At 69.9% G+C, this 189436-nt stretch carries 171 protein-coding genes, 1 tRNA gene and 1 pseudogene; 80 read left to right on the top strand and 93 right to left on the bottom strand.

Annotated features, from left to right (window positions below):
• The first annotated feature begins 558 nt into the window (after positions 1–558).
• From HNR00_RS11260 to addA, 8 genes are all read left to right on the top strand, one after another.
• Positions 559–3156 carry a sensor histidine kinase gene (locus HNR00_RS11260; RefSeq protein WP_183569263.1) on the top strand — a complete coding sequence of 866 codons (2598 nt, stop codon included), beginning with the start codon at positions 559–561 and terminating at the stop codon, positions 3154–3156.
• A 154-nt stretch (positions 3157–3310) separates the two neighbouring features.
• Entirely contained in the window at positions 3311–4891 is a 1581-nt protein-coding gene (tsaE, locus tag HNR00_RS11255) for a tRNA (adenosine(37)-N6)-threonylcarbamoyltransferase complex ATPase subunit type 1 TsaE (protein WP_210306419.1), read from the top strand.
• Positions 4892–4921: 30 nt separating this feature from the next.
• On the top strand, positions 4922–5671 hold the full coding sequence (locus HNR00_RS11250) for a nucleotidyltransferase family protein (protein ID WP_183569261.1): 750 nt from the start codon (positions 4922–4924) through the stop codon (positions 5669–5671).
• 67 nt (positions 5672–5738) lie between these two features.
• Positions 5739–6182: a tellurite resistance TerB family protein gene (locus HNR00_RS11245; RefSeq protein WP_183569241.1), complete on the top strand. Its 444-nt coding sequence runs from the start codon at positions 5739–5741 to the stop codon at positions 6180–6182.
• Between the two features lie 68 nt (positions 6183–6250).
• The gene (locus HNR00_RS11240; RefSeq protein WP_183569239.1) at positions 6251–6538 is read left to right on the top strand and encodes a hypothetical protein; all 288 of its coding nucleotides are present in this window, start codon (positions 6251–6253) and stop codon (positions 6536–6538) included.
• On the top strand, positions 6538–6999 hold the full coding sequence (locus tag HNR00_RS11235; RefSeq protein WP_183569237.1) for a PIN domain-containing protein: 462 nt from the start codon (positions 6538–6540) through the stop codon (positions 6997–6999). The genes HNR00_RS11240 and HNR00_RS11235 overlap by 1 nt, the downstream gene beginning before the upstream one ends.
• A gap of 19 nt (positions 7000–7018) precedes the next feature.
• A complete protein-coding gene (gene addB, locus HNR00_RS11230) occupies positions 7019–10150 on the top strand; it encodes a double-strand break repair protein AddB (RefSeq protein WP_183569235.1) in 3132 nt (1043 codons plus the stop codon).
• Positions 10147–13584 (top strand): double-strand break repair helicase AddA, encoded by a 3438-nt coding sequence (addA, locus tag HNR00_RS11225; protein WP_312886037.1) that lies wholly within the window; start codon positions 10147–10149, stop codon positions 13582–13584. The genes addB and addA overlap by 4 nt, the downstream gene beginning before the upstream one ends.
• Positions 13585–13740: 156 nt before the next feature.
• On the opposite strand, the gene HNR00_RS11220 is transcribed toward addA, so the two are convergent.
• Positions 13741–15039 (bottom strand): PQQ-dependent sugar dehydrogenase, encoded by a 1299-nt coding sequence (locus HNR00_RS11220; RefSeq protein WP_183569232.1) that lies wholly within the window; start codon positions 15037–15039, stop codon positions 13741–13743.
• Between the two features lie 320 nt (positions 15040–15359).
• Here HNR00_RS11220 and trxA point away from each other — a divergent pair, with 320 nt between their 5' ends.
• Positions 15360–15680, top strand: a complete 321-nt coding sequence (gene trxA / locus HNR00_RS11215) for a thioredoxin (protein ID WP_056239752.1) — start codon at positions 15360–15362, stop codon at positions 15678–15680.
• 150 nt (positions 15681–15830) lie between these two features.
• Here trxA and HNR00_RS11210 read toward each other — a convergent pair whose 3' ends face one another.
• The 4 genes from HNR00_RS11210 to trpA all read right to left on the bottom strand — a co-directional run bounded on the left by HNR00_RS11210 (position 15831) and on the right by trpA (position 20046).
• Complete coding sequence (locus HNR00_RS11210) at positions 15831–16733, bottom strand: outer membrane protein (protein WP_183569230.1); 903 nt, start codon at positions 16731–16733, stop codon at positions 15831–15833.
• A 131-nt stretch (positions 16734–16864) separates the two neighbouring features.
• Positions 16865–18190 (bottom strand): bifunctional folylpolyglutamate synthase/dihydrofolate synthase, encoded by a 1326-nt coding sequence (locus tag HNR00_RS11205; RefSeq protein ID WP_183569228.1) that lies wholly within the window; start codon positions 18188–18190, stop codon positions 16865–16867.
• A 33-nt stretch (positions 18191–18223) separates the two neighbouring features.
• Positions 18224–19123, bottom strand: a complete 900-nt coding sequence (gene accD / locus HNR00_RS11200) for an acetyl-CoA carboxylase, carboxyltransferase subunit beta (protein WP_183569226.1) — start codon at positions 19121–19123, stop codon at positions 18224–18226.
• A gap of 92 nt (positions 19124–19215) precedes the next feature.
• Positions 19216–20046: a tryptophan synthase subunit alpha gene (gene trpA, locus HNR00_RS11195; protein ID WP_183569224.1), complete on the bottom strand. Its 831-nt coding sequence runs from the start codon at positions 20044–20046 to the stop codon at positions 19216–19218.
• A 303-nt stretch (positions 20047–20349) separates the two neighbouring features.
• Here trpA and HNR00_RS11190 point away from each other — a divergent pair, with 303 nt between their 5' ends.
• From HNR00_RS11190 to HNR00_RS11170, 5 genes are all read left to right on the top strand, one after another.
• Positions 20350–22404 carry an ATP-binding protein gene (locus HNR00_RS11190; RefSeq protein ID WP_183569222.1) on the top strand — a complete coding sequence of 685 codons (2055 nt, stop codon included), beginning with the start codon at positions 20350–20352 and terminating at the stop codon, positions 22402–22404.
• Positions 22405–22533: 129 nt separating this feature from the next.
• A complete protein-coding gene (locus HNR00_RS11185) occupies positions 22534–22737 on the top strand; it encodes a DUF3311 domain-containing protein (protein WP_183569220.1) in 204 nt (67 codons plus the stop codon).
• Entirely contained in the window at positions 22734–24194 is a 1461-nt protein-coding gene (locus HNR00_RS11180; RefSeq protein ID WP_183569218.1) for a sodium:solute symporter family protein, read from the top strand. Before HNR00_RS11185 ends, HNR00_RS11180 begins: the two co-directional genes overlap by 4 nt.
• Before the next feature lie 85 nt (positions 24195–24279).
• Positions 24280–24555, top strand: coding sequence for a type II toxin-antitoxin system ParD family antitoxin (locus HNR00_RS11175; protein ID WP_183569216.1), 276 nt, complete (start codon positions 24280–24282; stop codon positions 24553–24555).
• On the top strand, positions 24548–24844 hold the full coding sequence (locus HNR00_RS11170; protein ID WP_183569214.1) for a type II toxin-antitoxin system RelE/ParE family toxin: 297 nt from the start codon (positions 24548–24550) through the stop codon (positions 24842–24844). Before HNR00_RS11175 ends, HNR00_RS11170 begins: the two co-directional genes overlap by 8 nt.
• A 13-nt stretch (positions 24845–24857) precedes the next feature.
• Here the strand turns inward: HNR00_RS11170 and HNR00_RS11165 are convergent, their stop codons facing one another.
• Both HNR00_RS11165 and HNR00_RS11160 read right to left on the bottom strand, forming a co-directional pair.
• The gene (locus HNR00_RS11165; protein WP_183569212.1) at positions 24858–24995 is read right to left on the bottom strand and encodes a hypothetical protein; all 138 of its coding nucleotides are present in this window, start codon (positions 24993–24995) and stop codon (positions 24858–24860) included.
• Positions 24996–25104: 109 nt separating this feature from the next.
• A complete protein-coding gene (locus HNR00_RS11160; protein WP_183569210.1) occupies positions 25105–26097 on the bottom strand; it encodes a tyrosine recombinase XerC in 993 nt (330 codons plus the stop codon).
• A 200-nt stretch (positions 26098–26297) separates the two neighbouring features.
• Here HNR00_RS11160 and HNR00_RS11155 point away from each other — a divergent pair, with 200 nt between their 5' ends.
• On the top strand, positions 26298–26693 hold the full coding sequence (locus HNR00_RS11155) for a VOC family protein (RefSeq protein ID WP_183569208.1): 396 nt from the start codon (positions 26298–26300) through the stop codon (positions 26691–26693).
• A gap of 181 nt (positions 26694–26874) precedes the next feature.
• Here the strand turns inward: HNR00_RS11155 and HNR00_RS11150 are convergent, their stop codons facing one another.
• Positions 26875–27216, bottom strand: a complete 342-nt coding sequence (locus HNR00_RS11150; RefSeq protein ID WP_246390538.1) for a hypothetical protein — start codon at positions 27214–27216, stop codon at positions 26875–26877.
• Positions 27217–27307: 91 nt separating this feature from the next.
• Positions 27308–29791, bottom strand: coding sequence for an ATP-dependent helicase HrpB (gene hrpB / locus HNR00_RS11145; RefSeq protein WP_183569206.1), 2484 nt, complete (start codon positions 29789–29791; stop codon positions 27308–27310).
• A gap of 202 nt (positions 29792–29993) precedes the next feature.
• Here hrpB and HNR00_RS11140 point away from each other — a divergent pair, with 202 nt between their 5' ends.
• The 3 genes from HNR00_RS11140 (at position 29994) to HNR00_RS11130 (ending at position 34941) form a co-directional block, all read left to right on the top strand.
• Positions 29994–30296, top strand: a complete 303-nt coding sequence (locus tag HNR00_RS11140; protein WP_183569204.1) for a hypothetical protein — start codon at positions 29994–29996, stop codon at positions 30294–30296.
• 200 nt (positions 30297–30496) lie between these two features.
• Positions 30497–33259, top strand: coding sequence for a DNA mismatch repair protein MutS (mutS, locus tag HNR00_RS11135; RefSeq protein ID WP_183569202.1), 2763 nt, complete (start codon positions 30497–30499; stop codon positions 33257–33259).
• Between the two features lie 92 nt (positions 33260–33351).
• Positions 33352–34941 carry an FAD-binding oxidoreductase gene (locus HNR00_RS11130; RefSeq protein WP_210306418.1) on the top strand — a complete coding sequence of 530 codons (1590 nt, stop codon included), beginning with the start codon at positions 33352–33354 and terminating at the stop codon, positions 34939–34941.
• Here HNR00_RS11130 and HNR00_RS11125 read toward each other — a convergent pair.
• Positions 34891–35364, bottom strand: coding sequence for a response regulator (locus HNR00_RS11125; protein ID WP_183569198.1), 474 nt, complete (start codon positions 35362–35364; stop codon positions 34891–34893). The two genes, HNR00_RS11130 and HNR00_RS11125, sit on opposite strands and share 51 nt — an antisense overlap.
• A 35-nt stretch (positions 35365–35399) precedes the next feature.
• The gene (locus HNR00_RS11120; protein ID WP_183569196.1) at positions 35400–36518 is read right to left on the bottom strand and encodes a histidine kinase dimerization/phosphoacceptor domain -containing protein; all 1119 of its coding nucleotides are present in this window, start codon (positions 36516–36518) and stop codon (positions 35400–35402) included.
• A 284-nt stretch (positions 36519–36802) separates the two neighbouring features.
• On the opposite strand from HNR00_RS11120, the gene HNR00_RS11115 reads away from it, so the two are divergent.
• The 3 genes from HNR00_RS11115 (at position 36803) to HNR00_RS11105 (ending at position 39978) form a co-directional block, all read left to right on the top strand.
• On the top strand, positions 36803–38137 hold the full coding sequence (locus HNR00_RS11115; protein WP_183569194.1) for an AmpG family muropeptide MFS transporter: 1335 nt from the start codon (positions 36803–36805) through the stop codon (positions 38135–38137).
• Between the two features lie 214 nt (positions 38138–38351).
• On the top strand, positions 38352–39278 hold the full coding sequence (locus tag HNR00_RS11110; protein WP_183569192.1) for an EcsC family protein: 927 nt from the start codon (positions 38352–38354) through the stop codon (positions 39276–39278).
• Between the two features lie 109 nt (positions 39279–39387).
• Positions 39388–39978 (top strand): chlorite dismutase family protein, encoded by a 591-nt coding sequence (locus HNR00_RS11105; protein ID WP_376770372.1) that lies wholly within the window; start codon positions 39388–39390, stop codon positions 39976–39978.
• Positions 39979–40003: 25 nt separating this feature from the next.
• Here HNR00_RS11105 and HNR00_RS11100 read toward each other — a convergent pair whose 3' ends face one another.
• Together HNR00_RS11100 and HNR00_RS11095 are read right to left on the bottom strand one after the other, a co-directional pair.
• The gene (locus HNR00_RS11100) at positions 40004–40339 is read right to left on the bottom strand and encodes a cupin domain-containing protein (RefSeq protein ID WP_183569190.1); all 336 of its coding nucleotides are present in this window, start codon (positions 40337–40339) and stop codon (positions 40004–40006) included.
• 41 nt (positions 40340–40380) lie between these two features.
• Entirely contained in the window at positions 40381–41577 is a 1197-nt protein-coding gene (locus tag HNR00_RS11095; protein ID WP_183569188.1) for a hypothetical protein, read from the bottom strand.
• Between the two features lie 79 nt (positions 41578–41656).
• On the opposite strand from HNR00_RS11095, the gene HNR00_RS11090 reads away from it, so the two are divergent.
• The 3 genes from HNR00_RS11090 to der all read left to right on the top strand — a co-directional run bounded on the left by HNR00_RS11090 (position 41657) and on the right by der (position 44734).
• Entirely contained in the window at positions 41657–42262 is a 606-nt protein-coding gene (locus HNR00_RS11090; RefSeq protein ID WP_183569185.1) for an NnrU family protein, read from the top strand.
• Between the two features lie 219 nt (positions 42263–42481).
• Entirely contained in the window at positions 42482–43195 is a 714-nt protein-coding gene (locus tag HNR00_RS11085) for a tetratricopeptide repeat protein (RefSeq protein WP_183569183.1), read from the top strand.
• 195 nt (positions 43196–43390) lie between these two features.
• Positions 43391–44734 carry a ribosome biogenesis GTPase Der gene (gene der / locus HNR00_RS11080; protein ID WP_183569181.1) on the top strand — a complete coding sequence of 448 codons (1344 nt, stop codon included), beginning with the start codon at positions 43391–43393 and terminating at the stop codon, positions 44732–44734.
• Positions 44735–44878: 144 nt separating this feature from the next.
• Here the strand turns inward: der and HNR00_RS11075 are convergent, their stop codons facing one another.
• Both HNR00_RS11075 and HNR00_RS25795 read right to left on the bottom strand, forming a co-directional pair.
• Positions 44879–45436, bottom strand: coding sequence for a hypothetical protein (locus tag HNR00_RS11075; protein ID WP_183569179.1), 558 nt, complete (start codon positions 45434–45436; stop codon positions 44879–44881).
• Between the two features lie 163 nt (positions 45437–45599).
• On the bottom strand, positions 45600–46073 hold the full coding sequence (locus HNR00_RS25795; RefSeq protein ID WP_183569178.1) for a hypothetical protein: 474 nt from the start codon (positions 46071–46073) through the stop codon (positions 45600–45602).
• Positions 46074–46931: 858 nt separating this feature from the next.
• On the opposite strand from HNR00_RS25795, the gene HNR00_RS11065 reads away from it, so the two are divergent.
• On the top strand, positions 46932–48431 hold the full coding sequence (locus HNR00_RS11065; RefSeq protein ID WP_183569175.1) for an outer membrane protein: 1500 nt from the start codon (positions 46932–46934) through the stop codon (positions 48429–48431).
• Between the two features lie 37 nt (positions 48432–48468).
• On the opposite strand, the gene HNR00_RS11060 is transcribed toward HNR00_RS11065, so the two are convergent.
• Entirely contained in the window at positions 48469–49593 is a 1125-nt protein-coding gene (locus HNR00_RS11060; RefSeq protein WP_183569173.1) for a carboxylate-amine ligase, read from the bottom strand.
• 107 nt (positions 49594–49700) lie between these two features.
• On the opposite strand from HNR00_RS11060, the gene HNR00_RS11055 reads away from it, so the two are divergent.
• On the top strand, positions 49701–50084 hold the full coding sequence (locus tag HNR00_RS11055; protein ID WP_183569171.1) for a nuclear transport factor 2 family protein: 384 nt from the start codon (positions 49701–49703) through the stop codon (positions 50082–50084).
• A 9-nt stretch (positions 50085–50093) separates the two neighbouring features.
• Here HNR00_RS11055 and HNR00_RS11050 read toward each other — a convergent pair whose 3' ends face one another.
• The 4 genes from HNR00_RS11050 to HNR00_RS11035 all read right to left on the bottom strand — a co-directional run bounded on the left by HNR00_RS11050 (position 50094) and on the right by HNR00_RS11035 (position 53695).
• Positions 50094–50504, bottom strand: coding sequence for a dihydrofolate reductase (locus HNR00_RS11050; protein WP_183569168.1), 411 nt, complete (start codon positions 50502–50504; stop codon positions 50094–50096).
• Between the two features lie 171 nt (positions 50505–50675).
• Positions 50676–51419, bottom strand: a complete 744-nt coding sequence (locus tag HNR00_RS11045; protein ID WP_183569166.1) for an SDR family NAD(P)-dependent oxidoreductase — start codon at positions 51417–51419, stop codon at positions 50676–50678.
• Between the two features lie 3 nt (positions 51420–51422).
• Entirely contained in the window at positions 51423–52898 is a 1476-nt protein-coding gene (gene purF, locus HNR00_RS11040; RefSeq protein ID WP_183569164.1) for an amidophosphoribosyltransferase, read from the bottom strand.
• Between the two features lie 194 nt (positions 52899–53092).
• The gene (locus tag HNR00_RS11035) at positions 53093–53695 is read right to left on the bottom strand and encodes a CvpA family protein (RefSeq protein ID WP_183569162.1); all 603 of its coding nucleotides are present in this window, start codon (positions 53693–53695) and stop codon (positions 53093–53095) included.
• Positions 53696–53834: 139 nt separating this feature from the next.
• On the opposite strand from HNR00_RS11035, the gene HNR00_RS11030 reads away from it, so the two are divergent.
• The 3 genes from HNR00_RS11030 (at position 53835) to HNR00_RS11020 (ending at position 55478) form a co-directional block, all read left to right on the top strand.
• Positions 53835–54518 carry a queuosine precursor transporter gene (locus HNR00_RS11030; protein WP_183569160.1) on the top strand — a complete coding sequence of 228 codons (684 nt, stop codon included), beginning with the start codon at positions 53835–53837 and terminating at the stop codon, positions 54516–54518.
• A 102-nt stretch (positions 54519–54620) separates the two neighbouring features.
• A complete protein-coding gene (locus HNR00_RS11025) occupies positions 54621–54839 on the top strand; it encodes a DUF2188 domain-containing protein (RefSeq protein ID WP_183569158.1) in 219 nt (72 codons plus the stop codon).
• Positions 54840–54860: 21 nt separating this feature from the next.
• Complete coding sequence (locus HNR00_RS11020) at positions 54861–55478, top strand: hypothetical protein (protein WP_183569156.1); 618 nt, start codon at positions 54861–54863, stop codon at positions 55476–55478.
• Positions 55479–55498: 20 nt separating this feature from the next.
• On the opposite strand, the gene radA is transcribed toward HNR00_RS11020, so the two are convergent.
• From radA to HNR00_RS10960, 12 genes are all read right to left on the bottom strand, one after another.
• Positions 55499–56929 (bottom strand): DNA repair protein RadA, encoded by a 1431-nt coding sequence (gene radA / locus HNR00_RS11015; RefSeq protein WP_183569155.1) that lies wholly within the window; start codon positions 56927–56929, stop codon positions 55499–55501.
• 171 nt (positions 56930–57100) lie between these two features.
• Entirely contained in the window at positions 57101–58126 is a 1026-nt protein-coding gene (alr, locus tag HNR00_RS11010) for an alanine racemase (RefSeq protein ID WP_376770371.1), read from the bottom strand.
• 62 nt (positions 58127–58188) lie between these two features.
• Entirely contained in the window at positions 58189–58665 is a 477-nt protein-coding gene (locus tag HNR00_RS11005) for a DUF29 domain-containing protein (RefSeq protein ID WP_183569153.1), read from the bottom strand.
• Positions 58666–58700: 35 nt separating this feature from the next.
• Positions 58701–60188: a replicative DNA helicase gene (locus HNR00_RS11000; protein WP_183569151.1), complete on the bottom strand. Its 1488-nt coding sequence runs from the start codon at positions 60186–60188 to the stop codon at positions 58701–58703.
• A 366-nt stretch (positions 60189–60554) separates the two neighbouring features.
• Positions 60555–61127, bottom strand: coding sequence for a 50S ribosomal protein L9 (gene rplI / locus HNR00_RS10995; protein ID WP_183569149.1), 573 nt, complete (start codon positions 61125–61127; stop codon positions 60555–60557).
• Positions 61128–61162: 35 nt separating this feature from the next.
• Positions 61163–62188, bottom strand: coding sequence for a DUF2232 domain-containing protein (locus tag HNR00_RS10990; RefSeq protein ID WP_183569148.1), 1026 nt, complete (start codon positions 62186–62188; stop codon positions 61163–61165).
• Positions 62189–62322: 134 nt separating this feature from the next.
• The gene (gene rpsR, locus HNR00_RS10985) at positions 62323–62583 is read right to left on the bottom strand and encodes a 30S ribosomal protein S18 (protein ID WP_056239641.1); all 261 of its coding nucleotides are present in this window, start codon (positions 62581–62583) and stop codon (positions 62323–62325) included.
• A 2-nt stretch (positions 62584–62585) separates the two neighbouring features.
• Positions 62586–63065 (bottom strand): 30S ribosomal protein S6, encoded by a 480-nt coding sequence (rpsF, locus tag HNR00_RS10980; RefSeq protein WP_056239638.1) that lies wholly within the window; start codon positions 63063–63065, stop codon positions 62586–62588.
• A 323-nt stretch (positions 63066–63388) separates the two neighbouring features.
• A complete protein-coding gene (locus HNR00_RS10975; RefSeq protein WP_183569146.1) occupies positions 63389–64195 on the bottom strand; it encodes a class I SAM-dependent methyltransferase in 807 nt (268 codons plus the stop codon).
• A gap of 128 nt (positions 64196–64323) precedes the next feature.
• A complete protein-coding gene (locus tag HNR00_RS10970) occupies positions 64324–64809 on the bottom strand; it encodes an AAC(3)-I family aminoglycoside N-acetyltransferase (RefSeq protein ID WP_183569144.1) in 486 nt (161 codons plus the stop codon).
• A 4-nt stretch (positions 64810–64813) separates the two neighbouring features.
• A complete protein-coding gene (locus HNR00_RS10965; RefSeq protein WP_183569142.1) occupies positions 64814–65188 on the bottom strand; it encodes a PH domain-containing protein in 375 nt (124 codons plus the stop codon).
• Between the two features lie 206 nt (positions 65189–65394).
• Positions 65395–67422, bottom strand: a complete 2028-nt coding sequence (locus tag HNR00_RS10960; protein WP_183569140.1) for an AbfB domain-containing protein — start codon at positions 67420–67422, stop codon at positions 65395–65397.
• Between the two features lie 811 nt (positions 67423–68233).
• Here HNR00_RS10960 and HNR00_RS10955 point away from each other — a divergent pair.
• Positions 68234–70411: a matrixin family metalloprotease gene (locus HNR00_RS10955; RefSeq protein WP_183569138.1), complete on the top strand. Its 2178-nt coding sequence runs from the start codon at positions 68234–68236 to the stop codon at positions 70409–70411.
• 36 nt (positions 70412–70447) lie between these two features.
• Here the strand turns inward: HNR00_RS10955 and HNR00_RS10950 are convergent, their stop codons facing one another.
• Positions 70448–71131 (bottom strand): ABC transporter ATP-binding protein, encoded by a 684-nt coding sequence (locus HNR00_RS10950; protein WP_183569136.1) that lies wholly within the window; start codon positions 71129–71131, stop codon positions 70448–70450.
• Positions 71132–71365: 234 nt separating this feature from the next.
• Here HNR00_RS10950 and HNR00_RS10945 point away from each other — a divergent pair, with 234 nt between their 5' ends.
• Both HNR00_RS10945 and thpR read left to right on the top strand, forming a co-directional pair.
• On the top strand, positions 71366–71986 hold the full coding sequence (locus tag HNR00_RS10945) for an arylesterase (protein WP_183569134.1): 621 nt from the start codon (positions 71366–71368) through the stop codon (positions 71984–71986).
• A 4-nt stretch (positions 71987–71990) separates the two neighbouring features.
• Positions 71991–72560 carry an RNA 2',3'-cyclic phosphodiesterase gene (gene thpR / locus HNR00_RS10940; protein ID WP_183569132.1) on the top strand — a complete coding sequence of 190 codons (570 nt, stop codon included), beginning with the start codon at positions 71991–71993 and terminating at the stop codon, positions 72558–72560.
• 169 nt (positions 72561–72729) lie between these two features.
• On the opposite strand, the gene HNR00_RS10935 is transcribed toward thpR, so the two are convergent.
• The 5 genes from HNR00_RS10935 to HNR00_RS10915 form a co-directional block, all read right to left on the bottom strand.
• Positions 72730–73569: a metallophosphoesterase family protein gene (locus HNR00_RS10935; RefSeq protein ID WP_183569131.1), complete on the bottom strand. Its 840-nt coding sequence runs from the start codon at positions 73567–73569 to the stop codon at positions 72730–72732.
• A complete protein-coding gene (locus HNR00_RS10930; RefSeq protein WP_183569129.1) occupies positions 73566–74468 on the bottom strand; it encodes a diacylglycerol/lipid kinase family protein in 903 nt (300 codons plus the stop codon). The genes HNR00_RS10935 and HNR00_RS10930 overlap by 4 nt, the downstream gene beginning before the upstream one ends.
• A gap of 244 nt (positions 74469–74712) precedes the next feature.
• Positions 74713–75216: a DUF3016 domain-containing protein gene (locus HNR00_RS10925; protein WP_183569127.1), complete on the bottom strand. Its 504-nt coding sequence runs from the start codon at positions 75214–75216 to the stop codon at positions 74713–74715.
• Positions 75213–75428, bottom strand: coding sequence for a hypothetical protein (locus tag HNR00_RS10920; RefSeq protein ID WP_183569125.1), 216 nt, complete (start codon positions 75426–75428; stop codon positions 75213–75215). The genes HNR00_RS10925 and HNR00_RS10920 overlap by 4 nt, the downstream gene beginning before the upstream one ends.
• A 260-nt stretch (positions 75429–75688) precedes the next feature.
• On the bottom strand, positions 75689–76225 hold the full coding sequence (locus HNR00_RS10915) for a ComEA family DNA-binding protein (RefSeq protein ID WP_183569123.1): 537 nt from the start codon (positions 76223–76225) through the stop codon (positions 75689–75691).
• A 361-nt stretch (positions 76226–76586) separates the two neighbouring features.
• Here HNR00_RS10915 and HNR00_RS10910 point away from each other — a divergent pair, with 361 nt between their 5' ends.
• Positions 76587–77780, top strand: coding sequence for a patatin-like phospholipase family protein (locus HNR00_RS10910; protein ID WP_183569121.1), 1194 nt, complete (start codon positions 76587–76589; stop codon positions 77778–77780).
• A gap of 5 nt (positions 77781–77785) precedes the next feature.
• On the opposite strand, the gene HNR00_RS26045 is transcribed toward HNR00_RS10910, so the two are convergent.
• The 5 genes from HNR00_RS26045 to HNR00_RS10885 form a co-directional block, all read right to left on the bottom strand.
• Positions 77786–78283, bottom strand: coding sequence for a hypothetical protein (locus HNR00_RS26045; protein WP_376770370.1), 498 nt, complete (start codon positions 78281–78283; stop codon positions 77786–77788).
• 363 nt (positions 78284–78646) lie between these two features.
• Positions 78647–78775, bottom strand: a complete 129-nt coding sequence (locus HNR00_RS10900) for a TFIIS helical bundle-like domain containing protein (RefSeq protein WP_183569119.1) — start codon at positions 78773–78775, stop codon at positions 78647–78649.
• An 81-nt stretch (positions 78776–78856) separates the two neighbouring features.
• Positions 78857–80020 (bottom strand): MFS transporter, encoded by a 1164-nt coding sequence (locus HNR00_RS10895; protein WP_183569117.1) that lies wholly within the window; start codon positions 80018–80020, stop codon positions 78857–78859.
• Between the two features lie 347 nt (positions 80021–80367).
• Positions 80368–81366: a l-ornithine N(alpha)-acyltransferase gene (gene olsB, locus HNR00_RS10890; RefSeq protein WP_183569116.1), complete on the bottom strand. Its 999-nt coding sequence runs from the start codon at positions 81364–81366 to the stop codon at positions 80368–80370.
• A 207-nt stretch (positions 81367–81573) separates the two neighbouring features.
• Positions 81574–81963, bottom strand: coding sequence for a DUF2267 domain-containing protein (locus tag HNR00_RS10885; protein ID WP_183569114.1), 390 nt, complete (start codon positions 81961–81963; stop codon positions 81574–81576).
• 272 nt (positions 81964–82235) lie between these two features.
• On the opposite strand from HNR00_RS10885, the gene HNR00_RS10880 reads away from it, so the two are divergent.
• The 12 genes and pseudogenes from HNR00_RS10880 to HNR00_RS10825 all read left to right on the top strand — a co-directional run bounded on the left by HNR00_RS10880 (position 82236) and on the right by HNR00_RS10825 (position 95591).
• A complete protein-coding gene (locus HNR00_RS10880; protein ID WP_183569112.1) occupies positions 82236–83777 on the top strand; it encodes a helicase HerA-like domain-containing protein in 1542 nt (513 codons plus the stop codon).
• Between the two features lie 343 nt (positions 83778–84120).
• On the top strand, positions 84121–85482 hold the full coding sequence (locus HNR00_RS10875) for a DUF4062 domain-containing protein (RefSeq protein WP_183569110.1): 1362 nt from the start codon (positions 84121–84123) through the stop codon (positions 85480–85482).
• Between the two features lie 369 nt (positions 85483–85851).
• Positions 85852–86160: pseudogene (rplU, locus tag HNR00_RS10870) on the top strand (50S ribosomal protein L21); the annotation flags it as partial.
• A gap of 121 nt (positions 86161–86281) precedes the next feature.
• Positions 86282–86548 (top strand): 50S ribosomal protein L27, encoded by a 267-nt coding sequence (gene rpmA, locus HNR00_RS10865; protein ID WP_056239580.1) that lies wholly within the window; start codon positions 86282–86284, stop codon positions 86546–86548.
• Between the two features lie 182 nt (positions 86549–86730).
• Complete coding sequence (locus tag HNR00_RS10860) at positions 86731–87315, top strand: GNAT family N-acetyltransferase (RefSeq protein ID WP_183569106.1); 585 nt, start codon at positions 86731–86733, stop codon at positions 87313–87315.
• Complete coding sequence (locus HNR00_RS10855; RefSeq protein WP_183569104.1) at positions 87312–87794, top strand: hypothetical protein; 483 nt, start codon at positions 87312–87314, stop codon at positions 87792–87794. The genes HNR00_RS10860 and HNR00_RS10855 overlap by 4 nt, the downstream gene beginning before the upstream one ends.
• A gap of 22 nt (positions 87795–87816) precedes the next feature.
• Positions 87817–88854 (top strand): GTPase ObgE, encoded by a 1038-nt coding sequence (obgE, locus tag HNR00_RS10850; RefSeq protein ID WP_183569102.1) that lies wholly within the window; start codon positions 87817–87819, stop codon positions 88852–88854.
• A gap of 67 nt (positions 88855–88921) precedes the next feature.
• Complete coding sequence (locus HNR00_RS10845) at positions 88922–89374, top strand: hypothetical protein (protein ID WP_183569100.1); 453 nt, start codon at positions 88922–88924, stop codon at positions 89372–89374.
• Positions 89375–89516: 142 nt separating this feature from the next.
• Positions 89517–93047: a glycosyltransferase family 2 protein gene (locus HNR00_RS10840; RefSeq protein ID WP_183569098.1), complete on the top strand. Its 3531-nt coding sequence runs from the start codon at positions 89517–89519 to the stop codon at positions 93045–93047.
• On the top strand, positions 93047–94687 hold the full coding sequence (locus tag HNR00_RS10835) for a glycosyltransferase family protein (RefSeq protein ID WP_183569096.1): 1641 nt from the start codon (positions 93047–93049) through the stop codon (positions 94685–94687). The genes HNR00_RS10840 and HNR00_RS10835 overlap by 1 nt, the downstream gene beginning before the upstream one ends.
• On the top strand, positions 94687–95220 hold the full coding sequence (locus HNR00_RS10830; protein WP_183569094.1) for a hypothetical protein: 534 nt from the start codon (positions 94687–94689) through the stop codon (positions 95218–95220). Before HNR00_RS10835 ends, HNR00_RS10830 begins: the two co-directional genes overlap by 1 nt.
• Before the next feature lie 95 nt (positions 95221–95315).
• Complete coding sequence (locus HNR00_RS10825) at positions 95316–95591, top strand: hypothetical protein (RefSeq protein ID WP_183569092.1); 276 nt, start codon at positions 95316–95318, stop codon at positions 95589–95591.
• Between the two features lie 87 nt (positions 95592–95678).
• Here HNR00_RS10825 and tuf read toward each other — a convergent pair whose 3' ends face one another.
• The 5 genes from tuf to HNR00_RS10800 form a co-directional block, all read right to left on the bottom strand.
• Complete coding sequence (gene tuf / locus HNR00_RS10820; protein ID WP_183569090.1) at positions 95679–96869, bottom strand: elongation factor Tu; 1191 nt, start codon at positions 96867–96869, stop codon at positions 95679–95681.
• Positions 96870–97112: 243 nt separating this feature from the next.
• The gene (locus HNR00_RS10815) at positions 97113–97391 is read right to left on the bottom strand and encodes an RNA-binding S4 domain-containing protein (protein ID WP_183569088.1); all 279 of its coding nucleotides are present in this window, start codon (positions 97389–97391) and stop codon (positions 97113–97115) included.
• A 22-nt stretch (positions 97392–97413) separates the two neighbouring features.
• Positions 97414–100863, bottom strand: a complete 3450-nt coding sequence (locus tag HNR00_RS10810) for a helicase-related protein (protein ID WP_183569086.1) — start codon at positions 100861–100863, stop codon at positions 97414–97416.
• 53 nt (positions 100864–100916) lie between these two features.
• On the bottom strand, positions 100917–101237 hold the full coding sequence (locus HNR00_RS10805) for a hypothetical protein (protein ID WP_312886036.1): 321 nt from the start codon (positions 101235–101237) through the stop codon (positions 100917–100919).
• A gap of 19 nt (positions 101238–101256) precedes the next feature.
• A complete protein-coding gene (locus HNR00_RS10800; protein WP_183569084.1) occupies positions 101257–102147 on the bottom strand; it encodes a DUF3108 domain-containing protein in 891 nt (296 codons plus the stop codon).
• Positions 102148–102542: 395 nt separating this feature from the next.
• Here HNR00_RS10800 and HNR00_RS10795 point away from each other — a divergent pair, with 395 nt between their 5' ends.
• Both HNR00_RS10795 and HNR00_RS10790 read left to right on the top strand, forming a co-directional pair.
• Positions 102543–103088 (top strand): heme NO-binding domain-containing protein, encoded by a 546-nt coding sequence (locus HNR00_RS10795; protein WP_183569082.1) that lies wholly within the window; start codon positions 102543–102545, stop codon positions 103086–103088.
• A gap of 35 nt (positions 103089–103123) precedes the next feature.
• A complete protein-coding gene (locus tag HNR00_RS10790; RefSeq protein WP_246390537.1) occupies positions 103124–104626 on the top strand; it encodes a putative bifunctional diguanylate cyclase/phosphodiesterase in 1503 nt (500 codons plus the stop codon).
• A gap of 60 nt (positions 104627–104686) precedes the next feature.
• Here the strand turns inward: HNR00_RS10790 and HNR00_RS10785 are convergent, their stop codons facing one another.
• The 3 genes from HNR00_RS10785 to otsB form a co-directional block, all read right to left on the bottom strand.
• Positions 104687–105685, bottom strand: a complete 999-nt coding sequence (locus HNR00_RS10785) for a glucokinase (protein WP_183569078.1) — start codon at positions 105683–105685, stop codon at positions 104687–104689.
• Positions 105686–105844: 159 nt separating this feature from the next.
• Positions 105845–106813: a TIGR01777 family oxidoreductase gene (locus HNR00_RS10780; protein WP_183569076.1), complete on the bottom strand. Its 969-nt coding sequence runs from the start codon at positions 106811–106813 to the stop codon at positions 105845–105847.
• A 135-nt stretch (positions 106814–106948) separates the two neighbouring features.
• Entirely contained in the window at positions 106949–107704 is a 756-nt protein-coding gene (otsB, locus tag HNR00_RS10775; protein ID WP_183569074.1) for a trehalose-phosphatase, read from the bottom strand.
• Positions 107705–107790: 86 nt separating this feature from the next.
• Between otsB and HNR00_RS10770 the strand changes: the two genes are divergently transcribed.
• The 10 genes from HNR00_RS10770 (at position 107791) to HNR00_RS10725 (ending at position 115984) form a co-directional block, all read left to right on the top strand.
• Positions 107791–108285 carry a DUF427 domain-containing protein gene (locus tag HNR00_RS10770; protein ID WP_183569072.1) on the top strand — a complete coding sequence of 165 codons (495 nt, stop codon included), beginning with the start codon at positions 107791–107793 and terminating at the stop codon, positions 108283–108285.
• 74 nt (positions 108286–108359) lie between these two features.
• Complete coding sequence (locus HNR00_RS10765; RefSeq protein ID WP_183569070.1) at positions 108360–109577, top strand: serine hydrolase domain-containing protein; 1218 nt, start codon at positions 108360–108362, stop codon at positions 109575–109577.
• Positions 109578–109698: 121 nt separating this feature from the next.
• Positions 109699–109775 (top strand) — tRNA-Trp (locus HNR00_RS10760).
• Positions 109776–109973: 198 nt separating this feature from the next.
• On the top strand, positions 109974–110276 hold the full coding sequence (gene secE, locus HNR00_RS10755) for a preprotein translocase subunit SecE (RefSeq protein ID WP_183569068.1): 303 nt from the start codon (positions 109974–109976) through the stop codon (positions 110274–110276).
• 43 nt (positions 110277–110319) lie between these two features.
• Positions 110320–110853 (top strand): transcription termination/antitermination protein NusG, encoded by a 534-nt coding sequence (gene nusG / locus HNR00_RS10750; RefSeq protein WP_183569066.1) that lies wholly within the window; start codon positions 110320–110322, stop codon positions 110851–110853.
• A gap of 7 nt (positions 110854–110860) precedes the next feature.
• Complete coding sequence (locus tag HNR00_RS10745) at positions 110861–111001, top strand: hypothetical protein (RefSeq protein ID WP_183569064.1); 141 nt, start codon at positions 110861–110863, stop codon at positions 110999–111001.
• A gap of 163 nt (positions 111002–111164) precedes the next feature.
• Positions 111165–111614, top strand: a complete 450-nt coding sequence (gene rplK, locus HNR00_RS10740) for a 50S ribosomal protein L11 (protein ID WP_183569062.1) — start codon at positions 111165–111167, stop codon at positions 111612–111614.
• 13 nt (positions 111615–111627) lie between these two features.
• A complete protein-coding gene (rplA, locus tag HNR00_RS10735) occupies positions 111628–112326 on the top strand; it encodes a 50S ribosomal protein L1 (RefSeq protein ID WP_183569060.1) in 699 nt (232 codons plus the stop codon).
• A 224-nt stretch (positions 112327–112550) separates the two neighbouring features.
• Positions 112551–114293: a sensor histidine kinase gene (locus HNR00_RS10730; protein WP_183569058.1), complete on the top strand. Its 1743-nt coding sequence runs from the start codon at positions 112551–112553 to the stop codon at positions 114291–114293.
• Positions 114294–114340: 47 nt separating this feature from the next.
• The gene (locus tag HNR00_RS10725; protein WP_183569056.1) at positions 114341–115984 is read left to right on the top strand and encodes a B12-binding domain-containing radical SAM protein; all 1644 of its coding nucleotides are present in this window, start codon (positions 114341–114343) and stop codon (positions 115982–115984) included.
• 184 nt (positions 115985–116168) lie between these two features.
• On the opposite strand, the gene HNR00_RS10720 is transcribed toward HNR00_RS10725, so the two are convergent.
• Positions 116169–116405: a hypothetical protein gene (locus HNR00_RS10720; protein ID WP_183569054.1), complete on the bottom strand. Its 237-nt coding sequence runs from the start codon at positions 116403–116405 to the stop codon at positions 116169–116171.
• Positions 116406–116954: 549 nt separating this feature from the next.
• Here HNR00_RS10720 and rplJ point away from each other — a divergent pair.
• From rplJ to rpoC, 4 genes are all read left to right on the top strand, one after another.
• Positions 116955–117473 (top strand): 50S ribosomal protein L10, encoded by a 519-nt coding sequence (gene rplJ / locus HNR00_RS10715; protein WP_056237546.1) that lies wholly within the window; start codon positions 116955–116957, stop codon positions 117471–117473.
• 60 nt (positions 117474–117533) lie between these two features.
• Positions 117534–117911 carry a 50S ribosomal protein L7/L12 gene (gene rplL, locus HNR00_RS10710; RefSeq protein ID WP_183569052.1) on the top strand — a complete coding sequence of 126 codons (378 nt, stop codon included), beginning with the start codon at positions 117534–117536 and terminating at the stop codon, positions 117909–117911.
• Between the two features lie 274 nt (positions 117912–118185).
• Positions 118186–122313, top strand: a complete 4128-nt coding sequence (gene rpoB / locus HNR00_RS10705; protein ID WP_183569050.1) for a DNA-directed RNA polymerase subunit beta — start codon at positions 118186–118188, stop codon at positions 122311–122313.
• Positions 122314–122485: 172 nt separating this feature from the next.
• Positions 122486–126703 carry a DNA-directed RNA polymerase subunit beta' gene (gene rpoC / locus HNR00_RS10700; protein WP_183569048.1) on the top strand — a complete coding sequence of 1406 codons (4218 nt, stop codon included), beginning with the start codon at positions 122486–122488 and terminating at the stop codon, positions 126701–126703.
• Positions 126704–127154: 451 nt separating this feature from the next.
• Here rpoC and HNR00_RS10695 read toward each other — a convergent pair whose 3' ends face one another.
• Both HNR00_RS10695 and HNR00_RS10690 read right to left on the bottom strand, forming a co-directional pair.
• Positions 127155–128264 carry a polyamine ABC transporter substrate-binding protein gene (locus HNR00_RS10695; RefSeq protein ID WP_183569046.1) on the bottom strand — a complete coding sequence of 370 codons (1110 nt, stop codon included), beginning with the start codon at positions 128262–128264 and terminating at the stop codon, positions 127155–127157.
• The gene (locus HNR00_RS10690) at positions 128261–128620 is read right to left on the bottom strand and encodes a RidA family protein (protein ID WP_183569044.1); all 360 of its coding nucleotides are present in this window, start codon (positions 128618–128620) and stop codon (positions 128261–128263) included. The genes HNR00_RS10695 and HNR00_RS10690 overlap by 4 nt, the downstream gene beginning before the upstream one ends.
• A gap of 239 nt (positions 128621–128859) precedes the next feature.
• On the opposite strand from HNR00_RS10690, the gene HNR00_RS10685 reads away from it, so the two are divergent.
• Positions 128860–129126 (top strand): GlsB/YeaQ/YmgE family stress response membrane protein, encoded by a 267-nt coding sequence (locus HNR00_RS10685; RefSeq protein ID WP_183569042.1) that lies wholly within the window; start codon positions 128860–128862, stop codon positions 129124–129126.
• 107 nt (positions 129127–129233) lie between these two features.
• On the opposite strand, the gene HNR00_RS10680 is transcribed toward HNR00_RS10685, so the two are convergent.
• Together HNR00_RS10680 and HNR00_RS10675 are read right to left on the bottom strand one after the other, a co-directional pair.
• The gene (locus HNR00_RS10680; RefSeq protein ID WP_183569040.1) at positions 129234–129467 is read right to left on the bottom strand and encodes a YgaP-like transmembrane domain; all 234 of its coding nucleotides are present in this window, start codon (positions 129465–129467) and stop codon (positions 129234–129236) included.
• A gap of 77 nt (positions 129468–129544) precedes the next feature.
• Positions 129545–130174: a glutathione S-transferase family protein gene (locus HNR00_RS10675; protein ID WP_183569037.1), complete on the bottom strand. Its 630-nt coding sequence runs from the start codon at positions 130172–130174 to the stop codon at positions 129545–129547.
• A gap of 138 nt (positions 130175–130312) precedes the next feature.
• On the opposite strand from HNR00_RS10675, the gene HNR00_RS10670 reads away from it, so the two are divergent.
• Entirely contained in the window at positions 130313–132124 is a 1812-nt protein-coding gene (locus tag HNR00_RS10670) for an SWIM zinc finger family protein (protein ID WP_183569035.1), read from the top strand.
• A gap of 112 nt (positions 132125–132236) precedes the next feature.
• Here the strand turns inward: HNR00_RS10670 and HNR00_RS10665 are convergent, their stop codons facing one another.
• The 4 genes from HNR00_RS10665 to HNR00_RS10650 all read right to left on the bottom strand — a co-directional run bounded on the left by HNR00_RS10665 (position 132237) and on the right by HNR00_RS10650 (position 138838).
• Positions 132237–134078, bottom strand: coding sequence for a serine/threonine-protein kinase (locus HNR00_RS10665; protein ID WP_183569033.1), 1842 nt, complete (start codon positions 134076–134078; stop codon positions 132237–132239).
• Between the two features lie 171 nt (positions 134079–134249).
• On the bottom strand, positions 134250–136487 hold the full coding sequence (gene pnp, locus HNR00_RS10660) for a polyribonucleotide nucleotidyltransferase (protein WP_183569031.1): 2238 nt from the start codon (positions 136485–136487) through the stop codon (positions 134250–134252).
• Positions 136488–136744: 257 nt separating this feature from the next.
• The gene (gene rpsO / locus HNR00_RS10655) at positions 136745–137014 is read right to left on the bottom strand and encodes a 30S ribosomal protein S15 (protein ID WP_183569029.1); all 270 of its coding nucleotides are present in this window, start codon (positions 137012–137014) and stop codon (positions 136745–136747) included.
• Positions 137015–137245: 231 nt separating this feature from the next.
• Positions 137246–138838, bottom strand: a complete 1593-nt coding sequence (locus HNR00_RS10650) for an alkaline phosphatase D family protein (protein WP_183569027.1) — start codon at positions 138836–138838, stop codon at positions 137246–137248.
• A gap of 86 nt (positions 138839–138924) precedes the next feature.
• Between HNR00_RS10650 and HNR00_RS10645 the strand changes: the two genes are divergently transcribed.
• The gene (locus HNR00_RS10645) at positions 138925–140349 is read left to right on the top strand and encodes an amino acid permease (protein WP_376770373.1); all 1425 of its coding nucleotides are present in this window, start codon (positions 138925–138927) and stop codon (positions 140347–140349) included.
• Between the two features lie 179 nt (positions 140350–140528).
• Here the strand turns inward: HNR00_RS10645 and xth are convergent, their stop codons facing one another.
• The gene (gene xth, locus HNR00_RS10640) at positions 140529–141338 is read right to left on the bottom strand and encodes an exodeoxyribonuclease III (RefSeq protein ID WP_183569025.1); all 810 of its coding nucleotides are present in this window, start codon (positions 141336–141338) and stop codon (positions 140529–140531) included.
• 170 nt (positions 141339–141508) lie between these two features.
• On the opposite strand from xth, the gene HNR00_RS10635 reads away from it, so the two are divergent.
• On the top strand, positions 141509–141733 hold the full coding sequence (locus tag HNR00_RS10635) for a hypothetical protein (RefSeq protein WP_183569023.1): 225 nt from the start codon (positions 141509–141511) through the stop codon (positions 141731–141733).
• Between the two features lie 59 nt (positions 141734–141792).
• Here HNR00_RS10635 and HNR00_RS10630 read toward each other — a convergent pair whose 3' ends face one another.
• Both HNR00_RS10630 and HNR00_RS10625 read right to left on the bottom strand, forming a co-directional pair.
• Positions 141793–142740, bottom strand: a complete 948-nt coding sequence (locus tag HNR00_RS10630; RefSeq protein WP_183569021.1) for a LolA family protein — start codon at positions 142738–142740, stop codon at positions 141793–141795.
• Positions 142741–142899: 159 nt separating this feature from the next.
• The gene (locus tag HNR00_RS10625) at positions 142900–146130 is read right to left on the bottom strand and encodes a DNA translocase FtsK (RefSeq protein ID WP_183569019.1); all 3231 of its coding nucleotides are present in this window, start codon (positions 146128–146130) and stop codon (positions 142900–142902) included.
• Between the two features lie 406 nt (positions 146131–146536).
• On the opposite strand from HNR00_RS10625, the gene HNR00_RS10620 reads away from it, so the two are divergent.
• The 3 genes from HNR00_RS10620 (at position 146537) to HNR00_RS10610 (ending at position 149655) form a co-directional block, all read left to right on the top strand.
• Positions 146537–148594, top strand: a complete 2058-nt coding sequence (locus HNR00_RS10620; protein ID WP_183569018.1) for an NAD(+) synthase — start codon at positions 146537–146539, stop codon at positions 148592–148594.
• Between the two features lie 332 nt (positions 148595–148926).
• Positions 148927–149154, top strand: coding sequence for a hypothetical protein (locus HNR00_RS10615; protein ID WP_183569016.1), 228 nt, complete (start codon positions 148927–148929; stop codon positions 149152–149154).
• Between the two features lie 99 nt (positions 149155–149253).
• Positions 149254–149655 carry a PilZ domain-containing protein gene (locus tag HNR00_RS10610; RefSeq protein ID WP_183569014.1) on the top strand — a complete coding sequence of 134 codons (402 nt, stop codon included), beginning with the start codon at positions 149254–149256 and terminating at the stop codon, positions 149653–149655.
• Positions 149656–149687: 32 nt separating this feature from the next.
• On the opposite strand, the gene HNR00_RS10605 is transcribed toward HNR00_RS10610, so the two are convergent.
• Entirely contained in the window at positions 149688–150122 is a 435-nt protein-coding gene (locus HNR00_RS10605; protein WP_183569012.1) for an HIT family protein, read from the bottom strand.
• Between the two features lie 160 nt (positions 150123–150282).
• Between HNR00_RS10605 and HNR00_RS10600 the strand changes: the two genes are divergently transcribed.
• Positions 150283–151329 (top strand): cation diffusion facilitator family transporter, encoded by a 1047-nt coding sequence (locus HNR00_RS10600; RefSeq protein WP_183569010.1) that lies wholly within the window; start codon positions 150283–150285, stop codon positions 151327–151329.
• A gap of 280 nt (positions 151330–151609) precedes the next feature.
• On the opposite strand, the gene HNR00_RS10595 is transcribed toward HNR00_RS10600, so the two are convergent.
• Complete coding sequence (locus tag HNR00_RS10595; RefSeq protein WP_183569008.1) at positions 151610–152767, bottom strand: M20 aminoacylase family protein; 1158 nt, start codon at positions 152765–152767, stop codon at positions 151610–151612.
• Entirely contained in the window at positions 152764–153987 is a 1224-nt protein-coding gene (locus HNR00_RS10590; RefSeq protein ID WP_183569006.1) for a GNAT family N-acetyltransferase, read from the bottom strand. Before HNR00_RS10590 ends, HNR00_RS10595 begins: the two co-directional genes overlap by 4 nt.
• A gap of 267 nt (positions 153988–154254) precedes the next feature.
• On the opposite strand from HNR00_RS10590, the gene HNR00_RS10585 reads away from it, so the two are divergent.
• Positions 154255–154992: an SOS response-associated peptidase gene (locus HNR00_RS10585; RefSeq protein WP_183569004.1), complete on the top strand. Its 738-nt coding sequence runs from the start codon at positions 154255–154257 to the stop codon at positions 154990–154992.
• Between the two features lie 73 nt (positions 154993–155065).
• On the opposite strand, the gene HNR00_RS10580 is transcribed toward HNR00_RS10585, so the two are convergent.
• Both HNR00_RS10580 and HNR00_RS10575 read right to left on the bottom strand, forming a co-directional pair.
• Complete coding sequence (locus tag HNR00_RS10580) at positions 155066–156319, bottom strand: class I SAM-dependent RNA methyltransferase (RefSeq protein ID WP_183569002.1); 1254 nt, start codon at positions 156317–156319, stop codon at positions 155066–155068.
• Entirely contained in the window at positions 156312–157052 is a 741-nt protein-coding gene (locus tag HNR00_RS10575; RefSeq protein ID WP_183569000.1) for a TlyA family RNA methyltransferase, read from the bottom strand. The genes HNR00_RS10580 and HNR00_RS10575 overlap by 8 nt, the downstream gene beginning before the upstream one ends.
• A gap of 242 nt (positions 157053–157294) precedes the next feature.
• Here HNR00_RS10575 and HNR00_RS10570 point away from each other — a divergent pair, with 242 nt between their 5' ends.
• Entirely contained in the window at positions 157295–157870 is a 576-nt protein-coding gene (locus tag HNR00_RS10570; protein ID WP_376770369.1) for a superoxide dismutase family protein, read from the top strand.
• 207 nt (positions 157871–158077) lie between these two features.
• On the opposite strand, the gene dxs is transcribed toward HNR00_RS10570, so the two are convergent.
• The 6 genes from dxs to ygfZ form a co-directional block, all read right to left on the bottom strand.
• Positions 158078–160060: a 1-deoxy-D-xylulose-5-phosphate synthase gene (dxs, locus tag HNR00_RS10565; RefSeq protein ID WP_183568996.1), complete on the bottom strand. Its 1983-nt coding sequence runs from the start codon at positions 160058–160060 to the stop codon at positions 158078–158080.
• 87 nt (positions 160061–160147) lie between these two features.
• Positions 160148–160414, bottom strand: coding sequence for an exodeoxyribonuclease VII small subunit (locus HNR00_RS10560; RefSeq protein WP_183568994.1), 267 nt, complete (start codon positions 160412–160414; stop codon positions 160148–160150).
• Between the two features lie 114 nt (positions 160415–160528).
• Positions 160529–161050: a tyrosine phosphatase family protein gene (locus HNR00_RS10555; RefSeq protein ID WP_183568992.1), complete on the bottom strand. Its 522-nt coding sequence runs from the start codon at positions 161048–161050 to the stop codon at positions 160529–160531.
• Positions 161051–161626 carry an HD domain-containing protein gene (locus HNR00_RS10550; RefSeq protein ID WP_183569249.1) on the bottom strand — a complete coding sequence of 192 codons (576 nt, stop codon included), beginning with the start codon at positions 161624–161626 and terminating at the stop codon, positions 161051–161053.
• Between the two features lie 44 nt (positions 161627–161670).
• Complete coding sequence (locus tag HNR00_RS10545; protein WP_183568990.1) at positions 161671–162294, bottom strand: DNA-3-methyladenine glycosylase I; 624 nt, start codon at positions 162292–162294, stop codon at positions 161671–161673.
• On the bottom strand, positions 162291–163148 hold the full coding sequence (gene ygfZ, locus HNR00_RS10540; RefSeq protein ID WP_183568988.1) for a CAF17-like 4Fe-4S cluster assembly/insertion protein YgfZ: 858 nt from the start codon (positions 163146–163148) through the stop codon (positions 162291–162293). Before ygfZ ends, HNR00_RS10545 begins: the two co-directional genes overlap by 4 nt.
• Positions 163149–163248: 100 nt before the next feature.
• On the opposite strand from ygfZ, the gene HNR00_RS10535 reads away from it, so the two are divergent.
• Positions 163249–164586, top strand: a complete 1338-nt coding sequence (locus tag HNR00_RS10535) for a dihydroorotase (protein ID WP_183568986.1) — start codon at positions 163249–163251, stop codon at positions 164584–164586.
• A 598-nt stretch (positions 164587–165184) separates the two neighbouring features.
• On the opposite strand, the gene HNR00_RS10530 is transcribed toward HNR00_RS10535, so the two are convergent.
• From HNR00_RS10530 to HNR00_RS10510, 5 genes are all read right to left on the bottom strand, one after another.
• Positions 165185–165433, bottom strand: a complete 249-nt coding sequence (locus HNR00_RS10530; protein WP_183568984.1) for a hypothetical protein — start codon at positions 165431–165433, stop codon at positions 165185–165187.
• Positions 165434–165662: 229 nt separating this feature from the next.
• A complete protein-coding gene (locus tag HNR00_RS10525) occupies positions 165663–166118 on the bottom strand; it encodes a TIGR02301 family protein (RefSeq protein WP_183568982.1) in 456 nt (151 codons plus the stop codon).
• Positions 166115–166579, bottom strand: a complete 465-nt coding sequence (locus HNR00_RS10520; protein ID WP_246390536.1) for an NUDIX hydrolase — start codon at positions 166577–166579, stop codon at positions 166115–166117. Before HNR00_RS10520 ends, HNR00_RS10525 begins: the two co-directional genes overlap by 4 nt.
• Positions 166580–166629: 50 nt before the next feature.
• A complete protein-coding gene (locus HNR00_RS10515) occupies positions 166630–167793 on the bottom strand; it encodes a hypothetical protein (RefSeq protein ID WP_246390534.1) in 1164 nt (387 codons plus the stop codon).
• Positions 167786–168508, bottom strand: coding sequence for an SDR family NAD(P)-dependent oxidoreductase (locus HNR00_RS10510; protein ID WP_056238887.1), 723 nt, complete (start codon positions 168506–168508; stop codon positions 167786–167788). Before HNR00_RS10510 ends, HNR00_RS10515 begins: the two co-directional genes overlap by 8 nt.
• Positions 168509–168774: 266 nt before the next feature.
• On the opposite strand from HNR00_RS10510, the gene HNR00_RS10505 reads away from it, so the two are divergent.
• Complete coding sequence (locus tag HNR00_RS10505; protein ID WP_183568980.1) at positions 168775–169152, top strand: response regulator; 378 nt, start codon at positions 168775–168777, stop codon at positions 169150–169152.
• A 105-nt stretch (positions 169153–169257) separates the two neighbouring features.
• Here HNR00_RS10505 and pdxH read toward each other — a convergent pair whose 3' ends face one another.
• Positions 169258–169902, bottom strand: a complete 645-nt coding sequence (gene pdxH / locus HNR00_RS10500) for a pyridoxamine 5'-phosphate oxidase (RefSeq protein WP_183568978.1) — start codon at positions 169900–169902, stop codon at positions 169258–169260.
• A gap of 188 nt (positions 169903–170090) precedes the next feature.
• On the opposite strand from pdxH, the gene HNR00_RS10495 reads away from it, so the two are divergent.
• The 3 genes from HNR00_RS10495 (at position 170091) to fabI (ending at position 172725) form a co-directional block, all read left to right on the top strand.
• Positions 170091–170576 (top strand): RT0821/Lpp0805 family surface protein, encoded by a 486-nt coding sequence (locus HNR00_RS10495; protein WP_183568976.1) that lies wholly within the window; start codon positions 170091–170093, stop codon positions 170574–170576.
• 113 nt (positions 170577–170689) lie between these two features.
• Entirely contained in the window at positions 170690–171631 is a 942-nt protein-coding gene (locus tag HNR00_RS10490; RefSeq protein ID WP_183568974.1) for a DnaJ C-terminal domain-containing protein, read from the top strand.
• A 266-nt stretch (positions 171632–171897) separates the two neighbouring features.
• Positions 171898–172725 (top strand): enoyl-ACP reductase FabI, encoded by an 828-nt coding sequence (gene fabI, locus HNR00_RS10485; protein ID WP_183568972.1) that lies wholly within the window; start codon positions 171898–171900, stop codon positions 172723–172725.
• A gap of 4 nt (positions 172726–172729) precedes the next feature.
• On the opposite strand, the gene HNR00_RS10480 is transcribed toward fabI, so the two are convergent.
• The 5 genes from HNR00_RS10480 to ubiE all read right to left on the bottom strand — a co-directional run bounded on the left by HNR00_RS10480 (position 172730) and on the right by ubiE (position 178161).
• On the bottom strand, positions 172730–172939 hold the full coding sequence (locus tag HNR00_RS10480) for a hypothetical protein (protein ID WP_183568970.1): 210 nt from the start codon (positions 172937–172939) through the stop codon (positions 172730–172732).
• Positions 172940–172941: 2 nt separating this feature from the next.
• On the bottom strand, positions 172942–174093 hold the full coding sequence (locus HNR00_RS10475) for an AAA family ATPase (RefSeq protein WP_183568968.1): 1152 nt from the start codon (positions 174091–174093) through the stop codon (positions 172942–172944).
• A gap of 68 nt (positions 174094–174161) precedes the next feature.
• A complete protein-coding gene (locus HNR00_RS10470; RefSeq protein WP_183568966.1) occupies positions 174162–175634 on the bottom strand; it encodes an FAD-binding oxidoreductase in 1473 nt (490 codons plus the stop codon).
• Positions 175635–175784: 150 nt separating this feature from the next.
• Positions 175785–177347, bottom strand: coding sequence for a 2-polyprenylphenol 6-hydroxylase (ubiB, locus tag HNR00_RS10465; protein WP_183568964.1), 1563 nt, complete (start codon positions 177345–177347; stop codon positions 175785–175787).
• A 25-nt stretch (positions 177348–177372) separates the two neighbouring features.
• Positions 177373–178161, bottom strand: a complete 789-nt coding sequence (ubiE, locus tag HNR00_RS10460; RefSeq protein WP_183568962.1) for a bifunctional demethylmenaquinone methyltransferase/2-methoxy-6-polyprenyl-1,4-benzoquinol methylase UbiE — start codon at positions 178159–178161, stop codon at positions 177373–177375.
• 321 nt (positions 178162–178482) lie between these two features.
• On the opposite strand from ubiE, the gene mutM reads away from it, so the two are divergent.
• Positions 178483–179382 (top strand): bifunctional DNA-formamidopyrimidine glycosylase/DNA-(apurinic or apyrimidinic site) lyase, encoded by a 900-nt coding sequence (gene mutM / locus HNR00_RS10455; RefSeq protein ID WP_183568960.1) that lies wholly within the window; start codon positions 178483–178485, stop codon positions 179380–179382.
• Between the two features lie 125 nt (positions 179383–179507).
• Here the strand turns inward: mutM and HNR00_RS10450 are convergent, their stop codons facing one another.
• Together HNR00_RS10450 and HNR00_RS10445 are read right to left on the bottom strand one after the other, a co-directional pair.
• Entirely contained in the window at positions 179508–182336 is a 2829-nt protein-coding gene (locus HNR00_RS10450) for a phosphoribosyltransferase-like protein (RefSeq protein WP_183568958.1), read from the bottom strand.
• Between the two features lie 34 nt (positions 182337–182370).
• Complete coding sequence (locus HNR00_RS10445; protein WP_183568955.1) at positions 182371–182772, bottom strand: hypothetical protein; 402 nt, start codon at positions 182770–182772, stop codon at positions 182371–182373.
• A 354-nt stretch (positions 182773–183126) separates the two neighbouring features.
• Between HNR00_RS10445 and HNR00_RS10440 the strand changes: the two genes are divergently transcribed.
• The gene (locus tag HNR00_RS10440; protein WP_183568953.1) at positions 183127–183315 is read left to right on the top strand and encodes a hypothetical protein; all 189 of its coding nucleotides are present in this window, start codon (positions 183127–183129) and stop codon (positions 183313–183315) included.
• A gap of 113 nt (positions 183316–183428) precedes the next feature.
• On the top strand, positions 183429–183731 hold the full coding sequence (locus tag HNR00_RS10435; RefSeq protein ID WP_183568951.1) for a hypothetical protein: 303 nt from the start codon (positions 183429–183431) through the stop codon (positions 183729–183731).
• 4 nt (positions 183732–183735) lie between these two features.
• Here the strand turns inward: HNR00_RS10435 and HNR00_RS10430 are convergent, their stop codons facing one another.
• From HNR00_RS10430 to pqqA (HNR00_RS10405), 6 genes are all read right to left on the bottom strand, one after another.
• Positions 183736–186024: a PAS domain-containing protein gene (locus HNR00_RS10430; protein ID WP_183568949.1), complete on the bottom strand. Its 2289-nt coding sequence runs from the start codon at positions 186022–186024 to the stop codon at positions 183736–183738.
• Between the two features lie 73 nt (positions 186025–186097).
• On the bottom strand, positions 186098–186826 hold the full coding sequence (locus tag HNR00_RS10425) for a glutathione S-transferase (protein WP_183568947.1): 729 nt from the start codon (positions 186824–186826) through the stop codon (positions 186098–186100).
• Between the two features lie 21 nt (positions 186827–186847).
• Complete coding sequence (locus HNR00_RS10420; protein ID WP_183568945.1) at positions 186848–187501, bottom strand: YidB family protein; 654 nt, start codon at positions 187499–187501, stop codon at positions 186848–186850.
• A 455-nt stretch (positions 187502–187956) separates the two neighbouring features.
• Complete coding sequence (gene pqqA / locus HNR00_RS10415; RefSeq protein ID WP_015857429.1) at positions 187957–188046, bottom strand: pyrroloquinoline quinone precursor peptide PqqA; 90 nt, start codon at positions 188044–188046, stop codon at positions 187957–187959.
• 61 nt (positions 188047–188107) lie between these two features.
• Positions 188108–188197, bottom strand: a complete 90-nt coding sequence (pqqA, locus tag HNR00_RS10410) for a pyrroloquinoline quinone precursor peptide PqqA (RefSeq protein WP_015857429.1) — start codon at positions 188195–188197, stop codon at positions 188108–188110.
• A 62-nt stretch (positions 188198–188259) separates the two neighbouring features.
• A complete protein-coding gene (gene pqqA / locus HNR00_RS10405; RefSeq protein ID WP_015857429.1) occupies positions 188260–188349 on the bottom strand; it encodes a pyrroloquinoline quinone precursor peptide PqqA in 90 nt (29 codons plus the stop codon).
• 477 nt (positions 188350–188826) lie between these two features.
• Here pqqA (HNR00_RS10405) and lanM point away from each other — a divergent pair, with 477 nt between their 5' ends.
• The gene (lanM, locus tag HNR00_RS10400; RefSeq protein WP_183568943.1) at positions 188827–189225 is read left to right on the top strand and encodes a lanmodulin LanM; all 399 of its coding nucleotides are present in this window, start codon (positions 188827–188829) and stop codon (positions 189223–189225) included.
• Positions 189226–189436 lie beyond the last annotated feature (211 nt).

The following is a 189436-nucleotide window of genomic DNA, read 5'->3' as shown; positions in this document are numbered from 1 at the left end:
GCCACGTGAGATCAGACGATCCAGATCAGCTCGCTCCTCAGCCGTGAGCGTCACACGGTAGCGCTTGTGCATCGCTGCCTCCTGCCCTCAACCGATAGAAGACTCGCGCCAATAAGCCCCATCGCAAGCGGGACAGAGCACTAGAGCACCGTCCTGGATATCGGATCCAGGACGGTGCTCTATGTTTCTGTGCCGCATCGGCTTTTCCCGAAAGCCGGAAACCACCTTTCGGAACGATGCTCTCGCGAAGCGAAAGCCTAAGCCCGCGGAAGCGGGCGACGGCGATTGAGGCTACCTGGGAAAAACCAGGCCGCCGGCGCCCGAGGCCACCCTGAGGCTACTGTGGCTTTTCTGCGCCCCGCCGCGTCCGAATGCGGCCCGGTCGCTTTCCGACTCACAAAGGCGCTTCCAGCCGGAATCCCCCCCGCGTTAGGATGGCGCCGAATGAAACGAAGCGGGCGCCCGCGCTCCGGCCTCGGCCGGGCGTGACGGGAAGCCTTTGACCGGATGACGGCGCTTGCCCGCCGCCATCCGGTTCGGGTGTTCGGGGGCTTGAGGATGGGTCTGGAACGGGCGGCGCGCGTGCTGACGCGTGCCGGCATCCTCGGGATCGCGGCGCCGATGGCGGCGGCGGCCGAGGGGGCTCCGTCCAGCGGCGCGGGGTCGATGCTGGGACCGATGCACACGCACAACGCCGCCGGCTTGGCCGTGCTGATCGGACTGACCGTCTTCGCGACGATCCTGTCGCTGCTGCACATGCGCGAGCGCGGCCGCTGGATGCGCCGCGAGCGCGCGCTGCAGGACGCGCTCGCGGCCCTCAGCGGCGCCCACGACCGCGCCGAAATGCTGCTTCACTCGGAGCGTCAGGTGCTCGTCACGTGGGCCGGGCGCGGCGAGCCCGCGGTCGAGGGCGATGCCGGCTTCGCCCAGGATCTCAGGGGGGGCACGGCCGACCCGCGCGGCGCCCAGAACGGCGCCAAGCGCCTTCTGGCCTTCGGTACCTGGCTCGCCGCCCAGGACGCGCAGCTCCTCGACGCGGCGGTCGCGGGCTTGCGCGAGCGCGGCACCGGCTTCCGGATGAACCTGCGCAGCCTCGCCGGTCGCTACATCGAGGCCCAGGGCAGCGCCGTCGGCGGGCGGGCGCTGCTGCGCCTGCGCGAGACCACGGAGGAGCGGCGCGAGCTGATCGAGCTGCGCGGCACCCTGGACGAGGCCAAGCGCGGCCTCGCGGCGCTCGCCGGGCTCCTCGACGCCATCCCCCAGCCGGTCTGGCACCGCACCCCGGACGGACGCCTCGCCTTCGCCAACGCCGCCTACGCCGCCGCCGTCGAGGCGCCGGACCGCGAGGCGGCGGTGGAGAGCGGGCTGGAACTGCTCGACCGCGCCGCCCGCGAGCAGATCGCCCGCCGCCCGGCCTGCAGCGCCGCCCGGCCCCAGCCCCTGCGCCTCTCCGCGGTGGTGGCGGGCGCGCGGCGCACCCTCGACGTCTGCGAGAGCGACACCGCATCGGGCCGCGTCGGCATCGCCGTCGACGTCTCGGAGCTGGAGAGCGTGCGCGCCGACCTGCAGCGGCAGATGGACGCCAACGTCCGCACCCTCGATCAACTGCCGACCGCGGTGGCGATGTTCGACGCGCGCCAGCGCCTGATCTTCCACAACGCCGCCTACCAGCGCCTCTGGGACCTCGACGCCGCCTTCCTCGATTCGAAACCCCTCGACGGCGAGATCCTGGACCGGCTGCGCGCGGCCCGAAAACTCCCCGAACAGGCCGATTTCCGCTCGTGGAAGGCCGATGTGCTCGCCGCCTACCGCGCCGTCGAGGTGACCGACACGCCCTGGTACCTGCCTGACGGGCGCGTGCTGCGCGTCGTCGCCGACCCGAACCCCCAGGGCGGCCTGACCTACCTCTACCAGGACGTCTCGGAGAGCATGAAGCTCGCCTCGCGCTACGACGCGCTGATGAAGGAGCAGGCCGAGACGCTGGAGGCCCTCAAGGAGCCGGTGGCGGTGTTCGCCGCCGACGGGCGCCTCACGGTGGCCAACCGCGCCTTCGCGACGACCTGGCGGATCGATCCGGCCACGCTCGCCGGCAAGCCCTATGTCGACGCGGTCCTGACCGCCTGCCGGGCGCTGACGCCCGACCAGGGCGCCTGGGCCGGCATCCGGCAGGCGATCACAGGCCTGTCGGAGGCCCGCAGCGGCCATTCCTGCCGCCTCGACATGAGCGACGGCACGGTGCTCGACTGCTCGGCCCAGCCGCTGCCGCTCGGGGCGACGCTCCTGACCTTCATCGACGTGACCGCGAGCGCCAACGTCGAGCGGGCCTTGACCGAGAAGAACGACGCCCTGGAGCGCGCCTCGCAGCTGCGCGACACCTTCGTCCACCACGTCTCCTACGAGCTGCGCTCGCCGCTCACCAACATCATCGGTTTCACCCAGCTCTTGGGCGACGAAACCGTCGGCGCCCTCAACGAGCGCCAGCGCGAATATTCCGAGCACATCATGCGCTCGTCCGCCGCGCTCCTCGTCATCATCAACGACATCCTCGACCTCGCCTCGATCGATGCCGGCTCGCTCGAACTCCAGCGCGAGACCATCGACGTGCGCGCCACCGTCGAGGCCGCCGCCCGCGGCATCGAGGATCGCCTCGCCGAATCCCGCATCACCCTCGACCTCGACATGCCGGAGGGCGTCGGCAGCGTGTTCGCCGACGGCAAGCGGGTGCGCCAGATCCTGTTCAACCTCCTGTCGAACGCGGTGGGCTTCTCCGAGCCCGGCCAGCACGTGCGCGTCGAGGCGCGGCGCCAGGGCGGGGCGCTGACGCTCTCGGTGATCGACCAGGGCCGCGGTATCCCGGCGGAGGTGATCGACCGGGTGTTCGACCGGTTCGAGAGCAACACGCTCGGCACCAAGCACCGCGGCGTCGGCCTCGGGCTCTCGATCGTGCGCTCCTTCGTCGAGCTGCATGGCGGCCGGGTCGAGATCGCCTCGTCGCCGGGCCTCGGCACCCGCGTGACCTGCCTGTTTCCCGCCGAGCCCTCGCCGGGCGGCGGACGGCTCCCCAATGCCGTGCCGGAGGCCGAGGCCGCCCGCACGCCGCGCAACGGCCCGACGCCGAACGGCCGCGCCGCCGCCAGCCTGGAGGCGGCGGAGTAGGGAAAACCGCATCCCGGCCGAGGCTTGGGGCCCCTTTTCAGGGTTTCGCCTGCGGTAAGAAAACCGGTTAAGCATCCCCTGCTAGGATCGTGCGAAACCGTCGGACCCAAATGTCCGGCGGGTGCGTCCGGCGGTGCGTGCGGAGGGTGAGGCGTTGAGCGAGGACACGGACGGCACGGCCGGGGCTTCCTCATCCGAGACGCCCAAGCGGCGCCCGGCCTGGGAGGTGCTGCTGCCGGAGGAGGGCGCCACCGAGGACATGGCCGCCTTCCTGGCGGGCTTCCTCCTGCCCGGCGACCTCGTGGCGCTCTCCGGTGGCCTGGGGGCCGGCAAGACCACGCTCGCCCGCGCGATGATCCGCGAACTCGCCGGCGATCCGCGCCTCGAAGTACCGAGCCCGACCTTCACGCTGATGCAGCCCTACGAGACCCGGGGCGGCCGCGCCGTCATCCACGCCGACCTCTACCGCCTGCGCGGCCCCGACGAACTGGTCGAACTCGGCTTCGACGAGTTGGCCGAGACCGCCGTCACCCTGGTCGAGTGGCCGGAGCGGCTCGGCCCGCGCGACGGCGAGACCCTCTCGGTCGATCTCTCGCTCAGGCCCGAATACGGCGAGGGCGCCCGCTTCGTCCGCATCGACGCCACGCCGGGGATGCGCGAGCGCCTCGACCGCGCCCGCGCGGTGCGCGCGCTGATCGCCCGCACCGGCTGGGACGAGGCGGAGCGGGTGCCGATGCAGGGCGACGCGTCCTCCCGCGCCTACGAGCGGCTGGTGAAGCCCGACGGCGAGACCGCCGTGCTGATGATCGCGCCTCCCCGCCCCGACGGGCCGCCGGTGAAGGACGGCAAGCCCTACAGCGCGATCGTCAAGCTCGCCGAGAGCATCCACGCCTTCGTCGGCATGGACCGGGCGCTGATCGGCCTCGGCGTATCGGCCCCCAAAATCCTCGGCGAGAATCTCGCGGCCGGGCTGCTGATCCTGGAGGATCTGGGCTCCGAGCCGGTGGTCGAGAACGGCGCGCCGCGGCCCGAGCGCTATTCGGAGGCCGTGCGGCTGCTCGCCAAGCTCCACGCCGCCGACCTGCCCGACCGGGTGCCGGTGGGCGACGGACTCGAGCACGTGCTGCCGCCCTACGATGCGGAGGCGCTGCTGTTCGAGGCCGAGCTGATGCCCGAATGGTACGCCCCGGCCATCCGCAACACCCACCTTCCGCCGGACGCCCGACGGGACTTCCTGGCGCTCTGGAGCGACGCCCTCAAGGACCTTCTCACCGAGCGCCCGACCTGGACCTTGCGCGACTACCACTCCCCCAACCTGATCTGGCTGCCCGAGCGCGAGGGGCTGGAGCGGGTCGGCGTGATCGACTTCCAGGACGCGGTGATGGGGCACCCGGCCTACGACGTCGCCTCGCTGCTGCAGGACGCCCGCGTCGATTGCAGCGCGGATTTCGAGCTGCGGCTGCTCGGCCTCTACATCCGTGAGCGCCGCGCCCGCGACGCGAGCTTCGATCTGCAATCCTTCGCCCGCTCCTACGCGGTGCTGGCGGCCCAGCGCGCGACGAAGATCCTGGGAATCTTCGCCCGGCTCGACAAGCGCGACGGCAAGCCGGGCTACCTCGCCCACCTGCCGCGGATCGAGGGCTATCTCGCCCGCAACCTCGCCCACCCGGCGCTCGGGGACCTTCGGGCCTGGCACGAGACCCAGTTGCCGAGCCTCGTCGCGCCGACCGCCTGACCCCCGCCCAACGAACGCACGATGGCCGCCATGGAAGACGCGCCCCAAAGTCCCAAAAGAATCACGCGCGCCTTCGTGCTGGCCGCGGGCCTCGGCAAGCGCATGCGGCCGATCACGGCCACCGTGCCGAAGCCGCTCGTCGAGGTCGCCGGCAAGGCGCTGATCGACCACGCCCTCGACCGGGCGGCCGAAGGCGGGATCGAGACCGCGGTCGTCAACGTCCACTGGCTCGCCGACCTGATGGAGGGACACCTCTCCCACCGCGTCGGCGGCCCCGCCATCGTGATCTCCGACGAGCGCGCGGCGCTCTTGGAGACCGGCGGCGGCATCCGCAAGGCGCTGCACCATCTCGGGTCCGAACCCTTCGTGGTGTTCAACTCCGACTCGTTCTGGCTGGAGGGGCCGCGCCCGAACCTGCCGCGGCTGATCGAGGCCTGGAACCCGCAGACCATGGACATCCTGCTGCTGGTCGCGCCGACGGCGACCAGCCTCGGCTACGAGGGTGCGGGCGATTTCGACATGGATGCCGACGGGCGCCTTGCCTGGCGCGGCGAGCGCGAGGTGGCGCCCTTCATCTACGCGGGCGTCGCCATCCTGAAGCCGGAGCTGTTCGAAGACACGCCGGAGGGCTCGTTCTCGCTCACCCTGCTGTTCGACCGGGCGGCCAAACGCGGCCGCCTGCACGGGCTGCGCCTCGACGGGCAATGGCTCCATGTCGGCACGCCCGAGGCGATCGAGGCGGCGGAAGCGCGGGTGCGCCAGAGCGCGCAGGTGCCTTGAACGAGTGCCTTGAACCTGGGGCCGCGCGGCGTGTTGAAGCCGGTTCGGGACGTACGGCAGGGCGGGAATGGGTCTGATTTCGGAGACGGTGGAACGCTTCCGCCGCACGCTGACGGCGTATGCCGGCGACGAGAGCCTGATGCAGGCGGCGGTCTCGGCCTGCGCCAACGTCGCGGTCGCCGACGGCGAGGTGATGAGCGAGGAATTCGAGACGGCGCTCGCGGGCCTGCGCGCCAACCCGATCCTCGAGAAGGGCTATGACTGCCTGATGCTGGAACACGCCCTCTACGAGGGCCTGGGCCGCGCCCGCACCCGTGCCGGCCGCGCCGAGAACCTCGTGCGCGTCGCCGTCATCGCCGACCGCCCGGAAGAGCAGCGCCGCAACGTCTTCCTCGTGGCCGCGGATGTGGCCGACCACGAGGGCATTGGCCCGCAGGAGCGGACGGCCTTGGCCGAGATCGCCGAGGCGCTGGGGGTCGATGGGGCGGGGCTTTTGGCGCGGTTCGGGTAGGGCGCGCATCGGGCCTCCCACTGATCCGCGAGAGCGCTTACATTCGGGCGACACGCTCGGAGGTTGCCATGGACGTGAAGGAAGCGGTGGCCAAGGCAAAGACTTACGTCGCGGAGGCCTTCGCCGGAGAGAGCCTGACGAATCTCGGCCTCGAAGAAGTCCGCTTCGACGACACGGCGGATACATGGTCGATCACCCTCGGCTTCTCCCGTCCGTGGGACGCTCCGAAAATCGTCACGAATCGTCTCGGGCGCGACCTCGATCTCAACCGCATCTACAAGACCGTACGGATCGCTGATCCCGACGGCCGGCTGCTCGCAGTGGACGACCGGGTGCCGTTGATGGCCGAGGGGTGATGCGGGCGTGCCTCCTCGACACCAACCTGTTGGTCCTGCTCACGGTCGGCCGTGCCTCGCCGGCCTTCGTGGAGGTTCATAAGCGGACCCGCAGCTACCGGAGCGAAGACCTGCCGCTGCTCGAAGAATTGCTGGCGAAGGCCGCCCGGATCGTCACGACGCCGCACGTACTGAGCGAGACCTCGAACCTGATCCGGCAGTTTCAGGAGCCGGGACGCGGCCGGATCGTCGAGGCTTTCCGGGATTTCGCTTTCCAGGCGGAAGAAACCCACGTCCCTTGCGCGGAAGCGTTCGCGCAGCCCGATTTCGTCCGTCTCGGCCTGACCGATGCCGGGATCCTCGCCGCGCTGCGCGACGATGTCGGCCTCGTCACCGACGATCTGGACCTTTATCTTGCCAGCGTCACCGCCGGGCGCGACGCCATCAATTTCACGCACGAGCGCGCCCGCCGCTTCGGGTGACCTTTTCAGCCAGAAGCCCATGTCCGCCCCCCGCGTCCTCACCATTCCCCCCGGCGCGCCGTTCCTGCCGACGCTCGCCGACGCGCTCGTCTCGGGCCGCCTCGTCGGCGCGCTCGGCGACGATCCGTTCGCGCTGGCCTCCGTCACGCTCTACCTGCCGACCCAGCGCGCCGTGCGGGCGCTCTCGACCGTGCTGGCGCAGCGCCTCGGCGGGGCGGCCCTGCTGCCGCGGATGATCCCGCTGGGCGAGGCCGACGAGGCCGAACTCGACCTCTCGGCCAACGCCCTGCTGGACACGCCGGAGGAGTTGCTGCACCCGGCCGTCGCGCCGCTGGAGCGGCGGCTGATCCTCGCCCGCCTCGTCCAGAGATGGGCCGAGACGGTGGACCGCGAGCTGCTGCCCATCGACGACGAGGTGCCCTTCCTCGTGCCGTCCTCGCCCGCCGACGCGGTGGCGCTCGCCGCCGACCTCGAAGGGCTGATGGACGCGCTCACCGTCGAGGGCCTGCCCTGGAACGAGATCGGCGCCGCGGTCGAGGCCGAGCACTCGCGCTATTTCGGCCTCACCCTCGATTTCCTGCGCATCGCCGCGGAAAACTGGCCCGGCATCCTCGCCGCCCGCTCGCTCGCCGACCCGGCGGTGCGGGCGCGGCGCCTCGTGCTGGCCGAGGCGGACCGGCTCTCCCGCGAGCGGCCGGGCGATCCGGTGGTGGTCGCGGGCTCGACCGGCTCGGTCCCGGCCACGGCCCGGCTGATCGCCGCGGTGGCGCGGCTGCCGCGCGGCGCCGTGGTGCTGCCCGGCCTCGACCTCCATCTCGACCCGGAAGGCTGGGAGGCCATCGACGGCGGCGGCAATCCCGAGGACGCCGCCCACGGCCATCCGCAGGCGATCCTGCGCCAACTGATGGGCCGCACGGCGCTCGCCGTCGGGCGCGAGGCGGTGGCGCCGCTCGGCGATCCGCCCCCCGAGGCGGTGGCCCGCGAAAAGCTGCTGTCGCAGGCCCTGCGCCCGGCCGAGACCACCGACGCCTGGGCCGGGCTCGACCCGGCCGAGCGTCTGACGCTCGCCCGCGAGGGGCTCGACGGCCTCGCCGTCGTCGAGGCCGCGGACGAGCGCGAGGAGGCCCTCGTCGCGGCGCTCGCGCTGCGCGAGACCCTGGAGACGCCCGGCGCCACCGCCGCCCTGGTGACCCCCGACCGCGGGCTGGCGCTGCGCGTCTCGGCCGAACTCGCCCGCTGGGGCATCGTGGCGGAAGACTCCGCCGGCCTCGGGCTGGCCCGCTCGCAGGGCGGGCGCTTCGCCCGGCTCGTGGCGGAGCTTGCCGCCGAGCCCGCCCCGTCCCGCGTGATCTCGCTGCTCGCCCATCCCTTCGTCCGCCTGGGGCTCACTCGCAGCGAGGTGGTGCGCGCGGCCGCGGCTCTGGAGATCGGCGGGCTTCGCGGCCCCGCCCCGGTGCCGAAGAACAGCTTTGACGGCATGCGCACCGCGCTCGAACTCAACCGCACCACCACCGCGCGGGTGCCGCGGGCGAAGAAGCGGCTCAAGGCGATCGACTGGGAACTGGCGGCGCAAGTCCTCGACCGGCTGGAGATCGCGCTGGGCGCCTTCCGCACCGACCGGCAACCCGCAATCGGCAACCTCGTGGCGCTGGCGGCCCTCCACCGCGAGGCCTGCGAGCGGATGCTCGCAGGGTCCGAGACGTCGCCCGAGGACGAGATCGACGACCCGTCTCTCGACACCCTGGACCAGCTCTTCGACGACCTCGAAGCGGCATCCGACGAACAGCTGCCCGGCCGGTTCGGCGACTACGCCGCCGTTTTCACCGCGCTCGCCCGCGACCGCACCGTGGCCTGTGCGCGGGACGGCGCGCATCCGCGCCTGCGCCTGCTCGGTCCGCTGGAGGCGCGGCTGCTGACCGTCGACCGGGTCGTGCTGGGCGGCCTCGACGAGGCGGTCTGGCCGGTGCGCCAGACCACCGACGCCTTCCTCAACCGGCCGATGCGCGGGCAGGTCGGCCTGTCGCCGCCCGAGCGGCGGATCGGGCAGGCGGCGCACGACTTCGTGCAGTTGCTCGGCACCTACGACGCGGTGCTGACCCGCGCGGCCAAGCGGGAGGGCTCGCCGACCGTGCCCTCCCGCTTCCTCCAGCGCCTGCGCGCCTTCGGCGGCGAGGGCCCGTGGGAGGACGTGCTGGCCCGCGGCCGCCGCCTGCGGGGGCTCGCCGCCGTGCTCGACCGCGGCCGCGAGCCCGCCCCGCCGCGGCTGGCGCGCCCGGCGCCGAAGCCCGACCCGGCCCTGTTTCCGCGCCGCCTCAGCGTCACCGAGATCGAGACGCTGGTGCGCGACCCCTATTCGATTTTTGCGCGTCACGTGCTGGGGCTGGAGGCGCTGGAGCCGGTCGCCGTGGTGCCGGGCGCGGCCGAGCGCGGCACGCTGATCCACAAGATCCTCGGCGACTTCGCCACGAACCATTCCGGGCCGCTGCCGCCGCGGGCCGACGAGTTCCTCTACGCCATCGCGCTCGAAGCCTTCGGCCGGCTTCAGGACCAGTACCCGGAACTCTACGCCGAGTGGTTCCCCCGCTACGAGCGCATGGCGATCGAGTTTTTGGAGTGGGAGCGCGTCCGCCGCTCCGAACTCGCCGGCATCCATCCGGAGATGTCCGGCAAGTGGGTGATCCCGCTCGGCTCGGAAGAGTTCACCCTCACCGGCCGGGCCGACCGCATCGAGCGCCGCGCCGACGGCGGCTTCTGCATCGTCGATTTCAAGACCGGCGCGCCGCCCTCCAACCGCACCGTCTTCGCCGGCTTCTCGCCCCAACTCACCCTGGAGGCCGCGATGCTGATGCACGGCGCCTTCGAGGGGCTGAAGGCCGGCGCGGTGCCCGATCTCCTCTACGTCCATGCATCCGGCGGGCGCGAGCCGTTCCGGCCGATCCCGATCAAGCCGCCGCCCGGCGAGGCGCGGGCGGTCGAGGTTATCGTGGAGGAACACGTCACGCGGCTGCGCGGGCTGCTCGCCCGCTACATGACGGGGCAAGCGGCCTACGTCTCGCGGCCGTTCCCGCAATATGTCCGCGCCTACAGCGACTACGATCATCTGGCCCGCGTCCTCGAATGGTCGCTGGCGGGCGAGGGGGAGAGCGCGTGAGCGGCTTCATCGTCGACGAACTGACGAAGTCGGCCCAGCTCAAGGCCGCCGACCCGCGCCTCTCGGCCTGGGTCTCGGCCAATGCGGGGGCCGGCAAGACCAAGGTGCTGACCGACCGGGTGTTGCGGCTCCTGCTCGACGGGGCGCCGCCGGGGCGCATCCTCTGCCTCACCTTCACCAAGGCGGCCGCCGCCAACATGTCGATTCGCGTGTTCCAGCGGCTGGGCCGCTGGGTGACGCTGGACGACGCCGCGCTCACGACCGAACTCACCGAACTCACCGGAGCGCGCCCGGCCCGCGCGACCCTGCGGCTCGCCCGCCGCCTGTTCGCCCGCGCGGTCGAGACGCCGGGGGGCCTCAAGATCGAGACGCTGCACGCGCTCTGCGAGCGGCTGCTGCACATGTTCCCGTTCGAGGCCAACGTGCCGGCCCGCTTCGTCGTGCTCGACGAGACGCAGGCCCGGGACATGTTCGAGATCGAGACCGACAACGTGCTCGCCGACGCCATTCTGGGCGGCGACAAGGGCCTGTCGGAGGCGCTCGCCGTGGTCGGGGCGGAAGCCTCCGGCGATACGCTGCGCGATGCGATCCGCGCCGCCATGCGCACCCGCGCCCTGTTCTCCGACCACCGGGCGCTCGGGCCTGCGCTCGCCCGTCTGCCGCGGGCGCTGTCGCTCAAGGACGGCGCCAGCGTCGAGAGCATCGAGCGCGACATCCTGGAGGGCGGCGACCTCGGCGATTGGCTCGCGCTCTCGAAGATGTTGCGCACCGGCAAGGCGACCGACGAGCGGCTGGCCGACGCGCTGACCGAGGCCCACACTCTGCTCGACGCCGGCAAGGCGCTCGCCCCCTACCGCTCGGTCTTCTTCACCGACAAGGACGAGCCGAAGGCGGAACGCTCGCTCGGCACCAAGGCGGTGCCCGCCGACGTGAAGCAGGCGCTGATCGACGAGCAGGCCCGGCTGATCCCGCTGTTCGATTCCTTGCGCGCCGCCCGCGCGCTCGCCCGGACACAAGGGCTCTACCGCCTCGCGGCGGAAATCCACCGCCGGATCGAGGCCCAGAAGACGCGCCAGGGCGCCCTCGATTTCGACGACCTGATCCACAAGACGCTCGATCTGCTCTCCCGCGTCGGCGCCTCCTGGGTCCTGTACAAGCTCGACCGCGGCGTGGACCACGTGCTGGTCGACGAGGCGCAGGACACCAACCCGCAGCAATGGGAGATTCTTCGCACGCTCACCGCCGAGTTCGCGGCGGGCGAGGGCGCGCGGGGCTTGCTGCGCACCCGCTTCGCGGTCGGTGACCCCAAGCAGTCGATCTACAGCTTCCAGGGTGCCGATCCGCGCGAGTTCGAGGTGACGCGCCGCGCCTGGGGGCGGGCGGCGGCCGAGGCGGCGATCGGCTTCGCCGATGTCGGGCTCACCCTGTCGTTTCGCACCGCGAACCCCGTGCTCAAGGCGGTGGACGCCGTGTTCAAGGTGCCGGAGCACTTCGCCGGCCTTTCCTTCGAGGACCGGGCGACCGGCACCGTCCACGCCTCCGCCCGCGGCGAGGTGCCGGGCGCCGTCGAGCTGTGGTGCATCGAGGAGCCGGCGGAGACGGAAGAACCCGACGCCTGGGCCGCGCCGGTCGATGCGCCGGAGGCCAACGCCCCGGCGATCACCGTGGCGCGCCGCATCGCCCGCGCGGTCCAGGCCTGGACCACCACGGGCGACGCCTGCGGCCGGGTCTGGCGGCCGGGCGACGTGCTGATCCTCGTGCGCAAGCGCTCGGCGGCGTTCGAGGAGGTGATCCGGGCGCTCAAGGGCCTCGGCGTGCCGGTGGCTGGACAGGACCGGCTGGAGGTCGCGGGCCACATCGCCGTGCTCGACCTCGTCGCCGTCGGCCGCGCCGGCCTGCTGCCCGCCGACGACCTGACGCTGGCGACCGCCCTCAAGACCCCGCTGGTGGGCCTCACCGACGACGACCTCACCCGCATCGCGGCCCGCCGCCCGCTCGCGGAGACGCTGGAAGACGCGCTCGCCCGCCACGCGGAAGCCGGCGATCCGGCCGCCGTCCGCGGGCGCGACGCGCTGGCCTTGTGGATACGGCTGGCGGCCGAGAACGGCCCGTTCGGCTTCTACGCCGCGCTGCTCGGCGCCCATGGCGGGCGCAGCCGGCTCGTGGCGCGGCTCGGCGGCGAGGCGGGCGACGCCATCGACGTCTTCCTCGCCCAGGCCGCCGACGCCGAGGCCGGCGCCGATGCCGCGCCCTGCCTCGACGCGTTCCTCGCCGACTACGTGACCCGCCCCGGCCGCGGCAGGACCGGCCTTTCGGTCAAGCGCGATCTCGAATCCGGGCGCGACGAGGTGCGGGTGATGACGGTCCACGGCGCCAAGGGCCTGGAAGCGCCGGTCGTCGTCGTCATCGACGGCTGCGAGCCGCTCGGGCGCAACGACCCGCCGCTCTTGGCGCTCGACGCCCCCGCGGACGGTCCACTGCCGCCGGTCTGGACCGGGGGGCGCACGCAGGATTGCGCGGCGACGTCAATTGCCCGCCAAGCCCTTCAGGCCCGCGCGCGGGAGGAGCACAACCGCCTGCTCTACGTCGCCATGACGCGGGCGGCCGATCATCTCGTCATCGCCCCCTATCGCGGCGCCACCCGCGAGACCCCGGCCTCGTGGTGCGAGATGGTGCGCATCGGCCTGGAGCGGCACCTCGGCCCCGGCGAGGCGATCGAGACCGCGCACGGACCCGTCACCCTCTGGCGCGAGGGCGGGGCCGCCGCGCCCGGCCACGCCGCGCCCGCAGCGCTTCCCGAACCCGAGACGGTACCGGACTGGCTGTTTGCCCCGGCCGCCCCCGAGGCCGAGGCGGCGCCGCCGTTGAGCCCGTCGGGTGCACTGGGCGCCGCCGACGGTCACCGCCCGCCGCGCCGCCGCCAGGGCGACGCCGAGGCCCGCCGTCGCGGCGCCCTGATCCACGCGCTGCTGGAACACCTGCCCCGGATCGACCCGGCCCGCCGCGAGGAAGCCGCCGCCCGCTTCGCCGGCGCCCGCGCCCCGACCCTGGACGGGGCCAAGCGCAACGAGCTGGTCCGCGCGGTGCTGCGGCTGATCGCGATGCCGGAGCTGGCGCCGCTGTTCTCAAGCGCAGCGCGGGCCGAGGTCGCGCTGTCGGGCCGCCTCACCGTGGACGGGATCGAGCGCGACGTGACCGGCCGCATCGACCGCCTCGTCGTCGGCGAGGACACGGTGACGCTCTGCGACTTCAAGACCGGCCGCCCGCCGGACGAGAACGCCCCGATCCCGCAGCGCGAGGCCGCCCAGGTCGCGCTCTACGCGCGCCTCGCCGCCGCGGTCTGGCCGGGCAAGCGGATCACCGCTTTGCTGGTGTGGACCTCCGGGCCGGTGGTGCGGCGGCTGGGGGAGGGGGAGATGGCGGCTTTAAGTTGATCCCACCCATACCCCTCATCCTGAGGTGGCAGCGCGAAGCGGCGCCCTCGAAGGAGGGCTCCAGGGATCGCGCGATACGCTGAAGCCCTCCTTCGAGGCTTCGCTACGCTACGCACCTCAGGATGAGGGGGATTGGGTGGAAGATGCGCGCCCGCCTCAGCTGCTCTTCTTCGGCGTGATCTTCACGATCTGGCCGTCGTCCTCGGTGAGCGCGTAGACGGCGCCGTCGGGGCCGACCTTCACGTCGCGGACGCGGTGGTCGAGGGGGATGCGCTCCTCGGTGACGACCTTGTCGCCGTCGAGCTTGAGCGCGACGAGGCCGGTGCTGACGAGGCCGCCGATCAGGAACTCGCCTTTCCAGTCCGGAAACAGGTCCTTGTCGTAATAGGCCATGCCCGAGGGGCCGATGACCGGGTCCCAGTAATAGACCGGCTGCACCGTGCCGCCGGCCTGGGTGGCGCCGTCGCCGATCTTCTCGCCCGAATACTCGATGCCGTAGGTCACCACCGGCCAGCCGTAATTGAGGCCGGGGCGCGGGCGGTTCAGCTCGTCGCCGCCGCGGGGGCCGTGCTCCACGGTCCAGAGCCGGCCCTGGCCGTCGAGCGCGGCGGCCTGGACGTTGCGGTGGCCGTAGGACCAGATCTCCGGCTTGGCCTTGTCACCGCCGACGAAGGGATTGTCCTTGGGCGCGTTGCCGTCGGTGTCGATGCGGAAGACCTTGCCCAGCCCGCTCGACAGGTCCTGCGCCTGGCCGCGGGTCTGCTTGTCGGAGCGCTCGCCCACCGTCACGAACAGCTTGCCGTCGGGGGCAAAAACGAGGCGCGAGCCGAAATGCTTGTCGCCGTCGTAGGTCGGCGTCTGGCGGAAGATCACCTTGACGTCGTCGAGGCGGGCCTTGCCGTCGCTCTCGACGAGCTTGGCCTTCGCCACGGTGGTGCCGTTGCCCTTGTCGCGCGGCTCAGCATAGCTGAAGTACACCGTGCGGTCGGAGGCGAAGCTCGGGCTCAGCGCGATATCGAGCAGGCCACCCTGCCCCTTCGGATCGACCTTCGGCACGTTCGCCACAGGCTGGCCCGGCGTGCCGTCCTTCGAGACGATCCGGATCTTGCCGGCCTTCTCGGTCACGATCACGCGCCCGTCCGGCAGGAACTCCATCGCCCAGGGGCTGTCGAGGCCCTTGGCGAACACGGCCGTTTCGACCTGCGCCTTCTGCGTCGGCTCGGGGGCGCGGGTCTGGTTGGGCAGGAGCGGCTTGTACTCGGTGTTGGGCGGGCCCTGCTCCGCGGTCTTCGTGCCGGCGCCGGGCGCGGCGGGTGCCTGGAACGCCTCGCCCTCAACGCGGGAGGGGCGCGCCTCTTGTGTCGCCTCCTGTGCCGCGGATGACCGAACGAAGGCCGACGCGTCGAGGCCGAGGGCCGCGACGGTGGCGAGCAGGAAGGGAAGGGTGCGCGTCACGTCGGTGTTCCTTGTCCGCCTGTCCCGAAGTCTGACTGACTGAAGTCTGGCTGACCGAAGTCTGACCCGCACATGGGGCGCGAGGCCCAGATGGCGAGGGCGGGCGGCCAACAGGGCGGCCAAGCGGCGCAGCGGCGCGCGGGCTGTGAAGGCCTGTGCACACCCATGCTCGGCCCGCGCCTCAGCCCCGTGCCGGCCGGGTGGGCGGGGCAGGGCGCCTTGACCGCTGCCGGGTGCGTCGCCAAGTTCCGGACCAAGCCCAGGAGGCGCCGACCCCGCTCCCCGGTGCCCCGAAGGATACGAGTCGAAAGGACGTTGAGATGGCGACGGTGAAAGTGACCGACGCGAGCTTCGAGCAGGACGTGCTGAAGTCCGCCGAGCCGGTCGTGGTGGATTTCTGGGCGGAGTGGTGCGGCCCGTGCCGTCAGATCGGCCCGGCGCTGGAAGAGATCTCCGCCGACCTCCAGGGCAAGGTGAAGATCGTCAAGGTCAACGTCGATGAGAATCCGGGCATCGCCTCGACCTACGGCATCCGCTCGATCCCGACGTTGATGATCTTCAAGAACGGCCAGCTCGCCAGCCAGAAGGTCGGCGCGGCCCCCAAGGGCGACCTCTCGCGCTGGATCCAGGCCAGCGCCTGATCCACGCCACCGTTCCGACGGCGAGGCCCGGCCCTGCGGCCGGGCTTTTTTCGTGCCCGAGACCGGGGGTGCGAGGCATGCCGGCCAAAACAAAGGAGCCCGGCCTTGCGGCCGGGCTCCCTCGGTTTCGAGACCCTTGATAGGTTCGGCTTAGTAGCTGCCGAACTTGTAGTTCAGGCCGGCGCGGACGACGGCGAAGTCGTTGTCGCGGCGGGCAAAGTTGTTGAAGATCACCGACGAGGTGCCGGCGTTGAAGTTCGGCAGCGGCGTGGCGTTGACGATGGTGCCGTTGGCGTTGGCGAAGCCGTAGCGGCTCTGGTTGCCGTCGAAGTTCACGTACAGACCTTCGATCTTGAGCGTCACCGCCGAAGAGCGGAAGAAGTTCAGGAACGAGTCGGTCGGGAGCGCGTACTCGACACCGCCACCGACGGCGTAGCCGGTCTTGAAGTCGTCGGCGTCGACGGCGCGACCGCCACCGAAGCTGCCGTAGGCGAAGCCGCCGGTGCCGTAGAACAGGACGCGGTCGAAGGCGTAACCAATGCGGCCGCGGACGGTGCCGAAGAAGTCGAGGCCCTGGAGACCGGTCGGGTTGATCAGCGTCACGCCCGGCTGCAGCGCGGCCGTTCCGGTGAAGGCGCAGGCGACGCCAGCCACGCCGCAGGTGCCGGCGCGGCCGTCGCGGCCACCGAGGTCGGCGTACTGGGCGTCAGCCTCGATACCGACGACGATGCCGGAACCCGGGGTGAACTGATAGTTGTAGCCGATCTGGGCGCCGCCGACGAAGCCGTCCTGACGGCCGCCGTTGTCGTAGGCGAAGCCGCCGACGCCGACGCCGCTGATGACGCGCGGATCGATGGTGGCGACGAGGGTCGGATCCCGCGAATCCTGAACGCCGAAGCCGTAACCGGCGTTGATACCGGCGTAGAAGCCCGTCCAGGTGAACACCGGAACCGGCGTGAAGATCGGCGGAGCGGCGCGGCGCGGCAGGTCGGCGGCGGACGCGACGGTGGTGAGCGCCGTGAAGGCGGCGAACGATGTCAGAAGCTTTTTCATGTTTTTTGATCCCCAGCAGAGTGCCCGATCGCCGTAAAGCTAGACCATTTCCGCCCCCCGGGATGTAGCGGCCAAGCCACACCCGCTGATGGCGTTTCGGGCCCGCCGGCGTTCCGCGCCGGGCCGGCGACTCAGGCGGGGATCGTCCCGTTGGCCTCCAGCACGGCCCCGGCGAGGTAGAGCGAGCCGCAGATCAGGACGCGGGGCGCCCGCTCGAACACCGTATCGGAGAGCCCTGCCAGCGCGGCCTCGACGCTGTGGGCGGTGCTGGCCTGCAACCCCACCGAGCGGGCGATCCCGGCGACCTCCTCGGCGGGGCGCGCCGCCATCTGGCCGGAGATCGGCACAGCCACGAGGGAGCGGGCGAGCCCGACGAAGTTCTTCAGGAAGCCTTCCGCGTCCTTGGTGCCGAGCAGGCCCACGACGAGCACCAGCGGCACGTCGCTGCGCTCGCCGAGATCGGCCATGGCGGCGGCGAGGATCCGCCCGCCATCGGCGTTGTGGCCGCCGTCGAGCCAAAGCTCGGCGTCCCGCGGCATGCGCTCGGCGAGCGCCCCGTGACGAAGGCGCTGGAGCCGGCCCGGCCAGTCGACGTTGCGCAGGCCCGCCTCGAGGGCCGCCGTGCCGATATCGCCGAAGCCCGCCGCGCGGAGGGCCGTGATGGCGGTGCCGGCATTGGTGAGCTGATGGCGCCCGGCGAGCCGGGGGCGGGGCAGGTCGAACAGTTCGGTCTCGTCCTGATAGACGAGCCGGCCGTTCTCGTCGTGGACGGTGAAGTCCTGGCCGCCGACCCGCACCGGGCTCGCGCCGACCCGCTCGGCGGCGCGGCAGAGCACGGCATCGGCCTGGGCGTAGTCCTGGGGCGCGATCACCGCCGGGCAGCCGCGCTTGAAGATGCCGGCTTTCTCGGTCGCCACCGCCTCGACGGTGTCGCCGAGATACTCGGCATGGTCGCGCCCGATCGGCGTGACGACGGCGCAGGCGGGCCGGTCGATCACGTTGGTGGCATCGACCCGGCCGCCGAGGCCGACTTCCAGTAGCAGCACGTCGGCCGGGGCTTCCGAGTACAGCAGCAGGGCGGCCGCCGTGGTGATCTCGAACACGGTGATCGGTTCGCCGCGATTGGCCGCCTCGCAGCGGGCGAAGGCGTCGGCGAGCCGATCCTCGGCCACGAACTGGCCGCCGCCGATGCCGCCTAAGCGGATGCGCTCGTGGAAGCGCACGAGGTGCGGCGAGGTGTAGACGTGGGCGGCCAAGCCCCCCGCCTCCAGGATCGCCCGCATGAAGGCGATGGTCGAGCCCTTGCCGTTGGTGCCGGCGACGTGGATCACCGGCGGCAGGCGCCGCTCGGGATGGTCGAGGGCGCCCAAGAGCCGCTCGATCCGCCCGAGCGACAGGTCGATCGTGCGCGGATGCAGGGCGAGGAAGCGCGCCATCAGCGCGTCGGAGGATTCCATCTCGCGCTCGAACTCTCGCAACTCAAAGGCGGCTCAGGCCGCGTCCGGCAGGGAGGCCGGGACGGGGGCGTCCCGGCGCACGTCCATCAGCAGGCCGCAGAGCCGGCCGATCGTATCCTTGAGCTGGTGCCGGTGCACCACCTGATCGACCATGCCGTGCTCGCGCAGGTACTCCGCCCGCTGGAAGCCGTCGGGCAGCTTTTCGCGGATGGTCTGCTCGATCACGCGGGGGCCGGCGAAGCAGATGAGCGCACCGGGCTCGGCCAGATGCACGTCGCCGAGCATGGCGTAGGAGGCGGTGACGCCGCCGGTCGTCGGGTTCGTCAGCACGACGATGTAGGGGAGCTTGGCCGCGTTGAGGCGGCGCACCGCGACCGTGGTGCGCGGCATCTGCATGAGCGAGAGGATGCCCTCCTGCATGCGGGCGCCGCCGGAGGCCGCGAACAGCACGTACGGCGTCCGTTTCTCCAGGGCCGTCTCGGCGCCGCGGATGAACGCCTCGCCGCCGGCCATGCCGAGCGAGCCGGCCATGAAGGAAAATTCCTGCACCGCGAGCGTCATCGGCAGGCCGGCGACGCGGCCGAAGCCGATCTTGAAGGCGTCGGCCATGCCGGTCTTGGCGCGGGCCTCCTTGAGGCGGTCGACGTAGCGCTTCTCGTCGCGGAACTTGAGCGGGTCGGCGGCGACCTCGGGCAGCGGCACGTCGATCCACGTGCCCTCGTCGAACATCATCTTGAGGCGCGCCTGGGCGCCCATCTTGAGATGGTGCTCCGAACCGGGGATGACCCAGTGGTTCTGCTCGACCTCCTTGTGGAACACCATCTGCCCGGTATCCGGGCACTTGATCCAGAGGTTCTCGGGCGTCTCGCGCTTGAACAGCGTCTTGATCTTGGGGCGCACGACCTCCGAGATCCAGTTCATCGCCTCGACCATGGGGCCTCTCGCTCCTCGAACCGTGACACGCTGATATCGGACCGGCACCGCCCCGATGCTATGGGGCGGGTCGCTCGGACGAAGGGACCGCTCTAGCCCTTCGTCACGCCGCGCACGCCGCCCGCGAGTTCGCGCACCAGCCCGGCCACGGCCGCGACCGTGCCCTCGCCCGCACGACCCTCGGCATCGAGGCTGCGGGCCAGCGCATCGACCAGCGCCGAGCCGACCACCACGCCGTCGGCGCCCTCGGCCACCGCCGCCGCGTGCGCGCCGGTGCGGACGCCGAAGCCGACCACGACCGGCAGGTCGGTCCTGGCGGTGATGCGCGAGACCGCCTGCGCCACCTTGCCGAAATCGGGCGTCGCCGTCCCGGTCACGCCGGTGATCGACACGTAGTAGACGAAGCCCGCCGTGTTCGCGAGCACGGCCGGCAGGCGCTTGTCGTCGGTGGTCGGGGTGGCGAGCCGGATGAAGGCCAGCCCGTGTTCGCGCGCGGGCAGGCACAGCTCGTCGTCCTCCTCGGGGGGCAGATCGACGACGATGAGCCCGTCGATACCGGCCTCCCTGGCGTCGGGCAGGAAGCGCGCGACGCCGTAGGTGTGGATCGGGTTGTAGTAGCCCATCAGCACCACGGGGGTGTCGGCGTCGCCCTCGCGGAAGCGGCGCACCAGCGCCAGCGTGCCCGCGAGGTCCTGGCCGGCCTTGAGCGCTCGCAGGCCCGCGGCCTGGATCGCCGGCCCGTCGGCCATCGGATCGGTGAAGGGCAGGCCGAACTCGACGATGTCGGCGCCGGCGCGGGGAAGCGCCTCCAGCACCTTGAGCGAGGTCTCGGGATCGGGATCGCCCGCCATCACGTAGGTGACGAGGGCGGCCCGCTTCTCCGCGCGGCAGCGGGCGAAGGCGGCGTCGATGCGGGCGGTCATCCGTGGCACTCCCGGGCGGCTCGGCCGGGATTCTGTTGTCACACACGGGGCCGTGCGGCTCCGCGGTGTCCCGGCCAGGGGGGGCGCCTACACCATCCGCTTGCCGAGGTGAAGCATTCTCGGGCGCGGAGGCAGCCGGCCGGGAGGGGGCCGAGCCGACGCGCGGGCAGCGGATCTGCAAACAATTCTCGGGGATTCGCTCATCTTCCCCTAACCGCCTTTCTCAAGCGCGGCTTCACGCGCGCCTGTCACGGTCGCTCCCAGGCTGCCCGTTCCGGTAGCCAAGGAGTGGCGTACCGCGTCATGACTCTCGCGCTGACCATCCTGGGGCTGTCCGCCTTCGTCGGGCTCGCCGGCCTGATCGTCGTGGGCGTGCGGCGGCACGGCGCCGCGCTGCCGGCCTTCCCCTCGGAATCGCTGCAGGACCGGCTGTGGCAGGTCGCCGAAAGCGAGGAGCGCTACCGGGTGCTCGTCGAGGCGACCACGCAGGCCGTGGTCCAGCGCGACGGGCAGGGGCGGATCACCTTCGCCAGCGAGGGCTTTGCCGCGCTGCTGGGCGCCAAGCCGCTCGACCTGATCGGCTCGACGCTGACGCCGCAGGTGCTGGAGCGCGGCCCCGTGCAGGTGCGCCCCGACGGCGTGCGCCAGGTCGAGGAGCGGCTGGTGCCGGTCGACGGCACGCCGCGCTGGTTCTCCTTCGTCGAGCTGCCCGCCGCGGGCCTGGAGGGCGGACCGAACTGGCTGCGGGCCGGCAGCGACGTCACCGACCATGTCGAGGCGGTGCGCTCGCTGGACGAGGCGAAGAGCCGGGCGGAAGCCGCGAACGTCGCCAAGTCCCGCTTCCTCGCCACCGTCAGCCACGAGTTTCGCACGCCGCTCAACGGCATCCTCGGCATGGCCGACCTGCTGCTCGACACCCGCCTCGATCCGGAGCAGCGCACCTATGTCGAGGCCCTGCGCACCAGCGGCAAGGCGCTGCTGACGCTGGTCGACGGCATCCTCGACTTCTCGCGGATCGAGGCCGGCCGCCTCGACCTCGCTGCCGAGCCGTTCGATGCCGCGCTCCTCGTCGAGGGCGTCGTGGAGTTGCTGGCCCCGCGCGCCCAGGACAAGGGTCTGGAGATCGCGCTCGACATCGCCGACGACCTCGTGGCTTTCCGCGTCGGCGACGCCGACCGGGTGCGCCAGATCCTGCTCAACCTCGCGGGCAACGCCGTGAAGTTCACGCAAGCCGGCGGCGTCGGCGTGAGCCTGACCCGCGAGGGGGAGGGGATCGCGCTCACCATCGAGGATACCGGCCCCGGCATGGCCGAGGACCGCATCCCGGTCCTGTTCGAGGAGTTCGAGCAGGGCGACGGCAGCGCGAGCCGGCGCCACGAGGGCACGGGCCTGGGCCTCGCCATCACCCGCCGCCTCGTCGAGCGGATGGGCGGGACGATCGAGGCCCGCTCGACGCTCGGGCGCGGCTCGACCTTCCGGGTGGTGCTGCCGCTGCCGGCCCCTGAAGATGCGCGCCTGCCGGTCGCCCCGCCCGCGCTGCGGGCGCGCCGGGTGCTGATCGTGGCCGATTCCCCGTTCCAGGCGCCCTATCTCGCCCGCCGCCTCAGCCGCTCCGGCGCGGCGGCCGTGGTGGTCGGAACCATCGAGGCCGGGCTCGACGCCCTGGCGGCGGCCCCCTTCGACGCCGTCATCGCCGACCGCTGCCTCGGCGACGCCCCCGTCCGCGCGCTGGCGGCGGAGGCCGGACGCTGCGGCGTTCGCTGCCGCCTGATCCTGCTCTCGCCGTTCGACCGGCGCGAGTTCGGCGCGGTGAACGCATCGGGCTTCGACAGCTACCTGATCAAGCCGGTGCGCGCCCGCTCCCTGTTCGACCGCCTGCTGGAGCCGGGCGCCGCGCCGGCCGAGACGGAGACGCATCCCGCCGCCGGGATCGAGCCGCCCCAGCCCGCCCGCGTCGCACCTCCCGCAGCCTCGTCCGGCCGCCGGGTGCTGCTCGCCGAGGACAACCCGATCAACGCGCTGCTCGCCACCAAGGCCCTGGAGCGGCTCGGCGCCCGGGTGACGCTGGCCCGCGATGGTCTGGAGGCGCTCGACATCCTGAAGACGCAAGGTCCGTTCGACCTCGCCCTGATCGACATCCGCATGCCCGGCCTCGACGGCCTGGAGACCGCCCGGCGCCTGCGCGCCCGCGAGGCCGAGACGAACGCGAGCCCGCTCCACCTCGTGGCGCTCACCGCCAACACCGGCCGCGAGGACATGGACGCCGCCCACGCGGCGGGGTTCGACGGGTTTCTGGCCAAGCCGCTGAATCTGCGCGCGCTGCCGGGAGTCTTGGAGGGGCGCAAGGAAGCGGCTTGAGGAAACAGAAGGTTTATCCCCTCGCCCTGGCGCAGGAACTGCCTCATCTTCGCGGCAGCGAAGGGTTGAGGACCGCATGACACGAGCGACCTTGGGACACGCACGCACTCGGCCGGGGAGGGCGGACGCGTGAAGCATCTGCGCTGGCTCGCCGTGCTGCCGCCCGCCGGGATGCTGCTCGGGCCGTACGTCCTCAACCGGGTCGAGCCGCTGGTGCTCGGCATGCCGCTGCTGCTGGCCTGGCTCGTCGGCTGCACCGTGGCGACCTCCGTGGTGATGGCGGCGATCTACCTCACCGATCCGGCCAACCGCGACGCGGGAGAAGAGCCATGAACGCGGCGCTCCCGATCATCGCGCTGGCCTTCGCGGGGGCGCTGGCCTTGGGCCTGTGGGCGCGGGCCGGCCACGACATGGACATGGAGCAGTGGAGCGTCGGCAAGCGCGGCTTCGGCACCGTGCTGGTCTTCCTGTTGATGGCGGGCGAGATCTACACCACCTTCACCTTCCTCGGCGGCTCGGGCTGGGCCTACGGCAAGGGCGGACCGACCTACTACATCCTCTGCTACCTCACGCTGATCTACGTGATCTCCTACTGGCTGCTGCCGCCGGCGTGGAAATTCGCCAAACAGCACAACCTGTTCTCGCAGCCCGACTATTTCGCCGCCCGCTACGAGAGCCGGCCGCTCGGCATCCTCGTGGCCCTGGTCGGGCTCGTCGCGCTGGTGCCCTACATGGTGCTCCAGCTCAAAGGCTTAGGCATCATCGTCTCGACCGCCTCCTACGGCGTGATCCCGCCGACGCTGGCGATCTGGATCGGGGCGGCGGGCGTCAGCGTCTACGTGATGGTGTCGGGCATCCGCGGCTCGGCCTGGACCGCGGTGGTCAAGGACATCCTCATCCTCGCCGTGGTGGTGTTTTTGGGGCTCTACCTGCCCTACCACTATTACGGCGGCATCGGCCCGATGTTTTCCGCCATCGATCAGGCCAAGCCCGGCTTCCTGGCGCTGCCCGATCGGGGCCAAAGCGCGACGTGGTTCGCCTCGACGACGATCCTGACGGCGCTCGGCGGCTGGATGTTCCCGCACATCTTCGCCTCGATCTACACCGCGAGCGACGCCCGCACCTTCCGGCGCAACGCGGTGTTCCTGCCGCTCTACCAGCTCATGCTGCTGTTCGTGTTCTTCGCAGGCTTCGCGGCGGTTCTGCAGGTGCCGGGCCTGACCGGCCCCGACGTCGACCTGTCGCTGTTCAAGATCGCGCTGGAGACCTTCCCGCCGTGGTTCGTCGGCGTCGTCGGCGCGACCGGCGTGCTGACCGCGCTGGTGCCGGGCTCGATGATCCTGATCGCGGGTGCGACCCTCATCGCGCAGAACCTCTACCGGCCCTTGGCGCCCCACGCGACCGACGCCTCGACGGGGCGGCTCGCCAAGATCATGGCGCCCGTGCTGGCGCTGGCCTGCGTCGGCTTCACCCTCTACGGCGGCGAGACCATCGTGCAGTTGCTGCTGATCGGCTACGCCGTGGTGACGCAGCTCTTCCCGGCCTTCTTCTTCAGCCTATGGCGCCGCAACCCGCTGACCAAGGCCGGCGCCATCGCCGGGATTCTAGCGAGCGTCGCCGTGGTCTCGGTGACGGTGGTGGGCGGGTACACACTCGCAAAACTGTTTCCGGGCCTGCCGGGGCCGATCCAGGATCTGAACGCGGGCGTCGTGGCGCTGGGGCTTAATCTGGTGGTGGCGTTCGCGGTCAGCGCCATGGGAGGTCGCGCGCGGGCGAGCGCGACCTCGTAGTCGCGAGACAGGTACGAGCGTTGAAACTTGTCCGAGCCGTCTCACGGCGATATCAAAAAGTGATATTTTCGCGAGGGGGCCGGACATGGCATCGAGCTACAGCTTGGGCGACCATTACGAGCAGTTCGTGCGCGATCTGGTCGGCAGCGGTCGCTATGCGTCGGCAAGCGAGGTCGTACGCGACGGCTTGCGGCTGGTGGAGGAGCGCGAGCAGATGCGCGCCGCCAAACTTGAAGCCTTGCGGCGTGACGTAGAAGCAGGTCTCGCCAGCGGCCCGCCGGAGCCGCACGACATGGAGGAGATCAAAGCCGCAGCGCGGGCTCTGCGAGCTCGCACCAGCGAGTCAGGTCGTCATGGCTAAGGTTTCACGTCGTGCGCTTGCCCGGCGTGATCTGATCGAAATCTGGACGTACATCGCGGCGGATGACGAAGGCGCCGCCGATCGCGTCCTCGACAGGATCGATGGCGTGCTCACCATGCTGGCCGGCAATCCCATGGCTGGTCGAGCCCGACCGGAACTGATGGATCAGTGCCGAAGCTTTCCGGTCGCCAGCTACGTACTGATCTACCTGCCTCTTCCCAATGGAATCGATTTGCTGCGCGTGGTGAGCGGCTTCCGCGACATCGACCGTATCGCGTTCGATAGCTGACCGCTCAGCCCCATCAGGCCCGCGCAGTGCGGCCCCGCGCCAGCGCGCCCTTCAGCGCGGTCACGGGCAGGAGCACCGTCTTCACCAGGGCGGTGACGGCGAGGACGGCGAGGACCGGCAGGATCGCCACGCAGATTCCGCTGACGCGCATTGGATGTTTCCTTCGAGCGACTCGGGCGGCGTCCACCGCCGTCTTGGGCACAGTCCGCCACTCAATCGCGGCAAGACCAAGGTGAATCGGGGCCGTGACGGCGACAGCCTCACGGGTTTGTTGTGCCGGCCAACCTTCCCGCGCGGGGATGCGCGGCCTCGAAGGCGCTCATCAGCCGGGCGGCGTCGACCTTGGTGTAGAGCTGCGTCGTCGAGAGCGAGGCGTGACCCAACAGTTCCTGGATCGCCCGCAACTCGCCCTGGCGCGCGAGGAGATGGGTCGCGAAGGAATGTCGCAGGGCGTGCGGCGTCGCGCTGTCGGGCAGGCCGAGCGCGCCGCGGAGGGACGCCACCGCGTATTGCACGATCCGCGGCGAGAGCGGCCCGCCCTTCACGCCGACGAAGAGCGGCCCCTGCGGATCGAGCGGGTGCGGGCAGAGGGCGAGGTAGTCGGCCACCGCCTGCGCGACGGCGGGCAGCACCGGCACGTCGCGGATCTTGCCGCCCTTGCCGGTCACCCGCACCGCATCGAGGCCCGGCACCGGGGCGTCGCGGGCGGCGAGCCCCAGCGCCTCGGAGATGCGAAGGCCGGAGCCGTAGAGCAGGGCGATCACCGCCGCATCGCGGGCGAGCACCCAGGGCTCGCGCGATTCGTCGGCGCGGGTCTCCGGAAGCGTCATCGCCACGGCGGCGGAGACGGGCAGCGGGCGGGGCAGGCGCCGCTCGACCTTGGGCTGGCGCACCGCGCCGAGCGCCGCGACGCTGCCGTGGCCCTCGCGCTCGAGATGGCGGGCGAAGGAGCGCAGGCCCGCGAGCATCCGCATCAGCGAGCGCCCGGAGATCTCCTCGGCACGCCGCGCCGCCATGAAGGCGCGCAGGTCGCGGGGCTTGAGGGCGATGAGCCGGGCGATCGTCGGCGGGCCGGAGCGGGCGTCGAGATGGGTCAGGAACTGGCGCAGATCGCGCTCGTAGGCCTCGACCGTGTTGGCGGCCATGCGCCGCTCCTGCGCCAGCGCCCGGCGCCAGCCCTCGGCCGACGCGCGGAGCGCGGCATCACCGGGAAGGAGGGGGTCGGCGACGGCCTGTCGGGCGCTCGGCGGCATGAGCGGAGCAAGCGCCGCTTAAGGTTGATGAAGCGTTAAGGCCGGAGGGCGCGGCCCTCCGCCCGCGCGACGGCGGGCATCCGCCGAACGCGCCGATCCCGACCCTCGGTCGGTTTGGCGCAACGCGAGAAAAGCCCCTTTTCGCGGGGCCCGGCTGCGCCATCTGGCCGCCCATCCGTTGTTCGAGAGAGAGAGCCCCGATGGCCAAGCCCGTCCACAGCATGATCCGCGTCCGCGACGAGGCGCGCTCGCGCGATTACTATGCCCGCGCCTTCGGCCTGGAGCCCGCCGACCGGTTCGACTTCCCGGACTTCACCCTGCTGTACCTGCGCGATCCGGCCTCGCCGTTCGAGCTGGAACTGACGGTCAACAAGGACCGCTCCGAGCCTTACAATCTCGGCGACGGCTACGGCCACATCGCCTTCGTGGTCGACAACGTCGAGGCCGAGCACGCCCGGTTCACCCGCGAGGGCTTTCCGGCCACCGACCTCAAGACCCTCAAGCACAACGACACCCCACTCGCGACCTTCTTCTTCGCCACCGACCCGGACGGCTACAAGATCGAGGTGATCCAGAAGGGCGGACGCTTCGCCTGAACGGGGACGACGCCCCTCATCCCACCCATCCCCCTTCATCCTGAGGCGGCGGCGCGAAGCGTCGCCCTCGAAGGAGGGCTCCAGGGATCGCAGAGACTCTTGGAGCCCTCCTTCGAGGCCGCTTCGCGGCACCTCAGGATGAGGGTGAGGGTGGGACGAAAAAGGAAGACGGCGAAAAACCTTACGGCGCCGTCTTCTCCAACCGCTCGAAGGCCGCGAGGCCCTTCTCGCACGCCGTCGGCGAGGGCGGCGGCAGGCTGGTTTCCAGGCGCATGGCGTCGTCGAGGGAGGGCACGTAGCGCTCGTCGGTGAGCGCGCGGCCCAACGCCGCCTGCATCCGGGTCCGGCCCGCGGCGATCGTCGCATCGACCCGCTCGCGGGGCACGCCGCAGGCGAGCGCCCGCCCCAGAATCTTGCCGTGCTTCTCGCCCTCGGCCTGCGGGATCACCAGAGGCCTGTCCTGCGCCGTGGCCGCCGCCGACCACAGCAGCGGGGCCAGACACAACGCCGCGCGCATCCTCATCACGAACCCTCCTCCCTCGTCGCGCCCTCGTAGCCCTGCGCGGGTGCAGCCGTCACGTGCCCGGATCATGTGCCCGAATCACGTGCCGGGATCATGTGCCCCTCGGCTTCGCCCGCCGGGTCGGCGCCTCGGCGAGCGGGTCCTCCGGCCAGGGATGGCGGGGATAGCGCCCGCGCATCTCCGAACGCACGGCGGCCCAGGAGCCGCACCAGAAGCCCGGCAGGTCGCGGGTGATCTGGATCGGGCGCTGGGCCGGCGAGAGCAGGTGCAGCACCAGCGGCACCCGCCCGCCGCCGAGCGTCGGATGCCGGTCGAGGCCGAACAGCTCCTGCACCCGCACCGCCAGCACCGGCTCGGGGCCGGATTCGTAATCGACCGGGATGCGCGAGCCGGTCGGCACCGCGACATGGCTCGGCGCTTCCTGTTCCAGCCGGGCGCGCAGTGGCCAGGGCAGCAGCGCGTGCAGGGCTTGGCCGAGATCGTCGGCGGTGATCGCGGCGAGCGAACCGCGCCCGACGATCCCCGGCGCGAGCCAGTCCTCGACGGCAGCCGCCAAAGCCTCGTCCGAGAGGTCGGGCCACTCGCCGCCCTCCGCCCCGTGGAGGAAGCGCACGCGGGCGCGCCACTGCGCCAAAGCCGGCGTCCAGGGCAGGCGGTCGAGGCCGAGCCCGGCTACGCCGCGGGCCAGCACCTTGGCCGCCTCTTCGTCGGCGGGGACGGGCTGGGTGCGCTCGTCGAGGCTCACCGCGCCGAGGCGGCGGATCTCGCGCGCCCGCAGGGCCCGCGCCTGGGGGTCGAAGCTGACGCTCCGCACCGTCTCGATCCGGTCGGCGAACAGCGCGTCGATGGTCTGCGGAAGAATCGCGGCGGCGGCGAGGATGCGGGCGTTGGCCGCCGTGCCGGTAAGGTCGGCCACCACGACGAAGGGCTCGCGGGCGAGCGCGCTCGCGGGGTCGAGGAGTCCGGCCCGGCCGTTGGCCATCAGAACCGCGCCCTCGCGGCCCCGCGCCCGGGCGACCCGGTCGGGATAGGCCAGCGCCAGCAGCGCGCCGGGCTCGGCCAGCGTCGGATCGGGCTCAGGAAGACGGGAGCCGGCGGCGCGCTCCGCCTGACGGGCCCAGCCCTCGGCGAGGCGGCGCATGTCGGCGGCGCGTCCGCCGCGGTCGCGGGCAAAGCGGTCGAGGCGCTCGGCGAGATCGGCGGCATCGCCCCCGAGCCCCCGCTCGACCAGCAGGGCGGCCAGTTCCGCGGCCCGGCGGGCATGGCCGATTTCGGCGGCGCGGGCCACCATCCGGGCCAGCCGCGGCGGCAGCGGCAGGGCCCTCAGGGTCCGGCCCGTGGCGGTGAGACGGCCGTCGGCGTCGAGCGCGCCGAGATCGGCCAGCATCGCGCGGGCTTCGCTCAGCGCCGGGGCGGGGGGCGGATCGAGGAAGGGCAGGGCGGTCGGGTCGGCCAGCCCCCAGGCGGCGCAATCGAGCACGAGGCCGGCGAGGTCGGCCGACAGGATTTCCGGGCGGGCGAAGGGTTCGAGCGAAGCGGTCGCGGCCTCGGGCCAGAGCCGCCAGCACACGCCCGGCTCCGTGCGTCCGGCGCGGCCCCGGCGCTGATCGACCGAGGCCCGCGAGGCGCGGGCGGTGACGAGCCGGGTCATGCCGTTGCCGGGCTCGTAGACCGGCACGCGGGCGAGCCCGGAATCGACGACGATGCGCACGCCCTGAATCGTCAGCGAGGTCTCGGCGATGGCGGTCGCCAGAACCACCTTGCGCCGGCCCGGCGGGGCCGGGGCGACGGCGCGGTCCTGCTCGCCTTGGCTGAGCGCACCGTAGAGGGGGGCCAACTCCGTGCCCTCGGGCAGGCGGCCCTCCAGCCGCTCGGCGGTGCGGCGGATTTCGGCCTGCCCCGGCAGGAAGGCGAGCAGCGAGCCCGGATCGGCCCGCAGCGCCCGCAGGATCGCGCCGGCCATCGCGTCCTCGATGCGCTCGCTCGCGGCGCGGTCGAGATGGCGCGTCTCGACCGGATAGGCCCGGCCCTCCGACTCGATGACGGGCGCGCCCCCCAGAAGCCCGGCCACGCGGGCGCCGTCGAGGGTCGCCGACATGGCGAGGATGCGCAGGTCCTCCCGGAGCGCGCCTTGCGCGTCGAGGGCGAAGCCGAGGCCGAGGTCGGCGTCGAGCGAGCGCTCGTGGAACTCGTCGAACAGCACCGCGCCGATGCCGGACAGCTCCGGATCGTCGAGGATCATGCGGGTGAACACGCCCTCGGTGACCACCTCGATGCGGGTGCGCGCGGAGACTTTGGAGCCGAGCCGCACCCGCAGGCCCACCGTATCGCCGACGCGCTCGCCGAGCGTCGTCGCCATGCGCTCGGCCGCGCCGCGGGCGGCGAGGCGGCGCGGCTCCAGGAGAATGATCTTTTTGTCGCCGAGCCAGGGCTGGTCGAGGAGCGCCAGCGGCACCCGCGTGGTCTTGCCCGCGCCCGGCGGGGCGACGAGCACCGCGGCGTTCCGCTGTTCAAGCGCCGCGCGCAGGGCGGGAAGGGCGGCCTCGATCGGGAGCGGAGCGGGATCCATCGGCATCGGACGGGGAGGTGATCCGGTTCGGGCCGCCGCGCAACCCATTGAAGCGACACGTCCAATGGGCGCGGCCGAGTTCGCCGGGCCCGATCAAACATTTTTTACCGGATTTCGGCCGAGCCGCCGGAACGGCCGCGCTCACGTCGAATTGAGCGCTCGACGTGCCGAACGCGCACGGACCGAAATACGGACGGACTAGACACCTATGCGCATTGCCCTCACCCTCGCAGCCGGCGTGCTGCTCTGCGGCCTCGGCGCCGGTACGGCCTCGGCCGCCCCGGCGATGCCCGCCCCCGGCGTGATCGCCGGCGACACGATCGAGACCGTGATGCATGGCGGCCGTCACCACCGCCATCGCGGCTGGCACCGCCATCACGGCACCACCAAGGCCTACCGCCGCGCCCGCCGCTACAACACGATGCGCTACGGCAACCCGAACGCCCGCAACCCGGAGCGTTCCGGCTACCAGCAGCAGCTCGGCAACACCACCAACGGCCCGCGCTACTGAGCGGTTCTGGGGATCATCGCCCGCATCGGCGACGATCCCCGCGAGGTGAGGCCAGACAGCCCGCCCGGCCCGGAGCCCGGCGGGCTTTTTCGTGGCGACGGCCCTCGCCTTGCACCGCCTGGGGAGAGCGCACACTTGTCCACGATGTTCGCTCTCCGTCTCCGGTGCCGCGGTGGGGCGGGGCTGCTAGCCTCTCCTCCATGCGTTCCAGTTCAGCCCGTCCCCAAGTCTCTCGTTCCCTTGCCCTCGAACGTCGCGCGAGCCCGGCGGATTCGGTGACCTCCTCGCCTCTCGATATCCCCGGCGCCACGCCGATGATGGCGCAGTACATCGAGATCAAGGCCGCCAATCCGGACTGCCTGCTGTTCTACCGGATGGGCGACTTCTACGAGCTGTTCTTCGAGGACGCCGAGATCGCCTCGCGCGCGCTCGGCATCGTGCTGACCAAGCGCGGCAAGCATGGCGGCGCCGACATCCCCATGTGCGGCGTGCCGGTGGAGCGCTCCGACGACTACCTTCACCGCCTGATCGCGCTCGGCCACCGCGTCGCCGTCTGCCAGCAGACCGAGGACCCGGCCGAGGCCAAGAAGCGCGGCCCGAAATCCGTGGTGCGGCGCGAGGTGACCCGCCTCGTCACGCCGGGCACGCTGACCGAGGATCGCCTGCTCGATCCGGCCCGCGCCAACCTGCTGCTCGCTATCGGCCGCCGCAAGGTCTCGGAGAGCCGCGAAGCCTACGGCCTTGCCGCCATCGACATCTCGACAGGGCGGTTTTCATTGAGCGAAGTGGACGGCACGGAGCTGGCCGCTTCCATCGCCCGGCACGAGCCGCGGGAGATCGTGCTGTCGGAGGCGATCCACGCCGACCCGGCTCTCGCCCGGCTCTGGCGCGACACGTCCGCCGCGGTGGTGCCGCTGGCGGCGGCCGAACTGGAGCCGGCCTCGGCGGAGCGGCGCATCCGCGAGCAGTTCGGCGTCAAGACGCTCGACGGCTTCGGCTCATTCAGCCGCGCCGAAATCGCGGCGGCGGGCGCGGCACTCCTCTACATCGAGCGCACGCAGTTCGGCGCCAAGGTGCCGCTCTCGGCCCCCTCCCGCGAGGCCTCGGGCGCCACGCTCGCCATCGACGCGGCGACGCGGGCCAATCTCGAACTCACCCGCACGCTGTCCGGCGAGCGCAAGGGCAGCCTGCTGGATGCCATCGACCGCACGGTGTCGGCGGGCGGCGCGCGGCTGCTCGCCGAACACCTCGCCGGCCCGCTGACCGACCTGAAGAAGATCGGGCGGCGGCACGATGCGGTGAACTTCCTCGTGCAGGACGGCTCGCTGCGTGCCCACCTGCGCGACGCGCTCAAGGCCGCGCCCGACCTCGCCCGCGCCCTGTCGCGCCTCGGCCTCGGCCGCGCCGGTCCGCGCGACCTCGCCGCGCTCCGCGGCGGATTGGACGCGGCGCTCGCCATCGCCGAGGGGCTTTCCGGTGCCGACCTGCCCGAGGGCATCGCCCACCTCGTGCGCCGCCTCGACGCCGCCGACCGGGCGTTGGCCGCCGAACTCGGCGCGGCACTCGCCGACGACCTGCCGCTCAACCGCCGCGACGGCAACTTCGTGCGCGCCGGCTACCATGCCGAGATCGACGAGGCCCGCCTGCTCGGCCAGGATTCCCGAAAGGTCGTCGCGGCTTTGCAGGCGCGCTATGCCGAGGCCACCGGCTGCCGCACGCTCCGGATCAAGCACAACAACGTGCTCGGCTACTACATCGAGGTGCCGCAGGCGGTGGGCGAGTCCTGCCTCAAGGGGCTCATGAAAGAGTTCGTGCATCGCCAGACCATGGTCGATGCCATGCGCTTCACCAGCGTCGAGTTGGGCGAGCTGGAATCGAAGATCGCGGGCGCTTCCGACCGGGTGCTGGCGCTGGAAGCGCAAGTCTTCGACGCCTTGAGCCAGCGGGTGATGGCGCAGGCGGACACCATCGCCGACATCGCCGACGCGCTCTCGGCGCTCGACGTGGCGGCAAGCCACGCCGAACTCGCGGTGGAACTCGACTGGACCCGGCCCCGCCTCGACGACAGCCTCGCCTTCGCCGTTGAGGGCGGGCGCCATCCGGTGGTGGAGGCGGCGCTCCGCAAGGCGGGCGAGGCCTTCATCGCCAATGCCTGCGACCTCTCGGGGAACGAGGCGGGACGCATCCGCCTCGTCACCGGCCCGAACATGGGCGGCAAGTCGACCTTCCTGCGCCAGAACGCGCTGGTCGCCGTGCTCGCCCAGATGGGCGCCTTCGTGCCGGCCCGCGCCGCTCATCTCGGCGTGGTCGATCGCCTGTTCTCCCGCGTCGGCGCGGCCGACGACCTCGCGCGGGGGCATTCGACCTTCATGGTCGAGATGGTCGAGACCGCCGCGATCCTGAATCAGGCGACGCGCCGTTCCCTCGTCGTCCTCGACGAGATCGGGCGCGGCACCGCGACCTTCGACGGGCTCTCCATCGCCTGGGCCTGCCTGGAGCACCTGCACGAGAGGAACGGCTGCCGGGCGCTGTTCGCCACCCATTTCCACGAGCTGACCGCGCTCGCCAAGCGCCTGCCGCGCCTCGACAACGCCACCCTGAAGGTCGCCGAGCACCGCGGCGACGTGGTGTTCCTGCACGAGGTCGTGCCGGGCGTGGCCGAGCGCTCCTACGGCTTGCAGGTCGCCCGCCTCGCCGGCCTGCCGGCGAGCGTGGTGGCGCGGGCCGGCACCATCCTCAAGGGGCTCGAATCGTCCGAGCGCGAGCGCCCCTCGCGGGCCCGCATCGACGACCTGCCGCTGTTTGCCAGCCTCACCGAGATCACCCCACCCCCGCCGGAGCCCGTCGCGCCTGCGCCCGACGATACGCTGGGCGAACTGCTCGACACGATCGACCCCGACAGCCTGACGCCGCGGGAGGCGCTCGACGCGCTGTACCGGCTGAAGGCGGAGCGGGCGCGGTAGGGGCGTCGGCTCGGCTCTGTACGCAACCGTTAACCGCCCGTGAGGAATCCTCGGCCAAAGCTGCGCCTGACAAGCACAGGATGCACGGGGCCATGGCACGCGAACTGCGGTCGTCTCGCCGGAATTTCCTCGTCGGCCTCGGCGGGTTCGCTGCGGCGGCCAAGCTCATGCCGGGCTCGGCGCTCGCGTTCGAGGCGGGCGCGTGCCCGCCGCCCTCGGCTTGGAGCGATCTCGCGCGGGCGGTGAAGGGCGGCGTGCTGCGGCCGGAGGACCCGTTCTTCGCCGACATCTGTCGCCCGAACAACCTGCGCTACGGCGCGACCCTGCCGGCCTGCATCGCCCGCTGCGCCAGCGCACGGGACGTCCAGGCCTGCATCGCCTGGGTGAAGCGGCAGAACATGCCCTTCGCCGTCCGCTCCGGCGGGCACAACTATGCAGGCTTCTCGACCACGCCCGGATTGCTCATCGACATGTCGCGCATGGCGGGCGTGACACCGGTGGCCGGCAGCGACGGCCTCGTCACGGTGCAGGGCGGCACGCTGAACCTGCTGGCCTACAAGCAGATGGAGCGGATGGGCCGCACCATCACCCACGGCCGCTGCGACACGGTCGGGGCCGCGGGCTTCCTGCTCGGCGGCGGCATCGGCTTCAACATGCGCAAGTTCGGCGTCGGCGCCGACCTCATGCGCGCGACCGAACTCGTCACCGCCGACGGCCACCTCGTGAGGGCGGATGCCGGGACCGACGCCTCGCTCTACTGGGCCTGCCGCGGCGGCGGCGGCGGGAATTTCGGCATCAACACCGCCTTCACCCTGGAGACTCGGCCCGTCGATGCGGTGACGGTGTTCAACCTGACCTGGACCAGGGACCTGCCGAAGGTCCTGAAGCTCCTGCTGACCGAGCTCGCGAGCGCCCCCGACGATTTCGGCTCCAAGATCGCCGTCACCATCCCGAGCCGGCAGGAGGGCTGCGATCGGGCGCCGCTCACCCTGTCGATCCTCGGCCAGCTCCACGGCTCGGACACGTCCCTGAAGGACATCTTCAAGTCCACCTGGGAGCTGCGCGATCAGGATCAGTCGCAGATCAAGGCGGACGTGCCGTACTGGCAGGGTCAGGACTTTCTGACCGAGACGACGTTCCCGTACTACTATCAGGAGAAGTCGAGCTACATGCGGGCCGCGTCGATCGACGACGAGGCCATCGCGGCGATGTTCGACTGGGCGGGCAGGATGCCGGCCACCTCCATGCCGGTGAGCTTCAAGTTCTTTCAGGTGGGCGGCGCCATCGACCGCGTCGGCCGCACCGAGACGGCCTATGTCCACCGCGGTGCCGACTGGCTGTTCACCGTCGAGGCCAATTGGTGGAGCCCGACCGATTCCACCCTGCAGGTCACGCAGGCGCTCGACTGGCAGCAGCGCTTCACCGACGACGTCAACCGCCGCACCGGTGCGGTCGGCGCCTTCCAGAACTTTTCCGATCCGTCGCTCGCCGACTGGCAGGGCGCCTATTACGGCGAGAACCTCGCCCGGCTGGCCGAGGTGAAGCGGGCGGTCGATCCGGGGATGCTGTTCACCTTCGCGCAGGCGATCCGCCCGGCCGAGACGCCTGCGCGCCGCAACCCGTCCTCGGCCCTACCCGGCGGCGCCCGGCGCGAGGCGGAAGCCGTCGAGCGTCTCCCCTGACGGCATCGCGCCGCCCCCCTGCCCGGAGCGGCAGCGGGCGACGTAGTCCAGCGCGCTCGCCACCGTGCGCTCCGAATAGGGCTTGGCGATCACGCCCACGGCGCCGGCGAAGTCCGGCGGGATGCGCTTGGCGTTGGCCGTCATGAACACAACCGTGGTGCGCGGGTCGGCGCTGAGCGCACGGGCGACCTCGATTCCGGTCGGGCCGTCGGTCAGGTGGATGTCCACGAGCGCCACGTCCGGCGCGGTGCTCCGGCCGAGGGCGATGGCTTCCGCGGAGGCCGAAGCCACGCCGACGCTGACGTGGCCGAGGTCTTCCAACAGGCATTCGAGTTCGAGGGCGATCAGCACCTCGTCCTCGACCACGAGGATGCGCAGGGCCTCGCCCGGTGCGGGGCCGGCGTCGGGCCTTACCTGGGGCATCCCGATGTCCCTCTGACTTTCCGCGAAACGACCGGTCACGGCGCGCCCTCGGCCGTCAGCGGCACGCGGATCGCGACGCGGGTGCCCGGCGCTGCGTCCGACCATGCGATCGTGCCGCGCAACTGCCGCACCACCATCTCGACCAGCATCCGCCCGAACCCCGCCGGGTTCGGTTGTCCCGCCGACAGGCCGATCCCGTCGTCCTCGACGACGAGCTCCAAGATTTCGGTTTTGATGGTCTCGGACGCGCGCCGCGCGCTCACCCGCACCCGGCCGGCTTGCGCGCCGGGGAAGGCGTGGCGCAGCGCGTTGCCGGCGAGTTCGTGCAGCATCAGGGCGAGCGGCGCCGCCATGGCGGCAGGCAGCGCCAGCGCCTCCACCTCGGTCTCGACCCGCGCGGTGCCCGGCCCGTACCCGGCGGCGAGGTCGGCGATCAGGTCGTCGGCGAACTCGCGGAAATCGAAGCGGGCGACGTCGCCCTCCGAGTAGAGCATGCGGTGGGCGGTCGAGAGCGCGCCGATGCGGTCGGCCATCGCCTGGAGCGCGTCGCGGGCCTCGCCCGGCGGCGTGCGGCGGGCCTTGAGCAGCATCAGCGAGGAGATCACCTGAAGGTTGTTCTTGACCCGGTGATCGACCTCGTGGAGCAGCGCCGTCTTCTGCTCCAGGGCGAAGCGCAGGTCGGCGGTGCGCTCGCCCACCTCCCGCTCCAGCGCACCGTAGGCGTCGCGCATGGCGGCCTCCAGGCGGTGCGTGTGGGTCATGTCGGCCTGGGCCGAGAAGAAGTAGAGGATCGCGCCCTCGGCATCCCGCACCGGGCTCACCGTCATGCCGTTCCAGAACGGCGTTCCGTCCTTGCGGTAGTTCAGCAACTCACACTCGAACGCGCGGCCCTGCACGATCGCCTGCCGCAGGCCGTCGAGCGTCGCCCGGTCGGTGAGCGGGCCCTGGAGCCGGCGGCAATTGTGGCCGTAGAGTTCCTCGCGGGCATAGCCCGTCAGCGCCAGGAAGGCGCCGTTGACCCACACGATCGGGTTGTCGGCCCGGCGCGGGTCGGTCACGACCATCGGCGTCGGGCTCGCCTCGAAGGCGGCCGCGAAGACGTCGACGGTGAAACCGGGCGGAAACACCGTCGCCTCTGTCGAAAAGCCCGTCATCCTCACGCCAACGCAGGCGCACCGCCCCACGCGCGGCACGCGACCCCAAGGGACGGGGACCCCGCCCGGAACCGTCGACCCGCGGCTGCGACGAGCCCGTGCCGTTCCCGTTCCGCGGCGGAGTTCTCGCTTCCGTCAATCCCGGCTTACGCCTAGGAGGGGCCGAGAGTTCCAAAGTCGCGAGGACACCGCAAGGGGCGCAGGCCATCGGGCTGTGGCCGGCGGCCCCGAGGCTGCCGCGATTTCTGCGCAGTAGGGCCTCGGAACCTTGAAGAGGGCGGGCGATGGCGGCAGCGAAGGGCCGGAGGGGCTTGCGGCCCCGCGACGTGCTGGAGGACCCGCGCCTGCTCCTGATGCTGGCGCTCGGCTTCGGCTGCGGCCTGCCGATCCTGCTGGTGTTCTCGACGCTGTCGGCGTGGCTCGCCACCGCGGGCATCCAGCGCACCAGCATCGGGCTCCTGTCCTACGTCTCCTTCGCCTACTCGCTGAAGTTCGTCTGGGCCCCGGTGATCGACCGGCTCGACCTGCCGCTGCTGTCGCGGCTCCTCGGGCGGCGGCGCTCGTGGATGCTGCTGTCGCAGGTCGCGGTGGCGGGCGGCCTCGTCGCCATGAGCTTCGGCGCGCCCTCGGACGACCTGTTCTACATCGTCGTCTGCGCGCTCGTGACCGCCTTCGCCTCGGCGACGCAGGACATCGTCGTCGACGGCTGGCGCATCGATGCGGCCCCGACCGAGCGCCAGGGGCTGATGCTCGGCAGCTACCAGCTCGGCTACGCCATCGCCCGCGCCTTCGCCGGCGCCGGCGCCCTCTACATCGCGCAAGGGTACGGCTGGCAGATGGCCTACGAGGCCATGGCGCTCTTGATGCTCGTCGGCATCGCCGGGTGCCTGTTCGCCCCGCGTCAGGACCCGGCGGACGCAAGCGCGGAGCCGCGCGGGGTCGCCGAGACCCTGCGGGTCGCCGTGGTCGAGCCGTTCGGCGACCTGATCCGGCGGAAGGGTCCGCGGCTGATCCTGATCCTGTCGCTGATCATGCTCTACCGCCTGCCCGACATCATCTCCGGGGTGATGGCCCAGCCGTTCTACATCGAGCAGGGCTTCTCGCTGGTCGAGATCGCCAACGTCACCAAGGTCTACGGCGTGATCATCGGCCTCGTCGGGGCGCTCGCCGGGGGCTGGGCGGTGATGCGCTTCGGCATCCAGGCCTCGCTTCTGTTCGGCGGCATCGTCGCGGCGGGCTCGAACCTGATGTTCGCGTGGCTCGCCGTCAGCGGCCACGACACCGAGATCTTCATCGCCAGCATCTCGATCGACAACTTTTCCGGCGCCTTCGCCGGCACGGCGCTGATCGCCTACATGTCGGGGCTGACCTCGCCGGCCTTCGTGGCGACGCAGTACGCGCTGCTCTCCTCGCTCTACGCGCTGCCCGGAAAATTCATCGGCGGCTTCTCCGGCTACATGGTGGACGGGCTCGGCTACCCGTCCTTCTTCGTCGCCTCGGCGCTGATCGGCATTCCGGTGGCGCTGCTCTGCATCGCGCTGGCGGCCCTCGGCGAGGGGCGGGAGGAGGGGGAGGCCGGTCCTGTGCCGGAAGAGGAAGCCGTGGCGGCCAAGGCGTGAAAAGTGCTCATTGCCGTATTCCGGGCGCGAAGAGCGCCCCGCAGAGCGGGCCTCGGCGCCAGCCAAGGCGTCTAGCGGAGCGAGAAGCCAAGGCCGCGGACGCGGCCGCCGGCGTTTGAGGCATGCAAGGAACAGGGCGGTCGTCAGACCGTCCTGGAACCATCACAGGGGCCTCCGTTTTGCTCCTGCCTACGCGTTCGAGGAGATCGAAGACGTGAACCAGATCGCGCTGAGCGGCGAGACCCTTCCGGTTCCGGTCGCGCCCGCCGCCCTGCCGCCGCTCTCCGCCGCCGACCGCGCGGCGCTTCGCCGGGCGGTGGATGTGCTGGAGCGGCCGGGGCTCGCGGCCCGGCTCTCGGCCGCCGCCGGGGCGCCGCTCGACCTGATCGGCCGGGCCCTGCCCGCGCCCGTCACCGAGGCGGTCGGCCGCTCGACCGAGGCCGCGATGCGCACGGCCCTGCGGATTGCGCTCGCCACCCTGCCGGACAAGGCGGTCGCGCCCGCGGGCTCGGCGGTGGAGCGGATCGAGGAGGGGGCGGGGCGCGGACTCGGCCGCCTCGTCGGCTCCAGCGAGACCCGCCACAAGGCGTTGGCCGCATTCTCCGGCGCGCTCGGCGGCGCCTTCGGGCTGGCCACCGTGGCGATCGAGCTGCCGCTCTCGACCACGATCATGCTGCGCTCCATCGCCGAGATCGCCCGCGAGGAGGGCGAGGATCTGAGCGACCCGGAAGGCGCGCTCGCCTGCGTGCAGGTCTTCGCGCTCGGCGGGCGCAACGGGCCCGAGACGACGCTCTCCGAGAGCGGCTACTTCGCCGTCCGCGCGGCGCTCGCCAAGACCATGTCGGAGGCGACCCGCTACGCCGCCCACCGCTCGCTGCTCGACGCGGGCGCGCCGCCCCTGGTGCGATTGACCGCGCAGATCGCCTCGCGCTTCGGGATCGTGGTCTCGCAGAAGGTCGCGGCCCAGGCCGTGCCGATCATCGGGGCGCTCGGGGGGGCTGCGGTCAACACCGCCTTCATGGACCATTTCCAGGGCATGGCGCGCGCCCACTTCACGGTGCGCCGCCTGGAGCGCGCCTACGACAAGGAGACGGTGCGGGCGGCCTATCTGGAAGAGAAGGCGGCGCTGGGGATCGCTTGAGCCCGCGTCCTGGGGGACGCTCGACCGGGGATCGGCCCGGGCGACCGCCGGGCACGGATCATGCTAAATCGTTTTCCTGATCGGCGGTGGGCCGAGCGGGAGACTGTGCGTGCCGTCACCGTTGCAGATCGCCTTCCGGGCCGGCGCCACGGGAGCTTGGCGGATCGACCGGATCGCGCCGGTGATCGGGGAAAGCCTCGCCCCGGCCGAACGTCTCGCCGTGACGGACGGCTCGGGCGCCGCGGAGCCCGGCACCCTCTGGAGCCTGCGCGGCACGACCAGCAACACCCGATACGCGACGCGCACCGAGGTGCGGACCCTGGCGAGCCGGCAGGAGGGCCTGGGTCGGCCCACGGCGTCCCGCGCGGCGCTGATCCCGATCCGCAAGACCGACACGTGGTGGAGTCTGGCTCAGGACGAGCGCCGAGTGATCTTCGAGGAGCAGTCCCGCCATATCCGGATCGGGCTCGACACCCTGCCCGGCGTGGCGCGACGCCTGCACCATTCCCGCGAACTCGGCGAGCCCTTCGATTTCCTGACCTGGTTCGAGTACGCCCCCGAGCACGCGGACGCCTTCGAGACCATGGTCGCGCGGCTTCGAGACACGCCCGAATGGCGCTACGTCGACCGCGAGGTCGACATCCGGCTGATCCGGGCGGATGCGTCCGAGGCAAGCGGCGATCCCGTCACCGCTCCGTAAGCCGGAGCGACGCCGCCGCGTCGGCTCACGGCACGGAAGCAGGGGGCAGGTTGGTCTCGACCAGCACCGTCTCGGTCTCGAACGAAGCGGCATGCCACGTGCCGGCAGGGAAGTGGAACAGACTGCCCGCCGCGAAGGCCACCCAGCCCTGTTCGGTCTCCAGCATGCCCGAACCTTCGATCACCTGCACGAACTGCGCGTGATCGTGGCTGTGACGCGGCGCTTCCGTCCCGGCGGGAACTTCGACCCGCACGAGGCTCGCGCCTTTGTTCGCCCCTTGCCCCTCCAGACTGCGCTTGGCCACGCCCGAGGCGCTCCGCGTCTCCGGCAGATCGGTCCAGGGCAGGCAGTGGCGGGTCATCGCGGGCTCCGAGTTCGCCCGCGAGGTAGGCGCCGGCTCCGTCAGGGCCAGACCTTGATGGCGACGGGCCGGCGCACGAGGTCGCGATCCGAGGTGATCGTGCAGCCCTCCACCTTCAGCGTCGCGTAGGTGAGCAGCGCCCGCTCGCCGACATCGTCGAAGTTGCGGCCCTTGGCGTCGGGGTCGAGCAGCGACGGGTAGGCGATGAGGCGCGGACCCGCCTTGCCGCCCACCTTGCACGGGTCGTCGTAGAGCGTGGCGCCGGCCATGAGCAGGCGGGGCACGTCCCAGGTCAGGAGATCGCGGGACGTCGTCCAGTAGAAGCCGGATTCGGCAAACACGCCGCCCTTGGCCGCCATGAACACCGCGATCCACGCCCCCGTGCCGCGCTGGCGCACCAGCGCCCCGACCGGGCCGGGGAACGGCCCGACCGGGCCGCAGGTGTCGGCCAGCTTCACCGCCTTGCGATACGGGTCCGGGAAGGCCGCGGTGAAGCCGGTGCCGGTCCAGGCGCGCCAGCGGGCCGGATCGGCGGGATCGTCCGAGCGGAACAGGCAGACGCCCGCCGGCTGGTCGCTGCCGGGCCGGTCCCAGCCGGTGGTGGAGGCCAAAAAGTAGCGCCAGCGCCCGTCGCCGACGATGTTGGAGGGATTGAAGAAGCCCCGATGCCGGCCCTGCTCCTCCTCCTGCCGGAACGGCGCCCCCGCCACCACCGCGGGCGGGTTCTTCCGCGCGAAGCTGGCGCCGCCGTCCAGCGAGGCGGCGGCGGTGATCGTGTTGTACCAGCACTCGATGTAGACCTTGGAGCGGCAGCGCCCCTCGTGCTCGTTGGCCTGGAACTCGTGGTGGACCAAAGCCGCGACGCGGGCGCCGTCCTCGGTCCAGGTGGCGGTGATCCACGAGCGGTCGTCGTAGAGCGCCGGATCGCTTTTGCCGCCTGAATCGAGCACCACCCGGCAATCGATCTTGAGGCTGTCGAGGTCGGGCCCCCGCAGGGCCCGGTTGCGGTAGTGCAGGCCGAACATCGCGATCCCGCCCGACGCGTCGCGGAAGGCGCGGGCGGGAGCGTCGGGCACGTCGGCGCCGTCGCAGGCGTCGCGGGTCGCCGAAAAGATCGGGCGTTCGGGGCCCGTCAAGGTCAGCGCCGAGAGCGGCGGCTCAACGGCGCTCACCCCGAGCGGCACGAGGCCGCACGACGCCGCCAGCAGCACGGTGAGGGAGCGGAGCAGCCTGGACATCCCATCAGGATTGCGTTTTGAACCGTTACAGGAAGCTTGTCCGGATCGTCCGGCGCAGGCGCCGTCCACAGGCCGCCCCATGCTCGTTCTGATCCTCGGCCTCGTGCTGTTCCTCGGCACGCACGCCTTCTCGATGGCGCGGGGGAAGCGCGCCGAGGTGATCGGGCGCGTGGGCGAGCAGCGGTACAAGCTCGGCTACACCCTGCTCTCGGCGCTCGGCCTCGCGCTCACCGCCTACGGCTACGGGCTGTACCGGCAGGAGGGGATGATCCCGGTCTGGTCGCCGCCGGTCTTCACCCGCCACCTCGCGGTGCTGCTGACCTTGTTCGCCTTCATCAGCTTCGCGGCCACCTACCTGCCCGGCCACATCCGCACCCGGCTGAAGCACCCGATGCTGCTCGGCGTGAAGATCTGGGCGACCGCGCATCTCCTGGCCAACGGCGATCTCGGCTCGATGCTGCTGTTCGGCGCCTTCCTGGCCTGGGCGGTCGCCGCCCGCATCAGCGCCAAGCGCCGCCCGCTCACGGCAGGGCAGGTGGCCGCGCAGCACGGCGGGCAGGCGGCGCCCGCCGGTTGGCGCAACGACGCCATTGCGGTGGCGGTCGGCGTGGTGGCGTGGTTCGTGTTCGGAAAATACCTGCACCCGCTGCTGATCGGCGTCGCGGCCTGGCCGGGGCAGGCGTGAGTCCGTATTCCGGGCGCGAAGAGCGCCACGCGCAGCGGCCTCGGCTGTGCCGAGGCGTCTAGCCAAGCGAGCAGCCAAAGCCGCGGACGCGGCTGCCGGCGCTTGAGGCAGGGACTTAAAGACCAAAAAATTTCGCCAAACCCCGGGGCCTGTGCTAGGCGCGGGCCGAACGACGACAGGCGAGGCGAGCGCGGCCCGCGAGGGACGCACGGATTTGAGATGGCCGAGAACAACGAGTTCTTCCGCGAGGTCGACGAGGATTACCGCCGCGACCGGTTCATCCAGATCTGGAAGCGCTACAACGCGCTGATCATCGCGGGCGCGATCCTGCTGGTCGCCGGCGTCGGCGGCTGGAACTACTGGCGCCACGCCGAACTCGTGCGCGCCGAGGCGACGTCCGAGCGGTTCGACCGGGCCAACCGCCTCGCCAAGGACGGCAACACGGCGGAGGCCGAGCGCGACTTCGCGGCGATCCAGACCGACGGCCCGGCGGGCTACGCCCTTCTCGCCCGCTTCCGCAACGCCGCCGAGGTGGCCAAGCGCGACGCCGCCGCGGGTGCGGCCGCCTACGACGCGCTCGCCGCCGACAAGGGCGCGGGCGATGCGCTGCGCGACCTCGCCCGCCTGCGCGCCGCCCTGCTGCGCCTCGACGGGACGGATCAGGCCGCCGCGCTGACGCAGCTTCAGGGCATGGCCACGCCCACCGGCACCTTCCGCCACACCGCCCGCGAGATGCTGGGCCTCACCGCGCTCCGCAAGGGCGACATGGACGGCGCCGGCCGCTGGTTCGACCAGATCGCGGGCGACACCGACACCCCGCAGGGCCTGCGCCAGCGCGTCGAGATCTACGCCGCGCTCGTGGCCGGCGGGCCGGTCACGGTCACCGAAGCCAAGCCCGAGAACGCCGCGCCCCCGCCGCCGATCACCCGCTGACATCCACCGCACGTCATTGCGTGGCGAGGCGTAGACGATCCAGGGCGCGTCCTCTCCGGACAGGGCGCGCCCTGGATCGCGTCGCTCTCGCTCACGATGGCAGGCATCCTTTCCGGGCGTGTTCCCCCGCACCGGAATGCCCTATCCTCACGAAGACCAGCGCGTCCCCCCGGCCGCGCCGAAAGACAGACTCCCATGGACCTGCCGACCGTCGCGATCGTCGGACGCCCGAACGTCGGCAAGTCGACCCTGTTCAACCGGCTCGTCGGCCGCAAGCTCGCGCTGGTGGACGACCGCCCCGGCGTGACCCGCGACCGGCGCGAGGGCGACGGCTCGATCGGCGACGTCGCCTTCCGCATCATCGACACCGCCGGCCTCGAACAGGCCGACGCCGACTCGCTCTTGGGCCGCATGCGGGCGCAGACCGAGGCCGCGATCCTCGAATCCGACGCGGTGCTGTTCGTCATCGACGCCCGCGCCGGCGTGCTGCCCGCCGACCGGCCCTTCGCCGAACTCGTGCGCCGGGCCGGCATCCCGGTGATCCTCATCGCCAACAAGGCCGAGGGCGGGGCCGGGATGGCCGGCGCCTACGAGGCGTTCTCGTTGGGCTTGGGCGATCCGATCCCCTTCTCCGCCGAGCACGGCGAGGGCCTCGGCTCTCTGCAGGACGCGCTGCGCGAGGTGCTGCCCGAACCCGACGAGGAGGACGAGGAAGAAGGCGAGGGCGGCAAGGGCCTGCGCGTCGCCATCGTCGGCCGCCCCAACGCCGGCAAGTCGACGCTGATCAACCGCATGATCGGCGAGGACCGCCTGCTCGTCGGACCCGAGGCCGGCATCACCCGCGATTCGATCTCGCTGGACTGGGAGTGGCGCGGCCGCAAGATCAAGCTGCACGACACCGCCGGCATGCGCCGGCGCGCCCGCATCGACGACAAGCTCGAGAAGCTCGCGGTCTCGGACGGCCTGCGCGCCGTGCGCTTCGCCGAGGTGGTGGTCGTGCTCTTGGACGCCACCATCCCGTTCGAGAAGCAGGACCTCACCATCGTCGATCTCGTCGAGAGCGAGGGGCGCTCCCTCGTGATCGGCCTCAACAAGTGGGACCTCGTGGCCGACCAGCCCGGCCTGCTCAAGACCCTGCGCGAGGACTGCACCCGCCTGCTGCCGCAGGTGCGCGGCGTCTCGGTGGTGTCGCTGTCGGGGCTCGGCGGCGAGGGCATCGACCGGCTGATGCAGGCGGTGGTCGACGCCTCCGAGGTGTGGAGCCGCCGCGTCTCGACCGCGCGGATCAACGCGTGGCTCACCGACGCGCTCCAGCGCAACCCGCCGCCCGCGGTGTCGGGCCGGCGCATCAAGATCCGCTACGGCACCCAGGTGAAGAGCCGCCCGCCGCACTTCGCCCTGTTCGGCAACCAGCTCGACGCCCTGCCGAAATCCTACACCCGCTACCTCGTCAACGGCATCCGCGAGGCCTTCGACCTGCCCGGCACGCCGATCCGGCTGTCGCTGCGGACGACGAAGAACCCGTTCGAGAAGGGCTGAGGCGCGCGCACGGCTGGCGATGCGGGAGCCGCTCTCGCTCGTCCGGCAGGAGCCGCGAGGACGCGACGGCGCGATGTACCGGCATCCCCGCCGACGGTTGGGCAGGCTGCTGCGGAAGTCGCATTTTTGCGGTTCCAGGGAGGATCAGTAGCCGCCGCCGCCGGCACCGCCCGCCCCGCCTCGGCCGCCGCCGACCCCGGCGCCGCCGCCGCCGCCCCGGCCGCCGCCGGGACCGCCGCCGGCCCGGCCGCCCTGGCCGCCCTGGCCGCCGTCGATGCTGGCGCCGTCCTGGCCGTCGCCGCCCCTCCGGCCGCTGTCGCCCCGACCGCTGTCGCCTCGGCGACCGGGACGGCCGGCATCGATGGACACGAAGAGCTCGATGCAGTCGGACGGGCGGAAATCGCTGGAGCCGCGGTCGCGCCCATCGGTCTTGAGCAGGGTGATGCAGTAATCCGTCAGACCGGAATTGTCGTCGCTCGCGCGGGAGACGCGGCTCCGCTCCCGGCGATCCTCCGCGGCGAGTTCGCGCCCGGACTTGCCGCCGCGACCGCCCGGCAGGCCCGGCAGGCCGGCCCCGTCGCTCTGTCCGGCCAGCCGCAAGGCGGGATCGGCGCCCGGCGCGAGAACCGGGAAGGCGAAGGCCGACAGGCCTGCGAGCGTCGTGAAGCCGAGCGCTACGGAGGGGATAAGAATCGTTTTCATCGGTCTGGACCTCGGTGGAGGATCGGTGTCCCGGTTCACGTCCGGGCGTCAATCGCAACGATCCCGTCGTGCGTCCCGCTCAGGGCCGGAGCGGTCGGAAGGCCGTTTCTCGAGGCACTGCGAAGGGCCGGGAGCGTCTCGCGACGCCCCGGCCCCATCTCGCTCAGAAGGCGCTGCCGCCGCGACCGCCGGAGCCGCCCACGCCACCGTAGCTGCCGGCCCCGCCGCCGCCGCCGGCGCCGCCGCGACCGCCATTCACCGCAGAGCCGCCGCCGCCGCCCGAGCCGCCCGTGCCGCCGTAATAGCCTTCGCCGCCACTGCCGCCGCGACCGCCCCTGGAGCCGTAGCCGACCGCGGACCCGCCGCCGCCGCCGCCGCCGCCGTAGCCGCCGTAGACGCCGGCACCGCCGCGACCGCCGCCGCCGCCGCGACCGCCGTAGCCGCCCGACCCGCCGTCACCGCCGCCGCCGCCGTAACCCTTGTATCCCATCCCGCCGGCGCCGCCGCCGCCGCCACGGCCGCCGTAATAGCCTTCGCCGCCGTAGCCGCCGGCACCGCCGCGCCCCGTTTGCGCGGAGGCCGCTGTCGCGCCCAACAGGGCGAGGGCCGAGATGATCGTGATCACTGTCGCCTTCATGGTGATCTCCTGTCCGATGCTGACTGATGCCTTAAGCGTTTGTTCTCGCTCCCCTCGACACGACTTCGAGTCGAAAAGATCGGGGCCCACGATTCTTGCCTTCGCGGCAAGGCCCGGGGATATGCGACACCTGATGCCGAGTCAGATATTCTCCGGCACGCCCGACTTACCGGCTTCCGCCTGGTTCGCCTGTGTTGTCACGCACGCCGTGAATGCTGTCTGAATGGCGAGTCTGATCCTTATTCATTGTTTTTTGCACGTTAGGGCATTGCGATATGGAAATCAAACTAGTTGCATATGGTTCATTCGACAAAAAATAACCTCGTGCCGATTGGTACTTTCTGAATATTCACCCCGGCGCCACGAAGAGCGCGGCGTCAGGCGCGGGATAAAAATCATGCATGGCGGCCCAAACCGGCAGAAAAAATCAATCGTCCCCTCTGTAGAGAGGCGACCGGGCCGGGACTGATCACCGCCTCATCGCCGCGGTTTGGCCACAATTTCGCCCCGATGCCACGACGGCGAAGAATTCTACTTCTTCGCTGCCATCGGGTCGAATGCTTGAGGCAACGGCAATACCGAAATGTTCGGATTCACGATCTTCTGCTTTCGCGATGCCAGTTTTGCCCATTCGGCCCGAAAGGACAGTCCGCGATCCCACGCAACCCACCTTACATACGCATTTCCGGATCTTTCGCGGCTCGCAGCCATTCAGGAAGTCTCTTCGCCCGGTGCGCGGCGCAGTATCCAAAATGCCTCAGGGCGGGCGAAAACTTCCGCGTCGGCGCGCTGCCCGGCCCAAGCTCGGCCGTTCGGGTGTATCCTCGCCGGATCGAATCAACGGGAAGAGCCATCGCCATGCGACGTCGCCTGTCGGGCGCCATCGGAATCGTCGGAAGCTTGGCTTTCGCATCCGCCGCGGGCGCCGCGGATCTGCCGGCGCGGGCGGCACCGCCGCCCGTCTTCGCCGTGCTGGACTGGACCGGCTTCTACGTCGGCGCCCATATCGGCACCGTGATCGATCGGGGCTCGGGGGGCACCGTCGCGAGCGGCGACGGCGGCCTGTTCCCGTCGCCGAACTTCGGCGGGCGCGGCGGCCGCACCGGCAACGCGATCGGCACCCTCGACGGCCGCGATCTCTTCACCGGGGGGCATGCCGGCTACAACTGGCAGACCGGCGGGCTGGTGCTCGGCGTCGAGGGCGACGTGAGCAGCCTGGGCCGGATCGACGACATCGTGGCGAGCGGGCGCGCGCGCCTCGGCTTCGGCACACCGCAATTCCTGATCTACGGCACGGCGGGCGTTGCCTACCTGTCCCAGAGCGGGGGTCGCGCCGGAGTGTTCGTGGGCGGCAACGGCGGCAACGGAGGCAATGGCGGCGCCGTCCCGGGCCTCGGCGGCGACGCGGGCCAGGGCGGCAACGGCTTCGGCACGCTCTCGATTCCCGCGGCGGGCGGCGACCGGGTCGGCTTCGTTGGCGGCGCCGGGTTCGAGGCGCGGCTCTCGCCCCAGGTCGGCGCCGGCATCGAGGCGCTGTACCACGTCTTCGACGGCGCGCCGCTCGGCGGCGGCCTCGCCCGCGACTTTCTCACCGTGCGCGGGCGGCTCACCTTCCATCTCACGCCCGCCGGCCTGCCCGCGCCGGCGCTCGCCGTCGGCGACCGCTGGGGCGGCGCCTACGCGGGCGGCCATTTCGGCGCGGTCCACGGCCTCTCGGCCAACGCGATCGATCGCGTCGCCCTCGCTCCGGGCGAGGCCGGCGAGACGGGCATCCGCGGGATCGACGGCGGCGGCGGCGGCGGCGGCGCGGTCGCCTTCGCGGGCCTGCGCCGGAAGCCCTCCGTTATCGGCGGCGTGCATCTCGGCTACAACTGGCAGGCGGGCAATTGGGTCTATGGCGGCGAGGCCGATGCGAGCTTCGCCGACAACGCCACGTTCGAGACCCTCGGCACGGTCCGCGGCCGCCTCGGCTTCCTGAGCGCGGGCATCCTGTTCTACGGAACCGCCGGCGTCGCCATCGACCGCAATGCCGGCATCCGCACGATCTTCGCCGAGAACGGCGGCCCGGGGGGCGACGGCGGCGCGGTCCTCGCTCCGCCCGGAGGCGCCGGCGGCGCGGGAGGCCGGACCTTCGTCCTGCGCAACGGCGATACGCAGGTCGGCTTCGTGGTCGGCGGCGGCCTCGAAGCGCGGATCACCGAGCGCCTGACCGCGGGCGCCGAGGCCCTGTACTACGATCTCGGCAACGCGCGCCCGGTGGCCCTTCCGGCGACGGCGGGACGGTTCTTCACCGCCGGCAGCGGCACCGAGGCCTTCGTGCTGCGCACCCGCCTGTCCTACAGCTTCACGTCGCCGTAGCGCCGGCTCCCGGAGCCGGCCGCTTGCCTCGGGCGGTTCACCCCGCCCGCGTCGTCTCGGCCAGCCAATCCACCACCGCGTCGAGCGCCTGGCGGTTGCTGGTGTCGCCGCCCCGGGTCGCCTCGAAGGCGGCGATCTGGCGCTCGGCGCTGGTGCCCTCGGTCACGATCCGGCGGGCATCGGCGACCTCCGCCGCGCAGCCGAGCGCCTCGGCATCCTCGGCGATCAGCGAGAGCAGCGTGTCGAGGGCTTGCCCGAAGGGAAAGGCCTCCTCCGAGGTCTCGTCGATCAGCTCGGCCTCGGTGCCGCTGCGCTGCGCCCGCCACAGGTTTTCCGCCGCGATCGCCCGCGACACGCCCGTCAGCCCGGCGTTGATGTCCGGGCGCCGCTCGACGAGGCGCACGAGGCAGCGGAACAGGGCCGCGATCACGAGGGCGTCGGACAGCCGCGTGCACGAATCGGCGATGCGCAGCTCCAGCGTCGGAAACTTGATTGAGGGGCGCAGCGACCACCACAGGAAGCTGGCATCCTGGATCGAGCCGGCCTTGGTCATGATGCGCACGTAGCGCTCGTAAGATCCGGCATCGCCCATCAGCTCGGGCAGGCCGGTGCGGGGGAGTTCGCCGAAGGCGCTGAGGCGATAGGCCGAGAGCCCCGTCGGCTTGCCCTGCCAGAACGGCGAGGAGGCCGAGAGCGCGAACAGCAGCGGCTGGAACGGCAGCAGCCGGTCCATCAGCCCGACCCGGGCGTCCGGGTCCTTCACCTCGACATGGACATGCATGCCGCAGATCAGGCTGCGCCGCCCGGCCAAGCCGACATCGCGCAGGATGCCGCGGTAGCGGTCGCCCTTGGTCGGCAGCTGGCGCGCCCAGTCGGCGATGGGGTGGGTGCCCGCGGCGAAGACGAGGAGGCCGTGCCCGTGCCCGATCTCGGCGAGTTCCTGGCGCTGCTTCAAGAGCGCGTCGCGGGCATCCGCGAACGCGGTCGAGGGCGGGGTGCAGACCTCGATCTGGCACTGGAGCAGTTCGCGCCCGATCTCCGGCAACCGCTCGCCCGCCTCGACGTGGAATGGCTTGACCGAGCGCCGCGGCGTGCCCCGCGTTTCCGCATCGGCGAGGAAATACTCCTCCTCGATTCCGAACCGGTACGCGTGCGCGCTCATCCGCCGTCTCCGAACCATGGCCGCGGACCGCGCGGGTGCCTTTATATGGTTCAGGAGACGCGAGCGTTCCCTCCGGCTCGTCCACGACCGCTCACACAGGAAGCCGCATGACCGACCTCGCGCGCAACAAGGCGAATGTGATCGCCTTCTACGAACTGATGTTCAACGCGTGTCGCCCGCGCGAGGCGATCGAGCGTTACGCGGGCGCCGACTACATCCAGCACAACCCGCACGTCGCCACCGGCAAGGACGGCTTCATCGCCTATTTCGAGCGGATGGCCCGTGAATGGCCGGGCAAGCGGGTCGAGGTGAAGCGGGCGGTGGCCGAGGGCGACCTCGTCGTGCTGCATTGCCGCCAGCACTGGCCCGGCGACCACGACTACGCGGCCATCGACATCTTCCGCCTCGACGCGGACGGCCGCATCGTCGAGCACTGGGACGTACTGCAGATCCTGCCGGAAGATTCCGCCAACCCGAACGGGATGTTCTGAGCGGCTGGATTACCCCTGCCGCAACGCCCCGCCCACCAGCCAAGCCGGATCGAACCACCGATCCGCCTCACCGTCATAGGGCAGCCGCGTGATGTCCCAGTGCTGGATGTACCGCGCATAGACGTTCCACACCGCGATCCCGCCGCCAACGAAGATGCGCCGGCCCGGATACCGCTTCAGCACGTCTTCCGGGTCCTCGTGCGAGCGGATCACGTCGATGGTGCGGTCCTTGAAGGCGAATTCCGGCACCGAGGCCACCGTCTTGGGGCCGGCGATCAGCACGTGGCCCATGGTCAGCGCGAAGAACCGCGTCACGTCCTCCACGAACAGCGGATCGGTGTTGCCCTCCCAGGGCAATTGCCCGTCGAGGCCGAGCTGGCCCCGCTGGCCGATGGCGCAGATGCAGCGGACGTCGATCATTCAAAACCTCGAAGTGAAACCACAGGACGATGATCCCGCATCATCGTCCTCTGCCCGCGCGACGGCGGTCTTCCGCCGGACGCGGCGGTTTCGGTCGAAGACCGGGACCGACGCAACAAAGAAAGAACGGGCTCCGCCCGAATCCCGCCGGGGCCTTGGCCCCGGACCCCGTTACTCGGGGGCGCGGAAGCTCAGGACCCGGTCGCTGGGGAAATCGTAGAGGCGGCCGGTCTCGTTCCATGAGGGCGACGAGAGGCGTACGAAGTGCGGCGCCAGTTCTTCCGGCGTGCGCAAGCCGTCCGGGTCCTCGCCCGGCATGGCCGAGCGGCGCATCGCCGTGCGCAGGGGGCCGGGATTGAGCAGCATCGCCCGGATCGGGCTCGTCTCGGTCTCGGAGGCGTAGGTGCGCACCATCGCCTCCAGCGCCGCCTTGGTCACCGCGTAGGGCCCCCAATAGGCCCGCGCCTTGTGCGCCGCGCCCGAGGTCACGAACACGGCCCGGCCGGCGTCCGACTGGCGCAGCAGCGGGTCGAGCGAGCGCAGGAGCCGCCAGTTGGCCGTCACGTTCACGTCGAGCGTCTGCTGCCACACCTTCGGGGTGACGTGGGCGAGCGGCATCAGGGCGCCGAGCACACCCGCATTGCCGATCAGGATGTCGAGCTTCCCGAAGCGCTCGTTGAGCGCCGCGCCGAGCCGGTCGATCGCGTCGAAATCCGTGAGGTTCAGCGGCACCAGCGTCGCGGAGGAGCCGACCGCCCGGATCGCGTCGTCGAGTTCCTCCAGCGCCCCCTGCGTGCGGGCCACCGCCACGACATGCGCGCCGGCCTCCGCGAGAGCTAGCGCCGCCGCCCGGCCGATGCCGCGCGAGGCGCCGGTGACGACGGCGATACGGCCGTCGAGGGTCTTGTCGGCCATGGTTCAATCCGCCTCGGCCAGCATCGCCAGCCGCTTCGGCCCGGCGATGGCCAGATCCGTCAACTCGGTCGGGTACTGCCCGGTGAAGCAATGGTCGGTGTATTGCGGGCTCGCCTCGTCGCGGGCCTCCTCGCCCATCGCCCGGTACAGGCCGGGGATCGACAGGAAGGCGAGCGAGTCGGCGCCGATATACTTCCGCATCCCTTCGAGATCGTGGGTGGCAGCCAAGAGCTTCTCGCGCTCCGGCGTGTCGATCCCGTAGAAATCCGGATAGGTGATCGGCGGCGAGGCGATGCGGAAATGCACCTCGCGGGCGCCGGCATCGCGCATCATCCTGACGATCTTCACGGACGTCGTGCCGCGCACGAGGCTGTCGTCCACCAGCACGATGCGCTTGCCCTCGATCGCCGCGCGGTTGGCCGAGTGCTTCATCCGCACGCCGAGTTCGCGCACGGTCTGGGTCGGCTGGATGAAGGTGCGCCCGACATAGTGGTTGCGGATGATGCCCATCTCGAACGGCAGGCCCGCCTCCTGGGCGAAGCCCAGCGCCGCCGGCACGCCGGAATCCGGCACCGGCACGACGATGTCGGCTTCAGGCGCCGCCTCGCGGGCCAACTCCCGGCCGATGGCTTTCCGCACCGCGTAGACGCTCTTGCCGTTCACCACCGAGTCGGGGCGGGCGAAATAGATGTACTCGAAGATGCACGGGCGCATCGGCCGCCTCTCACTGAAGCGGATCGATTCCACGCCCTCTTCCGAGATCACGACGATCTCGCCGTTCTCCACGTCGCGGATGAAGCGGGCGCCGATGATGTCGAGCGCGCAGGTCTCGGAGGTGAGGATGTAGCGACCGTCGAGTTCGCCGAGCACGAGGGGGCGGATGCCCATCGGGTCGCGGGCGCCGATCAGCTTCTTGTTGGTCAGCGCGACGATGGCGTAGGCGCCCTCGATCCGCTGGAGCGCGTCGATGAAGCGCTCGACGATGCGGGGCTTGCGCGAGCGCGCCGCCAAGTGAAGGATCACCTCGGTGTCCGAGGTGGATTGCGTGATCGCGCCGTCCTGCACCAGCTCCCGGCGGATCGTGAGCGCGTTGGTCAGGTTGCCGTTATGCGCCACCGACAGCCCGCCGCCGGCGAGTTCAGCGAACAGCGGCTGGACGTTGCGCAGGATCGTGCCGCCGGTGGTCGAGTAGCGCACGTGGCCGATGGCCGAGCGGCCGGCCAAGCGCTCGATGGTGCCGCGGTCGGAAAAGTTGTCGCCGACCAAGCCCTGGCGGCGTTCGGAATGAAAGACGCCGTCGTCGTAAGAGACGATACCGGCGGCCTCCTGGCCGCGGTGCTGCAGGGCGTGGAGCCCCAGGGCCGTGATGGCGGAGGCGTCGTCGTGCCCGTAAATGCCGAAGACGCCGCATTCCTCGCGAAGCGTATCGCCGTCGATGTCCCAATCCTGGGAATCGGCGCTCGCGCTGGCAGCAGACATGTCGCTCTCGATTCCTGGCGGCGCGGGCGGAACCGCGCTCCCGCGTCCGGCACGGCGGAAACGGTCGGGACCGTTGAGCGCCTCTCACGAAATTCCCGATGCGGGAGTTTCGTGAGGAACTCGAAGGTCCGGGACCGTCGTGAAACCGTTACCTAGGCGGGGATCGCACCGCAACCAAGAGCGATTCCAGCATATCAGCGTTTCGGCGCAGGCGCCGCCGGGCCGGCATCGCTGCGGCGCTGGGCCGGCAGGTCGGTCTCGGGCGGCGGCTCCTCGGCGGGCGCGTCCTTGGGCTTGCGCAGTTGCTTCAGGAAGCCTTCCGGGTTGTCGGGCAGTTGCGCCACCAGCGCCTCGCCGGAGCTTTCGAGCAGCGGCTTGCTCTTCGCCTGGGCGGCCCAGTCCGGCACCTTGCCTTGCACCAGCCACGCCAGGAACACCCAGCCGATCACGCAGATCAGGAAGCCGCGGCCTGCGCCGAACACGAAGCCGAGCGAGCGGTCGACCGCGCCGATGCGCGAGTCGAGCACGAGGTCGGAGACCTTCACGGTGATGAGCGAGACGACGATGAGCGTGGCGAGGAAGATCGCGCCGATCGAGGCGACGAGCGCCACGGTGTCGCTGGAGACGTGCTGCTTGACGGTGGGCAGCAGCATCGGATGCAATGACCACGCGAGCGCGGCCGCCGCCACCCAGGCGATGATGGCGAGCACCTCCCGGGTCACGCCGCGCACGGCGGCCAGCAACGCGGACACGAGCACGATGCCGAGCACCACGAGGTCGAGGACGGAGAACGGCATCGCTGGTTACGCTGGTCCGGGGCGGGAGACGCGAAGTGGGCCGCGACGGCTCCCCCGAACCGCGCGTCCTCAGTCGTTCGTACCGATATACCCCGGCCGACCACGGCCGTCACCTTCACGCTGCGGGAACCCGTGAGGCGTGAACGCTCCGGCTCAAGCCCCTCGCTACCTCGTGCCGATCGCCGGCCTGTTCAGCGGGGTGCTGATCGTCTCGCTGATCCTGGCGGGCAAGATCGCCGAGGTCGGCGGCGTCCCCTTCACGGCCGCCGTGATCGTCTTCCCGCTCTCCTATCTGTTCGGCGACGTGCTGACCGAGGTCTACGGCTACGCCAGCGCCCGCAAGGTGGTCTGGGCGGGCTTTGCCGTGCAGGTGATCTGGATCGTCAGCTACTGGATCGCCGCGGCCCTCCCGCCGGCCCCGTTCTGGACCCACCAGCAGGCCTTCGAGACGGTTTTGGGCTCGACCCCGCGCATCGCGGTGGCCGGCATGGGCGCCTACCTCGTCGGCGAGTTCCTGAACGCCTACGTGCTGGCCCGCCTCAAGCTCGCGCTCGGCGGCCGGTTCGTGGGTGTGCGCCTCATCGCCTCGACATTGGTGGGGCAGGCGGTCGATTCCGCCCTGTTCCTGACGCTCGCCTTCGCCGGCACGCTGCCGGTGCCCGAGCTGATCCGGCTCGGCCTCTCGGTCTGGCTGCTGAAGGTCGCCTGGGAAGTTTTTGCGTTGCCGCTCAGCCTGCCCTTGATCGCCTGGCTGAAGCGAACGGAGGGCGTGGATGCGGACGACCGGGGGACGGATTTCAACCCGTTCAGCCTGAGGGGGTGAGGGGACGACCGCCCCATCAAGCCGCCGCACGGATGCAACCGGAGCGTAGCTGACGACCGATCGGCGTGTTACAAGGCCTGAAATCAGTTCGGAAGGGCGGCGATGGCCAAGAAGGGTCAGCATGTCATGCCGGCGCTGGGAGGCGGATGGGCCGTCCGGCGGACGGGTGCGGTGCGCGCGTCGAAAACCTTCCCGACCCAGGACGCCGCCATCGCCTACGCACGCGATAAGGCGCAATCGGAGCGGGCCGACCTCTACATCCATCGTGCCGATGGAACGATCCAGGGACGCAACAGCTACGGCGAGGATTCCCTTCGCTGATCGCCGGCCGGACGGCCGACGGTGTCCTTCGAGACCTCCGTCTTCGTGAACTGCCCGTTCGACGATGACTACCTGCCGCTGCTCAGGCCGCTGCTGTTCAGCGTGACGGACCTCGGCTTCACGCCGCGGATCGCCCTGGAGCAGTTGAACTCGGGCCGTCCCCGCATCGAGAAGATTATCGGGCTGATCCAGAATTCGAAATTCGGCATCCACGATCTCTCGCGCCTGAAAGCCGAGCGGGAGGGCGAGTTCTACCGCCTCAACATGCCGTTCGAACTCGGACTGGACGTCGGCTGCCAGACCTTCGGCGGCGCGGCTTTCGCGGGAAAGCGCTGCCTTATCCTCGAAGCGGAGCGCTACCGTTATCAGGCGGCGCTCTCCGACCTCTCCAACTCCGACATCGCCGTCCACGGCAACCAGCCGACCGAGGTTCTGACTCAGGTCAGGAACTGGCTCGCGGCGGAGGCCGGGCTGCGGTCACCGGGGCCGGCCCGGATCTGGAGCCGCTTCATCGACTTCATGTCCGACAACTACGCGAGCCTGAAGGAGCGCGGCTTCTCGGACCGCGACATCGAACAGCTTCCCGTCCCCGAGCTACTGGCCTGCATCGAAGAGTGGTGCCACGCACATCCGCCCTGACAGCGGTGGCGTCCGGCCCCTCACATCTCCTCCTCGTAGCGCACGGCCTTCGGGCGCCCGCCGCCGCGGCGCGGCGCGCCCGAAGCGATGCCGGCGACGAGGTCGGCGATGTGGCGCAAGGCGTCCGTCGGCAGCGCCCGGTCGCCGCTCTCGCCGCGGCCCTGCGGCGTCACCGCCTTGCCGAAGCCGAGCTTCAGCGCCTCCTTGAGCCGGGCCGGCGCCTGCGAGACCGGCCGCACGGCGCCGGACAGGCCGAGTTCGCCGAAGAACACCGAGTCGGACGGCAATGCGGATCCCGACAGCGAGGAAACCAGAGCCGCGGCGACCGCGAGGTCGGCCGCGGGCTCCGAGATGCGCAGGCCCCCGGCGACGTTGAGATAGACGTCGTGCCCGCCGAGCCGGATGCCGCCATGGGCCTCCAGCACCGCCAGCACCATCGACAGGCGGTTGGGGTCCCACCCCACCACCGCGCGCCGCGGCATGCCGAGCGAGGAGGGGGCGACCAGCGCCTGGATTTCCACGAGGAGCGGTCGCGTGCCCTCCATCCCGGCGAAGACGGCGGTGCCCGGCGCGGCGTGGTCGCGACCCGCCAGGAACAGGGCGGAGGGGTTGGGCACCTCGGCCAGCCCCGCATCCGTCATCTCGAACACACCGATCTCGTCGGTCGGCCCGAAGCGGTTCTTCACCGCCCGCAAGATCCGGAAATGGTGGCCCTGGTCGCCCTCGAACGAGGCCACCGCATCGACCATGTGCTCGACCACGCGGGGGCCGGCGATCTGCCCGTCCTTGGTGACGTGGCCGACGAGGATCACCGCCGTTCCCGTGGTCTTGGCGAAGCGGATCAGGGCCTGGGCGGAACTCCGCACCTGCGTGACCGTGCCGGGGGCCGATTCCACCGTCTCGGTCCACATGGTCTGGATCGAGTCGATGATGACGAGCGCGGGCGGATGGCCCTGCGACAGCGTCTCGACGATGTCCTCGACGTTGGTCTGCGCCGCGAGTTCGACCGGGTATTTGGATAGCCCCAGCCGCTCGGCCCGCAGCCGCACCTGCCCCACCGCCTCCTCGCCGGAGATGTAGGCGACGCGCTCCCCGCTCTTGGCCATGGCGGCGGAGGCCTGCATCAGCAGGGTCGACTTGCCGATGCCGGGATCGCCGCCGAGCAGGATCACCGAGCCGCGCACGAAGCCGCCGCCGGTGACGCGATCCAACTCGTTGATCCCTGCGGGCGTGCGCGGCGCCTCCTTGGCCTCGCCGGTCAGCCCTTCGAGGGGAAACACCCGGCCCCGCGCCCGCGACGGCCGGGTCGCGGCGGGGCCCGATTGCGGGCCGGAGGCAGCGGCCTCCTCCTGGATCGTGTTCCAGCCGTTGCAGGCCTCGCAGCGCCCGCGCCAGCGATTGTAGACCGCCCCGCAGGACTGGCAGACGAAGGTCTGTTGGATCTTGGCCATGGGGGCTCGGGACGGAAGCTTTTTCGAACCTCCCACCCATCCCCCTCATCCCGAGGTGCTGAGCCTCAGCTCAGCCTCGAAGGAGGGCTCCAGGGATTTCTGAGACTTCTGGAGCCCTCCTTCGAGGCCGCTTCGCGGCACCTCAGGATGAGGGTGTGGGTGGGAGGAGTATCACTCTACATAGTTCCGAACATAACGAGAACCCAGACCGGTCAGGATCTCGTAGCCGATCGTGCCGGCGTTTGCGCCCACCGTGTCGATGTCGAGGCCGTCGCCGATCAGCGTCGCGGTGCCGCCGCGGCGGGCGTCAGATGCGTCGGTGACGTCGAGGATGATGAGGTCCATCGAGATCAGCCCGAGGATCGGGCAGGGCACGCCGCCGACCAGCGCGTGGCCCCGCCCGCTCGCCGCGCGGGGATAGCCGTCGGCATAGCCGAGCGACAGGGTGGCGAGGCGGCGGGGGGAGGGCGCGGTCCAGCGGGCGTTGTAGCCGCAGGTCGCGCCGGCCTCGACATCGCGAACTTGAAGGATCGTCGCCTCCAGCCGCACCACCGGCCGCATCGGGTTTGGGCGACCGGGCTCGGGGTTGCCGCCGAACAGCGAATAACCCGGCCGCAGCAGGTCGTGGCGCGTGTCGTCAGCGAGGCAGGTGCCGGAAGAATTGGCGAGCGAAGCGCGCGCCTGCGGGAACGCCGCGCGCAGGCGGGAAAAGTCGGCGGCCTGGCGGGCGTTGAGCGGGTCGGCGGGGATTTCGGCGCTGACGAGATGGCTCATCACGAGATCGATGCCGGCTTTTCCGATCACCGGATCGCCGGCGAGCGCGAGCGCATCCGGCACGGACAGGCCGAGCCGGTTCATGCCGGTGTCGACGTGGAGCGCGGCCGGAAGGCGCCCGTCCGAGAGGACGGCCCACTCCGCCAGTTCCTCCCGGTCGCCGAGGACGGGACGCAGCGCGTGCTCGGCGAAGGCCGCGCCCGCACCGGGCGGCAGCCCGTTGAGCACGTAGATCGCCGCCTCCGGCAGCAGCTTTCGCGCGAAAATGCCCTCGGAGAGATGAGCGACGAAGAAGGTGCGGCAGCCCGCCAGCGCCAGCGCCGGCGCCACCGCCGACAGCCCGCAGCCATAGGCGTCGGCCTTCACCACGGCGCCGCACTCGGCCTGGGGCGCGTGGGCGCCGAGCGCGCGCCAGTTCGCCACCAGCGCCGCGAGATCGACCGTCAGGCGGGCGCCGTGGCCGGGACAAGCATCGGCGGCGATGATCAGGACTCCCCGCCCACCGGCGGCCAGGGCACCGGCCGGGTCATGATGTCCTCAAGGATGTAGGGGCACTCGGCTGGGAAGGCGTCGTCGTCGAGGCCGGTCTCGCCGGCCGCATCGATGCGGGCGCGGCGATAGGCGCGGGCGACGAGTTCGTCGAGTTGCGGCACGAGGCTCGGACTGTCCTCGATATCTTCGGCCACGGCGAGCCGCTGCGTGCGGATGGAGTCCACCCAGCTTCGCGTCCGACGATCCGGCTGATGCTCCCACTTGAGGAGATGCAACAGGATCACCTGCAAGGCGCTCGTCAGCGCGCGGCGTTCGCTGCGGGCCAAGGCTTCGATCTCATCGGCCAGATGCGCGACGTCGAGACGCGACCAGCGGCCGGCGCGCAGGTGGTCCGCCTGTTCCAGCGCCCAGGCGGACGCATCCGCCTCGTAGGCCGTTCCCTCCACCGCAACCCGCCTCGGCGCCGCCACCGCCTCTCTCCATCGTACCGCTCAACCTTCTTGTATCACATCTGCTCGGGCATCCGATCGCTCTGGGCGAGGTTCGAGAACCGGGTGATGTTGGCGTCGAACTGCAGCTCCACCGTGCCGGTCGGGCCGTGGCGCTGCTTGCCGAGGATGACCTCGGCCTTGCCGTGGACGCGCTGCATCTCCTGCTCCCAGGCGAAGAACTCCTCCGTGCCCTCGCGCGGCTTCTTGTTGCCGACGTAATATTCCTCGCGGAACACGAACATCACCACGTCGGCGTCCTGCTCGATCGAGCCGGATTCGCGCAGGTCCGAGAGCTGCGGGCGCTTGTCGTCGCGGTTCTCGACCTGACGCGAGAGCTGCGACAGGCCGATGATCGGCACCGCCAGCTCCTTGGCCAAAGCCTTCATGCCGGTGGTGATCTCGGTCATCTCCTGCACGCGGTTGTCGCTCTTCTTGCCGGAGCCGGAGAGCAGCTGGAGATAGTCAATGATGAGGAGGTCGAGGCCCTTCTGGCGCTTGAGGCGGCGGGCGCGGGCGGCCAACTGGGCGATGGAGATGCCGCCGGTCTGGTCGATGTAGAACGGGATCGTCTGCATGTCGCGGGCAGCATCGGTGATCTTGTAGAAATCCTCGGGGCGGATGTCGCCGCGGCGGATCTTGTAGGAGGGCACGCCGGATTGCTCGGCGATGATGCGGGTGGCGAGCTGCTCGGCCGACATTTCGAGGGAGAAGAAGCCGACGATGCCGCCGTTGACGGTCTGCATCGTGCCGTCGGCCTGCTTCTCGCCGCGATAGGCCTTGGCGATGTTGAAGGCGATGTTGGTCACGAGCGAGGTCTTGCCCATGGCCGGGCGACCCGCGAGGATGATCAGGTCGGAGGGCTGGAGGCCGCCCATCTTGGCGTCGAGGTCGGTGAGCCCGGTGGAGATGCCCGAGAGCTTGCCGTCGCGCTGGTAGGCCTTGGCCGCCATGTCGATGGCCGCCGTGAGCGCATCGGAGAATTTCTGGAAGCCGCCGTCGTACTTGCCGGATTCGGCGAGTTCGTAGAGGCGCCGCTCGGTCGCCTCGATCTGGTCGCGGGGCCTGGACTCGACCGGCGCCTCGTAGGCGCCGTTGACCATGTCCTCGCCGATGGTGATGAGGCGGCGGCGGATGGCCAGATCGTAGATGGTGCGGCCGTACTCGCCCGCATTGATGACGGTGGTGGCTTCCGCCGCGAGGCGGGCGAGGTACTGCATCGGCGTGACGCCGCCGAGATCGATGTCGCCGAGATAGGTCTTGAGCGTGATCGGCGTGGCGAGCTTGCCGGCCTTGATCAGCGTGACCGCGACTTCAAAAATCTGGCGGTGGACCGCCTCCATGAAGTGCTCGGGCAGCAGGAAGTCCGAGACGCGGTAATAGGCGTCGTTGTTGACCATGATCGCGCCGAGGAGCGCCTGCTCCGCGTCGATGTTGTGCGGCGGCACCCGGTACTCGGCCTGGACCGCTTCGAGCTTGGCCGCGAGGGCGTTGGGCAGGGCCATGGCGTCTCACGCTCCGTTGCCGCGGCCGCGACCGGCCGCCCGTTTCCATGCCCGCCGGACCTTGCGCCGGGGTGGTGAATTTTCCTTAAGCCGGCACGCCTCCGGCGGCTGCGGCCCATGCGCCACGGACGCCCGAAACGCACGACGCCCGCGTCTCCCGATGAGGGAATCGCGGGCGCCATGCTGGAACGAATTAGGAACAAGTCAACGCCGGACAGCGCGCCATGCCCGCTGTCCACCGCCCAAGTCCGAGGTTTCGAAAGGACTACGTCCTTTCGCGGGTCCAGGGCAGAGCCCTGGTCGAAGGGATGCCGGGGCTCTGCCCCGGCGCCCCGCCGAAGGGATGATCCCTTCGGAATCCCAGGATCAACCGCGGTCGTCGGCGCCTTCGCCGGCGTCGGCGAGCGCTTGGCCGACTTCGAGGCCGAGGTCGTCGAGGTTGAACTGCTCACGTTCGGTGACCGATTCGCCGCGGGACTGGCGCTCGGCCTCTTCCGGCGAGCGGGCGACGTTGACGGTGACGGTCACCTCGACCTCGGGGTGGAGCGTGACCGGCACGGTGTGCAGGCCGAGCGTCTTGATCGGCTGGTTGAGCACGAACTGGCCGCGCTCGACCGAGAAGCCTTCCTTGGTGACGACTTCGGCCAGATCGCGGGTCGAGACCGAGCCGTAGAGCACGCCGGTCTCGCCGGATTGGCGGATCAGCACGAAGCTCTGGCCGTCGAGCTTCTCGGCGACCGTCTGGGCCTCGTTGCGGCGCTCGAGGTTGCGCGCCTCGAGCTGGGCGCGCTGGACCTCGAAGTGCTTCTTGTTGTTCTCGGTGGCGCGCAGAGCCTTGCCGCGGGCGAGCAGGAAGTTGCGGGCGTAGCCGGGGCGCACGTTCACGGTCTCACCCATCTGGCCGAGCTTGGCGACGCGTTCGAGCAGGATGACTTCCATCTGACTTCTCCTTGAGTGTGCGGAAGCTTGGGGTCTCAGGCGCTGCCCTTGGCTTGCGGGCGGCGCCGGTCGAGGGCGGTGTCGGCGATGCCGAACAGGACGAGGGCCAGCATGGCGATGCCCTGCGTGAGGAACAGCACGACGTAGAGGCCGACCAGCAGGCCGAGCCGGCCGGGTCGGCCGCGGCTGCGGTCGTGGAAGGCGGCGAGCCCCTGGAGGGCGAAGGCGGCGCTCAGGCCGCCGATCAGCGCGACGCCGAGCACGCCGACGAAGCCCGGCGCCAGCGACAGCGCGACCGCGCCGATGAGGACGAGGAGCACGGCGCGCGGCATCGCGGTGGCGGGGAGGTCCGGCCAGGGCCGGGGCAGGCGCCCGGAGATCTGGACGATGCGGGCGGCGGCCCAGAGGTAGAAGGTAAGGAGCACCGCGAACCCTTGCGCGGCGAGCGCGGGGGCGAGCGTCGCCAGCGCGTCGGCGACCTCGCCGGCGAGGTCGTCGGAGGCGGCGGGCGCGTCGGGCTTGGCGTCACCCTGGGGCGCCTCGGCCTTCGAGGCGTCCGTCTCGGTCGCGGCACCGCCCGGCGCAGGCCCCGGGATGCGGCCGCGCTGGACCTGCATCTGCACGACGCGGCGGCTCATCTCGGAGATCTGCGTGCGGAAGGTGTCGTAGTCGGGGGAGGCGATGGCCGCGATGGCGACGAAGGCGAGCGCCGCGGTGCCGGCGACCCAGGCCAGCAGGCGCCCCGTCGGATACCATTCGAGGGTGCCATCCGGCCCCGGCCGGCCGAGCATCGCCAGATAGGCGAGCCACCATGCGGGGAGCGCGAGATAGGCGGCGAAGGCCAGCCCGAGATAGGGCGAGACGAGCAGCGCCAACGCCAGTGCCCCACTCGCGACCGCCGCGAGCCCGGCCCTGTGGCTCCAGCCCAGTCCGACGATCAGGATCGGCAAGGGGGCGAGCAGGTAGAGCAGGATGGCGAGCGCGCTGGCCTTGAGCAGCACGCTGAACAGGAGCGCGGCCACGAGGCCGGCACCGACGCCGATACCGATGTCCTTGCCCATTGTCAGAAAAATCCGCTGTCCCGCTGCCTGCGCAGGGTTAGAGGCGTTCCGTGACGCCCCAACGATCGGGCGGCCCGCCACCGGGTCGCCCTCACGAGATCGGCCGGCCCGGATGAACGGGCCGGCGATAAGCCTTACTTGATGACGTAGGGCAGCAGGCCGAGGAAGCGGGAGCGCTTGATCGCCTGGGCGAGCTCGCGCTGCTTCTTGGCCGAGACCGCGGTGATGCGGGACGGCACGATCTTGCCGCGCTCCGACACGTAGCGGGAGAGCAGCTTCACGTCCTTGTAGTCGATCTTCGGAGCGTTCGCGCCGGAGAACGGGCAGGTCTTGCGACGACGGAAGAACGGACGACGGCCACCGCCGCCACCACCACCACCAGCACCGAATGCCATGATCAGTTCTCCCCGCCGAAGCTGCGCTCGGGCCGCTCGCCGCGGTCCCCACGGTCGCCGCGATCACCGCGGTCGCGGTCACCGCCGAAGCCGCCGCCGAAATCGTCGTCGCGACGACGCGGACGGTCGCCGCGGTCGCGATCCTTGCGGTCGTCGCGGTCGCGCTTCTGCATCATCGCGGAAGGCTCGGCCTCCAGCTGCTCGACGCGGACGGTCATGAAGCGCAGCACGTCCTCGGAGATCTGCATCTGGCGCTCCATCTCGGCGAGAGCCGCCGGGGGAGCCGAGATGTTGAGGAGCGTGAAATGCGCCTTGCGGTTCTTCTTGATGCGGTAGGCGAGGGACTTGACGCCCCAGGACTCGATCTTCTCGATCGTGCCGCCGCCCGCCTCGATGACACCCTTGTAGGTCTCGACCATGGTCTCGACCTGCTGGGACGTCACGTCCTGGCGCGCCAGGAAGACGTGCTCGTAGAGAGGCATTTTCGGGCCTTATCCAACGACAAAGGAGGCCCGCACCGCGGGTTCAAGCGGAGTCGGGCCGGCTCAACTCGCATCCTCTCGGCGCCAAGCCCTTCGAGCCGTTGTGATGGCCCGAGCGGTTGATCGAAGGCGGAGACACGGGACGACGGGTTGTTTTGAGGAACCCTGTGCCGAAGACGGCACCGTCCGTTCAGCCCCCGGCCGGAGCGGATACGAAGGCGGTGCGCTTAGCGGGATTTTGGTGCGAGGGCAAGGGCGGATGTCGCGAGGGGCCGCGTCCTCCGGCCCGGTCCGCACCGGATGGCGGGCGGCGTCGATCCGGTTCAGGAGCCGGCGCGCCGGCCCTCGTCCGATCCGTCCGAAGGGCCGCGAACGCCGAGCAGAACGCGGATGTCGTGCTCTCGACACGTCTCCACTTGGCTCGGCTCCGCCCAGCCGAGATCCGTGACGGCGTAGCCGCAGGCCGCCATCGCGGCCGCGACGTCCCGGGTCGAGGAGGCGTAGAGGCCGTGGGTCTCGACCAGCAGCACGCGCGGACGGATCGTCATCTCCGGGATGATGCGGATCTCCGCCCCCTCGCAGTCGAGTTCGAGCACGTCGCAGGGCGGAAGCCGGTCGGCGGGCAGTACGGTCCCGAGTTGGGCGGCGGCCCCGTACACGGCGATCGGCTGGCCGATGACGGCATGCCGCACGGTCAGGTTGCTCACGCCGTTGAGCGCCGCCGTCTCGCCGACGCGCGCGCAATTCTCGAGGTTTCCCTCGAAGCAGGTGACGTGGCCGGACGGTCCGGCGAGCAGGGCGGCGTTCACCGCGGTGACGCCGATGCCGCCCCCGACCACGACGACGCGGTCGCCCGACCGGACCTGCGCGCCGAGACCGTGGACCAGGGCCGCCTCGTAGCTCGAATTGCCGGTCGGCTCGGTCATCCACCACGGCAGCCAACTGGCCGGGACGTAGCGGTCGGCGGCGGTCAGGCCGTAGCAGGTCAGCACCCCGCCGAGGCGGGCCGGCCCGGAGACCGGCAGGAGCGGACGAACCCCGCGCCGATAGACGAATCCGAAGCCGCGATTCACGAGACCGAACACGCCGCCCTGCCGAAGAACCCGGAACACCTTCTGAAGACCCTGCATGGGGGATCCTGGAGCGCTGTCCGACGAGGCGGTCGCCGGCACGTCGTAAGACGTCGCGGCCGGAAAAGAGTCCAGAGGCGGGAGCGGTCCCGATGCGGTCGGGTCGCAGGCGCCGGCGCGGGCCGACCTCACGCCCCCCACGGCGATCGACGCGCCGGCGGCGCCCGGACCGGAATGTCGAAATGCATCACGTCCTCCCGCGCTCCGAGCTTCGTGTAGAGCGCGACAGCGGGATCGTCGCCGTGATCGGCTTGGACGAAGACCACGTAGGCCCCGCGGGCGGCGGCCTGTGCCCGCAAGGCTTCGATCAGCGCGGTCGCGATGCCGCGGCGGCAGTGCTCTTCGGCGACGGCCAGATCGTAGAGGTAGACCTCGCTGCGGGCCTGCTCGAACTTCTGGAGTTCGTAGGCGACGAGGCCGCCGATCACCGCGCCGTCGGCCTCGGCGACCAGCGCGAGGACATGTGCCTGGCCGAGCCACCGGGCGAGGTAGGCATCGATCGGCGGCGCGCCGCCATAGGTGTGGGGATCGGAAAACGCGCGGCCGAACAGGGCGTTCAGCGCGCGCATCGCGGTGACGTCGCCGGGGCCGAGGCGGCGGATGGTGAAAGCCATCGGCCTATTTCAGCGAGCCGGCGATCGCCTGCTGAATCCCTAAAATGTCGGCGCCGCGCTTGAGCGTGCGCTGGATCGGGTCGGGCCGGCCCGACACCCAGATCTTCAGCTCGGAATCCATGTCGAAGCTGCCCGCGGTCTCGACGGAGAACGAGGTGATGGCGCGGTAGGGGACCGTCAGGTACTCGACCTTGCGCCCGGTCATGCCCTGGCGGTCGACCAGGATCAGGCGGCGATCGGTGAAGACCATCAGGTCGCGGATCACCTTGAAGGCGACGCGCACGCTCTCGCCCGGCGCGAGCACGCCCGCGAGCTGCTGATCGACCTCGCCGGCGGCGAGATCGCTGCCGTGCCCGAGAAGCCCGTCGAGTAGTCCCATCGTTCCCTCCCCAGAGCGCATTCCGACGAAGCGGGTCCCGGTTCGTCGAAAGAATGCACGGTACAACAAGGACCCATAGCGATCCCCGACCCGATGCCATCGGGTCGGGGATCGCTATGGTCGCGCCCGGCGAAGTGGCGCGCGGGCCGTCGTGAGGATGTGGGAACGGCCGCGCTCGCCTGCGAGGGGTGGGGACGCGCGTCCGGTCACGAGGGGGCGTCCGCCGTCTCGAAGCTCGCCGAGGCGGCGTAGGCCTCGTCCGAGACGGCAGCGTCGATCCACAATTGCGTGCCGCGGTGGCGCAGGAAGGCGCCGGGCATGCCCTTCGCCGCGTAGGAGGTGCCGCGGCCCGCGAGTCCCGGCTGCGGGCAGAAGGTGGCGTCGTCGCGATAGGCGTCGGTGCGCTCGAACGGGCTCAGCCGCAGCCGCCGGCTCGACTGGCGCAGGAAGCGCCCGGCATAGCGGCGCGACTCGAACGAGACGCAGGCCGGATCGGCGAGGCCCGCGCGCAGGACGAAGGCCCCGTCGAGCCGGTCGGCTTGCGCCTCGGCGGGGGCGAGGCCGGCGAGCGTGCCCGCGACCCGCACCCGGAGTTCGGGCCGCGCGACCGGGCTTAGGCTGGAGAAGCGCGTGACCCCGCGGGGCTGGGGCGCCGCGGCCGCCATGGCGACGATGACGCCGCGGGAGGGAACGCCGGCCCGGTCGACCACGACGAGCTGGTAATAGCCCGGCGGGGCGAGGCCGGCATTGCCCGGCATCGTGATCCGCAGGGTGCGGCCGTCCTGGGTGAAGGCGAGGCGCTGGTAGCGCTGGCCGGAATCGAAGCTGTGCGTCGCCGAGGCGAGGCCGATCAGCGCCACGCGGGCGACCGTCGCGTCGGTGGCGAGTTGCACCGTGGCGCGCGCCCCGTAACCGAACTGGCTCGCGCTGATGGTCGCGAGCCTCGGCCGCGGCGCCAGCACCACCGCGCCGTTCGCTCGGGTGAACAGGTAGGGCGGGTAGTAGAGTTCCGCGTTCAGGTTGGCGACTGGCCCCTTCACCCCGCCGCCCGCCGACAGCACCGTGCCGTTGGGCAGGAGGATCGCGGTGGAGTGGTAGCCGCGATAGGTGCCGGCCCGCGCCCCGACCCTCCAGGCACGGGTCGCGGGGTTCCAGAGCTCGGCCTCGTAGACCGCGTCGCTGCCATTGTTGTCGGCGTAGCGCGAGCCGCCGGTGACGAGGACCTGCCCGTCGGGCAGCACCGTCGCGTTGGCCCATTGCCGCGGATGGCTCATCGACGCGACGTCGGTGGCGACGAGCCGCGTGCCGTTCAGGTCGAAGATCGTCGCGCGGGCGCTCGACGGGGTGGGATAGCCGTTGCCGTAGCCGTTGCCGCCGACCTGGAGGATGCGGCCGGCATCGTACATCACCGCCGTCGAGGTCGGGCCGATATTCGGACGGGCGCTCGCTTTGGCCGCCGACTTGAAGGGGAAGGCGACGATCGCGCCGTTGCCCGTCGGATCGAGGAGCCACGTCTGGTCGGAGGAGATGCCGAACACGGCGCCGCGCGGGCCCACCCACATGCGCGGGTACCACCACCGATTGAGATCGGGCCCGAACGCGGCGCGGCTCGTCGCGCCGGGCAGCAGGCGCCAGCCCGACCCCGGCACGTAGACCTCCGGCGTCATCGAGATCTCGCCCCGCTTCAGGCTGCCGGCGACGTCGTAGACGCCCGGCGCGTAGGGCTTGCCGCCGCCCGCGAACAGGGCGCGGCCGTCGGTCAGCGTGATCAGCGTGCCATACCAGCGGGGATAGGCGAGCCGCGCGGCGACCGCGCTCGCCGCGCGTCGGGCCGGATCGAACACGGCGCTCTCCTTCGAGGTGAGGCCCGAATCGTAGCCGGCCCCGCCGGAGATCAGCATCGTGCCGCTCGGCAGCGTGGTGGCGCTGGCGCAGAAGCTGTCGACGGCCTCGGCGTTCGGCAGGAGGACGTGGGCGGCGCTGCCGAGGCCCCGATCCGGGTCCCAGATATCGAACACGCGCCCGTCCTGGCGCTTCTCGCCGGGCGGGGCGCCGAAGGTGAGCACCGAACCCGACGGCGTCAGAACCGCGTGCATGGCGATGAGCGGCCAGGGATGGACCTTCGACCACATGCCCTGCTCCGGCGCGGAGGCGGGGATCGAGAGGCCCGCCAGCAGGGGGTCGGGCACGTCGGGGATGCGGATCTGCGCCGATGCTGCACCGGGCCACAGCACGGCCGCAACGCAGAGCGATGCCGCGAACCGTCTCGACGCTCTTCCGGACATCCCCGTCAGCCCCCCGGTCAGGTGTTCTTGTCTGCCTTGATCGAACTCGATGAAGTTTTCGAAAACAGGCTTTGCCCACAGTCTCGGCCGACGGCAGATTTCCCGGCCGTGTCGCCTTCCGAAACCCTCGATCAGCGCCGCCTTCCGTTCGGACGCCGCGACGAGAAAAGGTTCCGGCCGGATGCCGCAAATCGTTCGGCGGCTCGGCCCAGCATCCAAGATCGTTCGAGATCGACCATAATCGTTCCTTGCCACCGGCTCGATCCGAGAAACAGATCGAATGCTGCGCAGAGAAGATCAAACCGCGCGGACTACCGAGCATCCCGGTGCGGCGCGGCATCGTGAACCGAGCCCGGCCGCCCGGTGCTCGCCGATCCCGACGCGGCCCTTCGACCGGGACGCGCGGACAAGATGTGTCACGGCTGCAGGCAGGACGGATCGAAGCTCGAAGCGATCGGCCGCCGTCGGATGCGAGACTCGATCGGACAAAGTATCAAGATGCAACGATGAGGTTTTTCCGCTAAATATTCAACACACCAACAAATACGTCATGGTCTTGAGAATGAAACCAAAAGAGGCAAACTAAATTGCCCATGACTGCGCCGACTCGCAAATTTGCAACCTTATGCATTTTAACCAAGAATTTCATCGGCATGTTGCTCGAAAAGGACACGCAGTCTTTCAGTGGGAAACCCGCGCCCCGTCCCCTTGCTTACAAGCACTCACAAAAATATCGTATGCAAAACGGGGGAGAGACACGATGGTGAGCTACGTTTCGGACTACCGCGCACTCCTGTCGGGAGAATCCTGGTGGGGCGCGGTGCCGACGGGGAAATCCACTGTCATCACCTATTCCTTCGAAACGCGCGTCTTCGATCATCTGAAGACGCCGACCTATTCCGACGCCTTCAGGAATTCCTTCAAACCTCTGACCGCGGCCCAGAAGGCGGTCACGCTCGCCGCGCTCAAGCAGTTCGACGACGCGAGCGGGCTCCAGTTCGTCGAGGTCGCCGCCGGCCAGGGCGACATCCGCTTCGCGAACTACGATCTCAGCAAGGACCCGACACAGTCGACGGCGGCCGGATACGCCTACTATCCCGGCGTGACGATCGGGGCCGACTGGAGCAACATCAACGATGTCGGCGGCGACGTCTTCCTCGACGACTCGACGATGACCTACCGCTCCGAGGACATGCTCCACATCATCCTGCACGAGATCGGGCACGGCCTCGGCCTGAAGCACCCGTTCGAGGGCGACATCCGGCTCAATGCGACCGTCGACAACACCAAGCAGACGGTGATGAGCTACACCGGATACGATCCGAAGCTCGGCCCGATCGACATCGCCGCGCTCCGCGTCCTCTACGGCGACGACGCGTCCGACGGCAAGCACATCGCCTCCTGGTCGTGGAACGCCGCGACCGCCACGATGACCCAGACCGGCGGCGAGGGTGCCGACACGATCCGCGGCGTCAGCACCGCGGACGTCATCCGCGGCATGGGCGGACGCGACGTCATCGTCGGCGGGAAGGGGAACGACCGGCTCGACGGCGGCGCCGGAAACGATTCTCTGTTCGGCGGCGCCGACAACGACACCCTCGACGGCGGGGCCGACAACGACCTGCTCGACGGCGCCGACGGCAACGACATCCTCAACGGCGGCACCGGCAACGACACCCTCAACGGTTGGGCCGGGATCGACGCGCTCAACGGCGGCGCGGGCGACGACACGCTCGACGGCGGCGACGGCAACGACACGCTCAAGGGGGGCGACGGCAACGACACGCTCAACGGGCGCACCGGCACCAACACGCTGCTGGGCGAGGCCGGCAACGACATGCTCCACGGCGGCGCGAGCGTCGACACGATGGATGGTGGAACCGGCGACGACCGCGTCTCCGGCTGGGACGGCGACGACGTGCTGGCCGGCGGAACCGGAAGGGATCTCCTCTGGGGCGGCAACGGGAACGACCGCGTCAGCGGCGGCGACGGCGACGACGAGGTTCAGGGCGAGGCCGGCAACGACACGCTCGCGGGCGACGCCGGCAAGGACAACCTGTGGGGCCATGCCGGCAACGACCGGCTGAGCGGCGGCCTGGGCGACGACTTCATCAACGGCGGCGCGGACATCGACACGGCGGATTACAGCGCCACCACCCGCGGCATCGTCGCCAATCTCGGTCCCACGATCAGCGAATTCGTGAACGGAACCTGGATCTGGTACAACGCCAAGGGTGCCGAGATCGGCCTGGACGTCCTGGTCGAGGTCGAGAACGTCATCGGCGGCAAGGGGGCCGACACGCTGACCGGCAACGGCGGCGCCAACGCTCTCGACGGACGCGGCGGGGCCGACCGGCTGACCGGCGGTGCCGGCAACGACACCTACGCCGTCGACAATGCCGGCGACCGGGTCTTCGAGGCCAGGGGGCAGGGCGTCGACACGATCATCGCCACGGGCTCCTTCACCCTCGCCGCGGGCCAGGAGATCGAGACGCTGAGATTCGGGACGACGGGGACGACCGTCCTGACCCTGCGCGGCAACGAGTTCGGCCAGACGCTGATCGGCAATGGCGGCGCGAACGCCCTCGACGGTGCCCTCGGCAACGACATTCTGACCGGCGGCAAGGGCGGCGACAGCTTCCTGTTCGCGACCAAGCTCGGGACCGCCAACGTCGATCGCATCACCGACTTCGCGGTCGAGGACACGGTGCAGCTCGCCAAGAGCGTCTTCGCCGCGCTCGGGGCCGGCACGCTCGCCGGCACCGCGTTCAAGAACATCAGCAAGGCCGCGGCCGATGCCGACGACCGCATCCTCTACAAGCAGTCGACCGGCGAGCTGTTCTACGACGCGGACGGATCGGGCAAGGCGGCGGCGGTGAAGTTCGCCATGTTCGACAACAAGGCGGCGCTGACGGCCTCCGACTTCTTCGTCGTCTGACGCGGCCGGAGGCGATCCGAGAATCGCCTCCGGCGCTCAGGCCACCGCCGGCTGCTCGATGCGGCCCGCGCGCAACGCCACGGTGCGGTCGCAGAGCCGAGCGAGGCTCGCGTCGTGGGTGACGAGGACGAGCGTCGCCCCGCGGTCGCGCTTCAGGCCGAACAGCAGGTCCACGATCTGGCGGCCGGTGGCCTCGTCGAGGTTGCCGGTGGGCTCGTCGGCCACCAGGATCGCCGGATCGGGGCTCAGCGCCCGGGCGATGGCGACGCGCTGCTGCTCGCCGCCCGAGAGCTGCGCCGGATAGTGCCGCAGACGGTGGCCGAGACCCACCGCCTCCAGTTCCGCCGCCGCCCGCCCGTGCGGGTCGGGGGCACCCGCCAGTTCCAGCGGCAGGGCGACGTTCTCCAAAGCCGTCATCGTCGGCACGAGGTGGAAGGCCTGGAACACGATGCCGATGTTGCGGCCGCGGAAGCGCGCCAAGCCATCCTCGTCGAGGCCGGAGAGATCGGTGCCCGCGATGGTGACGCGCCCCGTATCCGGCCGCTCCAGCCCGGCCATGACGGTGAGCAGGGTCGACTTGCCCGAGCCCGAAGGGCCGACGAGGCCCACCGCCTCGCCCCGCTCGACATCGAGCGAGATGCCGCGCAACACGTGGACCCGCGCGGCGCCGCGCCCGAGGCTCAGCTCGATCTGCGACAGGGAGACGGCCTTGTTCGACATCGCGGAGGGACCGATCTTGGAGCCAGGATGGACGGGACCGAACGGAGGACGGCGGCCTTGCGCAGTGCGAACGACATCGCGAACGACATCCGGAACGCGGTGGGCAGGGGCTCTCCGTCCCGGCCCGGCCGGGGGTTCTTGTCGGACCGGCTTGTCTCATGGACGGGCCGGGCGCGCGACACGCGGCGCGGGCTCGATATGGGGGGTCTGCGGGCGCTGCGAAGGGCTTGTCTGATGATCGTGCTCACGGCCGCCGCGCTCGGGGGCGCCGCGGTCCACGCCGCGGAGGGGCCGGTCAAGCTCGTCGCGCTCGGCGACAGCCTCACCGCCGGCTACCGCCTGCCCGCGAACGCGGCCTTCCCCGCCGTGCTGGAGCGGGCGCTGAAGGCCAGGGGCCGCAGCGTCGAGATCGCCAATGCGGGCGTGTCCGGCGACACCACCACGGGCGGACTCGACCGGCTCGACTGGTCGGTGCCCGATGGGACCGACGGCGTGATCCTCGAACTCGGCGCCAACGACATGCTGCGCGGCACCGACCCGGCGGTCGCCCGCAAGGCGCTGGAGACCATCGTCGTGCGGCTCAAGGAGCGCGGCATCCCGGTGCTGCTCGCCGGAATGCTGGCGGCGCCCAATCTCGGCGCCGAGTACCGCGCCCGGTTCGACGCGATCTATCCGGACCTCGCCAAGGCGCACGGCCTCGTCCTCTACCCGTTCTTCCTCGAAGGGGTGACGGGCCACCGCGCCAACACCATGGAGGACGGGCTGCACCCGACCGCCCAGGGCGTCGAGACGGTGGTGGCCGGCATCCTGCCCACCGTCGAGATTTTTTTGGATAAGCTGAAACCGGGGCGCTGAGGCGATGGCGCGGCTGTTCACCGGCTTGGAGATCCCGTCCGAGATCGCCCAGCGCCTGACGCCGTTCCGCGGCGGCCTGCCCGGCGCCCGCTGGATCGAGCCCTCGGACTACCACATCACCCTGCGCTTCCTCGGCGAGGTCGACGGCAGCCTCGCGGCCGACCTCGACGCGGGTCTGGCCGAGGCCCGCGCCCGCGCGCCCTTCGCCGTGACGCTCGACGGGCTCGCGAGCTTCGGCGGCGACCGGCCGCGGGCCCTCTACGCCTCGGTGGTCCTGACGCCGGAACTCGCCGACCTGCAGGAGGAGCACGAGCGCATCGCCCGCCGGGCCGGCGCGGAGCCGGAGCGCCGCCGCTTCACCCCGCACGTGACGCTGGCCCGCCTCAACCGCGAGGCGGAGGCGAGCGCGGTGGCGCGGTATCTGAGCGAGGCCGGGGTGTTTCCGTCGCTCACCTTCACGGCGGAGCGCGCGGCGCTGTACTCGGCCCGCACCTCGCGGGGCGGCGGGCCGTATCTGGTCGAGGCGGCCTATCCGTTCGGTCTCTGCGATGCGTTCGAAGACGACGAGGATTAGGCAAAAACCCCGTCCATCCCACCCAATCCCCTCATCCAGAGGTGCCCGCGTCAGCGGGCCTCGACGGCGGGCTCCGGGGATCGCGCGATACGCTGGAGCCCTCCTTCGAGGCTCCGCCTTCGGCTACGCGCCTCAGGATGAGAGGGATGGATGGGAAAACGCGCGTCGCTCAGGACGATTCCGGCGCTCCTTCGGCATCCGCCCACCCGCTCCCGGTCCAGACCCGCACCGTCACGGTCGCCCGCCCGTCCTCGATGCGGATGCGGTTGTAGGCGTTGGGCTCGTTGCCGCGCAGGCGCGTCGAGGTGGCGGAACCCGCCTGGACGGCGAGCAGGCGCGGGCCATGGGCGCGGGCGACGCCGTGATCGACGGCTTCCGTCTCGGGCTCGGCCCCGGTCTCGGGGGCGGCGACGAAGCGGGCGTAGTGGCGGTGGAGATGGCCCGCCAGCGTCAGGCCGACATCGTGGCGGCGGAAGGCGTCGAGCGCCTCGTCGGCCCGGCCGACGAGGCGGGCCTCCTCGTCCCAGGGCGGCGGCATGAACGGGTGATGGCCGACCACGATGCGGAACCGGCCCTCGGGCAGGGCGGCGAGCCGCGCCTCGGTGCGGGCGATCTGCGAACGGGTGATCTTTCCTTGCGACCAGTCGGTCTCCGGCGCCCAGGTCCGCACGGTGTTGAGGCAGACCACCGCGATCTCGTCGTCGAGGAAGGTCGGCTCGGTCTCGGGGTGGATGTAGTTCCGGTAGCGGCGGAACGGGTGGAAGAAGCGCGAGAACAGCTTGAAATGGGCGATGTCGTGGTTGCCCGGCACCGCGATCCAGGGCGCGGCGAGCCGGGCCAGGAAGGCGCGCGCCTCGGCATATTCGCGCCGCCGCGCCCGCATGGTGAAGTCGCCGGACGCGATGATCAGGTCGGGCGGATCGCGGTTGATCTCGTCCACCAGCCCCTCGACCACGGCCGGGTCGGTGCGGCCGAAATGCAGGTCGGAGATATGCGCGATCCGCCTCACGGCTGCTCCTCCCGAGGCGCGATCACGGTCAGGGCGCGCGGCCGGAGCCGGTAGCGCAAGGGCGAGGCGATCAAGCGGATTTCTCCATCGTTCATCACCCGTAACGCGCGACGGCCCGCCGAGATCGCGAGCCCCGCCGCTTCATGACGCTCCAGGCCCGGCACGGCGCGCCAACGTCCGGCGGCGAAGCCCAGCGCCAACTGCGCGAGCCGCCACGGCGGCAGCCGGCGGGCGATGTAGAGCGTGAGCCCCCCGCCATCGACCCGTTCGCGCTCCAGGATTTTTCCCGGACCCTCGGCGTAGTCGTTGTTGACGACGCAGAGCAGGCGCAGGCGCAGCCGCTCGCGTCGGCCCGCGACGCTCAGCGTGGTGCTGAGCCGCGGGTAGGGGCCGAGATGGCGCAAGGTGGCGAGCGCCAGCCGCGCGAGCCCGAGCGGGCCGAGGCGCCGGCCGCGAAAGCGCTCGCGATGGCGCGCCACGCGGGCCGGCATGCCGATAACCGAGTTGATGAGGAAGACGTGTCCGTTGACCTCGCCGAGATCGACGGCGCGGGGCCGGCCGGTCCGCAGCAGGGCGATCGCCCCGTCGAGATCGAGCGGGATGCCGAGATCCTTGGCGAGCAGGTTCATGGTGCCGAAGGGCAGCACCGCGAGCGCCACGCCGGTGCCGGCCAGAATGCCCGCGGCGCAGTTGAGCGTGCCGTCGCCGCCCGCCACCGCGACCGCGGCGACGCCCTCGGTGCGGGCGGCCTGCCTCAGGCGCTCGGGCAGCGGCAGGTCGGGGTCGGGCTCGGGCGCGAGATCGAGCCCGGCCGCCGTGAGCCGTTCGCGGATCACGTCGGGCGTGATGCCGTCCCGAAAAGAACCCGACGCGGAATTGGCGACGAGGACGATGCGCATGGGGGAGGGGGTCCGGGCCAGAACGAGGCCCGGACATGGCAGAGGCGGCTGTCGGCCGGATGACGAAAGTTCGGAGTAGGGCGGCACCCAATGGATGCTGAGGCCGACCTACCTCCACCGTCATTCCGGGGCCGCGCAGCGGAACCCGGAATCCACCCGTGATGCGCGGGTATGAAAGACGTCGCGGCCAGTCGTGGATTCCGGGTTCGCCTTCGGCGCCCCGGAATGACGGCGGAGGATGCTTTCAGTTACGCGGCGGTCGCCGCTCGGCGATGCGGGCCTGGAACCAGTCCCGCAGCAGCTCGCGCTCGTAATAGAAGGTCTGCCCGGAGAAGGAGCGGGCGGTGCGCATCAGGAAGTTGAGGTCGGAGACCGCCTCCTCCGCCGACAGCACGGTGCGCCGTCCCTCGCGTAAGGCGTAGCGCAGGCGGAAGCGCGGCGGGGTGACGTCGTTGACGACGCGCAGGCCGAACGGGACATTGCCCCCCGGCTGGTCGAAGCCGGCGAGGTCGATGTCGAGCACGTCGATGTCGAGGCTCTGGCCCGGCGCCAGCACCCGGTTGCCCAGGCTCTCGAACAGGCGGCGCATCTCGGCGAGCGTCACCCGCAGGGGCGGCCCGGACCCGAAGCGGTTCGCGGCATCGGTGTAGCGCTCGGGCGCGACGAAACGAACGTTGACCTGGGCCAGCGCCGGCAGCGGAACGGCGAGCGCGGCCAGGAAAGCGAGCGTCCCGAGCGCCCGCCTCATTGGTGCGCGCGATTGATGATCGCTTGCAGGGCGCGGGCCACCGGCTCGGTGACGGTGCGCCGGTACTTGCGGTGGACGAGTTGGCCGTTGTGGTAGATGTCCTGCTCGACGTAGAGCCGCTCGCCGTCCCAGCGCACGATGTTGTCGGATTCCGTCGTCTCCTCGACGCCCAGATCCTGGCGGAGGATCGGTGCGCCGGATGTCGTGTGCATGGATCGCCTCGCGTCGGGTGTCTCGCGCCCTCCGTCTTAAGGCCTGCGGCGGCGGGGCACCAGACGGGCACGCCCATTCGCGTGACACAGGGCGCCCGGCGCGACCGTCGCCCGATCGACGATCGCTCGAAAAGCGATTGGCCGCATTCCGGGCGCGAAGAGCGCCCCGCGCAGCGGCCTCGGCTCTGCCGAGGTGTCTAGCGGAGCGAACAGCCGAAGGCCGCGGGCGCGGCCGCCGGCGCTTGAGGCCAAACAAAAAACTACCTCACCGTCACCTGATCCTTGATGCGCTGGTAGGTGGCGCGGTTGAGGACGCGCTTCGACAGGAGTTGATCCACCGAGGTGTAGGGCCGGTGACCGATGATCGCCCGGCCGATCGATCCGCCGCCCTTGAGCCCATTCAATTCGGCGAGCGAGGCGGTGTTGAGATCGACCAGCGCGACCGCGGCCGGGGGCGCGTTCTCCGCCGCCGCCTCGGTCGGATCGGGCGCGGCAGCGGGAGGCGGCGAGACGGGAGCCGGCGCGGGCGGCGGGCTCGGCTCGCGGCGGGGCAGCGACAGCGGGGCGGGCGGCGCCTCGGCCATCGGGGGCGGGGTGGGGGCGGCGGGCTCGGGCGGGACGGGTTCGGGCGGCGGGGCGGGCCGGCTCGGCTCCGGCCGGGCCGGCGCCTGCGTCGCGGCGGGCGGTTCGGGGGTCGTGGGGGCGCCGCGGGTCCAGACGAACTGGACGATCCCGGCGATGCCCGCGGCCGCCACCAGCACGAGAAGGACGCGCAGGATCGCCGATCCGCTGAGCATTCGAGCCCTCCCCCCAGACAGTTCCGGGCTTCGCCGCCCGATGCGGAACCGGCGCGACCCGCCGCGTCACGCTCTCGAGACGATCTTAGGGCCTTCCGACGCGGCGAACATATGAGGGGAATTGAGAAAAGCGGCCTTTGCACAGGCCGCTTGCGCACAATCCGGAGGATTCTTGCCGGAGGATTCGCCGGAGGGTTCCCGGCCCGCGCCGCTGTGGCCGCACCGCACCATGCCCGGCTCCGTCGCGCTCAGCGGGCGGGAACACGATACGGCCAAGCTCGTTCTGGTATAAGCTGAGGCGTTCGCCCGGGCTCTTGCTGATATAAGCTGAGCCGTTCGCACGGCTCTTGGGATCCGACCGATGTCTCCTCGCTCCCGCTGGTCCCGCCTGATCGCGGCATTCCTCGTCGCGGGCCAAGCCGCGGCCTGCGCCTCGCTGCCGCGCACCACCTACACCAAGGCCGAGGCCGAGGCCGCCACCGTGCCGGGGATGGTGGGCGTGCGGGCCTATGCCGACGCCGCCGCGGCGGAGTTCGTCACGATGACGGCCTCGCCCCAGCGCAAGCGGCAGGCCTTCAGCTACCTCGCCCTCTCGGGCGGCGGCGGCGACGGCGCCTACGGCGCGGGCGTGCTCAACGGCTGGACGGCGTCCGGCACGCGGCCCGAGTTCACCATCGTGTCCGGCGTCTCGACCGGCGCGCTGATCGCGCCCTTCGCCTTCCTGGGACCCGCTTACGATTCCTACCTCACCGAGATCTACACCAGCGGCATCGCCGGTTCTCTGGTGCAGGGGGCGAGCCTCGCCAACGTGCTGTTCGGCTCCGGCCTGTTCGGCGACGGGCGCCTGCGCGACCTGATCGCCCGCTACGTGACGCCCGACCTCCTGCGGGCGGTCGCCGAGGAGCACGCCAAGGGCCGCCGCCTGCTCGTGGTGACGACGAACCTCGACAGCCAGCGCGCGGTGATCTGGAACATGGGCGCCATCGCGGGAAGCGGCGCGCCGAACGCGGTCTTGCTGTTCACCGACGTGCTGACGGCGTCGGCCAGCATCCCGGCGGTGTTCCCGCCCCAGCTCCTCGACGTGCAGGCGGGGGCCAGAGCCTTCCAGGAGATGCATGTCGACGGCTCGGTGGTGACGCCGGTCTTCACCCTGCCGCAGTCGTTCCTCGTGCGCGACGGGCGCATCCAGAGCGCGGGCAAGGCCGACATCTTCGTCGTCATCAACGGACGCCTCGAGCCCGAATTCGACGTGACCACGAACAACACCCTCTCGATCGTCGAGAAGTCGTTCACCACCGCGAGCCGGGCGCGCTCGCGGGCGACGCTGGTGGCCACCGACGCCTTCGCCCGCCGCAACGGCATCGGCTTCAACCTCACCTACATCGACGAGCGCGCGCCGCAGACCACCACGGCCCGCGGCTTCGACACCGGCTACATGCGCAGCCTCTATCAGTCCGGCTACGAGACCGGCCGCACCGGCCGGTTCTGGCACCGCGAGGTGCCGGCGGCGCCGCTGGTGAAAGACGTGGTGCAGGAGGCGGTGGCCGGCCGCTGACACCTCTACAGGAGGATCGCCAGCGGCTCCGGGCTGAGCCGCACGGCACCGGCCCGGCATCCGCTCTCCGCGGCGGCGTAGCGGATCGCCGCCTCGCGGCTGCGGAAATAGCCGCCGCCGAGACCGTGGCTCTCCCACGCGACCCAGCGCCCGCGGCAATCCTGGCCGACGACGTAGCTCAGGGCGACGCGGGCCGGGAGCGGCTCGGCGGGCAGAATCGAAACGGACATGATCGGGCAGGGGCTGACGCGGTCGGGGAAGCGGACCGCGTCGGGAATCTGAGCGCGGGGGCGTGAGGATTCGAGCGGGGCGACGGGCCCGCGGCGTGAGAAAGTCAGCAGGACGAATACGCCCGCGTCCTGCTCCGCCTCGCCGATGACGACGAGGGCGACGTCTACCAGCTCACGCCGGAGGAGCAGGGCTCGCTCGCCAAATCGCTCGAACAAGCCGAGCGCGGCGAGTTCGCCAGCGACGAGGAGGTGCGGGCGGTCTGGGCCAAGCACGGCCTGTGAGACTACGCTACACAAAGGAAGCCGTCGCCGAATTGGCACAGGTGCTCGACGGCATCGCGGAGCACTCTCCTCAAGGAGCGCGGCGCGTGCGTTCCCGTATCCGCGAAAGCGGTCGGCCTTCTAAGCGACCATCGCTTTAGCGGCCAGCGCACGAGCACTCCGGCGCTGCGCCGCATCGTGGTCGCGCCGTATCCCTACTGATCTTCTACCGCGTCGATGCGAAGGAGGTCGTCATCATCGGCATCCGCCACGCCGCGCGCGATCCGGCCACCATGCCGGGGCTGGACGCTTCCTGAACCGCGAGACGTTTCATAGGCGGGGCAGAGCGCCTCGCCCGTCGCGAATCCCGAAAAACTATTTCCGAAGGATCTTGGTCACCAGCCGGCCGATCGGGGAGCTCGATCCGGCGTTGCGGTCGTCGCGGACGACGTGGCGGTCCTCGGTGCCGAGGATCTTGGTGACGAGGCGGCCGATCAGGCTCATGGCAGGCTCCGCGGGGCAGGGGATGACAAGGGGGAACGGGTGAGCTCTGCCATCAACGGCGAGCCCCGCGGCAGCGTTCCGTCAGGCCGGGCGGCGCAACAGGCTGTTGGCCACCGGCGCGACGAAGGCCAGGAACAGGAGGCCGAGCGCCCAGGCGAAGCCGTGGGGCGGCGCGAGGTCCATGCCGCCGCCGACGAGGGGCGGCCCGAGCATCAGTCCGACATTGTAGAGCATCACGAAGGCGGCGTTGGCGCCCGCCAGATCCGGCCCCCGCAGGGTGGCGCCGAGATGGGCGAGGCCGACGGTGTAGAGCGTGCCGGCGATGCCGCCCCAGACGAAGATCAGGCTCGCGAGCCCCGTGAGCGAGCCGGAGGCGGCCGGAATCAGCGCGGCGCCGAGCGCCCCGAGAAGGCTCGCGCCGAGCAGCACCGCGCGGCGGTCGATCCGGTCGGCCAAGAGCCCCACGGGGATCTGGAACAGCACGTTGCCGAGCGCCGCCGCGCTCACGAGCGCCGCGGCGGCGGTGGCGTCGAGGCCGATGCGCAGGCCGTAGAGCGGCAGGATCGCGAAGGCCCCGGCCTCGACGGCGCCGTAGAGCGCGGCGGCGAGCACGGCGACGGGCGCGAGCCGCAGGTAGCGGATGAGCCCGCCGCCCTCGCCGTGGCCCAGCGCGGGCGAGAGGTTGCGGGCGAGCCCGAGCGGCAGGATCCCGAGGAAGAACAGGCCGGCGCCCGCGAGGTAGGGCGCGAACCCCTCCGTGCCGAGCACGGTCAGCAGGGCCGGGCCGATGGCGAAGCCGAGCGCCAGCACCGTGGCGTAGACGCCCATGACGAGGCCGCGGCGCTGAGGCGGCGCCGCGTCGTTGATCCAGAATTCGGAGAGCACGAACAGCACGCCGAGCGTCGTCGAGAAGACGAAGCGGAGCGGAAACCACAGGGCGAGGTTCGGCACGAGCTTGAAGGCGACGAGGCACAGGCCGCCGAGCGCGATGGCCGAGGCCAGCAATCGCACCACGCCGAGCCAGGCGGCGAGCCGCGGCACGAACGGCACGGTCAGGATCGCGGCGAGCCCCGCCACGGCCGTGTTGAGGCCGATGACGACGCTGGAGGCCCCCATCCGCTCCATCTCCAAGGAGAGAAGCGGGATCGACAGCCCGAGCCCGATGCCGACCACGGCGACGCAGGCGATGGCCGCAGCCATCGCGCCGAGGCGGTCGCGGTCGGTAAGGGCAGCGGAGGCGAGCATTTTTTCGTACGCAGCGGATGGACGCGCGAGCGCTTCGATCCCGTTTCAGATTGATGGATCCGGCCGCCCGCGCATCCCCTCTCCCCGCCAGGCGGGGAGAGGGCCGCGACGACCTCGTCGTCGGCGCGGCGAGGCGGCAGCCGAAGGTGAGGGGGCGGTCCAGGAAGAGACTCGTCCGTCGAGTCCCCCTCACCGCCGCTCCGGCTTCGCCTCCGCTTCCCGCAGACACGACAAGGTGTCTGCGGGCCTCTCCCCATGTGCGGGGAGAGGGGACATGCGGCCGAGTCCAATCGGATAAGTCGACAGCGGTATGGGCCGGCCCGCGCGCCCGCGGCAACCCGCTCGCTTCAGGCGGCGTGCCGATCCGCACCCGCGCCGAAATGGCCGATGTAGCGGGCGGCGATGGCCGCGACCGGGAGCACCACGAACACGTCGGTGGTGCCGAACTGGCGGTCGATCACCGCGCCGTCGCCGAAGGTGGCGCCGACCCGGAGATAGCCCTTCATCAGCGGCGGCAGGCTTGCGAGCGCCGCCTTGGGATCGACCGCCTCGCGGGCGAGCCGGTCCATCGCGACGTAGCGCTCCGGCAGGGCGCGCGCCTGCCACGGCTCGGGGGCGCGGGCGTGGTGGTGGAGGAAGCTCAAGGGGAGGGCGAGGCGGTCCGGGTCGGTGCCCTCCAGGCTGGCGCAGCCGAGCATCGCGTCGATGCGGTGGTGCAGCACGTAGGCCCAGATGCCGTGCCACAGCAGTTCCACCGTCCGCTTGGTGCGGTAGGGCTTGAGCACGCAGGAGCGGCCGAGTTCGAGGAAGCGTTTTTCGGGGTGGCGCTCGATCAGCGGGGCGAGATCGTACTCGCCCGCCGAGTAGAAGCCGAAATGCGCCTCCGCCCGGTCCTGGCGCAGCAGGCGGTAGGTGCCGACCACCTTCGGCCGCGCCTTGCGGAAGGGTTTGGCCTCGGTCGCCGCGTGGTCGATGACGAGGAGATGGTCGCAGACCGCGTCGTAGGCATCGACGTCCCGGCGCTTGAGCGCGGAGAACCCCGTCGGCACCGCCGACATCTCCTCGTAGAACACGCGGAAGCGCAGGCGCTGGGCCCGGCGGATCTCGGCCTTGGTGGTGGCGAGCCGCACCTCCAACGGGCCGATCCGGCCGAGGCACGGGTCGAGCCCCGGCTCGGCGAGCGATACCTTGCGGCGCGGCTTCAGGAGGATCGGGGTGCCGCCGGGGAGCGCGATGTCGCCGCCCTCAAAAGTCTGGCGGAAGCGGGCGAAGGGGGCCTGCACCTTCGCTTCCCAGCCGGCCTTCCACGCCGCACCGGCCTCGCGCGGGGAAAAATTCGGCAGCATCTGGTCTGACCCGTCGCGTCGAGGCGCGTCCCTGCGCGGCCCTTGTCGACGCGGGGCGACAACACCACGAAGGCCGCACGCTTTTATGACGGAAAAATCGTTTGCCGGACAGGGGTTTGCGCGGTGCCGGACACGGCCCGCGCAAGACCGGGGCGGGGTAGCCGGCGAACGAAACCGGCTAACGTTTTCAGGGGCTTGGCGAGACGCTCAGACGAACTGGCTCAAGCCGGGGATCGCGGCGACGATCGGACCCATCGTGTCCTCGCCCACCGTCTCGCGGCCATAGGCGAACAGCTCCTGGCCGAGCGGCTGCATCTGGTTCATCGGCACGCCGGCCGAGATCAGCTTCTGGCCGAGCGCCATCACGCCGCCCCCGCCCATCATGCCGCCGAGCATGCCCATCAGCCCGCCGCCGCTGTCCTGGGCGTTCGCCTGGGCGATGGCGGTCTCGGAGCCGGGGAGTGCGGCGAGCATCTTGCTCACCTCGGTCGCCGGTCCCTCCTTCTGCAGGAAGGCCAGGATGTGGCCGATCGCGGTGGTGGCGGTCGCCGCGTCGAGTCCCGTGCGGTTGGTGACGCGGGCAATCAGCTCTTCCATGAAGTCCTTCCTTCTCGACGTCGTTCGTCTGTCCGACGGCCCGGCGGCGAAATCAAGGGTCGCCGGGGCTATCGCCCCGCTTCCTTCTCGGCCTCAAGCGCCGGCGGCTGCATCCGCAGCCTCAGGCTTTCGCTCCGCTCGACGCCTCGGCACAGCCGAGGCCCGCTGCGCGGGGCGCTCTTCGCGCCCGGTCACACGGACTACTGGATCATGACGCCTCGCAGCCGTAACCTCGGCCGCAATCGGCCATCACGGTTCGGGCGGGAAAAACCATGAGCGAAGCGGGCACCATCCTGGTCGGCCGGAGCACGGGCCCGAACCCGAAGCCCGAGGTTCTGACGCTTCGCCTCGCCAACCGCCACGGCCTCGTGGCGGGCGCCACCGGCACCGGCAAGACCGTGACGCTGCAGGTGCTGGCCGAAGGGTTTTCGAACGCGGGCGTCCCGGTCTTCGCCGCCGACATCAAGGGCGACCTCTCCGGCCTCGCGGCGGCGGGGGAGGCCAAGCCGCACTTCGTCAAGCGGGCCGAGGAACTCGGCATACCTTACGAGCCCGACCGCTTCCCGACCGTGTTCTGGGACCTGTTCGGCGAGCAGGGCCATCCGATCCGCTGCACCATCACCGAGATGGGTCCGCTGCTGCTGGCGCGCCTGCTCGAACTCAACGACACGCAGGAAGGCGTGCTCAACATCGCCTTTCGCGTGGCCGACGAGAACCAGTGGCCGCTGATCGATCTGAAGGATCTGCGCGCGCTCCTCACCTTCCTGTCGGAGAACGCCAAGGAACTGTCGGCGACCTACGGCAACGTCGCGAGCGCCTCGATCGGCGCGATCCAGCGGGCGCTGCTGGTGCTGGAGAACCAGGGTGCCGCCCAATTCCTGGGCGAGCCGGCGCTGAACCTCTCCGACTTCATGCGCACCGACCGGGACGGAAGGGGCTTCATCAATATTCTCGCCGCCGACAAGCTGATGCAGCGGCCGCGCCTCTACGCCTCGTTCCTGCTGTGGATGCTCTCGGAGCTGTTCGAGCAGCTCCCCGAGGTGGGCGACCTCGACAAGCCGAAGCTCGTGTTCTTCTTCGACGAGGCGCACCTGCTGTTCAACGACGCGCCCAAGGCCCTGCTCGATGCCGTCGAGCAGGTGGTGCGCCTGATCCGCTCCAAGGGCGTCGGCGTCTACTTCGTGACCCAGAACCCGCTCGACGTGCCGGAGACGGTGCTGGGCCAGCTCGGCAACCGGGTGCAGCACGCGCTGCGCGCCTTCACCCCCCGCGACCAGCGCGCCGTGCGTGCCGCCGCCGAGACCTTCCGCCAGAATCCCGGCTTCGATGTCGGCAAAGCCATCACCGAACTCGCCGTCGGCGAGGCGCTGGTGAGCTTTCTCGAGGCCAAGGGCACACCCTCCATCGTCGAGCGGGCGCTGATCGCCCCGCCGCAGGGGCGGGTGGGGCCGCTGACGCCGCAGGAGCGCGCCGCGCTCATTCAGGCGAGCCCGTATCGCGGAAAATACGACGAGGCGGTCGACAACGAGAGCGCCTACGAGATGCTGGCCAAGCGCAAGGACCTCGACAGCGCCCCGGCGGAAGCCGCGGCGCAGACGGAGGGGGGTCTTGGGGGGATGCTGGGCGGCTGGCTCGGCTCCGTGCTGGGCGGTGGCGAGGAGGCGCCGAAGGGCAAGGGCAGGGGACGCCGCCCGCCGCCGAGCCTCGTCGAACAGGTGTTGGGGAATGCGGCGCGGTCCATGGCGCGCAAGGTGGGAACCGAGGTGGGGAACGCTATCCTGCGGAACGTGCTCGGAGGGCTGACGAAGCGCTGACTTTTCTTGATTTAGGATACATAATCCAACAAAAATCACGGAGACAAGTTACGCAATTTTGCTAGGATGCAAAAGCCAAAAGCTCATAAAATACAATTATCTACTATTGCAATGCCGTCCACATCAAAGCACGCCACTTGTCACAAGCAGCTCCTAAAGAGGCTCTCATTATTAAAAACACTCTGATAACCAGACACAAACTAAACACTAGACAATACAAGAGAGTCTCTTCACTTAAGATTTTAATTCAACGCCACCGTCCGTAAATACAATGGATACATATCTAAACATTATTTATATCAATGTACGAATGAAAATGTTCGCACAATAAAGGAGGCAGAGAATGGACAAAAAATACCAGATATTCGTTTCATCGACTTACGCTGATTTAGTCGAAGAAAGACAGGCTATTTTCAAGGCAATATTGATGCTGGACGAGATACCGGCAGGAATGGAGAGTTTTGTTAGCTTTCCTGGCGATCAGATAAAATACATCGAAAGACTCATAGATAGGTGCGATTACATTGTAATAATTGTTAAAGCAAATTATGGATCATCAAGGACCAAATCAGGAATTAGCTATACTGAACATGAGTATGAGTATGCAAAGTTAAGTAATAAAAAAATTATGGTTTTCATAAATGATAGCAGAGAGGGCCTGCAAGATGATGCACTTTCTGATATTTTAAATCAAAATTCCAGCATCACAAAGTTCAAGAACAAGTTGAAATCTGAAAATCAGGTCGCATTCTGGACCACACCTGAAGGTCTTGCGACAGTCGTCAGCGGCTCCATCTCTCGGGCTCGTCTCATTGATCCAGCCGAAGGCTGGATCCGCGGAAGTGAAAGACTGCAAATAGAAGAGCGTCTTAATTCAATTTTGGCTGAAAAAACAGAACTCGAACGAACCGTCTCGATTCTAAAATCTGGCAAGGATCAAGTAGCTCATTTATCCGACGAACTCCAGACCAAATTTTCTCTGCAGATCGAGCAAGCCGACGAGTCGATGACGCAAAAGGTCGGAATTGTAATTAAGTGGATCGACTTATTTAAATTACTTGCAGACGCCGTCCATGAAAACAGAAAAGATTTTCGATCTGGCCGAACTATATCAGATTATTGCCTAACCGACTCTTCATATCTATCGAAAAAAATTGGAGAAAATATACTGGAGGCGCGCGGCCTGAAGACGTCAGACAGAAGCTCCTGTAGAGTTTCGTCGGAATCTTTTGATGACATTTATTTTAAGTTTCTGGACTCAAATCTAATTGAAGACAGCACCTTCCTTGGATACCACCTCACGGAATTAGGTAAAAAATTATACGCCCATTTACGGGCGATCAATATACCAAATTTAAGTCTCGCCGATGGATCAATCTCAAGCTTTCAGAACTCGCAGTGGAAAGCCAATGAAGATGGGTTGGTTTCAATAGCACCAAAGGCACCGTATGAATATTTTATTGAAGCAAGTAGATTGAACGAGCCTCACGTCCAAAATGGAGAAGATTTGTACAGCTGGCCACTACACATGGCACGAAAAACTTGGATCGACATCGATGATTTTTTAGAGGCATTTGATCATGCAATCAGATTACAAAGCGCGCTATCTAATATAATATTCGATGATAAAATTCTTGCAAAGACATGCTTGTTAGCTCGAAACCTCAATGCGCAGCTTAACGCTCACAGAAAATCTGACGACTAGCATCATTAAGTTCCTTCGCAGCAGGCGCGATGACATACGGCAGATACAAATAAACTTCGATCCCGATTTAGATTTGATACTTTGCTATTTTATAGAACGAGAATGTCACTTACAAAGCCACGTCACCATAGCGCCGCTTGATAAACAAGATTGCCCCCATATCTTGCTCATGCAATTTTCCGCCTGCCGGTTGACATGCCACCTACCTCTCACTATCAGCCCCACAACGCGCGGCTTCCTCGACGAAGTCCGCGCGTTTCGCGTTCGCGCGCCCAGCCATGGCTGAGCTTCGCGCGGATGACCTGAACAAGAAGACGACCCAGGCGCTCGCCAGCGCCGGAGGTCGGCAGAGAACACGAAAGACCAACGATGTTCGCAGTCATCAAGACCGGCGGCAAGCAGTATCGCGTTGCCGCCAACGACGTCATCACCATCGCGACCCTCGAGGGCGAGGCCGGCGCCTCCGTCACCTTCGGCGACGTGCTCCTGTTCGGCGACGGCGAAGCCACCCAGGTCGGCACCCCGCTGCTGTCGGGCATCGGCGTGACGGGCGAGATCGTCCAGCACGGCCGCACCCGCAAGGTCATCGCCTTCAAGAAGCGCCGCCGCCAGAACTCGCGCCGCCGCCGCGGCCACCGCCAGGACTTCACGGTCGTGCGCATCACCGAGATCAGCGCCGGCGGCAAGTCCGCGAAGGCCGAGCCGCGCAAGGCCAAGAAGGCCGAATCGGCCGAGCCGGCGCCCGCCGCCGCCGAGTAAGCCCGAACGCTGAGTCCCAGAAGAATTCCGGAGCAATCCCATGGCACATAAAAAAGCAGGCGGCTCGTCCCGCAACGGCCGCGACTCCGCCGGCCAGCGCCTCGGCGTGAAGAAGTTCGGCTCCGAGGCCGTCATCCCGGGCAACATCATCGTGCGCCAGCGCGGCACGAAGTGGCACCCCGGCACCAATGTCGGCATGGGCAAGGACCACACCCTGTTCGCGCTCGTCGAGGGCAAGGTGCAGTTCGAGACCCGTCGCGGCCGCGCCTTCGTCGCGGTGGTGCCGGTCGCCCAGGCCGCAGAGTAACGGCGGACGCTTCACCGCGACGAAGCGAGCGTCCCGCCGGTGTCCCACACCGAACCGGCGGACGGTCTCGCGAGCTTCGTCAGGAAGCGCCGAGGATCGGAACACGGGGGAGGATGGGGCGCCATCCTCCCCCTTCGTCGTCCCGCACGGGCGCTCGGCGCCAGTTTGAAGAGCGGACGCGGATGTTCCCCGACCTGACCCGAGACGACGTCTTCCGCATCGAGACGCGGCGGCTGTGGCTGCGCTGGCCCACCGCCCGCGACGCCGAGGCCGTCTCCCGCCTCGCGGGCGATCCGGCGGTGGCCCGGATGACCGCGCCAATCCCCTCGCCGCTGCCGCTGCACGAGGCGGAAGACTTCGTGCTGCGGGCACGCGCCGGCAACGCCGTGGGGGATTGGCTGATCATGGCGCTCTGCCTCCGGGCGAACCCGGCGCAGGCCGTGGGCATCATCGGCATCGAGCCGCGACCCGAGGCGGAGGCGCCGCATCTCGGCTACTGGCTCGGGCGCCCCGCCTGGGGCGAGGGGCTGATGGCGGAGGCAGCAAGCGCGATGGTCGAGGCCTACTTCGCCTATGCGAACGGGCGGGCGCTGGCCTCCTCGGTGATGCTGGACAATCCGGCCTCGCGGCGCATTCTGGAGCGCTGCGGCTTCGTGCCGGCGGGGCAGGGGGCGTTCTTCTCGGTGGCGCGCGGCGAGACGGTGGCGGCCGACACGTTCCGGCTCGACCGGGCCGGCTGGCTCGACCGGCGCGGGAGGGCTTCATGAGAACGCGCCTCGTCGCCGGGATCGCGGCCGGGCTCACGGCGGCGGCGCTCGCGGTGTTCCTCGCCTCGATCGACCGCGAGCCGGTGCCGCCGCCGCGGCCGGCGCCCGAGGCGGCGCGGCCGGTCGCGCCGGCGGACCCGCGCCTCTATTGCGAATTCTACAACTTCGCCAGCCGCACCCCGAAGGTCGGCTTCTACTTCACCGCGCCGGCCGGCAGCGGCGACTACGCCCAGATCTTCCAGAAGGAAGCGGACGGCACGCAGACCATCTTCGATCCGCGCCCGGCCTGGACCTACCTCCGGGACGGCGAGGCGCCGACCCTGAATTCGCCCGACGGGGCGATCACGATCAACCTGTACGGGGATGCGAAGGGCGCGACCCGCCCGGCCTCGGCCGCCTCCGGCGGTTGGTTCGAGGCGGGCCTGCGCAGCATCCAGTACCTCAACCTCGAAGGCCAGTGCCGCCGCACGGCGACCTGACTCAATTGAAAGACGTGTTACCGTGAAGTTCCTGGATGAGGCCAAGGTCTACGTCCGCTCCGGCGACGGCGGTCCCGGCTGCGTGTCCTTTCGTCGTGAAAAATTCATCGAGTTCGGCGGGCCGAACGGCGGCGACGGCGGACGCGGCGGCGATGTCTGGATCGAGTGCGTGCAGGGCCTCAACACCCTGATCGACTACCGCTACCGCCAGCACTTCAAGGCCCGCAAGGGCGAGCACGGCATGGGCTCGAACTGCCACGGCGCCAAGGGCGAGGACGTGGTGCTGCAGGTGCCCGCGGGCACGCAGGTGCTGTCCGAGGACGGCGAGACGCTGATCGCCGACATGACGGAGGTCGGGCAGAAGGTGCGGCTCGCCAAGGGCGGCAACGGCGGCTTCGGCAACGCCTACTTCACCACCTCCACCAACCGCGCCCCGCGCCACGCCAATCCCGGCCTCGAAGGCCAGGAGATGTGGGTGATCCTGCGTCTCAAGCTCATCGCGGATGCCGGCCTCGTCGGCCTGCCGAACGCCGGCAAGTCGACGTTCCTGGCCACCGTCACCGCGGCCAAGCCCAAGATCGCCGACTATCCCTTCACCACGCTGCATCCGGGCCTGGGCGTGGTGCGCTCGGACGAGCGCGAGTTCGTGCTCGCCGACATCCCCGGCCTGATCGAGGGCGCGCACGAGGGCGTCGGCCTCGGCGACCGCTTCCTCGCCCATGTCGAGCGCTGCCGGGTGCTGCTTCACCTCGTCGAGGGCACGAGCGAGCACGCCGGCAAGGCCTACAAGCTGGTCCGGCGGGAGTTGGAGGCCTATGGCGGCGGCCTCACCGACAAGCCCGAGATCGTCGCGCTGTCCAAGGCCGACGCGCTCGATCCGGAGACCCGCAAGCAGCAGCTCGCCCGGCTGAAGCGGGCGGCGGGGCGCAACGCCATGGTGCTCTCGGCGGCCTCGGGGGAGGGCGTGCCCGAGGCGCTGCGGGCGATCCAGGCGCAGCTCGACGCGGGCGCCGCCGCGGAGGCCGAGACCGCGGAGCCGGCAGCGCCCTGGCAGCCGTAAAACATAGCGGCGTTAGGCCTCAGCGCCGGCCCGCCCCAAGCCGCGAGGCAGGCGCTACCTTCAGCTCATGCGCCCGCTCCTGCTTCTCCCCGCTCTCCTGCTCTGCGCGACCACCGCCTGCGCCGAGCCGTCCTGCACCGACCTGATCGATCGGGTCACCGCGGCGACCGGGGCGACGGTGGCCGAGCGCAGCGCCGACTTCGCCCGGTTCGATGCCGGGGAGAATTCCTCGCTGACCCTGTCCTGCGGCGGCGTCCACCCGTCCTCGGTCGGCGCGCAGCACCGGAGCGAGAGCCCGCCGGAGGCCTATTACGACCTGTTCGCCAAGGCCGGCCAGGCCGTCACCGGCATCGGCGCCGACATCCTGCGCGAGGCCGCCAAGCGCGCCCGCGACGCCGCCGGGCGGCTGCGCCACAGCAATGTCGAGGCAGGCGGCGCTCTCGTCACCTGCTCGACCATGAAGAACGACAAGGGCCCGCTCACCCTCTGCGCCGTGATCGAGCGCGCCGACCGCTCCTGATTCCTTTCGTTATTCCAGCCGCTTGATCGCCGAACTTCGCGCATCGCGCGAGGTTTTGCGGCTGCCTTGACGCGGGGGAGGGGGCAAGGGACAACCCGCCCTCCGCCCGTCCCGCCGTCCCGAAGACGGAGCCTTCCGCTCCATGCCCCTCCTCCGGCGCCTCCTCGGCTCCCGTCGGCGCCCGGACGCCGCACCGGATCGCGTCGCCGGGCGCTTCGACGACATCCGCGGCGGCCACGCCGTCGGCTGGGCGACCGACCGGCAGGAGCCCGGCCGCCTCGTCACCGTGTCCCTGCGGATCGACGGGCGGATCGTCGCGAGCGCCCCCGCCGACCGGCCGCGCCCGGACGTGCAGGCGGCGGGCTTCGGCCAGGGTCTGGGCGGCTACGCGCTGCGCATCCCCGACGCCTTCGCCGACGGGGCGGAGCATCGGGTCGCCGTGATCGCTGGACCGGAGGAGGCGCCGCTGCCGGGCGGCCCCCACGCCTATCGCTCCGACAGCCCGGCGCCCGAGGCCGCGGGCGGCGCGGGCGCCTCCGCCCGCTATCTCGGCCGCTTCGAGGGCGTGGCCGACGGCGCCGCCTTCGGCTGGGTCTACGATCCCGATGCCCCGCAGGCGCGGGTCGAACTCGAACTCGTCGTCGACGACGCGCCGGCCGGCCGCTTCCGCGCCGACGCCTCGCGCCTCGACGTGGCGGAGGCCGGCCACGGCGACGGCTTCCACGGCTTCTTCGGCCGGATGCCGGCCCGGTTCTACGACGGGCAGCCGCATACGGTCCGCATCGCGGTCGCCGGCACGGAGGTCTGGCTGCCGGGCGGGCCCTACACCCTGTGCCAGCCCCGCGCCGGGATGGCCTATCTCGACCGTCCCGCGGCCTGCATCGCGGGCTGGGCGACACAGGGGGCCGAGGTGGAGATCCGCTACGACGACGGCCCGCCGGCGACCGTGCCGGCGCGCCGGCTCGTGCCCGGCTTCGGCAACGAGACCACGGCGATGGCCTCCTGCGGCTTCCGCAGCCCGATCCCGCCCGCCTGCCTCGACGGGGCGTGGCACGCGGTTTCCGTGCGCTTCGCCGGCAGCGACGAGGCGCTGTCGGGCAGCCCGTTCGAGTTTCGCCTGCGCACGCCGCCGGTGCGGCTCGGGCTGACGCGCTCGTCCGGCCGGCTGGTCGAGGGCTGGGCCGCGGACGCGCTGGCGCCCGACGTGCCGGTGCGGCTCGTCGTCTCCGCCGACGGCGCCTTCCTCGGCGAGGTCGTGGCCGACCGCGTGCGCGCCGACGCCCCCGGCCGCCCGGCCCAGGGGTTCGCGTTCACGCTCCCCCGCAGCGCGCGGCAGCTCGACTTCGCCCTTGCGGACACACCGGATGCGGTCTTCGCGAGCTTCTCGATCGGCCACGGCGAGGCCCGGCCGGCACCGGCGGCGGACGACGCCCTCCAGGACGAGGCCCGCTTCACCGACGACGCCGTCGCGGCGATCCGCGCGGCCTTCGCGGCGTTCCTGGCCGCCCCCGGCACACGCTTCGACGCCGCGTGGTACCACCTTGCCTATCCCGACGCCGTCCCCTCGGAGGCTGCGGCGCTCGCCCATTACCGGGAGCGGGGCCACGCGGAAGGCCGCTCGCCCTCGCCCCTGTTCGACGAGGCGTGGTATCGCCGCCGCTGGCCGAGCGTCGGCCGGGCGGTGGCGGCCGAAACGATTCCCTGCGGCTTCGCCCACTACCTCGCCTTCGGGGCGGAGGCCGGCTTCGATCCCGTGCCGGGCTTCGACGGTGCCGCCGCCCTGGCGGCGGACCCGGCCCTGGCCGAGGCCGTGCGCTCGGGCGAGGCGGCCGACCCGCTCGACGCCTTCCTGCGCCGCGCCCGGACCGGCGCACCGGACGCCGCGCCCGCACCGCCCGAGCCCCCGCCTCGATCCGAGCCGCCCGCCCCGTCGCGCGGCCTCTACGCCGCCTGGATCGCCCGGCTCCTGAACGGGGCGGAGGCGGGGATTGCCGAGGCTTTGGCCGAGAGCGACCGCGCGATCCGCGCCCGCCTCGACGCGCCGTTGCCGACGACGCCCCTGGTCTCGGTGATCATGCCGACCTTCAACCGCGCCTACACGCTCGCCGAGGCGATCGGCAGCGTGCTGGAGCAGAGTTATCCGAATTGGGAGCTGCTGGTCTGCGACGACGGCAGCACCGACCGGACCGCGCAGGTCGTGGCCCAGATGGCCGATCCGCGCATCCGCTATCTCGCCTTCGAGCGGGCCAACGGCGCGGTCGCCCGCAACCGGGGCCTCGCGCTCGCCCGCGGCGAATTCATCGCCTATCTCGATTCGGACAACCTCTGGCACCCGAACTATCTCGACGCGATGCTGCGGGTGCTGCTCGCCGCGCCGAGCCGCGCTTGCGCCTACGCGGCCTATCTCGACACCGAGATCGTCGGCACGCGGGTGGAGTTGCGGGCGCTGGCCGCCGAGCCGTTCGATCCGCTGCGGCTGGCGGGCGCCAACTTCATCGACCTCAACACGATCTGCCATCACCGCCATCTCACCGACTGGCTCGGCGGCTTCGACGAGGCCCTGCCGCGGGTGCAGGATTGGGACCTGGCTTTGCGCTACTTCTCGATCTTCCGGCCCGTGCAAGTGCCCGAGGTGCTGGGCTTCTACCGGCGCAACGTCGCCTGGGGGCAGGTGACGGGGGCCTCCTTCGCGCAGGACGTCAACGCCGTCGTCGCCCGCAAGACCGAGGCTCGGCTCGGAGAGGGCCATCTGCGCCTCGACATCGACTGGCCCGCCGACCCACGGTTGACGGTGATCCTCGGGCCCGGCTCCGAGGCCGCCCTGCTGGCCGCGTTGCTGATCCACGCCGTCGCGGACGGAGCGGAGGTCACGCTCGCCCATGCCGACCGCGAACCCGCCCCGCGCCCGCTCCACCCGGACGACCCGGTCGCCGACCTGCCGCTCGGGCCGGAGGCCTTCGCCGCGCCCGAGCGGCTCGCCGCGGCCCTCGAACCGTTCCTCGCCCGCGAGAGCGCGGTGCTCGCCCTCGGCCTGTCCGCGGACGACGTGGAGGGCCTGTCCCGCGCCCTCGGGCGGCCGGTCGACACCCTCGCGGTCGGGGAGGCGGGGCTCGGCATCGCCGCGGCCGATCTGGCGCATCCGTTCCATCTCGGCACCCTGCCGCTGCCGGTCCCGGCGGAGCCGCCGGCGCCGAGGGATCGCCCGGCGCTGCTCCGGCTCGGCGGAGCGGACGATTCCGACCCGACCCCGGGGGGATCGGGCGACGTGATCGCGGCCCCCGCCGACCTCCTGTCGGGGGTTTGGCGCCGGATCGGGCCGGACGGGACCGCCCCCTGGCCCGAGCACGGGTTCGCGGCGCTCGCCCGCGCGGGGTCGGAAGCGGGTGCGCTCACGAGCCTCGTGCCGGTCGAGGCGTTGGGACCGGTCGGGCTCTGCCTCGTCATCGAGGCGATGCGGCGCGGCGCGGCCCTGACCCTGCCGCCCTCCGCCTTCGCCGACCCGCTGATCGCGGCGGGCGTCGTCACCGCCCTCGGCGCGGAGCCGGGGGAGGCCGCCCGCCCGGTGACCGCGCAGGGCACCGCCCGCGCCCACGCGCTCGCCTTCCACGCCGAGCTGATCGCGGAGCGGCTGCGCTTCTACCTCTACCGGCGCTGCTTCGAGGGAGAGAGCTGATGGCCCAGGGCGGGGGCGAGGGTCGGCTCGACACGGTGACCGGCGCGCAGACCGAAGCGCCCCTCCTCCCCCTTGCGGGGAGGAGGGCGGCGGTGGGGGTGGTTCAGGTTGAGGAGCCCCGCTCCAACCTGCCCGACCCCCACCCCTCCCCCTCCCCGCAAGGGGGAAGGGAACGCGCCGGGGCGATCCTGCCGGTGCTGCTCGGCGGCCTGCTGAGCCTCCGCCTGCCGGGTCCGCGCGCCGCCGACCTCCTCATCGACGGCACCGTCTTCGCCCGCATCGCGCCCTCCGGTGCCATCCGGCAGCGGCGCCATTTCCTGCCGGTCCCGGACTTCGCCCCCGGCGCCGTGCTGCGGGCCGTGGACCCGGTCACCGGGACCGATCTGGAGGGCAGCCCCGTCGCCCTGCTGCCGCCGGACCGGACGGGGCGCATCGAGCGGGTCGTCGGCCGCTTCGTGTTCGGCTCGGTCGACGGGGAGGCGGACGCGGCGATCGTGGCCTTCGTCGACGGCGCGGTCGTCGCCCACGCGGTCGCCCGCCGCGCCGAACCGGGTGCGAAAACCTTGTCCTTCGTGCTGCTGCTGCCGCCTGCCGTCACCGAGGGACGGCCCGCCTTCGTGCAGTTCGCCCTTGCAGGCGGCACGGGCACCCTGGCCGGCGGCCCCGTCCGCACCGGCACGCGCGCGGCGCATCCGGCGCCGCGGCGGCGGCGGGCGGCGCGGGCCCTGCGCATGGCGATCAAGATCGCCGCGCCCGATCTGCGCGCGGCCCCGCAATGGGGCGACACCCATTTCGCCAAGGGTCTCAAGGCGGCGCTGGAGCGGCTCGGCTGGCTCGTGCGCATCGATACGCTCGACGCGTGGTACGGGGGCGAGACGGTCGACGTCGACCTGGTGCTGCGCGGCCTGGAGCGCTACCGGGTCGATCCCGACCGGCTCAACCTGATGTGGCTCATCAGCCATCCGGACCGGATCGAGGCGGACGAGCCGGGGGGCTTCGACCACGTCTTCGTCGCCTCGGACGTCTACCTGCCGGTCTTCCGTCGCCGCACCGGCGTGCCCTGCTCGACCCTGCATCAGGCGACCGATCCGGCCGTGTTCGTGCCCGTCCCGGACGCGCCCATCGAGACGCCGCTGCTGTTCGTCGGCAATTCCCGGCGCGAGTACCGCACCATGGTGCGCTGGTGCATCGAGAAGCGTCTGCCGCTGGCGATCTGGGGGGCGATGTGGGAGGGCATCGTGCCGCCCGACCTCGTGCGCGGCCACCACATCCCCAACGAGCGCCTCGCCGCCGCCTATGCGGGCGCCGGGGTGCTGCTGAACGACCACTGGGATTCGATGCGCGCGCACGGCTTCCTGTCGAACCGGCTGTTCGACGGGAGTGCTGCGGGCGCGCCGATCCTCACCGATCCGGTCGCGGGGCTGGCCGAGGTGTTCGGCGACACGATCCCGACGGTCGCGAGCGCCGAAGAACTGGCCGCCGAGGCCGGCGCCATCCTGGCCGACCGCCAAGCCGCCCGCGCCCGGGCCCTGCGCGCCCGCGACCTCGTGCTCGCCGCCCACACCTTCGATCACCGCGCGCGCGCCATCGTCGAGACGGTGGAGGCGCTGGGCGGGCCGCGGGTGGGGAGGGCGGGGTGATGGGATCGACGCTCCGCAGCGGCCTCGCCGTCCCGCTGCTCCTGCTGACGGCGGCCTTCACCGGACAACCGGACAAGGGCACGTATCGCTGGATCCTGTCCGTCGATGGGCCGAAAGCGCATCTGTTCGCCGCAGAAGCCGAGGCGACGGATTTCGCGGGTCCGTTCTCCTTCCGCTGCCTTCAGGGCGAGGGCCGCATCGACGTCAGCGTCACGATCAACACGAGCGAGCAAAGGGCCTTCTCCCGGATCGTCGCGGACGACCTCTATCCCGCAGTGAAGTTCCGGGGTGATCCCGACGAGCGCTTCTTCACCCTGATCGAGCGGATCACGTTCGGGGAATTGGGAGGCTGGGAGTTTCATTTCACATTGTTGGAAGACACGTTCCCGATGGATGCTCTTGAGAAGACCGGTGCGCTCTTCCTCTCGGTCGGCACGGTCTACGCGACAGACTTCGAGCTGAAGGCTGGCCTCGATGCAGTCACCGCCTTCCGCCGCCATTGTCGGAAGGATTCCGTGCGACTGCGGCGATAGCTTATCATGATGCGCACACCACATGACCGCCTCGTGGGCGTCCAACCAGGGAAAGCAGCGTGCCAGGTTCAGGCGAGACCGGAACGGGAACACCGATGGTCGTTCCGCGCATCCGGCGCAGGGGCAGCGGCGTGCGCAACCTCTTCGCCGCTGCCGGCGTCCTCGTGGCCCTTGCGACCTGGGCGCTGTTCCACTTCGTCTACGATCTGGGCGGCCCCGCCTTCATGATCGCGGCCTTCGCCGGGGGCGGGGTCTTCCTCGTGTCCGAGGCGGTCTACACGGTGACCGCCGCCCTCCTCGGCTACCCGCACGAGACGCGCATGAGCGTCCGGGACGCGGTGGAAGGGTTGCTGTCGGGCCGTTTCTGGTAGTGCAAAAGAAAAGGGCCGGCGCGAAGCCAGCCCTTCTCCCCGTCTCGACGGAAAGGCGTGCTCGCGAAGCAGCGCGCCCAGTGACAATCAGTCGTTGATCGCAGCCACCACGCCGGCGCCGACGGTGCGGCCGCCCTCGCGGATGGCGAAGCGCAGCTTCTCCTCCATCGCCACCGGCACGATCAGCGCCACGTCCATCGTCACGTTGTCGCCCGGCATCACCATCTCGGTGCCCTCGGGCAGCGTGCAGATGCCGGTCACGTCCGTGGTGCGGAAGTAGAATTGCGGGCGGTAGTTGGTGAAGAACGGCGTGTGGCGACCGCCCTCCTCCTTGGTCAGGATGTAGGCCTCGGCCTTGAACTTCGCGTGCGGCTTCACCGAACCCGGCTTGCACACGACCTGACCGCGCTCCACATCCTCGCGCTTGGTGCCGCGCAGCAGCACGCCGACGTTGTCGCCCGCCTGGCCCTGGTCGAGCAGCTTGCGGAACATCTCGACGCCGGTCACCGTCGTCGTGGTCGTGGCGCGGATGCCGACGATCTCCACCGACTCGCCGACCTTGACGATGCCGCGCTCGACGCGACCCGTCACCACCGTGCCGCGGCCCGAGATCGAGAACACGTCCTCGATCGGCATCAGGAACGGCATGTCGATCGGACGCTCCGGCTGCGGGATGTACTCGTCCACGGTCGCCATCAGCGCCAGGACGGCTTCCTTGCCGATCTTGGGCTCCTTGTCCTCGAGCGCCATCAAGGCCGAGCCCTTGGTGATCGGGATGTCGTCGCCGGGGAAGTCGTACTTCGAGAGGAGCTCGCGCACCTCCAGCTCGACGAGCTCGAGGAGTTCCTCGTCGTCGACCATGTCGACCTTGTTGAGGAACACGACGAGCGCCGGCACGCCGACCTGACGGGCGAGCAGGATGTGCTCGCGGGTCTGCGGCATCGGGCCGTCCGCCGCCGACACCACCAGGATCGCGCCGTCCATCTGCGCGGCGCCGGTGATCATGTTCTTCACGTAGTCGGCGTGGCCGGGGCAGTCGACGTGGGCGTAGTGGCGGTTGGTGGTCTCGTACTCGACGTGGGCGGTCGAGATCGTGATGCCGCGCGCCTTCTCCTCGGGGGCCTTGTCGATCTGGTCGTAGGCCGTGAAGGTCGCCCCGCCCGATTCCGCCAGCACCTTCGTGATCGCCGCGGTCAGCGACGTCTTGCCGTGATCGACGTGGCCGATCGTGCCGATGTTGCAGTGCGGCTTCGTGCGGGAGAACTTTTCCTTGCCCATCGTGCATTCCTATCGCGGACACGCCGGCCGAGATGCCGGACGCAAAGGCGCCGCCCGCTTAGAGGCTTAAGCGGAGATGATCAAGCAGAGGATTTTTCCACGCAGGCCATGGGGTCCGGGCGGTAGCGCCCTACTGGACTGGCGTCCGCCAGTTCAACCTTCGAGCCGTCATTCCGGGGCCGCGTAGCGGAACCCGGAATGACGGCGCGAGGGGGGATGGCCGCGAACGATCACCTCATCCGCTCAGGGATCGAGAGCTTCCCCGACCGGCTCGTAGAGGCGCTGCGCCTCCGGCGCCCCGCCGCGGCGCTCGCCGAGGTCGAGGATGCGGACCAGCATCGTGCCGTGGGGGGCGGCCACCGTCAGCACGTCGCCGCAATGGACCGCCTTGGCCGGCGCCTGCGCCCGCATTCCGTTCACGCGGACATGGCCGTCCGCGACGAGGCGGGCCGCCATCGACCGGGTCCGGGCGAAGCGCGCGAACCACAGCCACTTGTCGAGGCGCTGGCGCGCCTCGCTCATCGCATCCGAGGGCGAAAAACCCTCAGCGCTTGCCCCCGTCCGATTCGAGCTTCGCCTTCAGGGCGGCGAGGGCCGCGAAGGGCGAATCGGGATCGGGCTGGCGCTCGCGGCGCGGCGGGCGCTGCTCGGCATTCGGGCGGCGGTTGTCGTCGCGGCGGCGATTATCGTCGTTGCGATCATGCCGGTTGCGCGGACCGCCGTCGCGGCGCGGGCCGCCCTCGCCGCGGTTCTCGCCACGGCCTTCGCCCCTTGCTTCCGCCGGACGGGGCGGACGGCCGCCCTCGGGCCGGTCCTCGCGGGGACGGCGCGGGCCCTGGCCGTCGCCGCGGCCCTCGCCCGGACGCCCGTCGCGGCGACCGCCCTCGCGGCCTCCTTCACGCCCGCCTTCGCGACCGTCCTGGCGGCCTTGGCCGCGACCGTGGCGCGGGCCGGAATGGCGCTGCGGACGGTGCAGGTGCCACACCTCGATCGCCTCGGGTTCGGCCGGAGCGGCGGGCGCCTCCGCCTCTCCCAACGCCTCGGGGGTGGCGGCGTCCTCGGTCGGCACGGAGGAATCGGCGGCATCGACCGCCTCGACTTCGCCGGTCGCGGCGGCATCCTCGACGGCCTGCGCCGTCTCGGCCGGCATCGGGGCGGTGTCTTCGCCCGACGAAGCCTCGGCGCTCGGCGCGGACTCCGTCGGCGTCTCGGTGGTTTCCTCGCTCGGAGCGACCGCGGCCGGCTCCTCGGCAGCAGCCTCCGCCGGGGTTTCGGAGGCCGGCTCTTCGGCCTGGGGCTCGGACGCGCCCGGAGCGGGCGCATCCTCGGCGGCGCCTTCCGCGACGGGCGGGGTCTCGCCGTCCTGCTCCGCGGCCTCTGGCTGCGCGGCAGCGGTCTCCGCCTCGGACGGAGCCTCGGACTCCTGAGCGACCGCCTCATCGGAAGCGACAGCCTCCTGCGGCGCGGCATTCGCTGCGCGCGCGGCCGGCACGGTCGGGGCGGCGGCGATGAGCGGCACGGTGATGGCCGGGCCGGGGCGCGACTGCGCCACGTAGCCGAGCGACTTCAGGATCGAGGCGAAGTCCTCGCCCGAGCAGCCGACCAGCGAGGTCATGTTGACGGTCGCCACGAACCCGTCGCCGTCGGCGGTCCCGGCCGGGGGCTCGCCGACGGTGGTGCCGGGGCGGTAGGCGATGGCCGGGCGGATCAGGTCGGCCAGACGCTCCAGGATGTCGACGCGCACGGCGCGCTCGCCGCACACCCGGAAGCCGGCGGCGCGGTAGAGGCCCTTGGCGATGGCCGGATCGACCTTGATCGAGGTGCGCCCCGAACCGGCCAGATGCGCGATCTCGTCGAGCCCCGGCTGGTCGAGGCCGCCGTTCTTGAGCGCCCAGAGCTGGGCCGCGAGCGTGCGCGGCGCGGGCTTCAGGAGCGCGGGCAGGAAGATGTGGTAGGCGCCGAAGCGCACGCCGTGGCGGCGCAGGTTCGCCCGCCCGTCCTGATCGAGGCTGCGCATCTCGTGCGCGACCTTGGCGCGCTCCAGCACGCCCAAGGCCTCGACCACCTGATAGCCGATGCCGCGGGAAAGCCCCGTGAGGTCTGCGGCCGATTCGATCTCCATCAGCGGCCCGAGCAGGCGGGTGACGTGGGCGCGCAGCCACGCGGAGAGCCGCGCCTCGACCTTTTCGCGGGCGGGGCCCGCGAGGCTGTCGTCGGCCACCAGCCGGATGCCGGGCTCGAACAGCTTGTCGCCGGGCGTCAGCTTGGCGACCGGGTCGCCGGTCCAGCGGATCACGCCGTCGTGCGAGAGCACGAGTGCGGCGTCCGCCGCGGAGGCGAAGCGGTCGGCCCTCGCCTCGATCTCGCCGGCCAAGGCCTTCTCGGCGGCCGAGCGCAGGGTCTTGGCTTCGTGCCCCTCGGCCTGAGGGTCCGGCACGAATTGGAAGCCGTGCAGACGGCCCACATGTTGACCTTCGACGGTGACGTCACCGCCGGAGGTGATCTCGGCTTCCAGCATCGTCTTCTCTCTCAGGCGCCGCATCAGGACGCTGGTGCGCCTGTCGACGAAGCGGCTCGCAAGGCGCTCGTGCAGGGCGTCGGACAGCCTGTCCTCTACCCGACGCGTCTCGCCCTGCCAATGCAGAGGATCGAGCAACCAGTCGGGGCGATTCGCCACGAAGGTCCAGGTGCGGCCTTGGGCGATGCGCTGCGACAGGGCGTCGATGTCGCCGTCGGTGCGGTCGATCATCGCGACGTGCTGGGCGAACCAGTCGTTGGGGATGCGGCCGGCCATGCCGCGCATCAGGAAGCGGTAGAGCTGGGCCACGAGGTCGGCATGGGTCTGGGGATGGACTTTCCGATAGTCCGGCAGGCCGCAGGCGTCCCACAGGCGCCGCACCGCCGCCGGGCCCTTGGCGACGTCGCGGATGTCGTCTTCCCGCATCAGGATCTCGAACGCCTGCTGGTCCTCGCCCATGGGGGCGCGGGTCAGGCCCTGCTCCTGCGGATGCACGTCGAGGCTCGCCTGCAACGCCTCCAGCGAACCGAAATCGAGGTCGGGGTTGCGCCATTGCAGGATTCGCAGGGGCTCGAAGTCGTGGCTCTCCAGCGCCTCGATCATCTCCGGTTCGAAGGGCGGGCAGCGCCCCGTCGAGCCGAAGGTGCCGTCAGAAATGTGGCGGCCCGCGCGCCCCGCGATCTGGCCCATCTCGGCGGGCGTCAGCTTGCGGAAGCGGGTGCCGTCGTATTTCCAGTTGGCCGCGAAGGCCACGTGATCGACGTCGAGGTTGAGCCCCATGCCCACCGCGTCGGTGGCCACCAGATAATCGACGTCGCCGGACTGATACAGTTCGACCTGAGAGTTCCGGGTGCGGGGCGAGAGCGCGCCGAGCACCACCGCGGCGCCGCCGCGCTGGCGCCGGATCAGCTCGGCGATGGCGTAGACCTCCTCGGCCGAGAACGCGACGATCGCCGTGCGGTGGGGCAGGCGCGAGATCTTCTTCTCGCCCGCGAAGGTGAGCTGCGACAGGCGCGGCCGCGTCGTCGTCTGCACGCCGGGAATCAGCGATTCCACCAGCGGCTTCATCGTCGAGGAGCCGATCAGCAGCGTCTCCTCACGCCCGCGGCGGTAGAGCAGGCGGTCGGTGAAGACGTGGCCGCGGTCCATGTCAGCGGCGAGCTGGATCTCGTCGATCGCCACGAACGCGACTTCGAGGTCGCGCGGCATCGCCTCGATGGTGCAGATCCAGTAGCGCGGCCGGTCCGGTTTTATTTTCTCTTCACCGGTGACCAGGGCGACGTTCTCGACGCCCACCTTGGCGACGACGCGCAGATACACCTCGCGGGCCAAGAGCCGCAGCGGCAGGCCGATCATGCCGGTGGGATGCTGGAGCATCCGCTCGATGGAGAGGTGCGTCTTGCCCGTGTTGGTGGGCCCGAGCACCGCCGTGACGCCGCGCGCGCGGGATTCGCGGGAAAGATGGCGAAGCGTCATGCGGCGGGGGCGTTCCCTACGGCACGCAAGGCCGTCGGAGAGGCGGGAGACCGCTACGGGCGCGGGGTGTGGCCGCGGCGGCCCCCCTCATATGGGTCGCCGGGCGCCTGCCTGCCAACCGGGGCGCCGAGACCCGGATAGAGATGGATGTCGACGGGGGCCGGGGCCTGCGGGGCGAGGTCGGCGCAAAGCGTCTGCGGCACCGCCGTGAGCGGGCCGCGGCGGGGCGGGCGGTGCTCGATCACCTCGGCCGAGGAGAAGGCATCGGGGCCGCAATCTGGGCCGGCGGCGAGCGGACCGGCCTGGGCCGGGGCAGCGGCGAGGAGGGCGAGGCACGCGGCTCGGAGGCCGCGCCGCAAGGGGAGGGCGATCACGGCGTCGCCCCGTCGGTTCTCAGCGCCCCGAAAAACTGGCCTCGGCGACCGTCGCGGGCGCGGCCTCGCTGCCCTTGGCGGTGCTGGTGCCGGTCTGGGTCCAGCGGGTCGCCTCGATGATGTTGGTGCCGAGCGTGGTGCGGACCGCAATGCGCATCGGCACCAGCACCCGCGCCGCCTCGACGGGGGCGAGCCAGACCGACATGTCGCGGTTCTCCTCCATGAAGCGCACGCCGGGCCGGTCGGCGCGGTGGCCGGCGATGGCGACGTAGCGGGCGTTGCAGACCAGCACCGGGCCGCTGTAGCCGGGCTTCTGCACCTCGCGGGTCTCGCCGTAGCTCAAGACCACGTCGAAGCGGGTCGCGCCGTCGAACACGGGCAGGGTCCGGTTGCAGTTCTCGGGGTCGAGGAGCGCGCCCTTGGTGCGGGCGGGCATCGCCAGCGCGCTCGCCGGATCGACCACGCCGCGCTTGGCCGCCGCCGTCACGGGCACGCGGTCGCCGGTGTCGAGCAGCGGCGGGGTCACCTCGGCCTGGGTGACGTTGCCGCTCGCCAGCGCCATGCGCACGGCGATGCCGGAATTGCTGGTGCGGGTGGCGATCGAGAAGGCGCTCGGCAGCGGGGCCTGCGCCAGCGTGCCGCTGGAGCGGGCCGAGCCCTGGCCGCCGGTCACCGCGCCGACGAGGCCGGTCAGCACCGCCGACACGTCCATGCGGTAGCGCGGGCCCTCAAAAGCGCCGGTGAGCTGGGCGTTGCCGATCGGGATGCCGGCGAGGTTGACGCTGTAGTCGATCGTCACCCCGGCCGCCGCGCGGGCCTTGGCCGAGCGCGGCGCGGCCTGCGCGGCCGCCGGCACGGCCAGGGCCACGAGGAGGATGGGGCAGGCGCGAAGGAAGGGCTTGGCGCGCATGGTCGGACTCTGGACGGCTCCACGCTCCCGGCCCGCCTCGGGACGAGGCCGCCGGGATGCTCGGGTTATCGCGCCGCCATGGTTAACAGACCGTTGGATCGACGCCAGCCATCTCCGGCCGGAAGAGTAGGGCGGCGGGACGCCCCGCAGGGGAGGCGGCAAGCATTTCGTGGGTTGCGCGCAATCGAGTACAGTCGCCGCGACAGGCCCGTCCGTATCGGGAAAGCGTTCTCACCAAGCTTCCCGCGGCGATGCGAGATCGGATGCCGGGCCCGCGCCGCCGTGTGTTTTTCAGCCGGCCGAAGACATCTTATCGAATCGGTTCGGGCTACCTTAACCCGATCGTAAATCTCATCGGTCAGCGTCTCGAGAAAGATCAGCATCGGCGAGCGATCATGAAGGGCGTGGTTTTCACCGAATTCCTGGACTTCGTGTCCGGATCGCTCGGCGCCGACATGGCGGACGACATCATCGACGACGCCGACGTGGCGAGCGGGGGTGCCTACACGGCGGTCGGCACCTATCCGCACACGGAGATGCAGGCCCTCGTCGTCGCCCTGGCGCACCGCACCGGCACGCCGGCGCCGGACTTGCTACGGCTGTTCGGCAGCCACCTGTGCCGCCGCTTCGTCGCGAAGTACCCGGAATTCTTCGAGGCGAAGACGAGCCTGTTCGACTTCCTCGACAGCGTCGACGGCCACATCCACGTCGAGGTGCACAAGCTCTACCCCGATGCCGAGCTGCCGGTGTTCCGCCTCAACCGCCGGGGCGCGGACACGATCGACCTCGACTACGAGAGCTGCCGCCCGCTCGAGGCGCTGGCGGAGGGCATGATCCGCGCGGCCGCCGACCATTACCGGCAGCCCGTCGCCATCGACACGTCGCGGGTGGAGGAGGAGGCCGGCAGCTTCGTGCGCTTCTCCATCCAGCACGCCGCCTGACATCCATGCCGCCGGAGGCCGACATCTCTCAAGATATGCCCGATGCCGACGAGCGCATCCGGCGCCTGGAGCGCCGGATCGCCCGCGAGCGCTCGGCCCGCGCCGAGGCCGAGGCGCTGCTGGAGGCCAAGTCGCGCGAACTCTACGACCTCAACCAGCAGCTCGGCCGCTTCGCCGCGGAGCTGGAGGGGCGCGTCGAGGAGCGCACCCGCGAGCTGGCCTGCGCCCGCGAGCACGCCCTCGAACTCGCCGAGCGCGACCAGCTCACCGGCCTGGCCAACCGCACCCGGTTCACCCGCGCACTGGAGGAGAGCATCGTCGCCTCGCGCCGCGACGGACGGCGCTTCGCCCTGTTCCTGCTCGACCTCGACCGCTTCAAGGACATCAACGACAGCCTCGGCCACGAGGCCGGCGACGTCTTCCTCCAGCGCACGGCCCGCCGCCTCAGACTGATCTTCGGCCGGGATGCCGTGGTGGCCCGTCTCGGCGGCGACGAGTTCGCCGCCCTCCTGCCAGCGCGGCCGGAGACCGACCTCGTCCGTATCGGCGAAAGCGTCATCCGCGCGGTCCGCCGGCCGCTTCCCCACCGGGGGCGCAGCCTCGAAGCCTCGTGCTCGATCGGCATCGCCGTCTTCCCCGAGGACGCGCGCAGCGGCAGCGACCTGCAGCGCTTCGCCGACATCGCCCTCTATCGCTCGAAGGCGAGCCGCGGCGTCGCGACCCGGTTCGATCCCGCCATGAGCCGCGCGATCGAGGCGCGGCACGCGCTCGGCAGCGACTTCGTCCAGGCGATCCGGGACGGCGGCATCGAGCCGTGGTTCCAGCCGATCGTCGACGGGGCGAGCTGCCGCACGGTCGGGGTCGAGGCGCTCGCCCGCTGGACCCATCCCACCCTCGGCTTCCTCTCGCCCGCCGCCTTCCTCGGGCTGGCCGAGGAGCGCGGGCTGATGCACGACCTGTTCGCGGCGATGATGCGCCGGGCCTGCCCGCTCGCGCGCACGTGGATTCGGGCGGGGCGGCTCGACTACCTCTCGATCAACCTCTCGCCGAGCCAGTTCAAGCTCGGCTCGGTCGCCGACGACGTGATCGCGCTGCTCGCCGAGCTCGACTTCCCGCCCCAGGCGCTCACCGTCGAGGTCACCGAGGAGGTGCTGCTCAACGATCTGGCCCGGGCACGGGTGCAGCTCGAACGGCTCGCCGCCCACGGTGTGCGGATCGCGCTCGACGATTTCGGGATCGGCTACTCGAATATCGGCTACCTGCGCCAATTGCCGATCCAGACGCTCAAGCTCGACCGTCTGCTGACCCAGGACGTCGCCACGGAGCACAAGGCCCGCTCCATCCTCAGCGCCATCGTGCAGATCGCCCGGGCGCTCGACCTCCACATGGTCTCGGAGGGCGTGGAGGATTCCTCGCAGGCCCTGTGGCTGACCCATCTCGGCTGCCGCTCCCTGCAGGGCTACCTGTTCGGCCGCCCGATGCCGGCCGACGCCTTCGCGACCCATCTCGGGCTCGATCCTCTCCGTCGGATCGCCTGAGCTTCGCGCTCGCCTCAGGCGCAAGCGTTGGCGGCCACGGCCGCGGCCCGCTCCCCAGCCTCAGCCGCCCGCCGTCCAGACCTGCCCGTGATAGACGAAGCGCCCGCCCTCGCTGGCGAGCGCGGCGAGGCCGCCGAAGGCCGGGTCCTTCACGGTGATGACGCTGGTCGGGATCGCCCGCATCTGCGCGGCGAACGGCGCCTTGCGCTCGAACGCCGCGCGGAAGCCGCCCTCGCGCAGCACCGGCACGATCCGCGGGGCGATGCCGCCGCCGATATAGACGCCCCCCGTCGCCAGGAAGGTCAGTGCCAGGTCGCCGCAGACGCGGCCGAGCAGCTTGCCGAACAGCTCCAGAGCCTCGCGCGCATGGGGATCCTCGCCCGAGAGGCCGGTGCGGGTGATCTCGGCGGGATCGAGGGCGCCGCCGCCGCCCGCGCGCACAGCCCGGATCGCCGCGTGCAGCCGCGACAGGCCGGAGCCGGACAGCAGCGTCTCGACGGTGACGCGGTCGTCGGTGCGCTCGATGCCGGACCAGATCTCCGCTTCCGCGTCGTCGGTGGGCCCGAGATCGGTGTGGCCGGCCTCGGTCGAGACGATGGCGAGGCGATCCTCGTAGGGCACGAGCGCCGCCGCGCCGAAGCCGGTGCCGGGCCCGAGCACGAGGCGCGGCCCCCGCGCATCGCCGATCTCGGGGCCGATCTGGGTCAGGTCGTCGGGGGCGATGGCGGCCGCGCCCGCCGCCACCGGCACGTAGTCGTTGACGACCGTCACCCGCGACAGGCCGAAATCCCGGCCGATCGCCGCGCCCTCGACCACCCAATGGGCGTTGGTGAGCTGGACCGCGGGCGCGTCGACCCGGCCGGCGATGGCGAGGATCGCCGAGCGCGGGGCCGGCGCCCCGCTCTTCCCGAGCGAGGTCCGGATCGCCGCGCTCGGATCGGCATGGCCCGCCGTCGGCTCGTGGGAGAGGACGCGGGCGGCCTCGCCCCGCGCCTCGATCAGGCCGAAGCGGGCGTTCGTCCCGCCGATATCGCCGACCAGCACCGGAAATTCGAACATCGATGTCGCCGTCTTCTTGCCGTCTCGTGCCGCCCCGACGTCGGCGGAGGGTTCTGTAAACGCACCTGCGCCGTCAAGAGGCCCCGCCCCGTATCCCGGACGGGTTCGCACGCCCCGACGGGGCGCGAAAAAGCCGAGGCCCGGAGGTAGGGACGGCGGTCAGACGCTGATCTTCACGAGATCGTCCAGCGCCGCATCGAGATCGGGGAATCGAAAACGGTAGCCGGAGGCGAGCGTCCGTTTCGGGCGCACCAATTGCCCCTCCAGCAGGATCGACGAGCGCTCCCCGCCCACCACGCGCTCGATCAGCCATCCCGGGGCGCGCCACGTGATCGGGCGGCGCAGATGCCGGGCGAACGCACGGATGAAGGTTTCATGCGGGACGATGCCGGGTGACACGGCGTTGAAGCGCCCATCGAGATCCCGGCGATCGATGACGTGCAGCAGAATGCCCGTCACGTCGTCGATGTGGATCCACGGGAACGGCTGGCGCCCCGACCCGATGACCGGCCCCAGTCCGAGGCAGAAGGGCAGCCGGATGATCGGCAGGAAGCCTCGGGCTCGCCCGACCCGCCATAGCCGGCCGAGCGCGCTCTCGCGCGTGACCGATCCCAGCACGATGCCCATCCGCAGGCGGACGTGGCGGACCCGGCTTGTGTCCACGCCCTCGGCCGCCGCCTCCCACAGCCCGACGAGTTCGGCCGGAAAGTCGAGGCCCATCGGGCGCGAATCCTCGTCGAGCTCGGGATAGGCGTCGCGCGCGCCGACCTCGGTTGTGCCGTAGAAGCACTTGCCCGCCGTCGAGACGAAGACCTCGGGCGGACGCAGGCCGGCATTGATGGCGGCAACCAGCGTGCGGGTGGTCTGCACGCGCGATTGGATCACCTCCTCCCGGTAGGCCGCATTCCAGCGGCGCCACGGGTTGAGGATGTGCTGTCCAGCGAGGTTCACCACCGCATCGCAGTCGGGCAGGCCGTCGCGGGCGAGCACGTCCCAGGTGAGGCGGTCCGATCCGGGGACGCGCGAGATCCAGGTGACGCGGTCGCCGCGTGCCCTGAGGGCGTTGGTGAGCGCGCGGCCCACGAAGCCGGACCCACCCCCGATGACGATGTGGCGCGCATGACTCATGGTCCGGAGGCTAACGCCACCCGCTTAACGATCCATGGCGCCGTCGAAGACAACTTTGGCGGTGGGCGTCCTGCGCGAGCCCGGAGGGCGTTTTCCCCGGGGGCGTCCTTTCTGCCGGTCGATCGAAAGCCGCCGTCAGGCCTCCGGTAGCGCGTCCGGATCGATCGCCTCGCCCTCGGCCCAGGCGGAGAGCAGCGCGCGCACGTCGGCGGGCGTGGCGAGGCGGCGGCCCGCCACCGTCTCGCCGTCGCCGATCCGCACGCTGATCCCGCCATCCTCGTTGACCGAGGCGAAGGCGATCTCGTCGGTGCGGTCGTCGCCCATGAAGATCGCGCGGCGGCCGGCATAGGGGGCGGCCTCGCCGAAGGCGCGGATGGCGTGGCCCTTGGTGGCGTCGGCCGGCACGATCTCGCCCACCGCCTTGCCGAGCTGGAGCCGGTAGGCGCCGCCGAGATCGGCCGCCACCGCCTTGACGATGGCCTCGGCGGCCTCGGCATCCGCGGGCGCGGCGAGCCGCCAATGGACCGCGACCGAGGCGCCCTTGTCCTCGATCAGCACCGCCTCGTAGCGGGCGGTCTCGGCATGGAGCCGCTCGACGCCGGCGCGCAGGTCGGGATGGTCCTCGGGGCGCCCGCCGCTCACGATGCCGTCGACCCGCCGCTCGACCCCGTGCAGGCCCGCCACGTCGAACCGGGCGGGCTTCAGGAAGTCGTCGATCACCGCGACCGGCCGTCCGGTCACGATCGCGAGCGCCCCGCCGAGCCGGTCGCGCAGCCGCTCCAGCGCCGGCACGAGGTCGGGATCGACCCGCACCGCGTCGGGGCGCGGCGCGATCTCGACCAGGGTGCCGTCGAAATCGAGGAACAGGGCGTAATCGGCGATCTCGCTCACGGCGTCGTCCTTCTCCCGAGGTCTCTTCGCGCTAGCATGAGGGCGAGCCGCGACAAACCGGTGATACGACACCAACGGAGGCGCCCGTGCGGCCCATCCCCATCCGCCCCGGCCCCGGACAGGAGAGCGTCTGGGACTATCCCCGCCCGCCCCGGCTGGAGCCGGTGCCTGAGCGGCTGACGGTCATCCTCGGCGGGCAGACCATCGCCTCGACCACGATGGGCTTCCGCGTGCTGGAGACGAGCCACCCGCCGACCTACTACTTCCCGCCGGACGACATCGCCGCGGGCGTGCTCGGGCCGCCGCGCCGGGCCGGGATCTGCGAGTGGAAGGGCCGCGCCGTGCTGTTCGACGTGACCGGCGGCGGTAGCCAAGCACCGGGCGCGGCCTGGGCCTACCCGGATCCGACGCCGGACTTCCGCAGAATCGCCGGCTACGTCGCCTTCTATGCCGGGCCGATGGAGACCTGCCTCGTCGGCGACGTGCGGGCCGCGCCGCAGCCCGGCGGCTTCTACGGCGGCTGGATCACGCCGAACCTCGTCGGCCCGTTCAAGGGCGGGCCCGGCACGATGGGGTGGTGACGGATTTCGGGCTGGCCCCAATCCGCCACTGGCCGCTACACCGGCCGCGAAGACATCAGAGCAAGGAACCGCCCATGCCGGTCGAGATCGATCCCAAGGCCGTCGGCCTCTGCCCCGACCGGCTGGAGCGGGTCGATGCGTGGATGCGCGGCTATGTCGAGACGGGCCGGCTCGCCGGGCTCTCGGTCGCGGTGATGCGCGGCGGGAGAACCGCCTTCTTCCGCGCCCACGGCCATGCCGACCTCGCGCGGCAAAAACCGTTCGCGGCGGACACCATCACCCGCATCTACTCGATGACGAAGCCGCTGACCTCGCTCGCGGTGCTGATGCTCTACGAGGAGGGCCGGTTCCAGCTCGACGATCCGGTGGCGCGGTTCCTACCCGAGTTCTCCGAGATGCGGGTGATGGTCGGCGGCAACCGCGCCAAGCTCGAGACCGTACCGGCGCTGCGCCCGATCACGATCCGCGACCTCCTCACCCATACCAGCGGCCTGACCTACGGCTTCATGGAGGCGACGCTGGTCGATGCGCTCTACCGCGCCCACGAGATCGACTTCCAGACCTCGAAGCTCAGCCTCGGCGAACTCGTCGGCAAGCTGGCGCAGCAGCCGCTGCTCGCCCAGCCGGGGGCCGAGTGGAACTATTCGGTGGCCACCGACGTCCTCGGCCACCTCGTCGCGGTGGTCTCCGGCCTCGACTTCGCCGCGTTCATGCGGGAGCGCATCCTGCGTCCGCTCGCCATGCACGACACCGACTTTTCCGTGCCGGAGAACAAGCAGCCGCGCTTTGCCGCCAACTACATCTTCGACCGCGAGGGCAAGCTCCGCCTCTACGACGACAGCACCGACAGCAAGTTCTTGCGGGTTCCGCCGCTGGCCTCGGGCGGCGGCGGGCTGGTCTCGACGACCGACGATTATCTCCGCTTCTGCCGCATGATCCTGAACCGCGGCGCGCTCGACGGCGTGCGGCTGCTGGGGCGCAAGACCGTCGACCTGATGCTGACGAACCACCTGCCGGGCGACCTCGCCGCGATGGGCCAGCCGCGCTTCGCCGAATCGTCCTACACCGGCATCGGCTTCGGCCTCGGCTTCTCGGTGATGCTCGACCCCGCCGCCGCGCAGATCGTCGGCACGCCGGGCGAAGTCGCCTGGGGCGGGGTGGCGAGCACCTCGTTCTGGATCGACCCCGCCGAGGACATGGCGGTGGTGCTGCAGGCCCAGCTCGTGCCGTCCTCGGCGCTGCCCCTTCGGCGCGAATTGCGGGTGCTGACCTACGCCGCCCTGGTGGATTGAGCATCTCGACGGAGCATCGGATCGAAGGGCGGGGCCTGTCCGCTGCGCAGTCGTCGCAAGCGCAAGTCTCTTGCGTCCGCGCGCATGTTCCGGCATGACGCGAGCCGCGCCTCGGCGCCGTAGGAGTGTAGCTCAACTGGTCAGAGCACCGGTCTCCAAAACCGGGGGTTGGGGGTTCGAGTCCCTCCACTCCTGCCACGCGGCCCTGGTCCGCGGTCCCTGCCACGGGCGCCCTCCACCGTCCCACCCGCTCACGTCCCGGCCCATCGACAAGCCGCATCTCTTGCGCTAGAGCGGGCCCATTCCGAGATCGTCAGATGCCGTCGGTGCCGGGCCTCCTGGGTCCTCGCACCGCGATAGGCGGTTCCCGGATCCATTTTTCGTCTCAAGTGCGCCATGGCATCGAACGAAGCGACCAAGAAAGCCGACGCGGCGCGCCGGGCCGCCGGCGGAGCCCCCGCCGCCTCGCCCCAGCGCCCGACCCCGCCCGCGCGCCCCGCGCCCAAGCGGACCGGCCCGGTGGAGTTCTTCGGCGAGGTGCGCGACGAGGCCCGCAAGGTCACGTGGCCGACCCGCAAGGAGACCACCATCACCACCGTGATGGTGTTCATCATGGTCGTGATCGCGAGCCTGTTCTTCGTCGCCGTCGATCAGGTGCTGCGCATCGGCGTCGGCCTGATCCTGGGCATCGGCGCCTGAGTTTTTACGGTCGTCCCCGGACGCCGAGGAGTTGAGAAGACCCGTGTCGAAGCGCTGGTACATCGTCCACGCCTACTCGAACTTCGAGAACAAGGTCGCCCAGTCCATCAAGGACCAGGCGGCCCAGCGTGGGCTGACCGAACTGTTCGACGAGGTCATGGTGCCGACCGAGAAGGTCACCGAGGTCCGCCGCGGCCGTAAGGTCGAAGCCGAGCGGAAATTTTTCCCCGGCTACGTGCTGGTGAAGTGCGACCTGACCGACGAGGTCTACCACCTCATCAAGAACACCCCCAAGGTCACCGGCTTCCTCGGCGCCGACAAGGCCAAGCCCGTGCCGATCCCGGACGCCGAGGCCGAGCGGATCAAGGGCCAGGTGCAGGAGGGCGTGGAGCGTCCCAAGCACACGGTCTCCTTCGAGATCGGCGAGACGGTGCGCGTCGCCGACGGCCCCTTCGCCTCCTTCAACGGCACGGTCGAGGAGATCGACGAGGCCCGCTCCCGCCTCAAGGTCGCGGTCTCGATCTTCGGCCGCGCCACCCCGGTCGAACTCGAATACGCGCAGGTCGAGAAGGCCTGAGCCTGGAATGGCCGACGCTGACGCGGTCTTCGCCGTTTTGAAGATTGTCGCCGTCGTCGCGGCCGTGACCCTGTTCTTCTGGCGGCTGCTGCACGGCCGCATGAGTCTTCGGGATTTCCGCCAGAGATACTGGTGGGGTTCCAAATGAGATCCGGCCTCGCCGGATAAGCCCCCGCCCGAGGTGGGGCACCATCCGCGGGAGATCCGCCCGGCTTCGCCTCCGGGATCGACGGATCGCACCGCGACCTGCAACCGCCCGTCCGTCCGTGCCTCAGGCAGCGCGGCGACGCGCAACACTTGGGAGCAGTCCCATGGCGAAGAAGATCACGGGCTACGTGAAGCTTCAGGTCCCGGCCGGCGCCGCCAACCCGTCGCCGCCGATCGGCCCCGCGCTCGGTCAGCGCGGCCTCAACATCATGGAATTCTGCAAGGCCTTCAACGCGAAGACCGCGCAGATGGAGAAGGGCACCCCGATCCCGGTGATCATCACCGCGTATCAGGACCGCTCCTTCACCTTCGAGATGAAGCAGCCGCCGGTCACCTACTTCCTCAAGAAGGCGGTCGGCCTGAAGATCGGCAAGAAGCCGGCCTCCGGCTCCAAGACCCCCGGCAAGGGCCCGACCGTCGGCAAGATCACCGAGGCGCAGCTTCGCGAGATCGCCGAGAAGAAGATGCCCGACCTCAACTGCGACAACGTCGATTCGGCGGTCGCGATGATCCGTGGCTCCGCGCGGGCCATGGGTCTCGAAGTCGTCGCGTAAGGGAGGGCACACCATGGCACGCGAAGGAAAGCGCATCCGCGCCGCCCGCGAGGGTCTGGAGCCGATGAAGCTCTACGCCATCGACGAGGCGATCAAGCTGGTGAAGGCCAAGGCCAACGCCAAGTTCGACGAGACCGTCGAGATCTCGATGAATCTCGGCGTCGACCCGCGCCACGCCGACCAGATGGTCCGCGGCGTCTGCAACCTGCCGAACGGCTCCGGCCGGACGGTCCGCGTGGCGGTCTTCGCCCGCGGCGCCAAGGCGGACGACGCCAAGGCGGCCGGTGCCGACATCGTCGGCGCCGAGGATCTGCTGGAAACCGTCCAGAGCGGCAAGATCGAGTTCGATCGCTGCATCGCGACCCCGGACCTGATGCCGCTCGTCGGCCGTCTCGGTAAGGTGCTGGGCCCGCGCGGCCTGATGCCGAACCCGAAGGTCGGCACCGTCACCATGGACGTGAAGGGCGCGGTCGCCGCCGCCAAGGGCGGCGCGGTCGAGTTCCGCGTCGAGAAGGCCGGCATCATCCACGCCGGCGTCGGCAAGGTGTCCTTCGATGAGGTCAAGCTCATCGAGAACATCAAGGCCTTCGCCGACGCGGTCGCCAAGGCGAAGCCCGCGGGCGCCAAGGGCACCTACATCCAGCGCATCGCCGTCACCTCGACGATGGGCCCGGGCGTGAAGGTCGAACCCTCGACGGTGCTCACCGCCTGATCGATCCCGACAACGGGTCTTCTTGAGAGAGGGCGCTCGGCCAGCAGGCCGGGCGCCCTCTTCGTTTTGAACGACACTCGCGGTTGCCCCGCGCCCATGATTTGCTAACCCATGTGTCCGGGCTATCCGCCCGCATGCGGGACGGTCGCCGGACGACCGGCGGAGCGACCCGCGATGAGGGCGGCAGGGACTCTCGACATGCGGCTCGCGGGAGGGTTCGCGCCGTGACCCTGACGGGGCGCATCCTGCTGCTCGTGCTGCTGGCGCTCGCGCCCGCGGTCGCCGTGCAGGTCTACAACGAGCAAGCGTTGCGCGCCTCGCGCACCGACGCGGTGCGGGCCGCCGCGCTTCGCGGCGCGCAGGGCATCGCCGCCGACCTCGCCGACTTCGCCGACGGCGCCCGCCAGACCCTCGACATCCTGGCCGAAGAACCCGCCGTCCGGAACCGGGACGCGCCCGCCTGCAGCGCCTTCCTCGGCGCGGTGGCCGAGCGGATTTCGGGCTCGCGGATCATCGTCGTGACCGACCGCGCGGGCAGTCTCGTCTGCAACAGCCGCGGGGCGGCGCCCGGCGCCTATTCGCTGGCCGACCGCGGCTATTTCCAGAGGGCGATGGCGACGGGCAGCTCGGCCATCGGCGAATACGTGATCGGCCGCGGCACCGGCCAGCCGACGGTCCAGTTCGCCCACCCGCTGCACGACGCCTCGGGGGCGATCGACGGGTTGATCAATCTCGGCTTCGACCCGGAATGGCTCGGCCGCCGCCTCGCCAAGGCCGGCCTGCCGCGCGACGCGACCGTCACGGTGACCGACCGCAACGGCACCGTGCTGGTGCGCCTGCCGGATTCCGGCACGTGGCTCGGGCGCCCGGCACCGGAAGCCTTCGCCGCCGAGCTCGCCCGAGCCGTCGCCGAGGGCGGCGTGCGGGAGATGCCGGGCCTGCGCGGCGTCATGCGCATCACCGGGGTCGTGCGGCCGGAAGGCACCCTCGACGGCATCACCGTGGCCGTGGGCCTCAGCCGCGACCTCGCCTTCGCCGACATCGACGCGGCGACCCGGCGCGGCGCGGTGCTGATCGCGCTCGGCACCCTGATCGCCGTGCTGGCGGCGCTCTGGGGCGGGCGCCGCTTCATCCGCCGGCCCGTGCGCCAGCTCCTCGACGCGGCCGGCGCCTGGAGCGCGGGCGATCTGAGCGTCCGCTCGGGGCTGACCGGCACCTCCGAGTTCGGAAAGCTCGGCCGCGCCTTCGACCGGATGGCCGCCGACCTCCAGCGCCACGAGGAGAGCCTGCAGGCCGAACTGTCGAAGAGCCAGGCGTTGCAGGAGCAGCAGGTCACCATGCTGCACGAGCTGAACCACCGGGTGAAGAACACGCTCGCCACCGTGCAGTCGCTCGCGCGCCAGTCGCGCGGGGGCGAGGAGCAGGTGGTGCAGCTGGAGAACCGCATCCTGGCGCTCTCCAAGACCCACGACCTGCTGACGCGCCGCGACTGGACCCGCGCCCCCCTGCGGCAGGTCCTGGAGAACGAGCTGTCGCCCTACCGCTCGGGCGAGGACCACGTGACGCTCATCGGCGAAGAGGTGGAGCTGCCGCCGCGCTACGTGCTGGCGCTCGGCATGACGGCGCACGAACTCACCACCAACGCCGCCAAGTACGGCGCGCTCTCGACCGACGAGGGCCGCGTCAGCGTCGCGTGGCGGGTGGGCCTCGGCGAATCGGGCCGCGAGCGCCTGCATATCGAGTGGCGCGAGACCGGCGGGCCGCCCGTGTCCCAGCCCCGCCGCCGCGGCTTCGGCAGCCGCCTCATCACCGGCGGCATCGCCCGCGAACTCGACGGCGACGTGCGGCTCGACTTCGCCCCCGAGGGGCTGCGCTGCATCATCGACGTGCCGCTGGAGCGCGAGGCGGCCCCGCCGATCGCGTTCTCGGGCGCATCCTCGGGCGCATCGCGTCGCACCGCAACGTGACGCGGAAGGGGGAGGCCAACGCCCGCGGTTGTGCTAGATAGGCCGCCATGCGTTGCACCCTTCCCATCTCGTCCCGCCGGCGCATCCTCTGCGTCTTCCCCGCCTACACGCCGTCCTTCGGGACGTTCTCGCACGCCTACCCGTTGATGGGCGGCGTGAAGGCGTTCATGCCGCCGCAAGGCCTCCTCGTCATCGCGGCCTACATGCCGCAGACCTGGGAGTGCCGCTTCGTCGACGAGAACATCAAGCCGGCCTCCGCGGAGGAATTCGCCTGGGCCGACGCGGTGTTCGTCTCCGGCATGCACATCCAGGAGGGCCAGATCCACGACATCGGCCGCCGCGCGCATGCCGCCGGCAAGGTCGCGGTGCTCGGCGGTCCCTCGGTCTCCGGTGCCCAGGAAAAGTATCCGGATTTCGACTACCTCCATGTCGGCGAGATCGGCGACGCCACCGACCGCCTGATCGAGATTCTGGACCGCGACCTCGCGCGCCCCGACCGGCAGGTGGTGCTCGACACCAAGGAGCGGCTGGCGCTCTCCGATTTTCCGGCCCCCGCCTACGAATCGGCGCCGCTCAAGCGCTACCTGATCGGCTCGCTGCAATTCTCCTCGGGCTGCCCCTATCGCTGCGAGTTCTGCGACATCCCGCAGCTCTACGGGCGCCAGCCGCGGCTGAAGTCGCCGGAGCAGATGTGCGCCGAACTCGACGCCATCATCAGCCAGCCGGGCCATCCGGCGGTGGTCTACTTCGTCGACGACAACTTCATCGCCAACCGCAAGGCGACCCGCGAGATGCTGCCGCATCTCGTGGAATGGCAGAAGAAGAACAACTACCCGCTCCAGTTCGCCTGCGAGGCGACGCTGAACATGGCCAAGCAGCCCGAAATCCTCGAGCTGATGCGGCAGGCCAACTTCATGACCGTGTTCGTCGGCATCGAGACGCCGGAAGCGGACGCGCTCAAGGGCATCGACAAGACCCACAACGCCGCCGTGCCGATGTACGAGGCGATCGCGACGCTCAATTCCTACGGCCTGGAGGTGACCTCGGGCATCATCCTCGGGCTCGACAGCGATTCCGACAAGTCCGAGCAGAACCTGATCGACTTCATCGACAAGTCGGCCATCCCCGTCCTCACCATCAACCTGCTCCAGGCCCTGCCGAAAACCCCGCTGTGGGACCGGCTGGAGCGCGAGGGCCGGCTCCTGCACGATGCGAGCCTCGAATCGAACGTGCTGTTCAAGCGTCCCCATGACACCGTGGTGGCGAGCTGGCGCCGGGCCATCGCCCACGCCTACGGGCCGGAGAACCTGTTCGAGCGCTTCAAGCACCAGTGCGACGTGACCTACGGCAACCGCATCGTCACGCCGACCGCCGGCAAGCTCACCTTCACCAACCTTCGCCGCGGGCTGATCCTCGGTTTCAACATCATCACCCGGGTCGGGATCTTTTCGGATTACCGCAAGCCGTTCTGGCGGGCGGCAGGGCACGCGCTGCGAAAGGGCCAGATCGAGGCGGTGTTCAACATGGGCTTCGTCGCCCACCACCTGATCCGCTTCACCCGCGAGGCCCTGCGCGGCGAGCACAACGCCTCGTTCTACGCCGCCAAGGCCGCCGAGCAGGAGGCCGCCCGCCAGCGCAGCTGGTGGGAGAACGCGCGGCGGCGGTTCACGCCGGAGCGGGAGGCGGCGTGAGGGATACGCCCGAACCCTCCCCCCTCTGCGGGGGAGGGTGCCTGCAGAGCAGGCGGGAGAGGGGAACCACGGTGCCGCTTGGCCGCGGTCACAGGCGAAATCTCCGGAAGCGTCGCTCCCCTCTCCCGACCCTCGCTGACGCGAGGCCCACCCTCTCCCGCGGAGGGGAGAGGGGAGCGGCGCTCTATCCGGCGGCCACCTCCGCCAGCACTTCCGCCTTCACATCCCACAAATAGCTCGTCAGCCGCGCCCGCGCGGCCGGGTCGGCGCATTGGACCCAAAAACTCGCGTGGCGCACCGCCGCTCCGAGGCCGCGCAGGACTGCCTCGGCCGGCCCGGCCGCGGCGCGCTCGGAGGGGCTGGCGAGGTGGCGCAGGCCCCTCGGCGTGGCGATCACGATGGCGACGGTGGCGGGCGTCATCGAATGAGCGTAGCCTCCGGCGGACGCTTCGGGAAAGCGGAGCGATGCCGCAGCCCTGCAACCCGCGTGCCTGCGACGGAAAAGTCGCGGGCCGGGACTTGGCAGGGCGCTTGCACGCCGCTATAGACCGCGCTCCACGCAATTCACCCATGGATAAGGGATCGGCCGATCGGTCGGTTTCCATTCGAGATGCCGCTCGGGCAACCGGGCGGCGATTGGCCGGAAGGGTTTTTGGGGCATCCCTGCCTCGGAGCCTTCGTCCGGCCATGTCCTGTCCGAGACTGCAGGCGCCGGGCGACCGGCTTAATCGGCGACAGCCTGCACAGACGGGGAAGACCGAACTTTTTCAAACCTCGCTTCGGGGCCGGCAGGCACCGGGGAGGGGCATCGGTTTGAACCAATCTCACCTGCGAGGAGCCCGCGCGGCGCTTCAAGGGGACAGGGCCGTGAGACGTCGCCCGACGGATCCGGCTTCGCGCCAGATCCGTTCCGGGCGGCATGTGCAACCGGCGGACCCGCTCCAGGTTCCGCCAACCGGAGAGAGCACCAGTGGACAGGACAGCTAAAGCTGATCTCGTCTCGACGCTCAACGGCGTGTTCACTCAGAACGCCGTCGTCGTCGTGGCCCACTACAAGGGCCTCACGGTCGCCGACATGCAGAAGCTGCGCTCGCAGATGAAGCAGGCCGGCGCCACCGTGAAGGTCGCCAAGAACCGGCTCGCCAGCATCGCTCTCGATGGCACGGACGTCGCCTCCATCAAGCCCCTCCTGAAGGGCCCGACCCTGCTCGCCTATTCGAGCGATCCGGTCGCGGCCGCCAAGGTTGCGGTGGACTTCGCCAAGACGAACGACAAGCTCGTGATTCTCGGCGGCGCCATGGGAACGACAGCCCTGAACCCCGACGGCGTGAAGGCTCTGGCCACCCTGCCGTCCCTCGACGAACTGCGCGGCAAGCTCGTGGGCCTCATCCAGGCGCCCGCGACCAAGATCGCCCAGGTCGTCAACGCGCCGGCGGCCAAGCTCGCCCGCGTGTTCGGGGCCTATGCCAAGAAGGACGAGGCGGCCTGAGCCGTTTCTCCCCCTCGCAAAACCATCCGTTCAAACCGATATACCTGAAGGAACACGCACATGGCTGATCTCGCCAAGATCGTCGAGGACCTCTCCTCGCTGACCGTTCTCGAGGCCGCCGAGCTCGCCAAGCTCCTCGAGGAGAAGTGGGGCGTCTCCGCCGCTGCCGCCGTCGCCGTTGCCGGCCCGGCTGCCGGTGGCGCCGCCGCCGCCCCGGTCGAGGAGCAGACCGAGTTCACGGTCGTGCTCGCCGGCGCCGGCGACAAGAAGATCGAGGTCATCAAGGAGGTCCGCGCGATCACCGGGCTGGGCCTCAAGGAAGCCAAGGACCTCGTCGAGGGCGCGCCCAAGCCCGTCAAGGAAGGCGCGACCAAGGAAGAGGCCGAGAAGCTCAAGGCCCAGCTCGAGAAGGCCGGCGCCAAGGTCGAGCTCAAGTAAGACCACGATGGGCCGCCTCCGGCCCATCACCGCACGGGAGGCTCGCACGAGCCTTCCGTGACCGGAGCCCGCGGGTCCTCGCCCGCGGGCTAAGGTCGCTTCTAGCGCATCGGCACTAGACCACAGCGACCGGCGGACCCCGGATCAGGTCCGCGCGAGGATGGGAATTCGGTTACGGGGCAGGCGGTCCGGCGGGACGCGTCTGCCGGCCCGGCGCGGGAGGCGGCAGCCTTCCCCGGGCAACCAGGACGCGGGAATGGTGGAGCGAGGTCTCATGGCCAATACGCTGGTCGGTCGCAAGCGCATTCGCAAGTTCTTCGGCAAGATCCGGGAAGTCGCCGAGATGCCGAACCTCATCGAGGTTCAAAAGGCGTCCTACGACCAGTTCCTGATGGTGGACGAGCCGGAGGGCGGACGCGGCGACGAGGGCCTGCAGAGCGTCTTCAAGTCGGTCTTCCCGATCTCCGACTTCGCCTCGACCGCCCTGCTCGAATTTGTCCGCTACACCTTCGAGAACCCGAAATACGACGTCGACGAGTGCCGCCAGCGCGGCATCACGTTCGCGGCCCCGCTCAAGGTCACGCTGCGCCTGATCGTGTTCGACGTGGACCCGGATACGGGGGCCAAGTCGGTCAAGGACATCAAGGAGCAGGACGTCTACATGGGCGATATGCCGCTCATGACGGACAACGGCACCTTCATCGTCAACGGCACCGAGCGCGTCATCGTCTCGCAGATGCACCGCTCGCCGGGCGTGTTCTTCGACCACGACAAGGGCAAGACGCACTCGAGCGGAAAGCTGCTGTTCGCCGCCCGCATCATCCCGTATCGCGGCTCCTGGCTCGACGTCGAGTTCGACGCCAAGGACATCGTGCACGTGCGCATCGACCGCAAGCGCAAGCTGCCGGTCACCTCGCTGCTGTTCGCGCTCGGCCTCGACGGCGAGGAAATCCTCTCGACCTTCTACAACCGCGTGGAATACGTCCGCGACGGTGCCGACTGGCGCGTGCCGTTCGATGCCGAGCGGCTGAAGGGCTTCAAGGCCTCGGTCGACCTGATCGACGCCGATTCCGGCGAGGTCGTGCTGGAGGCCGGCAAGAAGCTCAACGCCCGCAACGCCCGCCTCATCGGCGAGAAGGGCACCAAGTTCCTCAAGGCGACCGACGAGGATCTCGTCGGGCAGTACATCGCCGAGGACCTCGTCAACATGAAGACCGGCGAGATCTGGGCCGAGGCCGGCGACGAGATCTCCGAGAAGATGCTCAAGGCACTCGAAGACGTCGGCGTCTCCGAGTTGCCGGTGCTCGACATCGACCACGTCAATGTCGGCCCCTACATCCGCAACACGCTCGCCGTGGACAAGAACTCCGCCCGCGAGGGCGCGCTGTTCGACATCTACCGCGTCATGCGCCCCGGCGAGCCGCCGACGCTCGACACCGCGGAGGCGATGTTCCACTCGCTGTTCTTCGATTCCGAGCGCTACGACCTCTCCGCGGTCGGCCGCGTGAAGATGAACATGCGCCTCGACCTCGACGCCGCCGACACCGTGCGCACTTTGCGCAAGGAGGACATGCTGGCGGTCGTCAAGGCCCTGGTGGACCTGCGCGACGGCAAGGGCGAGATCGACGACATCGACCATCTCGGCAACCGCCGCGTCCGCTCGGTCGGCGAATTGATGGAGAACCAGTACCGTCTGGGCCTCCTGCGGATGGAGCGCGCCATCAAGGAGCGCATGTCGTCGGTCGATATCGACACGGTGATGCCGCAGGACCTCATCAACGCGAAGCCCGCCGCTGCGGCGGTGCGCGAGTTCTTCGGCTCGTCGCAGCTGTCGCAGTTCATGGATCAGACCAACCCGCTGTCGGAAGTGACGCACAAGCGCCGCCTGTCGGCGCTCGGCCCGGGCGGTCTGACCCGCGAGCGCGCCGGCTTCGAAGTGCGCGACGTGCACCCGACCCATTACGGCCGCATCTGCCCGATCGAGACGCCGGAAGGCCCCAACATCGGCCTGATCAACTCGCTCGCGACCTTCGCCCGCGTGAACAAGTACGGCTTCATCGAGACGCCGTTCCGCAAGGTGAAGGACGGCGTCGTGACGAACGACGTGTCGTACCTCTCGGCGATGGAGGAGGCGAAGTACTACGTCGCCCAGGCCAACGCGCAGATGGACGCCGACAAGCGCCTCACCGAGGAGCTGGTGGTCTGCCGCCGCGCCGGTGAAGTCATCGTCGTCGGCCCCGAGCGGGTCGACCTCATGGACGTGTCGCCGAAGCAGCTCGTCTCGGTCGCCGCGGCGCTGATCCCGTTCCTCGAGAACGACGACGCCAACCGCGCGCTGATGGGCTCGAACATGCAGCGCCAGGCGGTGCCGCTGGTTCGCGCCGACGCACCCTTCGTCGGCACCGGCATGGAGGCCGTGGTCGCCCGCGATTCCGGTGCCGCCATCGCGGCGCGGCGCTCGGGCATCATCGATCAGGTGGACGCCACCCGTATCGTCATCCGCGCCAACGAGGAGACCGACCCGACCAAGCCCGGCGTCGACATCTATCGCCTGCAGAAGTTCCAGCGCTCCAACCAGTCGACCTGCATCACGCAGAAGCCGCTGGTGCGCGTCGGCGAGCAGGTGAAGAAGGGCGAGATCATCGCCGACGGTCCCTCGACCGAGTTCGGCGAGCTCGCGCTCGGCCGCAACGTGCTCGTCGCGTTCATGCCGTGGAACGGCTACAACTTCGAGGACTCGATCCTGCTCTCCGAGCGGATCGTGAAGGATGACGTGTTCACCTCGATCCACATCGAGGAATTCGAGGTGATGGCCCGCGACACCAAGCTGGGTCCGGAGGAAATCACCCGCGACATCCCGAACGTCTCGGAGGAGGCGCTCAAGAACCTCGACGAGGCCGGCATCGTCTATATCGGCGCCGAGGTCCACGCGGGCGACATCCTCGTCGGCAAGATCACGCCGAAGGGCGAGAGCCCGATGACGCCGGAGGAGAAGCTGCTCCGCGCCATCTTCGGCGAGAAGGCCTCCGACGTGCGCGACACCTCGCTCCGGGTGCCGCCGGGCGTCACCGGCACGATCGTCGAGGTGCGGGTGTTCAACCGCCACGGCGTCGACAAGGACGAGCGGGCGCAAGCCATCGAGCGCGAGGAGATCGAGCGTCTCGCCAAGGACCGCGACGACGAGCAGACCATCCTCGACCGCAATACCTACGCGCGTCTGGCCGACGTGCTGATCGGCCAGACGCCGGTCGCCGGCCCGAAGGGCTTCCGCAAGGACACCACTCTGACGCGGGAGATCATCAACGATTATCCCCGCTCGCAATGGTGGCAGTTCGCCGTGGTCGAGGACCGTCTGATGACGGAAATCGAGGCGATGCAGAAGCAGTACGACGAGTCGAAGAAGCGCCTGGAGCAGCGCTTCCTCGACAAGGTCGAGAAGCTGCAGCGCGGCGACGAGCTTCCGCCCGGCGTCATGAAGATGGTCAAGGTCTTCGTGGCGGTGAAGCGCAAGATCCAGCCCGGCGACAAGATGGCCGGCCGCCACGGCAACAAGGGCGTCGTGTCGCGCATCGTGCCGATCGAGGACATGCCGTTCCTCGAGGACGGCACGCATGCCGACATCGTGCTCAACCCGCTCGGCGTGCCCTCGCGCATGAACGTCGGCCAGATCCTCGAGACCCACCTCGGCTGGGCGGCCGCGGGTCTGGGCCGCAAGGTGTCCAAGGCGGTCGATGCCTACCTGAAGAATCAGGACATCGCCCCGCTGCGGACCGAGATGGAGGCGATCTACTCGCCGTCCGAGTTGGAGGGTCTCTCCGACGAGGATCTGGCGGAGGCCGGCAACAACGTGCGCCGCGGCGTGCCGATGGCCACCCCGGTGTTCAACGGCGCCAAGGAAGCCGACATCGAGACGATGCTGGAGATGGCCGGGCTCGACCGCTCGGCGCAGTCGACGCTCTACGACGGGCGCACCGGCGAGCCCTTCGACCGCAAGGTCACCATGGGCTACATCTACATGCTGAAGCTCCACCACCTCGTGGACGACAAGATCCACGCCCGCTCGATCGGCCCCTACTCGCTCGTCACCCAGCAGCCGCTGGGCGGCAAGGCGCAGTTCGGCGGCCAGCGCTTCGGCGAGATGGAGGTCTGGGCGCTGGAGGCCTACGGCGCGGCCTACACGCTACAGGAGATGCTGACGGTGAAGTCGGACGACGTGGCCGGCCGCACCAAGGTCTACGAGGCGATCGTGCGCGGCGACGACACCTTCGAGGCCGGCATCCCCGAGTCGTTCAACGTGCTGGTCAAGGAGATGCGCTCGCTCGGCCTCAACGTCGAGCTCACCTCCTCGAAGCGGGACGCCAACAACGACCTGATCGAGCCGCCCGCCGAGGCGGCCGAGTAACGGCGACGATCACCTCCCGCGGCGGCCGACAGCCGCCGCGGTCGAGCGGGGAGGGGCGGGGCCTCCCGTCCAAGGCAGGACGGCCAGCGGCGCTCGGCGGAGCGCGGCGCCGGATCGAGGTTTCAGTCACGGCAGCCCAGGCGCGGGGCGTCGTGCGAGCAAGGAGCGGATCATGAACCAAGAGGTCATGAACCTTTTCAACCAGCAGGCCCAGCCGCAGAGCTTCGACCAGATCAAGATCTCGATCTCGTCGCCGGAAAAGATCCTCTCGTGGTCCTACGGCGAGATCAAGAAGCCCGAGACGATCAACTACCGCACCTTCAAGCCCGAGCGTGACGGCCTGTTCTGCGCGCGCATCTTCGGGCCGATCAAGGATTACGAGTGCTTGTGCGGCAAGTACAAGCGGATGAAGTACAAGGGCGTCATCTGCGAGAAGTGCGGCGTCGAGGTCACCCTCGCGCGCGTCCGGCGCGACCGCATGGGCCATATCGAGCTGGCCGCCCCCGTCGCCCACATCTGGTTCCTGAAGTCGCTGCCCTCGCGCATCGGCCTCCTGCTCGACATGGCCCTCAAGGACCTCGAGCGGATCCTCTACTTCGAGTCCTACGTCGTCATCGAGCCGGGCCTCACCCCCCTCAAGGAGCGTCAGCTCCTGTCGGAGGAGGAGTATCTGCGCGCGCAGGAGGAGTACGGCGAGGACAGCTTCACCGCCATGATCGGCGCCGAGGCGATCCGGCGCATCCTGATGGAGCTCGACCTCGACGGCATCGCGGCCTCGCTCAAGGAGGAGATCGCGACGACGACCTCCGAGCTGAAGCCCAAGAAGCTGATGAAGCGCCTCAAGATCATCGAGGCGTTCCAGATGTCGGGCAACCGGCCCGAGTGGATGATCCTGACGGTCGTGCCGGTGATCCCGCCGGACCTGCGCCCGCTGGTGCCGCTCGACGGCGGCCGCTTCGCCACCTCCGACCTCAACGACCTGTATCGCCGCGTCATCAACCGCAACAACCGCCTCAAGCGGCTGATCGAGCTACGCGCGCCGGACATCATCATCCGCAACGAGAAGCGCATGCTTCAGGAAGCGGTCGATGCGCTGTTCGACAACGGCCGCCGCGGCCGCGTCATCACCGGCGCCAACAAGCGCCCGCTGAAGTCGCTCGCCGACATGCTGAAGGGCAAGCAGGGCCGCTTCCGCCAGAACCTGCTCGGCAAGCGCGTCGACTACTCGGGTCGTTCGGTCATCGTGGTCGGCCCGGAGCTGAAGCTGCACCAGTGCGGCCTGCCGAAGAAGATGGCCTTGGAGCTGTTCAAGCCGTTCATCTACGCGCGCCTCGACGCCAAGGGCTTCTCGGCGACCGTCAAGCAGGCGAAGAAGCTGGTCGAGAAGGAGAAGCCGGAGGTCTGGGACATCCTCGATGAGGTGATCCGCGAACACCCGGTGATGCTCAACCGCGCGCCGACGCTCCACCGCCTCGGCATCCAGGCGTTCGAGCCGAAGCTGATCGAGGGCAAGGCGATCCAGCTCCACCCGCTGGTCTGCGCCGCGTTCAACGCCGACTTCGACGGCGACCAGATGGCCGTGCACGTGCCCCTGAGCCTCGAGGCTCAGCTGGAAGCGCGCGTCCTGATGATGTCGACCAACAACATCCTGCACCCGGCCAACGGTCAGCCGATCATCGTGCCGTCGCAGGACATCGTGCTCGGCCTCTACTACCTGTCGATCGTCGCCGACGGCGCGGTCGGCGCGCACCTGCCCGACGACAAGCAGAACCCGATGCAGGGCGTGTTCGGCGATGTCGGTCAGCTCGAGCACGCGCTCGCGGCCAAGACCGTGTCGCTGCACTCCAAGATCAAGTGGCGCTGGCGCGGCCTCGGCCCCGACGGCGAGCCGGTCTCGCGCATCTACGACACCACCCCGGGCCGCGTGATCCTGTCCGGCGTGCTGCCGCGCCACCCGAAGGTGCCCTTCGACGTCGTCAACAAGCTGATGACCAAGAAGGAGATCTCGGCGATGATCGACACCGTCTACCGCCACTGCGGTCAGAAGGAGTCGGTGATCTTCTGCGACCGCATCATGGCGCTCGGCTTCAGCCACGCCTTCCGCGCCGGCATCTCGTTCGGCAAGGACGACATGGTCGTGCCGGAGAACAAGTGGCAGATCGTGGACGACACCCGCACACTGGTGAAGGACTACGAGCAGCAGTACAACGACGGCCTGATCACCCAGGGCGAGAAGTACAATAAGGTGGTCGATGCCTGGGCCAAGTGCTCGGACAAGCTCGCCGCCGAGATGATGGGCCGCATCTCCGCCGTCCGTAAGGACGAGAACGGGGCCGACCGCCAAGTCAACTCGATCTACATGATGAGCCACTCGGGCGCCCGTGGCTCGCCCGCGCAGATGAAGCAGCTCGCGGCGATGCGCGGACTCATGGCCAAGCCCTCGGGCGAGATCATCGAGACCCCGATCATCTCGAACTTCAAGGAAGGCCTCGACGTTCTCGAATACTTCAACTCCACCCACGGCGCCCGCAAGGGCCTCGCGGACACGGCGTTGAAGACCGCGAACTCGGGGTATCTCACCCGCCGTCTCGTCGACGTGGCGCAGGACGCCGTCATCCGCGAAGTCGATTGCGGCACCACCAACGGCATCAAGATGCGCGCCATCATCGATGCCGGCCAGGTCGTCGCCCCGCTCGCCATCCGCATCCTGGGCCGCGCCACGGCCGAGGACCTGATCGCGCAGGACGGCAATGTCATCGTCAAGACGAACGAGACCATCGAGGAGCGTCACCTGCCGGCCATCGCCGCCGCGGGCATCCAGGAGGTGAAGATCCGCTCGGTGCTGGTCTGCCAGACCAAGAGCGGCGTCTGCGCCACCTGCTACGGGCGCGACCTCGCCCGCGGCACGCCCGTCAACATGGGCGAGGCCGTCGGCGTCATCGCGGCGCAGTCGATCGGCGAGCCGGGCACCCAGCTCACCATGCGCACCTTCCACATCGGCGGCGCGGCGCAGATCGCGGATTCGTCCTTCGTCGAGTCGAGCTTCGAGGGCACGATCAAGGTCCGCAACCGGTCGCTGGCCAAGAACTCAGACGGCGATCTCATCGCCACCGGCCGTTCGGTCGCGATCGTGATCGTCGGGCCGGACGGGGCCGAGCGGGCGGTCCACCGCCTGCAATACGGCGCCAAGGTGCGGGTCGACGAGGGCGACACGATCAAGCGCGGGCAACGGATCGCCGAGTGGGATCCCTACACCCGTCCGATCGTCGCCGAAGTCGACGGCATCGTCGGCTACGAGGATCTGAACGACGGCCAGTCGATCACCGAGACGACCGACGAGTCGACCGGCATCGCCAAGCGCGTGGTCATCGACTGGCGCGGCTCCTCGCGCACGTCCGACCTCAAGCCGGCGATGCTCGTGCTCGACCGCGACGGCAAGCCGATCAAGCTGCCGCGCGGCTCGGACGCCCGCTACTTCCTCCCGGTCGACGCCATCATCGGCCTCGATCCGGGCGCGAAGGTGAAGGCCGGCGACGTGCTCGCCCGCGTCTCGACCGACTCGGCCAAGACCCGCGACATCACCGGCGGTCTGCCGCGGGTGGCGGAGCTGTTCGAGGCGCGCCGTCCGAAGGACGCGGCGATCATCGCCGAGAAGTCCGGCTCGATCGCCTTCGGCCGCGACTACAAGAACAAGCGCCGGCTCACGCTGACGCCGCATGACGGGTCCGATCCGGTCGAGTACCTGATCCCGAAGGGCAAGCACATCCACCTTCAGGACGGCGACGTGGTCGAGCTCGGCGACTACATCGTCGACGGCAACCCGGCGCCGCACGACATCCTGGCGATCAAGGGCGTGGAGGAGCTGGCGGCCTACCTCGTCAACGAGATCCAGGAGGTCTACCGCCTGCAGGGCGTGTCGATCAACGACAAGCACATCGAGGTGATCGTTCGCCAGATGCTGCAGAAGGTCGAGATCACCGACGGCGGCGATTCGGACATCCTCACGGGCGACCAGATCGACCGCACGGAGCTGGCCGACTTCAACGAGAAGCTCTTGGCCGAGGGCAAGAAGCCGATCCAGGGCGTGCCCGTCCTGCTCGGCATCACCAAGGCTTCGCTGCAGACGAAGTCGTTCATCTCGGCGGCCTCGTTCCAGGAGACCACCCGCGTCCTCACGGAAGCCGCGGTCAACGGCAAGGTCGACACCCTGGAAGGCCTCAAGGAGAACGTCATCGTCGGCTCGCTCATCCCGGCCGGCACCGGCTCCCTCGCGGCGGACATCCGCTCCATCGCCCGCCGCCGCGACAGCCTGATCCTGCAGCAGCGCTCGTCCGAGAACGCGGCCAACGCCGCCAACCTCAGCGAGCTGCCCCCGGCGGCGGCCGAGTAACCGGCCGCTTTCCCAGGACACACGAGACAACGAAAAGGCCCCGGCTCTCGCGAGCCGGGGCCTTTTCGTTTTGGCAAAGAACCGCGGTGAACGATCAGAGACGGTGCACGGGCCTCCGAATAGGTCCACGGACCTTTTGATTTCGCCGGGCAGGCGCTCCATAATATGGGTGAGGGCCCGCGGGTGGCCGCCCGCGGGCCCTCTTGTCAGACGCTAGCACGTCAGATCAGCCCGAGCGTGATGGTCACCGACCACTCACCGCTCGGGCTGCGAGTGATCGAGATCCGCACAAGCGGGATCATCAGCACATTGCTCACCCCCTCTCCGTCTGCCTACTCACTGCGACGGCGATCGGCGACTTCACCGTAAGCCCCGCAAGCCACAGGGCCGTCGTGACGGAAAGGGTGCGTCCAACACATATAGAATAGCCGACCGTTCCCGGCCTGTCGCCTCACCGCCCCGTGCGCACCCGCGTCCAGGCCCGCGTCACGAAACGCTGCGTCGTGTCGTTCCAGGCGGTGTTGGTGGAGAGCCGCTGCATCGTCGCCTCGTCCGGGTAGATGCCGGGGTCCTTCAGGATGTCCGGCTTCACGAACTTCTGCGAGGGCAGGTTGCCGTTGGCGTAAGCGACGAAGTTGGTGTTGGCCGCCGCCACCTCGGGGCGCATCATGTAGTCGATGAAGGCGTAGGCCTCCGCCGGGTGGGGGGCGTCCTTCGGGATCGCGAAGGCGTCGAACCACATCAGCGTGCCCTCCTTCGGGATGAAGTAGGCGATCTCGACGCCGTTCTTCGATTCCTCGGCCCGCTTCTTGGCTTGCAGCACGTCGCCCGAATAGCCGACCGCGAGGCAGAGGTCGCCGTTGGCCAGCCCGTTGACGTATTCCGACGAGTGAAATTTCCGCACCGCGCCGCGGACCTTGTAGAGCGCGTCGGTCACCGTGGTGATGTCGTCCCAGCGCTTGGAATCGACCTTGTAGCCGTAGAACGGCAGGATCGACGGGATCAGGTCCTCGGGGGAATCGAGGAGCATGACGCCGCAATCCTTCAGCTTGGCCATCGTGCTCGGGTTGAGCACGAGGCTCCAGCTGTTGAGGGCGGCGTTGGCGCCGAGCCGCTCGCGCACGGCGGCGACGTTCACGCCGAGCCCGGTCGTGCCCCACATGTAATCGACGGCGAAGGTGTTGCCGGGGTCGTAGGCCTGGAGCCGACCCGCGATCTCGGGCCAGACGTTCTTCAGGTTCGGAATCTTCGATTTGTCGAGCGGCAGGAACACGCCGGCCTTGATCAGCCGCTGAAGGAACGGGCCCGACGGCACCACTACGTCGTAGCCGGACTTGCCGGCCAGGAGCTTCGTTTCCAGCACCTCGTTGTTGTCGTAGGTGTCGTAGACGACCTTGATGCCGGTCTCCTTGGAAAAATCCTCCAGCACCTTCGGGTCGATGTAGTCCGACCAGTTGTAGATGTTGACGACGCGCTCCTCCGCCCGCGCGCCGCCGGCAACGAGGAGGGGGAGGGCGGCGAGGGCTGCCGAGAGCCCACGCAGGAGGCTCCGCCGGATCACGGCTCGCCTCGCGCGGCCACCACCACGACCTCGACGAGGTATTCGGGTGCGGCGAGCTTCGCCTCGACGGTGGCGCGGGCCGGCGGGTTCTCGCGGTCGACCCAGGCGTCCCAGGCGGCGTTCATCTCGGCGAAGGTAGCGATGTCGGCGAGATAGATGGTGGCCGAGAGGATGCGGGACTTGTGGCTGCCCGCCTGCGCCAAGAGCCGGTCGATCTGCTCCAGCACGCCTTGCGTCTGCACGGTGACGCCGTTGCCCACCGGGTCGGCGGCCACTTGCCCCGCCAGGAACACGAGCCCGCCATGGGCGGCGCCCTGGCACATGCGGGGTCCGGTCTCGTAGCGCTCGATGGTCATGATGTCGGCGATGGCCTCGTCTCAGGAAATGCCCGGACCCTTCTGCCGCCGCGAGCGGTTGCGCGTAAAGAGCCGCGCTTTTTTGCTGCGCCGCAGCCGGCCCAAGGCAACCGGGCGCTCCGCTCGCGCGTTTGTCATCCGACAACGGCCAAGTCTCTGCCGGGGTCTCGGCCGGAATGCGGCCGAGCCTCCACCCACCTCCGAAACCGGCAAGCCGTCCAAGCTCTTAGAGGTCGCACATGAGCATTCTCTGGACCATCATCATCGGCTTCGTCGCCGGTGTCATCGCCAAGTTCATCATGCCGGGCAGCAACGAGCCGTCGGGCTTCATCCTCACCACGATCCTCGGCATCGTCGGCGCCTTCGTGGCGACCTTCCTCGGTCAGGCGCTCGGCTGGTACGGCCCGAATCAGGGCGCGGGCTTCATCGCCTCCGTCGTCGGCGCCTGCATCGTGCTGGCGATCTACGGCTTCGTCGCGAGCCGCAGCAGCAGCCGCACCTACTGACGCGGCCCCCGGCTCCGCCCATCGCGCGGCGGAGCCGGATCGCACGGGATAAGAGAAAGGGGCGCCCCGCGAGGAGCGCCCCTTTCTCGTTGTCCGCGCAAACGGCGTCAGGCGAGCCGGTCGTGATCGCTGTCGGTGAGCGCCTTGACGGCGCAGTGGCCGGTGGCGCCGCGCACCGCGAGGCCGACGCCGACCACGAGGGCGGCGAGGCTCAGCCACTTGTTCGGCCGCGGCTGGGCGGCGGCGGCCGCGATGCCGAGCCCGAGCGCGACGGAGACCGCCCGCTCGGTCATGGTCAGGTTCGGCGTGCCGCCGAAGATGTCTTCGATCATCTCGTTCATGGAAACATCCGCATCCGTGTGATGGTCAGGATTCGCGGGGCGAACGCGGGGGCGGGGCGGGCGTTCCGGCGGATCCGCTATGACGCGGCCTGCCGGGCCAGGAGCCCGTCGTCGATCTCCCGCGCCCGCACGGCCGCCGGCCGGCCGGCATGGCGGCCGGCATAGGCCTCGAAGGCCGGGCGCTTGGGGATCGTGCCGAACTGCATGCCCCAACCGAGATGGGCGGCGAGGTAGAGGTCGGCGGCGCTGAAGCGCTCGCCCGCGACGAACTCCCGGCCCGAGACCGCGCCTTCGAGCGTATCGAGCACCGCCTCCAGGCTGCCGTAGCCGACCATGCCGCGCATCCGCGGCTCGTCCGGCACGGTCACACCCAGCACCTTGTTGGTGACCGCCGCCTCGACCGGGCCGGCGCAGAAGAACAGCCAGCGGTAATACGCCCCCCGCGCCGCCGGCTCCGGCGCGAGCCCGGCCTCGGGGCACGCGTCGGCGAGATAGGCCAGGATCGCCGCGCACTCGGTCACCACCGTCGCGCCGTGGCTGAGCGCCGGCACCTTCCCCATCGGATTGATCGCCCGGTAGGCGGCCTCCTTCATGGCGCCGAAGCCGATCAGTTCGGTGCGGTAGGGCCGGCCCACCTCCTCCAGCATCCAGCGCACGATCCGGCCGCGGGACATCGGCGAGGTGTAGAAGACGATCTCGTCGCTCATGGCGCGCTCCTGCAGGCGGGGAAGGCCGTTCTACCGGCGCGGGCCGCCGCGCGGAAGCTGTTGCCCGCCGGGCCCTCGGACTCGCGCAGGCCGCGCGGCTGTGGCTTCCTGCGCCCGAGGCGGGAGGGAGCGTTCGGCATGGCCGGGAAGGAGACGAAGAAGGGTCGGAAGACGGGCCTCGACGAGGCGGCGATCCGCGGGCTGGCCGAAGAGGCCGTGTTCGCGCGCGGCCGCGCCTATCGCGACGAGGGCGCCGTCTCGGACGTCGTGCGGCGGGGCGACACCGTCACGGCGCGGGTCGAGGGCAGCGAAACCTACCGGGTCACCGTCCGGATCGACGCGGGCGAGGTGGACGACTACGCCTGCACCTGCCCCTACGAGTGGGGCGGCGCCTGCAAGCACGTCGTCGCCACGCTGCTGACCCTGATCGAGGCGCCCGAAGAGGCGCAGGAGCGGCCGAGCCTCGCCGTGGTGATCGGGTCGCTCGACCGCGACGCGCTGGCCCGCCTGCTGCTGCGGCGCGCCGAGATCGATCCGGGTCTCGCCGGCTGGATCGAGGCCGAATGCGCCGCCGCGCCGGGCTCCGACGCCGATCCCGCCCCCGTCGCCGCCCAGGCCCGGGCGGTGCTCGCCGGGCGCTACGCGGAGCGCGACTACTGGGACGATTATCGCCCGGCGGGCGACCCCGCGGAGTTGCGCGACCTCGTGGACAAGGCGGTGCCGCGCCTGGAGGCCGGCGACGGCCGCGGCGCCCTCGGCATCCTGGAGGCGGTCGCCGAGGTGTTCGTGGAGGACTGGATCGAGACGAGCGGCGGCTACGACGACGAGACGCTCTATCCCCTGTTCCAGGACCTCGGACGGATGATGGCCGAGGCCGCGCTGATGAGCGACCTCGACGAGGACGAGCGCGCGTCGCTCGCCGACACGATGACGGACTGGGACGCCGCGCTCGCCGAGTACGGCGTCGAGGACAGCTTCGCCCTGGCGGTCCGGGCCCTGGAGATCGGCTGGGACCCGCCCGCGCTCCAGGCGATCCTGAACGGCGAGGGCGGCAAAGACAGCGGGACTTGGCCGCCGAAGGGAGAGGCGGACTGGACCGAGGGGGAGTTGACCGCGGTGCGGCTGCGCGTGCTCGACGCCGCCGGGCGCCACGACGCCTATCTCCACCTCGCCCGCGCCGCACAGGCGCATGCGGCCGCCGCCCTGATGCTGGTCCGGCTCGGCCGGATCGAGGAGGCGGTGGCCTATGCCCGGAAGGCTTTCGGGCACCCCGACGATGCGCTCGCCCTGGCTCGGGCGCTCGCCGAGGCGGGGCGGGCGGAGGAGAGCCTCGCAGTCGCCGAGGCCGGCCTGTCGTTCGAGCCGAACGAATCCGTTTCCCTGCGCGGCGCCCATTCCGTGGTGCCGCTCGCCCGCTGGCTGCGGGAGGCGGCGACGGAATCCGGCCGCGCCGACCTCGCGCTCACGGCGGCGCGGGCCGCCTTCGCCGGCTCCCTGGCGCGGGCGGATTTCGAGGCCGCGCGGGCGGTGGCGGGAAAGACATGGACCTCCGTCCGCCGCGACCTCCTCAAGACCTTGCGCGCGGCGGAGCGGGCGCCCGAGCGCACCGAAATCCTGCTCGACGAGGGTCTCGTGGACGAGGCGGTGAAGGATGTCGGCGGGGCACCGGGCTACGCGGTGCCGGAGGCGGTGCTGCTGCGCCTGATGGAGGCGGCCCAATCCAGCCATTCCGACTGGGTGATCCGCGTGGCCCGCAGCCGGGCCGACGCGATCATGGACGCGGGTGCGGCGGGCGACTACGCGCAGGCCGCCGAATGGCTGCGCCGTGCGGCGCTCGCCCACGAATCCGCCGGCCTGATCGACGAATGGAGCGCGACGATCGAGGCCCTGATCGAGCGCCACCGCCGCAAGTACAAGCTCCGGCCGCTGTTGGAGGCGCTGCGGTTTTGACGATTCGCTCCGCAGAGCGGGGAATCCGGGGGCATCCGACGGAAGCCGGAACAGTCCACGGCGGCTCGCCCTGCGAGGCGGTCCGACTCGGGCACGACCAGCCCCCTTGGCTTCATTGACAATATTCGGGCTTGAACTGCACGAGGATCGGCCAGGGCTGTCGCTTGTCCGGCGGGCGCGAGGCCGACACGTCGCCGATCGTCGTCACGGGTTCGAGCGATCCGCTGAGGCGGGCGAGCATGAACTGCCACTCGCGTTCGTCGAGGACAGAGCGCGGCACGGCGCCGGTCTCGATGAGTTTGGCCAGCTTGGCGAAAGCGTCGCCCGAGGCGGGACCGAGCCGGCACAGAGCGCGTAGCGCCGCTCTCGCGTCATCCAGACCAGACCAACCGTTCTCGATCGCCCGCCGAGCGTAGGCGCGTGCGATGACGTCGATCAACTGAGGCACGCCACTGGCCCCGCGGTCCGTCAACCGTTCGATGAGACCGGTGACCCAGCGCTGCCGCTCCGGGTCGGCGAGCAGGCGCTCTTCGTCGGGCGTGAGCGTCGCGAACGTTCCGGGCGGAAGAAGAGCCAGGGCAAATCCTAAGCCGCTCCAATCCCGGCGATCTTTGGTCACGGGTGTCGAAAGGAGGCGGGCGACCATCGGCCCTCGTAAAACGTGCGCGCTCGGGCCGAGTGCGCGAATTGCCGAGGCGAGACCGATGTCGATGTCGGCCTCGGGCACGCGGAGGTCGGCAACGGCCCGTGCGATCAGCGCCGCATCGTCAGGGCGTACATCGATCGGTGGGACCTCGCGTGGGTCCATCGCACGCAGCATTGGTCCGATCAGTCGCAAACCCGCGGCGCCCGCGGGCAAGGCCGGGTCGTCAAGCGCCGCCGTCAGCGCCGTTCGGACCGCCTCAGCCGTTGGGGCAGGCGTCGGTGAGGTGCTGGGCGAGAGCCGCAGTCGAGTGGTGCGCGCGAGGAGCGCGATTGGATCGAAGCGCCCGTCCGTGTGCTCCCGGCGGTACCAGCCGAACTGAAAATTGAAGAAGCCGCCGACGGCGGCGGCGAAGAGCGGGACGGCGAGCGGCTGCGTATCGACCCGGGTCTGCTGGAGGACGCGGGCGCCGCGCCCGTCGAGGCTCAGGCGCGTCCGGGTGATCGTGCCGAGCGGATCGAATGGGCCGACGCCGGCGACCAGTTTGTTGGGCGGATCGCTCGGGCGCGTCCTATCCCCTCCCCATAGCGTCCTGCGATCGAGACGAAGCGTCCAGTCGGCAGCGGGGATCGTGTCGTCGAACACCAGGCATCGGCCGTCCGCGAGCGCGAGCAGGTGGCTCGTATGCAGGGCGGTGGTATCCGGCCACTCCCGGAGATCGAAGTCGGCGCCGGAGCGTGGCAACAGAGGCTTCGAGCACTCCCCGCGCTGCAACCGATAGGCAGCGGTATGATCATCGCGCCTCGACATTTCCCTCGGCCGAGCGTCGTCGGCCAGGGCAACGACGACCGCCTCGACGCCGGGCGTGAACAGAGCAGCCGCACAGAACGTGTCGCAGGCGAGGCGCTCAGGGTGAGAGCCCGGCCCGTACGCGCTGCCGTCGCGCTCGATCCGCAGGACGCCGGAGATCGGAACCGGATCGCTCGGCAGCTTGTCCTCCGCCCGGACCCGTGCGGTCCAAGTCTCGAGTCCCTCGTTCACGAGAAGGGGCGTCACGCCGGCCAAGCAGGCAGCGGCCGCACCACCGACGACGAAAGCCCCGGGAGCGCCGAGCCGGGATCGAGTCGGGAACCAGCCGGCGGCGAAGACGGCACCGTACAGGAAGAGGACCGGCGCCGTCCCGAGGCCCCACGCGAGCAGCCGGAGCGGCGGGAACAGCAGGCTGAGGACCGAGAGGAAGAGGGCAACCACGGGACCGACGACGGCGAGGATGCCCGTCACGACGAGGTAGATCTTCAGGAACCGGTTCACGCGCGTCCGCCCTCACGGATGCGGGAGAATCCGAGACATCCGTTCGTTGTTGGCCGTGCGGCTGTTCTACCTCGTCGCCGCTCGATCGAGAGGTCACGGGGCGACAAAAAAAGAGCGCGGCCCCGAGGGGCCGCGATCCATGATCGATCGATGAGATCGGGAGGTGACGGCTTACTCGCCGGCTTCGCGCCGCCGCTCGCCGCGGTCGCGGCGGGGGCCGCGGTCGCCGCGATCACCCCGGTCGCTGCGCTCCTCGCGCTCCGGCTCGCCGCGCTCCGCGCGCTCGGCCTTCAGCTTCTCGGTGAGGTCCTCGCCGGTCTCCTGATCGACGACCTTCATCGACAGGCGGATCTTGCCGCGCTCGTCGGCCCCCAGGAACTTCACCTTGACCTTCTGGCCTTCCTTGACGACGTCGCCGACCTTGGCGACGCGCTGCGGCGCCAGCTCGGAGATGTGGACGAGGCCGTCCTTGGCGCCGAAGAAGTTCACGAAGGCGCCGAACTCCATGATCTTGACGATCGTGCCGTCGTAGATCGTGCCGGCCTCGGGCTCGGCGACGATGGAGCGGATCCAGTTGTAGGCCGCCTTGATCGCCTTGCCGTCGGAGGAGGCGATCTTGACGATGCCGGTGTCCTCGATGTTGATCTTGGCACCGGTCTTCTCGACGATCTCGCGGATGATCTTGCCGCCGGTGCCGATCACGTCGCGGATCTTGTCGGTGGGGATCTGCATCGTCTCGATGCGCGGCGCGTACTCGCCGAGCTCCGGACGGGCCGCGGTGAGCGCGTTGGCCATCTCGCCGAGGATGTGGGCGCGACCGTCCTTCGCCTGGGCGAGGGCGATCTTCATGATCTCCTCGGTGATGCCGGCGATCTTGATGTCCATCTGGAGCGAGGTGATGCCCTCGTCCGTGCCGGCCACCTTGAAGTCCATGTCGCCGAGGTGATCCTCGTCGCCGAGGATGTCGGACAGCACTGCGAAGCGCTCACCCTCCAAGATGAGGCCCATGGCGATGCCGGCGACGGGGCGGCGCAGCGGCACGCCCGCATCCATCAGCGACAGCGAGCCGCCGCAGACGCTAGCCATCGACGAGGAGCCGTTCGACTCGGTGATCTCGGACACGACGCGGATCGTGTACGGGAACTCGTGGGCCGGCGGCAGCACCGGACGGATCGCGCGCCAGGCGAGCTTGCCGTGGCCGATCTCGCGCCGTCCCGGCGAGCCCATGCGGCCGGTCTCGCCGACGGAATAGGGAGGGAAGTTGTAGTGGAGCAGGAAGCGCTCCTTGTAGGTGCCTTCCAGCGCGTCGATGAACTGCTCGTCCTCGCCGGTGCCGAGCGTGGCGACGACCAGCGCCTGCGTCTCGCCGCGGGTGAAGATCGCCGAGCCGTGGGCGCGGGGCAGCACGCCGACTTCCGACACGATCGAGCGGACCGTCTTCACGTCGCGACCGTCGATGCGGGAACCCGTGTCGAGGACGTTCCAGCGCACGACCTTCGACTGGGCTTCCTTGAAGGCGGCCTTGACCTTCTCTGCTGAGAACTTCTGCTCGCCCTCGGCCGGGCAGAGGGCGGCGACCACCTTCGCCTTCACGGCGTCGACGGCCTTGTAGCGCTCCTGCTTGACCGTGATCTTGTAGGCCTCGCGCAGCTCCGTCTCGGCGATGTCGAGCACCGCCTTCTCGACGTCGGCGTTCTCCGGGGGCGAGAAGTCGCGCGGCTCCTTGGCGGCCTTCTCGGCGAGGCGGACGATCGCCTCGATGACGGGCTGGAAGTGCTTGTGGCCGAACATCACGGCCCCGAGCATCACGTCTTCCGAGAGTTCCTTGGCCTCGGACTCGACCATCAGCACGGCGTCCGTGGTGCCGGCGACGACGAGGTCGAGGGTCGACTCGTCCTTGATCTCGGTGACCGGCGGGTTCAGCTTGTAGCCGCCGTTGATGTAGCCGACGCGGGCGGCGCCGATCGGGCCCATGAACGGCACGCCGGAGATGGTCAGCGCGGCCGAGGCCGCGACCATCGCGACGATGTCCGGATCGTTCTCGAGGTCGTGGGAGAGGACGGTGACGACGACCTGGGTGTCGTTGCGCCAGCCCTCGACGAAGAGCGGGCGGATCGGCCGGTCGATCAGGCGGGAGACCAGCGTCTCCTTCTCGGAGGGACGGCCCTCGCGCTTGAAGTAGCCGCCCGGAATGCGGCCGGCGGCGTAGGCGCGCTCCTGGTAGTTGACCGTGAGCGGCATGAAATCGATGCCGGCCTTGGGCTCCTTGGCGGCGACCACGGTCGCCAGCACGGTGGTCTCGCCGTAGGTGGCGACCACGGCGCCGTCGGCCTGGCGGGCGGTCTTGCCGGTTTCCAGAACGAGCTTGCGGTCGCCCCAGATCAGCTCTTCGCGTTGAACGTCGAACATTCTTGTCTTCCTGCCTTCATGCGTGCGGGGCTTGGCCCGGCGCCGCCAGAGGCAAGACGGCGAGACGCTTCCTCTCGAAGAAGCGTCTCGCGATCCTGCCCCGGCGCCTCGCGCCTCGAAGCCGCCCGTGCGGACCGGCCGGGCCCCATGCCCGAACAGTCTTGTCGTGCCGCGCTCTCTTTACGCCGAACCGGCGTCCACTGCGGCTCAAGAGCGCTCATAGTGAAACGCGGCCCCGAGAGGCCGCGTGGATGGTCTTAGCGGCGGATGCCGAGGCGCTCGATCAGCGAGCGGTAGCGGCCCTCTTCCTTGCGCTTGAGGTAGTCGAGCAGCGAGCGGCGCTGCGAGACCAGCTTCAGGAGGCCGCGGCGGGAGTGGTTGTCCTTGCCGTGGGTCTTGAAGTGACCGGTCAGGTTGGTGATCCGCTCGGTGAGCAGCGCGATCTGGACCTCCGGCGAACCGGTGTCCTTGCCGCCCTGCGCGTATTCCTTGATGAGCGCGGTCTTGCGCTCGGCCGTGATCGACATCGGCTTGCCTTTCAGGTGGGGTTTGGTCGGGAACGCCGCCCGCAACGGGGCTTTGGCGTTCGAAGCTCGCGGTCGGGCCGGTGCCGGGATGTCGTCCAGCACGGTCAGCCGCAAGCGGCACAAGCCCCGCCCGTCAGCCGGGTCGAGGCGGGCGGACCATACACGAAACCGCGGGAAGCGCCAGCATCGATTCCGGGGCCAGCTTCCCCGTCACCTCGTGACCGTGCCGCCTCACACGGTGCCCTCGACCTCCATGTCGGATGCATCCTGCCCCAGGGGATGGATGACTTTCGTGAACGGATAGTCCTGGCGCTCGACGAACCAGTTGCACCAGAACCGGCCCATCCCGTCCGGCTCCAGACTGAGGTAGTTCCGTCCACCGAGGAACTTTGTCTTGCTGTTCGGAAACGTCATCATCCGGCCGAACACACCTCGATCGACCTCCTCGTCGCTGTCGAACAGGTACCGCAGGGCGAACAGTACCACGCCCCCCGGTCCGGGATGGACGACGGCGGACGAGATCAGCTGATTGATGACGTTCTCGGAGCCGGCTGCCTGCTCACGCTTGCTCTCGATGATACCGAGAGCCGCGATATGCACATCACCCGACAGGATGGTCACGCGTATTTTCCTGCGCTTCGAGAGAGCGAGAAGCTGATGGATCAGGCGCAGGCGCTCACCTTGATGAGGCTGACTGCGCCAATGATCCCTGAGATCATCTTCAAGCTCCTGGTGCCCGGGAAAGATACCAAGAACCTTCTCGATGGTATCGAATCCCGGATAGACCACCGGTATGCTCGACATAACCATCACATGCGTGATGTCCTGCTGCTGGTCGAGCCATCCGAACAGCTCGCTCCAATGCTCTCGGCTCACCACGCGGCTCTTGTCGGTCCGTTGGGAGCGCATGTCGATGGCGAGGATGGCTACGTCCGCGACGAGGTAGCCATAGCTGAAGGCCCCGACCCGGGTTTCCTGCGTCGCCGGCTGCTTCCACCATCCGGGCTTTGCCTGCCCGATCGCGCCGGGCCGACGTTCGCCGTCCTTGAGATGCTGCTGAAAAACCGCGAACGCCTTCGAGGCCGCGACCCAGATCCCCTTGAAGACCGGGCAATTCTGTCGCTCGGGAGGGTAGGAGCCCCACCCGTCGATCAGATCGTGATCGTCCCACATCGCGATCGAGGGAACCCGCGCGATCATGCGGGCCACCTCGGGCTGGGACCACCGCGAGACGTAAAGGTCGAAGAAGAACGCATCGAGTTCCTGCTGCATCGCCGGGGTCATGGGCGCGGCATTGCCCTCGGCCCAGTCCAGCGCGTTCCACTCCCTCATAGACGGAAGCGTCTCCCACATCGCGTCGGCATAGACTTGGTCTCCGCCTTGCAGAAGAAGATGATAGGGGTGAGCGGGCGACGTCTCGGGCATGCCGTCCTCATGCACGACCTCCGCGAGCCCATGACGCCGCGCCATGACCTTCCAGACAGCGTTCTTGTCCTTCACCCCCTTCATGAGCTTGAGGGACGAGAAGCCGTTGCAGGAGGCGTAGGCCATCGTCGGCGCCTGGGTGGAGGCTGGCACGACGATGTCGTAGCTGGTCTGGCCGACTTTGTAGGACAGCTGAGCCTGTTCTCCACCCATCGGCAGCGAAAGAATGTATCGGCACACTTTTCCAGCGGCCGCATCCCACAAAGTTTCGTGGCTGATGGTTTTGTTCCTGAATCTGACGCGTTCCGGCTCTCCATCCACGACGATCAAGACAGAAACGTCCCACTTGGCTGCTTCTCTGCCGCGAAAGGACAAAACGGGCCCCATCAGAATCGCCATAGCAAACCCTCTATAAATTATCTCTATCTATCTATCTTCGAGCGTGGAGCCGAGATTTGCAAGAAAAATCAATATCTGCGGTCAGCATTCGGATACCGTCAGCGCCGAGTGACTCATGTACCGATACGGCTCAGCCTACACTCGCTCGCAATCTCTCGGCCCTCAGCCTGATCTGCATCGGCGTCGGCGCCACCGTCGGGGCCGGCATCTTCGTGCTGACCGGCACGGCGGCCGCGCATTACGCCGGGCCGGGGCTGATGCTGTCCTTCGTGCTCGGCGGGATCGCCAGCGGGCTCGTCGGGCTCTGCTACGCGGAGCTTGCCGCGATGATGCCGGTGGCGGGGTCGAGCTATGCCTATGCGCGGGTCACCTTCGGGGCGCTGCCGGCCTGGATCGTCGGCTGGGACCTCGTGCTCGAATTCGCGCTCGCCGCCGCCACCGTCGCGGTCGGCTGGTCGGGCTACGCCCAGAGCCTGATGGCGGATGCGGGGTTCAAGCTCCCGGCGGCGCTCGCGGCCGCGCCGGGGGAGGGCGGGGTGGTGAACCTGCCGGCCGCCGGCATCGTGCTGGCGCTCACCGCGCTGCTGATCGCGGGCAATCGCGGGGCGTCGCGGGTCAACGCGGCGCTCGTCGCGCTGAAGGTCGCGATCATCCTGGCCTTCGTCGGGATCGGCGCGGCGCATGTGCGGCCCGAACTGTGGTCGCCGCTGGTGCCGCCGAACGAGGGCGCGTTCGGCGCCTTCGGCTGGAGCGGAATCTTTCGCGGGGCCGGCGTGGTGTTCTTCGCCTATGTCGGCTTCGAGACCATCGCCACCGCCATGGCCGAGACCCGCAATCCGCAGCGCGACGCGCCCATCGGCATCATCGGCGCACTGATCGTGACGAGCGTCCTCTACATCGCGGTCGCGGGCGTGCTGACCGGGCTCGTGCCCTACCGGGAACTCGCCGTGCCGGACCCGATCGCCAAGGCGATCGACACCACCGGGCTCGCCGGCCTCGCCCTCGCCATCAAGGTCGGGGCGCTACTGGGGCTCACCACCGCGACGCTCACCGCCCTCTACGGGCAGGCGCGCATCTTCTACGCCATGGCCCGCGACCGGATGCTGCCCGATCTTTTTGCGAGCGTGCATCCGCAACGGCGGACCCCGTGGGCGTCTCAAGGATTGATCGGCCTCGCCACGGCCCTGGTGGCGGCGCTCGTGCCGATCGACGTGCTCGGCGAACTCGTCAGCATCGGCACGCTGCTGGCCTTCGGTCTGGTCTGCGCCACCGTGCTGATCCTGCGCCGCAGGGAGCCGGATCGTCCGCGCCCGTTCCGGGTGCCGGGCGGCGCCGTCGTGCCGGTGCTCGGCATCCTCGCCTGCATCAGTCTGATGGCGAGCCTGCCGGGCGACACGTGGCTGCGGCTGGCAGCCTGGCTGGCGCTGGGGCTGGCGATCTGGTTCGGCTACGGCCGCAGGCGGATGCGAAACGGCCCGGATCGGGTGATCCGGGCCGGAGACAATCAGTAGGAGCGGTGGGACGGGCCGGTGTGGCGGCCCCCGCTGTATCGGCGGCGCACCCAGGCGATGGCCTTGGGCAGCAGGAAGACGACGAGGATCTGGCGCAGGATGCCACGCATGCGGGGCTTGTCTCCGTTCGAACTGTTGAGTTGCCAGTCCAATGCCGGAGGGGGCCTTCGCGTTCCGCCTCACAGTTCGAGGGTGAGCGTGACCGGCGCGTGGTCGGACGGCTTGTCCCAGCCGCGCGCCTCGCGAAACACCTCGACCTTGCGCACCGTGCCAGCGAGATCGGGCGAGACCCAGGCGTGGTCGAGGCGCCGTCCCTTGTTGGCCGCGGCCCAGTCGGGCGAGCGGTAGCTCCACCACGTGTAGATCTTTTCGGGTTCCGGGGTGAGGAGGCGGGCGGCGTCGATCCAGCCGGCCTCGCCGCGCAGGGTCTCCAAGGCCTCGGTCTCGACGGGGGTGTGGCTCACCACGTCGAGCAACTGCTTGTGCGACCAGACATCGTGCTCCAGCGGCGCGACGTTGAGGTCGCCGACGAGGATCGCCGGGCCGGAGACGCGGCGCCCGCCCCAGGCGCGCAGTTCGGCCAGGAAGTCGAGCTTGTGCGCGAATTTCGGGTTCAGTTCGCGGTGGGGCACGTCGCCCCCGGCCGGCACGTAGAAATCGTGCAGCACGAGCCCCGCCGCTTGGCCCGCCTCGGGGCCCAGCGCCGCGCAGATGTGGCGCGCATCGGGCTTGCCGCAGAAGCTTACGACCTCGCGGGTCAGCAGGGGAAAGCGCGAGAGGATGGCGACGCCGTTATAGCCCTTCTGGCCGGCGAAGACGACGTGCTCGTAGCCCGTCCCCCGGAGCGCCTTGAGCGGGAACAGCTCGTCCGGGCACTTCGTCTCCTGCAGGCACAGCACGTCGGGCTGCACCTCGCGTAGGAAGCGCAGCACGGACTCGATGCGCAGCCGCACCGAGTTGATGTTCCAGGTCGTGACGGTGAGTTGCACGGGCGACGAATCCGTTGGCGGGCGCTGTCCGTTCGACCGGACGGCCGCGCATCGGCCCTGATCGAGACGAAGCCGGATAGAGCCGGATCTCGCCGATGGCCACAACCGAATCGCAAGTTTTCGGCGGGATCGTCGCGGAGCAGAGGAAGAGAGGCCGGAGGAGGGCCGCGATGTTCACCGTTCGGCTATCGCAACAACGGCCCGCTCCGGCGCAGCGGGTCTCCCGGCTCGAGCGCTCGGTCGTTCAGGCGCTGTGCGTGGTGATCGTCCTGGCGCTGATGCTGCTCGTGGACACGCTGTTTCTCCACCACACGGTCTGGCATCTCATCGCCGACCGCGAGCCGGCGGCGGTCCACGCCCTCAAGGACCGTGCGGAGCACATGCTGCACCGTTAGGGCGCGCTCCGACGACGCGAACCACCGGTTCGCCGGAATGCGCTCCAACGGACGGCTCGTCAGGGATTCTGCCCCTGGAGCTGGCGCTGGATCGCCTTGTCCTCGGCGCGGCCGTAATTGATGAAGAACATCGACTGATCGACCGCCTTGCCCTTCTGCAGGTTGGTGAGCTGCACCGTGGTGAGGTAGCCCTGCGGATCGGTGATCCGCCACTGCGACAAGGTCTTCATCTCGGCGTCGAAGTAGAGCTGGATCTTCGAGGTGCCGCCGAGCGTCGAGCGGTCCTCCAGCGCGATGCGCACGCCGCCCGGATCGTTCGTGACTTCGGTCACCGTCAGGTCGCGCGCGAGGTCCATTTTTTCGCGCAGCAGGAATTTCAGCGGCGTCTGCGAGATGAAGTAGAGATCCTGGGTGTTGAGCTTGCGGTCGCGCACCGCCACCGAGGTGCCGTCGGCCACCACTTCGAGAGGGGAGGGCTGGTCGTACTCGAAGCGCAGGCGCCCGGGCTTCACCAGCGAGAGCTTGCCGCCGATGCGCCGCCCGTCGGCGCCGATCTGGATGAACGAGCCCGTCAGCGTCTGGAAGCTGTTGAAGTAGGCGTTGGCCCCGGCGACGATCTGGGCCGGATCGGCGTCCTGAAGCGAGGCGCCGAGGTTCGGCGCGCCGACCGCCGCGACGCGGGTGCCGGCGGGCGCCGCCGCGGAAGGGGTGGGCGCGCCGGGCTTGGCCGCATTCGCCTTGATGCTGCCGGTCTTGTCCTGGGATTTGTCCGCCGCAGCCGCCTTCTCCTTGGCGGGTTTGGCCGGCTTCTCGGCCTTCTTCGGCGCCGCGGGGGCGGCCTCCGGCTCGGGCTCGGGAGCGGCCGGCGGGGCCGGGGGCTCCTCTTTCCGGCCGAACAGGCCGTCGAGGAAGGACGAGACCTGGGCGCTCGCGGGCTGCGGCTGGAGCGCCAGCGCGGCCATCACGAGCAGCGGACCGGCGGCGGGGTGGAAGCGTCGGCCAGTCATCGTGTGGGCATCTCCCAGGGTGCGGGCATGGGGCCGGGCGGGGCGGCCCCATCGGGTGCGGACAGGCCGCGGCGCCGAGGGGGCGCCGAAGGTCCGAAATCGTGGTCTGCGATAGAGCCGGCCCCTGTGGCGAATATGCGACGGGGGCCGGATTTGACATCACTCGTCGTCGTAGCCGCCGGCCGGCGCGCCGCCGAGGCCCTCGACCAGGATCTCGCGTTTTCCCGCGTGGTTGGCAGGTCCCACGATGCCCTCGATCTCCATCCGCTCCATGATCGAGGCGGCGCGGTTGTAGCCGATCTGGAGGCGGCGCTGGATGTAGCTCGTCGAGGCCTTGCGGTCGCGCAGCACCACGGCGATGGCCTGCTCGTAGAGTTCGCCGCCCTCCGCGCCCGCGGTCGCCGCGAAGGCGCCGATGTCGAAGACCGGAGCGTCGGCCTCCTCGACCTCGGCGAAGTCGTCCTTCTCGGCTTTCGCCGCGGCCTTCCCGCCCTTGGCGGGTTTTTCCGGCTGGTCGGACGAGCCGTCGTCGGCGGTGACGGCCTCCAAGTAGGAGGGCCGGCCCTGGCGCTTGAGGTGCGCCACGACGGTCTCGACCTCGCTGTCCGAGCAGAACGGGCCGTGGACGCGGGTGGTGCGCCCGCCGCCGGCCATGAACAGCATGTCGCCCTGACCCAGGAGCTGCTCGGCACCCATCTCGCCCAGGATGGTGCGCGAGTCGATCTTGCTCGTCACCTGGAAGGAGATGCGGGTGGGGAAGTTCGCCTTGATCGTGCCGGTGATGACATCGACCGAGGGGCGCTGCGTCGCCATGATCAGGTGGATGCCGGCCGCGCGCGCCATCTGGGCGAGGCGCTGGATCGCGCCCTCGATGTCCTTGCCGGCCACCATCATCAGGTCGGCCATCTCGTCGACCACGATGACGATGTAGGGCAGCGCCGAGCGGTCCATCTCCTGCTCCTCGAACACCGCCTCGCCGGTGGTGCGGTCGAAGCCGGTCTGGACCGTGCGGGTGATGATCTCGCCCCGCTCGCGCGCCTCCTTCATCCGGGCATTGTACCCGTCGATGTTGCGCACGCTGATCTTCGACATCTTCTTGTAGCGCTCCTCCATCTCGCGCACGGCCCATTTCAGCGCGATGACCGCCTTCTTCGGGTCGATGACGACGGGGGAGAGCAGGTGCGGGATGCCGTCGTAGACCGACAGTTCCAGCATCTTGGGATCGACCATGATCAGGCGGCACTCTTCCGGCTTCAGCCGGTAGAGCAGCGACAGGATCATGGTGTTGATGGCGACCGACTTGCCCGAACCCGTGGTGCCGGCGACCAGCAGGTGCGGCATGCGGGCGAGGTCGGCGATGATCGGCTCGCCGCCGATGTTCTTGCCGAGGCACAGGGCGAGCTTGTGCTTCGAATCGACGAAATCGACCGAGGCGAGGAGTTCGCGCAGGTACACGGTCTCGCGCACTTGGTTCGGCAGCTCGATGCCGATGACGTTGCGGCCCGGCACCACGGCGACGCGGGCGGAGACGGCGGACATCGAGCGGGCGATGTCGTCCGACAGGCCGATGACGCGGCTCGACTTGGTGCCCGGCGCCGGCTCCAGCTCGTAGAGGGTCACGACCGGACCGGGGCGCACGGCCAGGATATCGCCGCGCACGCCAAAGTCCTGCACGGTCTGCTGGAGGTTGAGGGCGTTTTGCTCCAGCTCGTCGGCATCGACCTCCTCGCCGTCGGGCAGCGGCGGCTCGGCCAGCAGTTCGAGGGAGGGCAGTTCGTAGTCGGCGTTGCCGACGAAGGTCATCTCCAGATGGCGGCCGGCCGGGATCAGGGCCGGGCGCTCGGGCAGATACGCGCGGGGCCGGTTCTCCGGCTCGGCGGCGACGGGGGCAGGGGCGACCTCCTCGGCGGGCTCCTCGACGACGGGCTCAGGGATCGCCTCGATCACGGGCTCCTCGAACGCCTCGGCGATCAGGGCGGCCTCGTCGGCGGGCGCCGCCTTGCTGCGCAGCAGGACCGGGCGGGCGGGAATCGTCAGCGGCTGGACCGCGGCGACCGTGTGGGCGGGGGCGACCGGCTGCGGGGCGAACGCTTCCGGCTCGACGAAGATCTCCTGCGGGGCAGGGGAGGGGGCCGGGACGGCAGCGGGCGCCTCGGCCGTCGCGAAGCCGGGGCCGTTCCAGGCCTCGAACGCGTCGGCGGGGAAGATCGCGGCGCGGGCGGCCATGGCGTGGAGCCGGCGGCGCGGGACGGGCTGGAAGGCGGGCCGCTCCGCGGCCGGGGCGACGGCCTCGACGGGCACCGACTCGACCGGAGCCGTCTCGACCACAGCCGCCTCGACGGCGAAGGCCTCGATGACCGACGCTTCGACGGCGTGCGCCTCGGGAGCCTGCGCCTCGGGCGCCGGCACCTCGACGACCCGAACCTCGACGACCTGCCCCTCGGCGGGGCCGAACCAGCCATGCAGCTCCGACCAATCGGGCACGTCGGCCCAGTCGGACGGCTCGGCCGGGACCGGCGGGATGAACGGCGCCTCGAAGACCGCCTCGGCGGGGAGAGCCACGGCCTCGACCGCGACGGGCTCGGGCAGCACCTCGACCACGGGGACCGGTTCGGCGGGCTTCGGACGGCGGTCGGGGGTGCGGAAGAAGCGCACGCCCGGCGGCGGCACGAACGGACGGCGCCAGCTCGGCACGCCGTCCATCGACTCCACGGTCTGCGCCGCGAGCGCCCGGGCGGATTCTTCCGCCCGCACGGCCGCAGCCTCGGCCTCGCGCTCGGCGGCCTCGATGGCGGCCAGACGCGCCTGCTCGGCCTCGCGCGCGGCGGCCTCCGCGGCGATCTGCGCGTCGAGCAGGGCCTGGGCGCGATCTTGCGCCTCGCGCTCGGCCTCCAGCGCCCGGCGGCGGCGCTCCATCAGCACCGGGTCGGGCGTGCGGGTGAAACGCACGGCGGGCTCGGGGTTGAGCTGCGGCATCGCCTGGGCGAGCCCCTGCTGCATCGCGTGGACCGCCGGCAGCGGCGCCGCCTCGGGGGCGATGGCGGCGGGGCGGCGGGGCGTGCGCACGAGAACGCCGGGCCCGGAGGCGCGGGTGTCGATGCGGCTCTCGAACGCCGGCTCGGCCTGATCCGCGTAAGCCTCGTAGGGGCGGGCAGGGGCGGGCATCTCGAAGGCAGGCTCCTGCGGCTCCCAATCCTGCGGTGCGGGCCCGCGGCCGAGCATCGCCCCCGGCGGCACCAGCCAGCTCGGCATCGCGCCGGCCTCGAACCCGTCCGGACCGGGCACGGCCGGATCGGTCGCGTGCGGATGGGGCAAGGCGCGTGGCAGCGCCCGCGGCGGGGCGGGCGGGGCGCCGACGAAGCGCCGGGTGAGGTTGGCGCGCAGGTTCATCAGCCGGTGGGCGAGGCCGCCCGCCGACAGATCCAGACGATCGCCGCCGCGGCTCGGCCGCGACGGATCTCGATGCGAATACGGAGGCCGTCCCGAAGCGCGCATGATCTGTGAGATGACTCGAAACAAGGTTCCGGCTCCCCCTGGAGCGGTTCGCCCCCCAGTTAGGCGGATCGTCGTTAACGAACGCTTGCCCTCCCCGCATGCGACCCGTCCCGCGGGCGCGATGCGCGGGGCGGCCGAAACGGATATTCCTGTGTGGGGTTGAACCCTTGGCGGCTTTTTGTAGGACTTGCCCCTCGCCGCTGCCGGCAAGGGTGAGGATGCGCCGCCAAACTATTGAAAATCCGTGCCTTCCGCCCGTCCGCAGCGGTAGGCGCGCCCAAAGGCGAGCATTGAGGTCACGGTGAGCCAGAGCAATCCGCAAAAGCCCTTCCGCTCGCTCTACGCCCATGGCTTCGCCCGCGTCGCGGCCTGCACCGGGCGCAGCCATCCGGGCGACCCGGCGGCCAATGTCGAGGCGATCCTGGCGCTCGCCGGGGAGTGCCATAGGGAAGGCGCCGCGCTCGCCGTCTTCCCCGAACTCTGCGTCTCGTCCTACGCGATCGAGGACCTGCTTCTGCAGACCGCCCTGCTCGATGCGGTCGAGGCCGGGATCGCGCGGCTGGTCGCGGCGAGCGCTCGCCTCACCCCCGTCCTCGTCGTCGGCGCGCCGGTCCGCTGGGGCCACCGGCTCTACAACGGTGCGCTCGCGATCCACGGCGGGCGGCTCCTCGGCGTGGTGCCCAAAAGCTATCTGCCGAACTACCGGGAGTTCTACGAGAAGCGCCACTTCGCCTCCGGCGCCGGGATCACGGGCGAGACGATCCGGGTCGCCGGGCACGCGGCGCCGTTCGGCACCGACCTGCTGTTTACGGCCGACGACGTGCCGGGCTTTCGGCTGGCCATCGAGGTCTGCGAGGATCTGTGGGTGCCGCAGACGCCGGGGATGGACGCGGTGCTGGCGGGCGCCACCGTCATCGCCAACATCTCGGGCAGCCCGATCACCGTCGGCCGGGCCGATTCCCGCGAACTCCTGACCCGCGCCGCCTCGATGCGGGGCCTGTGCGCCTACGTCTACGCCGCCGCGGGCACGGGCGAATCCACCACCGACCTGTCCTGGGACGGGCAGACCAGCATCGACGAGAACGGCGTGCGGCTGGCCGCAGGCGAGCGCTTCCCGGACAAGCCGGTGGCGACGCTCGCCGACATCGACCTCGATCTCTTGACCCAGGAGCGGCGCCAGGCCGGCAGCCTCGACGACAACGCGCGGGCGCGGACTGCACCGTTCCGCACGATCCCGTTCCGCCTCGATCCGCCGTCCGGCGATCTGGGCCTGAAGCGGCGCGTCGAGCGCTTCCCGTTCGTGCCCGCCGACCCGGCCCGCCTCGCCCAGGATTGCTACGAGGCCTACAACATCCAGGTGGCGGGCCTCGCCCAGAGGTTGTCGGCCACCGGCACCAAGCGGGCGGTGATCGGCGTCTCGGGCGGGCTCGACTCGACCCACGCCCTCATCGTGGTGGCGAAAGCCTTCGACCGGCTCGGCCTCCCGCGAAAAAACATCCTGGCCTACACGCTGCCGGGCTTCGCCACCTCGGACGAGACCAAGACCAACGCCCACGCCCTGATGCGGGCGCTCGGCACCACGTCGGAAGAGATCGACATCCGCCCAGCCGCCCGGCAGATGCTGACCGACATGGGCCACCCGTTCGGGCGCGGCGAGGCGGTCTACGACGTCACCTTCGAGAACGTGCAGGCGGGCTTGCGCACCGATTACCTGTTCCGGCTCGCCAACCGGCACGGCGGCATCGTCATCGGCACCGGCGACCTGTCGGAGCTGGCGCTCGGCTGGTCGACCTACGGCGTCGGCGACCAGATGAGCCACTACGGCGTCAACGCGGGCGTGCCCAAGACCCTGATCCAGCACCTGATCCGCTGGGTCATCGCCTCCGGACAGTTCGGCGAGGCCGAGAACCGGACGCTGCGCGCCGTGCTCGACACCGAGATTTCCCCCGAACTCGTACCGGCCACCGAGGGGGAGGGGCCGCAGAGCACGGAAGCCAAGATCGGTCCCTACGCGCTGCAGGATTTCTCGCTGTGGTTCACCCTGCGCCACGGCTTCGCGCCGTCGAAGATCGCCTATCTTGCGCTTCACGCCTGGGGCGACGCGGGGCGGGGCGACTGGCCGCCGGATTTCCCGGAAGCCAAGCGCATCGCCTACGATCTGCCGACGATCCGGCGCTGGCTGTCGGTGTTCCTCGACCGGTTCTTCCGCTTCAGCCAGTTCAAGCGCTCGGCGCTGCCCAACGGCCCAAAAGTCTCGGCCGGCGGCGCTCTCTCCCCGCGGGGCGACTGGCGCGCGCCTTCCGATTCGACCGCGCGGGCGTGGCTGGACGAGTTGGAGCGGAACGTGCCGGTGGAGTGAGGGCGATGACGATCCTCCCACCCACACCCTCATCCTGAGGTGGCGGCGCGAAGCGTCGCCCTCGAAGGAGGGCTCCAGGGATCGCGCGGGAACTGGAGCCCTCCTTCGAGGCTGCTGCGCAGCACCTCAGGATGAGGGGGGAGGGTGGGATCGCGGCCCGTCAGGTCCTGCGCGCGGCAGATCGTTCGAAACCGTTCCAGACCCGCGCATCGCCCCGTGCGCCGCCGCACACCCCGCCCTCCCCCGGCCACGATGCCATCGTCGCCGACACAAACCGGACCGATTGCCGGGCTATCGCCCTTCCGAGGATGCGGCGAAGCGGAGGGCCACCGATGCGCAGCTACAACGTGTTCCGGCGCAAGGGCGAGGAGGCCCTGTGCTGCGCGGTGCCGGAGAGCCACGCCGTGCCGCGCTTCGTCGGCGGGCGCCGCTGGACCTTCGGCGGCAAGATCGACGCGCAGGCCGCCCCGCCCCCCGGCTTCGACGACCGCGCCGCCGCCACCGCCGTGCGCTTCAACGGCTTCTACCTGTTCCAGGCGCTCGACGAGAAAGCCTCGTGAAACCGTAGGTCCCGTGGCCGTGTCGCGGGTTCCGTCGAGCTTTCCTTAACGGCTCCCGGTCTAGGCTCTTCGGGATCGTCGGGGACGGAGGCCGACTCCATGAGCAGCGAGCAGCGCCAGGACATCCGCAAGCGCACCTTCCTGAAAGGGCGGATTCTCTTCAACAAGGGCGCGTCCTCGATGGACTGCCTGATCCGCGACCTGTCGGAGACCGGCGCGCGGCTGGAACTCTCCGAGACCAGCACCCTGCCGGAGGTGTTCGACCTCTACATCCCGCAGAAGGACGAGACCTTCCGCTGCACGCTGCGCTGGCGCCGCGACGGCGGGGTGGGCATCGCCTTCGCCGACCACCACGCGAAGCCGGCCGCCGCCGAGCCGGCGCCCCTGCCCGACGCGTCCATCGGCGTGCTGCTGCGCCGGATCGCCGAGCTGGAGGCCGAGAACGCGGCCCTGCGCTCCGTGCTCGCCACCCTGAGCGCCGCCAAGGCGAGCGCGGCCTGAGCGCAGAGAAAACCACGAGCGCGGCCTGAGCCTCACGCCGCCTCGTCGAGCGCGGCGCGGATGCGCGCGGCGTGCTCGGCCAGCACCGCGTTGTCGGCCATGCCGCCCTCGTGACGCTTGAGCGGCACGCCCTCGCGGCGCGGAATCACGTGAAAGTGCAGATGGAACACCGTCTGCCCGCCCGCCGGCTCGTTGAACTGGAACACGGTCAGCCCGTCGGCCTCGAACGCCTTCCGCACCGCGCGCCCGACCCATTGCACGCTCGCGATCAGCGCGGCGAGCGTCGCCGGCTCGGCATCGAGCAGGCCGCGGCTCGGCGCCTTGGGGATCACCAGGGTGTGCCCCTCGCCCTGAGGCATCACGTCCATGAAGGCCAGCGTGTGCGCGTCCTCGTAGACCTTGTGGGCCGGAATTTCCCCACGCAGGATCTTCGCGAAGATGTTGTCCGGGTCGTATGTCGGCGTCATCGGGCTCCTCCGGTTGCCCGGCAGGTTGCACGGGCGGCCCCGCGCCGTCGACTGCGAAAAATCATCCCGAAAAAAGCGCGTCGAACCTTGCGGCCCATGCGCGCGTTGAGTGCCCCGTGACGACGGCGACGCTTCCGGTGCGCCGAACGGGAGCGCGAGAATGGCCGAGAGCACGGGTGCGATCTACACGGCGGCGGGGGCCAACCTCGCCATCGCGGCGGCGAAGTTCGTCGGCGCCTTCCTGACCGGCTCGACCGCGATGCTGGCGGAGGGCGCGCACTCGCTGGTGGACACCGCCAACCAGATCCTGCTGCTCGTCGGACTCAAGCGGGCGGATAAGCCGGCCGATGCCAAACACCCCTTCGGCTACGGGCGCGAGGTCTACTTCTACGCCTTCATCGTCGCGCTGTTCATCTTCCTCGGCGGCGGCATCTTCGCGATCTACGAGGGCGCCCACAAGATCCAGCATCCCGAACCCGCCGCCGATGCCACCGTGTTCGGCATCCCCCTGTCGGGCTTCTGGGTGAACGTCTCGATCCTCGGCTTCGCGATCCTGGCCGAGGGCTATTCCTGCTTCGTGGCGGTGAAGGCGTTCTGGGCCGAGAAGGGCAACCGCACCGCGATCACCGCGATCAAGCGCAGCAAGGACCCGTCGCTCTACACCATCCTGGTCGAGGACGTGGCGGCGCTGATCGGCCTCGTCATCGCGATGAGCGGCGTGGTCGCGGCGCATGTGCTCGACATGCCGGTGCTGGACGGCTGGGCCTCGATCGGCATCGGCGTGGTGCTGATCGGCATGTCGATCTTCCTGATGTTCGAGACCCACGGCCTCTTGATCGGCGAGGCCGCCGACCCGGAGGTGGTCCGCGCGATCGACGCCGCCGTGCGCGAGGAGCGGGCGGTGCGCCACGTCAACGAGGTGCTGACCCAGCATCTCGGCCCCTCCGACATCCTGGTGAACCTCAGCCTCGACTTCGCCGACGAGATGCCCGCGGGCGAGGTGGAGCAGACGGTGGCGCGGCTGGAGCGGTGCATCAAGGCCAAGAGCCCGGACGTGAAGCGGGTCTTCATCGAGATCCAGGACCGCAAGGCCCACGACGCCACGACGGATGCGGCGAAGAAGGATGTGGCGACCCCCGCCGCGAGCCCGACCGTAGCACCTGCCGGTCCGGAGGCGGCCCCGCCCGGCTCGGCCGTGCCGGCCTGAGGCGGCGGCGGAACGGTTTCCAGTTTTCCCTCGTGACCTCAGACGGTTCCCCCCTCTCCCCGCACGCGGGGAGAGGCCTGCATGGACCTCGTCGTCCATGCAGGAAGCGGAGGTGAAGCCGGAGCGGCGGTGAGGGGGACTCGACGAAAGAGGCTCGTCCGGAACCGCCCCCTCACCCCCGGCTGCCGCCTTGCCGCGACGACGACAGGGTCGTCGCGGCCCTCTCCCCGCATGCGGGGCGAGGGGATGCACGGCGACCGACGCGCTCGGGCGAGTCGCCTCAAACCCGCGCCCGCCGCTCCACCACCCGCGCCAGATACGCCGCCCCGAGCGGAATCAAACTGTCGTCGAAATCGAAGCTGGCATTGTGCAGGCCCGGCCCCGGCGTTGCGCCGAGCCACGCATAGGCGCCCGGAACCGCCGCGACCATGTCGGCGAAATCCTCGCTGCCCATCCGCGGGATGGTGTCGGCATCGACCTTGTCGGTGCCGAACAGCTCGGTCGCGATCTCGGCCGCGGCCCGCGCCTGCTCGGCGCTGTTGTCGAGCACCGAGAACACGTCGCGCAGGTCCACTTCGATGGTGGCGCCGTAGGCGGCGGCGAAGCCCTGGGCCAGCTCACGGATGCGCTGGCCGACCAGCTTGCGCAAACCGGCGTCGAAGGTCCGCACGGTGCCGGCGAGGTGGGCGCCCTCGGGGATGACGTTGTAGGCTGCGCCCGCGTGAACTTGCGTGATCGAGACCACCGCGGCCTTGAGCGGGTCGCTGTTGCGGCTGACGATCGACTGCATCGCCTGGGCGAGCCCGGTGGCGATCACGATCGGATCGATGCCCTGCTGCGGCATCGCCGCGTGCGCCCCGCGCCCGGTGATGCGGATGTCGAAGAAGTCGGCTGCGGCCATCATCGGCCCGGCTCGGGTCTGGAACACGCCGTGCGGCCCCTGGGGCGCGTTGTGCAGGGCGTAGATCTCGTCGACGGGGAAGCGTTCGAACAGGCCGTCGGCGATCATCGCGCGGGCGCCGCCCAAGCCCTCCTCCGCCGGCTGGAACACGAACACCGCGGTGCCGTCGAAGTCGCGGGTCTCGGCGAGGTAGCGGGCTGCGCCGACCAGCATGGTGGTGTGCCCGTCGTGCCCGCAGGCGTGCATCGTGCCGGGCGTGGTCGAGCGGTAGGGGAGGTTGGTCTCCTCGGTGATCGGCAGGGCGTCCATGTCGGCGCGCAGCCCGATCCGGCGCTTGCCGGGGCGCCCCTGCAGCACGCCGACGACGCCGGTCTTGCCCAGCCCCCGGTGGACCTCGATGCCGAATTTTTCCAGATGCTCGGCGACGATTGCAGAGGTCCGCACCTCCTCGAACCCGATCTCGGGATGGGCGTGGAGGTCGCGCCGCAGCGCGGTCAGCTCGTCGGCGTAGCTACGGATGCGGTCGATCGGGCTCATGAATCCTCGCAATCCTGTCCGCCGCGGCGGAACGGCGACATCTGCGCGTACTCGTCGATGGCTGCGCGCACGGCGGCCCTCTCCCGCTTCAGATAGTCGCCCACCGCGCGGCCGAGGCCCGCATCGGCGAAATCGTGGGCCGAGTGCATCGCCACCGGGCGGTAGCCGCGGGCGAGCTTGTGCTCGCCCTGCGCGCCCGCTTCCACCCGCTTGAGGCCGCGAGCCAGCGCGAAATCGATCGCCTGATAGTAGCAGACCTCGAAATGCAGGAACGGATGGTCCTCGACGCAGCCCCAGTTGCGCCCGTAGAGCGCGGTGTCGCCGATGAAGTTGATGGCGCCCGCGATCGGCCGCCCGTCCTTTCGGGCGAAGACGAGCAGGATGCGCTCCGCCATCCGCTCGCCGATCAGCGAGAAGAAGCGCCGGTTGAGATAGGGCCGGCCCCATTTGCGGGCGCCGGTGTCCTGATAGAATGCGTAGAAGGCGTCCCAGTCGGCCTCCGTGATCTCGGACCCGGTGCGGTGCTCGATGGTGATGCCTGGGCTGAGCGCGTCGCGCCGCTCGCGCTTGATCGCCTTGCGCTTGCGCGAGGCCAGCGCCGAGAGGAAGTCGTCGAAGGTGCCGTAGCCCTCGTTGATCCAGTGGAACTGCTGGTCAATCCGCGGCAGCATCCCGAGCGCTTCCGCCTGATCCGATTCGCGCTCCCGCAGGAAGGTGGCGTGGATCGAGGAGGCCTCCGTCTCTTCCCGCAGCGCCCGCAGGCCCGCGACGATGGCGGAAGCCGCCGCATCCGGGTCTTCCCCCGGCGCGATCAGGAAGCGCGGGCCGGTCACGGGGGTGAACGGCACGCTCACTTGCAGCTTCGGGTAGTAGCTGCCGCCGGCCCGCTCGTAGGCGTCGGCCCAAGCATGGTCGAACACGTATTCGCCCTGGCTGTGGGACTTCAGGTAGCAGGGCGCGGCGCCGACGAGCCGGCCCTCGCGCTCGACGCGCACATGCAGCGGCAGCCAGCCGGTGCGGCGGGAGACGCAGCCCGATTCCTCCAGCGCCGAGAGGAAGGCGTGGGAGACGAACGGGTTGAAGGTCTCGTCGCCGGCCGAGAGGGTCTCGGGAGAGGTGGCGCAGGCGTCCCACTCGGCGGCCTCGAACCGGGCGAGGCCCGGCACGGCCCGCACCTGAAGGACGGGCTCGGGGCCGGTCGCCGTGGCGGGGGATGTCATGGTCGCCAACGTAGCGCCGCGGACGCCGCGCGCAACGGGACATATGGTCGAAGAGGGTGCCATCGCTCGTCCGAGCGATGGCACCGGATGGCCCGGCGCGAAGAGCGCCGCGGGCCTCGGCGCCGGCCGAGGCGTCGAGCGGAGCGAACAGCCTCAGGCCGCGGACGCGGCCGCCAGCGCTTGAGGCCCAGCAGGGAAGAACCAATTCTGTGCGGGGCCGTCTGTGACGCCTTGATCCTCTGCCCGTCCGCATACCAGATCGAAAAAATGTGCGGACGCTTCTTCATCGGTCAGCCTCCGGAGGTCTACCGGACGGTCTACGGCTATTCCGAGCGGCCGAACTTCCCTGGGCGCTACAACATCGCCCCGACCCAGCCGGTGCCGGTCGTGCTGACCGAGCAGGGCAAGCGGCAGTTCCGGCTGGTGCGCTGGGGCCTGTGGCCGACTTGGCTCAAGGACCCGAACGGGTTTCCGGTGCTGTTCAACGCCCGCATCGAATCGGCCGGCGAGAAGCCGGCCTTTCGCGGGGCCTTGCGGCACCGGCGCTGCATCTTCCTCGCCGATGGCTTCTACGAATGGCGCCGGGAAGGGACGGGCAAGGGCAGCGGCAAGGGGGCGGTCAAGCAACCCTTCGCGGTGCGCCGGACCGACGGTGCGCCGATGGCGCTCGCCGGCCTGTGGGAGCCCTGGGGCGGCGCCGACGGCTCGGAGGTCGACACCGCCGCCATCGTCACCTGCTCGGCCAACGGGACGCTCAGCGCGATCCACGAGCGCATGCCCGCGATCCTGAGCCCCGAGGCGGTCGATGCGTGGCTCGACCCGAGGGTGGACGGCCCCGAGGCCGCCCAGCTCTGCCGCCCCTACCCCGACGCATGGCTGCGGCTCGATGCCGTGAGCGAGCGCGTCAACGGCACCCGCCACGACGACCCGGACCTGATCGAGCCGGTCGGCCGGGCGCGGGCGGCGCCGGCGCCGCGGGCTGCCGTTCAGGGCGAGCTGTTCTGAGAGGCAAGCGAATCCGGGCTCTGCCCGGACCCGCCAAGGGCTCGCCCTTGGGACCCCTGACGGGGCGTGGCGCTCAGCGGAGCCGGCGGGGCTTGGGGGCGGTCTTGCGGAACACGCCGACGAGCTCGACATGGCCCGACCACGCGAACTGATCGACCGGGGTCACCCGCTCCAGCCGGTAGCCGCCCGCGATCAGGATGGCGGCGTCGCGGGCGAAGGTGCCGGGGTCGCAGGCGACCCCCACCACCAGCGGCACCTTCGATTCCGCAAGCCGGCGCGCCTGCGCCTCCGCGCCCGCCCGCGGCGGATCGAACACCACGGCGTCGAGACGGTCGAGTTCGGGCCCGAGCACCGGGCGGCGAAACAGGTCGCGCGCCTCCGCATCGATCCGCGACAGGCCGGCCGCCGCCCGGTAGGCGCGGGTCAACGCCTGGATCGAGCCCGCGTCGCCCTCGGCGGCATGGACCTCGCGGCCGGTCGCGGCCAGCGCCAGGGCGAAGGGGCCGCTGCCGCAGAAGAGGTCGGCCACGCGCTTGGCCTTGCCCATCGGCTCCAGCACGAGCGCGGTCAGCGCCGCCTCGCCCGAAGCCGTCGCCTGGAGGAAGCCGCCGGGCGGCGGCACGCGCCGGGCCATCCCCTCGCCGACCGCCGGCCCGCGGCGCTCCACCACGACGTCGCCGTGCAGCGACAGCCGGGCGAGGTCGAGTTCGCCCGCGAGCCGGGTCAGGACGCCGCGCACGCCCTCGCTCACCGGCCCGTGGCCGCGGATATCGACGTCGAGCCCGGCCCCGGCGGCGGTCACGGCCATGTCGAGGGGCTTGCGGCCGTGGCCCAGCGGGGCGGCCAGCGCCTCGGCGACCGCGGGCGCCCGGTGCAGGCCCGGCACGGTGATCGGGCAATGGTCGAGGGGCACCAGCGCGTGGCTGCGCGCCGCCATCAGCCCGGCCCGCGCCCGGCCCTCGATCTCGCGCACGTGCAGCACGATGCGCCGCCTTCCCTCGCCTCGCGCGTCGAGGAGCGGCGCCAGCTGCGTCTCGATCCGCGCCTGCGCCAGCGCGCCTTCGACGATGCCGCGCTTCCAGTCCGCATAAGGTTCGGGCGCGAGGTGCTGCACGGCGCAGCCGCCGCACGCGGAATAGTACGGGCAGAACGGCGCGATCCGCTCGGGCGAGGGCGTCTCGACGGCGACGAGGGTGCCGTGGCGGCCCTCGCGGTGCACCTGCACGCGCTCGCCGGGCAGCGCGCCGGGCACGGGCAAGCCGTCCTCGGCAAGGCCGTCGCCGCGGGCGCCGAGGCGGGCGATGGTCAGGGTTTCAGGCTCAGACATGGTTCGTTCGCTTGGCGCCGATCAGGAATTCGCGGTTGCCGTCGCCGCCCTCGACGGGGGAGGGGATCAGGCCGAGGAGAGTGAAGCCGAGATCGGTCAGGAGCCGCCGCACCGCCTCGCAGACCTCCGCATGCACGGCCTCGTCGCGGACGATGCCGCCGCGTCCGACCCGCTCGCGCCCGGCCTCGAATTGCGGCTTGATCAGCGCCACCAGCGCCGCCTCCCCCGCGAGCAGGCGGGAGACGCTCGGCAGCACGAGGCGCAGGCCGATGAAGCTCACGTCGACGACGGCGAGCCGCGGCGCCGGGTCGAGCCCCTCGAGGCTGCGGATGTCGGTGCCCTCGCGGACACTCACGCGGGGGTCGGCGCGCAAGGACGCGTCGAACTGATCGCGGCCGACATCGACGGCGTGGACATGCGCCGCCCCGCGCCGCAGCAACACGTCGGTGAAGCCGCCGGTCGAGGCGCCGACATCGAGGCAGGGCAGGCCGGCGGGGTCGATTCCGAGCGCGTCGAGGGCGGCGGCGAGCTTCAGCCCGCCGCGGGAGACGTAGGGGTGGGCGGCGGCGGCCTCGATCCGGGCGCCCTCGGCGATCGGGGCGGCGGGGCGGGTCACCGGGCAGCCGTCGGCGAAGACGAGGCCGGCCTCGATCGCGGCCCGCGCCTGCGCCCGGCTGCGGAAATGGCCGCGCTCGACCAGCACCCGGTCGGCACGGAGGCGTTCGCCCGTCATCGTCTCTCTCTTTACGGCCCCGCGGTTTCGTGAAGGGCGGTTCGTGACGGCCGCCGCCGGCCCGCCCCTGTCGCGCGGCCCCGGCACGCCTTACCTTGAGCGGGCCAAACGCGCGGTGCGAGTTCGAGCGCCCGCGCCGGGGCCGGATAATCCGGTTCCCCTACGGTCACAAGCGATTGCCCTGCGCCGGGCGGTCGCCATCGGGAGACGAACGACCCATGCGAGGACAGATGAGCGGTCTCATGACGCGTGCCCACCGACGCCTCCCGCTGGCCGCCGCCGCGCTCGCGGCCCTGTGCGCGCCCGCCCTCGCGCAAGCGCCGGCCAAGGAACCGGGCAAGGAGCCGGCGAAAGAGGAAGCCTCCGCCCCGCAGACCTACGAGAGCGCGATCACCAACGGCAAGGGCGAGACCATCGGAAAGATCATGATCCGCGACGGGGCGAACTCGCTCGTCATGCGGGTGACGGTCCAGGCCGGCGGCCTGCCGCCGGGCTGGCACGGCATCCATTTCCACGCGGTCGGCGACTGCTCGGACACGGAGAAGTTCGAGAAGTCGAAGGCCCACGTGAACCACGACCAGAGCAAGCACGGCCTGCTCAACCCCGACGGCCCGGACGAGGGCGACCTCCCCAACGTCTACGCAAATGCGGACGGCTCGGTGAACGCGGAGGTCTCCAGCGAGACCCCCCTGACCGGCGAGGGGGGGCTACGCGACGGCGACGGCTCGGCGCTCATCGTCCACGCCAACGAGGACGACCACAACACCCAGCCGATCGGCGGCGCGGGCCCGCGGATCGCGTGCGCGGTGATCAAGTAGGGCGCAAGCTGCGCCGAAAACCCTCTCCCCTCTGCGGGAGAGGGTGGCCCTCGCGTCAGCGAGGGTCGGGTGAGGGGAGCGACGGTGCAAGAAGGAGCGCTGTTTCGGATGACGGGCGCCTGATCCGGCACCGTCGCCCCTCTCCCGCCCCGCATCCGCGGGGCACCCTCCCCCGCAGAGGGGGGAGGGTTCGGCGGTGGAGGCAGCTTATCGCTTCAGGTTCACCACACTGCTCTCGCGCGATTCCGCCACTTCGCCCGGCGGCAGCGCAGCCCGCACCGCCTTGAGGATACCCTCGGCGTCGAGGCCGGCCTGCGCGTACATCTTCTCCGGCTTGTCGTGGTCCTGATAGGCGTCCGGAAGCGTGAGCGTCCGCACGCGCACCCGGCCCGCATCCAGCACGCCGCGCTCGGCGAGCAGATGCAGAACCATCGCCCCGAACCCGCCGACCGAGCCCTCCTCGACCGTCACCAGAACCTCGTGGTGGTTCGCCAGATCGACCACCAGTTCCGCGTCCAGCGGCTTGGCGAAGCGCGCATCCGCCACCGTCACCGCCACGCCCTCGGCCTCCAGGGCGTCGGCCGCCTTCAGCGCCTCCGATAGCCGCGTGCCGAGCGAGAGAAGCGCCACCCGCGCCCCCTCGGGCCGGCGCACCACCCGGCCCCGGCCGATGGCGAGAGGCTCGCCCTTCTCCGGCAGCTCGAGGCCGACGCCCTCGCCGCGCGGATAGCGGAGCGCGATCGGGCCGCTGTCGTGCGCATGCGCGGTCGCCACCATGTGCACCAGCTCGGCCTCGTCGGCCGCCGCCATCACCGTCATGTTCGGCAGGCAGCAGAGATAGGCCAGATCGAACGCGCCCGCATGGGTGGCGCCGTCGGCACCCACCAGACCGGCCCGGTCGAGGCAGAAGCGCACCGGCAGGTTCTGCAGGGCGATGTCGTGCACGACCTGATCGTAGGCCCGCTGCAGGAAGGTCGAGTAGATCGCCACGAACGGCTTGTAGCCCTCCGTCGCCAGACCGCCCGCGAACGTCACGGCGTGCTGCTCGGCGATGCCGACGTCGAAGGTCTTGTCCGGGTGCGCCTTGCCGAACAGGTCGATGCCGGTGCCGCCGGGCATCGCGGCGGTGATCGCCACCACCTTCGGATCGGCGTCGGCGGCCTTGATCAGGCTCTCGCCGAACACGCGGGTATAGGCCGGGGCGTTCGCCTTGGCCTTGGCCTGCACGCCGGACACCACGTCGAACTTGACCACGCCGTGATAACGGTCGGCGGACGCCTCCGCCGGGCCGTAGCCCTTGCCCTTCTGCGTCACGACATGGAGCAGGATCGGACCCTGGTCCGAGTCGCGGACGTTCTTCAACACCGGCAGCAGGTGGTTGAGGTTGTGCCCGTCGACGGGCCCGACATAGTGGAAGCCCATCTCCTCGAACATGGTGCCGCCGCCGACGATCAGCGAGCGGGCATATTCCTCCGCCGCCGCCGCGCGCTCGTAGAGGGCCTTGGGCAGGAGCTTGCCGAGTTGCTTCGCCGTCTCGCGCAGGCCCCGGTAGGTGCCGCCCGACGCCAGCCGCGCGAGGTAGGCCGACATCGCGCCGACGGGGGGCGCGATCGACATGTCGTTGTCGTTGAGGATGACGATCAGGCGCGAGTGCAGCGCGCCGGCATTGTTCATCGCCTCGTAGGCCATGCCCGCCGACATCGAGCCGTCGCCGATCACCGCCACCATGTTGCGGCGCTTGGGCGGCGTTTCGCCCCTCGCTTTGGCATCGGCTTCCGCGAGGTCGCGGCCGACGGCCATGCCGAGCGCGGCCGAGATCGAGGTGGAGGAATGCGCCGCGCCGAACGGGTCGTATTCGCTCTCCGAGCGCTTGGTGAAGCCGGAGAGGCCACCGCCCTGCCTCAGTGTGCGGATGCGGTCGCGGCGGCCTGTCAGGATCTTGTGCGGATAGCACTGGTGGCCGACGTCCCAGACGATGCGGTCGTCGGGGGTATCGAACACATGGTGGAGCGCCACCGTCAGTTCGACCACGCCCAGCCCCGAGCCGAGATGGCCGCCGGTGACCGAGACGGCGTCGATCATCTCGGCGCGCACGGCGTCCGCCACGTCCCGGAGCTTGCTCTCGGGCAGAAGCCGCAGCCGGTCGGGCGTCTCAAGCCCCTCGAGGATCGTCGTGTCCGCTAGTGCCACCGGAGCAGCCTCATGCCCGAAGTGAGGAACAGCGCGCGAGATTTTCGCACGCATCGAGTTTTTGAGTTTGAGAGAGGAGCATTTCGCCTACTCGACATCGAGCGGCGCGGTGCCCGCGGCCCGGCCGTCGGGGCCGACCGCGATGGTCTGGATGCGTGCCTCGGCCCGCTTCAGCAGCGCCTCGCAATGGCGCTTGAGCGCCTCGCCGCGCTCGTAGATCGCCACCGACTCGTCCAGCGGCACGTCGCCGCGCTCCAGCCGGCGCACGATCTCCTCGAGCTGCGCCATGGCCTGCTCGAACGGCAGATCGTCCGGCAGCACCTCGGCGGGCGCGGCAGGTCGTTGAGCGTCCATCCCGGCTTTCCTGCCCGATCCCCCGTTGACGCGGGTTATGACGGGACGGCCTCCATCGCACAAGCCCGGTGGATTGCGTGCGACCGATCACGAGACCACGTTGGCGCGAGCGGGTCAGGCCATGGTGAGTTGAAACGGGGTGCCCTCGAACGCCTCCGCCCCGCGGCCGATCGCGGCGATGGCGGCGCTCATGCGGCCCTCCCGCCCGAGCAGATCGTCGGCGATGGCCACGAACAGGCGGTTCGGCGTGGCGCTCGGGGCGAGCCGGCGCAATTCGGCGGCAAGCTCGGTTTCGTCGCGCTCGGGTGAGAGCGCGCAGGCCACCGCGTAGGCGGCGGCCGTCGAGCGGCTGATGCCGGCATAGCAGTGCAGCAGCAGCGGGCGCTCCCGGTTCCAGGCGGCGGCGAAGTCGAGGACGGCGCGCACATGCGCCTCGCCCGGCGGGAGATGGCCCTCCATCGGCGCGACGATGTCGCTGAAGCCGACCCGCAGATGGTGATCGGGGGCGATCGTTTCCGGGCGCTCGATGGCGAGCCCCGGGCTGCCGAGTGTCGCCAGCGTCACGAGATGGCTGGCCCCGCTCGCCGCCAGCGTCTCGGGCAGCCGCGACAGCGGGCAGACGTGGAGGGAGGACACTCAGGGGGCCCCTTGCAGCGCGCCGAGGCGGGCGCGATAGGCCGCCTCGGCCTCCGCGGTCGGGCGGGGGACCAGCAACGCCTCGATCTCCGGCATCGCCCTATCCGGAAGGGCCGGGGGCCTGCCGAAAATCTGGTCGGCCTCGGCCATGGAGAAGCCGGCGAGCCGCGTCGCCTCCAGATAGGCCGCGATCCGGTCGGCGCGCTTGACGAGGCGGGCGAGCGCCGGAGCCGGGGCGGGCAGGCCGACGCGCTGGCGGATCGCCCCGAGCAGGCGGCGCTCGACGCTGCGATAGGCGTCGCCGATGGCGTTCTTGAGGGGCGAGATGATGTCGCCGATGACGTATTCCGGTGCATCGTGCAGCAGCAGTTCCAGCCGCTCCGGGGGGCCGAGCCGCGGGTCGAGGGCGCCGCCGATGGCCTCGACCAGAAGCGAGTGCTGGGCCACCGAGAACACGTGCGGCCCGGCGGTCTGCCCGTTCCAGCGGGCGACGCGGGCGAGCCCGTGGGCGATGTCGGCGATCTCGACATCCAGCGCCGACGGGTCGAGCAGGTCGAGGCGGCGCCCCGACAGCATCCGCTGCCACGCCCGCGCTTTTTTGGGATTTCGGGACGGCGCGTTCACGAACGGGAGGTCTCGCCGAGGGCGGCGCAAGGCGCGTGGCGGTGGCAGCCGACGAGGTGGTCGTTGACCATGCCGACCGCCTGCATGAAGGCGTGGACGATGGTGGGGCCGACGAAGGTGAAACCCTTCTGCTTCAGGGCCTTGCCGATCCTTTTCGAGACCTCCGTCTCGGTCGCGATGTCGGCCCGGCTCCTGGCGTTGGTCTGGATCGGCCGGCCGTCGCAGAAATCCCAGAGGAAGTCCGAAAAGCCCGGCCCCGCCTCTTCGATGGCGAGCCACGCCCGCGCCCCACTGATCGTCCCGCGGATCTTGGCGCGGTTGCGGATGATGCCGGTGTCGCCCATCAGCCGCTCGACGTCGTCGTCCGTGAAGCGGGCGATGCGCTCGGGCTCGAAGTTCTGGAAGGCCCGGCGAAACCCCTCGCGGCGGCGCAGGATGGTGATCCACGACAGGCCGGCCTGGAACCCGTCGAGAATCAGCTTTTCGTAAAGCGCGCGGGAATCGTACTCGGGCACGCCCCATTCGGTGTCGTGATAGGCGACGTAGACCGGATCGAGCCCCGGCCACCAGCAGCGGGGGCAGCCGTCGGCGTGCTCCGTGATCAGCCCGTTCGCGCTCATCCGGCGGCGGCCGTGTCGGTGGGGAAGGCGAAGGTGGCGAAGGCCGGCTTTTCCACGCCCGCGACGCTTCCGCCGGCCCGCACCGGCTCGCCCGCGGCCAGCGCGTCGCCGAGGCGGTCGAGGCGGATCGTGGCGAGGCCCCGCCCGCCCGCCGCGCTGCCGGTGAGCCCGAGGGTTCGAGCGCCCGCCGTCACCTCGGTGCCGGGGGCGGGCGCCGGCCCTTCGGCGAAGACCAGCGGCAGGATGCGGGTGCGGGCGGTGCCGCGGTGCTGCATGCGCGAGACCACTTCCTGGCCGACATAGCAGCCCTTCCTGAAGTCCACGCCGCCGAGTTGATCCATCAGCGCCTCGTGCGGGAAGGCGTCGCTGAACGCGAAGTCGCGCCCGCCCTCGGGGACGCCGAGCGCGATGCGGTGGGCGTGGTAATCGGCCTCCGAGGCATCCGCCGAGAAGGCGCCCTCGGTGAAGTAGAGGCGCTCGCCGAGGGCGGGCAAGCGCCCGTCCCGCACCCGGATCGTCTCGGCGGCGGTCTCGGCGCCGTCCCAGGCGGCGGCGACGCCGAGCGTCGGGTCGGCACCGATGCTCACCTTGGCGCGCAGGCGGTAGAGCCCGAGCCGCTTGACGAGATCGGCCGCGCGCTCGGCCGTCACGTCGAGCTTGAAACCGTCCGCGCCATCACGAAAAACCAGAAAATCGAACTGGATTTTGCCCTGCGGCGTCAGCAGGGCGCCGAGCCTCGCCTCGCCCTCGGGCAGGGTCTCGACGTTGCAGGTGAGGATGCCCTGGAGGAAGGCGGTCGCGTCCGCGCCCGTGACGGCGACGACGGCGCGCTCGGACAGCAGGGCGATCGGCATGGTCTCTCCTGAGGGCGGCGTCGGCGTTGCATGGGGTCCGCGGCTGACATAAGCCGCGCCCATCCCGGCCTCAATCGCCCGCGCACAGGGAAGAGCCCCGATGGACACGCCCTTCGATCTCGTCCTCGCCGGCGGCACGCTGGTCAACCACGACGGCGAACGCGCCGCCGATCTCGGCATCCGCGGGGGGCGCGTCGCCGCCATCGGAGACCTGTCGAACGCCGCGGCGACCGAGCGGCGCGATTGCCGCGGCCTGCACCTGCTCCCCGGCGTCATCGACAGCCAGGTGCATTTCCGCGAGCCCGGCCTCGATCACAAGGAGGATCTGGAGTCGGGCTCGCGCGCCGCGGTGATGGGCGGCGTGACGGCGGTGTTCGAGATGCCCAACACCGACCCGCAGACGACGAGTGCGGAGGCGCTCGCCGACAAGGTGGCGCGCGCCCATCACCGCATGCATTGCGACTTCGCGTTCTGGGTCGGCGGCACCCACGAGAACGCGGGCGACGTCGCCGCCCTGGAACGGCTGCCGGGGGCGGCGGGGATCAAGGTGTTCATCGGCTCCTCCACCGGCTCGCTGCTCGTCGAGGACGATGCGGGCGTGCGCGCGATCCTGAAAAACATCCGCCGCCGCGCCGCCTTCCACTCCGAGGACGAGCCGATGCTGCGCGAACGGAAAGACCTGCGCGTGCTGGGCGACCCGGCCTCGCACCCGGTCTGGCGCTCGCCGGAGGTCGCGGTGAAGGCCACCGAGCGGCTGATCGCGCTGGCGCGGGAGACCGGCGCACGCATCCACATCCTGCACATCTCGACCGCGGACGAGATGCCGATTCTTTCCGAGGCCAAGGACGTCGCGAGCGTCGAGGTGACGCCGCATCACCTCACCCTCGACGGCACCGAGGCGTATGCCCGCCTCGGCACGCTGGTGCAGATGAACCCGCCGGTGCGCGACGCCGCCCACCGCGACGGCCTCTGGCGCGGCCTGTCTCAGGGCGTGGTCGACGTGCTCGGCTCGGACCACGCGCCGCACACGCTGGACGAGAAGGCCAAGCCCTATCCGGATTCGCCGTCCGGCATGACCGGGGTGCAGACGCTGGTGCCGATCATGCTCGACCACGTGGCGGCAGGGCGCCTCTCGCTCGCCCGCCTCGTCGACCTGACGAGCGCGGGGCCGAAGCGCCTGTTCGGGATCAGTCGGAAGGGCCGGCTGGCGCTCGGCTACGACGCCGACGTGACGGTGGTGGACCTCAAGCGCCGCGAGACGATCCGCAACGAGTGGATCGCCTCGAAATGCGGCTGGACCCCCTATGACGGCGTGACCGTCACCGGCTGGCCGGTCGGCACCGTGGTGCGCGGCGTGCCGGTGATGTGGCAGGGGGAACTCGCCAACCCGTCGCGGGGCGAGGCGGTGGTGTTCGAGGAAGCGTTGCCGACGGGCTGAGGAAGGCTGCGGCACCGAACTCGGGCCGACCATCGATTCGACTCCGCTCGAATTCCATCGTCATTCCGGGTGATCGAGAGCGGCGAACTTTATTGCGGCTGCGCCCCGATCAGGTGCAGCCCGTTGCGGCTGCGGAACCAGCGCGTCATCGGGGGGAGGTCGCAGCCGTGTTCCTCGAACACGCCGGCCGGACTCTCCACGGGTTGTCCGGCGGTGCGCCGTCCCTCGATATCGATGGCCGGTGTCTGGGACGGATGAACGACTTCAGGGTCGATCCAGCGATACTTGATCGCAAAACGCAGAGCACACGCGCTTACGCGTTGCTGACGAAATCCCGAGAGGGCTCGTCGTAACAATCGCACGACTTGGCGTGCCGCTGCATACGCAAAATGCGAAACTTCATGGCTGCGTGGACACGACAGGAATATACGTAGAATTTTCGGATTTACACTGGCATCGACTCGATCGCCACTTCTTCCAACCCTCGCCCTCATCCTGAGGTGCCGCGAAGCATAGCCTCGAAGGAGGGCTCCTTCGAGGCCGCTTCGCGCACCTCAGGATGAGGGGGTTTGGCGAGACAAGCCGGGCGAACGAGGCCTCAGTGCTGCAGCGTCGTGGTGAAGCCGCCGCCGCGGATGCGCTCGGGCAGGCTCTCGGCGTAGCGGGCGGTCGCGTCCTCGCCGTAGGTGGCCACGAGTTCCTGGAAGGCGGCGAACAGGGCGGCCTGGGCCATGCAGTCGCCGTCGATCCCGTCGAGGCAGCCTTCGGCGAACGCCTCGGTCACGAGGCCCAGCGCGGCGCGCTTGCTCTCCGGATCGGATTCGAACGGAGCGGGGTCATGGATCATGGCGCGCACTTCGGTTCCCGGCCGGCATGGTGCCGGCAAGACATCGGCACGATACGGCCTCCCGGACGGGCCGGGAAGCGGGGAATTGCGAAGAGGTTAACGCGGACGCTCGATTGCGAAGGTTTTTCGGAAGCGGCCGGACTTGTGGCGTTCGGGCAACAGAGCGCCTTCGGGACAGGCGCAGGACGGCGCGCCCCCGCATGAAGACGGTTCGGGCTCAGCAACGGAATCAACCGCCGAAGCGGCCGGCGATGGCATGGGAGAGGCGCTCGCCCTCGGCGACGAAGCGCCGGGCGGCCTCGCCCGCGGCGGGCGTGCAGATCCGGTAGGTCAGGCTGTAACCGCGGAATCCGCGGTTGTAGGCCCCCGCCAGACGGTCCCGGCGGGCCGGCGTGACGCCTTCGGATTCGAGGATCGCCTTCATCCGGGTGGGCCACTCGGCGGCGTCCGGGGCGGCGCAGAGGTTGCGCAGGAAGGCGAGCGCCCCGACGATCTCGGAGAGCCGCAGGAGGTCGCGGTCGTAGGGCGCGGGCGGCGGCTCCGGCGGGGGCGGGGGTTCTTTCTCTTTCTCGGGCGGCTTGGCCGGCGGACGCGCGGAGCGCTGCTGCGCCCACGCATCGGACGCCGCCAGCACGGGCCCGAGCGCCAGCAGGGCGGCCAGAGCGAGGATCGCCGGCCGCCTCATGCGGTCTCCTCGCCGGCCGCGGAGACGCGCAGAAACGCCTCGCGCAGGGTGTCGATCAGGCCGGGCGTGGTGGCGAGGCCCTCGACCTCGTCGAGGCGGGCCCAGCGCACAGCGAGCGCCTCCGGCCCCGGCGCGGGCTCGACCGCGCGCCAGAGGGCGGCGTGGGGATGGATGACGTAGTGGTGCCGCAGGCGGCCGTCGGCGTCGCGCATCAGGATCTCGGTCGGCGTCAGGCTCGGGCCGACCACCTCGGCGCGGCTGCCCACCTCTTCCTCCAGTTCGCGGAGCGCCGCCTCGGCCAGTCGCTCGCCGGCCTCGACGAGGCCGCCGGGCAGGGTCCAGACGCCGCGCATCGGCTCGGCGGCGCGTTGCGCCAGCAGGACGCGCCCATCGCGGATCACCGCGACCGAGACGCCGATCAGCGGGCGGCCCGGAAACAGGCGCCCGTCGTCGGTGGGCAAGTCCGCCGGCAAATCCGCCGGCAAGTTCGCCGGAACGTCTGCTGCCGCGCTCACGGCGCCACCGTCGCGGCGGCGAGCCGCCCGTCACTGAGGCCGACGAGGATTCTTTTGGGACTCAAGGCCGCGACGCCGTGGGCCGCGGGGGCGGGCAGGGGGATGCGCAGCCGCTCGACCGGGGCGCCGCCCTTGAGCGAGAGCACCGCGAGCGCGCCGCGGCCCGCCCGCGGCAGGACCAGGGCCGGCGGGTCGCCGGGCAGCACGGCGGCCAGTTGCGCCTCCTCGCCCGCCGCCGGACCGGCATAGCCCGGCCACTCGCCCGAAAGGCTCAAGGCGCCTCCACCGGAGCGCCAGAGCTGGAGCACGCCCTCGCCGTCGGGCGCGCGCACGGCGGCGATCTCGGACGCGCCGGCTCCGGAGAAGGCGGCGATGCCGGCGACGCTCAGCGGCGCGCCACCGGCCTGCGGCGGCGTCCGGGCCGTGAGGCTCCAGGCCGCGCCCTTTTCCTTCGACGAATCCTTCGTCGCGACGACGAGGCTCGATTCCGCCGCGCCTTGCGCGGTGACGGCGATCACCGCCGGGCGGCCGTCGAGCTGGGCGATGCGCGGCGCGCGGCCGGCAAACACCTGATCGGGGCCGGGCGTGAGGGTCTTGGTCGTCACCGGCACCGTCCTCGGCTCGGCGGTGACGCCGACGGGCTGGCGCTCGCGGATGGTGAGGCCCGCGGCCTGCCCCGGCGCGCCGCCGAGCGCCCGGGTCGGGCCGGTGAGGTAGGCGCTCAAGGGGCCGTCCTGCGCCATGCGCGAGCCCGGCACGGCGCCGCGCGGGGATTCGGCTGCGGCAAAACCCTCGATCACCTCGGCGCCGACCAGCGTGGTGCGCAAGCTCTCGCCGTCGAGGTGGATCACCGCGCCGCCGCCCTCGCCCCAGACCACGACCACCGGCCGCGGGCCCTCGATCGCTTTCGGCGCGAGCTTCGGGTCGGCGCTCGCGCCCGCGCGCGCGACCGGCAGCAGGCCCGAGGTCGCGACCGCGAGCGCCACCTCGCTGCCGGGGCCGCGCATCGCCGTCACCCGGAAGGGCAGGTCGAGCGGCTCCGCCGGCACCGAAGCGGGCTCGGCCAGGGCGGGGAGGGCGACGAGGGCCAGCAGGGCGGTGGGCGCCCGCAGGGTGGTGGGCGCCAGCAGGGCGGCGAGCGCCGCCCGGCGGTCACACATGCTGGCCGCCGTTGATGTGGAGTTCGGCGCCGTTCACGTAGGAGGAGGCCTCGGTGCAGAGGAAGTAGATCGCCTTGGCGACCTCGTCCGGGGTGCCCAGCCGCCGCTGCGGGATCTGCTCCACCAGCTTGTCGGTGCCGGGCGAGAGGATCGAGGTGTCGATCTCGCCGGGCGAGATCGCGTTCACGCGCACGCCGAGCGGCCCGAAATCGGCGGCCATCTCGCGGGTCAGCCCGGCGAGCGCCGCCTTCGAGGTGCCGTAGGCCGCCCCCGCGAAGGGATGGACCCGCGAGCCCGCGATCGAGGACACGTTGACGACCGAGCCGCGGGCGCGGGTGAGTTCATCGCGCAGGCCCCGCGCCAACAGAATCGGCGCGAAGAAGTTGACCTGGAACACGCGGGCCCAGTCGGCGTACTCGGTGCCGAGCGCTCCGAGCCGCGCGCCGCCGGGGCCCTTCGGCGAGATGCCGGCATTGTTGACGAGCGCGTGCAGCAGCCCGCCCTCGGCGGCGAGTCGCTCGGCCACCTCGCGCACGCCGCGCACGGTGTCGGCGGCATCCGCCAGATCGACCTGGAGGTGGTCCTCGGGGCCCATCTCCCACGGGCAGTTCTCGGGGAAGGGGTGACGCGAGCAGGTGATGACCCGCCAGCCCGCGGCGGAGAAGCGCTTCACCGTCGCGTGCCCGATGCCCCGGCTCGCGCCGGTGAGCAGCATCACCCGTCGACGTTCGTTGGATGAGGCCAAGGCCGGTCCCTCGCTGCCCCGTTCCGCCAGAGTGCCTGAGGGGCCTGTCCGGCCTCAGGTCTAAGCTGCGCGAGGGCGGAAATCCAGGGTCGACGCTGCGATGCGAAAGACGTGATCGCGATAGGGATCGGTGGGGGCCCGATATCCGTTCAGGCCGGTTGTCCGGCCGGACGTTCCGTGCGAGCGGGGACCGAGCGGGACTTCGAGCGGGCCGGTAGCGTCGGGGACGGGATAGCGTGAGCGAAGGGCTGGCCAGGCCGACCGTGCTCGTGGTCGAGGACGACGCCGTCACCCGCCACGCCGCGGCGGCGATGATCGGCGACGCGGGTTTTTCGGTGTGCGAGGCGACCAACGGCAACGAGGCGATCCGCGTCCTCGACCGGGAGGCCGGCATCCGTGTGGTCGTCACCGACATCGACATGCCGCTCGGCATCGACGGCATCAAGCTCGCCGCCTGCATCCATCGGCGCTGGCCGGGGATCGGCATCGTCATCACCTCAGGAAAAGTGCGCCCCAAGGAGGGCGACGTGCCGGCGCTGGGGCGCTTCATCCGCAAGCCCTACAGCGAGGAGCAGGTGATCGGCGCGATCCGGGCCGTGCTCGCGGGGCCTTGACGCGGCTCGACACGGCCGCGTCGCCAATCCTCCCCCGCATCCTGAGGCTGCTTCGCGTCACCTCAGGATGCGGGGATGGGTTGGCGGAACCGGGGCAACGGTCTCTCAAGGATACAGCCGCGACCGGCTCCACCCCTCGCCCTCGCGGGTGAAGCGCACCCGGTCGTGCAGGCGGTAATCGCCGTTCTGCCAGAACTCCAGCCGCACCGGATCGATGCGGAAGCCCGTCCAGTGCTCGGGCCGCGGCACCGGGCCGTCCTCGTACTTCGCCGAGAGTTCGGCCACCGCCGCCATCAGGGTCGGGCGGTCGGCGAGGGGACGCGACTGCTGGCTCGCGATGGCGCCGATGCGGCTGTCGCGGTGGCGGCTGGCGAAGTAGGCGTCGGCCTCCTCCGGGCTCACCGGCGAGACCGGGCCGCGGGCGCGGATCTGGCGGCGCAGCGACTTCCAGTGCAGCACGAGCGCCGCCTGCGGGTTGGCCGCGAGCTGCCCGCCCTTGGCCGATTCCGTGTTGGTGTAGAACACGAAGCCGCGCCGGTCGAAGCCCTTCAGCAGCACCACCCGCACGTCGGGCAGGCCGTCGGCATCGGCGGTGGCGAGCGCCATGGCGTTGGCGTCCTCGGGCTCGGAGGCTTCGGCCTCCGCCATCCAGGCCGCGAACAGCGCGAAGGGATCTGACGACAACGTGAAGTCGGTCGGATCGACCCCGGCACCGGCCGGCTCACCCTCTCTTAACCGATCCATGGTCATTTTCACCCCTGTGGCATCCGGGTCGGGGGGCACCGGCACGGGCAGCACACCCCGAAGCGCAGGCCGACGAAGCGGAACTCCGCGTCGTCGGCCTGCGCGTCAAAGCAGGAACTGGGAGCCGTGCCCGGCCCGGAACGGTCGGGCGTGGCTCCGGACGGACCCTTCAGTCTGCCTCGAGTTCAGGTGTAATGCGTCTGCGTCTGTGTAAAGCCCTCGACCGGGCTCTTCCGGTGGCCTTCGCGGGAATGGCGGCGGGTCTTCTCGCCGCGTGCTGCACCGGCTGCAGCGGCCCCGTGCTGTCCTTTCCGACGAAGGAGGCGGCCGCCGCGCCCGAGCCGCTGGTGACCGGCAGCATCGCCAAGCGCCCGACCCGGTTCGGTGCCGACCTCGGCGACGAGGATTGGCGGCGCGCCCACGGCGCCCTGTCGATGGCGCTGGACCCGCAGGGCAACGGCCGCCCGGTGAAGTGGGACAATCCCGAGACCGCCATGCGCGGCTCGGTCAACCCGACCGGCCTGCCCTACGTCGCGGGCGACGAGATCTGCCGCGACTTCCTGGCGACCGTCGTGGCCGAGGGCGGCAGCGGGGGGAAGAGCCGCTTCCTGCGCGGCACCGGCTGCAAGCTCACCGGCGGCGAGTGGGAGCTGAAGCGGCTGCGCTCGGCGCGATCCTGAGGGGGACACGGAACGTGCCGGAGGGGTGTTGCAGAACCGCAACGCCCTTCCCACGTTGAAGCGAGGCGGCGAAGGCCGTATCCCTCGACGGTTGACCCCATAAAAGAACCCCGATGCGAAACCCCTACGACGTGCTGGGCGTGCCGAAAGGCGCGAGCGAGGCCGAGGTCAAGAAGGCCTTCCGCAAGCTCGCCAAGGCCTATCACCCCGACAGCAACAAGGACCCGAAGGCCAAGGAGCGCTTCGCCGAGGCGAACACCGCCTACGAGATCCTCGGCGACAAGGACAAGCGCGGCCAGTTCGACCGCGGCGAGATCGACGCCGAGGGCAAACCGCGCGCGACCGGCTTCGAAGGGTTTTCCGGCTTCGGCGGCGGCCGGGGCGGCGGCGGCTTCGACTTCGACGGCTTCACGCAGCGGCGCGGCGGCGGCGGCGCGGGCCCCGGCGGCATCGGCGAGGACTTCATCAGCCACATCTTCGGCGAGGCGTTTCGCGCCGGCGGGGCGGGGCCCGGCATGGGCGGTCGCGGCGGGCCGGCCCGCGGCGAGGACGTGGCGGCCGAACTCAGCGTCACGCTGGAGCAGATCGCGGGCGAGGAGAAGATGCGCATCGGCCTGCCCGGCGGGCGCGACGTCGACGTCATGGTCCCCAAGGGCGTCGTCGACGGCCAGACCATCCGCCTGCGGGGCTTGGGCGGCCAAGCCGGCCCCCGCGGCGAGCCCGGCGACGCGCTGCTGACCATCCGCGTGCTGCCGCATCCGGTCTTCAAGGTGGAGGGCGCGGACCTGCGCGCCACCGTCGATCTGCCGCTGGAGGACGCGGTGCTGGGCGGCGCCCTACGGGTGCCGACGCTGACCGGCGCCGTGGAGATGAAGGTGCCGGCGATGACGAGTTCCGGCCGAACCTTTCGGCTCCGCGGAAAAGGCCTGCCGAAGAAGGACGGCACCCGCGGCGACCTGTTCGCCACCACCGCCGTGACCCTGCCCGTGGGCGAGGATGCGGCCCTGGTCGACTACGCCCGGCGGCGGCGCGAGGCGAAGGCCGGGACGGCGTAAGCCATCACTCGGAACGGGTGACACTTGGAACGAGCGGCAGCACTGCATGGCCGGGCGCGAAGAGCGCCCCGCGTAGCGGCCTCGGCCACGCCGAGGCATCTAGCGGAGCGAGCAGCCTAAGGCCGCGGACGCGGCCGCCGGCGCTTGAGGCCCATCTAGAAGACTACCTTCAGGCTTCCCCCCCCGCCGCCCCTCCGCTAAGGAAGCGGCCTTGCGCGGGCGGCCTCCGGCAGGGCCGCCCGCATTGGCCGAAGCGAAGGTGACGCATGTCGGATCAGAAGGCGGGCGGATTGCTCGCGGGCAAGCGCGGGCTGGTGCTGGGCGTGGCCAACAACCGCTCGATCGCCTGGGGCATCGCCCGCAGCGCCGCGCAGCACGGGGCCGAACTCGCCTTCACCTACCAGGGCGACGCGCTCAAGAAGCGGGTCGAGCCCCTGGCGAAGGAGTTGAACGCCAAGGTCGTCGGCCATTGCGACGTGACCGATCCGACCTCCATCGACGCCGTGTTCGCGGCCACCGCCGAAGCCTTCCCCGGCGGGATCGACTTCGTGGTCCACTGCATCGCCTTCTCGGACAAGGACGAGCTGACGGGGCGCTACATCGAGACCTCGGAAGCCAACTTCACCAAGTCGCTCCTGATCTCCTGCTACTCGTTCACGGCGATCGCCCAGCGCGCGGAAAAGATCATGCGCGACGGCGGCTCGCTGCTGACGCTGACCTATTACGGCGCCGAGAAGTGGATGCCGCATTACAACGTCATGGGCGTCGCCAAGGCGGCGCTCGAGGCCTCGGTGCGCTATCTGGCCGCCGACATGGGCCCCAAGCAGATCCGCGTGAACGCGATCTCGGCCGGCCCGATCAAGACGCTGGCGGCGTCGGGCATCGGCGACTTCCGCTACATCCTCAAGTGGAACGAGTACAACGCGCCGCTGCGCCGGACCGTGACCATCGAGGAGGTCGGCGAGACCGCCGCCTACCTGTTCTCCGACATGTCGAAGGGCGTCACCGGCGAGGTGCTGCACGTGGATGCCGGCTATCACGTCGTCGGCATGAAGCACCCCGACGCGCCGGACATCGCCCGCGAGCGGGAATAGGGCTTTAGCCTTCGGCGTCGTTGGGCGAAGCCGGACGATCGCGCCGCGTCAGCGCTGCGTAGAGCGCGGGCGGCAGCGCCTCGCGGGCTGGCCGCATTCGCGCCAGCTCGTCGTCGGTCAGTTCGCGGGCATCCGGTTCCACGGCGATCCGGGCCTGAAGCTCGGCTTCCTGTGCCGCGTCGAGCATTCGCGGCGTGCGGATCACGTTCGTCACCCTCAATCTTCCTCGTCCGAGAAATCACCGCCGAGGCGCAGGCCCTCGATCCAAGTCGCGCCGTCGCGCTTCGTCACCACGCGCGGGCGCACGCCGCCCTCGCGCGCCACCGCCGCGGCAAGGCGCTCGGAATGGGTCACCAGCCAGACCTGCGTACGCCGCGACGCCCGCACGATCATCCGGGCGAGCGGCTTCATCAGGTCCGGGTGCAGGCTGGCCTCGGGCTCGTTCAGGGCCACGAAGGGCGGCAGGCGGTAGGCGAGGAGCGCGCCCGCGAGCGCGAGGTAGCGCAGGGTTCCGTCCGACAATTCGGAGGCCTCGAACACCCGCTTCGGATAGTCCGGGAAGACGAGGCCGAAACGCGCCTCGCGCCCCGGCTCCGGCACGACGAGGCGGGCGCCGGGAAAGGCCTCGTCCACCGCCGCATCGAGATCGGCGGTGTCGCCGCGGATGTGCGTGAGCGTCGCGAACACCGCGGCAAGGTCGTGGCCGTCGGAAGCCAGCGTCGGCGCCGTCACGGCGAGGCAGGGTCTTCGGAGCGGCGAGCCCGCGTCGGTGCGGACGTCGTGGTAGAAGCGCCACGCGCCCATCGCCTGCCGGACGATCTGCAATTCGGGGAAGCGCATCCCGTCCTGCAGCGCGGCCAGCGCCGTCTCGGTGGCGAGCAGGTCCGTGCCGAGAGGGCGCTTGCGGCCCTCCTCGTCGCGCACGAAGCCCGCGGGTCCGTCGCGGTCGAGCACGATCGCGGGGCGCGCCCCGGCCTGCACGGTGAGCCGCTCCGCCTTCACCTGCGGCTCCAGGCGGAACGCCGCCCCGTAGATCTCGTCGCCGGCCTGCGGCACGAGGCCGACCTCGACGGCGTAGCCGTAGGTCAGGCCGGTCGCGTCGTCGGCGAGGTCCGCGCGCAGGCTCACCCGGGCCGGCTCCGTGCGGCGGCGGGTGCCGGCCCACAGCACCGAGTCCATCCCGCCTTCAGTGGCGAGTTCGCGGGTCAGCGTGCCGGCGGCGGCGGCCTGGAGCAGCGCCAGCGCCCGGTAGAGGTTGGTCTTGCCCGTGCCGTTGCCGCCGACGAAGACCGAGAGCGGGCCGACGGGAAAGCGCAGGCTCCGCAGCGAGCGATAGCCGGCCGCCTCGATGTCCCGAACCGTCGGCATCCGCGCCTCCCGATCCCCGGTAGAGAAACTGACGCGAGGCGCACGGGAGGGCTTTCCGCCGGTTCTCCTCACGCCTCGGCGAAGTAGGCGTCCCACAGGCCGTTCCGGAAGCGCAAGGCGGGGTCGTACCGGCGCTTGGCCACGACGAAGTCGGCGGCGCCGGGATAGGCCCGGTGGACCTGCTCGGCGCGCGCATGCGTGCGGTAGGGGAGGTAGAAGGCACCGCCCAGATCGGTCACGGCATCGATCAGGCGGCGCGTCAGGGCCTGCATCGCACGGTCGGCCTCGGGCGTGCGTCCTTGCGAGAACGACATCACCGCCGCGATCCGCGCCTGCGGCGCGTAGGACAGGCGCGCGACCGGATCGGCCTCGACGTAGCGCAGGGTCACGTTCAGGAGTTCCGCGCCTGAGGCCGGGATCAGCGCCCGGCAGGCGGACAGGAACGCGTCGAAACGCGGCGGCGGCACGAAGTACTCGTGCAGGATATCGACCCGGCCGGGATCGGAATTGGCGAGCGTCGCCGCAGATTCGTTCAGGATGGTGTTGCGGGCGATCAGGCCGGGGGCGGCATAGGGCCCAAGGCGCGTCTCCGCCAGCCAGCGCAGGCGCTTGCCGGCCTCGCTGCCGATCTGGCCGCGATAGATGGCCCGTTGCAGCCAGGGCAGGGGCGCGGCCTCGGTCGGAACGCCGTGACCGGCATGCGCCCGGAAGGCGACGAGGATCGCCTCCTCCAGGAACTGCGACCGCGCCACGCAGAGCCGGCCATAGGCCATGGCGACCTCCGGGGTCCGGACCGTGCGCAGGAAGGCCTCGGTGAAACCGGAGGCCGGCAGCACGGCGGCATCCGGCGCCAAGGCGAGGTTCGGCACCGCGTCGAGTTCGAGATCGACGACGATGCCGAACAGCCCGTATCCTCCCATCGCGCAGGCGAACAGTTCGGGCTCGAGGGTCGGCGAGCAGGCGACCAGCGTGCCGTCGGCGAGAAGCAGGCGCAGGGCCCGCACCGTCGCGCCGAAGGGGCCGCACGGAACCGCCCAGCCGTGGGCGTTGACGCAGAAGGTCGAGCCGACCCCGAAATCGTTGTTCGATTGCATGACGGCCGGCGAGAGGCCGACGGCGCCGAGGGCCGGGATGACGTCGCGCCAGCGGGCCCCGGCCGTCACGCGGTAGCGCCGCGCCGCCCTGTCGATCTCCGGCGCACCTCCGGCCAAGCTCAGCGCGACCCCGTCGCGCACAAGGCTCTGGCCGCCCATCGAGTGCCGGGCGACGCCGACGGCCACGGGCCGTCCCTCGGCCGCGGCCGCCGCGAGTTCGGCGCGCAGCCGGGCCACGGCGGCCTCGACCGGATCGGTCGAGATCGTGACGTGGCGCGCGACCCGGGTCGGGCTGAAGCCGCCGGCATCGTTCAGGAGGAGGGCTTCGGCCGCCGGAGAGGATTCGGTCGCCGCGGGGCGCAACAGCGACGCGGCGACGGGGAGGGCGATGGGCAGCGCCGCCAGTTGCCCGAGAACCTGACGGCGGCTCGGTATGGGAGAAAGCATCGTGGTGACCGCCCGCGGCGGGCGACCCGGCTCTCGACGGAACCGATCGGGCGCGCCATCCAGGGAGCGTCGCGCGGCCGGACCGGCGTGGCGGTGTCCTGACGCACGGGGCGGTTGCGTATCCGAAGAGGCTTTCCCGGCAACCGGGCCCTACCGGAACGCCAGCACCAGCGCCCCGACCGCGATCGCCCAAAGCGCCAGCGTCGACCACAGCGCCCGGCTCTTCTCCAAGTGGACCAGCCGCTCCAGCGCCCGCACGTCCCGCGCGCCCTCCTCGTCGAGGCGGATCATGATGCGGCGGATGCGTTGCGCGATGTCGGGGATGTCGGCGACGACCTCGGACAGCGTCAGCGCGGCCCGTGCCCCGCCCTCGATCCGGCCGATGGGGCCGAGATGGCGGGTGATCCACGAGCGCACCACCGGCTCGGCGCCGGTCCACATGTCGAGCTGCGGATCGAGCGAGCGGGCCACGCCCTCCACCACCACCATGGTCTTCTGCAGCATCACCAGTTCGGTGCGGGTGCTCATGTCGAACAGCGCGGTGACGTCGAACAGCAGGGTCAGCACCTTGGCCATCGAGATCTCGTCGGCCTTGCGCTGGTGGATCGGCTCGCCGATGGCGCGGATGGCCTGGGCGAAGTCGTCCACCGAGTGGTGGCGCGGCACGTAGCCGGCCTCGAAATGGACCTGGGCGACGCGGCGGTAGTCGCGGGTGATGAAGCCCAGAAGAATTTCGGCGAGGAAGCGCCGCTCGGCGTGGCCGAGCCGGCCCATGATGCCGAAATCGACCGCGACCAGGATCCCGTCCCGGTCCACGAACAGGTTTCCGGGATGCATGTCGGCGTGGAAGAATCCGTCGCGGATCGCCTGCCTCAGGAAGGACTGGATCACCGTGCGCCCGAGAGACTTCGGATCGTGGCCCGCCGCGACGATGCCGGCGCGGTCGTTCAGCCGGATGCCGTCGATCCACTCGGAGGTGAGCACGTCGCGCGCGGTGAGCGCCCATTCGGGCTTGGGCGTGCGGAAATCGGCGTCGCCCGCGGTGTTCTGGGCGAGTTCCGACATCGCCGCGGCTTCCAGGCGAAAGTCCATCTCCATGGTGACGGAGCGGGCCAGGATCTCGACGACCTCGCGCGGGCGCAGCCGCTCGGCGTCCGGCAGCAGCGCCTGGACGATGCGGGCCATGAAGCGCATCGCCTGGATGTCGCGGGCGAAGCGCTCGCGCACGCCGGGGCGCATCACCTTGACGGCGAGCGTCCGCTGGGTGCCGTCGGCGTCCAGCACGGTCGCCTTGTGGACCTGGGCGATGGAGGCCGCCGCCACCGGCTCGCTGAAGGCGGTGAACAGGGCCGAGACCGGCTTGCCGAATTCCTGCTCCACCACCCGGAGCGCCACGCCCTGCGGGAAGGGCGGCACCCGGTCCTGCAGCCGCTCCAGATCGCGGGCGGCGGCCATGCCGACGATGTCGGGCCGCGTCGCCAGGAACTGGCCGAACTTGACGTAGGAGGGCCCGAGCCGGGTCAGCGCCCGCTCCAAGGGGCTCGCGCCGGGCGCGGCGGCGATGCCGCGCCGCTCCAGTGAGCGCCCGAGCCGCAGCGCGAGGCGCAGGTGGGGCGGCAGCGCCTGCGCATCGATCAGCGCGAGCCCGCCCTCGCGGGCCAGCACGAAGCCGACATGCGCACCGCGGGCGAGGTGGAAGACCGCGCCGAGCATCACCGCGTCCCCGCCGCGTCGCGGCTCACGATATTTTCCAGCCCGAATGGATCGCCACGATCCCGCCGGACAGGCGGCGGTGGCTGACGTGCGCGAAGCCGGCCGCCTGGATCATGCCGGCGAAGGCGCCGGGGGAGGGGAACTTGCGGATCGATTCCACGAGGTACCGGTAGGATTCGCGGTCGCCCGCCACCCGCTCGCCGATGCGCGGGATCACGTGGAAGGAATAGGCGTCGTAGATCTTCTCCAGCACCGGCAGGTCGACGCGGGAGAATTCCAGGCACAGGAAGCGCCCGCCGGGCTTGAGCACGCGCCGCGCCTCACTGAGCGCCGCATCGATGCGCGGCACGTTCCGGATGCCGAAGGCGATGGTGTAGCTGTCGAACGTGTCGGCGGGCAGCGGCAGGGTCTCGGCGTTGCCGGTGACGAAATCGATGCGGCCGTCGTACTTGTGGCCGGCGCGCTCGGCGCCGACGCGCAGCATCGCCTCGTTGATGTCGAGCACGGTGACGTGGGTGTCCGGCCCGCCGGCCTCCAGCGTGCGGAAGGCGATGTCGCCGGTGCCGCCCGCGACGTCGAGATGGCGGTAGGGCCGCGTGCGCGAGGGGCGCAGCATGCCGATGAGGTGCGACTTCCAGGCCCGGTGCAGGCCGCCCGACATCAGATCGTTCATCAGGTCGTAGCGCCGGGCGACCGAGCGGAAGACGTCGTCGACCCGGGCCTGCTTCTCGGAGAGCCGGACGCGCTCGTAGCCGAAATCGGCGGTGTCCTCGCCGCCCGCGTCTGGTCCGATCCCGGTGCTGTTGCCGCTCATCCGATTCCGTGCCGTCCGCCGCGTCCGCCGCCTTTGGCCGAGCCTCATAGCGAAACCGCGCGGGAACCGCCATGCGGCAGGGGGAGCGGCCCGTGGCGGATGGCAGCGGTGCGGACCGCACGAACGCAGCCTATGATGCGCAGGAATTCGATCCGCTCCTCCTCTCCCCGCCCTCAACCTGAGGTGCGCAGCGAAGCGGAGCCTCGAAGGAGGGCTCCAGCCGGCCGCGCGATCCCTGGAGCCCTCCTTCGAGGCCGCTTCGCAGCACCTCAGGATGAGGGGGAGGGTGGGGAGACCCGCCACGCAGACAGTCCCAAAAGAATGCCCGAACTGCCCGAAGTCGAGACCGTGCGCCGGGGCCTCGCGCCCGCGATGGTGGGGGCGCGGATCACCCGCGTCTCCTTGCGCCGGCCGAACCTGCGCTTCCCATTCCCCGAACGTTTCGTCGAACGGCTGGAGGGGCAGCGCGTCCTCGACCTGTCGCGGCGGGCCAAGTACCTGACGGCGGCGCTCGATTCCGGCGAGAGCCTGATCCTGCATCTCGGCATGAGCGGGCGCTTCGACGTGGCGCTCCCCGACGGCTCGAACCTGTCGCCGGGCGACTTCTACCTCGACGGGGCGCTCGGCACGCCGAAGCACGACCACGTGGTGATGGCGTTCGAGACGGGGGCCACCGTCACCTACAACGACGCCCGCCGCTTCGGCTTCATGGACCTTGTGGCGACGCAGAACCTCGACCGGTGCCGCCACTTCGCCGGCATGGGGATCGAGCCCCTGAGCGAGGCCCTCGACGGCGCGGCCATCGCCCGCCTCTTTCGCCACAAGATCACGCCGCTGAAGGCCGCCCTCCTCGACCAGCGCCTGATCGCGGGCCTGGGCAACATCTACGTCTGCGAGGCCCTGCACCGGGCGGGCCTGCACCCGGCGCTGCCGGCCGGCGCGCTGGCCAAGCCCGACGGCAGCCCGACGCCGAAGGCGAAAAAGCTCGCGCGTGACATCAAGGCAGTGCTGACCGAGGCGGTCGCCGCGGGCGGCTCGACGTTGCGCGACTACGCCCGCCCCGACGGCCGGAGCGGCGGCTTCCAGCACGTGTTTCGGGTCTACGACCGCACGGGCTTTCCCTGCCAGGCGCGGGGCTGCACCGGGCATGTCACGCGGATCGTGCAGGGGGGGCGTTCGACGTTCTTTTGTGAGGTTTGTCAGGTGATGCCGGGGCGGTGATGTGGGCACTGATTACAAGCTACCAGTATTCAAGAATGAAAAATCATCCGTGCAAACCATAATAATAAATAAAAATACGCAAATCTTAAATAATTATGCCATAACCGCACCATCATAGCCAGATTCTAGTCCTTTTTACGCCTCCTCATAAGCGGCATCCATGGTATGCCATCAACTTCACCGTATGCCCAAATAGCTGTAAGTGATTGAGTTGGAACATTGAACGGCGTACCCAACAACATTGCCCTATTGCCATATCCTAGAGCTCGATCATCTGACTTTTTATTTCTAGCTGCGATTTTCGTGCGAGTTCCTCTTTTCAAATCTTGTCGTTTTATATCTTCAAGGATAAGATCCTTGCCAATCGAACGACATTTTTCAAAAAAAGATGAAATTACCTCGTCGTCAAATTCAGACTTGAGTTCTTTATCCGCGAATGGCAAAGAGTCCTCAGCAAGGTATCTATATATCTTTGCGCTTAAGCCAATGCTTCCAACAGTTTCAGTCATCTCTGCAAGACCACTATCCCATCCAGCAGTAAAAACGAACCCAACACTAGAGTTTCGCAAACGCTCCTGAATATGGTGCTCAAATAAATCCCGATGCTCTCCCAACGGCTTGCGGAGAGAACTTATCCCAAACCCAGCGGCAAGAATATCTGTGGCTTGTCCACCAGAACCAATAAAATCGTCAATAAATATTATAGCGTCATCATCCCTTAGCTGACCGATGTCATTCAAAACTTTGCATCCGGAGATCAAAGTTCCCTGAAGATCAGCCGAATAATAAGACTGTATTGCTCCGCTATCTTTCGCCTCCCCGAACGGAACAACCCAAGCTTTGTTAAATTCGGGATTTTCAGAAATGAAATTCTTTAGGGCATTTGTAGTATCGCTTCTGGTCAGGATTTTAAAACTATCCAGAACCTTAACAGCACACTCAATATGCTCGTCTGATTCGAACTGCCTTAACCATCCATGTGTTCGCTCTTTTCCTGTCAATCCGCTGCCATAGGCCCTACTTTCCACGTCTTGCGGCTCTTGATATATAGATCTCTTTACAACAAATCGATCAATCGCGTTAGCAATATCGACTTTGCGCATTCGCTCAGGGGTGGGACGCAAATCATGTGGAGAGTTTCTATAGTAGCCGCCACGCATAAGGGTAAATTTTATTTCTTCAATTTTTGATCTATCTCTTTTGCTGAGTTCCAACGCAGAGTCGGGCAGTATGACTCCATAACTTTCTCTGAGAAGTTTCTCGACTGCTATATAGGCGAAATTTGCATACTTATCAGTTGTAAAAATGAACCCTGCGGGTTGATCGCTCATATAACTACTTGCCCAAACCTGGCGGTTCACGGTGTACTCTCTAAATGACATTGGAGGCCCATCTGCAGGCAGCAAAAATGCCCGCTGTATCTGGGATCCTCCTGGAGTTTGACTTTGAGTATGAATCATGACCGACGCACTTAAGGCAATGCGGCTTGGCTTAGACCCTTGATTCAATAACGATATCACAACATCCATTTCATCAAGCAATCGCTCGCGGAATTCCAACCCTTTCTGCGGATGCTCTATGTCTTCATTAAACTCAGCTAAACCGTCTCTCTGCACATTGTCTTTATCTCTTGGATCAGCAGGAAATCTTAGCTGAAGCTGGAAAGCCTTTACTACCAGCTTGCGTCTTTTGACATCTTTGAATATTTTTACGGCCTCATCTAATCTCTCTATCGACTCCGGCGTTAGGCTTTCTCTGTTCAGCCCAATAGCAGATGTGAGACTATTTGTCTCAAAAGCTAAGAGAGCTTCATCGTCGTATCTATATACAAATCGAAATATGTCTTCCGGACTGACTATTTCTGACAAGCAAAATAGCGCGGACTTAATCATCTGCTCTATCGCAATTACTTTTGTATGCCTATATATTTTAGCGTAAAGCAATACTCGTGCTAGATGAAGCTCATCAAGAACAGGAACTCCTGACCACCTCATTCCAAACAAACAATACTTGTCCTCAATTTTTGCTACATGCCCTGCGATGTCATCAGGAAGTTCGGATGCATCCAATTCCCTGAAGGATATTTTTTGTACCAGACGGGATATATCAAGCACTGATGGTGTACCGGCCTGATGAGCATCTCGCACAAAATAATCTAGTTTATCCGCATCAAATGGCCCACTGATGAACTGATGAAGAAGCGGCAGCCTGTCGTCTATCTTAACACCGATAATCGCCTTTCCGATCAGATCAACTACGTCCTCTATCTTTTCGTTTTTGTGAGACGTAAAACTATAAACTTCACCGGTTCGGCCTCGGAGAAGTTCTAAAAAACGCGTCATAGCCTTCGATTTAACGATATAAAATGCAAATATCTCTGATAGCTGTTTGGTTTCGACTTTATCGGCTCTTTCAGCTTGGCGCTCAGCAGACGTTCCAATCCGATGAATACGAGAAAATTCTGCAGCAAGCGGATTCACGGCCGGCAAGGATTGTATAGCTTTCTCAGACACATGCGAAAAGGCTGCGTGCCCTACGTCATGAAGCAAGGCACAAAGCCTGAGCAGCCTGACATGATGGCTTTTTATAGGATCAGGCTTGCCTCGCTGCGAAGCTAACGTATTAACTGCAGATGCTAAATTTTGCACTTGATGCAAAACGCCAAGCGTGTGGTCAAATCTTGTGTGCGTCGCACCTGGGTATACCCAGTGAACAACACCTAATTGTCTTATGGATCTCAGCCGCTGAATTAAAGGCGAATCGATAATGGCAACCTCAAGAGGGGATAAACTAATAGTCCCCCAAAGAGAATCGTTAATTTCCTTTCGCGCAAAAGTCCTATCCTCTGCTAATATCTCATCGCAGTATGGATCAAGGAATCTGGAAGCGAAATCGGCAGCAATAGAACTGACAAGCTCTACGGTAAAGCCACCAACTCGCTTAGCGTTACTCAACTTCGCCACTCTTTCTCGAATAAACAACTAATGATTATGCAACCTCGACACCCAAATCGCCGAAGTGCTTGTTCACAAGATTTGTCAGGAATGGCCGAGGCAAAGGAATGCGTTTCAAATAGCGCAGCGCCCTGTCATCGTCAATTTTAATATCGAACGTTTGAAGAGTAGGATTATTTATTGAAATAAGGGCCTTTTCACGCGCCGCCAGCAGCGTGTCGCGCAAGCAAACCGAGTCGCCGTGCATGGGATCAACATAAAACGTAAAATTAGTGGCAATTTTTAAGGTATCTTCGTGAGTCAAAAGCTCCTCGAACGCCTTTTCAAACCTTTCGTCAAGCTCTGTTTCTTTGAGAATAAACCGCTTCTTGTTTTGCAAAGCAAGAACAGCTATAACTCCCGCCACAAACTGATCTGATGTAAGAATCTGTCGCATTTTCGCGGGCAGCCTTCGACAACGTGATGCGACCATAATCGGGGGTGTTCGCTGATGGGTAATTAAGATTTGGCTGGATGTGAAGTTCCTGCTGCGGGTGGCTCAGAGGACACACCCCAAGCTTGTCCACAAGATTTCTCAAAGCGCCGCTTAGGGCCACGGACCTACGCCGGCTCGGTTTCCTCGGCTGAAGCGCTCGTTCAGCCTCGATAGAGGCGACTGCTTTCAAGCGATTGAAAGGCTGTGAAAGTCCTAACGATAGTACCGCTGATATTAGGATCGTGATCGCCCCCGGAACGCTTTTCCAGCGCCCACCGTTCGACTCACGGACATCGAACGGAGGAACCGTCCCCCATGCGTATCGCCCGCCCTCTCGCCGTCTTCGGCCTCCTCGCCCTGGGGCTCGCCGCCTGCAAGGACGAGAAGAAGGACGCTCCGCCGCCTCCGCCCCCGCCGCCGGCCACCACCGCGCCGACCCAGCCGAGCGCACCCCCGGCCACGGCGCCCACCCCGCCGCCGGCCAACAAGCCCGCCGGGCAGTAATCGCTGACACGAAGAAGGGTCCGCCGCCCCGGCGGGCCCTTTGTCGCAGGTTGGGGTGAACGATCAGGCAATGCTCGCGTTGGTTCGGCTGCATCAACCCATCGGGAGCATCCATGAAACCGCTGTTCCTCGCCGCCCTTGCCTTGCCGCTGGCCACCGCCGCTATCGCGCAAGCCGGCCCCGCGGAAATCAAGCCGCCCGGCCCGAAGCAGACGCTCGGCCCCGCCGACGGCAACAGTACGGTCGTCCAGCCGGGGGGCGTCGACAACGGCGGTCCGGGCTCGGTCGGGACGGTGGCGCCGGGCGCCACGGGGGCGACGAACATCACCAACAATCCCGGCACCGCCGGCAACTCCGAAAAGCCCGAGCAGCCGATCGGCAATGCCGGCTCGCCCGATACCGGCAGCGGCGGCTGAGCCCCTACGTCTCGGTCACCTGACGCAACATGTCGGCCAGCTCCTGCGCCGAGTACGGCTTGCGCAGGAGATCGAACCCGTGCGCGTCGTCCTGGGCCAAGACGTGGCTGTAGCCGGAGGTCAGCACCACCGGCAGATCGGCGAACTTTTCGCGCAGCAGGCGGGCCAGCGCGATGCCGCCCATGCCGGGCATCACCACGTCGGAAAAAACCGCGTCGAACGGCTCGGGCGAGGCGGCAAGCGCGGTGAGCGCGGCCTCGGCGTTCTCGACCCAGACCGGCCGATGGCCGAGATCTTCGAGGATCTGCGTGCAGAAGCGCCCGACCTCCAGATTGTCCTCCACCACGAGGACGCGGAGCGCCGCAGCCCCTCCGCCGGAGACGGTCTCGCGGCGAGCGATGGGCGCGTCGGCCGGGGCCGGGACCTCGGGCAGGTAGAGGGTGAAGGTGGCGCCCGCGCCGGGCTGGCTCCGCACGTCCACGTCGCCGCCCGATTGCTTGGCGAAGCCGATCACCTGGGACAGGCCGAGCCCGGTGCCCTTGCCGACCTCCTTGGTGGTGTAGAACGGCTCGAAGATCCGCATCAGGTCGGCGGAGGCGATGCCGCTGCCCGTATCCGTCACCGAGACGGCGACGAAGGCGCCCGCCGCGCCGGCATGGCCCCGGATCGGCGGCAGGGCGATCGGGGCGTCGAGGCGAAGCCGCAGCGTGCCCTCGCCGTCCATGGCGTCGCGGGCGTTGACCGCCATGTTGACGAGCGCGGTCTCGAACTGGCTCGCGTCGGCGCGGACGTAACAGGCGCCGCCGGGCAGGTCGGTGACGACGCGGATGCGGGCGCCGGTGACCGAGTCGAGCATCTCCGAGATGCCGCGCAGGCGCTCGCAGACGTCGAAGGTCTCGGGCGTGAGCGCCTGGCGCCGGGCGAAGGCGAGGAGTTGGCCGGTGAGCTTGGCGGCGCGGTCCACCGTGTCGGAGACCGCGTCGAGGTAGCGGGCCTTGCGCGCCTCCGGCAGCTCGGGCCGGCGCAGGAACTCCACCGAGGAGCGGATGATGGTGAGCAGGTTGTTGAAGTCGTGGGCGACGCCCCCGGTGAGCTGGCCCACCGCTTCCAGCTTCTGCGACTGGCGCAGCGCCTCCTCGGCGTGGCGCTGCTCGGTGATGTCGCGGCCGAAGCCGTAGAGCAGCCCGTCCTCCGGCACGATGGTCCAGAGCACGCGCCGCGGCTCACTGGTGGCGGCGAGGCAGGTCAATTCCAGTTCGAGATCCCGCCCGGGCTGCGTGCCGGCGGCGAGCCGGTCGAGGGCGGCGGAGAGGCCGGCGCGCTCCTCGGGGATCACGAACTCGTCGAGCGTCCGCCCGAGCGACTCGGCCGCCGGCCAGCCGAGCGCGCGGGTCCATGACGGGTTGACCGCCGCGATCCGACCGTCCGGGCCGGTCACCGCCTTGAGCACCGGCGAGAGGGCCCAGACCCGGTCGCGATCCCGCCGCTGCGCCGTTACCTCCGCTTCGAGGTTTGCGGTCTTGGCGTGGAGCAGGTGCTCCACCCGCTTGCGGGTGGTGATGTCCTGGAACAGCACCGCGACCTGCCGCCGGCCCGGCGGCTCGATGCGGAAGGCGGAGAGTTCGAGATAGCGGCCCGTGGCGACGAGCTCGCGCTGGAACCGGATCGGCCGGCCGCTGCGCAGCACCTCGCCGTAGAGGGCGAGCCAGCCCTCCGCCTCGTCGGCCGAGACGACCTCGCGCAGGCGCCGTCCGACGATGTTCTCGATGCCGGCATGCTGCGTGTAGGCGCGGTTGGCCTCGATATGGACGTAGTCGCTCGAAGGCCCGTGCGGTCCGTCGAGGAAGGCGATGACGCAGTAGCCCTCGTCCATCTGCTCGAACAGGGCGCGGTAATGCTGCTCGCGCTCGGCCAGTTCGGTCTCGTGGCCGCGCTCGGCGGTGACGTCGCGCACGACGCCCGCCCATCCCCCGCCCGCGGCGACGAGGGTGCGCCGCAGCCAGAGCACCGCGCCGGTATCGGCCCGGCGGATGCGGTAGACGGCCTCCCCCGGCGGCCCGTGTCCGGAGAGGGCGGCGCCGTCCTCGGGGAAGGCGAGTGCCTCGACCGTCGCGAGGGGGAGCGTGTCCTGCGGCGCGAGACCGTGCAGGCGGCAGAAGGCGGGGTTCGGGCGGAGGATCGCGGCCGCCGCGTCGAGGGTGAACAGGCCGATCCCGGCCGCATCCTGGGCGCGGGCAAGGGCGGCCTCGGGGTCCGGCGGCTCCGTGTGGGGCAGGCTCTCGGTCTCGGTCACGCCGCCATCCTACGACGCCGGAATCGGCGCGGGCTTGATGTAAGATAGCGGCGGCTACGCTTCCGGACAGCACTCAGCCGGGATCGAGTTCCCGATAGCGGCGGAAGATGCCGTCCTCGCTGAACGGCATCCGCCGCTCGCTGGCGAGATAGGCGGCGATGCGCGGCAGGCGGCCGGTGCGGGTCGCGTGGGCGGCGACCCGCGGCGTCGCGTCGAGGGCGCGGGCGGTCGCGTTCGGGAAGGCGTAGCGCAGGCCTTCCACGAGCTGGAACAGGGAGGTGTCGGCGTAGGAGACCGCGCCGCCGACGAGGTGCCCCGGCCCCGCCGGGTTGCGGGCCAGCACCCGCTCGAACCATCCGAAAAACTTCGGGATGCGGGTCTCGCGAAAATCCCGAGCCCGGCGCGCGGCCTCCGGCTTCTGGTCCTCGTAGGTCAGGCCGACGCCGACCGGATGGTGCGTGTCGTGCGCCTCCGCCACCATGTCGGCGACGGTGAGCTGGATCTGGTGGGTCCAGATCCGGTCGGCCTCGCTCGCGCCGACGAGGCCGATGCGGGGGCCGAGATGGAGCAGGATCGCCGCGGTCTGGCCGATGACGAGGTCGCCGTCCTTCAGGAAGGGCGGGGCGAAGGGCGGCCGAAGCGGCTCGTCCTCCAGCCGGTCCATCATCGCCTCGATCCCGCCGCCCGCCTCGTGCGGCAGGCGGGCGACGTCGATGTAGTCCGCACCGGCCTGTTCGAGGGCGAGGCGGACGAACTCGCCCCGCCCCTGGATCATCGGCCAGTAATGCAGCTCGTAGGTCATCGACCCCTCGATCCGGCGCGCCTACCAGCCGCGGGCCTCGTCGCGGCTCGGAGGGCGGCCCTGCGGGGTCAGGGCATCGACCACGCCGGGCAGCGCCTGGGCGAGTTGCCCGAGCAGGTCGTCGCGGTTCATGCCGGTCTCGCGGCTGAGCGAATCGACGGTGTCGGGGCCGAGCGCCTCGGCGAGGCGGTTGGGGGCGACCTGCTGGTTCGGGCCATGGCCGATCCACGAGCCGATCACGTCGCCCAAGCCGCTGCGCTCGAAGCTCTGGATCAGGCCGCCGAGCCCGCCCGCCGCCTCCGCACCGGCCTCATGCGCGCCGTCGCGGTCGAGATGGGCGTAGGGACCGGCGCCGGGGGCGTCGCCCGGCCCGTCGAGCATGCCGGCGAGGTCGCCGAACTCGCCGCCCTCGTCCCGCTGCATCGGCGGCCCGCTGCGGCGGCCCTGGCCGAACCCGCCGAGATCGCCGTCGGCGCCGCCGGGGTCGGGGACGGGCTGCCGCTCGTCATGCCCGCCGCCACCGCGCCCGAAGATGTCGCCGAGGCCGCCGCTCGCGCCCTTGGCGAGCAGCAGCATGATCAGCGCCTTGACGATGGGCGAGGACAGCGCGCCGCCGCGCCCCCCGCCCAGAACCTGTCCGACGACCCCGCCGATGACCTGATCGAGCAATCCCATGCGGATCTCCCTTGTCCGATGCCAGCTTGTCGGATCTCAGCCAACGGCCGCGGCCGGGCCGCGGTTGCGGGCTCGCTCGGCCCGTTCGACGTTTCCCATACCCACGCCGTCGTCCGGAAGTGCCCGCGCCGGCGGGCCATGGAGGAGCAGTCGGGACGAGGTCCGGGCTGCATTCGGCACGAGAGCTTGGTCGTGTGCGAGATATGGCAGCGACTGGGAGCGCGCGCGAACCGGATTCTAGGTGCGATGAGATCGGAGCGGAGCCGCGAACACGGATCCGCAGGGCCCTCGGCTTCCCGCACCGGCCAGTTCGGATCGCGGGCATCGGCTGCGCGGCCCGCGGAGAAGCGCGGCTTTCGCTCCGGCTTTGGACGCGCAGGGGCCGGACAAGGAAAAGGGGCGTCGCCCTCTCGGACGACGCCCCTCGATCACCGGCAAGTCCGGCGACAGCCTTCTCAGTTGAAGGTGTCGATCTCGGCGGACTCGTAGGAGGTGACTTCCATGCCGACGCAGATCTCGGCAACGACGGGAGCGGACCACTTCATGACGTTTCTCCTGAAAGAATGGGTTGGGGTCTAAGACCGGCCAGACGACCGGGACGCCTTCTTAGTTGAAGGTGTCGATCTCGGCGGACTCGTAGGAGGTGACCTCCATGCCGACGCAGATCTCGGCAACGACGGGAGCGGACCACTTCATGACGTTTCTCCAAGGCTAAAGGTTGGTTTCAGCGAGACCGGCCCGGGGGCCGAAGACCCTTCTCAGTTGAAGGTGTCGATCTCGGCGGACTCGTAGGAGGTGACTTCCATGCCGACGCAGATTTCGGCAACGACGGGAGCGGACCACTTCATGGTGTATCTCCTGACAACGATTTGAAGACGAAGGTCGGTCTCACGACCGGCCCTGCCCCGAACGGAGGCGGTGCCGTTTTTCGTGCCGGCCCCTCGTGTTCGACGCCCTGGATATAGACAATCTGTTGGGCACAATTCAAGCGGGCCCGTCACTTATATTTCTCATAGGGAGGGGCCGGGAGGGTCGAGCTGCGGACCGATTTCCGGAAAAATCCTGCAGGATCCGGGATATGAGGCCGCAGGAGCGGCCTTACAAGCCGGACTTTTGGCCAGAGCAGGGTCCTCTTCCGTTAGGCAAACGCGGAAGCGGCCATAAAATTCCGGTGGCGGCGGCGCAGCGGTCGACCCCAAGTTTTTGCCAGACCCTCCCGGATTGCATTGCCGCAATGCACCATTTCTCCTAGCTTAAGTTAAGCCCGCTGCTAAGCGTGGCCTGCCGCTCGACGGCCGATTCCCCCCTCGCCGGAGTCCTCACGCATGCCCCTGATCCGCAGCGCCGCGCTCGCCCTCGCCCTCGTCCTGCCGCTGGCCGCCGGCCCCGCCTTCGCTCAGAAGAGCGCGGTCATCACCGCCTTCGACCCGGACAAGGACGGCACCCTCGACCTCAAGGAGGTCCAGGCCGCGGCCTCCGCCAAGTTCGACGCGCTCGATCCGGACAAGGACGGCACCCTCGACGCCAAGGAGGCCAAGGGCGCGATGAGCAAGAGCCTGTTCAAGAGCGCCGACCCGGACAACGACGGCACCGTCGACAAGAAGGAATACCTCGCCCTCGTCGAGGCCATCTTCAAGGACGCCGACCCGGACAACGACGGCACGCTCGACGCCAAGGAGCTGAAGAGCAAGCCGGGCAAGGCCCTGGTCAAGCTCATCAAATAAGTTTTTGGGTGGTGGCTCGAGTCTTCTGTTCGAACCGCCATCCAAGCTTACACCGTCATTCCGGGGCGCCGCAGGCGAACCCGGAATCCACGACTGGCCGCAACCGCGCATCACGGGTGATGGGGTGGACGGCCCCCGACGGCATCGTGTGTGCCAGATTGAGGTCGTTGCAGATCTCAAGCGAGGAGGCCGTCCATGGAGCAGATTACCC

It is taken from the genome of Methylorubrum rhodinum, assembly GCF_014199935.1.
Lineage (GTDB): Bacteria > Pseudomonadota > Alphaproteobacteria > Rhizobiales > Beijerinckiaceae > Methylobacterium > Methylobacterium rhodinum.
Note: the sequence above shows the minus strand (reverse complement) of the source record. Positions and strands in the feature narration are given on the sequence as shown.

What these genes read in the sequence shown, in the direction of transcription:
- HNR00_RS11260 (WP_183569263.1), top strand. Translation starts at nt 559, where the DNA reads ATGGGTCTGGAACGGGCGGCGCGCGTGCTGACGCGTGCCGGCATCCTC.
- HNR00_RS11250 (WP_183569261.1), top strand. Translation starts at nt 4,922, where the DNA reads ATGGAAGACGCGCCCCAAAGTCCCAAAAGAATCACGCGCGCCTTCGTG.
- HNR00_RS11245 (WP_183569241.1), top strand. Translation starts at nt 5,739, where the DNA reads ATGGGTCTGATTTCGGAGACGGTGGAACGCTTCCGCCGCACGCTGACG.
- HNR00_RS11240 (WP_183569239.1), top strand. Translation starts at nt 6,251, where the DNA reads ATGGACGTGAAGGAAGCGGTGGCCAAGGCAAAGACTTACGTCGCGGAG.
- HNR00_RS11235 (WP_183569237.1), top strand. Translation starts at nt 6,538, where the DNA reads ATGCGGGCGTGCCTCCTCGACACCAACCTGTTGGTCCTGCTCACGGTC.
- addB (WP_183569235.1), top strand. Translation starts at nt 7,019, where the DNA reads ATGTCCGCCCCCCGCGTCCTCACCATTCCCCCCGGCGCGCCGTTCCTG.
- trxA (WP_056239752.1), top strand. Translation starts at nt 15,360, where the DNA reads ATGGCGACGGTGAAAGTGACCGACGCGAGCTTCGAGCAGGACGTGCTG.
- HNR00_RS11210 (WP_183569230.1), bottom strand. Translation starts at nt 16,733, where the DNA reads ATGAAAAAGCTTCTGACATCGTTCGCCGCCTTCACGGCGCTCACCACC.
- HNR00_RS11205 (WP_183569228.1), bottom strand. Translation starts at nt 18,190, where the DNA reads ATGGAATCCTCCGACGCGCTGATGGCGCGCTTCCTCGCCCTGCATCCG.
- accD (WP_183569226.1), bottom strand. Translation starts at nt 19,123, where the DNA reads ATGGTCGAGGCGATGAACTGGATCTCGGAGGTCGTGCGCCCCAAGATC.
- trpA (WP_183569224.1), bottom strand. Translation starts at nt 20,046, where the DNA reads ATGACCGCCCGCATCGACGCCGCCTTCGCCCGCTGCCGCGCGGAGAAG.
- HNR00_RS11190 (WP_183569222.1), top strand. Translation starts at nt 20,350, where the DNA reads ATGACTCTCGCGCTGACCATCCTGGGGCTGTCCGCCTTCGTCGGGCTC.
- HNR00_RS11180 (WP_183569218.1), top strand. Translation starts at nt 22,734, where the DNA reads ATGAACGCGGCGCTCCCGATCATCGCGCTGGCCTTCGCGGGGGCGCTG.
- HNR00_RS11175 (WP_183569216.1), top strand. Translation starts at nt 24,280, where the DNA reads ATGGCATCGAGCTACAGCTTGGGCGACCATTACGAGCAGTTCGTGCGC.
- HNR00_RS11170 (WP_183569214.1), top strand. Translation starts at nt 24,548, where the DNA reads ATGGCTAAGGTTTCACGTCGTGCGCTTGCCCGGCGTGATCTGATCGAA.
- HNR00_RS11165 (WP_183569212.1), bottom strand. Translation starts at nt 24,995, where the DNA reads ATGCGCGTCAGCGGAATCTGCGTGGCGATCCTGCCGGTCCTCGCCGTC.
- HNR00_RS11160 (WP_183569210.1), bottom strand. Translation starts at nt 26,097, where the DNA reads ATGCCGCCGAGCGCCCGACAGGCCGTCGCCGACCCCCTCCTTCCCGGT.
- HNR00_RS11155 (WP_183569208.1), top strand. Translation starts at nt 26,298, where the DNA reads ATGGCCAAGCCCGTCCACAGCATGATCCGCGTCCGCGACGAGGCGCGC.
- HNR00_RS11150 (WP_246390538.1), bottom strand. Translation starts at nt 27,216, where the DNA reads ATGAGGATGCGCGCGGCGTTGTGTCTGGCCCCGCTGCTGTGGTCGGCG.
- hrpB (WP_183569206.1), bottom strand. Translation starts at nt 29,791, where the DNA reads ATGCCGATGGATCCCGCTCCGCTCCCGATCGAGGCCGCCCTTCCCGCC.
- HNR00_RS11140 (WP_183569204.1), top strand. Translation starts at nt 29,994, where the DNA reads ATGCGCATTGCCCTCACCCTCGCAGCCGGCGTGCTGCTCTGCGGCCTC.
- mutS (WP_183569202.1), top strand. Translation starts at nt 30,497, where the DNA reads ATGCGTTCCAGTTCAGCCCGTCCCCAAGTCTCTCGTTCCCTTGCCCTC.
- HNR00_RS11130 (WP_210306418.1), top strand. Translation starts at nt 33,352, where the DNA reads ATGGCACGCGAACTGCGGTCGTCTCGCCGGAATTTCCTCGTCGGCCTC.
- HNR00_RS11125 (WP_183569198.1), bottom strand. Translation starts at nt 35,364, where the DNA reads ATGCCCCAGGTAAGGCCCGACGCCGGCCCCGCACCGGGCGAGGCCCTG.
- HNR00_RS11120 (WP_183569196.1), bottom strand. Translation starts at nt 36,518, where the DNA reads ATGACGGGCTTTTCGACAGAGGCGACGGTGTTTCCGCCCGGTTTCACC.
- HNR00_RS11115 (WP_183569194.1), top strand. Translation starts at nt 36,803, where the DNA reads ATGGCGGCAGCGAAGGGCCGGAGGGGCTTGCGGCCCCGCGACGTGCTG.
- HNR00_RS11100 (WP_183569190.1), bottom strand. Translation starts at nt 40,339, where the DNA reads ATGACCCGCCACTGCCTGCCCTGGACCGATCTGCCGGAGACGCGGAGC.
- HNR00_RS11095 (WP_183569188.1), bottom strand. Translation starts at nt 41,577, where the DNA reads ATGTCCAGGCTGCTCCGCTCCCTCACCGTGCTGCTGGCGGCGTCGTGC.
- HNR00_RS11090 (WP_183569185.1), top strand. Translation starts at nt 41,657, where the DNA reads ATGCTCGTTCTGATCCTCGGCCTCGTGCTGTTCCTCGGCACGCACGCC.
- HNR00_RS11085 (WP_183569183.1), top strand. Translation starts at nt 42,482, where the DNA reads ATGGCCGAGAACAACGAGTTCTTCCGCGAGGTCGACGAGGATTACCGC.
- der (WP_183569181.1), top strand. Translation starts at nt 43,391, where the DNA reads ATGGACCTGCCGACCGTCGCGATCGTCGGACGCCCGAACGTCGGCAAG.
- HNR00_RS11075 (WP_183569179.1), bottom strand. Translation starts at nt 45,436, where the DNA reads ATGAAAACGATTCTTATCCCCTCCGTAGCGCTCGGCTTCACGACGCTC.
- HNR00_RS25795 (WP_183569178.1), bottom strand. Translation starts at nt 46,073, where the DNA reads ATGAAGGCGACAGTGATCACGATCATCTCGGCCCTCGCCCTGTTGGGC.
- HNR00_RS11065 (WP_183569175.1), top strand. Translation starts at nt 46,932, where the DNA reads ATGCGACGTCGCCTGTCGGGCGCCATCGGAATCGTCGGAAGCTTGGCT.
- HNR00_RS11060 (WP_183569173.1), bottom strand. Translation starts at nt 49,593, where the DNA reads ATGAGCGCGCACGCGTACCGGTTCGGAATCGAGGAGGAGTATTTCCTC.
- HNR00_RS11055 (WP_183569171.1), top strand. Translation starts at nt 49,701, where the DNA reads ATGACCGACCTCGCGCGCAACAAGGCGAATGTGATCGCCTTCTACGAA.
- HNR00_RS11050 (WP_183569168.1), bottom strand. Translation starts at nt 50,504, where the DNA reads ATGATCGACGTCCGCTGCATCTGCGCCATCGGCCAGCGGGGCCAGCTC.
- HNR00_RS11045 (WP_183569166.1), bottom strand. Translation starts at nt 51,419, where the DNA reads ATGGCCGACAAGACCCTCGACGGCCGTATCGCCGTCGTCACCGGCGCC.
- purF (WP_183569164.1), bottom strand. Translation starts at nt 52,898, where the DNA reads ATGTCTGCTGCCAGCGCGAGCGCCGATTCCCAGGATTGGGACATCGAC.
- HNR00_RS11035 (WP_183569162.1), bottom strand. Translation starts at nt 53,695, where the DNA reads ATGCCGTTCTCCGTCCTCGACCTCGTGGTGCTCGGCATCGTGCTCGTG.
- HNR00_RS11025 (WP_183569158.1), top strand. Translation starts at nt 54,621, where the DNA reads ATGGCCAAGAAGGGTCAGCATGTCATGCCGGCGCTGGGAGGCGGATGG.
- radA (WP_183569155.1), bottom strand. Translation starts at nt 56,929, where the DNA reads ATGGCCAAGATCCAACAGACCTTCGTCTGCCAGTCCTGCGGGGCGGTC.
- HNR00_RS11000 (WP_183569151.1), bottom strand. Translation starts at nt 60,188, where the DNA reads ATGGCCCTGCCCAACGCCCTCGCGGCCAAGCTCGAAGCGGTCCAGGCC.
- rplI (WP_183569149.1), bottom strand. Translation starts at nt 61,127, where the DNA reads ATGGAAGTCATCCTGCTCGAACGCGTCGCCAAGCTCGGCCAGATGGGT.
- HNR00_RS10990 (WP_183569148.1), bottom strand. Translation starts at nt 62,188, where the DNA reads ATGGGCAAGGACATCGGTATCGGCGTCGGTGCCGGCCTCGTGGCCGCG.
- rpsR (WP_056239641.1), bottom strand. Translation starts at nt 62,583, where the DNA reads ATGGCATTCGGTGCTGGTGGTGGTGGTGGCGGCGGTGGCCGTCGTCCG.
- rpsF (WP_056239638.1), bottom strand. Translation starts at nt 63,065, where the DNA reads ATGCCTCTCTACGAGCACGTCTTCCTGGCGCGCCAGGACGTGACGTCC.
- HNR00_RS10975 (WP_183569146.1), bottom strand. Translation starts at nt 64,195, where the DNA reads ATGCAGGGTCTTCAGAAGGTGTTCCGGGTTCTTCGGCAGGGCGGCGTG.
- HNR00_RS10970 (WP_183569144.1), bottom strand. Translation starts at nt 64,809, where the DNA reads ATGGCTTTCACCATCCGCCGCCTCGGCCCCGGCGACGTCACCGCGATG.
- HNR00_RS10965 (WP_183569142.1), bottom strand. Translation starts at nt 65,188, where the DNA reads ATGGGACTACTCGACGGGCTTCTCGGGCACGGCAGCGATCTCGCCGCC.
- HNR00_RS10955 (WP_183569138.1), top strand. Translation starts at nt 68,234, where the DNA reads ATGGTGAGCTACGTTTCGGACTACCGCGCACTCCTGTCGGGAGAATCC.
- HNR00_RS10950 (WP_183569136.1), bottom strand. Translation starts at nt 71,131, where the DNA reads ATGTCGAACAAGGCCGTCTCCCTGTCGCAGATCGAGCTGAGCCTCGGG.
- HNR00_RS10945 (WP_183569134.1), top strand. Translation starts at nt 71,366, where the DNA reads ATGATCGTGCTCACGGCCGCCGCGCTCGGGGGCGCCGCGGTCCACGCC.
- thpR (WP_183569132.1), top strand. Translation starts at nt 71,991, where the DNA reads ATGGCGCGGCTGTTCACCGGCTTGGAGATCCCGTCCGAGATCGCCCAG.
- HNR00_RS10930 (WP_183569129.1), bottom strand. Translation starts at nt 74,468, where the DNA reads ATGCGCATCGTCCTCGTCGCCAATTCCGCGTCGGGTTCTTTTCGGGAC.
- HNR00_RS10925 (WP_183569127.1), bottom strand. Translation starts at nt 75,216, where the DNA reads ATGAGGCGGGCGCTCGGGACGCTCGCTTTCCTGGCCGCGCTCGCCGTT.
- HNR00_RS10920 (WP_183569125.1), bottom strand. Translation starts at nt 75,428, where the DNA reads ATGCACACGACATCCGGCGCACCGATCCTCCGCCAGGATCTGGGCGTC.
- HNR00_RS10915 (WP_183569123.1), bottom strand. Translation starts at nt 76,225, where the DNA reads ATGCTCAGCGGATCGGCGATCCTGCGCGTCCTTCTCGTGCTGGTGGCG.
- HNR00_RS10910 (WP_183569121.1), top strand. Translation starts at nt 76,587, where the DNA reads ATGTCTCCTCGCTCCCGCTGGTCCCGCCTGATCGCGGCATTCCTCGTC.
- HNR00_RS10900 (WP_183569119.1), bottom strand. Translation starts at nt 78,775, where the DNA reads ATGAGCCTGATCGGCCGCCTCGTCACCAAGATCCTCGGCACCGAGGAC.
- HNR00_RS10895 (WP_183569117.1), bottom strand. Translation starts at nt 80,020, where the DNA reads ATGCTCGCCTCCGCTGCCCTTACCGACCGCGACCGCCTCGGCGCGATG.
- olsB (WP_183569116.1), bottom strand. Translation starts at nt 81,366, where the DNA reads ATGCTGCCGAATTTTTCCCCGCGCGAGGCCGGTGCGGCGTGGAAGGCC.
- HNR00_RS10885 (WP_183569114.1), bottom strand. Translation starts at nt 81,963, where the DNA reads ATGGAAGAGCTGATTGCCCGCGTCACCAACCGCACGGGACTCGACGCG.
- HNR00_RS10880 (WP_183569112.1), top strand. Translation starts at nt 82,236, where the DNA reads ATGAGCGAAGCGGGCACCATCCTGGTCGGCCGGAGCACGGGCCCGAAC.
- HNR00_RS10875 (WP_183569110.1), top strand. Translation starts at nt 84,121, where the DNA reads ATGGACAAAAAATACCAGATATTCGTTTCATCGACTTACGCTGATTTA.
- rpmA (WP_056239580.1), top strand. Translation starts at nt 86,282, where the DNA reads ATGGCACATAAAAAAGCAGGCGGCTCGTCCCGCAACGGCCGCGACTCC.
- HNR00_RS10860 (WP_183569106.1), top strand. Translation starts at nt 86,731, where the DNA reads ATGTTCCCCGACCTGACCCGAGACGACGTCTTCCGCATCGAGACGCGG.
- HNR00_RS10855 (WP_183569104.1), top strand. Translation starts at nt 87,312, where the DNA reads ATGAGAACGCGCCTCGTCGCCGGGATCGCGGCCGGGCTCACGGCGGCG.
- HNR00_RS10845 (WP_183569100.1), top strand. Translation starts at nt 88,922, where the DNA reads ATGCGCCCGCTCCTGCTTCTCCCCGCTCTCCTGCTCTGCGCGACCACC.
- HNR00_RS10840 (WP_183569098.1), top strand. Translation starts at nt 89,517, where the DNA reads ATGCCCCTCCTCCGGCGCCTCCTCGGCTCCCGTCGGCGCCCGGACGCC.
- HNR00_RS10835 (WP_183569096.1), top strand. Translation starts at nt 93,047, where the DNA reads ATGGCCCAGGGCGGGGGCGAGGGTCGGCTCGACACGGTGACCGGCGCG.
- HNR00_RS10830 (WP_183569094.1), top strand. Translation starts at nt 94,687, where the DNA reads ATGGGATCGACGCTCCGCAGCGGCCTCGCCGTCCCGCTGCTCCTGCTG.
- HNR00_RS10825 (WP_183569092.1), top strand. Translation starts at nt 95,316, where the DNA reads ATGGTCGTTCCGCGCATCCGGCGCAGGGGCAGCGGCGTGCGCAACCTC.
- tuf (WP_183569090.1), bottom strand. Translation starts at nt 96,869, where the DNA reads ATGGGCAAGGAAAAGTTCTCCCGCACGAAGCCGCACTGCAACATCGGC.
- HNR00_RS10815 (WP_183569088.1), bottom strand. Translation starts at nt 97,391, where the DNA reads ATGAGCGAGGCGCGCCAGCGCCTCGACAAGTGGCTGTGGTTCGCGCGC.
- HNR00_RS10810 (WP_183569086.1), bottom strand. Translation starts at nt 100,863, where the DNA reads ATGACGCTTCGCCATCTTTCCCGCGAATCCCGCGCGCGCGGCGTCACG.
- HNR00_RS10800 (WP_183569084.1), bottom strand. Translation starts at nt 102,147, where the DNA reads ATGCGCGCCAAGCCCTTCCTTCGCGCCTGCCCCATCCTCCTCGTGGCC.
- HNR00_RS10795 (WP_183569082.1), top strand. Translation starts at nt 102,543, where the DNA reads ATGAAGGGCGTGGTTTTCACCGAATTCCTGGACTTCGTGTCCGGATCG.
- HNR00_RS10790 (WP_246390537.1), top strand. Translation starts at nt 103,124, where the DNA reads ATGCCCGATGCCGACGAGCGCATCCGGCGCCTGGAGCGCCGGATCGCC.
- HNR00_RS10785 (WP_183569078.1), bottom strand. Translation starts at nt 105,685, where the DNA reads ATGTTCGAATTTCCGGTGCTGGTCGGCGATATCGGCGGGACGAACGCC.
- HNR00_RS10780 (WP_183569076.1), bottom strand. Translation starts at nt 106,813, where the DNA reads ATGAGTCATGCGCGCCACATCGTCATCGGGGGTGGGTCCGGCTTCGTG.
- HNR00_RS10765 (WP_183569070.1), top strand. Translation starts at nt 108,360, where the DNA reads ATGCCGGTCGAGATCGATCCCAAGGCCGTCGGCCTCTGCCCCGACCGG.
- secE (WP_183569068.1), top strand. Translation starts at nt 109,974, where the DNA reads ATGGCATCGAACGAAGCGACCAAGAAAGCCGACGCGGCGCGCCGGGCC.
- HNR00_RS10745 (WP_183569064.1), top strand. Translation starts at nt 110,861, where the DNA reads ATGGCCGACGCTGACGCGGTCTTCGCCGTTTTGAAGATTGTCGCCGTC.
- rplK (WP_183569062.1), top strand. Translation starts at nt 111,165, where the DNA reads ATGGCGAAGAAGATCACGGGCTACGTGAAGCTTCAGGTCCCGGCCGGC.
- rplA (WP_183569060.1), top strand. Translation starts at nt 111,628, where the DNA reads ATGGCACGCGAAGGAAAGCGCATCCGCGCCGCCCGCGAGGGTCTGGAG.
- HNR00_RS10725 (WP_183569056.1), top strand. Translation starts at nt 114,341, where the DNA reads ATGCGTTGCACCCTTCCCATCTCGTCCCGCCGGCGCATCCTCTGCGTC.
- HNR00_RS10720 (WP_183569054.1), bottom strand. Translation starts at nt 116,405, where the DNA reads ATGACGCCCGCCACCGTCGCCATCGTGATCGCCACGCCGAGGGGCCTG.
- rplL (WP_183569052.1), top strand. Translation starts at nt 117,534, where the DNA reads ATGGCTGATCTCGCCAAGATCGTCGAGGACCTCTCCTCGCTGACCGTT.
- rpoB (WP_183569050.1), top strand. Translation starts at nt 118,186, where the DNA reads ATGGCCAATACGCTGGTCGGTCGCAAGCGCATTCGCAAGTTCTTCGGC.
- rpoC (WP_183569048.1), top strand. Translation starts at nt 122,486, where the DNA reads ATGAACCAAGAGGTCATGAACCTTTTCAACCAGCAGGCCCAGCCGCAG.
- HNR00_RS10690 (WP_183569044.1), bottom strand. Translation starts at nt 128,620, where the DNA reads ATGACCATCGAGCGCTACGAGACCGGACCCCGCATGTGCCAGGGCGCC.
- HNR00_RS10685 (WP_183569042.1), top strand. Translation starts at nt 128,860, where the DNA reads ATGAGCATTCTCTGGACCATCATCATCGGCTTCGTCGCCGGTGTCATC.
- HNR00_RS10680 (WP_183569040.1), bottom strand. Translation starts at nt 129,467, where the DNA reads ATGAACGAGATGATCGAAGACATCTTCGGCGGCACGCCGAACCTGACC.
- HNR00_RS10675 (WP_183569037.1), bottom strand. Translation starts at nt 130,174, where the DNA reads ATGAGCGACGAGATCGTCTTCTACACCTCGCCGATGTCCCGCGGCCGG.
- HNR00_RS10670 (WP_183569035.1), top strand. Translation starts at nt 130,313, where the DNA reads ATGGCCGGGAAGGAGACGAAGAAGGGTCGGAAGACGGGCCTCGACGAG.
- pnp (WP_183569031.1), bottom strand. Translation starts at nt 136,487, where the DNA reads ATGTTCGACGTTCAACGCGAAGAGCTGATCTGGGGCGACCGCAAGCTC.
- rpsO (WP_183569029.1), bottom strand. Translation starts at nt 137,014, where the DNA reads ATGTCGATCACGGCCGAGCGCAAGACCGCGCTCATCAAGGAATACGCG.
- HNR00_RS10650 (WP_183569027.1), bottom strand. Translation starts at nt 138,838, where the DNA reads ATGGCGATTCTGATGGGGCCCGTTTTGTCCTTTCGCGGCAGAGAAGCA.
- HNR00_RS10635 (WP_183569023.1), top strand. Translation starts at nt 141,509, where the DNA reads ATGTTCACCGTTCGGCTATCGCAACAACGGCCCGCTCCGGCGCAGCGG.
- HNR00_RS10630 (WP_183569021.1), bottom strand. Translation starts at nt 142,740, where the DNA reads ATGACTGGCCGACGCTTCCACCCCGCCGCCGGTCCGCTGCTCGTGATG.
- HNR00_RS10625 (WP_183569019.1), bottom strand. Translation starts at nt 146,130, where the DNA reads ATGAACCTGCGCGCCAACCTCACCCGGCGCTTCGTCGGCGCCCCGCCC.
- HNR00_RS10615 (WP_183569016.1), top strand. Translation starts at nt 148,927, where the DNA reads ATGCGCAGCTACAACGTGTTCCGGCGCAAGGGCGAGGAGGCCCTGTGC.
- HNR00_RS10610 (WP_183569014.1), top strand. Translation starts at nt 149,254, where the DNA reads ATGAGCAGCGAGCAGCGCCAGGACATCCGCAAGCGCACCTTCCTGAAA.
- HNR00_RS10605 (WP_183569012.1), bottom strand. Translation starts at nt 150,122, where the DNA reads ATGACGCCGACATACGACCCGGACAACATCTTCGCGAAGATCCTGCGT.
- HNR00_RS10600 (WP_183569010.1), top strand. Translation starts at nt 150,283, where the DNA reads ATGGCCGAGAGCACGGGTGCGATCTACACGGCGGCGGGGGCCAACCTC.
- HNR00_RS10595 (WP_183569008.1), bottom strand. Translation starts at nt 152,767, where the DNA reads ATGAGCCCGATCGACCGCATCCGTAGCTACGCCGACGAGCTGACCGCG.
- HNR00_RS10590 (WP_183569006.1), bottom strand. Translation starts at nt 153,987, where the DNA reads ATGACATCCCCCGCCACGGCGACCGGCCCCGAGCCCGTCCTTCAGGTG.
- HNR00_RS10585 (WP_183569004.1), top strand. Translation starts at nt 154,255, where the DNA reads ATGTGCGGACGCTTCTTCATCGGTCAGCCTCCGGAGGTCTACCGGACG.
- HNR00_RS10580 (WP_183569002.1), bottom strand. Translation starts at nt 156,319, where the DNA reads ATGTCTGAGCCTGAAACCCTGACCATCGCCCGCCTCGGCGCCCGCGGC.
- HNR00_RS10575 (WP_183569000.1), bottom strand. Translation starts at nt 157,052, where the DNA reads ATGACGGGCGAACGCCTCCGTGCCGACCGGGTGCTGGTCGAGCGCGGC.
- HNR00_RS10570 (WP_376770369.1), top strand. Translation starts at nt 157,295, where the DNA reads ATGACGCGTGCCCACCGACGCCTCCCGCTGGCCGCCGCCGCGCTCGCG.
- HNR00_RS10560 (WP_183568994.1), bottom strand. Translation starts at nt 160,414, where the DNA reads ATGGACGCTCAACGACCTGCCGCGCCCGCCGAGGTGCTGCCGGACGAT.
- HNR00_RS10550 (WP_183569249.1), bottom strand. Translation starts at nt 161,626, where the DNA reads ATGCTGTCGGGGCGCCGCCTCGACCTGCTCGACCCGTCGGCGCTGGAT.
- HNR00_RS10545 (WP_183568990.1), bottom strand. Translation starts at nt 162,294, where the DNA reads ATGAGCGCGAACGGGCTGATCACGGAGCACGCCGACGGCTGCCCCCGC.
- ygfZ (WP_183568988.1), bottom strand. Translation starts at nt 163,148, where the DNA reads ATGCCGATCGCCCTGCTGTCCGAGCGCGCCGTCGTCGCCGTCACGGGC.
- HNR00_RS10535 (WP_183568986.1), top strand. Translation starts at nt 163,249, where the DNA reads ATGGACACGCCCTTCGATCTCGTCCTCGCCGGCGGCACGCTGGTCAAC.
- HNR00_RS10530 (WP_183568984.1), bottom strand. Translation starts at nt 165,433, where the DNA reads ATGATCCATGACCCCGCTCCGTTCGAATCCGATCCGGAGAGCAAGCGC.
- HNR00_RS10525 (WP_183568982.1), bottom strand. Translation starts at nt 166,118, where the DNA reads ATGAGGCGGCCGGCGATCCTCGCTCTGGCCGCCCTGCTGGCGCTCGGG.
- HNR00_RS10515 (WP_246390534.1), bottom strand. Translation starts at nt 167,793, where the DNA reads ATGTGTGACCGCCGGGCGGCGCTCGCCGCCCTGCTGGCGCCCACCACC.
- HNR00_RS10510 (WP_056238887.1), bottom strand. Translation starts at nt 168,508, where the DNA reads ATGCTGCTCACCGGCGCGAGCCGGGGCATCGGGCACGCGACGGTGAAG.
- pdxH (WP_183568978.1), bottom strand. Translation starts at nt 169,902, where the DNA reads ATGACCATGGATCGGTTAAGAGAGGGTGAGCCGGCCGGTGCCGGGGTC.
- HNR00_RS10495 (WP_183568976.1), top strand. Translation starts at nt 170,091, where the DNA reads ATGCGTCTGCGTCTGTGTAAAGCCCTCGACCGGGCTCTTCCGGTGGCC.
- HNR00_RS10490 (WP_183568974.1), top strand. Translation starts at nt 170,690, where the DNA reads ATGCGAAACCCCTACGACGTGCTGGGCGTGCCGAAAGGCGCGAGCGAG.
- fabI (WP_183568972.1), top strand. Translation starts at nt 171,898, where the DNA reads ATGTCGGATCAGAAGGCGGGCGGATTGCTCGCGGGCAAGCGCGGGCTG.
- HNR00_RS10475 (WP_183568968.1), bottom strand. Translation starts at nt 174,093, where the DNA reads ATGCCGACGGTTCGGGACATCGAGGCGGCCGGCTATCGCTCGCTGCGG.
- HNR00_RS10470 (WP_183568966.1), bottom strand. Translation starts at nt 175,634, where the DNA reads ATGCTTTCTCCCATACCGAGCCGCCGTCAGGTTCTCGGGCAACTGGCG.
- ubiB (WP_183568964.1), bottom strand. Translation starts at nt 177,347, where the DNA reads ATGCTCGGCGCGGTCTTCCACCTCGCCCGCGGTGCGCATGTCGGCTTC.
- ubiE (WP_183568962.1), bottom strand. Translation starts at nt 178,161, where the DNA reads ATGAGCGGCAACAGCACCGGGATCGGACCAGACGCGGGCGGCGAGGAC.
- mutM (WP_183568960.1), top strand. Translation starts at nt 178,483, where the DNA reads ATGCCCGAACTGCCCGAAGTCGAGACCGTGCGCCGGGGCCTCGCGCCC.
- HNR00_RS10445 (WP_183568955.1), bottom strand. Translation starts at nt 182,772, where the DNA reads ATGCGACAGATTCTTACATCAGATCAGTTTGTGGCGGGAGTTATAGCT.
- HNR00_RS10440 (WP_183568953.1), top strand. Translation starts at nt 183,127, where the DNA reads ATGCGTATCGCCCGCCCTCTCGCCGTCTTCGGCCTCCTCGCCCTGGGG.
- HNR00_RS10435 (WP_183568951.1), top strand. Translation starts at nt 183,429, where the DNA reads ATGAAACCGCTGTTCCTCGCCGCCCTTGCCTTGCCGCTGGCCACCGCC.
- HNR00_RS10425 (WP_183568947.1), bottom strand. Translation starts at nt 186,826, where the DNA reads ATGACCTACGAGCTGCATTACTGGCCGATGATCCAGGGGCGGGGCGAG.
- HNR00_RS10420 (WP_183568945.1), bottom strand. Translation starts at nt 187,501, where the DNA reads ATGGGATTGCTCGATCAGGTCATCGGCGGGGTCGTCGGACAGGTTCTG.
- pqqA (WP_015857429.1), bottom strand. Translation starts at nt 188,046, where the DNA reads ATGAAGTGGTCCGCTCCCGTCGTTGCCGAGATCTGCGTCGGCATGGAA.
- pqqA (WP_015857429.1), bottom strand. Translation starts at nt 188,197, where the DNA reads ATGAAGTGGTCCGCTCCCGTCGTTGCCGAGATCTGCGTCGGCATGGAG.
- pqqA (WP_015857429.1), bottom strand. Translation starts at nt 188,349, where the DNA reads ATGAAGTGGTCCGCTCCCGTCGTTGCCGAAATCTGCGTCGGCATGGAA.
- lanM (WP_183568943.1), top strand. Translation starts at nt 188,827, where the DNA reads ATGCCCCTGATCCGCAGCGCCGCGCTCGCCCTCGCCCTCGTCCTGCCG.